The organism is Streptomyces sp. A0642 (genome assembly GCF_004795105.1).
Classification (GTDB): domain Bacteria; phylum Actinomycetota; class Actinomycetes; order Streptomycetales; family Streptomycetaceae; genus Streptomyces.
The window spans coordinates 1-206,937 of sequence record NZ_SSBL01000011.1; the positions used below are offsets into that span (position 1 = coordinate 1).

Sequence of the window (206,937 nt, forward strand, 5' to 3'; positions counted from 1 at the left end):
CGCACGGGGGGCGAGACGCCGCTCGTGCGTGCCTTCGCCCGGGCGGCGGCCGATGCGGACGGGCCGGCAGGGCAGTGACACCTGGCTTCCTCCTCCGCTGTTAGCGTGCCGCCGTGGATCTCTTCTCGCGCGCGTGGACAGCGCTCCGGACGGCGGTCGCCGAACTCCCGGACGAGGACTTCGCGCGTCCTTCCGGCTGCACCGGCTGGCTCGTACGGGACCTGGTGTGCCACCTGGTCATCGACGCCCAGGACGTCCTCATCACGCTGGCCACCCCCGCCGAATCCGCGCCGACGCGGGACGCGGTGACCTACTGGGAGGTCTCCGGTACGCCTCCGGGCGGGGACGACCCGCTCGACGCGCTGACCGTGCGCCTCGCGGCGGCGTACGGAGAACCGTGGCTGCTCAAGTTCCACCTCGACGACGTGGGTGCGGCCGCCGGCCGGGCCGCCGGTCTCGCGGACCCCGAAGCCCGGGTCGGGACCCGCGACGAGGTGCTCACGGTGGACGCGTACCTCACCGCGTACGTCCTGGAATGGACGCTGCACCACCTCGACCTGATCGCGCATCTCCCGGCCGCGTCCGGCCCGCCGCCCGAGGGCCTCGCCCGCTCGCGGCGGCTCCTGGAGTCCATCGCGGGCGCGGCGTTCCCCGCGTCGCTTTCGGACGAGGACGCGCTCCTCGTCGGCACCGGCCGCCGCACCCCGACCGCGGCGGAGACGGCCGAACTCGGTGGTCTCGCCGCCCGGCTTCCCCTGGTCCTAGGCTGAGCCGTCGGGGGCCGGACGACCGGGCGTCGGGAGGGGGCGGGCGATGCGAGGGCCGGGACATCGCCTGTGCGGCTGCCTGGAATGCCCCGCCCCTCCCGCATCCCTCGATTCCGCCGGTGCGTCAGGTCAGCCGTGCAGGAACTGGTATCCGATCCACACCTGGATCTGTGTCAGCCCGTCGAGGTCCAGCCCCGTGTCGAACTGCTTCTGGGGGACGGTCACCTGCCAGTTACCGCCCACGCCCCGGCCCCAGAAGGCCAGTGACTTGGGAGCGTCGAGGGGCGGGTCGTAGCCCAGCCCTTCATCGGCCAGCAGCGGCGTCGTCTTGGCGGTGCGCGTGCTGACCTTGGGCAGCAGCCACTGGGTGGTGACGCTCTGGTCGGGCCGGCGCTGCTGGTACCTCCCGTCGTGGCGCACCTCGCACGAGATCTCGCCTTCGGGGTGAGAGGCACCGATGAGTGCCAGGCGGATGCTCTTGATCTTCGCGTCGAAATGGTCGGCCGGTACGCCGGCGACCGGATCGACGGTGAACGCGAACCGGTGCAGGGACTTCAGGTCGGCCACCTGCGGATCGGAGGGCTTGAACGATTGCCTGATCCAGTCCTGATCGAGCGGTCCGTCGAAGTACTCGGTGTAGTCGGTCTGCATGTGCACCAGGGTGAGGATCCTTCCCCACGACGAGGTGAGCTCACTCGCGAGCCTGACTTCGTCGATCTCCTTCTCGTAGTAGTCGGTCGAGAGGTCGGGGCTGATCCGGCCGGCGTCGAGGGGGAAGTGAGGGTTTTCGTCCTTCAACGTGTAGATCTCGACCGACCGCTTCGCCCGGAACGCGAGGCCCAGCAAGGCGTCGGCCTTCGACTGAGCGGTGGAGACGGCCAGCATCCCCGCCTGCTTGACCGCCTCCGCGTCCAGAACCTGCTTGTGCTGCAGGGCATCCGCCTGTGCGGCCACGTATTGCGCGCCGGTCAGCCGGGCGGTGCCCGCGTCGACGCGCTGGCGGGCGAGCACGGCGCGGTTGCGGGCGAGCAGCAGGTCGTGGGTGAGCTCGGTGCCACGCCTGATCAGGGCCACATGCGGCGCGTTCTGGGCCGTCGTGACCTGGGCGAGCCTCTGCGCGACGGTGACGAAGTTGACGACCGTGCGGGCACTTCCGATGACGGTGGAGGCATCCTGGTCGACCGCGGCGTACGCGGCGTTGATCTCCGTCAGATCGGCGTCGTCGCCGCGCAGCAGTGCCTGGGCGATCGGCGCCGCGCTGTCGAACACGGTGTCCGCGAGCAGCATGAGGTTCGGCGCCAGGGCGACCAGGCTTGCGCCGGCGGTCGGGACCGCGGCCACCACGCTCAACACCGCGCCACCGACCTCGGCGATCGTCGCGACGACGTCGCCGAAGGAGATGCCGGGCGGGTCCGGTTGGTGCTGGGCCTCGACGATGGCCGCGCCGATGGCCGCGGTCGCCTGGTCCACCTGCGTCTGGGCGTAGGCGAGGTCGCTGTCGGCCTGGGCCTGTTCCGTCCTGGCGATGCCGAGGGTGCGGTCGGCGTCGTCGCGCGCTGCGGTCGCCTGCAGCGACAGCTGACCGGCGATCTCGGCCAGATCGCCGATCGTCTTGTGCGCGATGATCTCGTTGACGCCGATACCGAGAAACTGCAGAACCGGGCCCAGGAAGCGGGTGAACGCCTCGATGTACGCGTCGAAATTGGGCACCACGTCCAGGTCGGGTGGCAGCCCCAGGGCGTTGGCGCCTCCACCGACCCACGCCGCTCCGGGTGCCGGAGGGAAGCCGGCGAGCTGGCGTTGCAGGCGGATCGCGTCGGCGTTGTCGGGTTGCAGTTCCAGCGCCCGCTTGAACTCGGTCGCCGCGAGGGCTCCGTACGCGGCCCGCTCCGGCACACCCGGGTTGTACAGGTGATAGAAGTAGTCGCCGACGGCGATGCGGTAGGGGGCCCAGTAGTTCGCGAAGACCGGTCCAGCGCTGTCGAGCAGTGGCCGGAGGCCGGCGACGTAGTCGGCTTCGCCGAGGGTGGTGACGTCGACCCGGCCGTCGGGCCCCCCGGGGCCGTCCGCTCCGGGCTCCCCCTCCACCGACCCTGAGCTGAAGGGGCCCTGCGCGGCCGCCCCGCCGGGGCCGCCCGGACCGCCCGCACCGCCGGCGGCCGACAGATCCGGCGGCGTCTCGTCCTCGATGCTGGTGAACGTGATCGACCCGCCGCTGCCGCCCGGACCACCGGGCCCGCCCATGCCCCCGTTGGTGGGATCGGCGCCCGGGATGTCCACGCTCTCGTGCCATACGTCGCGGGTGGTTCCGTAGACGTCGTCGGTGACGGTCTCCCAGTAGCCGTCGCTGTGATAGCTGGCCGTCCCCGGAGAGCCGTCCGCCCCGGCCGCCCCGGCGGTCCCGTATCCGCCGGGGGCGTACACCCGCGCGTTGACGGACCGGCGGCACATCACCGTGACCGCGCCGCCGGGCCCGCCCCTGCTCGTGGCGCCGGCATCGATCACTCCGTTGCTGCCGTCGTAGACATCCGCGACGATGATCACTCGGTTCGCGGTGACCCGCAGATTGCACCCGGGCTCGTGCTGCACGACGCGCCCGATGAGGAATACCGGCCCGCTGGTGGGCCGCGCGCAGAATGCGTTCAGCTTCTCGGTGATCGTCACCGTGTCGCGAATGTAGGGATAGTAGTGGGGAAGCATGTTCTACGCTCCTCACGGATACGCGGTGTGGGGCGAGCGGGGGCCGGGTCGTGCCCTGCGGGGGCGGAAGCGCCCTGCGAAGGGGTGACGGGATGCCCTGTTCCGGTGTCCGCACGTGATGCGACGGAACAGGGGCGCTCCGGGCCTGCCGGCGCGAGTGGTGCGCCCTTCCAGTGTGTGCCCCCGTGTTCGAGCCTTCCAGTTGAGCTCCCGCCGGCGGACGGGCCGAGGCGGCGGCGCACGAGTGACGCGCCCCGCCCCGGCCGTCAGGGCTCAGCTCCGTTACGGCAGCGGGCCGTCCAGGATGCGGCCCACCAGGTCGGCCACCGCCCCCTCGGAGCAGGGCGCGACCACGATGTCCGCGGCTTTCAGGACTTCGGGGTGGCCGTCGCCGACCGCGGCGCCGAGGCCCGCGAGGGTGACCATGCCCGTGTCGTTGGGGTTGTCCCCGATGGCCGCGATCCGGTGCGTGTCCATGCCGTACCGCGCGGCCAGCTCCCTCAGCGCGGCCTCCTTGCCGGCGCCGGGGGGCAGGATCTCCAGGTACGTGTCCTCCGACTGGACGAGCAGGGCGTCCGGGCAGTGGCGCGTCACCAAGCCGGCCAGGGGTGAGGGGTTCCGGCCGTCGGAGATCAGCATGACCTTGGTGGGCGGGCCGTCCGGCGGGTCGGGCAGCAGCACGATGCGGTCGCGGCGGGCGTAGTCCGTCAGCGCGGGGGCGTCGCGCAGGACATGGGCGTCGCCCCCGCTGAAGGCGACCGCGCCCACGCCGTCGGGGAGGGCGGGGACGACCTGGTCCCGCAGCGGCGGCCAGACGGCGCCCAGGTCCAGGTCCAGGAGGTGGGCTCCGGTGGCGGGGTCGGTGATGCGGGCCCCGTTGTACAGGATCATCGGGGTGTCCAGGCCGAGTTCCCGGTGGTACGGGGTGGCGGATTCCTCGTTGCGGCCCGTGGCGATGAACACCGTGCCGCCGCTGTCCCGGTAGCGGCGCAGCGCCTCCACGCTGCGGGGTACCAGGCCGAGGTTCCGGTCGACCAGGGTGCCGTCGAGGTCGGTGACGATCCAGGCGTGGCTCAGCCCGGCCCCGGGGTCCGCGGTCATCGGCTCGTCCCCGCGGCCCGGGCGGTGTACCAGCGCGTGAAGTCCCTCAGCGCCGTCGGCTCCAGGTCCCGGGTGTACGCCATGTAGCACGGCTGGTCCCAGCCGGGTTCCCCGCCGAACGGTACGTACGTGCCGCCCGCCCGGTCGACGAGCATGTGGGCGGCGCAGATGTCCCACGCGTTGACGGTCGTGCCCAGCGCCGCGTCGCACCAGCCCGCCGCCACATGGGCGAGGGTGAGCGCGGCGCTGCCCGTGCGGCGGACGGTGCCGTAGCGGGAGACGAGTCCGGCGAACCGCGCCGGGGACTCCGGGTCGCCGGACGCGAGTTCCCTGCTGTTGGGAAAGCCGGTGATGAGGAGGGCGCGGGATTCGTCGGCGGTCCCGGCGGACACCAGCGGGCGGTCGCCCAGGTAGGCGCCCCGGAGGTCGGCGGAGAAGACGTGGCCGGCTATCGGGTCGACCACGGCGGCGGCCACCGGGCGGCCGTCGACGACGGCCCCGATCGCGGTGCAGAAGAACGCCAGACCGTGGGCGAAGTTGGCGGTGCCGTCGATCGGGTCCACGTACCAGGAGACCGTGCCGCTGCCGTCCCGGCGGCCGCCCTCCTCGCCGATGACCGTGCTGTCGGGGACCTTGCCGAGCAGGGCGTGCCGGATGCGCTCCTCGGCCCGCCGGTCGTGCTCGGTCACGGGGTCGTGCTCGTCGCGCTTGAACTCCACGTCCATCCGGCCGCGGAACGCGTCCCGCAGGTCGGGCGCCACCGCGAGCGCGGCCTCCACGGCCACCGTGCGCAGGTGTGCGGAGAGTTCGTCGATGTCGTCCGTCGCGGTCATGCGTGATCCCCTCGGTCGGCCGTGTCGGGCCGGGTCAGTGCGGAGCGCAGCAGCTCCAGGAGTCCTTCGCCGTCGTGGACGACCGTGTCGGGCTGCGGGCGGGCGGCCGGGTCGAGGCGGGCCTCGGGGCGCATCAGCACCGTGCGGCCGACCCCCGCCCGGATCCCGCACACCACGTCGCGGTCGTAGTTGTCGCCCACGTACCAGCAGTCCGCCGGGTCCGTGCCCAGCGCCCGGGCGGCCAGCAGGAGCAGGTGCGGGCCCGGTTTGCGGTGGCCGGTCTCGTCCGAGTAGACCTGCACGCCGAGGTACGGCGCGATGCCGCCGGCCGCCGCCATCTCGCGGTTGAGCGCACCGACCAGGGTGTTGCTGACGATGCCGGTGCGGATGCCGTGCTCCCGGCACAGCCGGAGCACCTGGATCACCGCGGGGTCGTGGGCCTTGTCGCCCTCGGCCAGGACCAGCCCGCGGCACAGCGCCGTCGCCTCGGCGGTCACCGCCGCCCGCGCCGCTTCGGGCCAGTCCGCCGCGATGAACTCCGCCCACAGCTCGCGGTGGGTGACCTCGCGCGGCGCGGCTCTGCGGGCGTTGCCGTTCTTCCAGTCGCCGTACGCGGCCCGGCCGGCGCGGATGTCGTGCAGGACCCGTTCCCGGTCGAGGCCGGTCAGCCCGCCGGCGAGGGCGAGCACCCGGTCGGCGAACGCGGGCATCCGCTCGGGGCGTTTCACCGACCGGATCAGGACGCCGCCGTGGTCCAGGAGCAGGGCGCGGGGCGGGCCGCTCCGCGCCCCCGGGCTACGCGGCATCGTCCGTACCCGCACCGGGCCGCGCGCACGCGGCGATCAGCAGGTCGCGGAGCCCGTACGGGTCGGCGACCACCGCGTCCGGCTGCACCCGGACCACGTACGGGCGCTCGTACGTCCCCCGGGCCTCCATCAGCACGCTCGCGCCGACCCCCGCCCGCCGGCCGCACAGCACGTCACGGTCGAAGTTGTCGCCGACGTACCAGGTGCGGGAGGCCGGGACGCCGAGGGCCCGTGCCGCGAGGTGGATCATCTCGGGGTTGGGCTTACGGACGCCCGCCTCGTCGCTGTAGACCTGGAGGGCCAGCCGCTTGTCCAGGCCGGTGTCCCGCAGGTAGTCGCGGTGCACGGAGCCGCTCAGCGCGTTGGAGACGATGGCGACGGGCAGCCCGAAACCGTCGGCGGCGTCCAGGAGTTCGTCCATGCCCGGACGGGTCTCGCGGTCCTGGCGCAGCTGGCCCTGCCGGTGGCACAGGACCAGGGCGTGCGCGGTGACGAAGGCGAGGGCGGCCGGGGGCCAGTCGGCGGCGACGAACTCCGTCCAGTAGCGGTGGGCCGTCATCTCGGCGGGCGCGGCCGGCCGGGACATGGCGTTCTTCCAGTGCGAGTCGGCGGCGGCCGCCGCCTCGAGGTCGCTGACGATGTCTTCGCGGCTGAGCTCGTGGCAGCCCGCGGCCGTGAGGTCGCGGTGCAGTTCGGCAGCCAGCTCCTGCGGCCAGGAGGGGCGGTTGGTGGTGGCGACGACGACTCCACCGAAGTCGAGCAGCAGGGCTGCGGGGCGGATCAGCTGGTCCACGGTGCGGTGTTCTCCTTGCTGGGCCGGGTGGCAGAAGGTGCGGCGGCGGGAAGATCCGAGGCGGCGGAGGTCGCGGACGCGGCGGCCGACGGCTCCGGGAGCCTCGCCTGCGCCGCGTCGAACAGGTGCAGGTCGGTCAGGTCGACCGAGCAGCGGACGGTTTCTCCCGGCACCGCGGTCACCGCCTGGAAGGACATCACGTACAGCTCGGTGTCCGCCGCGTCCAGCGACACCGTGGTGCTGGATCCCGTGGGCAGCACGGTGGTGACGGTGGCGTCGAACTCCAGGACGCCGTCCGGCGCCGGGACGGTGGCCGCGGGTCCGCGGGAGAGCCGGATCGACTCCGGGCGGACGCCCACCGTGCGCAACTGTCCGTTCAGCTCCCGGCGTTCGCTCACGACGCGGTCGTGGACGGCGCCGCGGAACGGGCCGTCGTCGTCGGTCCCGACGTCGAAGAGGTTCATCGGGGGGCTGCCGACGAACTGGGCCACGAAGGTGTTGGCCGGGCGGTGGTAGACCTCCAGCGGAGGCGCGAGCTGCTGCACCTCGCCCTTGTTCATCACGACGACGTGGGTGGCCATCGTCATGGCCTCCAGCTGGTCGTGGGTGACGAACACGATGGTGTGGCCCGTCTCGTCGTGGAGCCGCTTCAGCTCGGCGCGCATCTCCAGGCGGAGCTGTGCGTCCAGGTTCGACAACGGCTCGTCCAGGAGCAGCACCTCCGGGTTGATGACGAGCATGCGGGCCAGGGAGACGCGCTGCTGCTGGCCGCCGGAGAGCTGGGCGGGGTAGCGGTCGGCGGCCCAGTCGATCTGCATCATCTTCAGGGCCTTCATGGTGCGTTCGGCCCGTTCGGCCGCGCGGACCTTCCGTACCCGCAGCCCGAACTCGACGTTCCTGGCGACCGTCAGGTGCGGCCACAGGGCGTAGTTCTGGAAGACCAGCCCCATCTCCCGCTCCTCGGGCGGCACGAACACGCCCTGCTCCACGCTGTCGCGGACCCGTCCGCCGACCGAGATGGAGCCCGAGTCGAGGTGCTCCAGGCCGGCGATCATGCGGAGCGTGGTGGTCTTGCCGCAGCCGGAGGGGCCGAGCAGGCAGGTGAAGGAGCCGTCGGGTATTTCCAGGTCGAGATTGTCGATGGCGGGAGGGTTGGAGCCGTAGCTCTTCCGCACCGCGGTGAGCGCAATGGTGGGCATGGCGTCAGCCTCCGAGTCCCGAGGACAGGTTGGTCCTGGTCAGGCGTTGGGTGAGGTACGTGGCGAGGAAGGAGATCAGCGAGATGACGAGCACCACCGCGTTCGCCATCTGGTCGTAGGCGTAGTCGACGAGGTTGATGGAGAGCGTGGTGAGCAGCTGGGTGCCGGTGGTGGTCAGCATGATCACGATGCTGAGTTCCTTGAGCCCGGAGATGAAGGGCAGCACCACTCCGGTCACCAGGGCTCCCCGCTGGATGGGGATGACCACCTTGCGCATCCGGGTGAACCAGCCCGCCCCCGTCACCTGGGCGGCCTCCTCCGGCTCCGGGCCGAGCTGCATCATGGCGCTGATGCCCGAGCGTGAGGAGTACGGCAGGTGGGTCACCGCGAGCACGATGACGAGCAGGGTGATCGAGCCGTACAGGGCCGGAACGGGCCCCCGCTGCACCGCGAAGAGCGTCAGGAACGCGGCGGCGAAGGCGATGCCCGGCACCATGTACGGGAGGAAGCTGATCTGGCGCAGGGCGACGCCCAGCCGGCTGCCGTTCGACCGGACGACGACGTAGCCGATCAGCAGCCCGACGGCCCCGCAGATCAGTGAGGCCAGACCGACGATGCGCAGGCTGTTCCACGCGGCGTCCCACAACTCGGTTCCGCGCAGCACGCCGTGCGGGAAGCCGGGGGCGCCGGCGATGTGCTCGCCGATCCAGAACTTGAGCGTGAAGTTGTCGAGGCTGAACACGCCGGGGGTCTTGCTGACCGTGGACAGCGCCAGGGTGGCGACGGGGACGATCACGCCGATGGCGAAGATGCCGAGGGCGACGCCCAGCGCGGCAGGGCGCCAGCGGCCGAGCGGGCTGACGCGGTCCATGGCGCCCTTGCCGCCGACGGTGACGAACTTGCGCTGCTCGCGCACCAGCCGGGTGTCGATGATGATCACGACGATGCCGATCGCCACGATGACGCCGGCGAGCACCGCGGTGACGCCCTGCTGGTGGTCGTGGACCGCGCGGAACAGCGAGGTCGACAGCAGCTCGTAGTTGACCGGCAGCCCGAGGATGTACGGCGTACCGAACGTGCCGAGGATGCGGCCGAAGACCAGCAGCACCGACGAGGACATGGCGGGCAGCATCAGCGGCAGGGTGATCCGCCCCACCACGGTGCGGCGCCTGGCCCCCAGGATGCGGGCGGAGTCCTCCAACTGGCTGTCGATGCGGCGCAGCGCGTTGCCCAGCAGCAGGAGGACGAAGGGGTAGTAGTGCAGGCCGAGGCAGATGATGATCGGTACGGCGCCGTAGGCGAGCCAGTCGGGGGTGTGGACGCCCCAGGCCTCCAGCAGGCCGATCTGTCCCCCCGAGCTGTCGTTCTTGAACAGCGCGAGCCAGGCCAGTGCGAACGTCCAGGACGGCAGCATGTAGGGGACGACCAGCGCGGTCGACAGCCACTTGCGGCCGGGTATGTCGGTACGGGTGAGCAGCCAGGCGGCGGTGCCGCCGAGGATGACGGCGAGCAGCGTGACGCCGAGGGCGACGACCACGGTGTGCCGCAACGGCTCCCAGAAGAGGAAGTCGGAGACCGGCGAGCGGAAGACGCGCCACAGGTAGTAGCCGGTGAGCGCGCCGACGGACTGCCCGGATTTGCCGTCGTCGCCGACCTGGACGCGTGCGGCGTCGGAGAGCACCGCGACGAGCGGGGCCACGACGAGGTAGGCGAGCAGGAGGACGAGTACGCCCCCGACCACGTAGGTCGGTTCGTGGCGCAGCACGTTCAGGCGGTAGCGGAGTCGGTTGAGTCGTCCGGATCCGCGCTTCCCGGTGGGGCCGCCTCCCCCGGCGGGGGCAGGTTCGGAGCGGGGCGGGTCGGGTGCGGGGGCGGTGTCGGGGTCGGCCACGGCCATGGGCGTTCTCCAGGAGAGGGATGCGTGGTCCGGCCGGCCCGTCGGGGGAGGCCGGGCCGGCCGGAAGAGGGTGACGGGACAGGGGCCTGGGAGGTCAGCTGTGGCTGATGCGCCACAGGTCCTGCATGGCCTCGGTGTCCGCGAAGTCCTTCGCCAGGTACTTGGGGTCGAAGGCGAACAGTTCCTTGTTCCAGTCCTTCAGCCCGTCCGGGGTGAAGGAGCCCTGCTTGACCGCCGTGCTGCCGGGGATGCCGCCGGCGCCCATCTCGTGGGTGATGCCTTCCTCGGTGAGGATGAAGTGGGTGAAGAGCTTCGCGGCGTTGGGGTGCTTGGTCTTCGTGGCGATCGCCGAGTACTTCGGGTAGAGGTATCCGCTCCACGGCTTGAGCGTGTCGCAGACCCGCATCGAGTAGTTCTTCTCCTCGACGTCGCGGAACTTGGCGTTGGAGACGAGCCCGATGCGCGGCTGCGTCTGCTTGGGGGAGGCCACCGCGGCGGCCACGTCGTCGTCGGCGGAGGTGAGCACGGGGTGGTTCTTCGCCAGCCCCACGACCCACTCCTCGGCCGCCGACTTCTGCGAAGTCTTGAGTTCCTCGCCGGAGTTGGCCTTGTAGGCATCTCGCAGGGCCTGGTCGGCGCCGTTGGACATCTGGTTGAACCACTCGACGATGTTCGGCTTGCCCAGCGGGTCCTGGAGGGAGACCTTGCCCTTCCACTCCGGCCCTACCAGGTCCCAGATGTTGTCGACCGGGCAGCCCTTGGGGAAGAGCTTCGGGTTGTACACCCAGACGTTGGCCTTGGACAGGACGAGCAGCGGGCTGCGGTTCGCCGCCGCCACTCCGTCCGCCAGGTCGGCGGGTATCCAGGTGTGGACGACCTTCTGCGGCAGCAGCTCGCCGACGAGGCTGGGGCCGTCCTCGTACAGGGTCATGTCGATGGTGACGTTGTCGGCCTGGTTCTCCCTGGTCATCTTCTCCAGGGTGTCGCCGACCTTGTTCTTCACGCCGGTCGTCTTGATCCCGTACTTCGCGCTGAACGCCTTGGCGACCTTGGTGATGTCGCCCGAGCTGTCGTACACGGTGAGCGAGCCCTCCTTCTTCGCGGCCGCCACCAGGGCGTCCAGGTCGAAGGAGGCGGCATCGTCGATGACGGCGGACGGGGTGGCGCTGCCCGGGGCGGCGCCGCCGCCCTGCTGGCTCGACGGCGCGCATGCCGCGGCGCCGGCGAGCACGGCGACCAGGGCGGCGAGGGCGATTCTTGGGACCGGTCGCTGCGTGCCACCGATATCGCGAGTGCTGCTGGACAACCTGACCTCCTGCGTGGGCCCGGCGGAGCCGGACTGCTCCTGAGTGGGTCGGCCTCGGACCGCCCGTCACAGCGACGGCGGCCCTCTCCGCGGCGCGGCCGGGGCGACTTGGGGAGCAGCTTCCGCCCGCTTTCTTCACTATGTCAAGACATGCTGATGTAACTCTGTGGAAATCGACGGAGGTTGGCGCTTCCGCGAACCGCTCATGTCCGCAGTCTTTTATGTCAGCACATACTTATGTACTGTCCTGGCCAACCCGCACCGCCCAACCCAATCCGGGAGGCACGATGCACCTGTCCAGACGATTGACGACGGTCTGTCTGGCGGCCGCGACCGCCGCACTGATGGCGACACCGGCCAACCCCGCGGCAGCCTCGGACACCCCGTCCGTGTACGCCGTCAGCGAGACCCCCGCCCTGTACGACGACGCGGCCGGCGGCGACGCCAACGCGGACGACCCGGCGATCTGGTACAACGCCGCTGACCCCGACGCCAGCCTCGTCATCGCCACGGCCAAGCAGGGCGGCCTGCGCGTCCACGACCTCGGCGGCCACCAGATCCAGTCGATCCAGGCGCCCGCCGCACCCGGGCCGGACAACGAACCCGGCCGGTACAACAACGTCGATCTGCTCTCGGGTCTGAAGATCAACGGCAACCGCACCGACATCGCCGTCGTCTCCGACCGGGGACGCGACCGGCTGCGGATCTACGGCATCGACCGCCACCACCCCGGCGCGCCGCTCACCGACCTCACCGACCCCGCGGCACCCCGGGTCTTCAGCGCCACCGAGGCCGCGGTGGACGACCAGCAGACCGCGTACGGGCTCGCCACCTGGCGCAACGCCTCCAACGGCCGGTACTACGCGCTCGCCAGCCAGCGCCACACCACCAGCCTGGCGCTGATGGAGCTGACCGCCACCGCCACCGGAACGGTCACCTACCACCGCATCCGGACGCTGGCCCTGCCCTCCTCGTTCGACATCGGCAACGGCACCCGCTGGACCCCCTGTGACGAGCCCGGCCGCACCCCCCAGGTCGAGGGCATGGTCGTGGACCCCGAGCGGGGCGTGCTCTACGCGGCCCAGGAGGACGTCGGCATCTGGCGGATGCGCGCCGACCTCACCGGATCGCCCCAGATGGTCGACAAGGTCCGCGAGTTCGGCATCCCCGGAACGTACGACCCGGTCGCCGACGAGTGCACTCCCGGCGCGGACCCGGGAGTCGGCGGCGAGCGCATCACCGCCGACGTCGAAGGACTGACGATCTACCGCGAGGACGACGGCGAGGGCTACCTGCTCGCCTCCAGCCAGGGCGACAACACCTTCGTGGCCTACGAGCGCGACGGCGACAACGACTACATCGGCAACTTCCGGGTCGCCCCGTCGGCCTCCGGGGGCGCCGGCGCGATCGACGGCTCCGAGGAGTGCGACGGCGCGGCCGTGCTCAACGCCCCCCTGGGCGACGAGTACCCCCACGGTCTGCTCGTGGTCCACGACGGCTTCAACGCCCCCGACGTGACCGGGGAGGACGGAGAGATCCGCACCAACACGAACTTCAAGTTCGTCGACTGGGACGACGTGGCCGACGAGCTGGACGACTGACGGCCCGCGGGGCGGCGCGCACACCGGGACACCGGGTGCGCGCCGCCCCCTCCACGTGAGGTAGCACCTTCCTTGACCACCACCATCGCGCTCATCATCACCGCCCTGGCCTTCGTCCTCGTCTGCGGCGCCAACGACGGCGCCTCGCTGCTCGCCATGGCCGTACGCCACAGCAGCGGTTCGGCCGTTCCCGTCCTGCTGACGCTGACCGCCGCGGTGGCGCTCGGGCCCGCCCTGTTCGGGGTGCGGGTGGCCCGCACCTTCACCGAAGGGCTGATCCCCGGCGACGCGGGGCACCCCGCGCTCATCTTCCTGTGCGGAGCGGCCGCCGCCCTCGTGCTCGTCCTGCTCCTCACCTGGCGGGGCATCCCCACCTCGATCACGCTGGCCGTCCTCGGCGGGCTGGCCGGCGCCGGCTCCGGACTGGGGGAACGGCCGCAATGGGCCCGGCTCGGCCTGGTGCTGGGGATCGCCGCGGCGGCCCCGCTGATCGGCGCGGCCGCCGGGTTCGCCCTGGGCCGCGGCGCCCGCCGGATGCCGACGACGACCGGGATGCCGCGCCTGGTGCACGGGGTGCATCTGGCCGCCTTCGGCTGCCAGTGCCTGGCCTACGCCGCCAACGACGGCCAGAAGATGTTCGCCGTCGCGGCCGTCGCGTCGGCCGGCCACGTCGGCGGCAGCCTGGACACGCCGCCCGGCCCGGCGCCGGTGCTGACCGTGGCGCTCGTCTTCGCGGTGGGGACCGTCCTCAGTCTGCGCAGGGTGTCCGGCGGGGCGTCCGTCCGGCTGCTGGCCGCCCGCCCCTGGCAGGTCGCCTCCGCCGAGATGGCCTCCTCCGCCACGGTGCTCTCCAGCGCCGCCCTGGGCGCGCCCGTGAGCATGACGCAGACGGTGATCGGCGGACTGGTGGGTGCGGGGGCCAGCGAGGGGGGCCGCCGGGTGCGCTGGCAGTTCGCCGTCCCCCTGGTCACCGCCTGGGGAGTGACCCTGCCCGCCGCCTACGCGGCCGGCCTGCTGGCCGGCCTACTCGCCCGAGGAGTGACCGCATGACCTTCCGCAGAATCGTCGACGACCTCACCGGCCGCTCGCACCACCAGCTGACCGACCTGCTGGCCGCCCAGCTCGACGCCGCGATCGAGGGGGTGGGGCTGGCGTCCGCGATGTCCGAGGGCACGCTCACGCCCGCCGAGGCCCGCGAGGCCATGGTCGACGTGGAGCACCGGGGCGACACCGGCCGGGCCGGACTGGTCGCCGAACTCGCCGTCGCCCTGACCACGCCGATAGACCGGGAGGACCTCTACCGCTTCTCCCGCAGCGTCGACGACGTCCTGGACAACCTCCGCGACCTGGTGCGCGAGACCGATCTGTACGGCGCCGAGGGCGAGCCCGCTGACCTGCCGGCGCTGGCCGGAGTGGCCGAGGGCCTGGCGATGCTGCGTGGTGCCGTCCAGGGGCTTTCCGACCGGCCCGGGGAGGTCGACGCTGCCACGGAGGCGGCCCGCAAGGCCGCCGGACAGGTGCGCCGGCACTACCAGCTGGCGATGGCGGAGCTGCTCCGCCGGGAGGTCGGTGCCGACACGCTCACCCGGCGGGAACTGCTGCGCCGGCTCGACGTCGTGGGGCTGCGGCTGGGGGAGTCCGTCGCCGCCCTGTCGGACGCCATGCTGAAGCGCAGTCACTGAGGCCCTGAGGGGGAGCGGACGGTTCCGGGCGCGCGGCAACCGAGCGGGCGGCCCGGAGCGTGCCCGCCCGCTGCTGCCCGCCGGCCGTTCAGTGCGCGGTCAGCGTCATCTCGAAGGAGTACCGGGACGCCCGGTAGAGGTGGGACCCGAACTCCACCGGACGCCCCGAATCGCCGTGGACCGTGCGCTCCATGGTCAGCAGGGTGCCGCTGCGGCCCTCGTCCAGCAGGCGGGCCTCCGACGCCGTGGCCCTGCGCGCCCCGATGTTCTGGCGGGCGGTGCGCAGGGAGATGCCGGCCCGCTTGAGCAGTTCGTAGAGCCCGTACTCGGCGAGCTCGTCCTCGGTCAGGGGCAGCAGATCGGCCGGAAGGTGGTTCTGCATGACGGCGATGGGCTCGTCGTTGGCGTACCGCAGCCTGCGCAACGCCACGGTGGGAGCGCCGGGTTCGAGTTCGAGTGCGGCCGCGACGGTTGCCACGGCGGGCACGGTCTCCATGGACAGCACCTCGGTGCGCGGCCTTCGGCCGTCCCGCTTCAGGTCCTCGAAGAGGCTGGTGAGCTCGACCTGCCGGCGCACCCGGTTGTTGACCACCTGGGTGCCCACGCCGCGCTTGCGCGCGAGGAGCCCCTTGTCGACGAGATGCTGCATGGCCTGACGCATCGTCGGGCGCGAGAGACCGAACTTGTCCGCCAGGGCGATCTCGTTCTCCAGCCGGGTGCCGGGCGCCAACGTGCCCGCCTCGATGAGCTGTTGGAGCTGCTGCGCGACCTGGAAGTACAGCGGCACGGGACTGCTGCGGTCGATGCTTATGAGCCTGGTGATCGATTCCATCGGGACTCCTCGATGCGTAGAACCAGGCGTTCAGTATGCCGCACAGTTCGACTCAAGCTCTGTACGTATATATGTCAGAACAAATGCTTGACGCGCTGTGAGTGCCGAGGATACAAATCAGGGACAGGCATCCACTCCTCCTCGAACCGGAGGCATTCGCGCATGCGCATCGGACTCATCGGTACCGGCCGGATCGGCACGTTCCACGCCGAGACCCTGATCGGACTGCCCGCCGTCACGCGGGTCGTCCTCCACGACGCTCTCGAACGCCAGGCGCACGAACTGGCCGTCAAACTCGGTGCCGAGCACGCCCCCGACCTCGACGGACTGCTGGGCTCCGGCCTGGACGGGGTCGTGATCGCCGCTCCCACCGCCTTCCACGCGGACCTCGTCCGGGCCGCCGCCCGCGCCGGAGTGCCCGTCTTCTGCGAGAAGCCGATCGCCGGTTCCCTCGACGGGACCCGCGCCCTGCTGGCCGAGCTCGACGGCACCGGGGTCCCGCTCCAGGTCGGCTTCCAGCGCCGCTTCGACGCCGGCTACGCGGAGCTGCGCGACGCGGTCGCCGCCGGTGAACTGGGCTGGCTCCACACCATCCGGGCCTGCACCGCCGACCCGGCGCCGCCCCCGGCCGGATACCTGCCCGCGTCGGGCGGCATCTTCCGCGACTGCGCCGTGCACGACTTCGACATCGTGCGCTGGGTCACCGGCCGCGAGGTCGTCGAGGTCAGCGCCACCGGCGCCAACCGCGGCGACCCCTGCTTCACCGCCGCCGGGGACGTCGACACCGCCGTCACCGTCCTCACCCTCGACGACGGCACCCTCGTGACGTGCACCGCCACCCGCTACAACGGCGCCGGCTACGACGTACGGATGGAGGTGGCCGGCTCCACGGGCACGCTGGCCACCGGCCTCGACCCGCACACCCCCCTGGGCTTCACCACCGGCGGACCGCAGCCCGGCGCCGTCTCCCACGACGGTTTCCTGAGCCGCTTCCGGGAGGCGTACGTCGCCGAGCTGACCGCCTTCACCGAGGTGGCCGCCGGCCTCCGGCCGAGCCCCTGCACCGGGGACGACGCGCTGGCCGCCCTGCTGGTCGCCGAGGCCGCCGACCTTTCGTGCCGTACCGGCCGACCCGCACGAGTAGAGGAGGCGGGCCGATGATCCGCGTCGCCGGAGCGCCCATTTCCTGGGGCGTGTGCGAAGTCCCCGGCTGGGGACACCAGATGGACCCCGAGCGGGTGCTGGACGAGATGGCCGCCGCCGGTCTCGCCGCCACCGAGTTCGGCCCCGACGGCTTCCTGCCCGAGGACCCGGACGCCCGCGCGGAACTGCTCGCGGGACACGGGCTCACCGCCGTCGGCGGATTCGTCCCCGTCGTCCTGCACGACCCGGACCGCGACCCGCTGCCCGAGGTCCGCCGCGCGCTGGCCGGGTTCGGGTCCGCCCGGACCCTGGTCCTGGCCGCCGCGACCGGATCCGACGGCTACGACGCCCGCCCCGAACTCTCCGCACGGGAATGGGGCGCGCTCCTGACCAACCTCGACCGGATCGCCGCCCACGCGGCGGCGGAAGGCATCACCGCCACCCTCCACCCGCACATCGGCACGATGGTCGAGGGCCCGGACGAGGTCGAGCGCGTCCTCACCGGCAGTACCGTCCCCCTCTGCCTCGACACCGGCCACCTCCTGGCCGGCGGCAGCGACCCCGTGGACCTGGCCCGCCGGGCCGCCGACCGCATCGCCCACGTCCACCTCAAGGACGTCGACGCGGCGCTCGCCGCCCGCGTCCGGGCCGGGGAGCGCACCTACACGGAAGCCGTCCGCACCGGCCTCTACCAGCCGCTCGGCCAGGGCGACGTGGACATCTCCGCGATCACCGCCGCCCTGGACGCGGCCGGCTACACCGGGTGGTACGTCCTCGAACAGGACACCGTGCTCGATGCCGAACCCGCTGCCGGAGAAGGCCCGTTGGCCGACGTCGTCGCGTCGCTGGCCCATCTGCGCAAGGTGACGTCGTGACCGCCGCACCCCCCGCGCCCGAAGTGCTCGTCATGGGGCGGCTCGGCGTGGACCTGTACCCGCTCCAGCAGGGGGTGGGCCTCGCCGACGTCGAGACCTTCGGCAAGCACCTGGGCGGCAGCGCCGCCAACGTCGCGGTCGCGGCCGCCCGGCACGGCCGCCGCACCGCCCTGATCAGCCGCACCGGACAGGACCCCTTCGGCGACTACCTCCGCGCCGAGCTGGGCCGTTACGGAGTCGACGCCGCCCGGGTCCGCCCCGTCGCCGGACCCCCGACCCCCGTCACCTTCTGCGAGGTCTTCCCGCCCGACGACTTCCCCATCTGGTTCTACCGCCCGCCCGGCACCCCGGACCTGCGGATCCACCCCGAGGAAGTCGACCCGGACGAGGTGCGCGCGGCCGGACTGCTCTGGATCACCGGCACCGGGCTCTCCGCCGAACCCAGCGCGGCCGCCCACCTCGCCGCCCTCACCGCCCGCGACCGCTCGGGGATCACCGTCCTCGACCTCGACTACCGGCCGGGGCTCTGGCCCTCCCCGCAGGCCGCGGGACCCGCGCTGCGGGCCGCCCTCGCCGGGGCCACCGTGGCCGTCGGCAATCTCGACGAGTGCGAGGCGGCCGTCGGCGAACGCGACCCGGACGCCGCGGCCGACGCCCTGCTGGCCACCGGCATCGAGCTCGCCGTGGTCAAGCAAGGACCCGCCGGAGTGCTGGCACGCACCGCCCGGGAACGGGTCGTGGTCGCCCCCCACCCCGTCCGGGTCGTCAACGGACTCGGAGCGGGCGACGCCTTCGGCGGCGCCCTGTGCCACGGCCTGCTCGCGGGCTGGCCCCTCGAGCGGACCCTCCGCTTCGCCAACGCCGCAGGCGCCTACGTCGCGGGGCGGCTCTTCTGCGCCCCCGACATGCCGACTACCCCCCAGGTGGAGGACATGATGGAACACGCCCACTCCCAGGAAGCGGCACCGCATGCGTGACGGAGTGCTGCAGACCCTGCTGGAGACGCGGGCCCGGCGGCCCGAGGCGATCGCGGAGGCGGCGCAGCGGCGCCGCAGGCGCCCGATGGTGAAGCCGTCCGGCCGGCTGATGCTGGTCGCCGCCGACCATCCGGCCCGCGGCGCCCTCGCCGTGCGCGGCCGGGCCGACGCCATGGCGAACCGCGTCGGACTGCTGGACCGCCTGCTCACCGCCCTGGCCCGCCCGGGGGTGGACGGCGTGCTCGGCACCCCCGACGTGCTGGAGGACCTGCTGCTGCTCGGCGCCCTGGACGACAAGGTCGTCATCGGTTCCATGAACCGCGGCGGCGTGCCCGGGACCGCGTTCGAGATCGACGACCGCTTCACCGCCTACGACGCCGCCTCGATCGAGGAGATGGGCTTCAACGCCGGGAAGATGCTGCTGCGCATCGACCCGACCGACCCCGCCAGCGCGTCCACCCTGGCGGGCTGCGCGGGCGCCGTCTCCGATCTCGCCGACCGCAGGCTTCCGGCCCTGGTCGAACCCTTCTGGGTCGAGCGCCTGGCGGACGGGCGAGCGGTCAACGACCTGCGGCCCGCGTCCATGGTCCGGGCGCTGGCCATCGCCCAGGGGCTGGGCCGCACCTCGGCCTACACCTGGCTGAAGGTGCCGGTGGTCGACAACATGGAGATGGTGATGGAGGCGTCGACGCTTCCCGCGCTGCTGCTCGGCGGAGACCCTCCGGGCAGCCCCGACGACACGTACGCCTCCTGGGAGAAGGCGCTCCGGCTCCCCACCGTGCGCGGCCTGGTCGCCGGCCGCTCACTGCTCTACCCGCCCGACGACGACGTGGCCGCCGCGGTGGACACCGCCGTCGGCCTGCTGTGAGAGGAGACGCCATGGACGGCCACCAGCCCGCGGGCAGCACCGCACACGGCCCCTGGTCCGTGGACACCGGCATGCGGCACACGGGACTCAGAGTCCTGGAACTCGGACCGGGCGGCTCGCAGTCCTTCGGAACGCGGGAACGCGAGGTGATCGTGGTCCCCCTGTCCGGCTCCTGCTCCGTGCGCTGCGGCGGCGAGGAGTTCACCCTGGCCGGCCGCACCGGCGTCTTCGAGGGCGTGAGCGACTTCGCCTACGTCCCCCGGCGCAGCGACGCCGTCCTCAGCAGCCCCGGCGGCGGCCGTTTCGCGCTGGCGAGCGGCACCGCCCGGCGGGACCTGCCGTTCCGCCGGGGCCCGGCCGAGGAGGTGCCGGTCGAGACGCGCGGTGCGGGTTCCTGCCGGCGGCAGGTCAACAACCTGGCCAGCGCCGACGGCTTCACCTGCGACCGGCTGATCGTCGTCGAGGTGATCACCCCGGACGGCAACTGGTCCAGCTATCCGCCGCACAAGCACGACGAGCACACCGCGACCGAGTCGGAGCTGGAGGAGATCTACTACTTCGAGATCGGCCGCGACGGCTTCGGCCAGCACCGACTGGGCGGCAGCCCGCCCGGCCCCGCCGGCGAGACCGCCGAGGTCCGCACCGGCGACGTCGTGCTGGTGCCGGACGGCTGGCACGGCCCCTCGGCCGCGCTGCCCGGCTACCCGATGTACTACCTCAACGTGATGGCCGGCCCGCACGACGAGCGCGCCTGGCGGATCACCGACGACCCGGCACACGCCTGGATCCGCGAAACATGGGGCGACGCGCCCGCCGCCCCCGGAGCACCGTCCACGGAAGGAGCAGCATGATCCGGCTCACCGTCGCCCAGGCACTGGTGCGTTTCCTGACCGCCCAGCACACCGAACGGGACGGGGTCGGCCGGCGCCTGTTCGCCGGCTGCTTCGGGATCTTCGGGCACGGCAATGTGGCGGGCCTGGGGCAGGCGCTCTGGGAGAACCGCGACCTGACGTACTACCAGGCCCGCAACGAGCAGGCGATGGTGCACACCGCCGCCGCCTACGCCCGGATGACCGACCGCCTCTCGACCTTCGCCTGCACCGCGTCCGTCGGGCCCGGGGCCACCAACATGATCACCGCCGCCGCCGGGGCCACCATCAACCGGCTCCCGGTGCTCCTCCTCCCCGGGGACACCTTCGCCACCCGCGTCGCCGAACCGGTGCTCCAGCAGCTGGAGATGCCGTGGGCGGGCGACGTGACCGTCAACGACGCCTTCCGGCCCGTCTCCCGCTACTTCGACCGGATCGGCCGCCCCGAGCAGCTGATCGGCGCCGCCCTCGCGGCCGTACGCACGCTCACCGATCCGGTGGACACCGGTGCGGTGACGCTCGCGCTCCCCCAGGACGTGCAGGCCGAGGCCTACGACTGGCCGGAGGAGTTCCTGGCCCACCGGGTGTGGCGCATCGACCGGCCGGCCCCGCAGCCCGAGGTGCTGGCCGACGCCGTCCGGATGATCCGGGACGCCCGCCGCCCCCTCGTCGTGGCCGGTGGCGGAGTCGTGTACGCGGGCGCCACCGAGGCGCTGGACGCGTTCGCCCGGGCGACCGGCATTCCGGTCGCGGAGACTCAGGCGGGCAAGGGGTCGCTCCGGCACGGCCACCCGTCGTCGGTCGGCGCGATCGGGCACACCGGCACGACGGCGGCCGACGCGCTGGCCCGGGAAGCCGACCTGGTGATCGGCATCGGCACCCGCTACAGCGACTTCACCACCGCCTCGCACACCCAGTTCGCCGACCCGGGCGTCCGGTTCCTCAACATCAACGTGGCCCGGCTGGACGCCGTGAAGCACGCCGGGCTGGCGATGGTCGCGGACGCCCGCACCGCCCTGGAAGCCCTGACGGCCGGGCTGTCGGACTGGCAGGTCCCCCCGGAGCACCGCACGCGGGCCACCGCACTGGCCCGCGAGTGGGACGCGGTGGTGGACGTCGCCCACCACGTGGGCCGCACCCCGAAGCCCGCGCAGTCCGAGGTCGTCGGAGCGGTCAACGAGGCTGCCGGTGAGGACGGCGTCGTGGTCTGCGCGGCCGGCTCGCTCCCCGGTGACCTGCACAGACTGTGGCGGCCCGCGGACCCGAAGCAGTACCACGTCGAATACGGGTACTCCTGCATGGGTTACGAGATCGCCGGCGGGCTCGGCGTGAAACTCGCCGCCCCCGAGCGCGAGGTCTTCGTCATGGTGGGGGACGGCTCCTACCTGATGATGGCCCAGGAACTGCTGACGGCGGTCTCCGAAGGAATCAAGCTCATCGTGGTCCTGGTCCAGAACCACGGCTTCGCCTCGATCGGCGCGCTCTCCGAAACGGTGGGCGCGCCCCGCTTCGGCACCTGGTACCGCTACCGCGACGCGGAGAGCGGAGCGCTGGAGGGGGAGCGGCTGCCCGTCGACCTGGCGGCCAACGCGGCGAGTCTGGGGGCGGACGTCCTGCGCGTCGCCGGCATCGCCGAACTCCGCAAGGCCCTCGCCGAGGCCAGGGCCTCCGACCGCTGCACGGTGATCCACATCGAAACGGATCCGCTGGCCCCCGCCCCGTCCTCCGGAGCCTGGTGGGACGTCCCGGTCGCGGAGGTCTCCGAGGCCCCGGAGACGAAGGCCGCCCGCGCGTCGTACACGAAGGCCAAGACCGCCCAGCGCCCGTACCTCTGAGGGGCCCGCGCGTGAGGGCCGGTCCCCCCGGGGGACCGGCCCGTCGGCGTCCCCGAGCGCCCCCAGCCGAGGGCCCCGCAGGTAAAGCGCCCCGCAGTCAAAGCACCCGCAGTCAAAGCACCCGCAGTGCCGTCCCCCGTGGCTAGAGCGCCCGCAGCGCTCTCACCCGCGGCGGGTCGGGGGTCTTGTTCAGGAGGGCCGGGAGGTCCGTCAGCGCGTTGATGCGGAAGTCCGCCGTCTCCACCACATCCGGGTGATCCGCCCACCAGTAGCCGCACGCGCCCCGCCGGATGTGCGCCGCCCTCAGGCCCGAGGACTTGGCCGGGAACAGGTCGCCCGCCGGGTGGTCGCCCACGTACAGCGTCGCCTGGGGATGCGCGCCGGACGCCTCCAGGACCCGGGCGAAGAACTCCGGGTCCGGCTTGGCGACGCCCCACTCGTCCGAGGTGACGACCAGATCCGCCGGCAGGTCCAGCGCCCGCAGCAGCTCCCCGGCCCGCACCGTCCCGTTGCCCGCGACCACCACCCGTACGCCCAGCGCCCGCAGTTCCGCGAGGGCCGGCCGCACGTCCGGATAGAGGTCCGACTCGTCCAGGTGCTCGCCGCGCCCGGCGGCGGCGCGGGCGAGGGAGGCCTCGGTGACGTCCATGTCGGGGCGCAGCATGGTCAGCGCGTCGGCGCTGTCCCGGCCCTGGACGACCGCGGCCCCGACCAGCGCGCTCAGCGTGTGCGGCGGGACGCCGAGCCAGTTGGCCCAGGACGCCCAGTAGCGGTCGTCGCGGATGAGTGTCTCGCCGGTGTCGAAGACGATCGTTTCCATCACCGGACCGAGCCTACGGGTCCCGGAGTCCCGCACGTCCGAGGCGCAAGGGGCGCGAGGGCGCTGCCGGAGATCCGGCCCGTCACCGGCCCGGCTCTCGCTCGTATGCTCGGTTCATGACCGATCCTCAGCGCGGACGTCCCACCACCAACTCCATGCGACGTGCCCTCAAGCGCGCCAGAGACGGTGTCGCCCTCGACGTGGCCGAGGCCGCCGTCCTGCTCCAGGCGCGCGGCGACGATCTGACGGATCTCGCCGCATCCGCCGCCCGGGTACGGGACGCGGGTCTCGATGCGGCGGGACGGCCCGGAGTCATCACGTACTCCCGCAAGGTCTTCATCCCGCTGACCCGGCTCTGCCGCGACAAGTGCCACTACTGCACCTTCGTCACCGTCCCCGGCAAGCTCCGGCGCGACGGGCACGGCATGTTCCTGTCCCCGGACGAGGTGCTCGCCATCGCCCGCGACGGCGCGGCGATGGGGTGCAAGGAAGCGCTGTTCACGCTGGGCGACCGCCCGGAGGACCGCTGGCCCGAGGCCCGGGAGTGGCTGGAGGCCGAGGGGTACGACGACACCCTCGCGTACGTACGCGCCATGGCGATCCGCGTCCTCGAGGAGACCGGTCTCCTCCCGCACCTCAACCCGGGCGTGCTGACCTGGACCGACCTCCAGCGCCTCAAGCCCGTCGCCCCGTCCATGGGCATGATGCTGGAGACGACCGCGACGCGGCTGTGGTCCGAGCCCGGCGGCCCCCACCACGGCTCCCCGGACAAGGAACCGGCCGTGCGGCTGCGGGTCCTGGAGGACGCGGGCCGGTCCAACGTCCCGTTCACCACCGGCATCCTCATCGGCATCGGCGAGTCGTACGAGGAGCGCGCCGACTCCCTCTTCGAGCTGCGCAGGACCGCCCGCGCCTACCACGGCATCCAGGAAGTCATCATCCAGAACTTCCGGGCCAAGCCCGGCACGGTGATGCGCGCGATGCCGGACGCGGAGCTGGAGGAGCTCGCCGCCGCCATCGCCGTCGCCCGCCACATCCTCGGCCCGTCCGCCCGTATCCAGGCCCCGCCGAACCTCGTCGACGCGGAGTACGCGCTGATGGTCGGCGCCGGAATCGACGACTGGGGCGGCGTCTCCCCGCTGACCCCGGACCATGTGAACCCCGAGCGCCCCTGGCCGCACATCGACGAGCTGGCCGCGCGGACCGCCGACGCGGGCTTCGAGCTGCGCGAACGGCTCACCATCTACCCCGAGTTCATCCAGCGCGGCGAGCCCTGGCTCGACCCCCGCCTCCTCCCGCACGTGCGCGCCCTCGCCGACCCGGAGACCGGGCTCGCGAAGGAGGGGGTGCTCCCCGCCGGCCTGCCCTGGCAGGAGCCCGACGAGGGCTTCCACGCCTCCGGCCGCACCGATCTGCACCGCACCATCGACACCGAGGGCCGCACCGCCGACCGCCGTGACGACTTCGACGAGGTGTACGGGGACTGGGAGGCGCTCCGCGAGGCCGCGGCGCCCGGCATGGTCCCCTCCCGCGTCGGCACCGACGTGAAGGGCGCCCTCAGCCAGGCCGCCGCCGACCCGACGAAGCTCACCGACGCCCAGGCGCTCACCCTGCTGCACGCGGACGGGCCGGCGCTCGACGAGCTCTGCCGGATCGCGGACGCCCTGCGCCGTGACGTCGTCGGCGACGACGTCACCTACGTCGTCACGCGCAACATCAACTTCACCAACGTCTGCTACACCGGCTGCCGCTTCTGCGCCTTCGCCCAGCGGCGCACCGACGCCGACGCGTACACCCTCTCCCTCGACCAGGTCGCCGACCGGGCCGCTCAGGCGTGGGACGTCGGCGCGGTCGAGGTCTGCATGCAGGGCGGCATCCACCCGGACCTGCCCGGCACCGCGTACTTCGACATCGCGCGGGCGGTGAAGGAACGCGTGCCCGGCATGCACGTCCACGCGTTCTCACCGATGGAGGTCGTCAACGGGGCCACCCGCACCGGCCTGTCGATCCGCGACTGGCTGACCGCCGCGAAGGAGGCCGGGCTGGACTCGATCCCCGGCACGGCGGCGGAGATCCTGGACGACGAGGTCCGCTGGATCCTCACCAAGGGCAAGCTGCCGACGGCGGAGTGGCTGGAGGTCATCAGGACGGCCCACGAGGTCGGCCTGCGCTCCTCCTCCACGATGATGTACGGCCACGTCGACCAGCCCCGCCACTGGCTGGGCCACCTGCGCACGCTCGCCCGCCTCCAGCAGGAGACCGGCGGCTTCACGGAGTTCGTCACCCTCCCCTTCATCCACACCAACGCACCCGTCTACCTCGCGGGCATCGCCCGCCCCGGCCCCACCGACCGCGACAACCGGGCCGTCACGGCGATGGCCCGCCTCCTGCTCCACCCGCACATCACCAACATCCAGACCAGCTGGGTGAAGCTGGGCACGGAGGGTGCGGCGGAGATGCTGCGCTCAGGAGCGAACGACCTGGGCGGCACGCTGATGGAGGAGACCATCTCCCGCATGGCCGGGTCGGGTTACGGCTCCTACAAGTCGGTGCAGGACCTGGTCGCGGTGGCCGCGGCGGCCGGCCGGCCGGCGAAGCCGCGTACGACGCTGTACGGAGAGGTGCCGGCCGAGCGCGTCACGGCCGCGGCGGCCTCGGACGGGCACCTGCCGGAACTGCTGCCGGTGCTGGAGGGCTGAGCCCCGCCCGCCGAGGCCGCGCCGCCCCCGGGTTCCCCGCCCTGAGCGGGGAACCCGGGGGCGCTGTCGTGCGGCGGGATCAGCCGGCCGGTTCGCCGAACCAGCGGGAGAGGTGCTCGTCCAGTTCCTTCTGGGCGTCGCCGGCCCAGGCGACGTGGCCGTCGGGCCGCAGCAGGACGCAGGGGGCGTCCAGTACCGCGCCGGGGTCCGCGAGGTGATCGACCCGGTCCGCCCAGCCGCCGACGCTCAGGCGCCGGGTGCGGTCCAGCAGCAGTCCGCGGCCCCGGTGCAGCAGGTCGTAGAGGCGGCCCTGCCCCACGTCGAGGTCGGGCAGGCGGCGGCCGAGCAGGTCGGGGCCTCCGCCGAGGTCGTAGCGGATGTCGATCGCGGCGATTTTCCCGGTGAGGCGGCGGTTCACCTCGTCGATGTCCATGAGCTCGGTGAGCAGCCTGCGCAGGGCCTGCGGGCCCGGTTCGGGGGAGTGCAGTTCCATCTGGGCGCGCGTGTTGTCCAGCACGTCCGCGGCGACCGGATGACGTTCGGCCTGGTAGGTGTCCAGCAGCGTCTCCGGGGCCCATCCGCGGACCTGTGCGGCCAGTTTCCAGCCGAGGTTGAACGCGTCCTGCACGCCCAGGTTGAGGCCCTGCCCGCCCGTGGGCGGATGGATGTGGGCCGCGTCGCCGGCCAGCAGCACCCGCCCGCTCCGGTACCGCTCGGCCTGCCGGGTGGCGTCCCCGAAGCGGGACAGCCAGCGCGGGGAATGCACGCCGAAATCGGTGCCTGCGACGGCGCGCAGCCGTACCTTGAAGTCCTCCAGACTCGGCGGCACCGCACGGTCGACGACTCCCTCGGCGGGAACGACGACGCTGTACGCTCCCTCGCCGAAGGGCCTCAGCCAGAACCGCTTGTCCGTCCCGCCGATCTCGCGCACCTTCGCGGCGACCTCCTCCGGCGGCACGCCCACCTTCATCTCGCCCATCAGCGTCTCGGTGCGCGAGGGCTCCCCGGGGAAGCCAACGCCGAGCAGCTTGCGTACGGTGCTGCGCCCGCCGTCACAGCCGACGAGATAGCGCGCCCGCACCCGTTCGACGCCCTCACCGGCTGCGCCCTCACCGGCCAGCTCGACGGTCACGCCGTCGTCGTCCTGCTCGAAGCCGGCCACGGCACGACCGTGCCGGACCTCGGCACCCAGCCGGACCGCGTGCTCCTCCAGCAGACCGACGAGGACCGGTTGCGGGATGCCCAGCAGATAGGCGTGGGCGGAATCCAGGCCCTGGGGGGCGGGCGTGGGGATACCGGCGAAGAATCCTCCGGCCGGACGCTTCCTTCCGTGCGCGAGGAGTCGCTCCAGGATTCCGCGCATGGCCATCAGCTCGATACTGCGGATGTGCAGCCCGACGATGCGGACGAACGACGCGGGTTCGGTGTCCTTCTCCAGGACGAGGACCCGCACGTCGTGCAGCCGCAGCTCGGCGGCCAGCACGGCGCCGGTCGGCCCGCAACCGGCGATGATCACGTCGTACGAGGCGCTGGAATGCGATGAGTTCACAGGTGGTGCCTTTCGGGAGTGCCTGGTGGGCGTGGCGCTCCCGGCGACACCTACGTCAATCGCGCGGCCATGACGGAAAGGGGGAGCACCCACATCGATACTGCGTTCATGGGTCTCACCTCCTCGGGCGCTGTCACGGTCGACGGCCAACTATAGGCCCGGGCATTCGGCCGTCCAGTTCTTTTCCGGGAGCCCCTGTGACGCGCCTTTGCCGTAACGGCAAAGGGACTCGCCCCCCTGCGGGCGCCGTGCGCATGATCGGTTCGGAGGCGACGGGGCGGCGACGGCCGCCGGAGCCGGCCCTGACGCACAGCAGCCGCACCCCCGCGCGGAGACCGCACCTGGAGGAGACGCATGGCACCGCACAGCTCGGAGATCACGCACCGGTCGGTCGCATCGCCGGGCGGCCGGATCCACCTCGTCGAGCAGGGAACCGGGCCGCTCGTCCTGCTGGTCCACGGCTTCCCGGAGTCCTGGTACTCCTGGCGTCACCAGCTGCCGGTCCTGGCGGCGGCGGGGTACCGGGCGGTCGCCCTCGACGTGCGCGGCTACGGCCGCTCCTCCAAGCCGGCCGCGACGGACGCGTACCGGATGACCGAACTCGTGGAGGACAACGCCGCGGTGGTGCGCGCCCTGGGCGAGGAGTCGGCCGTGGTCGTCGGCCACGACTGGGGCGCCACCATCGCCGCGCATTCCGCCCTCCTCAGGCCGGAGGTCTTCCGCGCGGTGGGCTTGCTGAGCGTTCCCTACACCCCGCCCGGCGGCCCCCGGCCCACCAGTGTCTTCGCCCGGATGGGCGGGGGCGAGGAGTTCTACGTCTCCTACTTCCAGGAGCCCGGCCGTGCCGAGGCCGAGATCGAACCCGATGTACGCGGCTGGCTCGCAGGCTTCTACGCGGCGCTGTCCGCCGGCACCATGCCCGCGGCCGGCGCTCCGGACCCGCACTTCGTCAGCGAGGGCGGGACACTGCGCGACCGGTTCCCCGGCGGCCGGCTGCCCGGCTGGCTCGGTGAGCGGGATCTCGACGTGTACGCCGCCGAGTTCGAACGCACCGGCCTGACCGGCGCACTGAACCGGTACCGGAACATGGACCGCGACTGGGAGGATCTCACCCCTCACGCCGGCGCCCCCCTCACCCAGCCCTCGGTGTTCATCGGCGGCGGTCTGGACGCCTCCACCACCTGGCTGGCCGACGCGATCGACGCCTACCCGGTCACGCTGCCGGGCCTGGTCTCCTCCCACATCCTCGACGGCTGCGGCCACTGGATCCAGCAGGAGCGCCCCGCCGAGGTCAACCGCATCCTCACCGACTGGCTGGGGGAGCTGCCCGGTTGAGACGTGCCGCCCTGGGGCGGGGAGCGGTCCTGCCGCCCTGGGGCGGGGAGACGCATCGGCTCGGCAGCCACCGTGAAGGGCCCCGACGGGGGGTCACCCCCGTGGCGTCGGCCGGCCGGCGGATCCCGCTCCGGGGCGCGGCCGTCCCGGGTGTTCAGGCCGGGCAGGAGTCCCGGTCAGCCGGCCCGGTCGTGGTCGGCCAGGACCGCCTCGATCACGCGCAGTTCGGCCGCCGCCCGCTCCCCGTCCGCGCCGGGGAGCCCGGTCAGGTTCAGCAGCGCCTTCCACAGCGCCCAGCCCCGGGCACGCGCCCAGGCGGCGACGGCACAACGAGATGTCGCCCGGCCGCTCGGCCCGCCTGCCCGGGGGCCGGTCTCAGCGGCGACCGGCCGCGTACGTCACGAACGCGGACCAGGCCGCCGTGCTGAAGACGAGCGCGGGGCCGGTGGGGGTCTTGCTGTCGCGGACCGGGACCAGGGCGGGGAAGGTGTCCGACACCTCGACGCAGTTGGTGCCACCGCCGTCGCTGTAGCTGGACTTGCGCCAGTTTGCGGTGGAGAGGTCGAGCGTACGGTTCATGGTCTGTGCTCCTCCAAGACGCCCCGGATAAACGCCATTGAGTCCGACGGGGACAGCGCCCGGTCTCGGACCCGATCGTAGGACAGCCGATAGTCGGCGACCTTGTCGGCCTCGTCGATCAACTCGCCGAATCCGTTGCCCTCCACGTAGGCAACCGAGCTGCCGTCCCGCTCCCACAACAGCCACAGGTGGCTGCCCATCAATCCGTGGATTCCTGCGGTGAAAGGCAGGACTTGCAGTACGACGGACGGGAGTCGTGTGACGTCGACAAGGTGTGCCAGTTGGTCCACCCAGACCTGCGGATCGGCGGTCGGGCGACGGAGAGCGACTTCATCCAGAATCACACGGACCTGGGGTGCCGGGCTGCGATGTAACAGGTCTTGGCGACTCATGCGCGCCGCGACCTGCTCCTCGATCAACTCCGCCTTGTCGTCGGATGTCTGTGACGCCGACAGGACCTCCCGCGCGTACTCCTCCGTCTGGAGCAGGCCCGGAACGGCCAGCTGGTACATCCACATGATGCGTGCCACGTTCTCCAGCCGCATGAACTCCTTGTACCGGTCCTTGAAGACCTCCTTGCGCGCCACCTTCCAGAGCTGCACCAGCAGCCCCCCGGAGTCGTAGAACCGGTCCAGGTCCTCCATCACCGCGAGCTTCGAGAGCCGTTGGCTCACCTCCAGGCGGTAGAGGTAGCTCTTGTCGTAGCGGGTCTTCTCGGCGAGCTGGCCCAGCGACAGGCCGGCCTTCTCGCGCAGGTAGCGCAGGGCCCGGCCGAGAGCGGCGCGCCCCGACTCCTCGTCCGTGGGCGTGAGTTCGGTCATCGGCGGCCCTCCGTTGTCCTGCGCGCGGGCAATCGTGTCCACCTGCCCGAGCGTACGGCGGGAGCGTCATCATCGGAGCACGATCCGTCACCGTCACCCGCCGGTGGGACCCACCGCCCGCCGGCCGTCAGGAGCAGTCATGGCCGACCTTCCTCCCCGTCTCCTTCCCTGGACCTCCCCGGAGGGCAAGCCGTGCTGGCTCAGCACCGACGACCCCGACAGCCGGATGTCGCGGCTGGCCGACGACATGGAGGCCGAGCAGATCGAGTGCGGCGAGGAGGTGTGGGCCGGGTCGCGCGCCGTCCTGGCGGACCGGGCGGCGGGGGAGCGGGCGGTGCGGTTCGCGCTCACCCGGGCCACCGAGTCGCTGGGGGACGTCCTGCGGATCGCACGCAGCAGGGGGCACCGGATGCACGGGGAATCCCCGGAGATTGCCGCGCAAAACTGAACCGAACCAGCCACTTCGTACATACCGTTCCGCCCCCGTCGGCCCCGTCCGCGTTCGATTACAGTGCTCCGCAGTTACCGCGCAGTCGCACACGGGAACGGACCGACCGGGAGACGGGGAGGGGCACGGTGGGCTCAGGGACCACGGTTGTCTGGGGCCGTGCCGAACAGCAGGACTTCCGCAGCCGGGTGCGCGGCGCACTGCTCGGCGGCGCCATCGGCGACGCGCTCGGGGCCGGCGTCAGCGGGCTCACGCTGGAGGAGATCCGCGAGGCCCACGGGGCCGACGCCGTCACCGACTTCGTCCCCGCACACGGCGGGCGCGGCTGTGTCACCGCCGTCACCCAGCTCACCCTGTTCACCGTCGACGGGCTGATCCGCGCCCAGGTCCGCCGCGACACCGGCGCCTGGCACCCGCCCACCGACGTGCACCAGGCCCATCTGCGCTGGGCCGCCACCCAGCACGACTGGGGCCCCGACGAGCGGCGCAAGGACAACGGCTGGCTCGCCGGGCAGGAGTGGCTCTACACCCGCCGAGCGCCCACCCGGGAATGCCTGGGGGGCTTCGGGGACACGGTCATGGGCACCCTCGACCGGCCCAAGAACCCCGCCGCGCACGACTCGGCCGCGCTCACCCGCTCCGCCCCGTTCGGGCTGCTCGTCGGGTGGGAGCCGCAGCTCGTGCTCCAGCTGGCCGTCGAGTGCGCCGCCCAGACCCACGGCCACCCCACCGCCCTGCTCTCCGCCGGCGCCCTCGCCGTGATGGTGCACGGTCTGGCGCGGGGCGAGACCCTGGACGGCTCCGTGCAGCACGCGCTGGCGCTCCTCGCCGAGCGGCCCGGCCACGAACCCGTCACCGAGGCGCTCCAGCAGGCCCTCGGCACCGTGCGCCAGGGCATCCCCGGGCCCGCCCTCATCGAGGCGCTGGGCGCGACGGACTCCGCCGAGGAGGTCCTCGGCGTGGCCCTGTACTGCGCCCTGGTCGGCGAGGACATCCGGCACGGCCTGCGGCTGGCCGTGAACCATGGCGGCCCGTCCGCGGCCACCGGGGCGGTGTGCGGGGCGCTGCTCGGCGCGCTGCACGGCGAGACCGCGCTGCCCCCGGCCTGGCTCGCCGAGCTGGAGGGGCGCGCCACGCTCCTGGAGCTGGCCGACGACTTCGCCATGGAGATGACGCAGGGACCCGCCCTGCACAGCCCGGCCGCGGCCGCCCCGGGCTGGCTGGCCCGCTACCCGCGCGGCTGAACCCCCGGAACAGGGAGGAGGGGCGGGCCGTCCGCACGGAAGCCGCCGCATCCGTCCGTACCACCCGCCCCTCACCCCCGTACGGCCGCAGGCGTCAGTCCTTCACGCCCTTCGCGACCGCCACGTCCTGCGGACCCCCCTGCGCCGGAACGCCCGCACCGGCCGCCGGGCCGTCGCCGTCCGAGTTGATCCGCTCGATGATCGCGTCGCGCTCCGGGGTGTCCTCCGGCTTGATGAAGCCGATGACGACGTAGAGCACCAGCGAGATCGCCAGCGGCAGGGCCACCTGGTACTGCAGGGCGACGTCCGTCTTCACCGAGCCGTCGAAGTTGTAGTTGGTGAAGTAGAAGGCCAGCAGCCCCGCCGCCCAGCTGGTGAGCGCCGCCGTCGGTCCCGACTTACGGAACCTGCGCAGCAGGCCGAGCATGAACGGGATCGCGATCGGGCCCATCAGACCGGCGACCCACTTGATGACGACCGAGATGATGTCCTTGAACGTCGGCGAGTTGATCTGCGTCGCCAGCGCCATGGACAGGCCGAGGAAGCCGAGCGTGGAGAGCCGCGCGGCCATCAGGCCGGCCCGCTCGCTCCAGTTGCGGGCGGCCTTGGAGAAGACCGGCGCGATGTCGCGGGTGAAGACCGCCGCGATGGCGTTGGCGTCCGAGGAGCACATGGCCATCGTGTGCGAGAAGAAGCCGACGACGACCAGGCCCAGCAGCCCGTGCGGCAGCAGCTGCTCGGTCATCAGCGCGTAGCTGTCCGAGGCGTCCGGCTTCTGCGCGTGGACGAGCAGCGGGGCGCACCACATCGGGAAGAACAGGACCGTGGGCCAGACCAGCCACAGAAGGGCGGAGAGCCGCGCCGAGCGGGTCGCGGAGGCGGCGGAGTCCGTGGCCATGTAGCGCTGGGCCTGGTTCCACATGCCGCCGTTGTACTCGAACGTCTTGATGAACAGGTACGCCAGCAGGAAGGTCACGGTGTACGGACCGGCCGTCGGGTCCGTGTGGCCCTCGGGCAGCTTGTCCCAGACCGTCCACAGGGTGCTGAAGCCGTCCAGCTTGCTCATCGCGGTGACGAGCATCGCGATGCCGGCGAACAGCTGGATGACGAACTGCCCCAGCTCGGTGAGCGCGTCGGCCCACAGACCGCCGACCGTGCAGTAGACGGCCGTGATGAGACCGGTGATGAAGATGCCCTGGGTCAGGGTGATGCCCGTGAAGACGGAGAGCAGGGTGGCGATGGCCGCCCACTTGGCGCCGACGTCCACGATCTTCAGCAGCAGACCGGACCAGGCGAGCGCCTGCTGGGTCTGGATGTTGTAGCGGTTCTTCAGGTATTCGAGCGGCGAGGCGACGTGCAGCCGCGAGCGCAGCCGGTTGAGCCGGGGAGCGAAGAGCTTGGAGCCGATCCCGATGCCGATGGCGATGGGGAGGGACCACGTCACGAAGGAGGTGACGCCGTACTGGTAGGCGATGCCGGCGTATCCGGTGAACATGACGGCGCTGTAGCCGGACATGTGGTGCGAGATGCCGGAGAGCCACCACGGCATCTTCCCGCCGGCCGTGAAGAAGTCGCTGACGTTGTCGACGCGCTTGTGGGACCAGAGCCCGATCGCGATCATCACGCCGAAGTAGCCGATGAGCACGACCCAGTCGAGACTGTTCATATCCCCCTCCTGGGGTCCGCCTTGTGAACGGGTACGCACTTCGTCAGTACGGCCGGTCAGCGGGGCCCCCGTGCGGGAAGCGGGGACTTCGGGGATTGAACCGCCTGTTCGGTCCCTCGGTCAAGGTCTTCAGCGGTCAGGGATGTGAACGCAGATCAGCAAGACGAACGATTTTACGTGTTCTTGACCAACGAAGCCGTTGTCGTGAACGTGACGGCGGCCACACGATGATCGGGCACTTCGTCAGGCTGTGCAGAAGAACAGAGAACGTCCAGGAGCGCCGAAGAGCACAGAAAGACCGCACGGGATGCGGGTCCCGTGCGGCCGAGAAGGAGGAGAGCCGACACTGCCGAACTCCCCGCGCGGCGCGTCCCCGCGCCCGCGCCTCAGCGCATCAGCTCGCCTGCGTTGACCAGCAGGGACTGCCCGGTGATCGCCCGTGCCCGGTCGGAGGCCAGGAAGACGGCCGCATCCGCCACATCGCCGTCCGTCGCCAGCTCGGGAAGCGCCATGCGCCCCGAGAGCCTCCCCAGCACCTCGGCCTCGGGCACCTGCTCGGTGTGGGCGGTGAACTGCACGTAGGCCCGCACCGGCGGCCCCCACATCCAGCCCGGCAGCACGGTGTTCACCCGGATCCGGTGGGGCCCGAACTCCCACGCCATGGAGTACATCGCCGAGGTGAGCGCGCCCTTGGAGGCCGCGTACGCCGCCTGCCGCACCTGGGACGGCGCGGCCACCGCGGACTGCGTCCCGATGACGACGACCGAGCCGCCCCGCTCCTTGAGGGCGGGCAGACAGGCGCGCGTCATCCGCAGGGTGCCGAGCAGATTGACGTCGACGACCGCCTTCCAGGTGTCCAGATCGGCGTCCTCGACGCCGCCGAAGTAGCTGTCCCAGGCGGCGACATGGACCACCGCGTCGATCCGCCCGAACCGCTCCACGGCCAGCGCCGCGAGCGCCCCGCACTGCCCCTCGTCGGTGATGTCGGTCGCGCGGTGCGCGGTGTGCAGCCCCTCGGGGTCGATCTCACCGGCCGACTTGGCGAGGTTGGCGGCGGTACGCGCCCCGAGGACCGCGTTGCCCCCGTCGCGCACGACCGCGGCCGCTATCCGATGCCCGAGCCCGGCTCCGACCCCGGACACCACGACGGTCTTCCCCGCGAGCAACATCGGCGCCTCCCGGCTCTGGAACTTTTTCTGACGGGGCGTCAGAGTAGGTCCCTCCGGCGGAGTACGGAAGGGGAACGGCATGAGCGAGGGAGCGAAGGGTGAGGGGGCGCGGGACGGCGGGACGCGGAGTGACGCGTACGCCGAGCTGGCGGCACGGGGGCCCTACGGAGTCCGTCCCGGCCACGCGCTGATCACCATGGTGGAGCCACACCCCGGCCATGAGTTCGCGTACAACCGCTGGTACGAGGACGATCACTACTACGCAGGCGCGATGGCGATGCCCTGGATGTTCGCCGGCCGGCGCTGGGTGGCCACGCGGGAGCTCCAGGAACTGCGCTACCCGGAGACCTCCGCCGTCGCGCAGCCCGTGGGAGCAGGGTGCTACCTGTCCACGTACTGGGTGACGGACGGGCGCTATGACGACCACATGAGGTGGACCGTCGGCATCAACAAGCGGCTGAACCGCGACGGCCGGGTCTACCAGGATCGGACCCACGTCTTCACGGCGTTCCAGGACCACGAGGCCACGGTCTACCGGGACGGGGCCGCGGGGCCGCGGGACTTCCACGCGCTCGACCATCCGTACCGCGGACTGGTCCTTCAGGTGATCGACGCGGAGGGGCCGGGGCAGCGGGCCGAACTGCTGGAGTGGCTGCGCACCCGGCATCTGCCGAAGCGGCTCAGCGGGTCGCCCGCGGCGATGGTGACGGTGTTCCGTCCCACGCCGCTGCCGGGCGACCGGATGACCTATGTGAAGCAGGTCGAGGGCGTCGACACCCGGCTGACCCTGCTCTGGTTCCTCCAGGAGGATCCGCGAGCGTGCTGGGCGGAGCACTTCGCCGGGCTCGACGCGACGGTGGCGGACTCGGGTCTGGGGCGGGTGGAGCTGGTGGCGCCGTTCGTCCCGACCGTGCCGGGAACGGACCGGTACGTCGATCAGCTGCGCTGAAGCGAGCGGCGGACGGTGCCGCCGTGCGGCGGTCCCGCTCCCCGGCCTCGCGCGGGGAGCCCTCTCGGCCAGGACGGCGAACCGGGCGAGAGGGCCACCGGCAGCACCTGGATCGGCGCGGCGATACGGCGTAAGGAAAACATCGGTCAGATGTCGGCGGAGCCCTTGGCGACATCGCGGACGAAGGCGGTCCAGGCACCGGGGACGAAGGTGAGCGAAGGGCCCTCGGGGGCCTTCGAGTCACGTACGGCAATCGCTTGCACGAGAGGGGACTTGACTTCGACGCAGGCGCCGTTGCCCCCGGAATACGACGACTTCGTCCAGTTTTCCGTAGCACCCTGACGAATGGCCATGTTCACTCCGGTTCAAAGAGTTGTGCGAGCGCCACGGGTTTTCCCGTTGGCGTGATCGACGCTACTCGCCAAGCTCGCCGCGTGGAGGGGCCGTTCACTCGACCGGATGGCTTCTACCCTGCAGGTCTTCCGTTACGAGGTGGCGACGGTGTACCGTGCCGTCGCCCCACCCGTAACATCGCTTCATTATTCCCATACCGGACTTTGTGGGCTGGCTGGTTTACACGCCCGTCCAGGGGGAGCAGGGCCCCTGTGCCGGGGAGTTCACTCCGTGTTCAGGCGGGTGTACTCCTTCGCGATCCCCTCGATGAAATGCCGGGTCTGCTCCACATTCAGCGCCTGCGCCCTCAGGTGCTCGTACATGACGCTGTACCGCTGGACGTCATGCGCCTTCTCCAGATAGAGGTCGCTGGTGACGCCCTCGATATAGACCACGCTGGAATCCGCGGCGTCCGGGAATTCCAGAATGGCGTACTGCCCGTTGATGCCCGGGTGGGCGCCCATGTCGAACGGCAGCACCTGGACGGTCACGTGCGGCAGGTGCGACAGCTCCACCAGGCGCTCCAGCTGCTCGATCATCACCTGCTTGCCGCCGACCAGCCGGCGCAGCGCGGACTCGTCGATGACGGCCCACAGGCGCAGGGGGTGCTCCGGATCGGTGATCCGGTCCTGCCGGCGGGAACGGACGCTGACGCGCTTGTCGATGTCCGACGGCGGGGCCTCCGGCAACGCGCCGTTGATCAGCGCCTCGGCGTACTGCCGGGTCTGCAGCAGGCCGGGGATCACCTGGGGTTCGTACACCCGCAGCGATTCGGCGTCGGTCTCCAGGCCGATGTAGACGCTGTACGGGATGTCGCCGAAGGCGTGCCACCAGCCCTGCTGGCGGGAGTCCTTGGCCATCTGCATGAGCGAGTCGACGATGCGCACGTCCTCGACCTCGTACACCCCGCAGAGATCGCGCACGTCGCGCTGGCTGATGGAACGGCGGCCGTTCTCCAGGCGGCTGATCTTGGACTGCGAGACCAGCAGCCGCTCCGCGACCTCCTCGGCCGTCATGCCCTTGACCTCGCGCAGTCGGCGCAATTCCTGACCCAACCGGCGTCGCCTGACGGTGGGATTGACGTTGGACGGCACGGAAACGGCACCTCCGGCTATGTAGCTGTGCGTATCTACTGCTCAGCAGATTGCCACCCGCCGCCCCGGCCGCGCTGGAAAACGCCCACACGCAGCGGCGCGGGGCAGCCGGTGGTAACGGCTGCCCCGCGCTTGGTGCGGCTCCCGAACCGGGTCTGTGGGGACGACGGCGCGGCGGTATGCGGTTGTCGCTGTGGTGCGGTGTGGTGCTGGGTGAAGCGGGTGGTGCGGGTGCTGCGTCGACGCCCGTGCGGCCCTCCTAGTGGACCGCGGTGTGCGCCATGCTGTCGCGGCGTGACTGCGACTGCACTTGCTGTTGCAACGGAACGCCGGCCGCCTGGTTGCGGCGCGGTTGTACGACCGCCCCGTTCTGGACGTCCATCACGGCATGCGCCACGAGACCGCCCATCGGGTCGTGCCTGATCAGGTCCCGGAGCCGGGAGCGCGAGGAGCGCCCCTCGTTCCCGGGGTACAGGTGCTTGCCGAGTCCGACCGCGTGGGCCAGTGCGGCGAGCGCCGCGGTCCGCGGGTCCGGCGGTACGCCGGTGCGGATCGCACTGTCCAGCCTGGCTCTGATGTCCCGGCTGATTGCCGTGTCCGTCGCCTGGTAGCGAGTCGTCGGCAGCACTCCGCACATCTGGCCCGCCACGGCATGCACCATGCCGCACCGCTCCAGATGAGCGAGGTAAATCTGGCGGAGCCCCAGCCGGGGTCCGCCGATCCAGTGGACGGCCCGGACCGGGCTGCCGCGTCTGCGCAGCAGTTCCAGTGCGGAGTCCAGGGTCGGATCTCCTGTCGGCCGTGGCATCACCACGGCGATACGATCCCCATCAGGGGCTATCCGTCCTGCCAGAGCCAGCTCTACTAGCTGTGCTCCGGCGAGGCCGAGGTCGAGCGACTGCGGCTGCGCTGTGGTACCCGTGGTCGGGTCCAGAGCGAGCAGCAGAAGCTCCTCCGGAATTGTTCTGCGGCTCCTGCCCATCCATGCCTCCCCGCGTGGATGAGTGACAGGGTGACCCCTCTCACATCTGTCTGTCGAGAGCGCCTGGGTGCTTTGTGAGGGAACCAGTAGGTATGTCGTTCTCGTCTAGCAGCCCGGCCAAGGGTTCACACGGGACACTGGTAGATGGTTCGGACAGCGCGGGGATGTCCCCGCGCCGCATGGAGGAGGCATCGGTGGCGGGCGAGTCCCCCGACAAGTCGGAGCAGCAGAAGTCGTCGGGAACGACTCGGAGCGACGCCGATCCGCGTCTTGCCGTGTTCCGTGAACCGGCCTCTCCGGCGGAGCCCGGAGACGGCGCGGACACGGCGACGGCCGTTTTCCGCACCCCGCGGCCCGAGGCGGCGGCGGAGGGCGCGGCGGACGCCGAGGGCACGGCTGCGGAAGCGGCGGGTGCCGAGGCCGGTGCCTCCGCTTCGGGCGAGGCCGGTGTCTCCGCTTCGGACGAGGCCCGGGAACCGGAGGGGGAACCGGAGGCGGTGACTTCTCCGGAGCCGCAGCCGACCTTGGCCGCCGAAGGGGCCGCAGAGGCCTCAGAAGGCCCTGAGAGCCCTGCGGGGCCCTCGGAGGCCGCGCAGGACGCCGCGGAGGCGCCTGAGGAGCCTGTGGAGCCCGTGGGGGCCGACGTGGAGCCGGCGGAGGAGCCCGCCGCGTCTGTCGGCGAGCACGCGGAGTCCGCGGAGCCTGCCGTGGAGCCCGCCGCGCCTGCCGCGGAGCCCGCCGAGCCTGCGGGTGAGCGCGCGGAGTCCGTCGAGCCGGACGGCGAGCCGGCCGAGTCCGTCGCGGAACCTTCCGCCGAGCCCGAGCCCGAGCCCGAGCCCGAGCCCGAGCAGGGCGATGCGCGGCTGCGTGCCGCCGTCGCCGCGTGGGTGTCCAAGGACGGGGACGCGAGTGACGCGCCGGCCCCTGGTGCGGAACCCGCCCCGGAAGCCGGTGCGGGTGCCGCTGCCGATGCCGTGCCCGATGCCGACGCCGGTGCCGCAGGCGATCCTGCGCCCGAGTCCCACGACGACGACGCGGCTGGGGCGGAGGCTGACGACGCGGCTGCTTCGGAGCCTGAGCCGGAGGAGGCCGACGAGACGCCCGGGGCCGACGAGGCAACGGCCGCGTCCGCCGGGTTGGACGACGCCGGGTCCGACGATGCCGGGTCCGACGATGCCGGGTCCGACGACGAGGCCGATGACCGCGAGGCCGACAACCGCGACACCGCTTCCGGCACCGCTTCCGAGGCGCGCGTTCCGCGCAGCCGCGAGGAATCCGGCGACGAGGCACAGCCCGCCGGGGACACGCGAGGAATCGATCAGGCGACGGCCGTCTTCAAGGCGCCGAAGCTGCCCCGCGTCGACCAGCCGACGACCGCGCTCAAGATCACGCGGCCGCCGGCGAAACCGGAGACGGGGTCCCGGCCGGAGGCCCCTGCCGAGCGGACCAGCAAGTTCGTACCGCTGCGTGCGGACGACGTGCGCCCGGCCCCCGCTCCCCGTGCGCCGGAGAGGCCCGCCGCCGGTTCCGCCGGTCAGCAGCCGCCGGCCGTGTCGCTCGGCGAGGCCGAGCGGACCCGGCAGCAGCCGATGCCGCCCCGGCCGCCGCTCGACCTGCTCGCGGAGCTGACGAACACCCCGCCGCCGCCGGAGACCCCGGTCCGCACGGCCGTGCGGCGGGTCAAGATCTGGACCCCGCTGGTCCTCCTGCTGCTGATCGTCTTTGCGATCGTGCAGATGGTGCGCCCGCTGCCGACGCCCGCGCTCACGATGACGGCGGAGCCGGCGTACACCTTCAAGGGCGGCGACCTGAACCTCAGCTGGCCGGAACAGGGCCAGTCGGCGGTCACCGTGGACGGGGTCGGCTCGCTCGGTTCGGCCGGGGCGCAGAAGCCGGCGCCCATCGCCAGCGTCGCCAAGATCATGACGGCGTACGTGGTCCTCAAGGAGCACCCGCTCAGCGGCAAGGAGACGGGCGAGAAGATCACCGTCGACCAGCAGGCGGAGGACGAGTCCAAGCTGGGCGACGAGTCCACCGCCCCGATCAGCAAGGGACAGCAGTTCACCGAGAAGCAGCTGCTCCAGCTCCTGATGATCCCCTCGGGGAACAACGCCGCGCGCCTCTTCGCCCGCTGGGACTCCTCCGAGTCCGAGTTCATCGCGAAGATGAACGCCGCGGCCAAGGACCTCGGGATGAACGACACCACGTACACGGACCCCAGCGGTCTGAAGAAGACGACGGTCTCCACCGCCACCGACCAGCTGAAACTGGCCAAGGCCGTGATGCAGAACGAGATCCTGCGCGAGATCGTCGACACGCCGGAGATCAAGATCGACGGCATCGACGGGACGATCTACAACAACAACACGATCCTGCTGAAGCCGGGTGTGAGCGGCATCAAGACCGGCTCCTCCACGCCGGCCGGCGGCAACCTGGTCTGGTCCGCCAACACGGTCGTGGACGGCAAGAAGCTCTGGATCTACGGAGCCGTGATGGGTCAGCAGGCGGGCACGGGCCAGCCGTACGACAGCCTGCTGATGTCGCTGAACAACAGCCTCAAGCTGATCCAGGACGCGCAGAAGGCCGTGACGTCCGCCACCGTCGTCAAGAAGGGTGATGTCGTCGGGTACGTCGACGACGGGTTCGGGGGCCGTACGCCTCTGGTCGCCACCGGTGACCTCAAGGCGAAGGGCTGGGCGGGTCTCAAGGTGCGGCTGTCCGTGCAGGGCAACGGCAAGGAGATCACCCGCAGCATGACGGCGGGCACGAAGGTCGGCGTCGTGACCGTGGGGACGGGCCCCGGCAAGGTCAGCGCCCCGGTCGCTCTCCAGCAGGACCTCAAGGATCCGGACTTCGGCCAGAAGCTGACCCGGATCAACTGACGCTCCCTGCGGCCGGGGACCGGTGGCGCCCTGCGAGGCACCACCGTCCCCGGCTCCGTCGCACGCCCCCCGTCCCCGCTCCCTCGTGCGGCACCGGCTCCCCGCTCCGTCGTGCGAGGCACCTCACGGGCCTTCGAGGGCTCTTTCCGGGCGCCGACGAGAACGTGCGTGTTAGCGTCCCGGGGGCAACGCGTGGACCCTGGAACGCGTCTTTCCGCCCATGAGACCCGAGCAGGCAAGCCGGCGGTTCCAACGCGTCCGGGGAGGGACGGGGAGAGTCGCAGTGAGCACGGCCGAGCCGACACGGGCGAGCAGCACGTCTTCCGCGCCCTCCACGAGGAGCGCCGGCGGACCGGACGGACCGGACGGACCGGACGGACCGGACGGACCCTCTGGGATCACCGGCTGGTTCGTCGGTTTCAAGGAGCGCTGCCTGAGGCACCCGGTCCTGCTGACGACCGCGGTCGCGGCGGCCGTCCACATGCTCTGGTTCCTCTTCTTCGCCAACAGCGGCGGCGACATCGCCGCCCAGGACGCCTGGGCCGAGTTCGTCGGCCGGCACCCGGGGACGGCGTACAACCTGGCCTGGTACGGGGGCATGCACCCCGTCTCCTACAGCGTCGTCTCGCCGTATCTGATGTCCCTGCTCGGCGTCCGCACGACGATGATGATCGCCGGGACGGTCTCGGCGGGGCTGACCTCGCTGATCCTGTACCGGGTGAAGGCGGTGCGCAATCCGCTGGCCTGCTCGATGGCCGGTGTCTTCGCGTATCTGTGCAACGCGCTGTCGGGCCGGGTGACCTTCGGACTCGGCATGATGTTCGCGGTCGGCGCGACGGCCGCGGTGTTCTGCTGGCCCCACCGCTGGCGCTACAAGCGCTGGGCGAAGGCCGCGGTCGCCGCCCCGCTGGCCGCGCTCGCGACGGCGGGCAGTCCCGTGGCCGGGCTCTTCCTCGGTGTGATCGCGGCCGCGCTGTTCCTGAACAAGCGGCGCCCCGGTGCGTACGCCCTGGGGCTGGCGCCGGTCGTGGTGGTGGCGCTGTCGGCGTGGCTGTTCCCGTTCTCCGGCACGCAGCCGATGTCGGTCGCGACGTTGTCGGGGCCGTTCATCTTCGCCTGCCTCATCTTCTTCCTGGTGCCGGGCGACTGGAAGACGGTGCGCACCGCGGCCGCCGTGTACGGCATCGGGACGCTGCTGACGTACGTGATCGACTCGCAGATCGGCTCGAACGTCTCGCGGATGGTGATGCTGTTCGCCGGGGTGGTGCTGCTGGCCGCGCTGCCGTACACCGTGCCCCGCTCCCGTAAGTGGTACGCGGTCCTCCTCGCGTTCGCCGGGCTGAACATCTGGATCGGGTTCAAGGGCGTCGACGACATCGTCCGGACCGCGCCCACCGCGTCCTGGACGCGTGAGATGGCCCCGCTGGTCGACCAGCTCCAGAAGGTGGGTGCGGACAAGGGGCGGGTCGAGGTGGTGCCCCCGAGCAGCCACCGGGAGGCGGCCGCGATGCTGCCTTACGTCAATCTGGCCCGCGGCTGGAACCGGCAGGCCGACATGGAGCGCAACCCTCTCTTCTACGACGACACCCTCAACACCGTGAACTACCGCGAGTGGCTCGACCGCTGGGCCGTGCACTACGTGGTGCTGCCGACGGGCGACCCGGACTCCAGCGGCGCCGCCCAGGAGGCGGCGCTGGTCGACAAGGGGCTGCCGTACCTCAAGGCGATCTGGTCCGACGAGAACTGGCGGCTCTTCGCGGTCGACAGCCCCGTGCCGATGGCCGACCCGCCGGCGACGGTCGACGAGGCCGGCGCCGGCGAGCTGACCATCCACGTGAGGAAGGCGGGCCGGGTCCTGATCCGCATCCCGTACTCGCCCTGGCTCGCCGTCGTCGACGAAGAGGGCAGGAGCCTGGAGCGGCCGCAGGAGACCGAGGCGTCCAAGAAGCGTGCGGACAAGGACACCCCGAAGTCCTTCGCCAACACGAACGGCTGCCTGATCAAGGTCGAGGAGGACGAGCACGGCGACGAGTGGACGGAACTGCTCGCCCCACGCCCCGGTGTCTACCGGCTCGGAGCCCCGTACCAGCTGCAGCCCGGGACGCCGTGCCCGGACGAACTGCGCTGACGGCCGCGCGGCGGTCGGCGGGACCGGCCGGACCAATTCCGTACGAGCCCTCCCTGAGGGGACGCGGCACTGGCAGGGTGTGCTGCCATGAGGTGCCAACTGTGCGGCGGCGAGCGACGTGGTGCGCTGCCCGGTATGACCTGCCCCGACTGCGACTCCGTGACGCGTGCGGGCGGCGGGGACGGTGCGTGGATCGCCCGGGAGACGCTCGCGGGCCGGATATCCACGCTGCCGACGAGCCGTAAGGCCTGGCTGGCGGCGGGGGTGGTGGTGCTGACCGGCTCCCTGGTGACGGCGGTGTCGTTCTTCGCGTCGGCGGGCGGCGAGACCCGGACCGGGGCGGTCGGCCGGGCGGGTACCGGGGCCGGCGACCGGGCGGGCGGCGCTCCCGTCCGGATCAGCCCCTCGGCGGCGGGCCCGGCAGCCGACGCCTCTCCTTCCGCCTCGTCCTCGCCCCCGGGCCGGCCCGGATACCGCTACACGGCGTGGGCGGGCCCCGGCTGCTCGACGGGGGAGTACCGCGAGTACGGGCGCTTCGAGAACGGTGACGCGGGCTGGTACACGGTCGCCTCGGGGGGCTTCCACGGCAGCTCGTGCGACGGCCGGTTCAGCGCCGTCCCGATGTCCGGCAGCCCGGACGCGGACGGGGGGAACTCCGCCACCTGGTCCTGGCACCTGGGGTCCGGTTTCCGGGAGTGTGCGCTGACCGTCTTCGTCCCGCGCTCGGACCGGGACCGGGACGTCGCCGGGGACCCCACCGTCTACCGGGTGCTCTCCGACCCGGCGAACGCGGACTCGGCGTACACGGGCTTCGCCGTACGCCAGACCTTGCACCGGGGCAGCGCGGTCGAGGTGAACAGCTACCCGGTCAAGGGCGACACCTTCGCGGTCCGGCTGATCGACCGGGGCCGGGACTGGGGCAGCACACAGCTGGTGGGCGCGCACCACGCGGCGGCACAGCTGAAGGTGTCCTGCCGCTGAGGAGGCGGGTGCCGCCTGGCTGACCAGGGGTGGATGATGCCCGGATGAACCGTACGCGGACCACCTGGCGCAACACGACGCACGACTGGGCGGCCACCGTCGACCTCCGACACCTGGAGGGCATCCGGCGCGGCCCCGCCGCGTTCGCCCCCGGCGGCACGGGGCACCTGATCCTCGAAGTCCTCGCGTACGCCGCCGACGAGGCGGAGTGCAACGGCGGGGGCCGCGCCCTCGTCACGCTGCACGCCGACGGTTCGGTGTCCGTGGCGGACGACGGGCGGGGCACGGACACGCGCCGCGACGAGCGGGGTGAGACCGTGAAGAAGCCCGTGATGGCGACGGAGGACCTGCGGTTCTTCGCTCACCCCGAGGTGCAGACCCTTCCCGACGGACACCCGCGGCGGGGCATGTCCGTCGTCGCGGCGCTCAGCGAGCACCTCGTCCACACCAACCGCCGCCGCAACGGGTCCTGGTCCCAGCGCTACGCGCACGGGGTCCCCGTATCGGGTCTGGACCCGGTCGACGACGACGGCACGACGGGCACGCTGGTCCACTTCCACCCTGCTGGACGCCTGGGGGCAGGGACAGGGACAGGGCCAGGGGACCGTGCGGGTGTGGCGGTGGACGAGCTGATGCGGTGGGCGACGGCGTGGCCGGATCTGACCGTCGAGGTCGCTGACCGGCGTGCGGGCTGAGGGGGATGGTCCCGGGGCCAACGAGCGGCGTGCGGGCTGAGGGGGACGGTCCCGGGGGCCACGAGCGGCGTGAGGGTGACGCCGGAAGGCCCCTTCCGGACCGGGGAGACGAACTGCCTTCGGAGCGCGCTCTCCCCCGGGTCTGCCGCACACTGCTTGCATGACGACGCGCCTGGTTCAGATCGCGATGGATGCGGGGGACGACTCCGCGCTCGGCCGGTTCTGGGCGGAGGCGCTCGACTGGAACAGCTCCGTCGAGGAACCCGGCGTCGTGACCAACCTCCAGCCCAGGGACTTCACCTATCCCGACCCGGTCGCCGTCTGCATCGACGTCATCACCGTCCCGGAACCCAAGACGGTGAAGAACCGCGTGCACATCGACCTCGCCACCGCCTCCGCGGCCCATCAGGCGGCCCTGGTGGCGCGCCTGGAGGACCTGGGGGCGACGCCCGTCGACGTGGGCCAGGGCGACGTCCCGTGGACGGTCCTGGCCGACCCGGAAGGCAACGAGTTCTGTGTCGCGGAGCCGCGGGAGATCTACCGCGACACCGGGCCGATCGCCGCGATCGTGGCCGACTGCACCGATCCGCGGGCCATGGCCCGGTTCTGGGGCCGGGCCATGGACTGGACCCTGCACGAGGTCACCGACGCTCACGCCCTGCTGCGCTCCGCCGAGGGGGTCGGCCCCTATCTCAGACTCGTCCGCACCCCCGACGCCAAGACCGTGAAGAACCGGGTCCACCTCGACCTCCGCCCCTGTCCCGGCGACGATCCAGCGGCGGAGGCGGCCCGGCTGCGGGCCCTCGGCGCCGCCGATATCGACCTCGGCCAGGGCGACGCGCCGTGGACGTGCCTCGTCGACCCGGAGGGCAACGAGTTCGACATCCTCACTCCCCGTTGACGCGGGGCCCCGACGTCACCCCCGCGCGAGCGGACGGGGCACCCCGGGACACCCCCGGTCGGATGCGCAGCCCGCCGTCTGAACGCCCGCCCCCAGGGCGCGCCCTGCTCCCGGCAGCGACGCCTCGGTGCCCTGCTCCCCGCAACGTCGCGCGGCGCCGCTCCCCGTGGCCTCGCGCGCCTCACTCCACGTCTATGCCGTACTCCTGGATCAGTTCCTCCAAGCCGCCGCGATAGCCCTTGCCCCCGGTGACGAACTCCCAGTCACCGTTCGCGCGGCGGCGGAACGACCCCAGCACGAGGGCGGTTTCACCGGCGCGCCCGTCGGAGACGTCCAACCGGTCAAGCGGAGCCCACTCGGAGTCCAGCAGCCGGATGCCTGCGTCGACGAAACCGGCCAGGTCGGCCGTGGGATTGACGACGGGATCGACGGCGGCGACGACGACGAGACGGTCGGCGCGCGCCGGCAGGGCGTCGAAGGAGACCTGGATGGCGGCCCGGTCCGGTGCGACGGGCGGCAGCGCACGGACGGAACCGTCGGGTGTGCGGGGGTTGTTGAAGAAGACGAAGTGGTCGTCGTCCAGCACCCGGTTGCCGTGGCAGACGAGCGCGCACACGTCCAGGGCCGCGCTTCCCGACCAGTACATGCCCAGCACGTTGTGGTCGTCGGCCCGGGCCTCGCTGTCCGGCGCCGTCCGCTGGGCGGGCACCGGACGCTGCTCCCCGGTGCCCAGCCGTCCGCGCAGCCCGTGGCGGTGCAGCAGATCGACGAGTTCCGATCCCGCGACCAGTTCCAGGGGCTTGCCGTTGGCGAAGGTGTGCGAGCCGGGGCCGAACCCGGAAGTCGTGACCAGGACACCCTTGTTGGCGCCGGCGTCCTGCACGGTGCCGTACAGATCGCGGACAGCGGTAGGAGGGACGGTGTTGCGGTAGCGCTTGACCTGTACGACGATCTTGCCGCCGCGAATCGGGGCCGGGTCCAGCGCGTCGACGTCCACGCCGCCGTCGTTCGAACGCTGCGTGGTCACCGCCTGCATGCCCATGGCCCGGAACAGATCGGAGACCAGCGCTTCGAAGGCCAGGGGATCCATCGCGTACAGATCGGGCTCCTCGACGCCCCCATGGGTGACGACACCGTTGCCGACCTCGTCCGGCACCCGGCCGGGCCGCACGGCCGCGTACTGGTCGGGACGCGCCGAGAGCTGCCCGCGGAGCCCGTCGACCAGGCAGTTGACGGCGTTCACCTGTTCCAGACGCAGTGCGTCGAACGTCGTACGCGACGCCATGACCGTACCGAGGAACATCGGGGCCCGCCGGCCGGTCGCCGGATCGTGGTCGTCCACGAACCCGTTCAACGCGACCGACTCCAGCGCGCCGAACTCGTCCGCCGCGAACAGATCCCGCAGGACCAGCAGAAGGCACTGGGCGAGCACGTCCCGGTACAGGGCGCGGCGCTGCGTGACCGGCCGGGGCGACTCCTTCTCCTGATCGGCGTTGACCAGGTAGCGCACCGACTTCGCCTCCGGGACGACGTCGTACGTGGGCAGCTCCCAGTTCAACACCAGCTGGCGGGCGTCGGAGTCGTACGCCGCCGACACCTGGCGGGGCAGGTCCTCCGGCCAACTGGTGGAGGCGTAGAGGGCGGCGGAGAAGTACTCCACCGCGGCCTCGGCATCTCCGTTCCGCAGCCCCGCCGTCATCTCGGCCACCCCGGCGTTGTGCCGCCGTATCTCGTCCAACTGGCCGGATGCCCACTGCTCGTACTGCCTCCGGTACGTGTCCAGCTGCTGCCGGCGCTGCGCTTCCGCGGCCTGCGCGGCGTGCCAGTCCCGCTCGAAACCGGCCCGCGCCTCCGCCTGCGCCTGAGCCCGCCGCGCGGCGGTCCAGCCACCCGCCTGCGGCTGGTAGCGGGGCTCGTTCGGGTCCGGCATGCGGACGGGTTGCGCGAGCTGTCCGGGGGCGAAGGCCTCGACCCGCTCCACCCGGGTCAGCGCCGAGGCCCTGAACACCGGAGCACGGCACCCCGCCGCCAACAGCCCCTGCAACGCCTCGACCCGCGCGTCGAGCTCCGCCGTACGCCTCCGGGCCTCCGCCTCACGCTGCTCCCGGTAGGCCGCCTTCTGCTCACGATGACTACGGGCGAGCTCCCGCTGATTGGTGCGTTGTTGCCTCTCCTGATCCCGTTGGTACCGGGCTTGTGCCTCGTGCTGACGTTGCTGCTGGCGCTGCGCCTCGGCCCAGACACCGACCAACCCATTGGAGCGACGGCTCATGCTCTACAGGCCCTCCCCACCAGCCACCCGGCGTGCGAACACCGGGAACTGACCCCATGACCATCAGTGATGGAGCGACTCTACGGGGCGACCGGGCGCCCGCCCATGCCCTTGCCGCAGATGACTTGCCTCGCGGTCCGGGACCTCTCATGAGGGGCTCTGCGGCGCCCTCGTCGGCTGCGGGGCCGTCCAGCTGGTGAGGAGCCGCAGCGCCTCCGTGGTGGCGGAGTCGGGTTCGACGTTGTAGACGCACAGCGTCTGTTCCGTGTCCCCGGGCACTTGGAACGACTCGTAGGAGAAGTGCAGGTCGCCGACGAGAGGATGGTGGTAGTGCTTGGCGCCGTGCGTCCGGCGCATCATGCCCACCGGCCAGGCGAGTTGAGCCCGCTCCCGTTCTCCCTCTCGCTCTCGGGTGAGCCGGAACGAACGAAGCTCCTGGGCCGGGGCCGGGACGCGGATGGGGACGCGGATCGCGGGGCGGATCGGGACGCGGATCGGGACGCACGCTCTCGCCCTTTCGCCCCGGGCACGGGCCGAACCGGACCGGGCGCATAGGCTGTCGGCATGCCGCTGACCCGCATCACCCTCTCGACCGGTCGTTCGATCGAGCTCACCGAGCTGCGTATGTCCTCGACGTACGGCGGGCTGCTGGAGGGCTACCCGTGCAAGCCCATCAACGACATGAAGGTCAGCGGTGTCCGGGGCCAGGCGGAGCAGGCGTTCCCCTCCTCGCCGGTCCACCTCGTTCCGCCGCGCCGCGAGTATCCGGACCAGCCGGACTCGCCGGCTCGCGCTTTCGGCCCTGTAGAGGTGCTCCCTCCCGTGGCCTGCACAGGTCTCTTCCGCTCGGCGGCGATCGGTCCCGAACGCAACCCGGTGCTGCACCGCTCCACCCTCACGGTGGTGTGGTTCCAGGACACCCCGGACGTCCCGTCGGGCGAGGAAGCCGATCTCGCGCTCCGCAGCATCGACTGGGACGAACTGGCCCAGGACTACGAGCTCTAGCCGGGTGCGAGCGCTGGTTGCGGGTGCGGGAGCTGTGATGCGGGGGAGGAGGCGGAGGAGGGGACCGCTGGGGCCCACGGACGGCCGCCGCCGCTGAGGTCAGGCGGGCCGGGGCACGATACTCACGGCGCGGTAGTCGTACCCATCCTGCTTGAAGCCCGGGGCTTCCCACGTGAGGTCCACCCGCTGTCCGGGCGACAGCGTGCGGAAGCCGGTCAGCTGAATGTCGGCGTAGTGGCCGAAGCAACCGCCGGGAGTCTCGGGGGAGTCGAGTACCCCCCACCCTTCCTCATCGTTCCACTCGCGGACCGTCGCAATCACCATGGGCGGCACTCTACGGGCTTCCCTGCGTCGGCCCGCTCGGTGCGTTCCGGGGTGAAATTCTTCCCCGGTCGGCCCACATCCCAGGGCCGGGCATCTCCCTGGGCGAGGGCGTCTTGCCTCGGCGAGGGCCGCCCGCCGTGCCGGCTCCTCCGCTGCTGAGGGATCGCCGTGCCCTCAAGTGAGGTCAGGGTGCGTGCGTCTCGGCAACGCTGCGCAGGCCGCTTCGAGGCAAGCCCTCGTGGTGACCGGCACAGACCACCGGTCACCGGTCGATCTGGCACGCGGGTACGGCACGGCCACTCCTCGTTCCGGAGGCATGGAAGGCAGGCTCGGCCGACCGGATTCGAACCGGCGTCCTCGCGGTTTTGGAGACCGCGCGCGACCACCTCTGCGCTACGGCTTCGCCCGTCGCGATCCTAGTCCCGTCACGCCACAGGGCGCCGGGGGTGCGCCGAGCTTCTTCTCCCCAGCTCTGTGCGGGGCGGCCATGGATGGCCTCAAGGGCTCTGACGCTGCTTTGCGAGGGGCCGTTGGTGCTGCTGGTTCGCGTGCGGTTGCTGGGCTTGTCGTACTGCGCTGCCGTACTCGCTACAGGTTGATCAGTTGCGGCCGGGCACGTGGACGCCCGTACGCCAGGACGCGCGGCAACACCTCACGCATACGTGCCACGTCGGCCGCCGGTGCCCGCAACAAGGCCTCGACGACGGGGTCGGTCAAGCCGAGCGCGTCCAGCGACGAAGGGTCCAACGTCACCCGAAGCACCTCGCCGTCCAGTTCCACCTCACGCACACAGCCATATGCGGTGCACTGATCCGGCGTGACAAGACAGTGGGTGTCCATCTCCAAGGACACTTCCTGCGCGTCGGGCTCCTCGAAGTCGCACATGAACAACAGCGAGAACCCGCCCTCGTCGTCCGACTCGGCCACACCCGCCATCATGCAGTCGTCTTGATCCGGATCATCGAATCCGCAAGCGATCCGCGCTGTGAATATGTACGCCATGCGCTGTTTCTAGCACTCGGGGCTGACAGCCCCGGTCACTCGGGGGACCCCGCACAAGACAACGGGAACGGCGCACCCTTTGCCCGGTGTCCGCCCCCGGTGTGTGGCGCTATGGCCTCACCCTCATCAGGCCGGTCGTTGGACACGCACCGCGAAGCCATCCACCACCTGGACCCGGCTCTCCAAGAGCGACCGGTCCGTGAGTGACCGCCGCCGTTGATGTCAGCTGTAGATGTGAAAAGGCCCCGGACCGATCATGGTCCGGGGCCTTTTGCCTTGCTTGTGCCCCCGGCAGGATTCGAACCTGCGACACCCGCTTTAGGAGAGCGGTGCTCTATCCCCTGAGCTACGAAGGCGGGGGTTTGCAGACGGTCCTGCTGAAGACCCCGGAAGGGGATCCTCGGCTGGTACCGCAAACCTCCTGGTCAACGGCTCTACCGGGAGCCCCGGGAGGAATCCTCGCGGACACTTCCCGAGCGTGCGACCTGGTAGCGGGCTGACCGCTGACAGCCTAGCGGATCGTGCTCTGCGGGCGCGCCCCTGTAAGGGGTCGGGCGTCGGTGCCGGAACGAATAGCCGGATGACCTGCGGAAACGAGCGCCACGTCCGTGGCCCGAGCGCGCTCCGGCGTCATGGGGCGCGAGAGGGGCCGTCGCCCGAGGCCGTGTGCCCTTGAACGGGCGGATCAAGGGGCGGGCGTCAGTGAGGCGGCCTCCCAGGCGAACCCGTCCGGATCGGTGAAGGCGGCGGTCCCGCCCACGAGCGCGATCCGGTGCGAGCCGGTGCCCTCGATGGGGACGCCGACGTCCTTGGCGAGGGCACGGCGTCCGTACAGGGCCAGCTTGACGGGGCTGCCCTGGGCGTCGAACTCGACGTACTTGCTGCCGAAGCTCTTGGCCACGGTGAGGCCGTGCTCGACGTAGAACCGCTTGCTCGCGGTCACGCTCGCGGTGCCCAGGAGGAGCACCAACTGGTCGATCTGCCCGGTAGGCGGGGCGGTGTCCTTCTTCGCGGACGTGGCGATCTTCCAGATCGTTCCGTCCGGGGCCTGGACGACACCGCCGTAGCCCCAGAAGGACTTCGAGGCGGGCTTCAGCGCGGTCGCGCCGGCGGCGAGGGCGGCGTCGACGAAGCCGCGCACGTCGGCCGGCTGCGAGACCGTGAGCGAGAGGGAGAATCCACGGAACCCGGTGGTGGGCGCGTCCGAGGCCCGGAGGCGTACCCGGTCGTCCAGGCCGAAGGCGGTGTAGAAGCGGTGAGCGGCGGTGGTGTCGGCCACTTCGAGGGTGAGGGCTTCGATGGAGGTCATGTGTTTCACGCTAATTGCGGGCCGGCCGCGGGTGCTTCTCGATTCCTGACCGGTTCGGCTGGCGGGAGCGGGGCGCCGTCGCCGCTCGCCGCCCGGGTGTCGGCTGGGGCTGAGAAGGCGTACCCGAAGTGTGACGCGGGTCACTGGAACTTGCGTGGCTGTGCGGACAAGACAGGACGTGAACTACTCGATGCATGCGCGCATTCGCGCGGGCGATCCGGAAGCCTTCAGGGAGCTCTTCCGGGACTACGCGCAGCTGGTCTACCGGCATGCCGTGCGCAGTACGGGCGACTGGGCCGCGGCGGAGGACGTCGTGTCGCTGACCTTCCTGGAGGCGTGGCGACTGCGGGAGAAGCTGCGGGACGAGGGGGACACCCCGCGGCCGTGGCTGATGGGCATTGCGGTCAATGTGCTGCGCAATACGGGGCGTGCCGCCCGGCGCCATGACCGGGCGCTGGCGAGGTTGCCCCTGCGCGACGTGTTGCCGGACTTCGCGGACGAGCTGGTCGGGCGGATAGCGGATTCCGAGGAGCTGGCCGCCGCCAAGGTGGCGCTGGGAAAGCTGCGCAGGTCCGAGCGGGAGGTGTTCGCGCTGTGCGTCTGGTCGGGGCTCGGCTACGCGGAGGCGGCAGAGGCACTGGGGGTGCCTGTCGGCACGGTGAGGTCGCGGCTGTCGCGTGCCCGGGTCCGGCTGCGCAAGCTGACCGACGGGGAGTTGCGGAGTTCGCGGGAAAGGGTGGAACCGGTCGTGGTGCCCGGACAAGTACAGGGTGACCGCATCGGTGCGGTCCGGTCTAACGAGGAGAGTGGCCGATGATGCGCACCCCCTGGCGACGGCGAGAGCCGCTCGACCGTGTGGAGCTGGCCGGCCTCCTGCCGGGCCCGGGCGATCCCGGGCTGCCTCGAGACCGCCTGACAGCCCTCGAGGAGCATTTGATGAACGAGATCCAGCAGCATCAAGCCCGACAGCAGTCGGAGTGGGAGCAGACAGCGGGTCCCTTCCCTCCGCCGCCTCCGGCGGGTGAGCGCCGGTCCCCTCGCAGGCTTGTGCTGGTCGGCGCAGCCGTGGCGGTGGCCGTGCTCGCCGGCGCGGTGGGCGTGGGGCGGTTGGGGCTGGGAGAGGGGCAGGGGCAGGAGGCCCGAGGGGGAGGGCAGACGATGGTGCCCGCTCCTGTCGTACGAGTGGTGCCCGGGACGACACAGGGGCTGGGCCGCACAGTCGACCGGATCTCGGTGGCGGCCGGCAAGGAGCGGCAAGCCGAGCCGGGCCCGGGGCAGTTCATCTACATCCAGAGCCAGGTGTCCTGGCTCTCCACCGAAAGCAACCTCGACTCCGGCAAGACGCGGACCTGGGTGCAGAAGCTGCATCCGCGAGAGGTGTGGATGTCGCCGGACGGTCACAGAGGCTGGTTGATCGAGACGGGCAACGGCAACACCTCTAAGGAGGGCATGACCCTGGACAGTGATCAGGACTCGTATCTCTCCGCGCCCAGTTACGACTACCTCAAGACTCTGCCCACCGATCCGGACGCGCTGCTGAAGAAGATCTACGAAGAGTCCGCCGGGCAGGGCAACGGTAAGGACCAGGAGGCCTTCACTGTCATCGGTGACCTGGTCAGGGAGCAGTTGATGACACCTGAACTGACCGCGGCGCTGTACCGGGCCGCAGCGAAGATCCCCGGCGTCGTGCTGGTGGACGAGGCCAAGGACGCGGTGGGGCGCAGCGGCGTCGCGATCGCTCGGGTCGACGAGCACAGCGGGGAGCGCACGGAGTGGATCTTTGACGGGAAGTCGTTCTCGTATCTCGGTGAACGCACCGTGCAGATCCGGGAGGCGGAGGGGATAGAGGCGGGCACCGTGACCGCGCGGACCGCGATCACCGAGCGAGCGGTGGTCGACGAGATGAAGGCGGTCCCCGGTACGGACAAGGCGTAGCGGGAGCGAGGGGCGTCGGCTGCACGACCAGGCGGCGGGGGCAGGACTGTCGGGGCTCGTGGAGCGCCGGGCTACGCGGACCAGTGGCAGGCGGCACGCGGGCTGCCCGCGCTTGTGGAGGGGGCGCCGGCCCGCGCGGACCGGCGGGGTCAGCGCGCGGGCGGCGCCCGGAGGCGCGCGGACGCCGGTATGCGTGACGAGGGGGGCAGGGGGCAGGGGGCGGCGTCAGAGGCGCGTGATGCGTACGCGGTAGTTCCCCTCGGAGTCCTTGTCGATGACCGAGATGCGGACTCCGTTGGCCCGGTCGGTGAAGGACTGGCCGGGCTGGAACGGGGCGTCGGAGAGTTCGGCGTGCACATTGGGCAGCCGGGTGCAGCCGCTGCTGTCCTTCGTGCTGTCCGTGACGGACACGGGCCCCTGGCCGGTGTCGACGTCCGAGCTCACCTCGTAGATCAGCACGCCCGGCCGGCACACCTCCTGGTCGTTGCCGGACTGGGTCCGCACCTCTACCGCGTAGCCGGATTCCGCGCTCAGCGGTACGAACGCCAGCTTGGTCCCGCCGTGGGTGGCCAGCGGTTCCAGGACGTGGTCGCTGGTGCCGGGCTGGGAGGCGCAGCTGATCTGGTCGTTGTCCAGCCAGCCGAGCTTCCACTTGTGCCAGCCCAGCAGGTCGTTGTTGGCGCCCCAGTCCTCCGACATGATGTCCCAGTGCCCGACCGCGCCCCCGCCCTCCATCGTGTAGAGGTCGGGCAGGCCGAAGACATGGCCGTTCTCGTGCGGGAGGACGCGGTAGCCGGTCTGGGGGTACGAGCCCGAGCCGTCGTCCTGGCGGCTGTAGACGAAGGACGTGTTCGAAAGCGGGACGCCATCCGCGTAGGGGGCGTCGTCGTTGCCCGAGAACGTCACGGACAGCACGGTGTCCAGGGCAGAGGGCCCGGCGTTCGGGGTGACGAGGATGTTCACCAGGTCGTACGCGGCGAAGTCCACCTTCGGGTCGGCGGCGGCGGCGATGTCCTGGACGAGGTGGCGGTAGCCGGGTTCGTACGGTGATCCGCGCTCGATCCCGTACTCCGAGAACGGCAGCGGCATCCGCAGCCAGGTCTTCACGGGGGCTTCGGGCACATAGGTGAGCCGTCCGTAGGAGCTGGTGCGGAACCAGTCCGTGGTCTGCGGGAAGAACTCCGCGAGCCGGTCCATGGCCGGTTCCTTCCCCGGCGCGTCCGGGAAGTCGATCATCAGGTTCAACGCGTGGATCTGACCGGTGGAGCGCGCGTAGCCGGGCTGGGTGGGCAGGCCTTCCGACATCTGCACGCCCATGCTCGTCGATATCCGGCACGGGGCGACGCCGACCGACCGGGTGGCGGTCATCGGTCCGGCGGAGGCCCGGCTGGGTACGGGGAGGGTGCTGCTGGCCGAGGCCAGGGCCGCGATGACCAGGGCCGTTGCCGCGCCGAGTGCGACCGGGTGGCGGTGCTTGCGTATCCGGTGGCGGGGCTGCTGCATAGAGGCGCCTTCGGGTCCGCGGCAGTCGGCCGACCCTGACTGCGCTCTGTCGATCAGCCTTAGCCGGGCCGTCCTGAGCCGCGCGTTGGGTGCGCCGATCGGTGGGTTTTTTCCCTGTTCACATGCTGTGACTCAGGTCACAGGAGGGTGGGAAATAACCGGGGATCATTTCCCCGTTTGCACCGGTGTCCCCGCTGAAACGGGGAGGCGGTCCCCGGTTAGCCGGAGGGCTCGCCGGAGTGGACAACCCGCAGCACCGGAAGACCAGGAAGAGAAGGAGCGCCGCCGTGGACACCGTCACCCGCACCGCAGCCGGAACCGCGCAGCCGCGTACGCCCCGCCCGAGGGCCGACGCACTGCGCAACCGGGAGCGGATCGTGGCGGCCGCGCGCGAGATGTTCGTCGAGTTCGGCCCCGAGGTGCCGCTCGACGAGGTCGCCCGCCGCGCAGGCGTCGGCAACGCCACCCTCTACCGGAACTTCCCGGACCGGGCCGCACTGACCCATGAGGTCGTCCTCGCGGTGACCTCCCGCACGACCGGCCGCGCCGAAGAGGCCGCGAACGAGGAGCAGGACCCCTTCCTCGCGCTCAGCCGCTTCGTGCACGCGGCGGCCGACGAACGGATCGGGGCCCTGTGCCCCATGCTGTCCGGCGGCTTCGACAAGGACCATCCCGAACTGCTCGCCGAGCTCCAGCGCCTTGAAGAGGCCGTCGAAGGGCTCGTGGAGCGCGCCATGTCCGCGGGGCGCCTGCGTACCGACATCGCCGTCGGCGACGTGCTGGTCGCCCTCTCCCAGCTCACCCGGCCACTGCCAGGCATCGCCTGTCCGAACATCGACCGGTTCACCCATCGCCACATCCAGCTGTTCCTGGACGGGCTGGAGGCCCCGGCCCGGTCCCGGCTGCCTGGAACGCCGGCGACCTTGGAGGACCTGCGGCGCCGCACCTGACCACGGCGCCGGGTTCCTGAACCGGACGCCCGGCCGCGTGTCCGCCACGCCTCGACCACCCCTTTCTTCCTGATCAGAACCGACCCACCGCCCGACCCTCGCTTCCGTACCGACCGGCCTTCACCGGGTTCACCGCCCCTCACCGAACGCACGGTTCACGACCCCACGCGCCCTCGCGCGTCCTTAGGTGGCTACTCCCATGTCAAAAACAGCTGATATCCGACTCCCGGACCCCAGCCGCTGGAAAGCGCTGGCGTTCATCGCCCTCGCGCAGTTGATGGTCGTACTCGACGCCACCATCGTGAACATCGCGCTTCCGCACGCCCAGACGGACCTCGGCATCACCGACGCCAACAAGCAGTGGGTCATCACGGCGTACGCCCTCGCCTTCGGCGGACTGCTGCTCTTCGGAGGCCGGATCGCCGACCTCTGGGGACGTAAGCGCACCTTCGTCGTCGGCCTGATCGGCTTCGCTCTGGCCTCCGCCCTCGGCGGCGCTGCGCAGAACCAGGGGATGCTGTTCGGTTCCCGCGCCCTGCAGGGCGTGTTCGGCGCGCTGCTCGCACCGGCGGCCCTCTCGCTGCTCGCGGTGATGTTCACCGATGCCAAGGAGCGCGCCAAGGCGTTCGGCATCTACGGTGCGATCGCCGGTGGCGGTGGCGCCGTGGGTCTGATCCTCGGCGGCCTCCTCACCCAGACGCTGAACTGGCGCTGGACGTTCTTCGTCAACATCCCGTTCGCGATCGTCGCCGCGGCCGGTGCCTACTTCGTGATTCGCGAGCCGGCCGGCAGCCGTAACCGCTCGTCGCTCGACATCCCCGGCGTCGTCCTCTCCGCTCTGGGCCTCGTCGCGCTGGTGTACGGCTTCACCCGCGCCGAGTCCAGCGGCTGGTCGGACACGCTCACCATCGGCACGTTCGTCGCCTCCGCCGTGCTGCTGCTGGCCTTCGTCCTGACCGAGGCCAAGGTCAAGTCGCCGTTGCTTCCCCTGCGGGTCGTGATGGACCGCAATCGCGGGGGCGTCTACCTCTCGCTGGGTCTGGCCATCATCGCGATGTTCGGCCTGTTCCTGTTCCTCACGTACTACCTGCAGGTCGTCAAGGGCTACTCGCCGATCAAGACGGGCTTCGCCTTCCTGCCGATGATCGCCGGCATGATCACCGGGTCGACGCAGATAGGCGCCCGGCTGATGACGCGGGTTCCGGCCCGCATGCTGATGGCCCCGGGCTTCCTGACCGCCGGCATCGGCATGCTGCTGCTCACGCAGCTGGAGATCGACTCGTCCTACGCGGCGGTCATCCTGCCGGGCCAGCTCCTGCTGGGCCTGGGCATGGGCACGGCGTTCATGCCCGCCATGTCGCTCGCCACGCACGGCATCGAGCCGCGTGACGCGGGTGTCGCCTCGGCGATGGTCAACACCTCGCAGCAGGTCGGCGGTGCGATCGGCACGGCGCTGCTCAACACCATCGCCGCCTCGGCCGCCACGGCGTACGCCACCTCGCACGCCGCGCTCGGCGCCACCGACCCGGAACTGCTCAAGCTCCAGTCGATGGTGCACGGCTTCACCGGCGCCATCTGGTGGGCCGTCGGCATCCTGGTGGTGGCCGCCGCGATCGCGGGGACCTTCATCAACGCCGGCCGTCCCTCGGCCACCACGACGTCCGGAGGCGCCGGTTCCGGTGACGCCGAGGGCGTCGAGGAGGAGTTCAGGGTGCCCGTCGTCGCCCACTGAGCCCCGTGGGGGAGCCCCGTGGCTCCTGTGACGGGTGAGGAGTGAGCTCTGCCCCGGTTCCGTTGGTACGGAGCCGGGGCAGAGGTGTACGCGGGTGCGTGCGAGGTGGGGTCAGCGGAGCCAGGGGAGGTCCGCGTCCGTGCCCTCCGGCTGGAGTCCGGCTGCCATGACCTGCATGATCTCGCCGAGCGCGCGCACCTGCTCAGGGGTGAGCCGGTCGAACATCGCCTGGCGTACGGCGCTGACATGGCCGGGGGCCGAGCGGCGGAGCATCTCGTGGCCCTCCTCGGTGAGGACGGCGTTCTGGCCGCGTTTGTCGGACGGGCAGTCCTCGCGGCGCACCCAGCCGCTCTTCTCCAGCCGGGCGACGGCGTGCGAGAGGCGGGAGCGGGTGATCTTGGCGTTCTTGGCCAGTTCCGTCATCCGCAGCTGGTGGCGGGGTGCCTGGGAGAGCTGGACGAGCAGACCGTAGTACATGTGCGGCATGCCGGCATCGCGCTGCAACTGGCGGTCGAGGTGATCCTCCAGCAACGTCGTGGCGTGCAGATACGCACGCCACACGCTCTGTTCTTCGTCGGTGAGCCAGCGCGGCCCATGGGTGGATGCCGTGGTCATGTACTCCACTGTACGACCTTTTCTTGAAAGTTGAACTAGATAGGGCTAAGGTCTCCGAAGGTGGGAACTTGAACTTTAAAGAACTGTTCCCGCGGAAGACCAAGGCCCGGTAAAGACTTACCTTGAGCAGCAGTGGATGGGGAGTGTCATGACAGTCACCGCGGAGCGCATGCCCGCCCTCTATCTCTCCCACGGCGCACCGCCGCTGGCCGACGACCCCGTCTGGCCCGGCGAACTGGCCGCCTGGTCCGCCGGGCTGCCGCGCCCCACCGCGATCCTCATGGTCTCCGCCCACTGGGAAGAGGCCCCCCTCGCGCTCGGCGCCACCGAGACGATCCCGCTGGTCTACGACTTCTGGGGCTTCCCCGAGCACTACTACCAGGTCCAGTACGCCGCGCCCGGGGCCCCCGCGCTGGCCGAGAGCGTCCGCAAGCTGCTGCGGGGCGCCGGTACGCCGGTCCAGGACATCCCGGACCGGGGCCTCGACCACGGGGCGTACGTACCGCTGGTGGAGATGTTCCCGCAGGCCGACATCCCGGTGCTGCAGATATCCATGCCGACGCTGGACCCGCGGAAGCTGATGGACATCGGGCGCAAGCTCGCGCCGCTGCGCGACGAAGGCGTCCTGATCGTCGGCAGTGGCTTCTTCACGCACAACCTGGCCGCGCTGCGGCATCAGGGCGGCGGCACTCCCGCCTGGTCGGCGGAGTTCGACGACTGGGGCAACCGCGCGCTCCAGGCCCGGGACATCGACGCCCTGCTGGACTTCGAGCACAAGTCCCCGGCCGGACGGCTGGCGCACCCGCGCACCGAGCACTTCGCTCCCCTCTTCGTCACGCTCGGGGCCGCGGAGCAGGAGCTCGACCAGGGACGCAGCGTGATCGAAGGCTTCTGGCTGGGGCTGGCCAAGCGCTCGGTGCAGTTCGGCTGAGGCGCGGGGCGACAACGGGCCCAGCCGCCCGGGGGCGCCGGAGGGTGACCGGTCAGAGTGCCGGAGGGTTCAGCTCGACCGACCGGAGTGCGGCCGCCAAGGCCGTCGCGTCACCGACGTCCAGGGCCGTGTCGGTGAACTTGATGGTGTGGTCGTCGCCGTGGGCGGCGGCCCGAGCGAAGACCTCCTCGGCGGACAGTCCGCCGGGCCCCGCGGCCGGCTCGGCGGGCCGCGCCGGGGAGTACGCGGCGGTGACCGCCGCGCTCGCCGCCCAAGCGGCCCCCAGACTCGGCGCCCACAGCTCGCGGGGGAGCGCGGGCAGGGCCCGCAGCACGGCATTGGGGGCGGTGGCCGCGTGCACCAGCATGATCGGCTCGCCGTAGCCATAGGCCTCATAGCGATGGGTGGCGGCCCTCACCAGTTCTTCCAGCCGGGCGCGGGCGTCATCGGGTCCGTTCACGGGCCGGTCCGGCCACTGGGGGAACGCGGTCAGCTGTCCCAGCCGGTCCCGGATACCGCCGCTCTGGCGACGTACGGGCACCACGGCGTTCAGTGCCGTCGCGGCGTCGGCTGCCGGGCCGAGCGAGGACAGCGGGGGCAGCGGCTGGTGGCGGGCCGCCCAGTAGCCGAGCGCGTGGGCCAGCTCGGTCACCCGGGGCTCGGTCTCCGGTCCGTCCAGCAGTGTGCGGACACTGTGCCCGACCCTGATCACCGGGTGAGTGGCCCCGGCCGCGATGCCGGGCAGCAGACGCGGCCACCACTCGGCCAGGACCACGCGCCACGGGCGGGCGGCCGTCTCGCGCGCGAAGTAGCCGGTCCAGTCGGCGATGCGGCGGGGGTCGCCGAGCGCTTCCGGCCAGTTGTCCGGGGTGACCTCGGCGGCCGGGTCCGGCATGTCCTCCAGCTTCTCCCGGTAGTGGTCCAGCCACCGGTGCACCCCCGGCGCCTGGCCGTGGCGTACCAGGGCTTCGACGGCCATCGGGGCGTGATTGCTCAGCCAGCCGCCGCGCTCGGGGCCGAAGGTGTGGAGCCGTTCCAGTGCTTCGTCGAGCGTGCCGGAGGTGTCGGACGGGGTGCGCGTCGTCAGGTCCATGCGCCCTCACGGTAGGCGCGGCGCCGGGGCGCGGTAACGGACCGTGGTCCCGGTTGACGCGGGGCCGGGGCCTAGGTCTGCGGTCCCAGGTGTTTCTCGTACCAGGCCACGTCCCAGTACCGGTCGAACTTCCGGCCGACGTCCGTGTACGTGCCGATGTGGCCGAAGCCGAAGCGCTCGTGCAGCCGGACCGACGACTCGTTGGGCTGGGCGATGCCCGCGTAGGCGCGACGCAGGTCCTCATCGGCGAGGGCCTCGAAGAGCGCCGAGTAGAGGAGGGTGCCCACGCCCCGGCCCGTGGCGTCCGGAGCGCAGTAGACGCTCACCTCGACGGAAGTGGAGTACGCGGCCTTGGGGCGGAACGCGCTGCTGGTCGCATAACCCAGGATGCGGGGGCCGGCCCCGTCCGTGTCATCGACATTACGGACATCCTGAGCAACCAGAAGCCGGTGCGGGCCGTCTTCGGGGTGGGAGCGCAACCAGGGGAGGCGCTGGTCGGGGGTGAAGGGCACTACGTCAAATGTGAGGGCGGTCTCACGTACGTAATGGTTGTAGATGTCCGTGAGGGCCGCCAGATCGCTTTCGACGCCCGTCCTGACCTGCACTTCTGTGTTCGGCTGTGTCATGTGCCCTCCCTGGTGGCGCGACAGGGTACTGCATGATCGCGAAAATGAATGCCAGGCATGGGAATTCTGTCCACATTCCAGTCGTTGTTTCCATCGGATGCAGGGCACCCGAGAGGGTGTCGCGACCTACTCAGCAAGGGAGCACGCATGGCAACCCGTGCCGTCGCCCGTCGTTCGTCCGCCACCGGCGGGACCAACCGGGCAAGCAGTGTTCGCGCCGTGGGCGGGGAGATCGCCGATCGCGACCTGGTCGGCATGTACCTGGACGAGATCGCGCGCACGCCGCTGCTCGACGCCGCCAAGGAGGTCGAGCTGTCGCAGACCCTGGAAGCAGGTGTCTTCGCCCGGCAGGTCCTCGACGGTGCGGTGGAGAGCGAAGCCGCCGGGGCATCGCGCGAGGAGCTGGAGGCGCTGGTCGCCGAGGGCGAGCGCGCCAAGGACATATTCATCCGTTCCAACCTCCGGCTCGTCGTTGCCGTCGCCCGCCGTTATCCGCGGGCCGGGCTTCCCCTGCTCGACCTGATCCAGGAGGGCAACGCAGGCCTGGTGCGCGCGGTCGAGAAGTTCGACTACGCCAAGGGCTTCAAGTTCTCCACGTATGCGACGTGGTGGATCCGCCAGGCCATCACCCGTTCCATAGCCGACCAGTCGCGCACGATCCGGCTCCCCGTCCACCTGGTGGAGGAGCTCGGCCGGATCCGCCGTGTGCAGCGCGAGTTCAACCGTGAGCACGGGCGCGACCCGGAGCACGCGGAGATCGCCGCCGAGCTCGACTCGACCACGTCGAGGGTCAGCGACGTCCTGGACTGGGCCCGCGACCCGGTCAGTCTGAACATGTCGGTGGACGACGCAGGCGACACCCAGTTCGGTGACCTCCTGGAGGACACCTCCGCGGTGTCACCCGAGCAGTCCGTCATGACGCTGCTGCGCAGCGAGGAACTGGAGGAGCTGATCGGCAAGCTCGACAACCGCACCGCATCGATCATCCGTATGCGGTACGGCATCGAGGACGGCCGTGAGCGGACCCTGACCGAGGTGGGCAAGCAGCACGGGCTCACCCGCGAGCGGATCCGCCAGATCGAGAAGCACGCACTGCTCGAACTGAAGCGAATGGCTCACGACACGGGCTTTGACGCTGCGGCATGAGCCCGCGTCCAGTAACCTCCGAATTGGGCCGCTTCACTTCGGCGGCCTCCTAGAGCTGAGTCCCGGCGCCCACCCCCCCTGGCGCCGGGGCTCATCCTTTTGTCCGGCGAGGTCCTTGCGCCCGAGCTCACGGGCTCCCCGGCCGGGGTCCCGGCCCCCGGGGGCTACGAGCCCGGGACCCTTTGGGCCCGGGGCCTACGAGGCCGGCGCTTCCGCCGACGCCGCGGCACGGGTGAGCCTGCCGCCCAGGTCCTGCAGATACGTCACCAGCTGCGGCGGCTGGTGCGCGGTGAACTCGCAGTCCACCAGTGCGAGGCGCAGCGCCACCCATTCCAGCGAGTCCTTCAGTACCGTCCGCAGCCGGCAGCTGTGCTCCCCGGTCTCCTCCAGCGGTCCCATCGAGGCGGGCAGCCGCGAGGCCACGAACTCGGAGGGGGCCGCGAAGCTCACATCGACCGCCAGTTCCGGCTGCCTGCGCGCCATGGAGCTCCACAGGAACTCCGCCGCGTCCCCGGTCGGCAACTCGCGGGGCGTGAAACGGGCGCCCGTCGCGAACGGGTCACTCACCCGGTCGACCCGGAAGGTGCGCCAGTCCTCCCGCTCCAGGTCGTAGGCGACGAGGTACCAGCGCCAGCCGGTACTCACCAGCCGGTACGGTTCCACCTGCCGCCTCGTCTCGGCGCCGTCCCCCGCGCGGTACGCGAACCGCAGCCGCTCCCGCCCGGTGACCGCGGACGCCATCACGGTCAGCGTCTGCGGGTCGATCGTCGAGCCGTCGCCCCGGGTCAGCGGCATCGTGGCGTTCTGGAGGGTGGAGACCCGGTGGCGCAGCCGCGAGGGCAGCACCTGTTCCAGCTTGGCCAGCGCCCTCACGGAGGCCTCGTCCACGCCCTCGATGGCGTGCCCGGCCCCCGCCCGCAGGCCCACCGCGATGGCCACCGCCTCCTCGTCGTCCAGCAGCAGTGGCGGCATCGCCGTACCGGCCACGAGACGGTAGCCGCCGACCGAGCCGCGTGACGCCTCGACCGGGTAGCCGAGGTCACGGAGGCGGTCGATGTCGCGGCGGATGGTGCGCGGGCTGACGTCGAGCCGGTCGGCGAGTTCACTGCCCGGCCACTCGCGCGGCGTCTGGAGCAGTGACAGCAGATTGAGCAGTCGTGCCGGGGTGTCGGTCATGCCACTCAGGATGCCCGCCCATTGGGTCACGACCTGACCTATTCGGCGTTTAACTTACTCGTATGACTTCTTCCGCACCCCTGCCGACACCGGTGGACGCCCCCGCGGCCCCGGACCCGTCGGACCGCCGCCGGTGGTTCGCCCTGGCCATCGTGATGACCGCGGCCTTCATGGACCTGGTCGACGTCACGATCGTCAACATCGCCATTCCGAGCATCAAGGCCGACACGGGCGCCTCGTTCAGCTCGATCCAGTGGATCACCGCCGGATACGCCCTGGCCTTCGCCGCCGGTCTGATCACCGGTGGCCGGCTCGGTGACATCTACGGCCGCAAGCGGCTCTTCCTCATCGGGATCGGCGGCTTCACCCTCGCCTCCGCCCTCTGCGGATTCGCCGCCTCCCCGGAGATGCTCGTCGCCTCGCGCATCCTTCAGGGCGGCACCGCCGCGCTGATGGTGCCGCAGGTGCTGTCGATCGTGCACGCCACCTTCCCCGCGCACGAGCGCGGCAGGGTCTTCGGTCTCTTCGGCGCGATCGTCGGCCTCGGGGCCGTGTCCGGCCCGCTGCTGGGCGCGCTCCTCACCGAGTGGAACATCGCCGGTCTGGAGTGGCGTCCGATCTTCCTGATCAACCTGCCGGTCGGCATCGCGGGTCTGCTCCTGGGGCGGAAGTTCATCACCGAGTCCAAGGCGCCGAAGGCGCTCCGCCTCGACCTGGTCGGCGTGGTGCTGGTGACGCTGGGCATGCTCATGCTCATCTACCCGCTGACCCGCGGCGAGGAGTTGGGCTGGCCGCTCTGGGGCTACCTGTCGATGGCCGGCAGCATCGTCGTCTTCGCCGCCCTCGTGCTGTTCGAGCGGGTGAAGGCGCGCCGGGACGGTTCGCCGCTGGTCGAGCTGTCGCTGTTCCGGGTCAAGAGCTTCGCCGCGGGCATCGCCGTCCAGCTGACCTTCGGAGTCGGCCTCGGCATCTTCTTCCTCGTCTGGACGCTGTACATGCAGGAGGGGCTCGGCTGGAGCGCGCTGCGGGCCGGTACGACCGGCATCCCGTTCTCGGTCGCCGTCTCGTTCGCCGCCGGCATCTCCGTGCAGAAACTGGTGCCCCGCTTCGGGCGCAAGGTGCTCCAGGCGGGGGCGCTGCTCATGATCGCCGGTCTGCTGCTCTACATCTGGGAGTCTGGCCGCTACGGCATGGGGATCACGTCCTGGCAGATGGCGCTGCCCCTGGTGGTCATGGGGGTGGGCATGGGCCTGATCGTGGCGCCGCTGGCCGACGCGGTGCTGTCCGAGGTGCCCAAGGAGCACGCGGGATCGGCCTCCGGGCTGTTCAACACCGTGCAGCAGATGGGTAACGCGCTGGGGCTCGCGCTCGTCTCGGTCGTCTTCTTCGGGGCGATGGGGGACCGGCTGACGCCGCCGCAGATCGGCCCGGCGTTCGCCGACGCCTTCGAGCAGTCGCTGTGGTGGGTGGCCGGTGTCCTCGCGGTGATCTTCCTGGTGATGTTCGCCCTCCCGGCCCGGCCGAAGCAGCACGTGGAGGGCGGCGACGCAAGCGCCGACTCCTTCGAGGAGCCTGTCAAGGATCCGGTGCTGACGCACTGACCGGGCGTCACGCGGAAGCGGAAGAGGCAGGAACCGACAGTGCCCGCACCCCCGCCGGGGGTGCGGGCACTGCCATGTCCGGGACCGGGCGTCGTCCTGTCCCGGACCGGGTACGGCGTCGTCCTGCCGGGACCCGGGTGCGTCAGCAGATGCGGGTGCGGCTCTCCATCGCGCCGCGTGCGGCGTCCTCGTCGCCGTACACCTCGCACATGTGGCGGCCGTCCGGCGTCGCCGTGTGCTCGACCTCCCAGAGGCTCGTCTCGCTGCCGTCGAGAAGCAGGAAGGCGTGCTCGTAGAGCGTGAAACGCGCGTCCCGCCCGTCCACCTGGCGCTGCCGGCCGAAGACCTGGGTGATGTGGTGAGCGAAGGCGGCCCGCAGGCGCAGAGCCGTGCCCTCGCCCGGCGCGTCCCGGTTCTCCGCCCGGCGCAGCACCCGGCGGGCGTGGTCCGCGGAATTGTCGGGGGCGTACGTCCGGGGCATCGGGGCCGGTGGCGCCGCCATCAGGGCGTCGAGGATCTCCAGGCCGGCCGACGGGCCGTCGTACCCGAAGACCCCGTCGTCCCCCCAGACCTGGCCGTCGTACCCGAAGACGCCGTCCTGCCCGAGAACTGGCCCGTCGTGCCCGAAGGTCCGGCCGTCACCGGAGCCGCCGGTCAGCCGGGCCGCCGCGATTGCGGCATCTGCCTCGTCGTCGTACAGCTCGTGCTGCTGGAAGCCCGGCCGCGCGGCGCGCGGGCCGGAGTGCACCAGTTCCCACAGGGTGAGCGGCATGCCGTCGGCCAGCAGGTAGGTGTGCCGGTAGGTCTCGCGGTGCAGGGCGGAACTGTGGTGCGAGGAGTGCAGGGAGCTGCTGTGGGTGAGCGCGGTTTCCAGCCGCTCGACCGTGCTGTCGGGGAGGTCGAACGAGTTGAGAGCCCGTCGCAGGATTCGCTCGAGGTGCTGTTCTGTCGTCTCGTACGGATCGCTCAAGGTGCTGTCTCCAGGCCGTCGCCGCGTGTGACTTGATGCGTGCTCAACGTAGTCCCTGGGTCTGACATCGTGACCGGGGTTGAGAAAAACGTACGGTGCACGCAGAAGGTTCCCGTCGATGGCCCGAACTTCCCTACGCCGAGGGAGAGTCGGAGCCGTCACCCGGAGGGGCCGGAGGCTGCTGCGGGCCGTAGAGGTCGCCGTACGCGAGGTAGGAGCCGCCTCCGGCGCGGCCGCTGACGCTCGTGGCCGCCCGCGCCGCCTTCACGACGGCCCGGGTCACCGCCTCCGCCCCCGCCGCCAGCAGGTCGTTGAGCGCGAGCGGGTTCGCGGGATCGAGGGCGTGCGCACCGGTGGCCAGGGCGAAAATGGTGTCCCCGTCGCTCAGCAGATGTACGGGCCGGATGGCGCGCGCCAGTCCGTCGTGCGCCGTACCCGCGAGCTTCTGCGCCTGGGCGCGGCTGAGCCCGGCGTCCGTGGCGACGACGGCGAGTGTGGTGTTGAGCGGGGGGCGCGTGTTCGCGTCGTGCGCCTGCGCCAGGCGCTGTCGCGCCGCCCGGTGGACCTCCGGCGCGGGCGCGACGGCGGGCTCGGCACCGCCGTACTCCCCGTACAGCACACCGGTACGGGGATCGAGCACCGATCCGGCGGCGTTCACGACCACCAGCGCCGCCACGGTGATCCCGGACGGCAGCAGGATGCTCGCCGTCCCCACCCCGCCCTTCAGCTGACCGGCCACCGCACCCGTGCCCGCGCCGACGCAGCCCTCGGCGACCGCGGCACCCGGCTGCGACGCGGCCGCGTCCTCCACGGCCGCCCGGCCGGTCGAGGCGTCCGGCCGGGCCCGCCAGTCGCCGCCCCGCCCCAGATCGAAGACGCAGGCCGCGGGAACGACCGGGACCACCTGGGACGGATCGGGGCCGACTCGCACCCCGCGGCCCTGCTCCTCCAGCCAGCCCATCACCCCGGACGCCGCGTCGAGCCCGTACGCGCTGCCGCCGGTGAGGACCACGGCGTCGATGCGCTGCACCAGATTGCGCGGATCCAGCGCGTCCGTCTCGCGGGTGCCCGGGCCGCCGCCGCGTACGTCGACGGCCGCGACCGCACCGCCCTCGGGTGCGAGGACCACGGTGGTGCCGCTGAGCGCGCCTTCGCCCGCCACCCGCGCATGTCCGACGCGCACCCCGGCGACGTCGGTCAGCGCATCCCTCCGGTGCGCCGACGAGGCGGTGGGGGCTGCGCTCTCCTGGCCGGTCATCCGGTGCTCCTCGTGGTGCGGGTGGCGGACTGTGCGGGTGGGGGACTGTGCTGGTGGCCGTGCACCGCGAACGTACCCGGAGGACAGCGGGCGCCGACATCCCGCGAGGTCCCGCCCGCCCCTCCCCGAGGTGCTCAGCCGCACCTCCCGCGACGCGCTCACCCATAGCGGAATAAAACAGGACCGACGTGACTATTCGCCCCTACGCTGACGGGGTGACCGAGCCACCAGAAGCCTCCGCCGCAGACGCGCGACCCGCCCCCGGGGCCCCTGCCGGTACCACCGCTGTGACCGCCGCGCCGCCGTCCGCCGGCGGGCGCGGGCGCTCCGGCGCCGCCGCCCCCCGGTCCGTCACCGCCCGCGCGACGGCGGCGGGTGTGATCGTCTCCCTCCTGCTGGTCGTCGCCATCGTGCTCGGCAGCAGGCTCCTGGAGAACTTCGACTCCGCGCTCCTCCCGTACGCCGTGGCCTCCGTCTTCCTCGCCTTCGGCGTCGCCTACCGCTACACGGTCTGGGTCTCCGCACCGGGCGCCCGGCGACTCTTCAAGAAGGGCTGGGGGAGCCTCTTCTCGGCCGCCAACTTCCGCAGGGCGCCCACCGCCCTGCCGAAGATGATCGCCACCTACCTCGGCTTCCAGAAGTTCCTCGGTGCCCGCTCCCATGCCCGCTGGGCCGCCCACCAGCTCATCTTCTGGGGCTGCGTGCTCGCCGCGCTGATCACCTTCCCGCTGACCTGGGGCTGGTTCACCTTCACCTCGCACACCGGATCCGGGCCCGGTTACGAGATGCGCATCTGGGGCTTCAAGATCATCGGTTTCGACTCCATGGACTTCCTCGGCTGGCTGATGTTCCACGGTCTCGACATCGCCGCGGTCCTCGTCATCCCCGGTGCCTCCTACTTCCTGTGGCGACGGATGAAGGACCGCGGCGCCATCACCGGCCAGCGCTTCGGCTACGACCTGGTCCCGCTCATCGCGCTGGTCGTCATCTCCGTGACGGGCCTGCTCCTCACCTTCTCGTCGATCTTCCTGCACGGCGGCGGATACGAGTTCCTGGCGATCCTGCACATGGTGTCGGTGGTCTTCACCCTGATCTACATCCCGTTCGGCAAGTTCTTCCACATCGTCCAGCGCCCCGCCGCCGTAGGCATGCAGCTGTTCAAGTACACCGGCCGGCAGGACCAGGAGGTCCTCGGCTGCCGCCGCTGCGGGGAACCCATCGACACCGCCCCGTACGTCGAGAACCTCCGCGGCACCATGCGCGACCTCGGCCTCGGCTTCGACGAGTGGGCCGAATACTGCCCGCGCTGCAAGCGGGTGCTGCGCGGCAGCGCCTATCTCTCCCAGGTGAAGAAGGGCTTCAAGTGACCGCGGACCCGCGAGCAGCCGACACCCGTGCGGTCGTCCCCCTCGACCCCTCCCTCGCCCCGCCCGGCACCCGCGCCTTCCGGGACGCCGGCGGCATTCCCGCCGACCAGTGGCACGCCGACCAGAACGGCGAGAAGCTCGTCCCCACCCACTGCTGCTTCTGCGGCATCCAGTGCGGGATGTATCTGCGCGTCGACCGGGGCGGCAAGGTCTTCGGCGTCGAACCCCGCAACCACGACATCAACCGGATGCGGCTGTGCCCCAAGGGCATCAACGCCTACCAGCAGGTCAACCACCCCGACCGGCTGACCGCCCCGCTCATGCGCCGCTCCCGCGACGAACCCTTCCGCGAGACCTCGTGGGACGAGGCGCTCGACTTCACGGTCTCCGAGATCCAGCGCATCCAGGCCCAGTACGGGAAGGACGCCTTCGGGCTCTTCGGCGGCGCCAGCCTCTTCTCCGAGAAGACCTACCTGGTCGGAAAGTTCGCCCGGGTCGCCCTGCGGACCCGGCACGTCGACTACAACGGCCGCCTCTGCATGGTCAGCGCCGCCGCCGCCAACAAGCTCGCCTTCAACATCGACCGGGCCGGCAACCCCTTCGCCGACATGCTGCTCACCGACTGCCTGCTGATCGCGGGCTCCAACGTCGGCGAATGCTTCCCCGTGCTCTCCCAGTACGTGTGGGGGGCGCGGGACCGCGGCGCGAGCCTCATCGTCATCGACCCCCGCGAGACGGCCATCGCGCGCACCGCCGACATCCACGTCGCGCTGAAGCCCGGCACCGACTCGGCGTTCTTCAACTCCCTGCTCTGCGTCGTCATCGAGGAGGGCCTGACCGACGAGAACTACCTCGCCGCCCACGCCACCGGCTGGGAGGAGGTACGGGCCAAGGCACTCGAGTACCCCCCGTCCCGCGCCGCGGACATCTGCGGAGTCCCGGCCGAGCAGATCGTCCAGGTCGCCCGCACCTTCGCCCGCGCCCCCAAGGCCATGGCCTGGCACGCCAGGGGGATCGAGCACCAGTCCCAGGGCGTCGAGAACTGCCTCTCCGTCATCAACCTCTGCACGGCCACCGGGCACATCGGCAAGCCCGGAGCGGGCTACGGCACGCTCACCGGCCAGGGCAACGGGCAGGGCGGCCGCGAACACGGCCAGAAGTCCGACCTCCTGCCGGGCGGGCGCTCCATCAACAACGAGGAACACCGCCGGCAGATCTGCGAGATCTGGGGCATCGACGAATCGGAACTCCCGCTCGCGGGGACCTCGATGATGGAAATGATCTGGCAGATGCAACGCGGTGAGATCCGCGGGCTGATGGGGATCTGCAACAACCCCATCATCTCCCTGCCGAACTACCCGGTGGTCAAGGAGGGGTACGACGCGACCGAATTCCACGTCCAGTTCGACTTCTTCCTCTCCGAGTCCGCCGCCAACGCGCATGTCGTCCTGCCCGTCACCACCTGGGCGGAGGACGAGGGGGTGATGGCCAACGCGGAAGCCAGGGTGGTCAAGCACAACAAGGCCCAGGACCCGCCGCCCGGTGTGCGCACCGACACCTGGGTGATGTGCGAGCTCGCCCGCCGTCTGGGTGCGGGCGACAAGTTCCGTTTCAGCGGCTCCCGCGAGGTCTTCGACGAACTCCGCGCCGCGTCCGCCGGCACCGTCATCGACTACTCGGGCATCACCTACGAACGGCTCGAAGAGACCGGCGGGATCTCCTGGCCGTGCCCGTCCACGGACCACCCGGGCACCCCGAGGCTCTTCGAGGACGGCAGGACCTACCACCCCGACGGCAAGATCCATATGCAGGTCGTCGAATGGCACCCGCCCATGGACCCGTACAGCGACGAATTCCCCATGTCCCTCACCACCGGACGCACCGTCGCCCACTTCCTCTCCGGCAACCAGACGCGCCGCCTGGGCGCCCTCGTCGAACAGACCCCGCGCCCCTGGGCCGAGATCCACCCGTCCCACGGCTTCCGCAACGGCGAACCGGTCCGCGTCACCACCCGGCGCGGCAGCGCCTCCTACCCGGCGCTGGTCACCGAGGCGATCCGCCCCGACACCGTCTTCATCCCGTACCACTGGCCGGTCCCCACCTCGGCCAACGTGCTCACCATCGACGCCCTCGATCCCCGGTCGAAGATCCCGGAGTACAAGGTGTGCGCCTGCCGCATCGAACACGCCGACTCCGTCGACGACGTGCCCGCACCTCCCGTGGCACCCGGCCGCGTCGCCTACCCGGAGACCCAGGTCTCCCGCACCGACCCGCTGCCGCCCACCTCCCCGCAGGGCCGCGGCACCTCGGAAAGGAGCTGATGCCCGCATGATGGGCCGAACGATCTTCATCGACCCGGGGCGCTGCATCGGCTGCCAGGCCTGTGTCTCCGCCTGCCGGGAATGCGACTCGCACCGCGGCAAGTCGATGATCCACCTCGACTACACCGACGAGGGCCAGTCCGTCGCCTCCCTCCCCACGGTCTGCATGCACTGCGAGGACCCCGTCGCCCCCTGCGCCGAGGTCTGTCCCGCCGACGCCATCCTGGTGACCGCGGACGGGGTGGTGCAGCAGGCCGACACCACCCGCTGCATCGGCTGCGCCAACTGCGTCAACGCCTGCCCCTTCGGCGTACCGAAGATCGACCTCCAGGCGAAGCTGCAGATGAAGTGCAACCTCTGCTACGACCGCACCGCCTACGGGCTCGCCCCGATGTGCGCCACGGTCTGCCCGACCGGAGCGCTCTTCTACGGAACCGTCGAGGAGCTCCAGGCCGAACGCCCCGGCGTCCAGGTCGCCGACACCTTCGTCTTCGGCGAGACCGAGGTCCGCACGGGCGTCGCCATGGTCGTCCCCGCGGACCGGGTCCAGTGGCCGGTGCCGGGCGGTCTGCCCGTCGTGGAGATCAACGGGAAGGACGTCCGCCGATGAGCGTCACGGAACAGCCGCAGCCCTCAGGCGAACCGCCCGCCGGCGAACCGCCCGCCGGTGAACCGCGCGCCGGGGGCCCGCCCTCGGGGGACGCGCGCGACGCCCTGCACGACCGGATCGCCGCGGATTCCCTCACCACCCGCCGCGACTACCTCCGCATCGTCGCCACCGTCTCCGGCGGCCTCGCGATCGGGGGACTCGGCGTCGCCGGCGGCATGCTCCCGCGCCACGGGGACCCCGAGGACGACAAGGCCCCCGCGCCGAAGAGGGTCAGCTCCCAGCTGCTGCCCGGGGAGTCCCTCGCCTTCAGCTACCCGGAGGAGGAGGACAAGGCGGTCGCCGTCCGGCTCGACGACGGCACACTCGTCGGCTATTCGGCGATCTGCACCCACCTCGCCTGCGCCGTGCTCTGGCGGAAGGACCGGGGCTCCGAGGGCGAGCTGTACTGCCCCTGTCACGAGGGCGTCTTCGACGCCCGCACCGGCGAGGTCACCGCCGGCCCGCCGCCGCGCGGGCTGCCCAAGGTGATCCTGACCGAGCAGCCGGACGGCAGTATCTGGGCCGTCGGCACCACCCGCTCCGGCGAGAGCATCGAGAAGGGGCTGTGCCGCCAGCTCGGCGACGACCGCCCGGACCTCGCCTCCCGGATCGGCTGCCCGGGAGTCCGCGGGGGCGCCGAAGCACCCCAGACCGCCGCCAGGCCCGGTACGGAGGCCACGTCCGCGACCGCCGCCACCTCCCGCGGCGCCGCCACCTCCCTTACGGGGACCACCGCGCCCGACACCACCGGCAGGTCGTCATGAGCGACGCACAGGAGCCCGCCGGCCCCCGCTACCCGGAGTACCACCCGGGCAGCGCACGGCCCGAACTCAACCGGCCCCTCCACGAGCGCTACCCGCAGATCCGGCCTACCAGCGGCTACGGCGACCCCAGAATCAACCGCACGGGACCAGGACCGGGAGCGGGTACCGACCAGGAACCGGAACGGTCCTCGAAGCTCACGGCCCGGCTGACCCTGGCCATGACCGTCGTCATCGGGCAGCTCTGGGGCCTCACCGTCGTCGTCGACGAGTACATGGAGGGCCATACCGGTACCGCCTGGTGGGGGGCCGGTTTCCTCTGCCTCTCGTTCCTCGTCGTACTCGGGCTCTGGTGGCTCGACCCCAAGGACCGCTGACCGGCGCCCGCCCGCTGACCGGCGCCCGCCCGGCGGCCGGGGCGCTCCCGCGCGCCGCGGAGCGGCCGTACCCTGGATGTATGAGTACCGCCCCCGCCCCCGGACCGCGCGATGCGAAGCCGAGCTCGCCGGACCGGCCGAAGACCGAACCGGCGCTGATCTTCGATGATCCGCTGGACCAGCAGTCCGCGGACGACACGGACCGGGGATGGGGTGAGCGGGCCCCCTCGGGTGGCGGTGCCACCGACCTGGCCCGTTTCCTCGACGAGAAGCCGCCCCACCACATCTGAGCCAGCCACCGTCTGAGTCCGCCACCGTCTGAGCTCGCCACGCCCCGCCACCGTCTGAGTCCGACGCCACCGTCCGGGTCCTATGCCGACTGACCCCACCACCTTCTGGGTCCTGCGCTGTCTGACTCCACCACCGTCCGGGTCCTACGCCACGGCGGACGGCCGCGACCCGGCGCTCGGCGTGGCACTACTCCTGTGACTGCGGCCCGGGTCCTCTCCGCGGTTCCCGTCCACCGGGTTCCCGCCGCTGCCGCTGCCGCTGCGCGGGGAGACCAGCGCGTCGCGGATCTCCTTCAGGACCTCCAGCTCGCTGACCTCCAACGTCTCCTGCACGCCTTCCGCCGCCGCCTGCATGGCGGCCCGCTTGGCGAGGTACTTCGCCATCGGGAGCACCATCAGGAAGTAGACGACGGCGGCGGTGATCAGGAAGCTGAGGGTGGCGCTGAGGACCGAGCCCCACAGGATCCGGATGCCCTCCGTCGCCTCGCCCGTCTTCGGGTCCGTCACGCAGGGGCCCTTGAGGCAGGAGCTGTAGTTCTCCATATCCTGGGTGCCGAAAGCACCGACGAGCGGGTTGATGACGCCCTTGACGACAGCGTTCACGATGTTCGTGAACGCGGCGCCGATGACGACGGCCACCGCCAGGTCGATCACGTTGCCGCGTGTCAAGAAGGCCTTGAAGCCCGCCAGCAGACTGTCGTTCTTCTTCTCGCTCACGCCTGAGCCGTCGTTTGTATGCGCCGTAAGGGGAACCAACTGATCCGCAACACACGGCAGTACGGGGTGGGACCACCTCATCCATGGCTGTTGTCAGGTGACGTGATAGTGCGTCAGTACGAATCAGCACAGGATCACCGCAAACCCGCCCGAGATTCCCGCACCGGCCAGCGTCGCGGCCGTCGCCCGCGGTACGGAGAGCACGATCAGCGCCCCGTACTCCGTGGAGCCCTCCGCCGCAGCGGGAGGCACCTGGGCCACCCGTGCCCCCTTCGCCAGCACCCGGGAGCCACCTCCGGACCCCCCGGACGCGATCACGTCGACCCGGTCGCCGGGGCGCAGCAGCCGGACAGTCGCCGCGTCGGCGATCCGGACGGGCGCGGACACCAGGCGGACCGGCGGTGACGCCCGGTGCGGGGACGCGCCGGCGGCGTCGGACGCACCAGCTGGCCCGGCTGCCGCATGCCCGGCCCGGTCGCCGCCCTCGGCCCCACTCCCGCCGAGCCCCGAAACGGCCAGCGCGGCAGCCGTCAGCGCCAGCCCCGCGGCCGTCGCCCGCCGCTGCCGCCAGACCGCCCGCCGCAGCCGGTGCGCACTGCCCCCGCGCACCCGCAGAGGCGGAAACGGCGGTACCCCGCCCGGAGGTGGCACGGGGGCGGGCAGAGGCGGGGAAGCGGAGGGGGAGGGGGACGAGGGCTGCGGGGGCCGGGAAGGAGGACCGTACGGAGGCATGCCAAACACCGCCTGCGATGAGGGAGTTCAGAGAACAGGGGAGTGAGAATCGGACCGGTCGATCGGGCCGGAGGTCACCGGCCGGACAGCCCTCACGATGCCCCACCCGCGAGATTCCCGCTGAGCCCTGTGGGCGGTCCACACGATGTGGAAAACTCCCTCACCCGCCTGAGGGCGGAGGCGAGAACCGGACCCCGCTCACGGCAGGCAGTGCTGACTCCGCCCACCGGCAGGCCGCACCGAACGCGCCTACCTGCGGGCAGCAGCGACCCCGCCTGCCGGCGGACAGCACCGCCCCCCCCGCGTACCGGCAGACAGCGCCGCCTCGCCCCTACGGCAGCACGATCCCCGTGTCGATCCCGTCCAGCGCGTGTGGGCACAGGCAGTCCCGGTCCGCCTCCGCGGGCAGCGCGGCCACCGCCTCGAAGAGCACCGAACGCAGCCGGTCGACATTGGCCGCGAAGACCCTGAGCACCTCGTCGTGGGAGACCGCCTCGCCGGCTTCCGCGCCCGCGTCCAGGTCCGTCACCAGCGTCAACGTCGTGTAGCAGAGGCCCAGCTCGCGGGCGAGCACCGCCTCCGGGTGCCCGGTCATGCCGACCACCGACCAGCCCATCGCGGCGTGCCAGCGCGACTCCGCCCGGGTCGAGAAGCGCGGCCCCTCGACCACCACCAGCGTGCCGCCGTCCACCGCTTCCCAGTCCCCTGCGCGGGCCGCCGCGAGGGCGACCTTGCGACCCGTGGGGCAGTACGGGTCGGCGAAGCCCAGGTGCACCACCTTCGGCGCCACCCCGTCCGCCCGGGTCTCCCCGTCGTAGAACGTCTGGACCCGGGTCTTCGTGCGGTCGACCAACTGGTCCGGCACGAGCAGCGTCCCCGGCCCGTACTCCGGCCGCAGGCCGCCCACCGCGCACGGGCCGAGCACCTGCCGCACGCCGACCGAGCGCAGAGCCCACAGGTTGGCGCGGTAGTTGATGCGGTGCGGCGGCACATGGTGGCCGCGGCCGTGGCGGGGGAGGAAGGCGACGCGGCGGCCGCCGACCTCGCCGAGGAAGAGGGAGTCGCTCGGCGCTCCGTAAGGGGTCTCCACCCGCACCTCGGTGACGTCCTCCAGGAAGGAGTACAGCCCCGAACCACCGATCACACCGATCTCTGCGTTCACCATGCGGTCACAGTAGGCGGTCACTCAGCAGCTGACGCAGCCGGGCGAGCAAGATGCCGAGAAGCCGAGGCCGCCGGGCGGAAGGCCGCAAGCGGCCGAGGCCGGGCGGCCAACGCGGAGAACCGGCGCGGGGCGGACGACGCCGAGGACCGAGAAGCCGACGCCGGGCGGACGGCCCCAAGCAGCCGAGGTCGGGCGGAGAGCGCCGAGAACCGAGGCGGGGCGGCCAACGCCGAGAACCGGTACGTACGGCCGGGCGCAAGGCCCCGAAAAACCAACGTCCGGCGGACAACGCCGAGGACCCCGCCGAACGGATCGGCGGGGTCCCGGTGAAGCGGAAGCCAGGTGGGACGGTCGGGCGGCGCCTCAGGCGGCCGACGAACCGCTCGACGCGGACGACGAAGAAGAAGAGGACGCCGAAGAAGACGCCGTGGACGAGCTGGAGGAACCGGAGGAGGACGTCGACGAAGAGGTCGACGACTTCGCGTCCGATCCCGACGACGAGGATCCGGAACCGGATGCCTTCGCAGCGGCCGGGGCCGGCGTGCTGCTCGACGACGATCCACGGCTGTCGTTCCGGTAGAAACCGGAACCCTTGAAGACGATGCCGACCGCCGAGAACACCTTCTTCAGGCGTCCATCGCAGCTCGGGCACACCGTAAGGGCGTCATCGGTGAACTTCTGCACCGCTTCGAGGCCCTCGCCACACTCGGTGCACTGGTACTGATAGGTCGGCACTTTGTTCCTCCTGGCACTCTGACTCAATGAGTGCTAACGACGCTCCATACTGACGTATTCCGCGGCATCAGTCCACCGTGACCGGTCCGCGGTGACCGATCCCACGTGCCACGGTCCGTCCCGAGGCCCTCGGGAGGAGCCGGGAACGCAGCGCCACCAGCGTCACCAGCGCCAGCACCGTGCCCACGAGCGGCACCAGGAATCCGGTGCTGGCGCCGTGGGCGTCCGCGAGCCGTCCGGCCACCGTCACCGCGGCCGCCTGGCCGAGTGCGACGGCACCCGTCAGCCAGGTGAACGCCTCGGTCCGGGCGGAGCCCGGGACGAGCGCCTCGACCAGCGTGTAGCCGCTGATCAGCGCGGGGGCGATGGAGAGGCCGACCAGCAGGCCGAGCCCGGCCAGCAGCGGCACGGAGTGCACCGCCCACAGGCCCGACGCGGTGAGCGTCAGGGCGGCGTATCCGGCGATCAGCCGACGCCGCGGGCCGGTCTTCCAGGCGATGGCGCCGCAGGCGATGCCGGCCAGCATGTTGCCGGCCGCGAAGATCCCGTACAGCAGACCGTTCGCACCGGGGCTGCCGATCTCCTCGGCGAAGGCGGTCAGCGAGACCTGCATGCCGCCGAAGACCGCGCCGATCCCGAGGAAGGCCACCGCGAGGACGCGTACGCCGGGGACGGCCAGCGCGGAGGCGTGCCGCTGCGCTCCGGCGGAACCGGTGGCGCGTACGCCGGGCTCGGTGGCGCGCTGCGCGGCGAAGAACAGGCCGCCGCACAGGGTCAGGACGGCTTCGGCGAGCAGCCCCGCCGCCGGGTGCACCCCGGTGCAGAGCGCGGTGGCGAGGACCGGGCCGATGACGAAGGTGAACTCGTCCGTCACCGATTCGAAGGCCGCCGCCGTCGACATGAGCGGGGAGGCCTCACGCCCCGGCGCCGCTCCGAGCATGGCCGCCCAGCGGGCCCGCACCATCGGGCCGACCTGGGGGACCGAGGCGCCTGCCGGGACCGCGGCGGCGAACAGGGCCCACATCGGGGCGTCCGCCAGCGCGAGTGCGGTCAGGCCCGAGACGGACGCCGTGTGCACGAGGACGCCCGGCAGCAGCACGGCGCGCTGGCCGAAGCGGTCGGCGAGCTTGCCGGTCTGCGGGGCGAACAGGGCCATGGAGACCCCGGTGACGGCGGCGACGGCTCCCGCGCTGCCGTACGAACCGGTGGTGTGCTGGACGAGCAGGACGATGCCGATGGTCAGCATCGCGAAGGGCTGCCGTGCGGCGAAGCCCGGCAGGAGGAAGGTCCACGCACCCGGGGTGCGCAGCAACTGCCCGTATCCGGGGCGGTCGGAGACCGTGGACGCCACGGTCCATGCCTTTCTGCCGCCTGGTGGCCGTGCCCCTGCGAGGCGGGCCGGCACAGGGGTGCGGGCCCGGTCAGGAGCTGCCGAGAGCTGTCCTCTTCGCGCGGAACTGCGGTAGATGCCGGGCGCTCGCTCAGAGGCGGAGGACGCCACGACCGCCATACGGTCGCGCCAGCTCTGCGTCAGGCAGAGTTGGTGGATCAGATAGGTCGATCTGGGTTTCCTTGATGCTACAGGCAAAAGCCGTGGGGCACCTGGGATTGTGTCCAACGCAATCCCTGTCACCTGTGAACGCGTGTGCGTCCTCAGTGATGTGCCTTGGTGTCCCGGGTGCCGGTCCCGCCCTCGTGCTTCCTGAGGTCGTCCGTCCTGCCCAGCTTCTTCACGGCCTTGAGCGCGTTGGCCATATGCGGCCCGGTGAGGCTCTCGGCGGCGTTGCCGCCGGTCCCCAGCCAGCCGGCCAGCTTGCCGCCCTCGCCGATCGCGCGCAGCCGGGCCTCGGTCGCGTCGCGCACGGGGTCGGTCGTCACGACCAGCAGTTCGTCGCCGCGGCGCAGCACGGTCGAGGGCGCGGGCACGAAGCTCTTGTCGTCCCGGACGACGAGCGTCACGCCGGCCCCTGCGGGCAGGCGCAGTTCGCCTACCTCGACGCCGTGCATTTTCGACTTCGCGGGGATGGCCACCGAGAGCAGATGCCCGCGCAGCCGCTCCAGGGGCGCCGACTCGATGCCCAGGTCGGCCGCCTCGGACGGGTCGTCGGCGATCTTGAGGGCTTTGGCGAGCCAGGGCAGGGTCGGTCCCTGGATGAGGGTGTAGACGACGACGAGCACGAAGACGATGTTGAAGACCCGGGTGGAGCCCTCGATCCCGGACACCATGGGGATGGTCGCCAGGATGATGGGCACCGCGCCGCGCAGGCCGGCCCAGGACATGAGGGCCTTCTCCTGCCAGGGCAGCCGGAAGGGCGCCAGCGAGATGAAGACCTCCAGCGGCCGCGCCACCACGGTCAGCACCAGCCCGACGACGACGGCGGGCCAGAAGTCGTCGACCAGGTCGTGCGGGGTGACGAGCAGTCCGAGCAGGACGAACATGCCGATCTGGGCCAGCCAGCCGAGTCCGTCGGCGAAGCCGCGGGTGGCGGGCCAGTGCGGCAGCTTGGCGTTGCCGAGGATCATCGCGGCGAGGTAGACGGCGAGGAATCCGCTTCCGTGGAGCATCGCGCCCGCCGCGTACGCGGACACCGCGATGGCCATCACGGCGATCGGGTAGAGGCCCGAGGCGGGCAGCGCCACATGCCTCAGTCCGTAGGAGCCGAGCCAGCCGACGGCGATGCCGAGCGCGGCGCCGATCGCCAGCTCCAGGGCTATCTCGCCGACCAGCACGTACCAGCTGTCGACGGGCCCCACGGTCGAGAACGCGACGACCAGGATCACCACAGGGGCGTCGTTGAAGCCGGATTCGGCCTCCAGGACGCCGGTGATCCGGGCGGGCAGGGGCACCTTGCGCAGCACGGAGAAGACCGCGGCGGCGTCCGTGGAGGAGACCACCGCGCCGATGATCAGCGCCTGCCGCCATTCCAGACCGACCAGGTAGTGCGCTCCGGCGGCGGTCACGCCCACGCTCACGCCGACGCCGACGAGGGAGAGGACGACGGCCGCGGGCAGCGCCGGCCTGATCTCTTTCCACTTCGTCCCGAGGCCACCCTCGGCGAGGATCACCACCAGGGCCGCGTAGCCGATGACCTGCGTCAACTCCGCGTTGTCGAACTTGACGTCGAAGAACCCGTCCTGCCCCAGGGCGATCCCGATGCCGAGATACAGGAGCAGACTGGGGAGCCCGCTGCGTGACGAGATGCGTACGGCCGCCACCGCGACGAGCAGGACGAGCGAGCAGACGAGCAGAAGTTCGTTGAGCGCGTGGACAGTCAGTGGCCGGTCCTTCCCTGCGTACGCCTGCCGGATCGGCTTCCGGTGGCCGGTACTTCATTACCTTACCTAATCTTTAACGTTTTCTTGATGCGTTCGAGTATTCGTACGATCGCTACGCAATTCGAGCCATCCCGATACCGCGTCCGACCGGCATCGGCGCTGCGCCTATGGTTGCTCCTGCACTCCCAGGACCACCCTGCCCCTCGAAGGACAGCGATGCCCGCCACAACAACCGCCTCTGCCGCCTCCACGGCCACCGTCGGCGGTGGGCCGCGCAAGAAGAAGGGGCGACGTGCCCGCCTGCTCGTGATCGTCCTGGTGCTGGCGCTCGTCGCAGGCGTCGGTTACGGAACGTACTGGTCCGTATCCACCGTGCGCGCCTCGTACCCCCAGACCAACGGGACGATCCACCTCACCGGGCTCGGCAGCAACGTCGACGTCAAGCGCGACAGTTACGGAATCCCGCAGATCTACGCGGACTCCGACGCCGACCTCTTCCGCGCCCAGGGCTTCGTCCAGGCGCAGGACCGCTTCTGGGAGATGGACGTCCGCCGTCACATGACGGCCGGCCGGCTCTCCGAGATGTTCGGTTCCGGCCAGGTCGAGACGGACTCCTTCCTGCGCACGCTGGGCTGGCGCAAGGTGGCCCAGGAGGAGTACGACACCGTTCTGTCGGACGAGACGAAGAAGAACCTCCAGGCGTACGCGGACGGGGTGAACGCCTACCTCAAGGGCCGCGACGGCGCGGACATCTCCGTCGAGTACGCGGCCCTCGGCTTCACCAACGACTACAAGCCGGCCGAGTGGACCCCGGTCGACTCGGTGGCCTGGCTGAAGGCCATGGCCTGGGACCTGCGCGGCAACATGCAGGACGAGATCGACCGTTCGCTGATGACCAGCCGGCTCGACGCGGATCAGATCGAGGACCTGTACCCGCCCTACCCGTACGAGAAGCACAAGCCGATCGTCGGTGAGGGTGCGATCTCCCCGGTCACCGGGAAGTTCGACGCGGACGCGAAGCCGTCCGACGGCACCGGCTCCGGGACCGCCGAGGGCGCCACCCAGGGCCTCACCTCCCAGCTCGGCGCGCTCTCCGACACCCTCGACGAGATCCCCGCACTGCTGGGTCCGAACGGCAACGGCATCGGGTCGAACTCCTGGGTCGTCGCGGCCAAGTACACGACCACCGGCAAGCCGCTGCTCGCCAACGACCCGCACCTGGCGCCGCAGCTGCCCTCGCTCTGGTACCAGATGGGGCTGCACTGCCGCGCCGTCTCGGCGACCTGCAAGTACGACACGGCCGGCTACACCTTCTCGGGCATGCCCGGTGTGATCATCGGCCACAACCAGGACGTCGCCTGGGGCTTCACCAACCTCGGCGCGGACGTCACCGACCTCTTCCTGGAGAAGGTCTCGGGCGAGGGCTACCTGTACGACGGCAAGATGAAGCCCTTCACCGTCCGCGAGGAGACCATCAAGGTCGCGGGCGGCAGGAGCCGGCACATCACCGTCCGCGAGACCAACAACGGTCCGCTGGTCTCCGACCGCAGCAGCGAGCTGGAGAAGGTCGGCCAGAAGGCCCCCGTCAGCAACTCCGCCCCCGACCGGGCGGACGGCTACGGGGTGGCGCTGAAGTGGACCGCGCTGGAACCGGGTCACTCGATGGACGCCGTCTTCGAGCTCAACCGGGCCAAGGACTTCACCACCTTCCGCAAGGCGGCCGAGCACTTCGAGGTTCCCTCGCAGAACCTCATCTACGCCGACACCAAGGGCCACATCGGCTACCAGGCGCCGGGGAAGATCCCGGTCCGCAAGTCCGGTGACGGCACGCTGCCCAGCCCCGGCTGGTCCTCGTCGTACGGCTGGAAGAAGGACCCGATCCCGTTCGACGAGCTGCCCTACGAGTACGACCCGGAGCGCGGCTACATCGTCACCGCCAACCAGGCCGTGATCGACGAGGACACGTACCCGTACATGCTCACCAAGGACTGGGGCTACGGCAGCCGCAGCCAGCGGATCAACGACCTCATCGAGTCGAAGATCAAGGGCGGCGGGAAGATCTCGACCGAAGACATGCAGAAGATGCAGATGGACAACACCAGCGAGATCGCCGCGCTGCTGGTGCCCGAGCTGATGAAGATCAACATCTCGGACAAGGACGTCCGTCAGGCGCAGAAGCTGCTGGAGGGCTGGGACTACACCCAGGAGGCCGACTCGGCGGCCGCCGCGTACTTCAACGCGGTCTGGCGCAACATCCTCAAGCTGGCCTTCGGCGACAAGCTGCCCAAGGAGATGCGCGTCGAGGGCGAATGCCTGAACGTGCCCCCGGCCAAGAGCTCGGGCCCGCTCGACGAGCAGGACAAGCTGGTACGCGAATGCGGTCAGCGCGACCCGGACTCGGCGCAGCCGGACGGCGGCGACCGCTGGTACCAGGTCGTCGCGAACCTCATGGACAAGCCGGACAGCAAGTGGTGGAAGGCTCCGAAGTCCCGCAAGGACAAGGCCACCGAGAACCGTGAGGAGCTCTTCGCCCGCGCCATGGAGGACGCCCGCTGGGAGCTGACGGCCAAGCTCGGCAAGGACATCACCACGTGGAGCTGGGGCCGGCTGCACCAGCTGACCCTGAAGAACCAGACCCTCGGAACGGAAGGGCCCGGACTGCTCCAGCGGGCGCTCAACCGGGGCCCCTGGAACCTCGGCGGCGGCGAGGCCGCGGTGAACGCCACCGGCTGGAACGCGGCCGGCGGCTACGAGGTGGTCTGGGTCCCGTCGATGCGGATGGTCGTCAACGTGGGGGACTGGGACAAGTCCCGCTGGATCAACCTCACCGGGGCCTCCGGGCACGCCTTCGCCGCGCACTACACCGACCAGACCGACAAGTGGGTCAACGGTGAACTGCTCGACTGGTCCTACGGGACGAACGCGGTGGCCGGGGCGACGAAGGACACGCTGACGCTGAAGCCGTAGGGGGCCGGCGGGGGGCCCGGGCCCTCGGGCGCCGCCGCCCGCCCGCGGGCCCGCAGCGGAACCTCAGCCGCCGAGGCCGGCCTGTGTGTCGTCGGGCGCGGGCCCGCGGGCCCGCGGCGCCCCCCCCGGCCGCCTTCAGCCGTCGCTGAAGCGCCGCGGCCCCGCCGGTGTCACCACGGCGTCCACGGGGTGGTCGTGCGGTTCCTCCGGGACCCGCGCGGCCACCTCGTCGTCGTACAGCAGGACGATCAGCGCGGGGTGCGCCCCGGCCGCCGCGAGGCGCGCCAGCACCCGGTCGTAGCTGCCGCCGCCGCGGCCGAGCCGCATCCCGCGGGTGTCCACGGCGAGGCCCGGCAGGAGCACCGCCTCCGCCGCCAGGACGGCATCGGGGCCGAGCCGCTTTCCCGCCGGCTCCAGAAGCCCGCGGCCGGCCTTCCTGAGGCTCTCCGCTCCCTCGTACGGCGCCCAGTCCAGGTCGTTGTCCGCGAGGAGTACCGGCAGCAGGACGCGTACGCCCCGCGAGCGCAGCGCGTCGAGCAGCGCGCGGGTCCCCGGTTCGCGCCCCACCGAGACGTACGCGGCGACCGTGGCGGCCTCGGCGATCTCGGGCAGTTCGAGTGCGCGGCGCGCCAGGGCGGTGGCGGCCAGCTCGACGTCCTCCGCCGTCAGAAGACGCCGGGCGGCGAGCAGTTCACGCCGCAACAGCGCCTTTGCGGACATCTCGGTGTTCAACGGGGCACCTGCAGTTCTCCTGTATCGACGCATTCAAGGGCAAACTTAACCGGAGGATCATCTTCCGCCCATGTGCGCCGGTTAGGGTTCTGCGCATGACTCAGTCGAACCTCAGGATCAGCAAGGCCGTCATCCCGGCGGCGGGCCTCGGCACCCGCTTCCTGCCGGCTACCAAAGCCACTCCCAAGGAGATGCTTCCTGTCGTCGACAAGCCTGCCATCCAGTACGTCGTGGAGGAGGCGGTCGCCGCCGGGCTCTCGGACATCCTGATGGTCACCGGCCGGAACAAGCGTCCCCTGGAGGACCACTTCGACCGCAATTACGAGCTGGAGTCGGCGCTGACCCGCAAGGGCGACGGCGAACGGCTGCGCAAGGTCCAGGAGTCGAGCGATCTCGCCTCCCTGCACTACGTCCGCCAGGGCGATCCGAGGGGCCTCGGCCACGCGGTGCTGTGCGCGGCACCCCACGTGGGCGATCAGCCGTTCGCCGTCCTCCTCGGTGACGACCTGATCGACCCGCGCGACCCGCTCCTCGCGCGCATGGTGGAGGTCCAGGAGCGCGAGGGCGGCAGCGTCATCGCGCTCATGGAGGTCCCGCCGGAACTGATCCACCAGTACGGCTGCGCGGCCGTCGAGCCGACCGCCGAAAGCGACGTCGTGCGGGTCACCGGCCTGGTCGAGAAGCCCGAGCCGGCCGACGCGCCCAGCAATCTCGCCATCATCGGCCGCTACGTGCTGGACCCCGAGGTCTTCGCCATACTGCGCAGGACCGAGCCGGGCCGCGGCGACGAGATCCAGCTGACGGACGCCCTTCAGCTACTGGCCGAGGACGAGAAGGCCGGCGGCCCGGTGCACGGTGTGGTCTTCAAGGGCCGCCGCTATGACACCGGGGACCGGAGCGACTATCTGCGTGCCATTGTCAGACTCGCGTGCGAACGTGAAGATCTGGGCCCGGAGTTCCGGGCCTGGCTGCGAAGTTTTGTCACCGAGGAGATGTAGGACCTTGAGCAGCACGATCTGGTCGGTGGACGAGCACCTGGAAGACATCCTCGCCGCGGTGAGGCCGCTCGAACCCATCGAGCTGCAACTGCCCGAAGCCCAGGGCTGCGTCCTGGTCGAGGACGTCATGGTGGAGATCGCCCTGCCACCCTTCGACAACAGCTCGATGGACGGCTACGCGGTCCGCGTCGCCGATGTGGAGGGCGCCACGGAGGAGTTTCCCGCCGTCCTCACCGTCATCGGGGACGTCGCGGCGGGCGACGCCGGCCTGCTCGGCGACCAGCGCGTGGGTCCGGGCGAGGCCGCCCGCATCATGACGGGGGCCCCGCTTCCGGCGGGCGCCGAGGCCGTGATCCCCGTCGAGTGGACCGACGGCGGTACGGGCGGCGGGCCCGCCGTCACGATGCGTGCCCACAGCGACGCCCCCGAGGGTGCGCGCGGCGAGGTGCGCGTCCACCGGCCGGTCGAGGCCCGCGCCCACGTGCGCGCCCGCGGCAGTGACGTGCGGCCGGGCGATCTGGCGCTGCGCGCCGGTTCGGTGGTGGGGCCGCCCCAGATCGGCCTGCTCGCCGCGATCGGCCGTTCGACGGTGAAGGTGCGGCCCCGTCCGCGCGTCGTCGTCATCTCCACCGGCAGCGAACTGGTCCAGCCGGGCGAGGAGCTGACCGGCGGCCAGATCTACGACTCCAACAGCTTCGCGCTGACCGCCGCGGCGCGTGACGCCGGAGCGATCGCCTACCGGGTCGGCGCCGTCACCGACGACGCCGAGACGCTGCGGGCCACGATCGAGGACCAGCTGATCCGGGCCGACATCGTCGTCACGACCGGCGGCGTCAGCGTGGGCGCGTACGACGTCGTCAAGGAGGCCCTGTCGCCGGTCGGCGACGAGGACGAGCCGGGCGGCGGCGTCGACTTCCGCAAGCTCGCCATGCAGCCCGGCAAGCCGCAGGGCTTCGGCTCCATCGGGCCGGACCACACGCCGCTGCTGGCCCTGCCGGGCAACCCGGTCTCCAGTTACGTCTCCTTCGAACTGTTCGTACGGCCCGCGATCCGCACCCTGATGGGCCTGCCCGAGGTGAACCGCCCGACGGCCAGGGCGTCGCTCGTCACCGACAAGGCCCTGTCCTCCCCGGCCGGAAAACGGCAGTTCCTGCGCGGGACGTACGACGCGCAGGCGGGCACCGTGACGCCGGTCGGCGGTTCCGGATCGCATCTGATCGCCGCCCTCGCGCAGGCGGACGCGCTCATCGTGCTGCCCGAGGACGTCACCTCGGCCGAGCCAGGCGCGGACACCGAGGTGATCCTGCTCCGCTGACCGCCGCCCGGTGGCGGTACGGTATCTGCCGCTGTGCCTTCCGGGGGACACCCCCCGGACCCCGGACCTGCACCCCGGTGCAGCACCGGGGCAACCGGCGCCCTACCGCTAGGCGGAGTTAGTTGAGTACGCAGAACAGGCTGACGCACATCGACGAAGCGGGGGCCGCCCGCATGGTCGACGTCTCCGCGAAGGACGTCACCGCGCGTGTCGCCCGCGCCAGCGGCCGGGTCCTCGTCTCGCCGCGTGTCATCGAGCTGCTCCGGGGCGAGGGGGTTCCCAAGGGCGACGCCCTCGCCACCGCGCGCATCGCCGGGATCATGGGCGCCAAGCGCACCCCGGACCTGATCCCCCTGTGCCACCCCCTCGCCGTCTCCGGCGTCACGGTGGACCTGGGGGTGGCCGACGACGCGGTGGAGATCACGGCCACCGTGAAGACGACGGACCGCACCGGCGTGGAGATGGAGGCCCTGACCGCGGTCTCGGTCGCCGCGCTGACCGTCATCGACATGGTCAAGGCCGTCGACAAGTCCGCGGTCATCACGGACGTCCGGGTCGAGGCCAAGTCGGGCGGCAAGTCCGGCGACTACCGGCGCACCACGCCCGGCGGGGCGGACGCGTGAGCGCCCAGGAGACAGCTGCCGCTGCCGCCGGTTACCGCGCCCTCGTGGTGACGGCCTCGAACCGCGCCGCCGCGGGCGTCTACGCCGACAAGGGCGGGCCGCTGATCGCCGAGGCGCTGTCCGGGCTCGGCTTCACGGTCGACGGGCCGCTGGTCGTCCCCGACGGCGATCCGGTCGGGCAGGCGCTGCGGGACGGAGTGGCAGCCGCGTACGACGTCATCGTGACCACCGGCGGTACGGGCATCTCGCCCACCGACCGCACCCCCGATGTCACCCGCAACGTCCTGGACCACGAGATCCCCGGCATCCCCGAGGCGATCCGCGCCGAGGGGCGTGACAAGGTCCCCACGGCCGCGCTCTCGCGTGGTGTGGCGGGCGTGGCCGGCCGTACGCTCGTCGTCAATCTGCCCGGGTCCACCGGCGGGGTGCGTGACGGGCTCGCGGTCCTGACCCGCCTCCTGGTGCACGCCGTCGACCAGCTCCGCGGCGGCGATCACCCCCGACCGGGGAGCCCGAGCTGAACGTCCCCACGTGGCCGGTGATCCTGGTGGACGGCGACGTCGCCCTCCGGCCGATAAAGCTGCGCGACCAGGGCGTGTGGCGTGAGGTCAACCGGCGCAACCGGGACTGGCTGCGCCCCTGGGAGGCGACCGTGCCGCCGCCCGCCCCCGGCGGACCGGTGGCCCAGCGCCCCACCTACCGCCAGATGGTCCGCCATCTGCGCGGCGAGGCCAACGCGGGCCGGATGCTGCCGTTCGCGATCGAGTACGAGGGCCGGCTGGTCGGCCAGCTGACGGTGGCCGGGATCACCTGGGGCTCGATGTGCTCGGGCCACGTCGGTTACTGGGTGGACCAGGACGTGGCGGGCCGCGGGGTGATGCCGACCGCGGTCGCCCTCGCGGTCGACCACTGTTTCCGCGTGGTGGGGCTCCACCGCATCGAGGTGTGCATTCGCCCCGAGAACGGGCCCAGCCGTCGGGTCGTGGAGAAACTCGGATTCCGCGAGGAAGGGCTGCGCCCCCGCTATCTGCACATCGACGGCGCGTGGCGCGACCACCTGATCTACGCGCTGACCGCGGAGGAGGTGCCCGACGGGCTGCTCCGGAGATGGCACCGGACACGTCCGCGGCGTCCTGAGGGCCCTGGGCGCCCCGACCGTCCGGAGCGCCCCTCGAAATGAAATGTATGTTCGAAATTGATCGGGCGATGAACGCTAACGAACACGCAAACACCGACTGTTGATCCGAACAATCACAAAAAAAGTCCGTGATATCAGCCGGATCGTGCGACACACCGCGCCAATTGGCGGATGCCTCCATGCAAACCCCTCTACGGTGTGAGATGTGAGCAGCAGCGGCCTCATCTACGCAGTCATCGTCGGGGCCTGGGCCGCCTACTTGGTGCCGATGTGGCTCCGCAGGCAGGACGAGCTCAACGAAGCCCGTCCGACGGAACGCTTCAGCACCGCCATCCGGCTGCTGTCCGGACGGGCGGCGATGGAGCGCCGGTACGCCAAGGAGCTGCGGGAGCGCACCGACGAGGAGGCGGCGCCCGACGCCGACCCGGACGCGGTCACGGACCGAATGGATTCCGTGGACGTCCGGGCCTTTTCCGCGCCTCCGGCGCACACCGAGGCCCGGGTCCACGACCCGGCCCGTGCGCCGGAACATCCCGCCCGGGAGCGCCGGGCGCGAGAGCGCCCCGACTCCCCCTCCGCCGACTCCGAGTCCTCCGTCTCCCTCCCCGCACGGCGCCCGCGCCCCGGCGGAATCGACGCGGAACGCGCCCGGCGTGCGCAGCGCCTCCAGGTGCTCGCGCGCCGTCGGCGCACCACCGTCGTCCTCTTCCTCGGGTTCACGCTCGGCGCGGTCGTCGCGGCGGTCGGCGGCCTCCGCTTCCTCTGGGCCCCGGCGGTTCCCGCCGTGCTGCTGAGCACGTACATCGTGCATCTGCGCGCCCAGGAGCGCCGCAGGTTCGCCTTCACCATGGACCGTCGCCGGGCGGAGGTCGCGGCGCAGCGCCTGCGCGAGAACCGCCCCCGCCGCCACCAGGCGGCCGCGCCGGCCCCCGCCGACTCCGACGAGGACCCGGAAGCCCGCCACCCCGCCCCGGAGCCCACCCCCACGGTCTCCCCGCAGGAGGCGGGCCGCCGCGCCCTGGTCGAGCAGACGGACCACGCGGAGTGGGTCGACCAGCAGCGCGAGCGCGGCCGGGTCCAGGGCGACAGCTGGGAGCCCGTCCCGGTCCCGTTGCCGACGTACGTCACCGCCCCGGTCGCCCCGCGCGCCACGGGCGGCGTCGAGGTCGGCAACCCGGAGACCTGGAGCGCGGCCCGTTCCTCCGCCGCCGAACCCGCCCACCCGGCGACGCCGCGGACCGCGACACCGCCGGTGGACCCGGCCCCGCGTCAGCGCTCCGCCCAGTCCCGCCGCGCCCGCGAGCGGGGGCGCACCCCGCTGTTCGACCAGTACGACGAGGACGACCGCCCCCGCGCGGCCAACGAGTGAGACACCCGCTCCGCCCGCTGTGACGCCGACTCGGCTGACCAGCGCGGAACGGATTACCGAGCACCCCGGTCGGGGTGCTAAAGTTTCACTCGTTGCAAGGGCCTGTGGCGCAGTCTGGTAGCGCACCTCGTTCGCATCGAGGGGGTCTGGGGTTCAAATCCCCACAGGTCCACCGCGCAACTGTTCTTGAGTCAGCTCAGGAACGGTGAAGATCCCGTCCGATCGGAAGATCGGGCGGGATCTTCGCGTTGCGCCGACGAGGAGCGACGGTCAGCCGATGCCGGCTTCCTCCCTCCGCCGGCGCCGATGAGCAGCAAGGGCGTAACGCCGTGCCGTCGGCAGCCCGCGGACTCGGGGCCGTTCAGTCCAGCAGTCGCTTCCTCACCGCGCCGAGGACTTCCGCACGGCTGCGGGGGCCGTTGTCGGCGGCGATGAGGTGGTCGCCGATGCGCAGCGAGAAGGTGATCAGGCAGCGCGCCTCGACATCGCCCTCGTCGGGGCAGAAGGCTCCGTAGAGCTCGCGCAGGTAGTCCATGCGCCGGTTGTCGGCGCGGCGGAGGCAGAGTGCGACCCCTTCGTCGCGCCGGGCCCAGTCGCGGATCGCGAGCTCGACCCCGGCGTTGGTCACGGGATTGTCGCCCGCCCCCACGAAGTCGAAGAGACGGCCGAGCCGCTCACGGGCGTCACCCCCGCCGCGTTCGATGCGCTCGATGACGCCCTCGGTGACCCCCTGCTCCCAGGTGGCGAGCATCTCGTCCAACAGGGCGGCGCGGTTGCGGAAGTAGCCGTAGAAACCGCCCTTGCTGACGCCGAGCGCCTGGGCGAGGACCTCGACCCGGACGGCTTCGGGGCCACCGGCGGCGAGCGCCCGCAGCCCTTCCTCGATCCACTTGTCCCGCGGAGTGCGGATCGCGCCCATGCCGTGTCTCCCTCACTTGTCGCTGCGAGTATACGCAGCCGTATAGATGGGTCTATGCTCGATCTATACGGCACCGTATAGACAGGGGTCCGACATGAGCCGTCTGCGCCTTCACCCGACCGATCACACCTCCCGGCCCTGGCGAATCCATGAGATCGCCGGCGACTTCCGGGTCGAGGACGTGTGGGAGCTGCCGACGCCCGGCGGCCCAGACGATCTGCACCACCTGGCCCAGCAGATGGCGGACGGCAAGGACAGCAAGGCCGGCCCGGACGGCGGAAACCCCGTGGGCCGCTTCCTCTTCGCGGTGCGCTGGAAGCTCGGTGCGCTCCTGGGCTGGGACAAGCCGGATTCGGGCGTCGGCGGGCGGGTGGAGACTCTGCGGGACCGGCTGCCGGACGACCTGCGCGACGGGCCGCGCGGGCCCGACTTCCCCGCGGCGCGCTTCACATCGGTCTTTCAGACACACGACGAATGGGCCGCCGAGTACGCCAACCAGACGATGCACGGAGTGCTGCACGTCGGCTGGGTCCCGGACGGGAGCGGAGGCTACCGCGGCCAGATGGCCGTCCTCGTGAAGCCCAACGGCCGCCTCGGCTCCTTGTACATGCTGGGCATCAGACCCTTCCGGTACCTGGGTGTGTATCCGGCGCTGCTTCGATCGATCGGCCGGGAGTGGCGAGAGGGTGCGGCGCGCCGGTCGGCCGGCTGACGCCCCACGGGCCGACGGGCGGACGCCGTCGGCGGCAGAGGCCGAGAGCTGCCGTGGAAGGGGGTCGCCGCATCCGGGTGGAACACCGCATCCCGTCCAGGGGCGGCCCGGCTCTCGGGTCCCGGACTTCGAGCCCCGAGCCCCGAGTCCCGGACTTCGAGTTCCGAGGTCCGGGACTGCGGCCTTCGAACGTCAGTAGCCCAGTTCACTCTTCCGAGGGTGCGTGCGAGGGGTCCCGCCCGAGTCTCGGGCCTCGGGGTCCGGGTGCCGGGCTCCGAGCTCCGAGATTCGAGCGATGTTTTCCATCCGGTAGGTAGAAGAAGGGGGTTGGGGAACCTCCCCCACCCTCCCTGCCCCGTCACGGCGAGCAAGTATGACTGTTTGTGACCGACTTGCGGCTCAGCGTCGCGACTGCTTACGGTGCCGCCAGACGAAGTGACCCCGACGCGGTGTTGAACGCACCGGCCGGGGTCTCACCCCAAGATCGCAAAACCAAGAAAGACGATCTCGTGGCTACCCAAAACCTTAGCGCCGCCCCGCCCGCACCCGCCCTGTCGGCCCCGAATCCGAAGGCCCGGCCCGGCTACGGGAAGCGCTCCGTCCCCGACCAGCTCCCCTCCCGCGCCGATGACTTCGCGTTTCTGCCGGTACGTGAGCGGTACATCGCCGGGTACGTCGACGCGCTGCCCGAGGGTGCGGCGATGAGCATCAAGGCGCTCGCCAAGTGTCAGCCGCTGTACGGACAGATGGCCGTCGGCAGCGCGCTGCGGGCCCTGGGTGTGGCCGGTCATCTGCGCCACGCACGGTGTGCGGTCGGTGAGGGAGACCAGGTCCGCTGGGTCACCCTCACCTTCTGGTCGCGCACGGCCCGCGACAACGAGTGGTGGAACACCTTCCTCGCCGCCGAGGCGGGCCACCGCGTGCCGCAGCCCGTGGTCGCGTCCGTCGCGTCCCCTGCGCCCCCGCCGCCGTGGGCCCCGGCCGAGCCCGCCGTTCCGGCCGCTCCCGAAGCGCCCGTCGCACCCGTCGCGCCGGTGACGGTGTCGATCTTGCCGCAGCAGCGCGTCACCCCGGCGGACTGCTCCTCCGCCTACCTCGCCCTGTCCCGACTGGGCCCGGCCGACAAGCGGCTTGCGCTCTCCGACGACGACTGCCGTGAGCTGGAGGAACTGGCCGCCGAATGGTTCGCACGCGGTGCGGACGCCGACTACTTCATCCACGCCCTCACCGCAGGGCTCCCCGAGACGGTCGAGTCGCCCCGTGGTTTCGTCAGGAAGCGCCTCCTCACCAAGCTCCCGCCCCACCGGCCGGCCACCCCGGTCCCGGCCGCGCCGGGTGCCTCCGCGCCCCGCCTGATGATCGAGTGCACCGACTGCGGTGCACCCGGCAAGGCCGAAGCCTTCCGCGACGGCCTGTGCGGTCCCTGCCGCCGCCCCGCCGAGGCCCCGGCCGCCGTTGAGGTGCGCGCAGACGGGCCCGGCATCGAGCGCGACATCCAGGTGCACGTGGCGCGGCTTCGGGAGCGGCTCGCGATGCGTTGACCGACCAGCGGGTGGGTGGTCCCGGGGCCGGTCCCCCCGCGTGTGCCACTTTGGGACTCGGCCTGGAGCCGGTGGCTCTCGGCGTTCTCGGCAGGGACCGGCCCAGGCTGGCGGAAGTCGCGGTGGTGCGCCGCGCTTCACCCGTGCCCCGGGGTGACGGGAGGGACATCGGCAGCGAACCACGGTGGAGACGCCGGGTGATTCGGTTCCTGGCAAACAACCCGAACCCACATCAACCGCTGTGTCCAGGTGCTAGCTTTCAGCAGCACCACAGACGGTATGAGACATCGAACTCCTTTCTGAAACAACGCTGTTGACGGCCGTGACGCGCAGTTCGTGTATTTCGTCCGATGACTCAGACATGGGGGTCCCACATGCCCAGAACATGGCTGGCTGCCGGAGCTCTGTTCACCTCCCTGCTGCCCCTCGCGGCCTGCGGTTCGGCGCAGGAGACGGGCGACAGCGCAAGCAGCACGCAGGAGTCCTCGCCCACGGAGGCCGAGGCCACGCCTGTCGTTCCACCGGTGTCACCCTCGCCCTCGACGTCGGCCGCTTCGCCGGCCCCGGTAGCAGGGCGAGAGTTGACGTTGAACATCACGGACCACGACGGTTACCAGGCGACGCTCAAGGTGACCATCGCGCCGCACGTCATCTACGAGGCCGGCGTCACGCCTCCCGGCATGGAGGAGGAGTGCGCCGCTTTCATGCCGGGCGACAGCGTTCAACGTGCTGTGGTGTCGATCACCACCGAGCTGATCCCCAGAACGGTCAAGGGGCTCACCTGGCCGGAGACCGCACAACAGGCGGTCTCCGTAGGTGCGGACGACATGAGCCTTTGCAACGGAGACCAGGAGACTGTTACTACGCGCGTGTACGGCGATGCGAAGGAGCCGATCACCACGCAGGCCCTGTTCGAAACAGAGATCACCCCGAACAGCCCCGACGGATTCGGAGGCTCCGGGCCGTGGAAGTCCATCAGCGTGACGGTGGACAACGTTGCGTGCGATGTCGTCAGCAAGGACTCCGCCTTCAAGCCGGCCTCGACTCTGTACGACAAAGCCTGCGCCTATACCGCCGAAGCGGAGTAGCAGTCGGGTTCCGGCGTGTCACCGGTGTCATCTCGCTCACTGACAGAAGGACAACGCATGGGCATGGAAGTCGTGGTCGGAATGCTGATCGCGTGGGCAGCGGGAAAGGCGCGAAGAGCGGGGAGAGGGCTCAACGGGCTCACCGACCACGCGCTGGAGCTGACCACACAGCGGCTGTGGGAGGTGGTGGACGCCAAGTTGGGCCGGGACCCGGCAATCCAGCGGCTGGTGACCGAGTCGCAGCAGCACGGCGATGCCACCCCTTCGGCGCGTACACGTGCCGAGACGGCTCTTCAGGAAGCGGCGGACCGTGACCCCCGGTTCGCGGCGGCCCTGGAGGCCATTGTCGCGTCGCAGGCGAGCGACGGTGTGTCCACTGCGGCAACCGAACCGCCCTCGACCAGCATCCACGCTGGTGGAGCCGTCATCACGGGGCCCAACTTCGGCGAGATCAACGCCACGACGAAGATCATCAACAAGGTCGTGCAGAACCCGCTGATTTCCGTCATCGTGATCGTCTTGGTGCTTGTCGCAGCCTTCTTCGGTATCCGGGCGCTCACCGCTTCGTCAGGGGGCGGCGAAAAGGGCGGCTCGGCGGCGATGGTCGGCAGCTGGAAGACGTCCGGCTCCTCCAGCACCAAGGTCTTCGGCGAAGACGGCAGATGCTCGGGCTTCTACTACAACAACGGCGCGCCGCTGGACATCGGGGGTCCGATGACCTGCACCATCTCCAGCACCCCGGACGCCGATGACCGCTATACGCTCGTCGTGACCCAGAGTCCGAATGAAGCCACCTACAAGGTCGCCTTCGATACTGCCGACCATGCACAGGTCTACTCGTCCACGGGTCAGAAGATCTACGAGATCGACCGTTCCTGAACGGCGCGGACGTGCTTCTTCGCAGGTCCACCAGGAGGGCCCGCGAGACGGTAGGGAGCCTCGCGGACCGGCCGAACCCGGCTGCCCGGTGAGTACGAGAGCCAGCGTGCTGCGCATGGGCGACTCCCTGGTACGGGTGCCACCGGAGCACGGAGGTGCGGTGCCGCGCTCATCCCCACCGCGCATCTCCACGCGGCGACTGTTTCCGCGCGCGGTTGCCGAGGCCACACCCTGGCCGGCTCAGGGGTGGGCGGAAGCGGCATGACGCCGCGCCCCTCCCCCCGCGGCGCGCCCGGTGCCCCGGGGTCAGTGCGCGCCGTCCAGCCGCGCCCGCTGGTCGTCCGTCAGTTCCAGGTCCACCGCCGCCAGGTTCTCCTTCAGCTGGGCCACCGACGACGCCCCGGCCAGCGGGATCACCGGGAGGCGGCCGCCGATCTGCCAGGCCAGGACGACCTGGTTGATGCTCGCCCCCGTCTCGGCGGCGACCTCGCGCAGGACCGCGAGCCGGGCGGGGGTGCCGGGGTGGTCGTAGTCCCGGGGGAGGGGCTTGTCCGGGCGGCTGTACGCGCCGGCGAGCAGCGGTGAGTAGGCGACCAGGGTCAGGTCCGGCTCGGCGCGTAGATAGCTGAGCAGCTCGGGCCCCGCGTGGCCGAGGCTGCCGTCCTCGAACAGCGGGCTGGGCACGTCGAACCGGGGGCGCAGATGGCTGTGCTGGTACTGGAGCACCTCGTAGCCGGGAAGTCCGGCCGAGGCGGCGAGTGCCCGTGCGCGCTCCACCCGCCAGACGGCGTGGTTGCTGGCGCCCAGGAGGCCGACCGTGCCGGCCGCGCTCAGCTCCCCGAAGGCCTCGACCGTCTCGGCGAGCGGAACGGTCCGGTCCTCGATGTGGGCGTAGAGCAGGTCGAGCCGTTCCACACCGAGGCGGTCGCGGCTGCGCTCCACCGCCTCGCGGACCGCCTTCGCCGACAGGCCCTCCGGGTTGTCGACGAAACCGGTGCCGGGGGCGAGGGGTTCGGCGCCCAGTTTGGTGGCGATGACGATCTCGTCGCCGACCCCCCGGCTGCGCCGCCACTTGCCGAGCAGCCGTTCGCTCTGGCCGCCGAGACCGCCCTCGACCCAGTAGGCGTAGTTGTCGGAGGTGTCGATGAAGGTGCCGCCGGCCTCGACGAAGTGGTCCAGGATCGCGAACGAGGTCTTCTCGTCGGTGACCGACCCGAAGAGCATGGCGCCGAGCGCGAGCGCGCTCACCTCTCGGCGGGTGGCTGGATGTGTGCCGATGCTGCGGTACTTCATGACGTTCCCCTCCGGTTCCGGTCACCGTCCTCCGGTGGCCGCGGAAGTGAGTGTGCGTGCTGAAGTGCACTTCAACGCAAGGGCGTCGGAGGGGCCCGCGAGCAGGGGGGCGATCCGTTTGGATCAACCTCGCCTAGGCTGAAAGCGCGTACCCGCTCGTGAAGTTCTCCGCACCGAGGAGCGTCCTGTGACGGCAGGCATACCCGAGTCCCGGCCCCAGCCCCAGTCCCAGCCCCTGATCGACACCAGCAAGCCGCACCCCGCCCGCGTCTACGACTGGCTGCTGGGCGGCAAGGACAACTACCCGGTGGATCAGCAGGTCGCGGAGACGCTGCCGGAGGAGGCGCGCGGAAACGCGGCGCGCAACCGGGCATTCATGCACCGGGCCTCCGCCTGGCTGGCCCGGGGCGGGATCGACCAGTTCCTGGACATCGGCACCGGGATCCCCACGGAGCCCAACCTGCACCAGATCGTCCAGGCGATCACGCCGACCGCCCGGATCGTCTACGCCGACAACGACCCGATCGTCCTGCGGCATGCGGAAGCGCTCCTCGTCAGTGCGCCGGAGGGGGCCACCGACTACCTCCACGCCGATGTGCGGGAGCCGGAGGCGATCCTCGAACGGGCGAGGAGGCTGCTGGACTTCGAGCGGCCCATCGCCCTGTCCCTGATCGCGCTGATGCACTTCCTGCCGGACGACCAGGACCCGTACGGAATCACGCGCACCCTGGTCGACGCGCTGGCGCCCGGCAGTTACCTGGTCCTCTCGCACGGCACAGCCGATCAGCACCCGGAGCTGAAGCAGGAGACCGAGAAGGCCTACAAGAAGGGCGCCATCGCGCTCAGGATGCGTACGCGCGCGGAGGTCGAGCCGTTCTTCGAGGGCCTGGAGCTCGTCGGGCCGGGGCTCGTCCCCGCGACCGAGTGGTACCAGGAGGAGCCCGCGCCGGTCGTCGAGCGCAGTGGCTTCTACGTGGGTGTGGGGCGGGTGGTCCGGTGACCAGCCGGTTCACGGCGCAGGACGGGAGCGTGCTCGCGTACGACGACCTGGGGGAGGCGGCCGCTGACCGGCCGCCCGTCGTCCTCGTCCACGGGCATCCGTTCGACCGGACCATGTGGCAGCCGCAGGCGACCGCGCTGGTCGCGGCCGGGTACCGGGTGATCCTGCCCGATCTGCGGGGATACGGGGAGAGCGGCGTCGTCCCGGGACGGACCCTGTTCGCGGAGTTCGCCGGTGACCTCGCCGCGTTGCTGGACCGTCTGGGCGTCGCACGGGCCGTCGTCGGCGGGGTGTCGATGGGCGGGCAGATCGCCATGGAGTTCCACCGTGCGTACCCGGACCGGGTGGCGGCGCTGGTCCTCGCCGACACCTCCCCGGTCGCCGAGACGGAGGACGGCAAAACGTTCCGCAACCGCCTCGCCGACCGGCTGCTCGCCGAGGGGATGGACGGGTACGCGAACGAGGTCATCGACAAGATGCTGGCCCCGTACAACGTCACCGGGCTGCCGGACGTGGCCGCGCGGGTGCTCCGGATGATGCGTACCACCGCTCCCGAAGGGGCGGCCGCCGCCTTGCGGGGACGGGCGGAGCGGCCCGACTACCGTGACTCGCTCGCCGGGGCCCGGGTGCCGGTCCTCGTCCTCGTCGGTGCGGACGACGTGTACACGCCCGTCGCGGAGGCCCGGGTGCTGCACGGGCTGATCCCGCAGGCGGAGCTGGTGGTGGTCGAGGGGGCGGGGCATCTGCCGGGTCTGGAGCGGCCCGAGCCGTTCAACGACGCGGTGCTGGGGTTCCTGGACCGGGAGAGCGGCGGGGTCTAAGGCTGGAGCGGCTTCGCGAAGCAGCGGCTGCTGTCGTACGTCCGGTAGTGGCCGAACTTCTCGCAGGGCGTGTAGCCGCTGGAGAGGTACAGCGCGATCGCCTCGGGCTGCTGGTCGCCGGTCTCCAGCACCATGCGGGTGCGGCCCGCCGCGCGGGCGTCGGCCTCCAGGGCGGCCAGGATGCGGCGGGCGAGACCCTGGCCCCGCCCCTCGGCTATCACGAACATCCGCTTGAGCTCGGCGTCCCCGTCCGAGTAACCCTCCTCGTTGCGCTCCTGCGAGCGCCAGCCCCCGGTGGCGACGGGGCGGCCCGACGCGTCGTAGGCGAGCAGGTAGAGGCCGCGGGGCGGGTCGAACATCGTGGCGTCGAGCGGTGTGATGTCGCCCTCGTCCCCGTAACGCTCGGCGTACTCGAGCTGCACGAGATCGTTGAGTTTGACGGCGTCGGGGTGATCGTAAGGGCGCTGCTGGATAATCATGCGAATGATGGTACATGTATGCGAGCGGCTGGGTCGGTATCGTGCCGGGATGCTCACTGTGACCTCTGACAACGTGCTGAGCAGTCCCCGCACGCCTGCGAATCCGAGGAGCATGTTTTGCTCACTGTGACCTCCGTCAACGTTAACGGTCTCCGCGCCGCCGCGAAGAAGGGCTTCGTCGAGTGGCTGGCGCGGACCGACGCCGACGTGATCTGCCTCCAGGAGGTGCGCGCCGAGCCGCAGCAGCTGCCCGCCGAGGTGCGTGAGCCCGAGGGCTGGCACACCGTCCACGCGCCGGCCGCCGCGAAGGGCCGCGCCGGGGTCTCGGTCTACTCCCGGCGGGCGCCGGAGCGCGTCCAGATCGGCTTCGGCGGCTTCGGGGGCGCGGAGGGCGAGGAGTTCGACGCGAGCGGCCGGTACGTCGAGATCGACCTGCCGGGTGTCACGGTCGCGAGCCTGTACCTGCCCTCCGGCGAGGTCGGCACGGAGAGGCAGGACGAGAAGGAGCGCTTCATGGCGGCCTTCCTCCCCTACCTCATCGGCCTCAAGGCGCGTGCCGCCGCCGAGGGCCGGGAGGTCGTGGTGTGCGGTGACTGGAACATCGCCCACCAGGAGGCCGACCTCAAGAACTGGAAGGCCAACAGGAAGAGCTCCGGCTTCCTCCCCGAGGAGCGGGAGTGGCTGACGCGGGTCTTCGCCGAGGCCGCGTACGTCGATGTCGTACGCGCCCTGCACCCGGACGTGGAGGGGCCGTACTCGTGGTGGTCCTACCGCGGGCGCGCCTTCGACAACGACACGGGATGGCGCATCGACTACCAGGTGGCGACGCCCGGCCTCGCCGCACGCGCGGTGAAGGCCCTGGTGGAGCGGGCCGCCACGCACGGGGAGCGGTGGAGCGACCACGCGCCGGTGACGGTGGTGTACGAGCGGTAGGCCCCGGCGCGCGGAGGGGTATGGCGCCTCCTGGCAGAGGCGCGGGTTACGCCGGCGGCCGCGGCGCCTCCGCCTCGCGGCGCAGGCGCCGGTCCAGGGCCATGGAGAGTTCCGCGTCCACCACCGCCCGGGCCAGGGGGCGCAGTTGGGGCGGTTCCGGTTCGGCGCTGTGGGCGCGCAGGGTGGCGACGAAGAGGTCGGCCAGGGCGTCCGCGTGCTCGCGGACGCGGCGGCCGGAGGCGAGCACCTCGGCGAGCGGGACGCCTTCGCGTACGAGCTCGGCCGAGACCTCCAGGAGGCGGCGGCTGATGTGCACGATCTCGTCGCCGTCCGTGCCGAGGTAGCCCAGCTCCATGGCCGTCGCCAGGTTCTCGGGCGTGGACTCGTCCTGGAAGTAGTCCGCCAGCTGCTCGGGGGTGAGCCGGACCGGGGTCTCCTCGGTCGGTTCGCCCAGGCCCAGCACCTCGGCGACATCGCGGCCGCTCTCGAAGGTCCGGGCCAGGTCGGCGATGCCGGTGAGGGTGTGGCCGCGCTCCAGCAGGCCGGTGATGGTGCGCAGGCGGGCCAGGTGGTGGTCGTCGTACCAGGCGATGCGGCCCTCGCGCCTGGGTGGCGAGATCAGGCCGCGTTCCCGGTAGAAGCGCACGGTCCGGACGGGGATGCCGGCTTCCTTCGCCAGCTCCTCCATGCGGTATTCGCGGTGTTCGCGTCCTTCTGCCACCCCCGCACCCTACCGGCCTCCCCGTGACGGACGCCGCTTGTTGTACCGCCGGTAACTTTCCCTCGCCGCACCCCTACCCATCGGTACGAAGCTGCTCTAGTCTCCCAACAATGCCAGTGATTGCTGGCAGAGTCGTGGGACGTACGCGGGAGGCGGCAGCATGGCCCAGCACGAGCATGTACGCGTGGCGGTGATCGGATCCGGATTCGGGGGTCTGGGGGCCGCCGTCCGGCTGCGCCGCGAAGGCGTCACCGATTTCGTGATCCTGGAGCGGGCCGGATCGGTCGGCGGCACCTGGCGCGACAACGAATACCCCGGCTGCGCCTGCGACGTGCCGTCCCACCTCTACTCGTTCTCCTTCGCGCCCAACCCCGAGTGGCCGCGCACCTTCTCCGGGCAGAAGCACATCCGCGCCTACCTGGAGCACGTCGCGGACACCTTCGGCCTCCGGCCGCACCTCAGGCTGAACCACGAGGTGAGCGTGATGCGCTGGGACAACGACGAGCTGCACTGGGTCATCGAGTGCGCGAACGGCACGACGGTCGTCGCCGACGTCGTCGTCTCCGCGACCGGCCCGCTCTCCGACCCGAAGATGCCCGACATACCGGGGCTCGCCGACTTCCCCGGCAAGGTCTTCCACTCCGCCCGCTGGGACCACGACGCCGATCTGGCCGGCAAGCGCGTCGCGATGATCGGCACCGGCGCCTCCGCGATCCAGATCGTGCCGTCGATCCAGCGAGAGGTGGGCAGGCTGACCCTCTTCCAGCGCACCCCGCCGTGGGTCATGCCCCGCATGGACCGCGCCATCAGCGGCGCAGAGCGCTGGCTGCACCGCACGCTCCCCTTCACCGGCACCGCCCGCCGCGGACTGCTCTGGGGCATACGGGAGTTGCAGGTCGGCGCCTTCACCAAGCACCCGGACCAGCTGGGCCTGGTCGAGCGCATAGCCAAGGCCAACATGGCCCGGGCGATCAAGGACCCGGCGCTGCGGGCCAAGCTGACCCCCTCGTACCGCATCGGCTGCAAGCGCATCCTGCTCTCCAGCGCCTACTACCCGGCGCTCGCGCAGCCCAACGTGGACGTGGTCGCCTCCGGCCTCGCCGAGGTGCGCGGCTCCACGGTCGTCGCCTCGGACGGTACGGAGACCGAGGTCGACGCGATCATCTTCGGCACCGGCTTCCACGTCACCGACATGCCGATCGCCGAGCGGGTGGTGGGTGCGGACGGCATCACGCTCACCGAGTCCTGGAAGGACGGCATGCAGGCGCTGCGCGGCGCGAGCGCGGCCGGCTTCCCCAACTGGATGACGATCATCGGTCCCAACACCGGGCTCGGCAACTCGTCCATGATCCTGATGATCGAGTCCCAGCTGAACTACATGGCCGACTACCTGCGCCAGTTGAACGTGCTGGGCGGCCGCGTCGCGCTCGACGCGCGCCCCTCGGCCGTCGGCGCCTGGAACCGCCGCGTCCAGGAGCGCATGAAGCGCACGGTCTGGAACACCGGCGGCTGCACCAGCTGGTACCTGGACGCCAGTGGCCGCAACACCACGGTCTGGCCGGGCACCACCGCCGAATTCCGCACGGCCACGCGGGAGGTCGACCTCTCGGAGTACGAGGTCGTACGGGTCACCGCGCAGCGGGACGCGAAGAAGGCCGTCGCCGAGGAGGTGGCGGGATGAGCCGGCTCCTTCCCGTGCGGGAACTGATGGCCGTCTCCGCCGACGGCTCGCGCATCCACGTCGAGGTGCACGGACAGGACGGCGCCCCCGCCGTGGTCCTGGCCCACGGCTGGACCTGCAACACCCGCTTCTGGGACGCGCAGATACGGGACCTCGCCGTGGACCACCGCGTCATCGCCTACGACCAGCGCGGCCACGGAACCTCTCCCGAGGCGGGGCGCGGGGGCTACACCACCGACGCGCTGGCCGACGACCTCGAAGCGGTCCTCGCCGCCACGCTCGCCCCGGGCGAGAAGGCCGTGCTGGCCGGGCACTCCATGGGCGGGATGACGATCATGTCCGCCTCGCGGCGCGCGGGGCTGCGCGAGCACGCGGCCGCCGTCCTGCTGTGCAGCACGGGGAGTTCCCGGCTGCTCGCGGAATCGCTCGTCCTGCCGATGCGGCCCGGCGCCGTGCGGACCAGGATGACGCGTGCGATCCTCGGGGCGCGGGCACCGCTCGGACCGGTCACACCGGTCTCCCGGCGCATCCTCAAGTACGCGACGATGGGCGCCGGTTCGGCCCCGGACCGGGTCGACGCCTGCGCACGGATCGTGCACGCCTGCCCGCGGGCGGCCCGCGTCGCCTGGGGGCACGTGCTCGCGGACCTCGATCTCGAGGAAGGGGTACGGGAATTGAGGGTGCCCACTGCGGTGATCGCGGGCACGGACGACCGGTTGACCCCGCCCGTCCTCGCCCGGGCGCTCGCGGCCGCGCTGCCCGACTGTCTCGGCCTCACCGAGCTGACGGGCATGGGCCACATGACACCGGTCGAGGCGCCGGAGATCGTCACGGCGAAGATCCGGGAACTGGTGACCACGTACCTCCCGGTGCGGGGCACGACCGACGCCGAGGGCGTCTCGGGCAAGGAGGAGGTCGTATGAGCGGCAGTCGGAGTCTTGAGGGACAGGTCGTCGTCGTCACGGGCGCGGCGCGCGGGGTGGGTGAGCTGCTGGCGCGCAAGCTGTCGGCGCGCGGGGCGAAGCTGGCGCTGGTCGGCCTGGAGCCGGACGAGCTGAAGAAGGTCTCCGAGCGGCTGCACGGGGACAGCGACCACTGGCACGCGGACGTCACCGACCACGAGGCGATGGAGCGGGTCGCGCAGGAGGTCAAGGAGCGCTTCGGGAAGGTGGACATCGTCGTCGCCAACGCGGGCGTGGCCACCGGCGGACCGTTCGTCGACTCCGATCCGGTGGCCTGGCGGCGGGTCATCGAGGTCAACCTGATCGGCGGCGCGGTCACCGGCCGGGCGTTCCTGCCGGTCCTGATGGAGAGCCGCGGCTACTTCCTCCAGATAGCCTCGCTCGCCGCGATCACACCCGCGCCGATGATGACCGCGTACTGCGCCTCCAAGTCGGGCGTCGAGGCGTTCGCGCACAGCCTGCGGGCGGAGGTCGGCTACCGGGGCGTGAAGGTCGGCGTCGGCTACCTCTCCTGGACCGACACGGACATGGTGCGCGGCGCGGACGAGGACGACGTGATGCGGGAGCTGCGCCAGCGGCTGCCGTGGCCGTCCAACCGCACCTACCCGCTGGGCCCGGCCGTCGACCGGATCGTTGCCGGCATCGAGCGGCGCTCGGCGCATGTCTACGCCCAGTGGTGGCTGCGCGGGATGCAGTCCGTGCGCGGCTACCTGCCGAGCCTGATCGGCGCGGTCGGCCAGCGGGAGATGAAGCGTTTCGGCCCCCGTCTGGAGGGCGTCGGCAAGGGACTCGTGGGGGCCGGAGGTGCGGCTGACCAGGAGGAACGGGCGGCGCGCCGGGTGTCGGACACGCAGCGTAAGTGATCGAAATGCGCTGAATGTCCGGTCGTGTCAGTCTGGTCGAGGCCCCGACGGGGCCATCCCCACGCACCCCCACATAGGAGTGAACAGCATGGGCATCGCCGACCAGTTCAAGGACAAGGCGCAGGAGCTTGCCGACCAGGGCCAGAAGAAGATGAAGGGCGGCAAGGGCGACAACCAGCGCCAGGGCCAGGGCCAGGGCCAGGACCGTCGTCAGGACGCGTCCGACCGGGCTCGCCAGGCGTCCGAGCAGGGTCGCGACCGCGTCCAGGGTGCGGCGGACGACGTGCAGGAGCGCTTCGACCGCTGACGTCGCGCCTCTGAGCGTTGCGTACTGAGGGGCGTGCCCGGGTCATTCCGGGTGCGCCCCTTCCGCGTCCTGCCGCGCGGTGAGATCCGCCCTCGGCGCGCGCGGGCCGCGGTACGGCATGGTGCGGCTGAAGACGAGGTTGGTGGTGGTGCTCCCGAACTCGGCCAGCACGTCGACGATTTCCTCCAGGTGGGTCATCGACGTGGCCGCCACCTTGAGGACGTAGCAGTCGTCCCCGGTGGTGCGCAGGCACTCCAGGACCTCCGGGCGCTCGTCGAGCAGCCGGCGCAACGGCTCGTGCCGGCTCCCCGGGTACTTCAGCCGTACGACGGCCAGGGCCACATATCCGGCCCGCTCCAGATCCACCTCGGCCCGGTACCCCGTGACGACCCCGGTCGCCTCCAGCCGCCGCACCCGTTCCGTGGTCGCCGACGCGCTCAGGTTCACCCGCCGGGCCAGCTCCGTGAAGGCGATCCTGCCGTCCCGCTGGAGCTCGTCGAGGATCGCCCAGTCGGTCGCGTCGAGATTCTCGGCCATCTGCCCAGATTACCGGGGATTCCACGGGCGAACTCCCCCTGGACCGGCAGGAATCTCTTCTGCTGGGGTGTGCCGCCTGGCTAGGCTCGACCGGGTGAAGATCGGCGTGAACGTCCCCAATTTCGGACCCGGCACCGACCCCGGAGTCCTGCGCGACTGGGCCCTCACCGTGGAGGGCCTGGGCTTCGACCTGCTGATGCTCTCCGACCACGTGGCCATCACGCCCGACGTCGCCGAGCGGTATCCGGCCCCCTTCTACGAGCCTTTCACCACCCTGTCCTGGCTCGCCGGCCTCACCACCCGGGTGGGGCTCGGTACGACGGTGCTCATCGCCCCGTACCGGCACGCGCTGCTGACCGCCCGGATGGCGGCCAATCTGGATGCGCTCAGCGGCGGTCGTCTGGTCCTTGGTGTGGGGGTGGGCTGGGCACGGCAGGAATTCGCCGCCCTCGGCGTCCCCTTCGAGCAGCGGGGACGGCTGACCGACGGCGTTCTGGGCGACCTGCGGGAAGCCTGGGCCGACACGGCCGCGTACGGGAACGGGCGGATCCCGGTGTGGGTCGGCGGCAACAGCGACGCGGGCATACGCCGGGCCGTACGGTTCGGGGACGCCTGGCATCCCCTGCGCGGCACGATGCCCTGGCTGCGGGAGGCGGCGGACCGGCTGAAGTCGGCCGCGTACGAAGAGAACCTCCCCGTCCCCGCGTTGGCGCCCCGGATCGCGCTCCGGCCCACCGCGTCACCGGTCTCCGGCCCGCAACGCCTCGCCGGTGAGGGCACGATCGACCAGATCATGGACGACCTCGGCCAACTGCGGCTGCTGGGCGCCGAGACGGTCGTCCTCGACCCCTACGACGGCGACCCCCGCGAGACCAGTCATCCACAGCCGACCCGGCAGGCACTCGCCACGGTGGCCGCGCACTTCTACGCACCGGAGCAGCCATGACCCCGTCCGACGACGACCACACCCTCCTCAGGCGTGCCATCGCCCTCGCGGCCGAGGCGCGGGACAGCGGGAACCCCCCGTACGGCTCGCTGCTGGCGGCCCCGGACGGGACGGTCCTGGCGGAGGACCGCAACACGACACTCACCGACCGGGACATCACCGCACACCCCGAGCTGAAGCTCGCGCGGTGGGCCGCCAGGGAGCTGGACGCGGCCACGGCGGCGGAGACCACGATGTACACCAGCTGCCAGCCGTGCACGATGTGCGAGGCGGTCATCCAGCAGGCGGGGTTGCGCCGGGTGGTCTTCGCGCTCTCCGGCGAACAGCTCCTGGCCATCAGGCCGGGCAGCGGCCGGCCGCCCGTGCCGCAGGACGGCCCTGCACTGCTGGAGGAGGTGCTGGCGGTGGTCGAGGGCTACTACCTCTGACCACCGAGCGTCCGGCTGGGCAGGACGCCTCTCCCGGGCCGGGATGCCCGCGTCGGGGCGGTGAGCTCAGTGGGCGATGCCGTCGATCAGCTCGCGCGCGCCCTGGCGCAGCAGCGCGACGGCGACCGAGGTGCCGAGGGTGGCGGGGTCGAGGCGGCCGGCCCACTCGTGCGCGTTGAGGACCGTCTTGCCGTCGGGCGTGAACACCTTTGCGCGCAAGGAGAGTTCACCGCTTCCCTCGGCCTGGGCGTACCCGGCGATGGGGCTGTTGCAGTGGCCCTGGAGGACGTGCAGGAACATGCGCTCGGCCGTCGTCTCGCGGTGGGTCGCGGGGTCGCCGAGTCCGCTCACGAGGTCGATGAGGCCGGTGTCGCCCTCGCGGCACTGGAGGGCGAGGACTCCGGCGCCGATCGGCGGGCACATCACCTCGGTCGACAGCACCTCGGTGATCACGTCGGTGCGGCCGATGCGTTCCAGGCCGGAGGCGGCCAGGAGCAGTGCGTCGGCCTCGCCCGCCGCGAGCTTCTCCAGGCGCCGGTTCGCGTTGCCCCGCATGGGGACGCAGACCAGGTGGGGGTGGGAGGCGGCGAGCTGGGCGCTGCGCCGCACGGACGACGTGCCGACCCGGGTGCCGGGCGGGAGCTCGCCGAGGCGGAGTCCGGCCGGGTGGATGAGCGCGTCGCGGATGTCGTCGCGCCTGAGGAACGCGGCGAACGTCGTGCCCGCGGGCAGCGGTCGGTCGGCCGGGATGTCCTTGACGCAGTGGACGGCGAGGTCGGCCTCGCCCGCGAGGAGCGCTTGGTCGACTTCCTTGGTGAACGCGCCCTTGCCCTCCACGGCACTGAGGTCGCCCATCCACGTGTCGCCGGTCGTCTTGACCGGGACGACCTCGGTGCGGATGCCGGGGTGCAGCGCGCCCAGCTCGGCTCGTACGCGCTCCACCTGGGCGAGGGCCATGGGCGAGTCACGGGACACGATGCGGATCAGGGCAGTGGCCATGCCGCCCACGATAGCCCGTCGGATGCGGGCCCCGGCGAAGTGTCCCGATGCCCACGACGCCGCCGTGCCAACCGAGTTGGCGCGGGAGGGCAGTTGTGCGAGGAGGCCGGTGACGCGTGGCTGACGGTCGCTGGGCCATGTGGGTTGCGGCAGCGAGTCCTCGACGACGTACGGTCCGCCCCGGCTCCAGCGGGTCGGCGGAGTCGTCGAGGCGGTGGGACTCTGCGGGGCGGCAGTCGACGTACGCGGCTCGGCGAGGCGCGGTGAGGGCTCGACCTCAGCCGCGGTCCCACCGGGTGAGTGATTCGTATTCCCCGAACTCGGGAAAGGGCTCCCAGTTGCAGGCGACATCGACTCCCTGACGGCCCTCCCGGGTGGCTTCGGCGCCGGATTCCACGGTGCGCCAGACGACGCCGTCGGGCGCGAAGGTGAATGACTCCACGGATTCGGCGTCCGCGTAACCTCCCCGCTCTTCCGAGCCCCCGTAGTCGTAGGAAAACATCTGTTCGAGAAACAGTGAGTCATCAATGACTGAGAAGGTGTAGTCCAACTCGTTTCGGCCGTATGCATCCATGAAGATCACGGCGGCGTATCCGGTCTCCCGTCGGATTTCGACACGCAAGGCCGGAGAGGGCTTTCCGTGAAAGGGCGGAAGGGCGGTGTACAGCTCCCCAGCGGCGTGCCGGGACCGGGCTTCATCGATTGACAGAGGGTTCATGGGTTGTTCGGAGAGTTCATTCCACTGCTCGCAGTAGGTCCAGGTCATGGTTGCTCATCCTAGCCTTTCGGTATTCGGTAGACATGGCCGGTGACGTCTCGGATGATCACTCGTCTCTTCATTGCCTCTTCAAGTGCCCAGGTGGGTATGCGCTCGGCCTGGACGGGAACTTCGAGATAGTACTTTCCCTTCAACGTCTTCCCGATGAGGTGCGGGTACTCTCTGCGCGCCTTCGCGGTGTCCGGGATCCTGGTTCCGATCCTGTACTTTGCGCCGAGCTCGCCCAGGGATTTCATGAACGTGCTCCGCTTGATCCTGGATATCTGTGTGTACTTACGGGAGACGATCTCCTTTCCAGGTCTGTATGAATCCAGGTATTTACCGTTCTCCAGGTAGATCTCATTAGCGGGATAGCGGTGCCAATTGTCCTTGTTGAACCGGCTTCCCTTGTTCCACTTATCGCGCAACGACTGCGGAACGCTCCTCCGTTTCCCGCCGCTCGACCTGGCGGCGCCGCTACTGCTCGCTCCCTGGGCCCCAGCCGCCATGAGGACAACGCCGGCGGTACCGAGGAGAGCGGCGTCGACGGCTGCTGAGGCGGTGGCGCCGCCGACTGCCCCGATGCCGGCGAAGGCGAGTCCGCCGGGCGGGAACAGGGCGAGGAGGGAGATCAGGAGGAGGGCGAAGCCGAGGTAGACCAGGAAGTCGTCGAGGGCTTCGAGCAGGTGGAGCGCGGGGATGGCCTTGCCGTCGGGGCCTGCCTCGCCGAGCCCTCGGCAGAGGAGCAGGAGTCCGGTGGTGGCTCCTCCCAGTGCGGTGGCGATGCGGAAGCGGTGGGCGGCCAGCGGTTCGCCGTGGGGCTGGACGGACGTGGGCCGCCAGGTGCGGAGCAGGGTGATCAGTTGCCAGGCGATCCAGGCCAGGGCCGCGACTCCGAAGCCCATGAGCACCGTCGGGCCGCTGCCGGTGGTGAAGTACTCCTGGAGTCCGGCGGTGGCCTTGAACGAGCCGACGCCCAGGAAGAGGAGTCCTGGGAGCGCGAGCACGCATGGCACGAGGAGCAGCCACCTCCGGCCAGCAGAGCCGGGCCGGGCAGCTTTGAGGTGGGCCCGTATCTCTTCGGGGTGCCAGGCATTCCGGCGGTCCGTGGCGTCCATCTGTTCGGTGATCCGGGCGACCGCCCGGCGCAGCGGCTCGGTCTCGCCCGGAGGTGACAGGGCGGTGGCGTACAGCAGGGAGCGGCGCAGCCGGATGTAGCGCAGGGCTATGAGCAAGGTCCAGCGTGGGCGCCAGGCCGCGTAGCGCAGTAGCGCGGCCGTGGTGTCGCCATCGGTGCGCTCGGTGGCCAGCAGTACACCCGGCACCGTGCGTTTGGCACGGTGCAGCCGGTGCAGATCGATGGCCATGGCGATGGCCAGGCAGACCAGGGGAACGGCCCAGGCCTTTTCGTTGAGAGTCGCGAGCCACTGCTCACCCTGCACGGTGGGCTTCGCGGCCACGTAGTTGTTCACCGCGTGGTGAGCGGACGCCGCTGCCGGCGGCACCACTGCCAGCACGCGCACCCAGCCCCGGGTGCGCCACAGCAGACCGACTCCCAGCCCTGCCGAGGCCGTCCACACCAGGTGGGAGAAGGTCTCGGCGGCAAGCGGCCCGATCATGTGGGACTGGGCGGTGGGGCCGGGCAGCCAGGTGGTGAACACCTGCCCCAGGCCCGGGATGTACGGCGGGAAGAGGCTGTCCGGGATGACCCACCCCCCGCCTTCGCGCGGGATCGCCCGGTCCGTGTCCAGGCCGTACCGGAGCACTGCCTCCAGCAGCCCGAACCCCGCGCCCAGCCCGGCCCCGAGCACGAGGAAGTCGGTGAGTCCCCACTGCCGGCGGACCTTGGCGTACAGGCCGGCCAGCAACAGCGGGGCGACCTTGAGCAGTTCCTCCACCCACGGGGCGACCGTGTAACCGGAGGTGCTCACCACCTCGGCCAGCGGCTGACCGGACCAGTCAGCGTAGAGGCGGGTGTAGGTGAGTTGCAGCAGTGCCGTTGCCACGCCGCACCCGTACACCCCCACCGCGACCGCGAGCAGCACCGTCGGGAGCCGTACCGAACGGGCGGGCCACGACAGGGCGAACAGTTGCAGCACACCCCAGACGGCAGCAACCGCCATCACCAGCGTCATGCCCACCCCGGTGCCTCGAAGCCCCTGCGTAGTTCGCAAAAGCGAACGTCAGGTTAGAGGTAAGTGCCTGCAGTGGGCAAGAGGGTTCGGGTGCAACCTATGTGCACATGGGGGCAGATGGCGTGTCCGCTCGCTTCCCGCCCGCTGCGGACGCCGACGTCGTGTTGCTGCACGGGAACGCCCCGCCTACCGCGGCGGCAGCGGCGGCCGCCTCTTGTCCGGGGCCGTGTCGTACGACGGCGGGGTCGCCGGGGGGTGGGCGGCCAGGAGGTCCAGGGCGACGCGGACCGCGTCGTCGAGGACCGCGTGGCGGCCTTCCGCCCAGTCGAGGGGGGTGCGCAGGGCCTCCAGATCCGGTTCCACGCCGTGGTTCTCCACCGACCAGCCGTACGTGTCGAACCAGGCCGCGTTCATCGGGACCGTGATCACCGTGCCGTCTCCCAGGCGGTGGCGGCCGGTCATGCCGACGACGCCGCCCCAGGTGCGCTGGCCGACCACCGGGCCGAGCTTGAGGAGCCGGAACGCGGCGGTGATCATGTCGCCGTCGGAGGACGTCGCCTCGTCGGCCAGGGCGACGACCGGGCCGCGGGGGGCGTTGGAGGCGTAACTGACGGGCTGGGCGTCCCGGGTGAGGTCCCAGCCGAGGATCGTGCGGGTGAGTTTCTCGACGACCAGTTCGCTGATGTGACCGCCCGCGTTGCCGCGTACGTCGACGATGAGGGCCGGGCGGGAGACCTCCAGGCGCAGGTCCCGGTTGAACTGGGCCCAGCCGGAGCCGCCCATGTCGGGGATGTGGAGGTAGCCGCAGCGGCCGCCGCTCAGTTCGCGGACGACCTCGCGGCGTTTGGCGACCCAGTCCTGGTAGCGCAGCGGACGTTCGTCCACCAGGGGCATGATCGCGACGCGGCGGGAGCGGCCCTCGCCCTCGGCGGGCCTGAAGGTCAGCTCGACCGTGGTGCCGCCCGCCGCGGACAGGAGGGGGTAGGGGCCGGCGACCGGGTCCACCGGGCGGCCGTCGACGTGGGTGAGGACCGCGCCCTCGCGGATGCCCGTACCGGACAGCGGGGAGCGGGCCTTGGAGTCCGACGAGTCGCCGGGCAGGATGCGCCGGATGACCCATGCGCCGTCGCGGCACAGGAAGTTGACGCCGAGCAGGCCGATCGCCCGCTGGTAGTGCGGCGGGCCCTCGTTGCGGCGGGCGGGGGAGACGTACGCGTGCGAGGTGCCCAGTTCGCCGAGGACTTCGCGCAGGAGGTCGGCGAACTCGTCCGGGGTGGCGACCCGTTCGACCAGGGGGCGGTACTGGTCGAGGACGGCGGGCCAGTCGATGCCGCACATGTCCGGCTCCCAGAAGTAGGAGCGGATGATGCGGCCCGCCTCGCCGTACGCCTGCCGCCACTCCGCCGCCGGGTCGACCTCGTGCAGGATGCGGCGCAGGTCGAGGTAGACAGTGGAGTCGTTGTCGCCGGGCTCGGTGGCGGGGACGGCGCGCAGTTCGCCGTCGTCCATGACGACGAGGCGCGAGGCGTCGCCGCTGACGGCGAACCAGTCCAGGTGGTCGACGAGTTCGGTCTTCTTCGCCTTGGCGATGTTGAAGTGCTCCAGCGTGGGCCGGCCCGACATGTCCGCCGGGTTGGCGAACGTCTCGCCGAGGGCGCCGGAGATCGGCCAGCGCAGCCACACCAGCCCGCCGCCGCTGACCGGGTGCAGGGCCGAGTACTTGGACGCGGAGACAGGGAACGGGGTGACCCGGTTCTCCAGGCCCTCGAACTCGACGGTGACCGTGGAGCCCTCCACCGCGCCGGTTTCGGCCGAGTCGACCGGGTCGAGGCCGCCCGCCGCAGGCCGGCCGTCGGGCAGGAGGGCGAAGGGGGAGGGGGTCGCCGAGGAGAGCGGGACGAGGTACGGGCGGCAGCCGAGCGGGAAGGACAGGTCGCCGGTGTGGACGTCGTAGACCGGGTCGAAGCCGCGCCACGAGAGGAAGGCGAGATAGCGTCCGTCGCCCGTGAAGACGGGGTTCTCGTCCTCGAAGCGGCCGTTGGTGACGTCGACGATCACGGGGGAGCCGGGGCCCAGGATGCGGGCGAGCTTGATCTGGCGCAGCGAGCGGCCGATGCCGGGGTGCGACCAGGTCAGCCAGGCGCCGTCGGGGGAGAACGCCAGGTCGCGGACCGGCCCGTTGATGGAGCGGATCAGTTCGGTGGGCTCGCCGGTGGACGTCTCCTCGTCGGTTTCCAGCAGGAGCAGCCGGCCGTCGTGCGAGGCGATGGCGAGCCGTTCGCCGTCCGGGTCGGCGATGAGTTCCTGGACCCGGCCGAGCAGGCCGGAGGCGAGCCGGAGCGGCGGGCGGTCGCCGCTGGCGCGCGGCAGGTAGGAGATCTCGATCGCGTCCTCGCCGTCCGCGTCGGTGACGTACGCGACCTTGCCGCCGCTGCCGAGCATCTCCGGCAGCCGGACCCGGACGCCGGGGGTGTCCGCGATGGTGCGGGCGGGCCCGTCGCGGTGGGTGAGCCAGTAGAGGCTGCCGCGCACCGAGACGGCGCTGGCCCGGCCGGTCTCGTCCACGGAGAGCGAGTCGACGTTGCTGGCGGCCGGTACCTGGTACGAGCGCCGGCCGGCCCGCGGCCCGCCGAGCCGGACCTCCAGTTTCCGCGGGGCCGCGTGGGGCGACAGGAGGTCGTCGACCAGCCACAGCTCACCCGCGCACTGGTAGACGACGCGGTGGCCGTCGCTGGAGGCGTGCCGCGCGTAGAACGCGTCGTGGTCCGTGTGCCGGCGCAGATCGCCGCCGTCGGGATGGCATGAATAGAGGTTGCCGATGCCCTCGTGGTCGGAGAGGAACGCGATGCGGCCCCCGACGAACATCGGCGATTCGAGGTGGCCGCCGATGTCCGGGAGCAGCCGCTTGCCGTGCAGCCACAGGCGTCCCATCGCGCCGCCCCGGTACCGCTTCCAGGCCGCCGGCTCGTGCGGCGGCTTTCCGGTGAGCAGCAGCGTGCGGCGCTCGCCGTCGATCTCGCCGACCGCGATGTCGGAGACCGGCCCCCACGGGAGCCGGCCGCCGGGGCTGCCGTCCGTGGCCACGCTGTAGGCCCAGGAGAAGTACGAGAACGGCTGCCGGTGCGAGGACACGGCGAGGATCTGCGCCGCGGTGTCCCCGCACGGCGGGGTCCAGCCGCAGACGCGGGCGTCGGTCGAACCCCAGTAGGTGAGCCGGCGGGCCGGGCCTCCGTCGACCGGGGCCAGATGGATCTCCGGGTCCAGGGTCCGCCAGGTCGTGTAGGCGATCCGGGTGCCGTCGGGTGAGAAACGCGGATGGCTCACGCGGGTGCGGTCGACGGTCACGCGCCAGGCGCGCCGTGGCGTCTCACCCTCCTGGGCGAGGGGAGCCACCCAGAGATCGTCCTCCGCCGCGAAGCAGAGGAGGTCTTCGTGGAGGTGCGGGAACCGGAGATACGAGAGGTCGTCACTCACGTTCCCATGCTTTCCGGGCCGGGAGACCGCGGCAACTTGTGGTGCGGAACACAAGCGAAACGATTTCGTTTCGCTCGACGGGAGGGGTACCGTCGATGTGTACGAAACAGTTTCGTTCGATTGACTGACGTACGAACGACCCACGAGCTCAGGAACAGGAGGTCGGCCCATGGCACGCACACGGCTCACGCCCGAGCGTGAGAGCGAGCTGTACGCCGCCGTGCTCGACCTGCTCCGCGAGGTCGGTTACGACGCCCTGACGATGGACGCCGTCGCCGCCCGCACCCGTTCCAGCAAGGCCACCCTCTACCGCCAGTGGGGGAGCAAGCCCGAGCTCGTCGTCACGGCCATGCGGCACAACAAGCCCGTTTCCCTCAGCGACGTCGACACCGGCTCGCTGCGCGGTGACTTCCATGCCGTCCTGGGCCGCAGTGACGACTGCCAGATGGAGAAGGACGCCGCGCTGATGCGGGGTCTGAGCCATGCCGTCCACGAGAACCCCGATCTCCTCCAGGCCCTGCGGGAGCTGCTGATCGAACCGGAGATGACCGGTCTCGACATGCTGCTGCGCCGAGCCGTGGACCGGGGTGAGCTGCGTCCGGACAATCCGGCGCTGAAGTACGTACCGCACATGCTGATCGGTGCCGTCGCCGCTCGGCAACTGGTCGAGGACCGCCCCGTCGACCAGGCATTCCTCCGCGATTACGTCGACTCCGTGATGCTCCCCGCTCTCGGACTCTGACCGCCGTCCCCACGGCACCCCGCACGGCCCTCTCCCCAAAGCCCCACCTGACACGCCGCTCTCGTCGTCGGGCTGGTTCCTCACGCCCAATTCCACTCAACGACCTGACCGGGAGTACACCTCCGTGGCCACATTCCTCTACAAGCTCGGACGGCTCGCCTTCCGGCGCCGCCGCTATGTCGCCCTGATCTGGGTGGCCCTGCTGGCGCTCGCCGGATTCGGCGCGGCCTCCGCGTCCACCGCCACCTCCAGCTCCTTCTCGATTCCGGGTACGGAGGCCCAGAAGGCCTTCGACCTGCTGGAACAGCGATTCCCCGCGGCCAGCGCCGACGGCGCGACCGCGCGCATCGTCTTCAAGGCCCCCGAGGGCGAGAAGATGACGGACCCGGCCAACAAGGCGGACGTCAAGAAGATCACCGGTGAGCTGAAGTCCGGCTCGGACCAGATCGCCTCGGTCGTCGACCCGTACACCGGCAACGCCGTCTCCAAGAACGGCACGACCGCGTACGTCTCGGTGACCTACAAGGTCAACTCCATGGAGCTGACCGACGCCACCCGGGAGGCCCTGGAGGACGCGGGCGAGTCCGCGCAGAAGACCGGGATGACCGTGGAGATCGGCGGTGACGCGCTCCAGGTGATGCCGGAGACGGGCGCCACCGAGATCGTCGGCATCGCCCTGGCCGCGGTGGTGCTCGTCATCACCTTCGGCTCGCTCATCGCGGCGGGGCTGCCGCTGCTCACCGCACTGATCGGTGTCGGCATCGGCGTCTCGTCGATCACCGCGCTGGCCAACGTGCTGGACCTGGGCTCGACCACCTCCACCCTCGCGATGATGATCGGCCTCGCGGTCGGCATCGACTACGCGCTCTTCATCGTCTCCCGCTACCGCGCCGAACTGGCCGAGGGCCGTGAGCGCGAGGAAGCGGCCGGACGCGCCGTCGGCACCGCGGGCTCCGCGGTCGTCTTCGCCGGGCTCACCGTGGTCATCGCCCTGGTCGGCCTGGCCGTCGTGAACATCCCGATGCTGTCGAAGATGGGCTTCGCCGCGGCCGGCACGGTCGCGATCGCCGTCCTCATCGCCCTCACCCTCGTCCCGGCGATGCTGGGCTTCGTGGGCAAGCGGATCGTGGGCCGCAAGGCGCGCAAGGCCGCCGAGGCGGAGGACAGGCCCGAGGCCAAGCCGAACATGGGCACCCGCTGGGCGCGGTTCGTGCTGCGCAAGCCGGTGTGGGTGCTGCTGGTCGGCGTCATCGGCCTGGGCACCATCGCCGTACCGGCCGCGTCGCTGGAGATGGGTCTGCCGGACGACGGCTCCCAGCCCACCAGCACCACTCAGCGCCGCGCCTACGACCTGCTCTCGGAGGGCTTCGGCCCCGGCTTCAACGGGCCGCTGATGGTCGTCGTCGACACGGCGAACAGCTCCGACGGCAAGGCCGCCGCCAAGCAGGTCACCGACGAGATCTCCGGCCTGAAGGGGGTCGTCGCCGTCAGCCCGGCCACCTTCAACAAGGCCGGCGACGCGGCGATGATCACGGTCGTCCCGAAGGACCGGCCGAGCTCCGTCGAGACGGAGAACGTGGTCCACGCGATCCGCGACGCGGGCACGGACATCAAGTCCGACACCGGCGCCGAGGTCCTGGTCACCGGTGCCACCGCCATGAACATCGACTTCTCGCAGAAGATGAACGACGCGCTGCTGCCGTACCTGGCGCTCGTCGTGGGCCTCGCGTTCCTGCTGCTGATGGTGGTCTTCCGGTCGGTGCTGGTGCCGCTGAAGGCGGCGCTCGGCTTCCTGCTCTCGGTCGTCGCGGCCCTGGGCGCGGTCGTCGCGGTCTTCCAGTGGGGCTGGCTCGGCTCGCTCTTCGGGGTCGAGCAGACCGGTCCGATCATGTCGATGATGCCGATCTTCATGGTGGGCGTCGTCTTCGGTCTCGCGATGGACTACGAGGTCTTCCTCGTCACCCGGATGCGTGAGGCGTACGTCCACGGCGAGAAGCCCGGCCAGGCCGTCGTCACCGGCTTCAAGCACGGGGCCCGGGTCGTCACGGCCGCGGCCGTGATCATGATCGCGGTCTTCTCCGGATTCATCGGCTCCAGCGAGTCGATGATCAAGATGATCGGCTTCTCGCTCGCCATCGCCGTCTTCTTCGACGCGTTCGTGGTCCGTATGGCCATCGTGCCCGCGGTCCTCGCGCTGCTCGGGAAGCGTGCCTGGTGGCTGCCGCGCTGGCTGGACCGGGTGTTGCCCAACGTGGACGTCGAGGGGGAGGGTCTGCGCAAGGAACTGGCCGGTACGTCCGCCGGTGACGCCGGTCCGGACGCCGGCGGCGAGCGCGAGCTGACCCGCGTCTGACGCGGGGCGTGAGCCGGCCGATGAGCCGCTGACCCCCGGGGCCGCGCCTGAGCGGAGCGCGGCCCCGGAAGCGCCGGTTACCTGTGGGGACGGGGGGCCGGGGCAGGGCGAGAGCCCCCGTGCACATGCGCACGGGGGCTCTCGCCATGTCCTCGTGTCCCCCGTCCTCGCGGGTCAGGCGGACGCGGTCTCCGTCCTGGCCCGGCGGTGCGTGCGGCGCAGGAAGCGGATCAGCGGCGCGCAGTCGAACTGCACCACCTCCAGGCCGTCCGCCGTGTGGCGTTCGAGGACCAGCTGCGCCCGGCCGCACGGCCAGATCCGCAGGCTGTCGTGCTCGACGGGGGCGCGCAGCCCGCGCTCCAGCAGATCGCGCGCGACAGCCCAGTCCGGGCCGCCGGGGAAGGCGATACGCACCGTGCGGGAGTCATCGGCGGGGTCGTAGCGCAGTTCGACGGGCACGACGGGCAGATCGCGGGCGTCGATGACGAGCCGGGCTCGGGCGTGTTCTTTGATCACGGGGGACATGGGCCTCGGCTCCTCCTGGTGATATGTCGCCTTCGTCATCTAATGTCCCATATTTTCGCAAAAGAGCACTGTGAGGGCTCTGGGCAGTTGTGAGGCACCCGCTCTTGCGAATGGTTCGCAACAAGGCCCTATCATGAGCAGGTTCACGACCCCGCGCAGCAATGCAGGAACGCAGGAAGCGGAGCCCTCCCCCATGCATGTACCCGACGGATTCATCAACGCCCCCGTGTCCGCCGTCGCCGGAGTCGTGGCCGCCGGTGCGGTGGCCGTCAGCCTGAAGGGCGCGCGGCGTGAGCTCGATGAACGCACCGCGCCGCTGGCCGGGCTGGTCGCCGCCTTCATCTTCGCCGTGCAGATGCTGAACTTCCCCGTCGCGGCCGGCACCAGCGGCCATCTGCTCGGCGGGGCGCTGGCCGCGATCCTGGTCGGGCCGTACACCGGGGTCCTGTGCATATCCGTGGTCCTGCTGATGCAGGGCATCCTGTTCGCCGACGGCGGGCTGACCGCGCTCGGCGTGAACGTCCTCGACATGGGCGTCGTGACCACAGTCGTCGCGTACGCCCTCTTCCGCGGCCTGGCCGGCGTGCTGCCGCGCACCCGCCGCTCGACGACCGCCGCGTCCTTCGTCGCCGCGCTCGTCTCCGTACCGGCCGCGGCCGCCGCCTTCACGCTGATGTACTGGATCGGCGGGACCACCGACATCCCGATCGGCAAGGTCTTCACCGCGATGGTGGGGGTCCACGTCCTGATCGGCCTCGGTGAGGCCGCGATCACCGCGCTGACCGTCGGCGCGGTCATCGCCGTCCGCCCCGACCTGGTCCACGGCGCCCGCGGGCTCACCGCCCCGCTCAAGCTCCGCATCGGCGGAGAACTCGTCGACGCCCCCGCGCCGGCCCGCGAGCCCGTCGCCGCCGCAGCCCCCCGCTCCAACCGGGGCCTGTGGGCGACGGGTCTGGTCACCGCCCTCGTCCTGGCCGGCTTCGTCTCCTTCTACGCCTCCGCGAACCCGGACGGCCTGGAGAAGGTCGCCACCGACCAGGGCATCGACAAGGAGGCCAAGGACCACGCGGCCAAGGACTCACCGCTCGCCGACTACGGCGTCAAGGACGTCTCCGACGCCCGGCTCTCCGGCGGACTGGCGGGAGCGATCGGAGTGGGCGCCACCCTCGTCGTCGGCAGCAGCGCGTTCTACGTGGTCAGCCGCCGCCGTACGAAGGACGCGGCCGCCGCCGCCTCCCGCACCGGCGAGAAGGTCTGATGGGCGCCAGCGCGCGGTGGAAGCCCACCACGGACGGCGGCTCCGCACGCCCCCGGCCCCGGCCCGCCCCGGGCCAGGGTGCGGCGGGGCACGCCCACAAGCTCTACCGGCACGGGCACTCGCCCGTCCACGACCTGCCGCCGCACTGCAAGCTCGCCGCGGTCTTCAGCTTCGTCCTGGCCGTCGTCACCACCCCGCGCGAGGCGGTGTGGGCCTTCGGGCTGTACGCCCTGCTGATCGCGGGCGCCACCGCCGTGGCCCGCGTCCCGGCCGGCTTCCTGCTCAAGCGGCTGCTGATCGAGGTGCCGTTCGTCGCGTTCGCGCTGCTCATGCCGTTCGTCGTGCCCGGCGAGCAGACGCACGTCCTCGGGCTCTCCGTCAGCGTCCCCGGGCTCTGGGGCGCCTGGAACGTTCTCGCCAAGGGCACCCTGGGCGTCGCCGCCTCCGTGCTCCTCGCGTCCACCACCGAGCTGCGCTCCCTGCTGCTCGGCCTCCAGCGCCTGCGGCTGCCGCCCCTGCTCGTCCAGATCGCCTCCTTCATGATCCGGTACGGCGATGTGATCACCGACGAGATGCGCCGGATGTCCATCGCCCGCCGCTCGCGCGGATTCGAGGCGCGCGGGATCCGGCAGTGGGGCGTCCTCGCCAAGTCGGCGGGCGCGCTCTTCATCCGGTCCTACGAGCGGGGCGAGCGCGTCCACCTGGCGATGGTCAGCCGCGGCTACACCGGCTCCATGCCCGTCATCGACGAGGTGACGGCCTCGCGCGCCCAGTGGGCGTACGCCGCGGCACTCCCCGTGCTCGCCCTCGCCGTGTGTCTGCTGGGATGGACCCTATGAGCCAGCCCCACGCCCCTTCCGTACCGCCGTCCCTGGAGGTCAGCGGCCTCGCCTACGCCTACCCCGACGGCCACCAGGCGCTCTTCGGCGTCGACCTGACCGTCGCGCGCGGCGAGCGCGTCGCCCTGCTCGGGCCGAACGGCGCCGGCAAGACCACCCTCGTCCTCCACCTCAACGGCATTCTCGACGCGGGCGCCGGCACCGTCCGCGTCGCCGGGCTCCCCGTCGAGAAGCGCAACCTCGCCGAGATCCGCCGCCGCGTGGGCATCGTCTTCCAGGACCCCGACGACCAGCTGTTCATGCCGACCGTCCGCGAGGACGTCGCCTTCGGACCCGCGTCCGGCGGACTGCGCGGCGCCGAACTGGAGGAGCGCGTCACCGAGGCGCTCAAGCTGGTCGGCATGGAGGAGTACGCGAGCCGGCCGCCGCACCACCTCTCCTTCGGCCAGCGCCGCCGTGTCGCCGTCGCCACGGTCCTCGCCATGCGGCCGGAGATCCTCGTCCTGGACGAGCCGTCCTCCAACCTGGACCCGGCCTCCCGCCGCGAACTCGCCGACATCCTGCGGTCCTTGGACGTCACCGTGCTCATGGTGACGCACGACCTGCCGTACGCCCTGGAACTGTGCGGCCGCGCCGTCATCCTCAGCGACGGGGTCATCGCCGCCGACGACCGCACCCAGGACCTCCTGTGCGACGAGGCTTTGATGCGGGCCCACCGTCTGGAGCTGCCCTTCGGCTTCGATCCGCGTTCCGTGACGGTTCGTCTTCCGTGACGGGCCGCGTTCCATGACGGTGAACATCGGGTGACCCGCCCCTCGTCCGACCTGCGGCGCCATGCACCATGGGGGGATGAGCGGGAGCGCAGGAGCAGGCGTGGACGTACGGGGCACGGCGGCGCCCGGATTCGAACCGGTCCGGGATGCTTTCATCCGTAACTTCGAGCAGCGGGGCGACCGAGGGGCGGCGGTCACCGTCTACCGGCACGGGCAGAAGGTCGTCGACCTGTGGGCCGGCACGAGAGACGTCGACGGCGCGGAACCGTGGGCCGTCGACACCGTGCAGATCGTGCGCTCGGCCGGCAAGGGCATCGCCGCCGCCGTCCCGCTCCTCCTGCACCAGCGCGGCCAGATCGACCTGCACGCCCCGGTCGGCACGTACTGGCCGGAGTTCAAGGCGAACGGCAAGGAGCGCGTCCTCGTCCGCCACCTCCTGGCGCACCGGGCCGGCATCCCCGCCCTGGACCGGCCGCTCACGCCAGGCGAGGCGGCCGACGGAGTGAGCGGGCCGAAGGCGGTCGCCGCGCAGCGCCCCGAGTGGGAGCCCGGCACGGACCACGGCTACCACGCGCAGACCTACAGCTGGCTCGTCGGTGAACTGGTGCGGCGGGTCACGGGCCGGACCGTCGGCCGCTGGGTCGCCGAGGAGATCGCCCGCCCGCTCGGCCTGGACTTCTGGTTCGGGATCCCGGCGGACGAGGCGCACCGCGTGGGCCGGATCGGCCCCGTCGAGGCGCCCGCGGGCGACGGCGCCGGCGCCCTGCGCGTCCGCCCCAAGCGCTCGGTGGTCGACGCCTACCGCGACCCGGACTCGCTGACCCGCCGGGCGTTCGGCGCGATCGACCCGTTCCCGGACGAGAACGACCCCGGTTACCGGTCCGCCGAACTCCCCGCGTCCAACGGCATCGCGACCGCCCGCGGCCTGGCCCGCTGCTACGCCGCGATGATCGGCCCGGTCGACGGGCACCGGCTGTTCGCCCCCGCCACCCTCACCCTGGCCCGCACCGAGGAGTCGGCGGGCCCGGACCGGGTCCTGGTCGTGGGCACCCGCTTCGGCCTCGGCTACATGCTGCACGGCCCGGCGTCCCCGCTGCTCTCCCCGGGCTCCTTCGGCCACCCGGGCCGCGGCGGCTCGCTGGGCTTCGCCGACCCCGAATCGGGCATCGCCCTCGGCTATGTGACGAACGGTCTGCAGAAGGGAGTCACCGCCGATCCCCGCGCCCAGGCGCTGGTGCGCGCCGTACGGTCGGCACTGTGAGGGGGTCGGCGGCCCTCTTCCGTGCTTCCGCGGCGGCGGCCGGTCAGGGCGAGGTGAGGAGAACTTCGTCGCCCGCGGAGGTCGTGGCCAGCAGCACGAGACCGGCCTCCAGGGCGGCCAGGTAGCGGCGGAGCTGGCGCTGGCTGATCTCCTGGACCGGCAGGCGCTCCAGGCGGGAGACATTGGGCTGGGCCGTGCCCATCCGCACGGCCACCTCGGCCTGGGTCAGGCCGGCCTTCTCACGCAACTCCGCGAGCCTCATGCGTTGCCGATCTTCCCGTACCGGCGAAAAGCACTGGTATCGATGCTCCACGCCCCGAAGGGGACCGCGTCTCCGAAGATGTACGGCACGCTGTTCTGATACGTGCCTCGACAGGGGTCGTCGTGCACCGCGATGGTGCCGTTCCTCGGATCCACGATCAGGTACAGGCCAATTCCCATGGCCGGGTAGTCGGCCATCTTCTCGATGTAGTCGTTGCTCGGATTCGACCTCGAGACCACCTCGACGCACGCCAGCACCTCATCCGGGGCGAGTGCGTCCCGGTCGGAATCCAGCGCGCTCTCCTGGCAGACCAGTACATCTGGGCGGCGCATGCGGCCGACCCGCGGATCCTCGACCTCCGGCCCGGTCTCGGCGATCCAGCCGGGATGCGTCGAGACGATCTGCCGGTTGATCTGATCTCTGATCCGGCCCGCGATCCGCTCGTGCCGATTGACCGGGCTCATCATGGCCATGACTGGGCCGCCGGCGCCGATCTCGACGCTCCAGGAGCCCTCCAGGTGCTGGGCATACTCGGAAAGCTCGTCGGCGGCCTTCCGCATCCACGCATAGTCCGGACTCATACTCCGAGTATATCGAAAATCATATGCCGCCGTGGTGGGAACCTGGGAAGACCGGCCGCTCGCAACGACGTGCGGCCGCTCAACTCGTGTGCGGCGTCAGCCGGCGTGCGTGAAGGCGGCCGTCAGGACGGCCAGGGCGACGAGCGGCGTCACGCGGTCTTCTCCCGGACGTCCACCACCGTGCCGCCGGTCGAAGATCTCGCCGAGGCCGCAGCCGAGGGCGGCGGCGGCCTCGGCCGCGGTGCGGGTGGCCTCCGGGAAGCGGCGGATCTCGACGTCGAGACCGAGTGCGCGCGGGGCCTCGGCGAATCGGGGGTGGGCGGCGGAGGTGTCGTCGCCCGTCGGGGCGGGGGCGTCGGAAGTGCTCATGCCCCGCACGCTATGGGCCCTCGCCCGGGCCGTGCGATCGAGTTCCGGCGGTCACGGCCCCGCGAGCAGGACGTCCGCGACGACCGGACCGGCCGCGTCCCCGCCGTGGCCGCCGGACTGGACGAGGGCCGCCGCCGCGAGGTCGTTGCTGAATCCGGTGAACCAGCTGTCGGACGTGGCCTGGCCCCCGATCTCCGCCGAGCCCGTCTTCGCGCCCTTGTCACCGCCCACGCCGGCCATCGCGCGCGTGGCGGTGCCCTCCGCGTTCGTGGCGGTGTATCTCAGCATCTGCTTCAGCTGCGCCGACACATCGCCCGGCAGGGGGCTCGCGGTGGCGAACTTCCGGTTGTCCAGCTCCTTCGGGACGATGTAGGGCTGCAGGAACCGGCCGTTGACGGCGGTGGCGGTGATGGACGCCATGTTCAGCGGGTTCATCTGGATCTTGCCCTGGCCGATGTACGACGCGGCGGTCTCCGCCCCCTCGGAGGGCGGCACGGAGCCGTCGACCGTCTTGATGCCGGCCTGCCAGTTCCGGCCGATCCCGAAGTACTGCGAGGCCTCGTTGACGAGCGCCGTGTCGGCCTTGTCGCCCAGCGGCTTCACCGGCTTGATGAACGCGGTGTTGCAGGACCGGGCGAAGGCCGTCTTCAAGGTGGGGTGCGGCATCGAGAAGTTGTCCAGGTTGTGGAAGGGCACGCCCAGCCAGGTCACGTCGGACGGGCACTCGACCGGCCCGTTCGCGCTGCCCAGTCCGTTCTGGATGATCATCGCGGCCGTCACGATCTTCATCGTCGAGCCGGGGGCCACGGCGGCGAACCGGGCCGATTCGAAGCCGCTCGCCGGGTTGTTGGCGAGGGCGCGGATCGCACCCGTCGAGGGTTCGACGGCCGCCACGGACGACTTGTCGAACTTCTTCACGGCCTTCTCCGCCGCCGCCTGGATTCCCGCGTCCAGCGTGGTCGGGACCCGGCCCGGCTTCCCCTTGACCAGCGTGAGCAGCGTCTGGTCCGGGCCGTCGGCGCTCGCGCTGTTGATCCACGTCTCGATGCCCGTGGTGCCGCCGGCCTTCTCGCCGTACTTCTCGCGCAGCTCTTCCAGGATGCCGCCCAGCGACGGGTACTTCTCCTTGGTGAGGACGTTGCCCTTGCGGTCGACCGCCTCGATCGACGCGGTCTTCGACTCGCCGGTCTCGAGCGACTCGCCCTCGTCCAGCTCCGGGTGGATGACGGAGGGCGCCCAGTCGACGAGCGGGTTGCCCGTCGTCAGTCCGCGTACGACGGTGAGCTCGGAGGCGTACGACCAGGGCTTCGTCCTCCCCTCGTAGGAGACGGTCGCCTCGACCGTGTACGGAACCCTGGAGCCGGTCGCCGGGCCCGGGGTGATCACGGCCTTGGTGACGTGGGCGGATTCGCCGTACGCGGCCAGGGCCGGTTCGGCGTCGCCCTTGTTGTTCGTGAGTCCGGCCGCGTCGGCCGCGTCGCCCTTCGCCCACGCGGCGAGGAACTTCTTCGACGTCTCGGCTATCTCGTCCTCCGTGACCGGGCCCGTCTTCACCTCGGACGAGCTGGCCTTCGCGTCCGACCCGCCCCCGACACCGCTGTCGCCGAGCCCGTCCAGGACGTTGTACGCCCCGTACCCGACCCCGCCGGCCACGACCGCGAACACCCCGCTGACGACGGCTACCTTCACTCCGCTGCGCATCCCGCAGTCCCCCTCCCCAGGAGGCCCCCTTGAACATGTTCAAGGGGGCTTTTCCCGGCACTTTACGGGACCGCCGTGACGGAGGAGCCGGTTGTTATCGGAATGCGATCCGGCCCGGCGGGAACGGACCGCCGAACAGGCCGGTGAACAGAACGGTCAAATCCAGGTATCCAGCCACATCCGGTCCCGCCAGGAATCCTCCGGAATCGAAGTCCCGGTATAGAGCGGCCAGAAATAGATGAAATTCCAGATGATCAGAAGCACCAGCACACCGGCTGCGACGGCCCCCACGGTCCGGCGCCGTTCACCCGAAGGATCATCCTTCGCCAGGCCCAGTTCGTGTTTCGCTCCGGCACCCGCCGCCGGACCGAGCATCGCGCCGATCATCATCGCGACGGCGAGGCAGAGGAAGGGAACGAACACGACCGCGTAGAAAAGGAAAATGGTGCGCTCCTGGTACAGGAACCACGGCACCCATCCCGCCGCCACCCCGCACGCGATCGCGCCCGCGCGCCAGTCGCGGCGGAAGAGCCAGCGCCACAGCACGTACAGCAGGGCGAAGCACGCGGCCCACCACAGCAGGGGCGTGCCGATCGCCAGGACCTCGCGCGCGCACTTGCCCGTCGACGACTGGACGCAGCCGTTCTGCTCCTCGTAGAAGTAGGAGACGGGCCTGCCCAGCACGATCCAGCTCCAGGGATTGGACTGGTAGGTGTGCCCGGACGTCAGGTTCACATGGAACTCGTAGACCTGGTTCTCGTAGTGCCACAGGCTGCGCAGCCAGTCCGGCAGCCAGGTCCAGCTGCCGCCCTTCCCGTCGGTCGCCGCCCAGTCCCGGTAGTAGCCGTGGCGGGCGGGGTCGTCGTGGATGATCCAGCCGGTCCACGAGGCGAGGTACGTGAGGACCGCGACCGGCACCGTGGAGACGAACGCCGGCAGCAGATCCCGCTTCAGCACCGCCTTGTACGGCTGCACCGCCCCCGCCGTCCGCCGCGCGCCCACGTCCCACAGGACCGTCATCAGGCCGAAGGCGACCATGATGTACAGCCCGTTCCACTTCGTCGCGAAGGCCAGCCCCAGCGAGATCCCGGCCGCGATCCGCCACGGCCGCCAGCCGAGCCGCAGCCCCTCGGCGATATCGGCATCCGGCCGCAGCACGCCGTCCTCGTCGACCGGCAGCGCGGCGGCGAGCCTGCGCCTCGCCCAGTCCCGGTCGGTCAGCAGACAGCCGAACGCGACCAGCACGAAGAACATCAGCACCAGGTCGAGCAGCGCGGTGCGGCTCATCACGAAGTGCAGCCCGTCCACCGCGAGCAGCCCGCCCGCCAGACAGCCCAGGAACGTCGAGCGGAACAGCCTGCGCCCGATCCGGCACAGCATCAGCACCGACAGGGTGCCGAGCACGGCCACCATGAAACGCCAGCCGAACGGCGTGAAGCCGAAGAGCTGCTCACCGATGCCGATGATCCATTTGCCGACCGGCGGGTGCACCACATATCCCGGATCCGTCGGGACCGGCACCTGCGACGGATCGTTGAGGATCAGCTTGTCGACGTCCTTGGGCCACGAGCCCTCGTAGCCCTGCTTGATGAGCGCCCAGGAGTCCTTGGCGTAATACGTCTCATCGAATATCACCGCGTGCGGGCGGCCCAGCTTCCAGAACCGCAGCACCCCGGCGACGGCCGCCACCAGCAGCGGACCGCCCCACGCCGACCAGCGCACCAGGCGGTCGGCGAGCAGCGGGGGCACCCCGAGCACCGCCCACAACTGCCCCCCGGGGCGGGTGTACGGCGGAACCAGCCGCTCCCGCAACCCGATACCGGGGCGCGGGAAATGGCCGAAGCGGCGCAGCCGCTGCTGCCAGGAAGTCGGCTCCGGGCCGTGCTCTTCCCCGGCGTCTTGGCCCTGCCGGGCTTCGGGCGCAGTACTCGTCACCGCGCCATCGTAGGGAACGCGTCTGTGCGAGTGGTGTCGCCCGTGCTGGGAGGATGGACGTTGTGACTGGAACGACTGGAACGCTGGTACTCGCAGGGACCCCCATCGGCGACGTGGCGGACGCCCCGCCACGCCTCGCCGCCGAACTGGAGACGGCCGACGTCGTCGCCGCGGAGGACACCCGCCGGCTGCGCCGGCTGACCCAGGCGCTGGGCATCCACACGACGGGGCGTGTCGTCTCCTACTTCGAGGGCAACGAGTCCGCCCGCACGCCCGAACTCGTCGAGGCGCTCCTCGGCGGCGCCCGCGTGCTGCTGGTCACGGACGCCGGGATGCCGTCCGTGTCCGATCCCGGCTACCGGCTGGTCGCCGCGGCCGTGGAGAAGGACATCAAGGTCACCGCCGTGCCGGGCCCGTCGGCGGTGCTCACCGCGCTCGCCCTGTCCGCGCTGCCCGTGGACCGGTTCTGCTTCGAGGGTTTCCTGCCCCGCAAGGCCGGTGAGCGCCTCGGCAAGCTCCGGGAGGTCGCCGGTGAGCGCCGCACGATGGTCTTCTTCGAGGCCCCGCACCGGCTCGACGACACCCTCGCCGCGATGGCCGAGATCTTCGGCGCCGAGCGGCGCGCAGCGGTGTGCCGCGAGCTGACCAAGACGTACGAGGAAGTGAAGCGCGGTCCCCTGGGCGAGCTCGCCGTCTGGGCGGCCGAGGGCGTACGCGGCGAGATCACCGTCGTCGTCGAGGGCGCGCCCGACTCCGGGGCCGAGGAACTCGACGCCGGGGAACTGGTGCGCAGGGTGCAGGTGCGCGAGGAGGCGGGGGAGCGGCGCAAGGAGGCGATCGCCGCCGTCGCCGCGGCGGCGGGGCTGCCCAAACGCGAGGTGTTCGACGCGGTCGTCGCAGCAAAGAATGTGGCTCGGACCGGCCCGGGGGACGTCAAAGGACTACTCTGAAAGGCAAAGCGCGAGCCGCGTTCCGGGCCCTTTTGCCACGAGAAGGCCAAAACCGCTCCAACACTCGACAGGGGCCGGTGCGCTCCCGCCGGTAAAGGCGTCCACTGGATCCAGGACGCATTCTCCGGAGTGCTTGTCCGGCGGACAAGAGGAGCAGGCATGAGCGACATCGCAGCAACCACCGTGCACGAGGCGTATGCCTTCGCCTGCATGAGGTGCGGACACGGCTGGGAACAGGCCTATGAAATAGAGCACCACGTCGACGCCTCCCACCACGCATTCGTCGTCTACAAGGCCGACGGCGAACGCGTGCCGTCGCCGCTTTCCACCCCGACGTGCACGAACTGCGGCGGGCACGTCGTACGGATCATGCGGGCCGGCCGCGTCTCTACGGTCCAGCAGCTGCTCCGGAACCAGGGCCGGGGCTACGGGTCGGGAAGCCGGGACAAGGCCGGCGCGCAGGCGCCCGGCGGCCCGCCGCAGCCCGTCGAGCCGTCTAAGGACGATCGCGTGGCCGCCACGGCCGCGCCGACGAGCGGCCACCACTGGCACCTCTCCGACCTGCTCCACCCCTTCCATCGCCGGTGACGCCCGCACGGTGACCCCGCCGGCCGCGGTCCTCGTACGATCGTGGCCATGAGCCGTACCGAAGCCCCGCCGCTGCCCGAGCCCCTCCGGGTGCCGGTCGCCGATGCGCACACCCACCTGGACATGCAGGACGGCACCGTCGAGGAGGCCCTGGCCAGGGCCGCCGCGGTGAACGTGACGACCGTGATCCAGGTGGGCTGCGACGTGAAGGGCTCCCACTGGGCGGCCGAGACCGCCGCCGCGCACGCGAGCGTGTACGCGGCCGTGGCGCTGCACCCCAACGAGGCCCCGCGGATCGTGCACGGGGACCAGGGGGGCGCCTCCGGGGGAGACCGGTCGCGGCCGGGCGGGCGCGAGGGCGGCGGAGCCGCCGCACTCCATGAGGCGCTCGCCGAGATCGACGCGCTGGCCGCGCTGGACCACGTACGCGCCGTCGGCGAGACGGGACTCGACTACTTCCGCACGGGCCCCGAGGGCATGGCCGCCCAGGAGGAGTCCTTCCGGGCCCACATCGAGATCGCCAAACGGCACGGCAAAGCGCTCGTCATCCACGACCGGGAGGCGCACGCCGACGTGCTGCGCATCCTGGCCGACGCGGGCGCCCCCGAGCGGACCGTCTTCCACTGCTACTCCGGCGACGCCGACATGGCCCGCGTCTGCGCGGACGCCGGGTACTTCATGTCGTTCGCGGGCAACATGACGTTCAAGAACGCCCAGCCGCTGCGCGACGCGCTGGCCGTGGCGCCGAGGGAACTGGTCCTGGTCGAGACGGACGCGCCCTTCCTCACCCCCGCCCCGTACCGCGGACGGCCTAACGCGCCGTACCTGATTCCGGTCACGCTGCGCGCCATGGCGGCCGTCCAGGGCGTCGACGAGGACACCATGGCGTCCGCGATCGCGGACAACACGGCACGCGCGTTCGACTACTGACCCCTGGCGCACGACCGCCGAGCCGTCTCGTACGACCACCGCCCCCCTGTGTGCGACGCTCTGTAGTCGCGCCACTTTGGAGAGTGACGCCACCTCCGCTATCGTCCCGGGCGCCAAGGGCGAGCCGGCCGGTACGGATCTTCTGGAGCGAGCGTCGTGAGCAATTCGCAGGGCAGTCACCGTGCAGCACGCGGCAGGGGGCGCGCGGCCGCGGCCGGTCCGCGCGGGCCCGTCACCGCCGTCGTCCCCGGCCCGTCCCCCGTACCGCCGCACGAGGAGCTGACGCTCGCCGCCCGGCCCCGGCCCACGCCGACCCTCGTCGACGCGCCGGCGGGGCGGACCGGGGACGCGACCGGCGGCGCGGTCCGCCTCGCCCAGGCCCCGACCGTCACCGCCCTCACCGTGCCGGCCCCCGGCGGCAGGGCCGGAGCGCGGCGGGGCGGCAGGCGGCGGGCGTCCGCCGGTCCCGAGCAGCTGCGCCGCCTGGTGCCGCGGGCCCTCGTGGTCGCGGTCCTGGCGGGCGGGACGACCGCGTTCGTCGCCGAGGACAAGGCGGTGACGCTGGACGTCGACGGTGAGTCCCGCACCCTGCACACCTTCGCGGACGACGTGGGCGAACTCCTCGCCGAACAGGGCATCGACGCCGGCGCCGCGGCGGTCTCCCCGCCGCCCGGCACCCGGCTCGGCGACGGCGACGTGATCACCGTCGGCGGCCCGCGCCCGGTGACGCTCACCCTCGACGGGGTGCGGCGCCGGGTCTGGACCTCGGAGCCCACCGTCGGCGCGGCCCTGCGCCGGCTGGGCGTGCCGGCCGACGGCGCCTACGTCTCCGTCTCCCGTGCCGCGCCCATCGGCCGCACCGGAGTCACCCTGGACGTCCGCACCGAACGCACCGTCACCGTGATGGCCGACGGCCGTGAGCACACCGTCCGCACCAACGCCGCGACCGTCCGGGAGGCCGTCGCCCGGGCCGGCGTCGTCCTGCACGGCGAGGACACCACCTCCGTCGCCCCGGACAGCTTCCCGCGCGAGGGCCAGACCGTCTCCGTGCTCCGGATCGCGACCACCAGGGTGGTGCGCGAGGAACTGCTGCCGTACGCCGTCGAACGGACCGGGGACGGGGACCTGCCCGCCGGCACGGAGGTGGTCGAGCGCGAGGGGCGCGACGGTTCGCGCCGTGTGATGTACGCCGTGCGGACCGTCAACGGCGTCCGGCAGAAACCCCGGGTGCTGGCCACCGAGGTCGTACGGGAACCGGTCAGCCGGGTCGTGAAGGCCGGCACCGGGCCCCGGGGGGCGGGCCCCGCGCCCGCCCGGCGGCCGTAGGCTTAACGGGTGAGCACCACAGAGCCCGACGCCCTCCTGGGCCCCGCAGACATCCGCGAGCTGGCCGCGACGCTGGGCGTACGCCCCACGAAGCAGCGTGGCCAGAACTTCGTCATCGACGCCAACACGGTCCGCCGGATCGTGCGCACCGCGGAGGTCCGCCCGGACGACGTGGTGGTGGAGGTCGGCCCCGGCCTGGGCTCGCTGACCCTGGCGCTGCTGGAGGCGGCCGACCGCGTCGTCGCCGTCGAGATCGACGACGTGCTGGCGGGCGCCCTGCCGGCCACCGTCGCCGCCAGGATGCCCCGGCGCGCCGACCGGTTCGCCCTCGTCCACTCCGACGCCATGCTCGTGCGGGAACTGCCGGGGCCGCCGCCGACCGCCCTGGTCGCCAACCTCCCGTACAACGTCGCGGTGCCCGTGCTCCTCACCATGCTCGACCGCTTCCCCAGCATCGAGCGGACCCTGGTCATGGTGCAGGCCGAGGTAGCCGACCGGCTGGCCGCCAGGCCCGGCAACAAGGTCTACGGCGTGCCCTCGGTCAAGGCCAACTGGTACACCGACGTCAAGCGCGCCGGTTCCATCGGGCGCAAGGTGTTCTGGCCCGCGCCGAACGTCGACTCCGGGCTCGTGTCGCTGGTGCGCAGGACCGAGCCCGTCGCCACGACCGCGAGCAAGGCCGAGGTCTTCGCGGTCGTCGACGCCGCCTTCGCCCAGCGCCGCAAGACGCTGCGCGCGGCCCTCGCCGGCTGGGCGGGCTCCGCACCCGCCGCCGAAGCGGCCCTCGTCGCGGCCGGGATCTCGCCGCAGGCCCGCGGCGAGGCCCTCACGGTCGAGGAGTTCGCCGCCATCGCCGAGAACAAGCCGGAGCCCACCGCATGAGCCAGAGCGTCACCGTCCGGGTACCCGCCAAGGTCAACGTCCAGCTCGCGGTCGGCGCCGCGCGCCCCGACGGCTTCCACGACCTCGCCAACGTCTTCCTCGCCGTCGGCCTGTACGACGAGGTCACCGTCACCCCGGCCGACGCGCTGCGCGTCACCTGCTCGGGCCCTGACGCCTCCCAGGTGCCGCTGGACGCCTCCAACCTCGCCGCCCGCGCCGCGACCGCGCTGGGCGCACGGCACGGCATCGCCCCGGACGTCCACATCCACATCGCCAAGGACATCCCCGTCGCGGGCGGCATGGCGGGCGGCAGCGCGGACGCGGCCGGCGCGCTGCTGGCGTGCGACGCGCTCTGGAACACCGGCTCCACCCGCGACGAGCTCCTCGCCCTCTGCGCCGGGCTGGGCAGCGACGTGCCGTTCAGCCTGGTCGGCGGGGCGGCCCTCGGCGTCGGCCGCGGGGAGCAGCTCACCCCCGTCGAGGTGGGCGGCACCTTCCACTGGGTCTTCGCGGTCGCCGACGGCGGCCTCTCCACTCCCGCGGTCTACCGCGAGTTCGACCGCCTCACGGCAGGCACCCGCGTTCCCGCCCCCGTCGTGTCCCCCACGCTCCTGGACGCCCTGCGGTCCGGTGACACCGCCGCCCTCGCCGGAGCCCTCAGCAACGACCTGCAGGCCCCGGCGCTGTCGCTGCGCCCCTCGCTGGCCCGCACCCTCGCCGCGGGCACCGTCGCGGGCGCACGGGCCGCCCTGGTCTCGGGATCGGGGCCGACCACCGCCTTCCTCGCCGAGGACGAGGCAGCGGCCCGCGCCCTCGCCGACGCGCTCACCGCCTCGGGCACCTGCCGCACGGCCCGCACCGCGGTGTCGCCGGCGCCGGGGGCGACCCTGTGCTGAGCGCGGGGGCCGGGGCGCCGGGGGCAGTCCTGCGCTGAGCGCGAGGGCCGGGGGGACGGCCCCCGGGGCCCGGCTCAGCCGAGCCGCACGGTGCCCTTCGCCAGCTCGAACGCCGGCAGCATGCCCTCGTGCTCCGTCGCGTCCAGCCCGCCCAGGTGCACCACGACCGGCCCCTTCGGGGTGGCGACGGCGAAGGCGTGCACCGGGCGCGACTCGTCCATGAGCTTGCTGTGGACCGTGTAGGCGACCTCGGTCACGGCCAGCTTCCCGGCCGTCGTTTCCGCGTACGCGATCTCCGAGGCGTTCTCCTCGGCCTTCACGAAGCCCTCCAGCGCCCGGCGCGCCGTGCTCCCCTCGTCGTCGCCCTGCCACACCCGCAGGAATCCGATGTGCCCGGCCGGCTTCGCGTCGATCTCGCAGACCATGGCGACCGGCCCCTGCCTGCTGAGCGCGGCGAACTCCGAGCCCGCCTCGTCCGGGACCACGGCCTTGGCCTTCCAGTGCCGCGCCAGCTCGAAATCGACCGGCAGCTCGCACCCGGAACCGGAGCCGCCGACCGTGCCGCCCTTGACGGCGGTCCTGCCGGGCGCCTCGGCCGCGCCCGACGCGAGCGGCTTCGCGTCCGCCTTCGCCTTCCCCCCGTCGCCGGACCCGGACGAGCAGCCGGTCAGCGCCACGGCTGCCAGCAGGAGGACGGGCGCCAGCGCGCGGACCGTACGACGTTTCATGGAGTTCCCCACCCCGGTCGGACCCGGGTACCGGCCCCGGAGCTTGATCGATCCGCGCAAGGTACCGCACGGCGGTGGCCGCGCGAACGGCCGTGCCCGGCCCGTCCCGCACGGGTGAGCGGGCGCTCGTCAGGAGACCGGCGCCGCGGCGACTACGCTGAAGGTTCAGTGTTCTCCTTCGAGCTGGAGCGTTTGTGGCCGTCAACCTCGTCAATGTCGAGCAGGTCAGCAAGGTGTACGGCACCCGTGCACTGCTCGACGGTGTGTCCCTCGGTGTGTCCGAGGGGGACCGGATCGGTGTCGTCGGCCGTAACGGCGACGGCAAGACGACCCTCATCCGGATGCTCGCCAAGCTGGAGGAGGCGGACACCGGCCGGGTCACCCACAACGGCGGACTGCGCCTCGGGGTCCTGACCCAGCACGATTCGCTCGACCCGAAGGCCACCATCCGGCACGAGGTCATCGGCGATCTCGCCGACCACGAGTGGGCGGGCAGCGCCAAGATCCGTGACGTGCTCACCGGGCTCTTCGGCGGTCTCGGCCTGGCCGGCTTCGAGCACGGCCTGGACACCGTCATCGCCCCGCTCTCCGGTGGCGAGCGCCGCCGGATCGCGCTGGCCAAGCTCCTCATCGCCGAGCAGGACCTGATCGTCCTCGACGAGCCGACCAACCACCTGGACGTCGAGGGCATCGCCTGGCTGGCCGGGCATCTGCGCGCGCGCCGCTCCGCGCTGGTCTGCGTCACCCACGACCGGTGGTTCCTCGACCAGGTCTGCACCCGCATGTGGGACGTCCAGCGCGGCACGGTCCACGAGTACGAGGGCGGTTACAGCGACTACGTCTTCGCCCGGGCCGAACGCGAGCGGATCGCCGCCACCGAAGAGGGCAAGCGGCAGAACCTGATGCGCAAGGAGCTGGCCTGGCTGCGGCGCGGCGCCCCCGCCCGCACCTCCAAGCCGCGCTACCGCATCGAGGCGGCCAACGAGCTGATCGCCGACGTGCCGCCGCCGCGCGACACCAGCGCGCTGATGAAGTTCGCCAACGCCCGGCTCGGCAAGACCGTCTTCGAGCTGGAGGACGTGACCGTCCAGGCCGGCCCCAAGACGCTGCTCACCCACCTCACCTGGCAGCTCGGCCCCGGCGACCGGATCGGCCTGGTCGGGGTCAACGGCGCGGGCAAGACCTCGCTGCTGCGGGCGCTGGAACAGGCGGCCCGCACCCAGGGCGAGGCACAGCCCGCGGCCGGGAGGATCGTCGTCGGCAAGACCGTCAAGCTGGCCTACCTCTCCCAGGAGGTCGCGGAACTCAACCCGAACCTCCGGGTCCTGGAGGCCGTGCAGCAGGTGCGCGACCGCGTCGACCTCGGCAAGGGCCGGGAGATGACCGCGGGCCAGCTCTGCGAGCAGTTCGGATTCTCGAAGGAGAAGCAGTGGACCCCCGTCGGGGACCTGTCGGGCGGTGAGCGCCGCCGGCTCCAGATCCTGCGGCTGCTGATGGACGAGCCCAACGTCCTCTTCCTCGACGAGCCCACCAACGACCTCGACATCGAGACCCTGACCCAGCTGGAGGACCTCCTCGACGGCTGGCCCGGGTCGATGATCGTGATCTCCCACGACCGGTTCTTCATCGAGCGGACCACGGACCGGGTGCTGGCGCTCCTGGGCGACAAGTCGCTGCGGATGCTGCCGCGCGGCATCGACGAGTACCTGGAGCGACGGCTGCAGATGGCCGCCTCGGCCACGCCCGCCGCCGCCCCCGCCGCGGCCTCCCAGGCCGCCCAGGCACCGGCCGTCTCTCCGCAGGAGGCACGCGCGGCCAAGAAGGAACTCCAGAAGGTCGAGCGCCAGCTCGAGAAGATGTCGACCCGCGAGACGACGCTGCACGCCCAGATCGCCGACAACGCCACGGACTTCGAGAAGGTCGCGAAGCTCGACGCCGAACTGCGCGAACTGGTCGCGGAGCGCGATGTGCTGGAGATGCGCTGGCTCGAACTGGCCGAGGACGCCTGACCGGTAGCCGAGGTTCCGCTGCACGGCCGTACAACTGCTGTGACCGGTGTGGCCGGTGTGGTCTGTGGGACGGGTGGTAGAAAGAAAAAACCCCGTCCGGTGTGAGGACGGGACCGCGTCGCTCGCACCACAGGCACCGACGGAACGACAACGGAACAGGGGAACGGGCCGATGAGCCAGCCGCCCGGACAGCAGCAGCCGCCGCAGGGCGGGTTCGGAGCTCCTTACGACCCGCCGCCCGGCTCGTATCCGCCCCCGGCCGCCCCGCCGCAGCCGGCCGGTCCGTACGGACAGCAGCAGCCGGCCGGTCCGTACGGGCAGCAGCAGCCCGGCCCGTACGGCAACCAGCCCGGTCCGTACGGCAACCAGCCGCCGCAGGGCTTCGGTTACGGCTACCCGCCGCAGCAGCAACAGCCGCAGCCGGGTTACGGCGGTCCGACGCAGCCCCCGCTGCCCGGCGGTCCCTCCGGCGGCGGCCGGTTCCGCGGGCGGGCCGGGATACTCATTGGCGGGCTGCTCGCGGTGGTGCTCCTGGCGGGCGGCGGCATCTGGCTCGCCACGGGCGACGACGGGAAACCCGCCGCGAAGGGCGGCGGCCACAGCTCCGCGCCCCCGGCGCCCTCTCCCTCCCCGACCGGAGGGAACGGCAAGGGCAAGGAAACGATCAGTCCCGCGGCCGAGACCGCCGCAGTCAACGCCAAGCGCAAGCCGGGGGAGTCGAAGCTCCTCTGGCTCCAGAAGGCCGGCGTCGACCTCCCGGAGCTCGGCGAGGACGTGTACGGCCCGTGGTTCGCCGGCGACACCGTCGTGACGGCGATGTACCACACCGTCACGGGCTACTCGATAGCCGACGGCTCGCTCAAGTGGACCCTGCGGCTGCCCACCAACGCGTGCGCCGCGCCCACCCTGCCCACCGACGACGGCAAGCTCGTCCTGGGCATCGAGCACAGCACCGCGGCCGACGCGTTCTGCGACAACCTGCAGATGGTCGACCTCACCACGGGGAAGGCCGGCTGGCGCAAGGCGTACGTCCGTGACGGCGCCTGGGACGGGCTGTCCGACCTCGCGATGGCGATCAACGGCGACACCGTGACCGTCGGGCGCACCAGCAGGACCGACGCCTTCCGGGTCAGCGACGGCAAGGTCCTGTTCGGGAAGCTTCCCGGCAACTGCCAGCCGTTCGGCTTCGCCAGCGGCCCCGTGGCGATCGCCGCGGCGAGCTGCCAGACGGCGGCGGACGACCACAAGGAACACCTGGTGCAGCGGATCGACCCCGCCACCGGCAAGGTGCAGTGGACGTACAAGGTCAAGAAGGGCTGGCAGGTCGCGCAGATCTACTCCGCCGACCCCCTGGTGATCTCGCTCAAGGGGGAGAAGAAGTGGGGGATCCTGGTGCTCAACGCCGACGGCACCTACCGCTCCCAGCTCTCCGGCGGACCGGGCGACTACGCGCCGAAGTGCGACAAGGACCAGCGGACCCAGGGGTCCAACCTCGACAGCTGCGTCGGGGTGGCCGCCGGTGCGGACACCTTCTACATGGCGACCGGGGCCGTCGACATCAAGACCGGCACGGCGAACAAGGTCGCGGCTTTCGACCTGTCCACCGGTAAGTACGCGTGGTCGGTCACCTCTCCGGCCGACCAGCCCCTCACCCCGCTGCGGACGGAGGGCGGCAAGCTGCTGATGTATCTCGCGCCGGCCAGGAACAAGGGGGGCGGCATCGCCTCCGTGCCCTCCACCGGCGGTGAGGTGGACATGGTGCTGCGGCACCCGGCGGCGGCATCGGACATCGAGCGCGCCTTCTTCGGCCCGCACATCTTCTACGTCGACGGGCGCAGCTTCCTGACGCACTCGAGGATCAGCGGCACGGACGACGACGAGATAGAGCAGCGATCCATGGCGGTGTTCGGCGACTGACGCCCGATCAGGGCGCGCCCCGGCGTAACGAGGGCATCACGGGCCGGTTCTCCCTTGGGCACAGGGGTGGACCGAACCGGCTCCCGTGACGGGCCGGGTGGTACAAAGAAGCCCCGCTCGACTGACGTAACACTGCGGGATCCATGCCCGATTCGCTCCATTTCGCTGGCAATTCGGGGGTCTTCGCGGACCTCTCGGTTCCGGCGCGATCGCGGGGGAGTCCGGACCGGGCACCGGACCGCACGAAGGGGGACGTGCTGATGACCCAGCCGCCCAGCCAGCAACCGCCGCAGGGAGGCTTCGGCGCTCCGCAGGAGCCGCCGCACGGAGTTCCTCAGCCGCCCCAGGGCCCGCCGCAGACACCGCCGCCCGCGCAGCCGCCCCAGGCGCCTGCCGCTCAGCCGGGTTACGGCTACCCGCAGCAGCCGGGCCAGGCTCCGGGCCAGCCGCCGCAGGCCGGTTACGGCTACCCGCAGCAGCCCGGTCCGTACGCCCAGCAGCCCGGCCCCTACGGCCAGCCGCAGCCGGGTCCGTACGGCCAGCAGCCCGGGCCCTACGGCTCGCAGCCGGGCCCCTACGGCCAGCCGCAGCCGGGTCCCGGATATCCGCAGCAGCAGTACCCCGGCGCCCCGGTCCCGGGCGGCCCCGGCGGCAAGAACCCCTTCAAGGGCAAGCCCGCCATGATCATCGGCGCCGCGGTCGCCGCACTCCTGGTCGTCGGCGGCGGCGTCTTCCTGCTGTCGGGCGGGGACGACGACGGCAAGAAGCCCGTCGCGAAGAAGAGCGGCGAGGTCCAGAAGCCGTCCGCCTCGCCCAGCGTCGACGAGGGCGACGGCAACGGCACCGGCCGCGAGGGCGACGACGACCTGAACGGCGGGCGCAAGCCCGGCGAGGCGAAGGTCCTCTGGCTCCAGAAGAACGACGTGGACCTGCCGCGCAACGGTGCGGACGTGTACGGCCCGTGGATCGTGGGCGACACCGTCGTCAAGGGCATGTACCGCACGGTCTCCGGCTACTCGGTGGCCGACGGCAAGCAGAAGTGGACGCTCAAGCTGCCCGCGGACATCTGCTCCGCGCCGTCCCAGACCACCGAGGACGGCAAGATCGTCATCGCGGTGAAGAACGGCACGACCGACAAGGCCGACTGCTCCGCCCTCCAGCTGATCGACCTCACCACGGGGAAGGCGGGGTGGAAGAAGGAGGTCAAGAAGAGCGGACTCTTCGACCTGATGTCGGACCTCTCCCTCGCCATCAGCGGCGACACCGTGACGGTCGGCCGTACCGGCAGCTCCAACGCCTACCGGGTCAGCGACGGCAAGGAACTGTTCGGCAAGCGCGACGGCACCTGCCAGCCGTTCGCCTTCGCGGGCGGCGCCCGGCTGATCGCCGCCACCAACTGCCGGACCGACGACGCCTACAACCCGCAGCACGAGATCGAGGAGATCGATCCGACGACCGGCAAGCCGAAGTGGACCTACAAGCCGGCCCGCGGGTGGGAGGTCGACAACGTCTATTCGGTGAGCCCGGTCATCGTGTCGCTGAGCAAGGGCAGCAGCAGCAAGGACAAGAAGTGGAGCATCCTCGCCCTCCGGGACAACGGCACGCTCCGCTCCCAGATCATCAGCGACAAGGGTGACAAGTTCCCGATGTCCTGCGGCAACGCCTTCGCCATCTTCGGGAAGCCCGTCGACGGCTGTGACGGTGTCACCGCCGACGCCAACACGCTCTACATGCGGACGGACGACGACACCAGCGGATCCGGCCGCACCAACCAGGTCGTCGCCTTCGACCTGAACACCGGGAAGACGAAGTGGAAGGCGAAGGCCCCGGCCGAGCAGACCATGAAGCCGCTGCGGATGGAGGGCGGCAACGTGATCCTCTACGTGGACGCCGCCTACGGCAAGGGCGGCGGCATCGCCACCCTGGCACCCTCCGGCGGCACCCCGAAGATGCTGCTCCAGCACCCCGCCTCCACTGCGGAGATCGAGAGCTCGTTCTGGAGCGAGAGGGTCCGGTACGCGGAGGGCCGTTCGTTCATCGTGAGCGGGCGGGTCAGTGCGAGCAACGACGAAGAGGAACTGGAGACGAAGACCATGATGGCCTTCGGCAAGTAACCGCTCCCCACAGCGCCCGCAGGAACACCCCCGGGCGCGGAGGGCGGCAGACCCGTCCGCGCCCGGCTCCGGCCCACCGACCGACTCCCCTTCTCCAGAGGTACGCACGCCATGACGCAGCCGCCCCAGCCGCCCCCCAACGACCCGCCCCAGGGCGGGTTCGGCGCCCCGCAGGACCCGCCGCCCGGTGGTTTCGGCGCCCCGCAGGACCCGCCGCCCGGTGGTTTCGGCGCCCCGCAGGACCCGCCGCCCGGTGGTTTCGGCGCCCCGACGCCGCCGCCCGCCGACCCGTTCGGCAAGCAGCCCACCCCGCCGCCCCCGGCCCCCGGCGGCTACGGCACCCCGCCCCCGGCCGGCCCGCCCCCGCAGCAGCCCGGCTACGGCTACCCGCAGAACCCGCCGCAGCAGCCCGGTTACGGATTCCCGCAGGCACCGCACCAGGGCCAGCCGCAGCAGGGGTACGGATTCCCGCCCGGCCAGGCGCCGCAGCAGGGCTACGGCTACCCGACCGCCCCGATGCAGCAGCCGTACCAGCCCGGCGGCAAGGGGCCGAAGAAGTTCTCCACCCAGTCCCAGATCATCGTGGCCGCCGCGGTCGCCGTGGCCCTGATCATCGGCGGCGGTGTCTGGTTCGCGTCGAGCGGCGGTGACGACAAGAAGGACGAGGCGTCCACCTCCGCCGGCACCACCGGCGAGAACAAGGGCGGTTCGGACACCAGCAGCGGCGTAGGCGGCGGCGGCAAGGAGAAGGCGCCGGCCGACGTCAAGTCCCAGGTCGGCTTCCAGCTCCCGCAGCCCAAGGTCACCGACGTCACCACCGTCAGCGGCTCCTGGCTGACCGACAAGGCGTACGTGAAGACGGGCGTCGACGAGATCGTCGCCTACGACCCGGCCAAGGGCACCAAGCTCTGGTCGATCCCGCTGGAGGGCCAGCTCTGCGCCGCCTCCCGGCACATGACCAAGGACTTCAAGACGGCCATCGCCTTCGAGGAGGGCAAGCGGACCGCGGCCAACAAGTACCCCACCTGCAACCAGGTCGGCGCCCTCGACCTGAGCACCGGCAAGCTCCTGTGGAGCAAGTCGGTGACCGCCTCCACCGGCGGCGACCGCCCGGTCCGGTTCGAAGAGGTCACCCTCAGCGGCAGCACGGTCGCCGCCGGCGGCACCGAGGGCGGTGCGGCCTTCGACCTGAACACCGGCGCCGAGCGCTGGAAGCCGAAGGTCAGCACCGACGGCTGCTACGACAAGGGGTACGGCGGCGGCGAGGCGCTCGCGGTGGTCCGCAAGTGCGGGACGTACGACGACCCGCAGCTCACCATCCAGGCCCTGAACCCGACCACGGGCGCCCCGCTCTCCTCGTTCAAGATGCCGCCCGGCGTCGAGTACGCGAGCATCGTCTCCACCAAGCCCCTCGTCGTGGCCGCCGACGTCGGCGACACCGCGGGTGACGGCAGCGGCATCTCGGACCTCTTCTCGATCGACGCGGCCACGGGCAAGCTGCTCACCAAGATCGCGGCGGACGGCGACAAGTACGCGGCCAGCTGCCGTTCCACGAAGGTGGAGAGCTGCCAGCACCTCGCCGTGGGCAACAACCGCGTCTACCTGCCCACCGAGGAGCACGAGGGCACCGGCGAGTACGGCAACACCAACGAGATCGTCTCGTTCGACCTGACCACCGGCAAGCCGACCAGCGACCGGGCCGACGCGGGTGACCGCTACTCGATGTTCCCGGTCCGCATGGACGGCGGCAACCTCATCGCGTACAAGGAGCCCCCCTACGACAAGGGCGGCCAGATCGTCTCCATCGACGGCGCCACCTTCAAGCAGACCGTCCTGATGGACAACCCGGGCGACGAGTCCATCCGGGACGCGGAGACCAGCTTCTCCTCGGACTACGCCGAGTACATCTACGGCGGCGGCCGGCTGTTCATCTCGGAGACGATGATCAGCAAGCCGCGGGAGAGCTCGCTGGACGACAAGGAGTACCTCGTCGTCTCGTTCAGCACGAGCTGACCGCGGATCACGTGCGTGAGGGGGTGGAGCCGGCCGGCTCCACCCCCTCACGCACGCGGAAAGCGGTCGGGCGTGGTCAGCCCGGCCCTCAGGGCTGTCCACGATGTGCCGTCAACTCGCTCTCGAACCGGCGGAAAACACCGATCTCGGTCCTTCTCTCCGTTAAGACGCCCGCAGCCTCGAACAAGCGTGTAGCTTGCCGGGTCTGGAGGGCCGGGGGGCCTGCCGGTGCGAGGGGGGTGGCAATGGGCGTGCGGCTCATGGTGGTCGACGACCACCGACTGCTCGCCGAGGCGCTCGCCTCGGCACTGAAGCTGCGCGGGCACCGGGTGCTCGCCGCCGCCGCGCCCACCGCGGGGTCGGCGGAACTCGTCGTCAGCAGGGCTCCGGAGATCTGTCTGTTCGGCACGGCGGCGCCCGCCGAACCGGGCACCTTCGACCCGGTCCTCAGGATCAGGCGCGAGCGCCCGCAGACCGCCGTGCTGGTCCTCGGCCCGGTGCCCAGCCCGCGCGGCATCGCGGCCGCCTTCGCGGCCGGCGCGGCGGGATACGTCCGGCACGACGAACGCATCGAGGGCGTCGAGCGCGCGATGGTCAAGGCGCGCGCGGGTGAGGCGGCGATCGCGCCGCAGCTCCTCCAGGGGGCCTTCGCCGAACTGCTCAACCCGGCGGCGCAGCCGGACGACGAGGGCCGGCGGCTGCTGCTGATGCTCACGCCGCGCGAGGCCGAGGTCCTGGTCCGGGTCGCCGAGGGCGAGGACACCCGGGTGATCGCGGCCGGTATGCGGATCGCGCCGAGCACCGCCCGTACGCATGTGCAGCGCGTCCTGATGAAGCTGGGCGTCGGCTCCCGGCTGGAGGCGGCGGCGCTCGCCGCACGCACCGGCCTGCTGGACCGGGCAGCCCTGGGGACGCCGCAGGGGCCGGACGCCGTCGGCTGACGGCGTCCGGCCCCCGCGTGCGTCACTGACCGGGTGTCAGTCCCCGGGGGCGGCCGTGGTGTCCGGCGCGGCGGCGGGCGGCTGGACCGGGCGCAGCTTCAGCCACACCAGGAAGAAGAGCCCCAGGACCAGCATGGCTATGCCGGTCCACAGGTTGATGTGGACGCCCTCGGCCTTCTTGAGGTCGGCGTCGGACGGGTTGATCCCGGCGATGGTGACGATGACTCCGTAGACCACGAAGAGACCGCCGATGATCGTCCGGATGTCGAACAGCCGGGCCGCCGTGGCGGACTTCCGCTCCAGTTCGGAGACTTCCTTGTGCAGGTCGGACATGGGGGTGACTCCGATCAGAACGAGTACGGGACGTAGCACAGGGCGGCGAGCACGATCGCGCCCCAGCCCAGCAGCGCGGGCCTGCGGTACCAGGCGTCGTCGCCCTCCTCGGGCAGCTCGTCGGCGTCCGGGGACTCGGTTCCGTACACCAGACCGGCCAGTTCGGCCTCGGGCTTGGGAGCCGTGAACAGCGTGACGGCGACCATGACGACCGCACCGGCGACGAATCCGACGATCGCGGAGACGAAGTTGGCGCCCTGGTCGGTCGGGATGTCGATGACACCCTGCTTGTAGATGACGAAGTAGTTGACCATCGCGGCGGTGGTGCCCGCCAGCAGGCCCCAGACACCCGACTTCATGGACGCGCGCTTCCAGAACATGCCGATGATGAAGACCACGAACAGGGGGACGTTGAAGAAGGAGAACAGCGTCTGGAGGTAGCTCATGATGTTGGAGAAGCTGGAGGCGATGAACGCCGTGCCGATGGAGGCCAGCACCCCCAGTACCGTGATCTTGCGGCCGAAGCGCAGGTAGTACGCGTCCGGCTGGTCCTTCTTCACGTACCGCGCCCAGATGTCCGTGGTGAACACCGTGTTGAACGAGGAGACGTTGGCGGCCATGCCGGCCATGAAGGCGGCCAGCAGACCGGTCACCGCGATGCCGAGCACACCGTTGGGCAGCAGCTCCCGCATCAGGAGGGGGATCGCGTCGTTGTAGGTCGTGTCCGAGCCGGCGGTGCCGATGTTCGGCACCACCACGGCGGCGACCAGGCCGGGGATCATCACGAGGAAGACGATGAAGATCTTCGGGAACGCGGCGATCAGGGGGGTGCGCTGCGCGGCGGAGAGGTTCTTCGCGGAGAGGGCGCGCTGCACCTCGGCGAAGTTGGTCGTCCAGTATCCGAACGAGAGCACGAAGCCCAGGCCGAGGATGATCGTCAGCCAGTTGGCGCCGAGCGGGTTGGCGTCACCGATGCCGGTACCGCCCCAGGCCGTCATGAAGTTCGCGCCGTGACTCGATTCCAGCGAGTCGCTCAGCCCGTCCCAGCCGCCGACCCGCTTGAGACCGAGCACGGTCAGCGGGATCAGTGCGGCGAGGATGACGAAGAACTGCAGCACCTCGTTGTAGATCGCGGAGGAGAGCCCGCCGATGGTGATGTAGAGGAGGACGAAGAGTCCCGCGACCACGATCGCGACCCACTGCGGCCAGCCGAGGAGCGCCTCCACGACGATCGACAGGGCGTACAGGTTGACGCCCGCGATCAGCACCGCCGAGAAGGCGAAGAGTACGGAACTCAGCAGGTGGGCCGACTTGTCGAAGCGGTGCAGCAGGAACTCGGGGACGGAGCGCACCTTCGAGCGGTAGTAGAAGGGCATCATCACCAGGCCGAGGAAGACCATGGCCGGGATGGCGCCGATCCAGTACCAGTGGACGACCGCGACGCCGTACTGCGCGCCGGTCGCCGCCATGCCGAGGATCTCCGTGGCGCCGAGATTCGCCGCGACGAAGGCCAGGCCGGTCACCCATGCGGGCAGTGACCGGCCGGACAGGAAGAAGTCGAGGCTCGTCTTCACGCTCGCCCGGGCGGCGAAGCCGATGCCGAGGACGACAGCGAAGTAGATGGCCAGGATCGTGTAGTCGAGCCCGTTCGTGGGGAGCCGGAGCCCTGCAGCCAGATAGTGCATGTGGGGGTACTCGCTTCTTTGCGCGAACTGAACCCGAAGGAAACTACGCTCTTGTGTTCAAGAACTGAACAGTTTCCATGAGGATCTTTGTTGGATTGTGATCGTATGGCCAAAGAAACCGGCCCCAACCTCGCGAGATCCCCCTCCCGAACCCGTGCATGTGAACAGGTGTCGACTCATTGACGCGCCTGTTGATTCATGGTTCATTGTGTTCGGTTCTGTTTGGGAGGAGACTGGTGAAGAAGACGGTTACGACGCTCGCCGACGGCCGGGAGCTGATCTACTACGACAGCCGTGACGACGTCGTCCGTGACGCGGTCGACCCACGTCCGCTCGACCCCGTCTCGACCTCCTCCGAGGTCCGCCGCGACCCGCTCCTCGGTGACAGCGTCGCCATCGCCTCGCACCGCCAGGGCCGCATCTACCACCCGCCCGCCGACGAGTGCCCGCTCTGCCCCTCGCGGGAGGGCCGGCAGAGCGAGATCCCGGAGCCGGACTACGACGTCGCCGTCTTCGAGAACCGCTTCCCCTCCCTCGCCGGCGATTCCGGCCGCTGCGAGGTCGTCTGCTTCACCTCCGACCACGACGCGTCCTTCGCCGACCTCACCGAGGAGCAGGCCGCACTCGTCCTGGAGGCGTGGACCGACCGCACGGCCGAGTTCGCCGAGCTTCCGCAGGTCACTCAGGTGTTCTGCTTCGAGAACCGGGGCGCCGAGATCGGTGTCACGCTCGGCCACCCGCACGGCCAGATCTACGGCTACCCCTTCGTCACCCCCCGCACCGAGCTGATGCTCCGCTCCGCGGCGGCCCACCGCGCCGAGACCGGCGGCAACCTCTTCGACGACCTCGTCGCCCGGGAGGAGGCCGACGGCTCGCGGATCGTCCTCGCCACGGAGCACTGGGTCGCCTTCGCGCCGTACGCGGCCCACTGGCCGTACGAGGTCCACCTCCACCCGCGCCGCCGCGTCCCCGACCTGCGGGAACTCGACGAGGCCGCCCGCACGCAGTTCCCACAGGTCTATCTGGAACTCTTGAGGCGATTCGACCGGATCTTCGGCCCCGGCGAGCCGCCGACCCCGTACATCTCCGCCTGGCACCAGGCGCCGTTCAGGGTCGAGGGGCGGGAGGACTTCGGGCTCCATCTGGAGCTTTTCACCATCCGACGCACCTCCGGCAAGCTGAAGTTCCTCGCGGGTTCCGAATCCGGCATGAGCGTGTTCATCAACGACGTGCCGCCGGAGACCGCGGCCCAGCGACTGCGAGAGGTAGCGAGCGAGTGAGCAACTCCCCGAAGAAGTACCTGGTGACCGGTGGCGCGGGATACGTGGGCAGTGTGGTCGCCCAGCACCTGCTGGAGGCCGGGCACGGCGTCACCGTCCTCGACGACCTCTCCACCGGCTTCCGCGCGGGCGTCCCGGCCGGCGCGGAGTTCATCGAGGGCCGCATCCAGGACGCCGCCAAGTGGCTCGACGCCTCCTACGACGGGGTGCTGCACTTCGCCGCGTACTCCCAGGTCGGCGAGTCCGTCACCGACCCGGAGAAGTACTGGGTCAACAACGTCGGCGGGTCCACCGCCCTGCTCGCCGCGATGCGTGACGCCGGGGTGCGCACCCTGGTCTTCTCCTCCACCGCCGCCACCTACGGCGAACCGGTCTCCAGCCCCATCACGGAGACCGACCCCACCGCACCGACCAGCCCGTACGGCGCCACGAAGCTCGCCGTCGACCACATGATCACCGGAGAGGCGGCCGCCCACGGCCTGGCCGCGGTCTCGCTGCGCTACTTCAACGTGGCGGGGGCGTACGGCAGCTGCGGCGAGCGGCACAGCCCCGAGTCCCACCTCATCCCGCTGGTCCTGCAGGTCGCGCTCGGCCGGCGCGAGTCGATCTCCGTCTACGGCGACGACTACCCCACCCCCGACGGCACCTGCGTCCGCGACTACATCCACGTCGCCGACCTCGCCGAGGCCCACCTGCTGGCCCTCGAGGCCGCCACCCCGGGCGAACACCTGATCTGCAACCTCGGCAACGGCAACGGCTTCTCGGTCCGCGAGGTCATCGAGACGGTCCGCCGGGTCACCGGCCACCCGGTCCCCGAGACCGCCGCCCCCCGCCGCGGCGGCGACCCGGCCGTCCTCGTCGCCTCGGCCGCCACCGCCCGGGAGCGCCTCGGCTGGCAGCCGTCCCGCGCCGACCTGGCCGCCATCGTCTCCGACGCCTGGACCTTCGCCCGCCGAGAGGAGCCCACCGCACCATGACCCACGACGCTGAGCCGACCGAAGCCGTCACCGACCTGACCGCTTCCTTCACCGAGCTGTACGGGACCGCCCCCGAGGGGGTCTGGGCCGCGCCCGGCCGGGTCAACCTGATCGGCGAGTACACCGACTTCAACGACGGTTTCGTGATGCCGCTCGCGCTGCCGCACACCGTACGGGCCGCCGCCGCCCGCCGCACCGACGGCGTGCTGCGGCTCCATTCCACCGATGTCCCGGGCGGCGTCGTCCAGCTCCGCGTCGACGAGCTGGCCCCGCATTCCGGCCACGGCTGGGCCGCCTACCCGGCGGGGGTCGTCTGGGCGCTGCGCGAGGCCGGCCACGAGGTCACCGGCGCCGACATCCAGCTGTCCTCCACCGTCCCCACGGGCGCGGGGCTCTCCTCGTCCGCCGCCCTCGAAGTGGCGACCGGCCTGGCCCTGAACGACCTCTTCGGGCTCGGACTCGCCCCCGCCGAGCTCGCGGTCCTCGCCCAGCGCGCCGAGAACGCGTTCGTCGGCGTCCCCTGCGGCGTCATGGACCAGATGGCGTCGGCGTGCTGCACTGCCGGCCACGCCCTGCACCTGGACACCCGCGACCTCGCCCGGCGTCAGGTCCCCTTCGACCTGGCCGCGCACGGCCTTCAGCTCCTCGTCGTGGACACCCGCGTCAAGCACGAGCTCGGCGACGGCGCGTACGCGGAGCGGCGCGCCGGCTGCGAGGAGGGCGCCCGGCTCCTCGGCATCGGCACGCTGCGTGAGCTTCCGTACGAGGGACTGGGCGCCGCGCTCGACACGCTGGCCGCGGCCGGGGCGGACGAGTCCGTGGTGCGCTACGTACGCCATGTGGTCGGCGACAACCAGCGGGTCGAGCAGGTCATCGCGCTGCTCGACGCGGACGAGGTCCGTGCGGCCGGACCGGTCCTCACCGCCGGCCATGTCTCGCTCCGCGACGATCTGCGGGTCTCCTGCGCGGAGCTGGACCTCGTCGTCGAGACGGCGAACGCGGCCGGTGCGCTCGGCGCGCGGATGACCGGCGGCGGCTTCGGCGGCTCGGCGATCGTGCTCGTGGAGGAGTCGCAGGCGGACACGGTCACCAAGTCCGTGCGGGAGGCCTTCGCCGCTGCGGGCTACGCGGCCCCCGGCGTGTTCCCCGCGGTGCCGTCGGCGGGGGCCCGCCGACTGGCCTGAGTACCGGGTCGGACGCGGGTGCCGGCCGTACGACGACGGTGGTGCTCGGCGGCCGTCCGGCCGTACGACGACGGTGGTGCGCGGCGGTCGCCCGGCCGCGTGGCGACGGTGGTGCGGGGCCGTCGCCCGGGCGGCCGAGCACCGGCCCGAGCCGATGGCGAGCTGTTCAGGCGAGCTCCTTGGTCAGCGTGAACTCGGTGAGGCCGGGCGGGTAGTTCTCGATCCGCCCGCTCACCTCGTACCCCCGCTTCCGGTAGAAGTCCGGGGCCTGGAAGTCCCACGTCTCCACCCGGGAGCGGGCGCAGGCCCGGTCCGCGCGGGCCACCCGTTCCGCCTCGGCGAGCAGCCGCGAGCCGAGACCGGACCCGCGCAGTCGGGGGTCGACCCAGAGCAGGTCGACATGGAGCCAGTGCGCCCACGTCCGGCCGGTCAGCCCCGCGGCGAGCCGGTCGTCGGCGTCCAGCGCCCACACCTCCAGCGGGACTTCGAGCGCGGCGGGCGTATCGCGCAGGGCGCGCAGTCGCGGTGAGCGGGCGGTGTTGTCGTCACGCAGCCACTTGTTCAACAGCTGACGTCGTTCTTTGTCCACTTCTGTCTCAAGACGGAACATGGATCACACCCTAGGACCCGACTGCCCGTCAGTTCTGCGAATCCCCCTTCCCCCCGGAGCCGCCGCCCTTACCCTGATGCACAGCACCGGTGGGGGCCGGTGCTGTTTCAGGGGTACGAGACAGCCGGGTGCGACGCCCGGACGGGTGGCGGTCGAGGCACGGCGGCGGCCGTGGACTGCGGTTCAGCTCCCCGCCCGGGCGTCGCACCCGTGCCGGTCCGTCCCTGCCGGGGGCCGTGCGCCTGTCGCGCCCCCAGAGCACACAGCATGGGGGTGTCTGTGGTCCGTATCCGGGTTCTCGTCGTCGACGACCACCGCATTTTCGCCGAGTCGCTCGCCGCGGCCCTCGCCGCCGAGCCGGACGTCGACGTGGCCGCCGCGGGCAGCGGCCCGGCCGCGCTGCGCTGTCTGGAACGCGCGGCGTCCGAGAACCGCGCCTACGACGTGATACTCGTCGACGCCGAACTGGGCGCCCCGCGCCCGCCCTCCGGCCCGGTCCGGGTCCCCGCGCAGAACACCGGGGAGAACGGGCTGGTCGACGGCATCTCCCTGGTCGCCGGCATCCGCTCGCTGCGCACGCCCGTGCGTACGGTGGTGCTCGCCGAGAAGGACGATCCGCGCCGGGCCGCGCTCGCCCTCCAGGCCGGCGCCTGCGGCTGGGTCGCCAAGGACAGCTCCCTGCAACGGCTGCTCGCGGTGATCCGGGGGGTGCTGCGCGACGAGACGCATCTGCCGCCCGCGCTGCTCACGGGCGTCCTGCGGGAGCTGATGGCGGACCGCAAGCACCGCACCGAGAGCGAACGGCTGGTCGAGTCCCTGACCCCGCGCGAGCAGGAGGTGCTGCGCTGCATGGTGGCGGGTCTCGGCCGCAAGGCGGTGGCGGAGCGGCTCTACCTCTCCCCGCACACGGTCCGCACCCACATGCAGAACGTGCTCGGGAAGCTCGGCGTGCACTCGACGCTGGCGGCCGTGGCGCTGGCCCGCCGGGCGGGCGTCGGCCCCGTCGACCTGGCTGCGGAGGGCCCGGTCCTAACCGGGGATGTTGTCGAACGGGGCAGTCAACTGGCGTAGCAGCCCCGCCAGTTCGCCGCGCTGCTGGCGCGAGAGTTCGCCGAGGATGGCGCGCTCCTGGGCGAGCAGGCCGGCCAGTGACTGGTCCGCCTTGTCGCGGCCCTCGGCGGTGAGCCGGACCAGGACGCCGCGGCGGTCGTTGGGGTCGGGGAGCCGCTCGACGAGGTTCTTCTTGGTCAGCCGGTCGATGCGGTTGGTCATCGTGCCCGACGTGACCAGGGTCTGGGTGAGGAGCTGGCCGGGGGAGAGCTGGTACGGGGCGCCCGCGCGGCGCAGCGACGTGAGGACGTCGAATTCCCACGGCTCCAGCTGGTGCTCGGCGAAGGCGATTCTGCGGGCACGGTCGAGATGGCGGGCCAGGCGGGAGACGCGGCTGAGCACCTCGAGTGGTTCCACGTCGAGGTCGGGGCGCTCTCGGCGCCATGCAGCGACCAGTCGGTCGACCTCGTCCTCCATGTGGATCAGTGTAGATGGTCTGTCGACATGAAGTCTCTTGAATTCAAGTGTCTTGACATCAAGATAGTTTTCCTCCGATGCTGGACGTCATGACCGCACCCACCTGGGACCCCCAGCAGTACCTGCGCCACGCGGACCACCGCACCCGCCCCTTCCACGACCTCCTGGCCCGCGTCCCCGAGCTTCCGACCACACCTTCTCCCCGCGTCGCCGACCTCGGCTGCGGCGCGGGAAACGTCACCGCCCTGCTCGCCGAGCGCTGGCCCCGCGCCCGTATCACCGGCTACGACAACTCCCCGCAGATGCTGGAGCGGGCCCGCGCCCACGCCACCGCCCTGCTGGACTTCGCCGAAGCCGACGCCGCGACCTGGACCCCCGCTCAGCCCCACGACCTGATCATCTCCAACGCCCTGCTCCAGTGGGTCCCCGGCCACGCCGACCGTCTCCCCGACTGGCTGGACGCCCTCACCCCCGGCGGCACCCTCGCCCTCCAGGTCCCGGGCAACTTCGACCAGCCCTCCCACGTCCTGATGCGCCGGCTCGCCGAGTCCCCGCACTGGCGCACCCGCCTCGGCGGCCGCCTGCGCCACACCGACGCGGTCCTGAGCCCCGCCGGCTACCTGGACCGCCTCACCGGACCCGGCGTCACCGCCGACGTCTGGGAGACCACCTACCTCCACCTCCTGCCCGGCGAGGACCCCGTCCTCGACTGGGTGAAGGGCACCGGACTGCGCCCCGTCCTCACCGCCCTCGCCGACGACGAGGGGGCCCGGGACGCCTTCCTCGCCGAGTACCGCGACCTGCTGCGCGCCGCCTACCCCGCGGGCCCGCACGGCACCGTCTTCCCGTTCCGCCGCATCTTCGCCGTCGCCCGCCGGGAGAAGTGATGATCGCCGCCCTCGACCACGTCCAGCTCGCCGCCCCCGCGGGTTCGGAGGAGGCCCTGCGCGCGTACTACGTGCACGTCCTCGGCATGACGGAGATCCCCAAGCCCCCGGTCCTCGCCGCCCGCGGCGGCTGCTGGTTCCAGTGCGGCCCGGTCCAGCTCCACCTGGGCGTCGAGGCGGACTTCCGCCCGGCCCGCAAGGCGCACCCGGGCCTGCGGGTCCGGAACATCGAGGCGTACGCCGCCCGGCTGACGGAGCGCGGGGCCGAGGTCCGCTGGGACGACGACCTGCCGGGCCACCGCCGCTTCTTCAGCCACGACCCCGTGGGCAACCGGCTGGAGTTCCTGGAACCCGACGGGGCCCCGCCACCGGAAATCCGGTGACGGGGCCCCTCGGGACGCGATGGTGCGGTCGCGGCCGCACGTCGTGATCAGTTCAGGATGCCGTACGTGTTCCAGCCGCCGCCGAGCCTGACCGGGACGGCGAACTGGCCCGCGCCGTTCGAGGCGTACAGGTAGAGGCTGCCGTTGCGGTCGACCCCGACGAGGTCGGCCTTGCCGTCCCCGGTGAGGTCGCCGGGTGCGGCGAGCTTCGTGTACGTGTTCCATCCGCGGCCCACGGGGAACGGGGACAGGAACGGCTTGTACTTGTCACCGGTGCCCCGGTACATCTTGAGCACCCCGTCAAAGGTGCGGCCCAGCACGTCGGCGATGCCGTCACCGGTGAAGTCACCGGCGCCGATGATCACGCTGTACGCGTTCCACCCGCCACCGACCCTGACCCGCGCGGCGAGACCGCTGCCCGTGCCGTTGCCGGGGTGGAGATAGAGCGTGCCGCCGGTGTCCCGGGTCAGCAGGTCGCCCTTGCCGTCGCCGGTCAGGTCGCCGGGGCCGACGGTGAGGTTGTAGCTGCCCCAGCTGCCGCTGATCCGGGGCGGCTCGCCCGGCGCGTAGCTGTAGTTGTACACCCCGCTTTCGTGCGCCTCCATCAGGTCGACCAGTGCGTTCTCGTTCATCGAGGAGGCGTAGAAGGGCTTGGCGCCCTTCCACCCGCCGGGATCGCTCAGCTGGTCGCGCGCGCTCAGCTTGCCGTTGTTCAGCGACCAGTAGGCCCAGAGCGTGCCCTTGGTATCGAGCCCGAGAAGGTCGTTCTTGCCGAAGTCAGGGCTGCCGCCCGCGCCGGCGAGGAGAGAAGCCGTGTTGAGGCCGCTGCCGCCCGCCACGCGGGGCGCCAGCTCGCCACTGTCGCCGGTGGAGAGGTAGACGAAGACGTCACCGTTCAACGCCCGGGCGAGCAGGTCGCCGCGCCCGTCACCGTCCAGGTCGTCGGCGCCGATGACCTGGTTGTAGATCTTCCAGCCGTGACCGACCCGGGTGGCGGCCGTGAGCGGCGCCTTCGCGGAACCCGTGCCCGTGTAGAAGTACAGGTCGCCGGAGACGGTCCGCCCGTAGAGGTCGGCGATGCCGTCCCCGGTGACGTCGTTCGCCCCGATGAGCTGGTCGTACGTGCCCCAGCCCTTGCCGACCAGGACCCGTGCGGCGAACGGCGCGGTGCTCGTGTCGCCGGTCGCCGGGTACAGGTACAGCTCGCCCGCGGGCGTGCGGCCCAGCAGGTCGGCGCGCCCGTCGCCGGTGAGGTCACCGGGCGAGAGGACCTTGTTGTAGATCTGCCAGCCCTTGCCGGTCCAGCCGGCGTTGCCGGTGCCGGCGCCCGACATGCCGGCACGGAAGGTGAGCGAGCCGTACGGCGACAGGGTCAGGAGGTCGGCGACCCCGTCCCCCGTCTGGTCGCCGATGGGAATGAGGTCCTTGAACGCCGACGGAGCCTTGCCGGGAATTTCGAAGCCGTACTCCCCGTCAGCGCTGCTCGGCGTGGTGCGGAGGTCGGATTCGTAGTTCCGGTAGACCAGGTCGGAGTATCCGTCGTCGTCGAAGTCCGCACGCGGCTTGGCCGCCGAGGCCGCGGCCGCCTGGCGCTGGGCGGTGTGCTCAGGCAGGCTCAGAGCCGGCCGCAGGTCAGCCGAGGAGGCGGGCCGCTCGGTCAGCGTGCGCTGCTGCGGTGCGGTGTCATCGGCCGAGGCCGGGGCGGCGGCCAGCAGCATGCCGGCCGACAGTACGAGTGCGGTGCAGGCCGCGAGGCGGCGCGTTCGCGTGGAGCGTGTGGGCGTGGCGCGACGGCCGGATTCCACAGAAGACATGGCCCCCCCAGGGGTACGTGGTGAAGCGTTCCGGGGCCCCGCCACCGGAAATCCGGTGACGGGGCCCCTCGGGACGCGATGGTGCGGTCGTGCCGTGGATCAGTACAGGTTGTAGTACGTACCCCAGCCGCCGCCGACCCTGGCCCGGGCGCTGAACTTGCCGGTGCCGGTCGAGGTGTAGCGGTAGAGGTCGCCCTTGCCGTCCACGCCCACGAGGTCGGCCTTGCCGTCCCCGTTGATGTCGCCGGGCGCGGCCAGCTTCTTGTACGTGTTCCAGCCCCCGCCGATGGAGACGCGGGACTTGAACGGCTTCGACGCGACGCCCGTACCCGGGTACAGGTAGAGCGTGCCGCCCGTGGTGCGGGCGAGCAGGTCGGTGAGTCCGTCACCGTTGTAGTCACCGGCGCCGACCAGCTTGTTGTACGCGTTCCAGCCGCCGCCCACCGTGATCCGGGAGGCGAAACCGGTGCCCGTGCCGTTGCCGCGGTACAGGTAGAGCGTGCCGCCCGTGGTCCGGGCCAGCAGGTCGCCCTTGCCGTCGCCGCTGAGGTCACCGGGGCCGACGAGGCTGTTGTAGACGCCCCAGCCGTTGCCCACGGGGTAACCCTCGACGTACAGCGTGCCGGCGTACACCTCCATCAGCTCGCCCCGGCCGTCGGCGTTCAGGGACGACGCGAAGGTGATGTTGGCTTTGCCCCAGCCCCCGGTGTCGCTGACCTGCTGCCGTGCGGCGAACAGGCCGTTGTTCTTCGGGTAGTACCAGAACAGGGTGCCCTTGGTGTCGAGCCCGAACATCTCGTTCTTGCCGAAGTCCGGGCTGCCGCCCGCCCCGACGAACAGCGACGCCACGTTCCAGCCGGTGCCGCCGCCCGTACGGGAGAGGAAGCTGCCCGTTCCGGTCGACTCGTAGTAGTACATCGCGCCGGCCGTCGTCCGGGCGAGGAGGTCGCCGAAGCCGTCGTTGTTGGCGTCGTCGACGGCGATGATCTGGTTGTAGCCGTTCCAGCCGTTGCCGACCTTCACCCGTCCCGCGAACGGCTTGGCCGTGCTGCCGGTACCGGCGTAGAAGTACAGCTCGCCGGCGGGCGTGCGGGTGAAGAGGTCGCCGATGCCGTCGCCGGTCACGTCGTTCGCGCCGACCAGCTGGTCGTAGGCGCCCCAGCCGTTGCCGACCTTGACGCGTGACCTGAACGGGTTGCTGTCGACCGCGCCGTTGGCGGCGTACAGGTACAGCTCGCCCGACGGCGTGCGGGCCAGCATGTCGCCGCGGCCGTCACCGTTCAGATCGCCGGCGGCGACCAGCTTGTTGTACATCTGCCAGCCCTTGCCGGACCAGGTGGCGTACCCGCTGTCGGTGTCGCTCTGGCTCTGGAAGAGCGAGAGCGTGCCGGTGGCCGACAGCGTCAGGAACTCGGGGCGGCCGTTGCCGTCCAGGTCGCCGGGCGCGACGAAGTCCTTGTACTGCTCGTCGGAGCCGTAGATCGTGTACTCGTGCGAGTCGGCGCCGGTCGACGGCTCGATGTACACCTTGCCGTTGATCGCGCGGTACATCGTGTCGCTGTAACCGTCGCCGTCCATGTCCAGACGCGGCTTCGCGGGGACCACCGCGGCCGCCGCGCCCTCGACGCCCGCCGCACGCGACGTGCGCGCCGCGGGCTTCGGGAGCGTGAGGGACGGCAGCTGGCCGAGCGCCGGCACGGACTGCTCGACCGCGGTGCGGTGCGGTGCGGTGTCATCGGCCGAGGCCGGGGCGGCCAGCAGCATGCCGGCCGAGAGAACGAGTGCGGTGCAGGCCGCGATCCGGCCGACGCGCTTCGAGCGCGCGGGCAGGGTACGACGGCCGGGTTCCACAGAAGACAAAGCCCCCCCAGGGGTACGTGGTGGAACCGGGAGAAACGCCTTCACAGGTGCATTACGTGCACACTGAAGCATTCCCGGGATGCTCACAGACTCTACAACTGTGAACAGCGGGAATGAAGTGCTTTAACGGTGAACGGTGTCCGGGATCTGACGCACGACGGGGAGCAATTCGGGACAGCCCCGCTCAACTCTTCCGGTGCCCGATCAGCCGCGGCTTCGATTCCAGGTTCTCCAGACCGTGCCACGCCAGATTCACCAGGTGGGCCGCTACCTCGGCCTTCTTCGGCTTGCGTGCGTTCACCCACCACTGACCCGTCAGCGCCACCATCCCGACCAGCGCCTGGGCATACAGCGGCGCCAGCTTCGGATCGAATCCCCGGGCCTTGAACTCCAGCCCCAGAATGTCCTCCACCTGCGTGGCGATATCGCTGATGAGAGAAGCGAACGTGCCCGTCGACTGGGCCACCGGAGAATCACGGACAAGAATGCGGAAACCGTCCGTAGAGGTCTCGATGTAGTCCAGCAGCGCGAACGCCGCCTGCTCCAGCAGCTCCCGCGGATGACCGGCGGTCAGCGCACTGGTCACCATGTCCAGGAGCTGACGCATCTCCCGGTCCACCACCACCGCGTACAACCCCTCCTTGCCGCCGAAGTGCTCGTACACCACCGGCTTGGAAACCCCGGCGCGCGCCGCGATCTCCTCCACCGACGTGCCTTCGAACCCCTTGTCGGCGAAGAGGGTGCGACCGATGTCCAGCAACTGCTCGCGGCGTTCCTTCCCCGTCATCCGCACCCGGCGGACCCGCCCGGGCGAAGGTGCACGGGTGTTCTCACTGCTTGCGCTGCCATCGGTCGCCACGTCGTCAATCATGCCGCGTCGGCCCGCGCGGGACTCCGCCGGGACTCGATACGCGCGGCGTCGGGCCAGCGCACATCGGACGCCCAGCCCAGCAGCTCGAACCAGCGGATCAGCCGGGCACTCGAGTCGATCTGACCCCGCATCACGCCGTGCCGGGCACTCGTCGGGTCGGCATGGTGCAGGTTGTGCCACGACTCACCGCACGACAGGACCGCCAGCCACCACACATTGCCGGACTTGTCGCGGGACTTGAACGGGCGCTTGCCGACCGCGTGACAGATCGAGTTGATCGACCAGGTCACGTGGTGCAACAGCGCCACCCGGACCAGCGAACCCCAGAAGAAGGCCGTCGCCGCGCCCCACCACGACATCGTCACCAGTCCGCCCACGAGCGGGGGAATGGCCAGCGAGAGGATCGTGAACGACAGGAAGTGGCGGGAGATCCCGCGGATCGCCGGGTCCCTGATCAGGTCGGGGGCGTACTTCTGCTGGGGCGTCCGCTCCTCGTCGAACATCCACGCGATGTGCGCCCACCACAGGCCCTTGAGCAGGGCCGGCAGCGTCTCGCCGAAACGCCACGGCGAGTGGGGGTCGCCCTCCGCGTCCGAGAAGCGGTGGTGCTTGCGGTGATCGGCCACCCAGCGGACCACCGGGCCCTCCACCGCCAGGGAACCGGCCACGGCCAGGGCGATACGGAGCGGACGCTTCGCCTTGAACGAGCCGTGCGTGAAGTACCGGTGGAAACCGATCGTGATGCCGTGGCAGCCGATGAAGTACATCGCGACCAGCAGGCCGAGGTCGAGCCAGCTCGCACCGCGGCCCCAGGCCAGCGGCACCGCCGCGACCAGGGCCACGAACGGCACGACGATGAAGAGCAGCAGGGCGATCTGCTCGACGGACCGCTTGCTGTCGCCGCCGAGCGTGGCGGGGGGAAGAACCTGACCGTCAGCCGCTTCGGCGGCCTCGATCACTTCGGGGCTGGACTTCATGGGGAGTCCCCTGTGGGTAGGAAACGCGAGGAAGACGACCGAGGCTACGCACCCGTAACCTACGGCGTCGTAAGTATGGCAGCGGTAAGGCCCGCCAGACGGGAGGACGACGCGGCCGGAACCCGCCGGTCCCCCGCAAGGCGGCGCACCCCACGTGTACCCGCCAGGAAGACCCGCACCCCTCGGGGCGCGAACAGCGCCGACAGCACGGACACCTATCCTGGAGACGTCGGACAGCGCGGTCCGCACCCTGCCACCCGGGGGGTCGCGTCGGCACCGCAGCCGGCCGCGGGTCCCGGATCCCGTGCTCAACCACTGCAAGGAGCCGCACACTGTGAGCAGTGCCGACCAGACCCCCGCCGCCAGCCCCGAGCTGCGCGCCGACATCCGCCGCCTCGGCGACCTCCTGGGCGAGACCCTCGTACGCCAGGAGGGCCAGGAACTCCTCGACCTCGTCGAGCGCGTCCGCGCCCTCACCCGGACCGACGGCGAAGCCGCCGCCCAGCTCCTCGGCGACACGGACCTGGAGACCGCCGCACGGCTCGTGCGCGCCTTCTCCACCTACTTCCACCTCGCCAACGTCACCGAGCAGGTCCACCGCGCCCACGAGATGCGCGACCGGCGCGCCGCCGAGGGCGGACTCCTCGCCCGGACGGCCGACCGGCTCAAGGACGCGGACCCCGAGCACCTGCGCGAGACCGTCAAGAACCTCAACGTGCGGCCCGTCTTCACCGCGCACCCCACCGAGGCGGCCCGGCGCTCCGTACTGAACAAGCTCCGTCGCATCGCCGCGCTCCTGGAGACCCCGGTCATCGACGCCGACCGGCGCCGCCAGGACATCCGGCTCGCCGAGAACATCGACCTCATCTGGCAGACCGACGAGCTGCGCGTCGTCCGCCCGGAGCCCGCCGACGAGGCCCGCAACGCCATCTACTACCTGGACGAACTCCACGCCAACGCCGTGGGCGACGTCCTGGAGGACCTGGCCGCCGAACTGGAGCGCGTCGGCGTCGAACTGCCCGCCGGCACCCGCCCCCTCACCTTCGGCACCTGGATCGGCGGCGACCGCGACGGCAACCCCAACGTGACGCCCGCCGTCACCTGGGAGGTGCTGATCCTCCAGCACGAGCACGGCATCACCGACGCCCTCGAACTCGTCGACCAGCTGCGCGGACTGCTCTCCAACTCCATCCGCTACACCGGGGCCACGGACGAGCTCCTCGCCTCCCTCCAGGCCGACCTCGAGGCGCTCCCCGAGATCAGCCCCCGCTACAAGCGCCTCAACGCCGAGGAGCCCTACCGCCTCAAGGCCACCTGCATCCGGCAGAAGCTCGTCAACACCCGCGAGCGCCTCGCCTCCGGCACCCCGCACCGCCCCGGCTGCGACTACCTCGGCACCGCCGAGCTCCTCGCCGACCTGACCCTCGTGCAGACCTCGCTGCGTGAGCACAAGGGCGGCATCGTCGCCGACGGCCGGATGGACCGCACCATCCGCACCCTCGCCGCGTTCGGCCTCCAGCTCGCCACGATGGACGTACGCGAACACGCCGACGCCCACCACCACGCGCTCGGCCAGCTCTTCGACCGCCTCGGCGAGGAGTCCTGGCGCTACGCCGACATGCCGCGCGACTACCGGCAGAAGCTCCTCGCCAAGGAGCTCCGCTCCCGTCGCCCGCTCGCCCCGACCCCGGCCCCGCTGGACGCCGCGGGCGAGAAGACCCTCGGCGTCTTCCACACCATCAGCCAGGCCTTCGAGCGCTTCGGCCCCGAAGTCATCGAGTCCTACATCATCTCGATGTGCCAGGGCGCCGACGACGTCTTCGCCGCCGCCGTCCTCGCCCGCGAGGCCGGACTCCTCGACCTGCACGGCGGCTGGGCCAAGATCGGCATCGTGCCGCTGCTGGAGACCACGGACGAGCTCAAGGCCGCCGACGTCATCCTCGACGAAATGCTCGCCGACCCGTCCTACCGCCGCCTGGTCTCACTCCGCGGCGACGTGCAGGAGGTCATGCTCGGCTACTCCGACTCCTCCAAGTTCGGCGGCATCACCACCTCGCAGTGGGAGATCCACCGCGCCCAGCGCCGGCTCCGCGACGTCGCCCACCGCTACGGCGTACGCCTGCGCCTCTTCCACGGCCGGGGCGGCACCGTCGGCCGCGGCGGCGGCCCCTCGCACGACGCGATCCTCGCGCAGCCGTGGGGCACCCTGGAGGGCGAGATCAAGGTGACCGAGCAGGGCGAGGTCATCTCCGACAAGTACCTCATCCCGGCCCTCGCCCGCGAGAACCTGGAACTGACCGTCGCGGCCACCCTCCAGGCCTCCGCGCTGCACACCGCCCCCCGCCAGTCCGACGAGGCGCTGGCCCGCTGGGACGCGGCCATGGACACCGTCTCGGACGCCGCCCACGCCGCGTACCGCAAGCTGGTCGAGGACCCCGACCTGCCCACCTACTTCCTCGCCTCCACCCCGGTGGACCAGCTCGCCGACCTGCACCTGGGCTCGCGGCCCGCCCGCCGCCCCGGCTCGGGCGTCTCGCTCGACGGACTCCGCGCCATCCCGTGGGTCTTCGGCTGGACCCAGTCACGGCAGATCGTGCCCGGCTGGTACGGCGTCGGATCCGGCCTCAAGGCGCTGCGCGAGGCCGGCCTGGACACCGTCCTGGAAGAGATGCACGAGCAGTGGCACTTCTTCCAGAACTTCATCTCGAACGTCGAGATGACCCTGGCCAAGACGGACCTGCGCATCGCCCGGCACTACGTCGACACCCTCGTCCCCGACGAGCTCAAGCACGTCTTCGACGCCATCGAGGCCGAGCACGCGCTGACCGTGCAGGAAGTCCTCAAGGTCACCGGCAACACCGAACTGCTCGGCACCAGCCCGGTGCTCCAGCAGACCTTCGCCATTCGCGACGCCTACCTGGACCCGATCTCCTACCTCCAGGTGTCGCTGCTGGCCCGCCAGCGTGAAGCCGCAGCACGCGGCGAGGAAGCCGACCCGCTGCTCGCCCGCGCCCTGCTGCTCACCGTCAACGGCGTCGCCGCCGGACTGCGCAACACCGGCTGATCCACGCGGACGCGGGCGGGACCCGTCACCGAGCGAGGAACGTCGCCGCCTTCACAGGGCGAAGAACGTCGCCACGAGCAGGACCCCGCCCGCGATCCCCGCACCCCAGCCCACCCGGGGCAGCCGCAGACCGCCGCCGATCAGCAGACCGGCCAGGATCAGCGCCCCGCCCAGCGGCATCCACGCATGCAGAAAACCCGGCGTCCCGGTGCGTACGACCTCGGAGGTGCCGGGCTTCACGACGACGGGGAAACGGTCACCCTTCCGCGCCGCCACGGACTTCTCGACCGAGACCCGGGAGCGGGCCGCCCCGCCGTCCGCCGGCGTGTAGGGGCCCGTGCACACGTCACTGCCGCAGCCGGTGACCGTCATCGTCCCGTGCTCACGGCCCTTCGCCAGCACGATGTGGTGCGCCGAGTCCCACGAGGACCACACACCCGCGACGAGCAACACCAGGACGACACAGCCGAGCGCCGCGCTGCGGCCGTACTGCACGGCACGGTGGGAGGAGGTCCGCTTCATGGGGGCAGATCCTTGGCCAGAGCCCTGCGATGGGTCAAGCCGTGGCTGCAATCAGCAGGGTTACCGGCCGGTATGTCGGGATTCGCACCCGCCCGCGCGGCTCAGGAGTTGTACGCGCCCTGGGCGCGCTCCAGCCCCTCCGCCAGCAGACACTCCACCGAGTCCGCCGCCCGGTCCACCAGGAAGGCCAGCTCCTTGCGCTCCGTGGAGGAGAAGTCCTTCAACACGAAATCCGCCACCTGCATCCGGCCCGGCGGGCGCCCGATCCCGAACCGGATCCGGTGGTAACCCGGGCCCATCGACTTCGTCATCGACTTCAGCCCGTTGTGGCCGTTGTCCCCGCCGCCCAGCTTCAGCCGCAGCGTCCCGTAGTCGATGTCCAGCTCGTCATGCACCGCCACCACGTGGTCCAGCGGCACCTTGTAGAAGTCACGCAGCGCCGCGACGGGACCGCCGGACAGATTCATGTACGACAACGGCTTGGCCAGCACCACCCGGCGGCTCAACGGCCCCGGAGGACCGATCCGCCCCTCCAGCACCTGCGCCTGAGCCTTCGGAGCCCGCTTGAACTTCCCGCCGATCCGCTCGGCGAGCAGGTCGGCGACCATGAAACCGACGTTGTGCCGGTTCGCCGCGTACTCGGGACCGGGATTGCCCAGGCCCACGATCAGCCAGGGGTCAGTGGCGTCGGACATCGCGCTCGGTCTCCTCGCGTACAGGCGGGTGGCAGGGGGCGGACAGGGAAAAACGGGGCAGCGGTCCCCTTCCGGAGAACCGCCACCCCGTCAGTCAAGCAGGTGAGGATCAGGCCTCGGTGGTCGCGGCCTCGGCGCCCTCGGCGGCCGGCTCCTCGGCCTGCGCGGAGACGACCTGCAGCACGACGGCGTCCTCGTCGCCGGCCAGCACCGAACCCTTGGGCAGCGGGACGTCCTTGGCGAGGATCGAGTCGCCGGCGTCCAGGCCCGCGATCGAGACCGTGACGGACTCGGGGATGTGGGTGGCCTCGGCCTCGACGAGGAGCGTGTTCTGCACGTACTCGAGCAGGTTGGAGCCCGGGGCCAGTTCGCCCTCGACGTGCACCGCGATCTCGACCTCGACCTTTTCGCCGCGCTTCACGGTCAGCAGGTCGACGTGCTCGATGTTGCCCTTGAGGGCGTTGCGCTGCACGGCCTTCGGGATGACCAGGGCGTTCTTGCCGTCGATCTCCAGACCGATCAGAACGTTGGCGGTACGCAGCGCCAGGCTGAGCTCGTGGGCCGGGAGCGTGATGTGGACGGCCTCGGCGCCGTGGCCGTAGACGACCGCGGGAACCAGGTTGGCGCGACGGGTACGGCGGGCAGCGCCCTTGCCGAACTCCGAACGGACCGCGGCGTTGAGCTTGATCTCGGCCATGACTGCACTCCTCGTAAGGTGACAAAGCTACGGATGGTCACCCGGCCCACGACAGGCCTGCTACGAAGAGCGCGTCGATAACGGACCGCCGTACCTATGAGTACGGCCTCCCTCGCCGAGCAACTCGCTGAGTCTACCCGGCGGGGAGGCCGCGCCCAAAGTGGATCTTCTACGGCGGAGGTGCGCCTACTGCTCCTCGAACAGGCTCGTGACCGAACCGTCCTCGAAGACCTCACGCACCGCGCGCGCGATCGTCGGCGCGATCGACAGCACCGTGATCTTGTCCAGCTCCAGCTCACCCGGCGTCGGCAGCGTGTCCGTGAACACGAACTCGCTCACCTTCGAGTTCTTCAGCCGGTCCGCGGCCGGACCCGACAGCACCCCGTGCGTCGCCGTCACTATGACGTCCTCGGCACCGTGCGCGAACAGGGCGTCGGCGGCGGCGCAGATCGTGCCACCGGTGTCGATCATGTCGTCGACCAGGACGCAGACCCGGCCCTCGACGTTGCCCACGACCTCGTGGACGCTGACCTGGTTCGGCACGTCCTTGTCGCGGCGCTTGTGCACGATCGCCAGAGGAGCGTCCAGACGGTCGCACCAGCGGTCGGCGACCCGGACACGGCCGGCGTCCGGCGACACGATCGTCAGCTTCGAACGGTCGACCTTGGCGCCGACGTAGTCGGCGAGGATCGGCAGCGCGAAGAGGTGGTCGACCGGGCCGTCGAAGAAGCCCTGGATCTGGTCCGTGTGCAGATCGACGGTGAGGATGCGGTCCGCACCCGCCGTCTTCATCAGGTCCGCGATCAGACGGGCCGAGATCGGCTCGCGGCCACGGTGCTTCTTGTCCTGACGGGCGTAACCGTAGAACGGCACGATCACCGTGATCGAACGGGCCGACGCGCGCTTCAGCGCGTCCAGCATGATCAGCTGCTCCATGATCCACTTGTTGATCGGAGCCGTGTGGCTCTGGATCAGGAAGCAGTCGGCGCCGCGGGCGGACTCCTGGAAGCGGACGTAGATCTCGCCGTTGGCGAAATCGAAGGCCTTCGTCGGCACGAGGCCCACACCCAGTTGGTGCGCAACCTCCTCGGCCAGCTCGGGGTGGGCGCGGCCGGAGAAGAACATCAGTTTCTTCTCGCCGGTCGTCTTGATCCCGGTCACAGCACAGTCTCCTCAGACGTGTATCTGGCGCTGCACGCAGATGTCCCGATGTGCAACGAGCCAGCCGAAATGGGGTGAGCATCTATCACGGTACGCCGTACGTGACGCACCTGTTTCCGGTCAGCTTTCGCTGCCGGTGTCCTCCGCCGCGGCCTGTGCGGCCTGCGCGGCCGCACTCCCCGGACGCTTACGGGCCACCCAACCCTCGATATTCCTTTGCTGGCCCCGGGCCACGGCCAGCGAGCCGGCCGGCACATCCTTCGTGATCACCGAGCCCGCCGCGGTGTACACCCCGTCCCCGACCGTGACAGGAGCCACAAACATATTGTCCGAACCGGTACGGCAGTGCGAGCCGATCGTCGTGTGGTGCTTGTTCACGCCGTCGTAGTTCACGAAGACGCTCGCCGCACCGATGTTCGTGTGATCACCGATGGTCGCGTCACCCACGTACGACAGGTGGGGAACCTTCGTGCCCTCGCCGAGCGAGGCGTTCTTCAGCTCCACGTACGTCCCGGCCTTGGACTTCGCGCCCATCCGCGTGCCCGGCCGCAGGTACGCGTACGGACCGACCGTCGCACCGGCGCCGACCTCGGCCCCGTCCGCGACCGTGTTGTCCACCCGCGCGCCCGCTCCGACCACGGTGTCCTTCAGCCGCGAATTGGGGCCGACCTCGGCGTCCTCCGCCAGGTGCGTCGTCCCCAGCAGCTGCGTGCCCGGGTGCACGATCGCGTCCCGCTCGAACGTCACCGTCACGTCGATCAGCGTCGACGCCGGATCCACCACCGTCACGCCCGCCGTCATCGCCCGCTCCAGCAGCCGCAGATTCAGCAGCCGGCGGGCCTCGGCGAGCTGCACCCGGTTGTTGATCCCCAGGATCTCCCGGTGGTCGCCGGCCACGGAAGCACCGACCCGGTGGCCTGCCTCGCGCAGGATTGACAGCACGTCGGTGAGGTACTCCTCGCCCTGGCTGTTGTCCGTGCGCACCTTGCCGAGCGCGTCCGTCAGCAGCTGCCCGTCGAACGCGAACACCCCGGAGTTGATCTCCCGGATCGCGCGCTGCGCGTCGGTGGCGTCCTTGTGCTCGACGATCTCGGTGACCGCACCCGTCGCCGCGTCGCGGACGATCCGGCCGTAGCCGGTCGCGTCGGGGACCTCCGCGCTGAGCACGGTGACGGCGTTGCCGTCGGCGGTGTGGGTGGCGGCGAGCGCGGCGAGCGTTCCGCCGGACAGCAGCGGGGTGTCGCCGCAGACGACGATCACGGTGCCGTCGACGGTCCCGCCCAGCTCGTCGAGCCCGACGCGCACCGCGTTCCCGGTGCCCTTCTGCTCGGCCTGGTAGGCGGTGCGCACCTGGGCGTCCGCGGCGGTGAGGTGGGCGGTGACCTGCTCGCTCGCGTGGCCGACGACCACGACGAGGTGCTGCGGGTCGAGTTCGCGGGAGGCGGCGACGACATGACCGACGAGCGAGCGCCCGGAAATCTCGTGCAGGACCTTGGGGGTCTTCGACTTCATGCGGGTGCCCTCACCCGCTGCGAGGACGACGACGGCTGCCGGGCGTACGGAGCTCACGGATAGGCCCTTCGGCTTCGGGTGATGGACATCCGCAGGATACCGGGGGGCGATGAGACGGACATGAGTGCGGGCCCCGACCGGCTGGGTCGGGGCCCGTGTGACGTGCTCCCCCATCAGGATTCGAACCTGAACATACGGTACCAAAAACCGCAGTGCTGCCTGATTACACCATGGGGGAGTAAATCCGGCCTAACCGGACATTGCGTCAGGTCGCCGGATCGGCACCCAATACTATGCCGTACCAAGCGCCTTCGACGCGACGATAGAGTTCGGCGCTCTTCGTCACGTAGATGACGAGGCAGCCGTGATAGGCGGCCCCGGTGTTCTTGCGGTTGGTCTTCGGGCTGTGCTTCTTGAGGGTGGCCCTCTTGAATTCGGCGCGAGGCACCCCGGTGAGGTCCGCCCAGAACTCCTCGGCAGCTGCCGCGTCCGCGGTCTCGTGAATGCTGACGCGGACGTGCAGGCGTTCAGGTGTGACACCGAGCAGGCCGAGCCACTTCAGGTACACCTTGATCACGTTGGGATCGCTGTTGATGAAGAGCAGGTTCTCTCGGCGGCTGTACGGCTTGTCCTTAGCGCCCTCGGCCCAGTAGAGCGTCACCCCCGCCAGGAAGAGTTCCCGGTCGGAGAGTTGGCCCACTGACTCGCGTGCGATTCGCTTGGTCGCCTGCCGCGCCTGGTCCTGGGTAGCGCGCAGATCGGCCAGACCTGCGCGCATGAGGGCGAGACGCTCTTCGTCCGTGTAGCGGGGTTCCGGCTTCGGCAGGTCCCGGACCCACAACGAGATCGAGCTCTTCGAGCACCCCAGCTCCACCTGGATCTGGTCGTACGTCCTGCCCTCCAGCCGCAGCTCCCGAGCCCTCGCCCGCAAGTCGTCCTTGGCGTTGGGGCGCTTCGTCCACTCCGGCGGGGGTTCACCCTCCAGCAGGCAGTTGAGGAGGACGTTGTTGTGGAGCTGCAGCCGGTCGCGGATCTGTCGGCGGCTGAGCCCCTCCCGGCGCAGGGCGACGGCCTGTTCGCGCAGGCCCTCGAAGTCGGCGTATTTCCTGAGTTCTTCCGTCATGCGGTGATCGTCGTCCGGAATGCGGACGTCCGGTGGGCATGCGTGGGGTGTTCGCCGGATCGAGTGATGAGCACACGATTCGAATCCGTTCGACGCCGCGACGTGCTGTGCAGGTCACCCGAAAATGAGGTGCGGCCGCCCGTACGCTGGATGCCATGACCGCAACGGGGGCAGACCGGGAGGCGGCGGGATCGACCACCCGCTCCTACTGGTGGTGGGAACGGCGACGGAGTGTCGCACTGGACGGGGGACTGGCGCTGGCTTCGGCGCTGGAGTGCGCGTTGGAAGGGGTGGTGTTTGCCGGGGATGCCGGACTGCCGGTGCCTCTGGGGGTGGTGTTCGGCCTGTCCGCCGGGGCCGTGCTGCTGGTACGGCGCAAGTGGCCGATCGCGGTGGTGCTGGTGTCGATCGCGACCACGCCGGCCGAGATGGGTTTCCTGATGGGCCTGGTCGGTCTGTACACGCTGGCCGCGTCCGACGTGCCGCGGCGGATCACCGCGGTGCTGATGAGCATGTCGCTGGTGGGGACGTTCATCGTCACGTACGTACGGCTGCGGCAGGGCGTCGACGCCGACGCGGACTTCGGGCCCGGCGACTGGTACGTCCCCATGCTGTCCCTCTTCATGGCGCTCGGCCTGACCGCGCCGCCCGTGCTGTTCGGCCTCTACATAGGGGCGCGGCGACGGCTGATGGAGAGCTTGCGGGAGCGGGCGGATTCGCTGGAGCGGGAGCTGTCGCTGCTCGCGGACCGGGCGGAGGAGCGGGCGGAATGGGCGCGCACGGAGGAGCGGAACCGGATCGCCCGCGAGATGCACGACGTGGTGGCGCATCGGGTGAGCCTGATGGTGGTGCACGCCGCGGCTCTGCAGGCGGTGGCGCCGAAGGACCCGGCGAAGGCGGTGCGGAACGCGGCGCTGGTGGGGGACATGGGACGGCAGGCGCTGACGGAGCTGCGCCAGATGCTCGGCGTGCTGCGCACGGGTGATCCGGTGGCGGCGCGGGTGGCGAAGGTGCCGCTGGCGTCGGTGGGCCGGTCGGTTCCTCCGGTGCCGGAGGAGGGGCCGCGGCTGGACGAGGTGGAGACGCTGGTGGGGGAGTCGCGGGCGGCGGGGATGACCGTGGAGCTCTCCGTGGAGGGCGAGGTGCGTCCGTATGCGGCCGAGGTCGAGCAGACGGCGTACCGGGTGGTGCAGGAGGCCCTGACGAACGTGCACAAGCACGCGGCGGGCGCGAGGACGTGGGTGCGGCTGGCGCACCGGGATTCCGAGGTGGCCATGCAGGTGGAGAACGGCCCGTCGGACGCGGCCACGGCGGACGCGGGGCTGCCGAGCGGGGGCAACGGCCTGGTGGGGATGCGGGAGCGGGTGCTGGGACTGGGCGGCGTCTTCGTGTCCGGCCCGACGGACGCGGGGGGTTTCCGGGTGTCGGCGGTGCTGCCGGACGGCGGCGGGGCGTAGGGCCTCTCGCTTCGATCGGGCGGGGCTCGCGGGATCCGGTCCCTGGCGCGGGGGTGCGGCGCCCTTGGCGGTGGCGGTCGTGGGATGCCGGCCCGCCCCGCCCGGCCGGCCCGGCCTCAGGCGGAGGTCAGGCGGTCGGGCAGGGTGCCGGTGACGAGGGTGGCGAGGGCGCTGTCGATGTCGGCCCCGAGGTACCAGTCGCCGGTGTGGTCGATGCTGTAGACCCGCCCCTGCGCGTCGATGGCGAGGACGGCCTGGCCGTCTCCTTCCTCGCCGAGGGGTGCGACCTCGGTTTCGAGGGCGCGTCCGAGGTCTCCCAAGGTGCGGGCGAGGTGGAGTCCGCTCAGAGGGTCGATGCGTACGGCCGCGGGCGCGATCTGGCGTCCGGGTGCGGTGGCGGCGATGCGCAGCCCGCCGAATTCGGCCCATGCCTCGACGGCCGCCGGGAAGACGGCGTGCTGGTGTCCGGCGGGTGAGGCGTGCGAGCGCAGGGCGTCGGCCCATTCCTCGGCCTGGCGGATGTCCCAGCGGCCGGGCTGCCAGCCGGCGGCGCGGAGCGCGGCGTCGACGGCGACGGGGAAGCGGGTGGTGCTGTGGCGGTCGTGGTGGGCCGGTCCGGCTTGTGCGGGGAGGTCGGTTCGGTCCTGCATGGGGGCGCGGTCAGCCCTTCTCGGCGGTGGTCGCCGTTCCGGTCGTGGTGAGGTCGACGGGACGGACGCCGAAGTGGGCGAGCATGACGGTGCAGGAGCGGCAGGGCGCCGCGTAGCTGCCGTGGAGGGGGTCGCCGTCCTCGCGGATGCGGCGTGCGGTGAGGCGGGCGTGCTTGAGGGAACGCCGGGCCTCGCCGTTGGTGAGGGGCTTGCGCTGGGCTCTCTTGGAGCGGCCGGTCTCGGCGGCGGTGAGGTGCCGGGACAGCAGTATGGCTTCGGGGCAGCGGCCGGTGAAGCGTTCGCGTTGTCCGGTGGGGAGGGTGTCGAGGAAGTCCTGGACGAGGTGGTGGAGTACGGGTGGCTGGTCGCCCTTGCCCGCGGTGCAGGTGAGGGTTTCGCCGCGTACGGACAGTGCTGCGGCGACCGCGGGCAGGATGCCGTCGCGGCGGTGGGTCAGCCGGGGGGTGTGGCCGGCCTCGTTGCTGCTCCAGGTGAGTCGGGGGTCCCCGGTCGTGACGGTGTGTGCCGAGTGTGCGGTGTGCATGGTGCTGTGTCCCTCCCGTGCCCGCAGCGGCTGCTGCCGAATGTGCACGCCCCCGTGTATGCGGGTGACAGCCTGCCAAATGTGTCGGGTCCTGTGAAAGCGGGGTCGCTGAAACGTGTCTGCGTGTCGCGATTCAGTGGCCCGTTTGTCGCTTGTCCGTCACGCTGTTGTGACCGTTGGTGACGGAAGTGGCCGGGGGGCACAGGGGCGGGGTCGGCGGCGGGCGCACCGCATAGGCTGTGTCCGGACCGCCCCCGTGGGCAGGTCGGTCCTCATCAGCCAGACGCAGCAGGGGGCAACCGCCATGACGACAGGTCGGCTCGGGCAGCAAGCCGCGCCACCGAATGCGGCCTACGCCGGGCAGCTCGTCCACTTCCCGGATCCGGTCCGGGCGTCCCGCCACCCCAGGGGTGTGCGCATGGACGGGAACGGCTGTCCGGACTTCGCGCCGTACGCGCGTGCCGCCGCTGAGATCGCCGAGCCTCCGCAGGGGTTCGGTGTCGACGAACTCCGGCTCACGGACTACGTGTCGGCGAACGCGGCCCTGGCGGCCAGCGGGCACGAGCTGTGGGGGACGATTCCCGCGGTGGCCACTCCGCACGGCTGGACGTGGCACCACGTGCCCGGGGGGCGGCGGATGGAGCTCGTCCCGGTCGAGGTGAAGGCGCTGCTCCGGCACCACGGCGGACTGGCGACGACCGCGGTGGACCAGAACAAGCGGGGCACGCGTCCGCTGCAGGAGACCCGGCCCGCGCACTTCCGGCTGCCGAAGGGCGCCGTGGCGGTGAGCGAGCAGCAGATCCAGGGCGTCGAGGAGGACCTCGGCTACCGGCTGCCCGGTGCCTATCGCTCGTTCCTGAAGGCGGCGGGCGGTTCGGCTCCGGTCGGGGCCGCGCTCGACGCCGAGCTCGGCCTGCTGGTCGATCAGCCCTTCTTCACGGTGCGTGAGGAAGCTGGCGTGAACGACCTGGTGTACGTGAACAAGTGTTTGCGGGATCACCTGACGAAGGACTATCTGGGGGTCGCCTTCGTCCAGGGCGGCATCCTCGCGGTGAAGGTCCGGGGCGAGGGCGTGGGTTCGGTCTGGTTCTGCGCCTACGACGACGCGCGTGACCGGGACGGCTGGAGCGTGCAGGAACGGGTGGAGCGGCTGCTGCTGCCGTGCGGCGCCGACTTCGACGCGTTCCTCGAGCGGCTCGCCGGGAATCCGCCGGAGTTGGAGACGGTGGCGAACCTGATGGTGGACGGCGGCTTCGCGCACGCCGTCCCGGTGGAGGGGTGAGCGCGATGGTGACCTTTGCGCAGGCGCAGGAGCGTGCGGACGAGTGGGTCAACGGTGACGTTCCCGCGTATCAGCACCGGGAGGTGCGGGTGCGCGAGTTCGAGCTGGGCTTCGTGGTCTGGGCCGAGGACCGTGCCGAGGGCCCGGTGTCGGACGGTGGCCGCCAGCGGCTGGTGATCGCCCGGGACAGTGGCGAGGCGACGCTGTGGCCGGGGTTGCCGGTGGGTGAGGTGATCCGGCGGTACGAGGAGGAGTACGGGTCCTTGGACGCCGCGCCGTCGGCCCCCGAGCCGCCGCAGCGCATCGATCTGAATCAGACGTCGTTTTTGTTGAGCCCGCCGGAGTGGCTCCAGGAGGCGGCGGACAAGCTGGGCATCCCCGACCGGCGTGCGGAGGCGGAACCGGCCGCGCAGGCGGCGCCGCCCGCGCAGGGCGGGCCGGTTCCGTACGAGCCGACGGCTTCCCCGGGCGTCCGGGCGTCCGTGCCGCAGCCGCCTGCCGGGGCCACTCCGTGGGCGGGGACCGATACCAACGCGGGGTCCGACGAGGGTGAAGTGGCGCTGCCGGCCACGGTGTTCGCGCCGCCGCTGTCGGGCGCCGACGACGAGGAGGCGCCGCCGCGCGTGGTGTCCGCCGATGCCCCGACGGCGCTGATGTCGGGCGGCAGCCAGTTGCCGGCGACGGCGATCGTCCCGGGCCTGAGCCCGCAGGGCCCCGCCGCCCCGGCCGGGCCCGTGCCCGGCGGTCCCGTGCCTGGGGCTCCGGCGCCGGGCCGCCCGGCGGGTCCGGGGCCCGGTTCGCGTTCCGGCCCCGGTGACATCTCGGACGAGGCGACGAGCAAGGCGGTCGTTCCGCCGCGCGGTGCGCGGGGCGCAGGCGCGACGCCTCCCCCGCCGCCGGGTGCGCCCGGTACGCCGGGCGCCCGGCCGGGTGCGCCCCTGCCGCCGCCCTCGGGGCCGGGGACGCCGGGTGCTCCGGCAGGCGGGTACGTGCCGACGCAGCTCGTGTCGCAGCTGGGTCCGCCCGGCGCGCCGCAGCCCCCCGGTCCGCCGGCGCCGCCCGCGCCGCCCGGTTCCACGCCGCCGCCCGGTGGTGGTGATGTGCACCATGCGGCGACGATGTTCGCCGATCCGGGCCCGGCCGGGCCGTCGGCTCCGAGGCCGCCGGGCCCGCCCGGTGCGCCGCAGCCTCCGGGTCCGCCCGGGGCCCCTGGCATGCCGCAGCCGCCGCCGGGTTCCACGCCGCCGCCCGCCGGTGGCGGTGTCCACCATGCGGCGACGATGCTCGCCGGTCCGGGGCCGGTCGGGCCGTCGGCTCCGCAGCCGCCCGGTCCGCCTGGTCCTCCCGGTGCGCCGATGGGCCCGGGCGGTTCGCTCGGCGGGGCCCCCGGTCCCGTACCGCCGCTGGGGCACACGCCGCCGCCCGCGTACGGGTATCCGCAGGCTCCGGCGGGTCAGCCGACCGTCGGCCCGGGCTACCAGGCCGTGCTGCGGTATCGCGGGCCGGACGGCAGCGAACAGCAGCTGATCCGTCGTTCGGCGCCGGGCACTCCGCACCCCGAGTGGCAGATGCTGCACGAGTTGCGGGCGATGAACGTGCCGCCGCAGCAGGTCATCGAGCTGCACACGGAACTGGAGTCGTGTGAGCTGCCGGGTGGTTACTGCGCCCGGATGATCCGTGAGACGTGGCCGCAGGTGCGGATCACGAGTGTCGCGCCGTACGGGACGGACCACGCGAGCCGCCAGCAGGGCATGCGGCATCTGCTGACGCATCAGGGCGAGCTGCATCAGGTCGCGGACGGCCCTGCGCGGCCGGCGCCGGTGCGGGCTCCGTTGCCGCAGGTGCCGCCGGCGATGCCGGTGCCGCCGGAGGCGATCGCCGAGGAGATGCTCCAGACCTTCGGCCCGCAGGGGGTGCTGCGCTTCGATCAGCGTGCGGTGTCCCGGCAGGGCGTACCGGAGATCGTGGCGAGGACGCTGGTGTGGGCGGGTCTGCCCGCCGACTTCGGGCCGTTCTTCTGGGCGCAGCCCGGTCAGCCGGTGATCCCCACGCTGGCGGAGCTGGCGGCGCAGCGGCAGGTGCAGGCGGCTCCTGACGCGGGGTCGTATCTGGTGATGGGTTCGGACTTCGGCCGTGCCGTCTGTGTCCAGTACGGGACGGCGAACATCGTGGCCGTGCCGGTGGAGGCGGGGCCGGGCGGGCAGTCGGTGCCGCCGCAGTTCGTCAACACGGGGCTGCCGGAGTTCGCGCGCTCGATGGCGTTGCTGGGCCGGATGTGGCGGCTGCGGTTCGGGTTGAATCCCGAGCAGGCGGGTCGTTGGACGGTCGATTTCCAGGCGCAGTTGGTGGCGATCGATCCGGCGGCGCTGGCGTCGCCGGAGAGCTGGTGGTCGGTGCTGCTGGAGCAGATGTGGGACGGCCTGATCTGACGCTCGCGTCTGCGCGTGGGTCCTGAGGTGTGGCGCCTCTCCTCTTCGGGGGAGGGGCGCCACACCTTTTCTGCGGCCTGTGATGCCTGTCGCTTCCGTCCGGAAAGCAGCGAAGCGATTCGGACTTCTTGGCCAATTGCCGCATCCTTGGCGTATTGATCGGTGGTCGGAGAGTCGGAAAGAGGCGTCAAGGATGAGTGCTGCACCGGTGTCCGGACACGGCTTCGCAGGCGTCCGCGGGCGTGGGTACCGTCCGGAGCAGGTGGACCGGGTGGTGGCCGCGCTGTCGGCGGAGCTGGACGGGGCGCGGGAGCAGGAGACGCGGCTGACGGCGCTGGCGGAGCGGTTGGCGGCCGAGTCGGCCCGGCTGGACGAGGTGGTCGCCGGGCTGGCCCCGCAGGACTACGCCTCGTTGGGGGAGCGGGCGCAGCGGATCCTGGCGTTGGCCGAGGGCGAGGCGGAGGCCCTCCGGGCGGCCGCCGCGGAGGAGGCGCAGGCGCTGGCGGACGAGGCGGACGCGGCGGCGCGGGCCTTGCGCGAGTCCGCGCGGGCCGATGCCGAGGCGATGCGCGCGGCGGCGACGAGCCACGCCGAGCAGGTGCTGGCCGCCGCCGGGGGCACGGCAGCCGAGGTGCTGGCCGCGGCCCGGCTGGAGGCCGCGGGGCTGCGCGAGGAGGCGGAGGCCGCGATGGCGGCGACCGTGAGCCGTACGGCGAGTGTGCTGGCGCATCAGGAGCAGGAGCACGGTGAGCGCTGGAAGGCGGCCGAGCAGGAGCTGGCGGACGCGGAGGCGGCGCAGGCGGCCGAGCATGCCGAGCTGATGGAGCGGGCGGAGGCCGGTCTTGCCGCAGCGCGGCGCGCGCTGGCCGAGGCCGAGGAGGCCGCGCGTCACGGTCAGGAGGACGCGGAGGCGCGGGGTGCCGAGCTGGTGGCGGAGGCCCGCGTGCGCGAGGAGCGGGTGGTGCGGGAGACGGAGCGCATTCTGCGGGAGCACGAGGAGGGGCGCGAGGAGGTGCAGGCGCATATGGCGCATGTGCGGAACTCGCTGGCGGCGCTGACCGGGCGGGTGGCTCCGGCGGAGGACTGAGGGCCCGCTCGCACCGGCCCGGAGGTTCGCGTACGCACGGTCCTCGGACTCCCGCGATCTGCGGGAGTCCGAGGACCGCGGGCGTTGAACGGGCCGTTCCCGTGCCCGGCGCCGGCAGCGCGGCGACCCCCCACGACGCCACCGCCCTCGGGCAGGACGCGGGCGCCGCAGCCGCAGCGCGCTGCCGCTGACCGCCGCTCCGGCCGGCAGCCACTGTGCCGGCGTCGGAGCGGCGGTGCGAGGCATCGTCCGCCGTCCCGACGGGCTGGTCCGATGCGCTCCCGGCCTCGGCTGGTCGGGCAGCGCGTAGGCGTGCGCGAGACGTGCGGCGCGGAGACGTGCGGCGCGGAGACGTGCAGCTCGGAGACGTAGGGCGCGACGCGTGCAGCCCGGCGCCGCCTGGGGCCTGGTGGGCGGTGACTCGATTCCCCCTCCGATGTGCACGGGACACATGATGTGTATGACACATTAGGCATGTACGATGCACGTCGCTGTCCCGGTAGCCGGGACCACGACCCCAAGGAGCCCCTCCTCATGGATGCCCCCCAGCCGACAGCCAGATCCGGCGGCGTGGTCGCCACGCTGGCCTTCGCCGGCACCGTGGCGGCGGTCATGCAGACCCTGGTCACCCCGCTCATCGCCGAGCTCCCCCAGCTCCTGAACACGTCGTCCTCCAACGCCGCCTGGGTCATCACCGTCACTCTTCTGGTCTCGGCGGTCTGTGTGCCGGTCTCCGGCCGGCTGGGCGACCTGCTGGGCAAGCGCCGGATGCTGCTCGTGTGCTCGGTGCCGCTGGTCCTCGGCTCGGTGGTGTGCGCGCTCTCGTCCACCGTCGTCCCCATGATCGTCGGCCGCGGTCTCCAGGGCATGGGCATGGGGATGGTGCCGCTCGGCATCGCCCTGCTGCGCGACGTGGTGCCGAAGGAGAAGCTGAGCTCCTCCATCGCGCTCGTCAGCGCCTCCCTCGGCATCGGTGGCGCCCTCGGCCTCCCGATCGCGTCCGCGGTCGCCCAGTACGCGAACTGGCGGGTGCTGTTCTGGGGCTCCGCGGCGCTGGCCCTCACCATCTCCGCACTGATCTGGTTCCTCATCCCGGACGTGCCGGCCGCCGCCAAAGGGCAGCGTTTCGACGTGCCCGGCGCCCTGGGTCTCGCCGTCGGCCTGGTCTGTCTGCTGCTCGCCGTCTCCAAGGGCGCCGAGTGGGGCTGGGCCTCCGCGACCACGACCGGCCTGTTCGCCGCCTCCGTCGTGGTCCTCCTCGCGTGGGGCTTCTGGGAGCTGCGCACCGAGGACCCGCTGGTCGACCTGCGGACCACGGCCCGCCCCCGCGTGCTCATCACCAACCTGGCGTCGCTCTTCGTCGGCTTCGGCATGTACGCCGGCATGCTGATCGCGCCGCAGCTGCTGCAGTTCCCCGAGGCCACCGGCTACGGCCTGGGCCAGTCGATGCTCCAGGCGGGCCTGTGGATGGCTCCGGGCGGCATCATGATGATGATCGTGTCCCCGTTCGGCGGAAAGCTCACCGACGCCCGCGGTCCGAAGTTCACGCTGATCTCCGGTGTGCTGGTCATCGCCGCCGCCTACGGCCTGGGGGTCGTCCTGATGGGCTCCGCGTGGGGCCTGATGCTGTTCCTCATGGTCAGCAGCAGTGGTGTCGGCCTCGCGTACGGGGCGATGCCCGCCCTCATCATGAGTGCGGTCCCCGCCTCCGAGACGGCCGCCGCCAACGGGTTCAACACCCTCATGCGCGCCCTGGGCACGTCGATCGGCGCCGCCGTCATCGGCGCGGTCCTCGCCCAGATGACCACGGAGACGGCCGGCTTCACCTTCACCTCCGAGGCCGGGTTCCGTACCGGCCTGATGGTCGGCTGCGGTGTGGCCCTCGTCGCCGTGCTGATCTCGGCGTTCATCCCGGCCGTGCGCGGTTCCTCCACCGCCGGCGAGAAGGCCGAGGCGACCGCCGCCCCGGAGGCGGCCACGGCCCGGAGCTGATCCTCCCCCGCCCGACCGCCCGGTGCAGGCCCCGGCGAGGGCAGGCGCCGGGCGTCAGGGCGCGTACGGGCGCAGTGCCGCGGACGCGTGTTCCAGAGCCCGCACCAGGGCGGTGATCTCCGTGCGGGCGCGGCGGTGGCCGAGCGTGGCCACGCCGATGTGCCGGGCCGGAGCCGGCGGCCTGACCGGGACGGTGCACAGGCCGGGTACCTCCGGGGCCAGCGCGATGGACGGGATCAGGGAGACGCCCATGTGCGCGGCGACGAGTGAGCGGGCGAAGAAGTAGTCGGTCGTCGTGCCGCGCACCTCGGGGTCGAAGCCCGCCTGCCCGGCGTAACGGCGCAGATACGCCTCGGTCCTGAGGCATCCGAGCACCCACGGTTCGCCCGCCAGCTCGGCCAGGTCGAGCGTCTCGCGGCCGGCCAGGCGATGCCCCTGCGGCAGGACGACGTGCAGCGGGTCGTCCAGGAGCGGGGTCCACTCCAGGGCGGGGCCGCCGCCCCGCTGTCCGGGCAGGGGGCCGTCGAAGTGGTAGGCGAGCGCCAGGTCCACCGCCCCCTGGCGGAGCAGGGGGAGGCTGTCCTCGGGCTCGTACTCCCTGACGTGCAGGACGGTGCCGGGGTGGGCCGCCGTGAGTGCGGTGAGGGCGCCGGGCAGCAGCAGTCTGCCTCCGCTGGTGAACGTGGCGACGGTGAGCTGGACGCGGCCCGTGCCGAGCTCGGAGACCTGCCGCCTCGCGTGCTCGATCTCGGCGGCGACCGACTCGGCCGCACCGACCATGATCCGGCCCGCCGGAGTCAGGGTGACTCCGCGGGTGCTGCGGGTGACGACCTGGGAGCCGAGGCCGCGCTCCAGGGCGGCCACGTGCTGCGAGACGGCCGAGGGGGTGAGGCGCAGGACGGCCGCCGCCCGGTTGAAACTGCCGTGCTCCGCCACCGCCCGCAGCACCCTGAGCCGCTGCACATCGATCAACAGTTTTCCTTACGACGCAACCAGTAAGCGGGCAGTTCTGCTGGCGACGGTACGACTCCACGATGGGGACATGCAACGGATCTGCGTCATCGGCGGTAGCCGGTACTTCGGAAAGCTCCTGGTGCAGCGGCTTCACGCCGCCGGGCACCGGGTCACGGTCGTCAACCGCGGCTCCGCCCCGCCCCCGCCGGGCGTCGAGCACCTCGTCGCCGACCGGGACGACGAGGCCGCCCTCGCCGCCGCGCTCGGCACGCGTACGTTCGACGTGGTCATCGACCAGGTCTGCTACACGCCGGTGCAGGCCGGGATCGCGGTCCGCGTCTTCTCCGGGCGCACCCGGCGGTACGTCATGACCTCGACCATCGAGGTCTACGATCCGGCGACCGCCGTACTGCCGGCCGCCGCGCGGAACACCCCGGTGCCGGAGGAGCGCGTCGACCCGGCCGCCTGGCGGGTGCGGACGGACCTGCCCTGGCACGACGAGGCGTACCTGGAGGCCCACTACGCCGAGGGGAAGCGACAGGCCGAGGCCGTCTTCACCCGGGACGGCCGGTTCGGCTTCGCCTCCGTGCGCAGCGCCCACGTACTCGGAGGCGGAGCCCGGGAGTTCACCGGCCGGCTGGCGCACTACGCCGACCGCCTCGCCCGGGGCGCGGAGATCGTCGTGCACGCGCGGGAGCTGCCCACGGTGTTCATCCACTACGAGGAGCTGGCGGACCTGCTGCTGTGGGCGGCGACGGCCACCGGCTTCACCGGCCCGTTGAACGCCTGCTCCGACGGTCTGCTCGACGTGCGGGACATCGCCGCCGCCGTCGCCGCGGAAGCCGGGCGCCGGCCCGTGTACCGGACGGCGTCCGCGGGCGAGCGGGCCGGGCCGTTCTCCTTCGACCGGTACTACGCCATGAGCAACTCCCGTGCGAAGGAGCTGGGTTTCGTCTTCTCCCGCACCGCCGAGTGGCTGCCGCGCGCCGCCGCCGAAGCCGTCTCCGCCACCGCCCCGGCCCGAGGAGCGCACCGGGCATGAGGCAGCGCACCCTCGGGACCATCACGGTCGGCGCCGTCGGCCTGGGCGCCATGCCGCTCTCCATCGAAGGACGCCCGGACGAGCAGCGGGCCGTCGCCACCGTCCACGCCGCCCTCGACGCGTGCGTCACCCTCATCGACACGGCCGACAGCTACCACTGGCACGCCGGCGAGAGCGGCCACAACGAACGCCTCATAGCCCGCGCGCTGCGTCTCTACGGCGGAGACACCTCGGACGTCCTCGTCGCCACGAAGGGCGGCCGCGGGCGGCCGGGCGACGGAAGCTGGACGGTCACCGGCACCCCCGGACACCTCAAGCGCGCCGCCGAGGCCTCGGCGGGGCGGCTGGGCGTCGAGGCGATCGGCCTCTACCAGCTGCACAAGCCGGACCCGGCCGTCCCCTGGGCCGAATCCGTCGGGGCGTTGCGCGATCTGCTCGACGCCGGCACGATCCGGTCCGCCGGAATCTCCAACGTGACCACCGATCAGATCCGCGAGGCGCACGCGATCCTCGGTGACGGCCTGGTCTCCGTACAGAACCAGTACTCGCCCGCCGTCCGCGACAGCGAACCCGCGCTCCGGCTGAGTACGCGACTGGGCCTGGCGTTCCTGCCGTGGAGCCCGCTGGGCGGCATCTCCCGCAGCTCACTCGACGGACCCGCGGGGCCGCCCTCCGCGGGAACCGCCTTCCACGCCATCGCGGCCGAGCGCGGGATCAGCCCGCAACGGGTCGCCCTCGCCTGGCTTTTGGCCTGCTCTCCGGCGGTCATCCCGGTGCCGGGGGCCAGCCGCCCGGCATCGGTCCAGGACTCGGCCGGGGCGGCGGAGATCCTGCTGAGCGAGGCGGAGAGGGCGCGCCTCGGTGCCGTACTCGCCTAGCGCGGCGCCTCATCCGGACACCGGCGGCCGCACCAGTGCGTGGCGCCGGGCCCAGGCGTCGATCGCCGCGGCCAGTTCCTCGGGGCGGTCCTCCGGGGAGTGGTGGCCGGCCGGACCGTGGCGGGAGACCTCCAGGCCGGCGATGTTCTCCTCGCACCAGGCCACCGCTCCGGGGCCGGTCATCGCGCCCGGCCCCGGGTCGAACGCGGCGAGCAGCTTGGGGACTTCGGGGCTGGCGGCCAGCCAGGCGCCGTACCGTTCGACGCGCGCCACGACGTCCGCCGGCTCGCCGTCCAGCGGCATCATGCGCGTCCACGCCAGGATCGGGCGACGGCTGTCCGGGGTCGGGCACGGGCGCCGGTAGACGTCCAGGTCGGCGGGGTCGAGCGGGGTGGCGAGCGTGTCCGGGAGCCCTTCGACGAACAGTGACTGTTCCAGGATCATCGACTCACCCACCCCGGGAGTCCGGAGCAGGGTGAACAACTCCCGTCCGGCCGACGGGAACTCGTCGCCGGCCAGCGGCTTGAGGATCGTCTCGGTGAAGGCGAGCCCGCGGGCGGTGCCCGGGAGGCGGGCCGCGCGGTCGAAGGCGAGCGCACCGCCCCAGTCGTGGCCGACCAGGACGGCCTCGGCCAGGCCCAGCGCGTCGAACCAGGCGTCGAGGTGGCGGGCGTGGTCGTCGAAGGAGTAGGAGAGGCCGGGCTTCCCGGACTCGCCCATGCCGATCAGGTCGGGGGCCAGCAGCCGGCGCCCGGGCGCGACCACACCCGGCAGGACGTTGCGCCACAGGTGGGAGGAGGTGGGGTTGCCGTGCAGGAAGACGAACGGCAGCCCGTCGGGGTCGCCGGACTCGCGGTAGTGGATCGTGGTGCCGAGGACGGGAACGGTGGGCATCGGGGTGTCACATCGCTTTCGGGCCGGGGTGGTTCTGGTACGGGTCGGAGGCCGAGGCTCAGGACGCGGTCGACGGTGATCTCGACGACGACCAGGTCCGGCGGGGCGGGCGGGGCCGCGCGGTAGCGGGCGGTGTAACGGGCGACCGCCTCCGCCAGGCGCACGGGGTCGTCGCTGACCTCGGCCCGGCCTTCGAGGGTGATCCAGCGGAAGCCGTCCGCCTGGCAGAGCGCGACACGGGCCGCCGGGCCGCCCGCCGACACGTTGCGGGCCTTGCGGGCCCCCGCCCTCGTCGTCACCCGGGCCAGTCCGGTGGACGGGTCGAAGGTGAAGCGGACCGGTGCGACGTGCGGGGTCCGGTCCGGGCGCAGCGTGGTCAGGGTGGCGGTGCGGGGGAGGGCGAGGAATTCCAGGGCGGCGAAGCCCGGTCGGACGGCCGCCGGGCTCACTTCTTTCTCACGCCCTCGTTCCAGATGAGCTTGGCGATGTTCGGCTTCACGGCGGTGGTGATCACGCCCATGGCCGTACGGACGTAACGCCGCTCCTCCAGCTCGCGCAGCATGCTCGCGGCCAGGTCGGTGCGGGCGGTGAAGACGCCGTCGGCACTGACCGGCGCGGTGAGGTAGTCCGTGACGACGGGGTGCTCGAAGAGGCCCGAGGGGCGGCCGAGGGTCCAGTCGAGGCCGGTCGCGCGGATCACGTCCTCCATGCGGCGCATGTCCTCGTGGAGGGTGCGGCCCAGGCGCCGGTTCACCAGCGGGTCGAGCACATGGTTGAAGAAGTGCGCGCCGGTGGGGCGCCAGCCGGGGTCGGCGATGCTCGAACTGATGGCGAGCAGCCGCTTGACGCCGTGGCGGCCCATCGCGTCGGTGATGGCGGCGGCGCTCGCCGAGTACAGGGAGACGGCGTCCTTGCTGAAGCGGGCGCCCAGCGCGGACAGGACGGCGTCCGTGCCCTCGACCGCGGAGTCGACGGCCGTCGGGTCGGTGGCGTCGGCGACGGCCACGGTGAGGCCGGGGCGGGCCGGCAGGGAGCCGGGGCTCCGGGTCACGGCGACGACCTCGTGCCCGGCGGCGAGGGCCTGTGCGGTGAGGTGGCGGCCGGTCGGTCCGTTGGCGCCGAAGACTGCGATGCGCATGGTGGCTGGTCCTTCGTGGGGCGGCGGTGGGAACGCCCTTGACTGTGCCGATCGCGAAACGCAGGCTCAACGCTGATGAATAACGCCCTCCCCGCCCCCACCCGCCCCCGAGGCCGCCCTCCCGGCAATCCGCCGACCAGGGAGTCGATCGTCCCGGTGGCCCGTGCGCTGTTCCTGGAACGCGGCTACCGGGCCACGACGTTGCGTGCGGTGGCCGGGGCCGCCGGGGTCGACCCGGCGCTGATCGCCTACCACTTCGGCTCGAAGAAGGGCCTGTTCGCCGACGTGATGCAGTTCCAGTGCGCCGACGCGCTGGCGGTGGACGAGGTTCTGGGCGGTGACCCGGCCACGCTGCCGGGGCGGCTGGTCGACGCGGTGACGGACCTGTGGGAGGACGCCGACTTCCGCCGGCTCAGCACCCAGGGCGACGAGGCGACCGACGTGATCCGCGAATACCTGGAACGCGAGCTGCTGGCCCGGCTTGTTGAATTCCTGGGCGGCCGGGACGCGACCGCCCGCGCGACCGCCGTGGTGACGATCCTCGGCGGGCTCATCTACACCCGCTACCTCAACCCGCTCGCCACCCCCGCGGCCCTCACCCCGGCCGAGATGCGCACGGTCCTCACCCCGGCGCTGCGCGCGGCGCTGGCCCCGAGGCCGCGCACCGCGCGGTAGCGCCCCTGCGCTCCACCCCGGGGTGTGCACCCGAGGGGGCAGTCCCTGAGACGGGTGTGCACCCCCGGGTCCAGACCCCTAGGGGTGGCTCCCTACATCTGCCGAGGGGTCGTTCCTCCCGGCGGAGGACGCGTCCCGCCCCGCCTGCTCCGTAGCGTGGTCACGTACCGAGATTGCGGCAGACCGCAGGGGGCGGGGTGGGGAAAACCCCACCAGAAGACTGCGCTGGGCACCAGCGCGCCGGACCCCCTCCGGCAACCAGACTTCACATCAGAACGGCGACGACCCGTCGCCGCCCGACATAGGAGAAAAACCGTGACAACGGCTGTAACCATTCCCAGGCACGGGGGCACTGGAGGGCGTACGGCCGTCGCTGCGCGGGCGCGGCAGGTCGTCAAGGCGTACGGGGCCGGGGAGACCCGGGTCGTCGCGCTCGACCACGTCGACGTCGACATCGCCCGCGGGCAGTTCACGGCCATCATGGGCCCGTCCGGCTCCGGCAAGTCGACGCTGATGCACTGCCTCGCCGGTCTGGACACCGTGACCTCCGGGCAGATCCACCTCGCGGAGACCGAGATCACCGGGCTCAAGGACAAGAAGCTCACGCAGCTGCGCCGCGACCGCATCGGCTTCATCTTCCAGGCGTTCAACCTCCTGCCGACGCTGAACGCGCTGGAGAACATCACGCTGCCGATGGACATCGCGGGCCGCAAGCCGGACGCCGCCTGGCTGCGGCAGGTCGTGGAGACCGTCGGCCTCGCCGAGCGGCTCAAGCACCGGCCGACCGAGCTCTCCGGCGGCCAGCAGCAGCGCGTCGCCGTGGCGCGGGCGCTCGCCGCCCAGCCGGAGATCATCTTCGGTGACGAGCCGACGGGGAACCTGGACTCGCGGGCCGGCGCGGAGGTGCTGAGCTTCCTGCGCAAGTCCGTCGACGAGCTCGGCCAGACGATCGTCATGGTCACCCATGACCCCGTCGCCGCCTCCTACGCCGACCGGGTGCTGTACCTCGCGGACGGGCGCATCGTCGACGAGATGCTCAACCCGACCGCCGACCAGGTGCTGGACCGCATGAAGGACTTCGACGCGCGCGGGCGGACGTCATGACCGTCTGGAAGACCTCGATGCGCAACTTCTTCGCGCACAAGGGACGCATGGCGCTGTCCGCCGTCGCCGTCCTGCTGTCGGTGGCGTTCGTGTGCGGCACGCTCGTCTTCACCGACACGATGAACACCACGTTCGACAAGCTGTTCGCGGCGACGGCGGCCGATGTCACCGTCAGCCCGAAGACCGCGAAGGTCGACGACATCCCCGAGAACGGCAAGCCGCAGTCGCTGCCCGCCTCCCTGATCGCCCAGGTCGAGAAGGCCGACGGGGTGAAGAAGGCCGAGGGCGCCATCTCCAGCTCGGCGGTCACAGTCGTCAACAGCGACAACGAGAACATGGGCTCCGACACGGGCGCCCCGACGCTCGCCGGCAACTGGACGCAGAACGAACTGCGATCGATGGAGATCACCTCCGGTCACGCCCCGCGCGGCCCGACCGAGGTCATGGTCGACGCCGACACCGCGGACAAGCACCACCTGAAGATCGGTGACGAACTGCGCACCATCGCGGTCACCGGAGACATCAGGGCCCGCATCAGCGGCATCGCCACCTTCAAGGTCACCAACCCGGGCGCGGCCATCGTCTACCTCGACACGGCCACCGCCCAGCGCAAGCTCCTCGGCAGCCCCGGCGTCTTCACCCAGATCTCCGTCACCGCCGAACAGGGCTTCAGCGACGCCCGGCTGAAGCAGAACGTCGCCGCCGCACTGGACGGCTCGGCCGCGTACAAGGTGCAGACCCAGAAGGAAGCCGCGGAGGCCAACAAGGACTCGATGGGCTCCTTCCTCGACGTGATGAAGTACGCGATGCTCGGCTTCGCCGGGATCGCCTTCCTCGTCGGCATCTTCCTCATCGTCAACACGTTCTCGATGCTGGTCGCCCAGCGGACCCGTGAGATCGGACTGATGCGGGCCATCGGCTCCAGCCGCAAGCAGGTCAACCGGTCCGTGCTCCTGGAAGCGGTGCTGCTGGGCATCGTCGGATCGATCCTGGGCGTCGCCGCCGGCGTCGGACTCGCCGTCGGGCTCATGAAGCTCATGGGCGCCCTGGGGATGGAGCTCTCCACGGAGGACCTCACCGTCGCCTGGACGACCCCCGCGATCGGTCTCGCGCTCGGCGTCATCGTCACCGTCCTCGCCGCCTACGTCCCGGCCCGCCGGGCCGGCAAGGTCTCCCCGATGGCCGCCCTGCGCGACGCCGGATCGCCGGCGGACGCCAAGTCGGGCTGGGTCCGCGCCGGACTCGGCCTGGTCCTCACCGGAGCGGGCGCCGCCGCCCTGTGGTCGACGACGCAGGCGGACAAGGCGAGCGACGGCTCGCTCTTCCTGGGCCTGGGCGTCGTCCTCACCCTCATCGGCTTCATCGTCATCGGACCGCTGCTCGCCGGGATCGTCGTACGGGCACTCAGCGTCGTCGTCCTGCGGCTGTTCGGCCCGGTCGGCCGGCTGGCCGAGCGCAACGCGCTGCGCAACCCGCGCCGGACCGGTGCGACCGGTGCGGCCCTGATGATCGGCCTGGCCCTGGTGGCGTGCCTGTCGGTGGTGGGCTCCTCCATGGTCGCCTCGGCCACGGAGGAGCTGGACAAGTCGGTGGGCGCGGACTTCATCGTGCAGTCGGGCACCCCCGGTCAGCTGATCGTGCCCCAGGCGGCGAAGGCCCTGGAGACCGCTCCCGGCATCGAGCACTTCACGCACTACAAGGTGCTCGGCGTCAAGCTCACCAACCCCGACGGCTCGACGACGGACGAGGACGTCACCGCCGCCGACCCGACCTACCAGCAGGACCTGCGGCGCGAGACCGTCGCCGGTGAGCTGAGCGCGGCGTACGGCGACAACGCCATGTCGGTCGGCGACGCATACGCCACCGCGCACGGCATCAAGGTCGGCGACACGATCACCGTCGCGTTCAAGGCGGGCGAGACGGCGAAGCTGAAGGTCGCCGCGATCACCTCGGACGAGACGAACGTGGACAAGGGTGCGATGTACCTGAACACCACGACCGCCGCCACGTACGTCCCCGCCGACAAGATGCCCCAGAACATGATCATGTTCGCCAAGGCGCAGGACGGCAAGGAGAAGGAGGCCTACGCCGCCCTGAAGGACTCGCTCCACGCGTACCCGACGTACAAGGTGCAGAATCAGGCCGACTTCAAGGAGGACCTGAAGGACCAGATCGGCCAGCTGCTGAACATCGTCTACGGCCTGCTCGCCCTGGCGATCATCGTCGCGGTGCTCGGGGTCGTGAACACCCTGGCCCTGTCGGTCGTCGAGCGGACCCGCGAGATCGGCCTGATGCGCGCCATCGGCCTCTCCCGCCGCCAGCTGCGCCGGATGATCCGGCTGGAGTCCGTCGTCATCGCCCTGTTCGGCGCCCTGCTCGGCCTCGGCCTGGGCATGGGCTGGGGCACCTCGGCCCAGAAGCTGCTGGCCCTGGAAGGGCTCGGCGTCCTGGAGATCCCGTGGCCGACCATCATCACGGTGTTCGTCGCCTCGGCCTTCGTCGGACTGTTCGCGGCGCTGGTCCCGGCCTTCCGGGCCGGTCGGATGAACGTGCTGAAGGCCATCGCCACCGACGGGTGAGCGGGCGGCCCGCATAGACTGACGGTTCCCGCCCCGGGGCGTTCCTCCAAACGCCCCGGGGCGGGATTCGTCGCGTACAGGCCATGTGCGGCCCGCGCACGGCCCGGTTGCGGGAGCGGCTGTCACCCCGTGGTCGTACGCTGGAACCCCGGCCCGTGGCACGTGTCGGGCCCTTCGTGTTGCCCCTGGCAGCAGCCGGCTGTCAGACCTCCCCCTCGTTACCCGGACGGAAGCCCTTCTATGAGCCTGCACGGTCTGCTGGATGTCGTCGTACGTGATCCGGCGCTCGACGAAGCGGTGAAGGCCGCCGGAGACGGCCACCGGATGCACATCGACCTGGTCGGCCCGCCCGCCGCGCGCCCCTTCGCCGTGGCGGCGCTCGCCCGGGACGCCGAGCGGACCGTGCTGGCCGTCACCGCGACCGGGCGCGAGGCCGAGGAGCTGGCGGCCGCGCTGCGCACCCTGCTGCCGCCGGACACGATCGCGGAGTACCCGTCGTGGGAGACCCTGCCGCACGAACGCCTCTCCCCGCGCTCCGACACCGTGGGCCGCCGGCTCGCCGTGCTGCGGCGCCTCGCGCATCCGAGGCAGGACGACCCCGAGACCGGGCCGGTCTCCGTCGTGGTCGCACCGATCCGCTCCGTGCTCCAGCCGCAGGTCAAGGGGCTCGGCGACCTGGAGCCCGTGGCGCTGCGGATCGGGCAGAGCGCGGATCTCGGCAAGACCGTGGAGGCGCTCGCCGCAGCCGCGTACGCCCGGGTCGAACTGGTCGAGAAGCGTGGCGAGTTCGCTGTGCGCGGCGGCATCCTGGATGTCTTCCCGCCGACCGAGGAACACCCCCTTCGGGTGGAGTTCTGGGGCGACGACGTCGAGGAGATCCGCTACTTCAAGATCGCCGACCAGCGGTCGCTGGAGATCGCCGAGCACGGTCTGTGGGCGCCGCCCTGCCGCGAGCTGCTGCTCACCGACGAGGTCCGCGAGCGGGCCGCCGCGCTCGCCGAGGCCCACCCCGAGCTGGGCGAACTCCTCGACAAGATCGCCGAGGGCATCGCGGTCGAGGGCATGGAGTCCCTCGCCCCCGTCCTCGTCGACGACATGGAACTCCTGATCGACGTGCTGCCCCCGGGCTCCATGGCCGTCGTGTGCGACCCCGAGCGGGTCCGTACGCGGGCCGCGGACCTGGTCGCCACCAGCCAGGAGTTCCTGGAGGCGTCCTGGGCGGCCACCGCGGGCGGCGGCGAGGCCCCCATCGACGTCGGCGCGGCCTCGCTGCGCGGCATCGCGGACGTCCGCGACCGCGCCCGCGAACTGAACATGATGTGGTGGTCCGTCTCTCCGTTCGCCGCGGACGACGAGCTGGACGTGGACACCCTCAAGCTCCGGATGCACGCCCCGGAGGCGTACCGCGGCGACACCGCGCGGGCGCTCGCCGACACCAAGGGCTGGCTGGCCGACGGCTGGCGCACGGTGTACGTCACGGAGGGCCAGGGGCTCGCCTCCCGTACCGTCGAGGTGCTCGGCGGCGAGGGCATCGCGGCCCGCCTGGACGCGGACCTCGCCGAGATCAGCCCGTCCCTCGTCCACGTCTCCTGCGGCGCCATCGAACACGGCTTCGTCGACCCCGAGCTCAAGATCGCCGTGCTCACCGAGACGGACCTCACCGGGCAGCGCACCGCCACCAAGGACCTCGGCCGGATGCCGGCCCGCCGCAGGAAGACCATCGACCCGCTGACGCTGGAGACGGGCGACTACATCGTCCACGAGCAGCACGGCGTGGGCCGCTACATCGAGATGGTGCAGCGCACGGTGCAGGGCGCCACCCGCGAGTACCTCCTCGTCGAGTACGCCCCCGCCAAGCGCGGCCAGCCCGGCGACCGGCTCTACATCCCGACCGACCAGCTGGAGCAGGTCACGAAGTACGTCGGCGGCGAGGCCCCGACCCTGCACCGGCTCGGCGGCGCCGACTGGACGAAGACGAAGGCGCGCGCCAAGAAGGCCGTCAAGGAGATCGCCGCCGACCTGATCAAGCTCTACTCGGCCCGCATGGCGGCCCCCGGCCACGTCTTCGGCCCGGACACCCCCTGGCAGCGCGAGCTGGAGGACGCCTTCCCGTACGCGGAGACGCCCGACCAGCTGACCACCATCGCCGAGGTCAAGGAGGACATGGAGAAGTCCGTCCCCATGGACCGGCTGATCTGCGGCGACGTCGGCTACGGCAAGACGGAGATCGCGGTACGGGCGGCCTTCAAGGCGGTCCAGGACGGCAAGCAGGTCGCCGTCCTCGTCCCCACGACCCTCCTGGTCCAGCAGCACTTCGGTACGTTCACCGAGCGGTACGCCCAGTTCCCCGTCACCGTAAGGGCGCTGAGCCGCTTCCAGTCGGAGTCCGAGTCGAAGGCGACCCTCGAAGGGCTCCGTGAGGGCTCCGTCGACCTGGTCATCGGCACCCACCGCCTCTTCTCCTCCGAGACGAAGTTCAAGGACCTGGGCCTGGTCATCGTCGACGAGGAGCAGCGCTTCGGCGTCGAGCACAAGGAGCAGCTGAAGAAGCTCCGCGCCAACGTGGACGTCCTCACCATGTCCGCGACGCCCATTCCCCGTACGCTCGAAATGGCGGTCACCGGCATCCGCGAGATGTCGACGATCACCACCCCGCCCGAGGAGCGCCACCCGGTCCTCACGTTCGTCGGCCCGTACGAGGAGAAGCAGATCGGCGCGGCCATCCGCCGCGAACTGCTCCGCGAGGGCCAGGCGTTCTACATCCACAACCGTGTGGAGTCGATCGACCGCGCCGCCGCCCGCCTGCGCGAGATCGTGCCCGAGGCGCGGATCGCCACGGCCCACGGCCAGATGTCCGAACAGGCCCTGGAACAGGTGGTGGTGGACTTCTGGGAGAAGAAGTTCGACGTGCTGGTCTCCACGACGATCGTCGAGTCCGGCATCGACATCTCCAACGCCAACACCCTGATCGTGGAGCGCGGCGACAACTTCGGCCTCTCCCAGCTCCACCAGCTCCGCGGCCGCGTCGGCCGCGGACGCGACCGCGGCTACGCCTACTTCCTGTACCCGCCGGAGAAGCCGCTGACCGAGACGGCCCACGAACGCCTCGCCACGATCGCCCAGCACACGGAGATGGGCGCGGGCATGTACGTGGCGTTGAAGGACCTCGAGATCCGCGGCGCGGGCAACCTCCTGGGCGGCGAACAGTCCGGCCACATCGCGGGCGTCGGCTTCGACCTGTACGTCCGCATGGTCGGCGAGGCCGTCGCGGACTACCGGGCCTCCCTCGAAGGCGGCGTGGAGGAGGAGCCGCCGCTGGAGGTCAAGATCGAGCTCCCGGTCGACGCGCACGTCCCGCACGACTACGCCCCCGGCGAGCGCCTGCGCCTCCAGGCGTACCGCTCGATCGCCTCGGCCTCCTCGGAGGACGACATCAGGGCGGTGCGCGAGGAACTCACCGACCGCTACGGCAAGCTCCCGGAACCGGTCGAGAACCTCCTCCTGGTCGCGGGTCTGCGCATGCTGGCCCGCGCCTGCGGGGTCGGCGACATCGTGCTCCAGGGCCCGAACATCCGCTTCGCGCCGGTGGACCTGCGCGAGTCGCAGGAACTGCGCCTGAAGCGCCTGCACCCGAAGACGATCATCAAGCCGGCCCTGCACCAGATCCTGGTCCCGCGCCCCACCGCGGGCAGGATCGGCGGCAAGCCGGTCGTGGGCCGCGAACTGCTGGCGTGGACCGGGGAGTTCCTCACGACGATCCTGGGGTCGTAGCAAGCGGTGCGCGTTCCGGCCCCGCCCGGCATCGGGCGGGGCCGGTGCCGTTCGCGGGACGTGCGGGGCAGCCGTCAGCCTCCGGAGGGCCTCTTGAAGGCCAGCCACACCGTCTTTCCGACGACGTGGTGGTCGATGCCGAACTCTGCCGCCAGCTCACCGACGAGGAACAACCCGCGGCCGGAGCAACTGTCTTCGTGCGGATGCTGAACGACCGGCCGGCCGCCGCCGCTGTCCCGCACTTCCAGGCGTACGACGTCGTCATCGCCGCCGGTGTGCAGTAGGACGGCGAATTCTCTCCCCGGCGGGACACCGTGAAGCAGGGCATTGGTCGCCAGCTCCGAGACGCAGAGCTTTATGTCTTCGATGAGTGGCGTGAGCTGCCACTCCGTGAGGACGCTGCCGACGAAATCGCGTGAGGCGCCGACGGAACTGCGCCGTCGGGGGAAACGCCGTTGCTGCGACTGGGGCACGGTGGTACACCGCCTTGCTCGTGGGCCGTAACGCGCTCACCGTACTGCTATTCGCGAATAGCGGCGAGGTAGTCTTTGGGGAGTCGAATGGGTTCGCCTACCGTGTTCAGCGGTAGGACCTCTCGATGTCGGTGGTGAAGGAGCAGGCATGGGTGAAGGTGAGCGGGCCGGAATGTCCGCCCGGTACCTGACGCCGCCCGTCCCGGGTGCGGGCGATGCCTGGGGGGCCGAGGCGGCGGCCGAGGGACGGCGCGGCACGCAGCTGATCGTGTGCGCAGGAGAGGTGGCGGCCCCGGACCGGGTGGCCGACCTGCTGGGCATGGAGCGCGGCGGCCGCGTCGTCGAGCGGCGCAGGATCATGTATCTCGACGACATTCCGTGCGAACTGACCGACACCTACTACCCCTTGGCGATCGCCGCAGGTACGGAACTGAGCGGGACGGCCAAGATTCGTGGCGGAGCCGTCCGGCTGCTCGCCGATCTCGGGCATGTGGGTGTCCGTGCCGAGGAGCAGGTCGTGGCCCGTATGCCGTCCGGGACCGAACAGGCGGCCTTGGCCCTGGATGCCTGTGTGCCGGTCCTGGAGTTGACGCGTCGCACACTGAACGCGGACGATCGGCCGATTCAGGCCGACGTCATGGTGATGTCACCGCGTGGGCAGAAGCTGCGGTACGAGATCGGGATCGGATGACCTTGCTCGGGGCGGAGGACGAAGGCGAGGACCGGCGCTCGCTTCATGAGCGGATCGCGGCCGATCTGCGGGACGAGATCATGTCCGGCGATCTGGGTCCAGGGGCCAGTCTCCCGTCCACGGCCCAGCTCAAGGACCGGTTCGCAGCCTCGAACGCAACCGTTCAGAAGGCCCTGCACCTGCTCAAGGACGAACGGTTGGTGATCGGCCGGCCCGGCGCGTCGGTGACTGTACGGGAGCACCGGCAGCGCACCATGCGCCCTGCTGCGTACATGGCGCCGGCAGCTTCCGGGGAGCCCTATCGCTGGCTGTCCGAGGTCTCCGGCTCCGGTGCCCGCGCCCGGAGCGCCCTGCTGGATGTGGCGGAGGAGGTACCGCCGGCGGACGTGGCTGCCGCCCTGAGACTTCAGCCGGGCGGTCTCGCACTGCTCCGGCGCCAACTCCTGTCCATCGATGACGAGCCCGCGGAACTCGTGGCCTCGTACTACCCGCTGGAGATCGCCCGCGGAACCGCTCTGGCCGGGCGTCGCAGGATCCCCGGTGGCACGCCCACTCTGCTCGCTGAGCTGGGGTATCCGCCGGGGCGCAGCGTGGACAGGGTGTCGGCGCGCGTGGCCACCCAGGAGCAGTACCGATCGCTGCGACTCCCCGGTGACCTCCCCGTGCTGCGCACCCTGCGTCTCGTCCTCAGTGATCGTGACCTGCCCATCGAGGCGACGGTGATGGTCAAGGCGGGGCATCTGTACGAGCTGGAGTACACGTTCGTTCCCGGCTGACCGGGGTTGGCGGATCCGGCCTTCCGGAGGTCGAGCGGGGCCCGCCGGGGGCCCGAATGCGCCCGCTTCCTGGATGCGACCCGTCTGAGGGGCTGGGTCTCGGGCACGGGCGGGCGGATGCCGGGCTGCGATGTCGTGAGAGTTGACTCTCACAATGTATGAGAGGACTCTCTCATGTCATGAGCTCCAGCAATCGCATGGGCGACATCGAGATCACGGACCCGCAGGCGATGCGCGCCTTGGCGCATCCGGTGCGACTGGCGATCCTCGACCGCCTGAACAGGAACGGCCCGGCGACCGCGACCGAACTCGCACCGGAGGTGGGAGCCACCCCCTCGGTGACCAGCTGGCACCTGCGCCATCTGGCGACCTTCGGGCTGGTCCGCGACAGCGAGCCCGGCCCGGACCGCCGGCAGCGGCGGTGGGAGGCGGTGGCGCGCGGCTTCCGGTTCGCGGCGTCGCAGGACCCGGCGGACGAGGAGGGCCGGTCGGCGGCGCGTGAGCTCTCCCGCCAGATGTTCCTGCGCTATGCGGACGTCCCGGCCCGCTGGGCCGCCGAGGTGGAGCCCGGACTTGATCCGGAATGGAGCGCTCCGGCCGGGCTCGCGTACACCCGTGTCACCGTCTCCGCCGACGAACTCGCTTCCATCCAGGACGAGATGGAACGCGTGCTCGCCCCCTACGCCAACCGGGACGCGGCCGACCGGCCCGAGGGCAGCCGGGGAGTCCGTCTGATGCGGTACGTCCTGCCGGAGGGTGCCGGCGAACAGGATGCGGGCCGGACGGGGCAGCCGTCGTGAACGGTGTCCCGGACGGGCCGCCCGCGATATCGCTGTGGCGGGACCGGCGGTTCGCCCGGTTCTGGGCCGGTCAATCGGTCTCGCAGGTCGGCGACCGCATCACCGAACTGGCCCTGCCCCTGATGGCCGTCGGCGCGCTGAACGCCTCGGCCAACCAGGTGGCATGGCTGACCGCACTCGTCTGGACCCCCAACCTGCTCGCGATTTTCCTGGGGGCCTGGGTCGATCAACAGACCCGCAAACGCCGTCTCATGATCCTCGCCGACCTCGTGCGCGCGGCGGCCCTGCTGAGCCTTCCGGCGGCCTGCGTTCTCGGGGCGGTGACGCTGACGCAGCTGTACGCCACGGCGATCCTGACAGGTGCGGCCGGGGTGCTGTTCAACACCGCCTACCCGCCGTTCTTCGTACGCCTCGTTCCGCGCGCTTCTTACGTCGACGCGAACAGCAAGCTCAGCGCGAGCCGTTCGGTCTCCCAGGTGGCGGGCCCCGCGATCGGGGGAGCGTTGGTCCAGGCGCTCACCGCGCCCGTGGCGATCGTGGTGGACGCCGTGACATTCCTGGTCTCGGCGGTCCTGATCGGCCGGATCGCGGTGGACGAACCGCCGGCGGCCGGTACGGCCGACGGGCCCTCGCTGTTGCGGCGCGCCAGGGAGGGCCTTGCGTTCGTCGTGCGGAACCCGGTGCTGCGGGCCACGCTCGGCTGTGCGGCCACCGTCAACTTCTTCACCTTCGTGGGGGGCGGCGGACTCCTCGTGCTCTTCGCCAGCCGGAGCCTGGGGCTGTCCGCCGGAATGATCGGCGCCGCGCTGGGCGTCGGCGCGACCGGCGCCCTGCTCGGTGCGGTGTTCGCACCGGTGATCTCGCGGCGGCTGGGTGTGGGGCGCAGCATCGTCGTGGGCGCCGTGCTCTTCCCCGCGCCGATCGCCATCGCCGCCGCGGCGGACGGCCCGCCCTGGCTCGGCGCCGGGGCGCTGGCGGCGTCCGAGTTCCTCTCCGGCTTCGGGGTCATGCTGTTCGACGTCAACCTCAACTCACTCCAGGTCTCCGTGATCCCGGACCGGCTGCGCAGCCGGGTCGCCGGCGCGTACGGGACGATCAACTACGGCGTCCGGCCCGTCGGCGCCGTGGTCGGCGGCGCACTCGCCACGCTCGTCGGGCTGAGGCCGACGCTCCTCGTGGCCGCAGTCGGAGGAGCTCTTTCGGTGGTGTGGCTCCTGTCCTCCCCGGTGCCCCGCATGCGCTCCCTGGGTCCGGCCCCGGCCGGGGACGCGGACGAGGGCATCCGGCCCGTTCGCGGCTGACCGGCCGGTGGCCCGGGCCGGCGGCCATGAGGCGGCGGCCCACCGGCGTCGCCCGGGTCCGTACGGTCCGCCCGGGCGACGGGATCAGAACCGCCCTTCAGCTGGACCCGTCCGGTGCGAAGACCGGTGTGGCGAGTGCCCGGAACACCTCCTCCGGGTCCCGGTCGCCGACCGGTCCGGCCAGGTTTCCGGTGAGCAGCAGCGTGGCGAAGCCGTGGGCCAGGGACCAGGCGGCCACGCCGGTGAGGCGGGCGTCGTCCCCGCCGCCGGAGGGGAGGCCGTCGACGCCCGCCCGCAGTTCCACCGACGCCCGCTCCTTCGCCGCGAGCAGGTCCGCGTCGTCCGTGCGGTAGAGGGCCGGCTGGAACATCACCTGGAAGTGCGCCGGGTGTTCGGCCGCGAAGCGTACGTACCGCACGCCGCGTTCCCTCAGGTCGGGCGCGCCGGCCAGGGCGTCGGCGAAGAGGGCGTAGCCCTCGGTGGCGATGGCGGTGAGCAGGCCGGTGCGGTCCTTGAAGTGGTGGGCGGGTGCGGCGTGGGAGACGCCGGCCCGGCGGGCCAGGTCGCGCAGGCTCAGCGCGGCGGGACCCTCGGTGCGGATGACGTCCAGGGCGGCGGTGAGGACGGCCCGCCGCAGGTCGCCGTGGTGGTAGGTGCGGTCGCTGCTCATGGACAGCAGCGTACGCAGAATCTAGTCATTGACAAGTTCGCGTGGTCGGGTGCAGTCTGGCTGTCACACGGATCTAGTCGCTGACTAGATAGAAGCGGTGACGGAAGGCGGAGACATGTCCGACGAGTTGGGCCGCGTACGGCAGATGTGGCACCTGCTGGAGCCCCTGCACGCTGTTCTCTATTACGCGCCGGAGGCCTTCGAGGAGGCGGCGGCGCTCGGGTACGCCGTCGACGAGCGCTGGCCGAGCTACTTCGCCTGGCGGGCGGCGCCGCTCGGGGAGGCGGGGGCCGGTCAGGTGGGGGAGACCTTCTACAGCTTCAGCCCGCGCATGGTGGACGCGTACGTCCCCGCCGTCTGGTCCACCGCCTCGCCGGAGGCCGTGCTCGCCGCCCGGGGCCGGGCCGTCGACCGCACGTACCGGACGCTGCTGGGGGAGGCGGTCACCGCTCCGGACACGGCCGAGGCCGCCGCGCTCCTGCGCCGCGTCGCGGAGGCCGCCGACACGACGGGCCGCCCGCTCGCCGCCGCCAACGCCGCGCTGCCCCGGCCCGAGGCGTCGCACCTCGCGCTCTGGCACGCGGCCACCGTCCTGCGCGAGCACCGCGGCGACGGCCACCTCGCGGCACTCGCCGACGCGGAGCTCGACCCGGTCGAGGCGCTGGTCTCGTTCGCCGGCATCGGCGCGGCGCGGCCGGAGGTCTTCGCGAGCCGGGGGTGGAGCGACGAGGAGTGGGCTCAGGCGCGCGAACGCCTGGCCAAGCGGGGCCTGTTGGCGGACGACGGCACGGCGACCGAGGCGGGCCGGGTGCTGCGCGCCGAGGTCGAGCGGCGCACGGACGAGGAGGCGGCCGCCCCGTGGCGGGTGCTCACCGATGAGGAACGGGAGCGGCTCGTCGAGCTCCTGGGCCCCCTGTGGGTGGCGGCGATCGGCTCCGGGCTGCTGCCGTCGGAGACGACGCTGGGCATCGGCAAGGTGTGATTCGGACCGCATCCGAAGGGGAGGAGTGCCATGAACGCGTCCACGCGGGGAAGACGTCCGTAGGATTCCCGGGTTGGTTCGGCTTTCTCCCCGTCAGGACGGCTTCGAGTGATATCTCCCCGCGATTGTCGAGTGGTCGTGCCCGCCCTGGGTGTGGCGGTGGTCCTGGCCCTGACCGGTTGCGACCCCGAACAGGTGGCCTCCGGTGACGGCGGGCCGAGCGGCAGCCCCAACGGCGGCCAGTCCGCCACCGGCTTCGGCGCCAGCCCCCTGGACAACCCGGACGGTACGAAGCCGGGCCTCGCCCCTCTCACCTCCGACGCGGACCGCGCGGCGGCCCGGAAGGTCATCGAGAAGGTGGCGACCAAGGGACGCGGCCCCAAGACCGGCTACGACCGGGACGAGTTCGGGTCCGCCTGGAAGGACTCGGTCAACGGCGTCCCGCTCGCGCGGAACGGCTGCGACACGCGGAACGACCTCCTGCACCGCGATGGCCGCAAGGTCAGGTTCCGGGACGGTTCGGACTGCGTGGTCGTCGCCATGACGCTCATGGACCCGTACACCGGCTCGGCCATCGAGTGGCGCAAACGGCAGGCAGCCAAGGTCCAGATCGACCACGTCATGCCGTTGTCGTACGACTGGCAGATGGGCGCCGCCCGCTGGAGCGACGCCAAGAGGCAGCAGATCGCGAACGACCCGCTGAACCTCCTCCCGGTCGACGGCCCGGCCAACAACGCCAAGCGCGACTCGGGCCCCGCGTCGTGGCTGCCGCCGTACAAGCCCGTGCGCTGCTCGTACGCGCTGCGGTTCGCCCAGGTGTCGCTGAAGTACCGACTGCCCGTGACCACCGCGGACAAGAAGGTCATGCTGGGGCTGTGCGGCGGGTGAGGTGGTGCGCCGGGCGTTCCGGGTAGGTTCGGGTCATGGCCGACGACTGGCGGACGGACCGGATCGGAAGCGCTCTGCGGGGTGAGAACCCCGCTGTGCTCCGGCGCTTGGACGCGGGATTCGCCGTGATCGGTGATGTCCAGTTCCTGCCGGGCTACTCGGTGCTCCTGACGGACGATCCGTCGGCGGAGAGGCTGTCGGACCTTTCCAGGGCACGCCGGCTGTCCTTCCTGTCGGACATGGACCGGCTCGGAGAAGCGGTCGAGCGTGCGTGCCGACGTCTGGGCCCCGGCTTTCGCCGGGTCAACCTGGAGATTCTCGGCAACACCGACGCGTTCCTGCACGCGCACGTATGGCCGCGCTTCGACTGGGAGCCGCCGGGCCTGGCGGGCGGGCCGGTCTGGCTCTACAGCCGCGACCGATGGGCGGATCAGCGGTACGCCCTCGGCCCCCGGCACGACGTGCTGCGCGAGGCGATCGGGGACGAGTTGGACCGCCTGCGTTCGGCGGGCTGACGGCAGGGCATCGCCGCCCCCGCCTCCGGCCCGCGCGCCATGCCGGCCCGGCGCGGGGGAGTCACGCCTGCCCAGCGCGCGGCGTCAGCCGGCTCGTCCCGCCTGACCGGGGCGCGGCCGCCCCCGGGCCGGATGCCCGCTGTGCCGGACCCTCCAAGGAGCGGTGTACTCTACGGCGTCCGAATTCATCGGGCGTCTGTGCGAACGGTCCGAGCCGCTCCATGCCGGGCCGCCCGCGTCGCTCCCCCTAAGGAACAAAGCGTGAAGCCTGCTGTGCCCCACGCCGTCGAGGCAGGCCTGCGTTCGCCGCTCGCGGCGGTGATGACCGTGACGCCCCGCGTCCTGCTGGCCGCGGTGCCGCTGGTCACGCTGGGCATGCTGTCCTTCGTCCCCTCTCTCGCCATCGCCGCGCGGCGGCGGCGGGCCGTCGACTGGGCGGCGTTCGCCGGCTTCGCGGCCGCCAACGCCGCCTGGGTGATCTGGGCGGCACTGACCCCGGAGGAGACGCGGGGGGCGGAGTTCGCGGCCGATCTGCTGCTGGTCCTGGTCACCACCCTGGGGGCCGCGGCGCACGCCCTGTTCGCCTGGGCTCCCCGGCGGACGCGCCGTGCCGACGCGGACGGAACGGCATGAGGACCCGGCGGACCTGGCGGGGCAGGACACCCGCCCCGCGACGCCGAGTTCCTCGTGTCCGACTGCTCCTCGAGCGCACGGCGGCGCTGTTGCGCGGGCGCCGTGGAGCGTGGGCGGGCGGCGGAGCGCTGCTGGTCGTCTGTGCCCTCGTCGCCGTGTGGGTGTTCGGCGGCGACGATGAAGCGGCGGGCCCACCCGATGCCAGGGCGCGCCAGTACCAGGACGTCGACGCATGCCTGCTCACCGGCGAGGACGGCATCAAGACGGGCACCCCGGCTGCTGCTGTCTGGGAGGGGATGGAGGCGGCCTCCGGCGACACGCGGGCGCGGGTCACTCATGTACCGGTCATGGGTGAGCAGACGGCGGCGAACGCGCTGCCGCACCTGAACGGGCTGATCCAGCGGGGCTGCGAGGTCGTGCTGGCCGCCGGTGAGGCCCAGACGGAGACGGTGCGCAAGGCGGCGGCCGGCCATCCTCGCGTGCGGTTCGTGGTGGTCGGATCCGGGCGGGGCCGGGGCGGCGCGGAAGCCGGCAACCTCACGGTGGCCGCACCCGGGGACGGGGTGCCCGGCGAGGTCGCGAACGCCGTCCGACGAGCAGTCAAGGCCGCTCAGTAGCAGGCGAAGTGGGCGTCCGGACGCGATGAGATAAACATCGCATAAGATCAGCCGGGAATGAGTAGAACTCGTGTCGGTGTATAGGGCAATCTCGCGAGGCCATATGTAGGCCTTGTGAAGAGAAAGCAGCCCCGATGCGTGCTCGATGGCGAAGTCCATCATCGTTGTTCCCCCCAGGCGCCGTCGGGCGACGCAGGGCCAGAGGCACGGCAGTCGCCGTACTCGTCTCGCTCTCGTGCATGCTCACCACCGAGACGGCCTCCGCCACGGGGGAGACCCTTCCGGCGCTCTCGATGCCGGAGATGTCCTTCTCGGGGCTGTGGAAGTGGCTGGATGAGTCGCCTCTGCACACCCCCGACCAGGAGAGCGGCACCGCGCGCGGCAAGAGCCACACCGCCACCGCGGACCAGACCAGCAGCAAAGTCGCGGTCGGCCACAAGGCGGGCAAGGGCAAGGGCGAACTCGACGCCTACACCCGGGCCGACGACCGCCCCGGCAAGGCGGTCACCGACCCCGCCGCCGGCAACGCCAAGAGCTTCGACGCGAAGACCAGCAAGCGCAACGCGAAGAAGTCGACGGCGACCTCCGACTACTTCGTCAACGCCGACGGATCGACCACCGTCCGGCACTACGCCGGCCGGTCCAACTTCAAGGGCGCCGACGGCACCTGGAAGCCGATCGACACCGACCTGACCGAGGACAAGGACGGCCGGCTCCAGCAGGCCGCCAACTCCCTCGACGTCGAATTCGCTCCGGACGCGGGCGACCAGCAGCTCGCCTCCGTCGACTTCGGCGCGGGCCGCAGCCTCGCCTACTCGCTCCGCGGGGCGAAGAAGGCCGTCGTCACCGTCGACGCCGAGAACACGGCGACGTACGCCGATGTCCTGCCGGAGACCGATCTGCTGCTCTCGCCGCTCGCCGAGGGCTTCAAGGAGCGGCTGGTCCTGCGCTCGAAGGAGGCCCCCGCCTCCTGGCTGTTCCCCCTCGATGTCCGGGGTCTCACCCCGCGCATCGCGGACAACGGCGACGTGGAGTTCACCGACGGGGACGGGGAGGTGACCGCCACCATTCCCCACGCCTTCATGGAGGACTCCAGGATCGACCCCCGCTCCGGCGACGCCTCGATGTCCCGGGCCGTGACCTACGCGCTGACCACCACCGCCGACGGCAAGCCCGCCCTGCGGCTGACCGCCGACCGCGACTGGCTGGACGACCCCGCCCGGGTCTATCCCGTCACCGTGGACCCGACGGTCACCGCCGGCAATTCGACGTACGCGCAGAACACCATCGGCGGCGACCACTCCACCGAGAACCAGATCAAGGTCGGCAGCTACGACTCCGGCACCAACAAGGCGAACTCCTTCCTCCAGTTCTCCTCGCTGGGCACCACGCTCAAGGGCCAACGGGTCACCGCCGCCACCCTGAACGTGTACGCGATCTGGTCCGCGACCTGCACCGCCGAACCGTTCTCCGTGAACCCCGTGACCCAGTCCTGGACCCCGGCCGGCGTCACGTCGTATCCCGGCCCGGCCTACGGCACCGCGATCGGCAGCGCCACCGTGGCCCCCGGCGCCTCCTGCACCAACAACGCGGGCGGCACCAACAGCCTGAGCGTCGGCACGAAGATGCCGGTCCCGCTCTCCACCGGCTGGTTCGACGGCGTCGCCACCGGCAGCGCCAACTACGGCCTGGCCCTGACCGCGCCGACGAACGACGGGCTGCACTGGAAGAAGTTCCACTCCGACAACAGCACCACGGCGGCCTTCCGGCCCGCGCTGGACCTGACCTACACGCCCAACAAGGCGCCGCAGATCAACGCCCAGTACCCGCCGGAGAACCACCAGTCGAACACCCTCCAGCCGGAACTGCTGGTCTACGCGAGCGACGCCGACAAGTGGCCGATGACCGCGCTGACCTACGCCTTCGAGGTGTACGACGCGGACAGCGACAGCACCACGCCCGTCGCCACCTCCGGGGTCATCACCAAGAGCAGCTGGAAGATACCCGCCGGCAAGCTCAAGTGGAGCAAGAACTACGCCTGGTACGTCAGCGTCACCGACGGATACGACTCGGTGATGTACTCGGCGAGCCGGTTCGCCACGGCGGTGCCGCAGCCGCCGGTCACCTCGGGCCTCTCCCAGAACACCGACGGCCACGAGTTCGACCCGAGCGACGCGAACTACACCACCGAGGACACCGACGCCGAGGTCGAGGTCGTCGGCCCGTCCCTGTCCGTGGAGCGCTCCTACAACAGCCGTGACCCGCGCACCGACGGCGCCTTCGGCGCCGGCTGGGCGACGGTCACCGACATGACGGCCGTGGAGGTGAAGGACGGCGCCGGTGCCCTCACCAGCGTCGTGATCACCTACCCCGGCGGTGAGCAGGTCGCGTTCGGCCGCAACGCCGACGGCTCGTTCGTGCCGCCGATGGGACGGTACGCACGGCTGGCGGCGGCCGCGTCGGGCGGCGGATACACGTTGACCGACAAGGACTTCACCGCCTACGGCTTCCAGCAGGCGGTGACCGGCCGGACCGGCGCGTTCGCGATCTCGTCCATCAAGGACTACGCGAACCGGGCCGAGACCTTCACCTACACGAGCGGCAAGCTCAGCAAGGTCACCAACACCACGTCCAACCGGTCCCTGTCCTTCACCTGGCAGACGCCCACCGGGGCCACCGCCCCCCACGTGTCGACCGTGACCACGGACCCGGCCAAGGCAGGGGACGCGAGCACCGCCCAGGTCTGGAACTACGGCTACACCGGTGACCAGCTCACCAAGGTCTGCCCGCCCGCCGACCCCGCCAAGTGCACGGTCTACGGCTACGCCACGGGCAACCACTACCGCACCACCGTCCTGGACGCGGACCCGTTCGCGTACTGGAGGCTGGGGGAGACGAGCGGTACGGTCGCGAGCGACACGGTCGACCTGAACCAGGGCAGGTTCAACGGGCTCTACCGCAACGTGACCCTCGGCGGGGCCGGTCCGCTGACCGGGTCCACGCAGAAGGCCGCCACGTTCAACGGCACCACGTCGTACGTCGAGATCCCGAGCGCCCCGGGCGCCACGCCCTCGTACACGACGGTGTCGCTGTGGTTCAAGACCACGCAGGCGGGCGGTGTCCTCTTCTACTACGGGGACAAGCCGCTCAGTGACGCCGACCCGGTCGCGAACACGCAGAAGAACACCCCGGCGGTGTACGTCGGCACGGACGGCAAGCTCCGCGGCTGCCTCGCCATGTCCCCGGGGTGCATGACCACGATCGCGTCCACGGCCACCGTCACGGACGGCAAGTGGCACAACGTGGCCCTCACCGGAGCGGCGACCACCCAGACGCTCTACCTCGACGGCGCCAAGCAGGGCACCCTCGCCGGCACCATCAACGACTGGGAGCAGCCCTACATCTCCTTCGGCGCCGGGGTGAACACCGACGGCTGGCCGGCCATGAACGCCTCCGACAAGCTGGGGCACTACTCCGGACAGCTCGCCGAGGTCGCCGTCTACACCGAGGCGCTCGACCCGTCGGTCATCACCGCGCAGTACCTCGCGGCCACCCGGTCCGCAGGACTGCTCAACAAGATCACCACGCCCAACGGCAAGACCCAGGCGGCCGTCACCTACGGCACCACGGACGACCTCGTCGTCCAGGCCACCGACGGCGACGGCGGCACGTGGAAGCTCAACCCCGCCACCGTCACCGGCTCGTCCCAGGTCTACCGCTCCGCGGTGATGGGCACGGCGCCGGCCGGCTACTGGCGCCTGGACGACACCCAGGGCGCGGCCCAGGCCGCCAACGAGCTGCACACCGGCTTCGGCACGTACAACAGCGTCACCCAGGGCGTGGCCGGGCCGTTCGGCACCGGTGACGTCACGGCGGCGCAGTTCAACGGCACCAGCTCGTACGCGGAGATCCCGTACGCGTCCTGGCACGGCAAGGGCGACCGCTCCGTCGAGCTGTGGTTCAAGACCGCGAAGCCGGGTGTGCTGGTCGCCGACCAGACCAAGGCCCCCAACGACGCGGCCGGGGCGAGCGGCCCCATCGACCCCGTCCTCTACGTCGGTGCCGACGGCAAGCTCCGCGGCCACTGGTACAGCGCCGCCGGTTCGGCCGCCACGGACTTCGGGTCCAAGGCGGCGGTCAACGACAACGTCTGGCACCACGCGGTCCTCTCCGCGACCGGTGCCGCGCAGACCCTGTACGTCGACGGCGTCAAGCAGGCCGACTTCGCCGGGGCGCCCAACGACCAGACGAACACCCGGACGTTCATCGGCGCGGGCTTCGCCAAGGGCTGGATCAGCGCTCCCGCCGACGTCAGCTACTTCACCGGCTCCATCGCCGAGGTCGCCGTGCACGCGGCCGGGCTCACCGAGGAGCAGGTCGAGCAGCACTGGTCGGCGTACAAGGCCTCCGCGGGCGTCGCCCCGGTGCGGACGGTGAAGCTCACCGACCCCACCGACAAGACGCTGACCTACGTGTACGACGCGGAGATGGGCAACCGTCTGCTGACCGCGATCGACACCAACGGCAAGCGGACCACCTACGGCTACGACACGGCGGGCTTCCTGCGCACCGTGACCGACGCCAACGGCAACCGGTCGATCACCGGCCACGACATCCGCGGCAACACGGTCTCCCAGACCATGTGCCAGGACACGGCCGCGGGCAAGTGCGCCACCGACTACTACACGTACTACCCGGACTCGACCACGGCGTTCCCGCCGATGGACCCGCGCAACGATCTGGTGCTCACCGAGCGCGACGGCCGTTCCTCGGGCCCGACGGACGACACCTACCTCACCAGCTACGCGTACGACACGGCGGGCAACCTCACCTCGGTGACGACGCCCCCGGTGCCGGGCCACCCCGACGGGCGGACCGCCACCACGACGTACACGACCGCCGCCACCGCGGCGGCGGAGGGCGGCACCGCGAAGGCGCCGGCCGGGCTGGTCGCCGAGGTGGTCACACCGGGCGGCCGGAAGACGGCGTACTCCTACTTCGCCAACGGTGACGTCGCCGAGACCACCGACGCCAACGGGGCGAAGGAACGGAGCACGTACGACAACCTCGGACGCCAGGTCACCAGGACCGAGGTGACCGACGCCCAGCCGGACGGCCTCACCACGACCCTGACGTACGACAAGGACGACCAGGTCCTCACCGAGACCGACCCGCCGGTCACCAACCGGGTCACCGGCGCCGTCCACACCGGGCGGACCAGCACCGTCTACGACGCCGATGGCAACGTCTCCTCGCAGACGATCACCGACCTGACCGGGGGTGACGCCCCCCGCGCCACCTCGATCACGTACGACGCCTACAACCGCATGGCGTCGAGGACCGACCCGGGCGGCGACACCACGTCGTTCGAGTACGACGTGTACGGCAACAAGGTCAAGGAGACGGACCCGGCCGGGAACGTCAACACCTACACCTTCGACGGCGAGGGCAGGCCCCTCACCACCAACCTGCTGAACTACACGGGCGACCCGGCGAACCCGTCGCCGGCCACCACCCTCGTGCAGGAGTCCCGGGCTTACGACCCGGCGGGCCGCCTCGCGTCGATCACCGACGCGATGGGCCATGTCACGGCGTACACGTACACCGACGACGGCCTCGCCGCCTCGGTGGTGCGCAAGGACCCGGCCAACGGCCTCTCCTTCACCGAGGAGGCCAACACCTACGACGCGGCCGGCAACCTGATCAAGCAGGTCACCAACGACGGCCAGACCGTCTCCTCGTTCACGGTGGACGCCTCCGACCGCACCACCTCCACGGTGCTGGACCCGGGCGGCCTCGCCCGGACCACGAAGGTGAGCTACGACCCGGACGACAACGTCGTCTCGGAGACCGACCTGGACCCGGCCAACGGCCGGACCAGCACCGAGGACACGCTCTACGACAACCTCGGCAACGTCACCGGATCCACCCTCCACGACGGCACCACCGCCCCGGTGGGCCGCTGGAAGCTGGCCGAGACCAGCGGCACCTCGGCCGCGGACTCGTCGGGCGGGAACAGCACCGCCACCTTCGGCAGCGCGGTCACCCGCTCCACCGAGCGCGGCGGCTCGGCCGTCTTCAACGGCACCGCGAACGCCTACGGCGAGACGAAGGGCGCGGTGGTCAACACCGGCGGCTCCTTCACCGTCTCGACGTGGGTCAAGCTGAACTCCACCGCGGCCAACAGCACCTTCCTCGCGCAGGACGGTGAGACCGCGAGCGGTTTCCAGCTGTACTACTCCACGGCGTACGGCTGGACGTTCAACCGGCACGGTTCGGATATATCGGGCCCCACCATCGCGCGGGCCAGTTCCGGCACCGCAGCGGTGACCACCGGCACGTGGACACACCTGACGGGTGTGTACGACCGGGACGCCGCCCAGATCAGGCTGTACGTCAACGGCGTCCAGTCCGGCACCTCGGCGGCGTTCACCACGCCCTGGGACGCCACCGGCCCGCTGCAGATCGGTCGCAGGCTCGCCAGCGGCACGTACGCGGAGAACGCCAACGGCTCGCTCAACGACATCCAGGTCTACGGCGAGGCGCTGACCGCGTCCCAGGTGGCCGCGGTCAAGGGCGGCACGCTGCCGGCGGCGGGCAGCTCCGTCCGCACCAACCGGTGGAAGCTGGACCAGCGCGGTCTGCCGCTCTCCATGACCGACGAGAACGGAATCACCACCGACTACGGATACGACGAGGCCGGTCAGCAGACCAGCGTCACCGAGCCGGCGGTCAACAGCGAGACCGGCGGTGGCACCCCGGTGTCCGTCCGTCCGGTGTCGATGACCGGCTACAACACGTTCGGCGAGGACACCGAGTCCTCCGACCCGCTCGGCAACGTGGTGACGACGGCGTACGACGCCGAGGGCCAGGAGTCCTCGACGACGATGCCGAACTACACCCCGCCGGGGGCCTCGGCCCCGATCACGGCCGCGACCTGGAACGAGTACAACAAGCTCGGCCAGGTCACCGCCGAGGTCGACCCGCTGGGCAAGCGCACCGAGTACACCTACACCCAGCTCGGCGACCTGGCCTCGGTCAAGGAGCCCGGCGGCGCCACGACGCGGTACACGTACACCGCCAACGGCGACCAGCTGTCGGCCGTACGGCCCGGCGGCGCCCGCCAGGAGACGACCTGGGACTACCTCGGCCGCCCGGTCACGGACACGGACATCGTGCGCCAGCCGACCCAGCGGGCGTACACCTCCATCAACGAGTACAACGCCCCGGGAGGTGAACTCTCCCGGACGGTCAGCCCGACCGGGGTGAGCGAGTCCTACAAGTACAACGTCCTCGGCGAGACGACGGAGGTGACCGACGCCGCGGGCGCCACCAGCCGCTTCACGTACGACATGGACGGCCGGCCGCTCACGTCGGTCGACGCCGACGGCACCAGCACCGCCAACACCTACGACGGCTACGGCCAGCTGACCGCCACGAAGGACCTGGACGCGACGGGCAAGGTGCTGCGCACCAGCAGCTCCACCTACGACCGTGCGGGCAACCCGACGTCGGTGACCGACTACCGGGGCCACACCGTCACGCTCACCAGTGACGCGACGGGCCTGATCACCAAGGCGGTCCAGCCGGTCTCGGAGACCGAGTCGATCACCACCACCTTCGGCTACGACGCGGCGGGCAACCGCACGCGCTTCACCGACGGCCGCGGCAACGCCTTCCTCACCACGTACAACGCGTGGGGCATGGCGGAGAAGGAGATCGAACCGTCCACTCCGGCGCATCCGGACCTCGCGGACCGCACGTTCACGATGATCTACGACGCGGCGGGCCGGCCCCAGGAGCAGCGCTCCCCGGGCGGAGTCGTCGTCGCCAACGAGTACGACGACCGGAGCCGCCTGGTACGCCAGCACGGCACGGGGGCGGAGGCGGAGACCACCGACCACACCTACACCTATGACGACGACGACCAGGTCACCTCGGTGGCGGGCGCGGACGAGGAGAAGAACACCTTCTCCTACGACGACCGCGGCCTGCTCCTGAGCGCCAACGGCCCCTCCGGCAGCTCCTCCTTCGCCTACGACGGCAACGGGGCGATGACCTCGCGCAAGGACGCGTCGGGCACGTCGACCTTCGGGTACGACACGGCGGGCCGGCTGAAGACGGCGGTGGACGGTGCGAGCGGTACGTCGATGACGTACGGCTACGACACCGAGTCCAACGTGACGTCGATCGAGTACGGGCAGGGCAAGGGGCGGCGTGACTTCTCGTACGACTCCCTGGGCCAGCTGACCACGGACAAGCTGACGTCACCGACCGGCAAGTCACTGGCGTCGTTCACGTACGGCTACGACCTCAACGGCAACGAGACGTCGAAGACGACGACGGGTGTCGCCGGGGCGAGCACGAACACGTACACGTACGACTGGGCGAACCGCCTGTCGTCCTGGAACAACGGGAGTACGACCGAGCAGTACGGCTACGACGCGTCCGGCAACCGGACCCGCGTGGGCGGTGACACCTACACGTACGACGCCCGCAACCGCCTCACCTCGGACGGGCAGAGCACGTACACGTACACCGCGCGCGGCACGATGAGCTCGGTCACCGACGAGGGCGGTGTGCAGACCGCGGTGAAGGCCGACGCCTTCAACCGCGTCATCAGCGAGGGCGAGCGCACCTACACGTACGACGGTCTGGACCGGACGCTGAAGGCGAGCGACGGCCAGGGCGGCACGATGTACGACTTCGCCTACAGCGGGGCCGGCAACGACGTGGCGTCCGACGGCGGCACGTCCTACAGCCGCAACGCCGACGGTTCGCTGATGGGCATCAAGTCGGCGATGGGCTCCGTGCTCGCGCTGACGGACATCCACGACGACGTGGTGGGCCAGTTCACCGCGGACGGCGAAGCGCTGACGGGCTCGACCACGTACTCCCCGTTCGGGAAGGTCGAGCAGTCCACGGGCATGGTCGGACACCTCGGCTACCAGTCGGGGTGGACGGACCCGGAGACCGCCAAGGTCAACATGGCGGCGCGCTGGTACTCACCGGAGACCGGCCAGTTCAACAGCCGCGACACGGTGGGCATGAACCCGCTGCCGACGTCGGTGTCCGCGAACCGCTACGCGTACGCGGACCAGAACCCGATGACGGCGACGGACCCGACGGGTCACTGGCCGAGCTTCGTCGACAAGGCCATCAAGAAGGTCAAGAAGAAGGTCAAGAAGGTCGCGAAGTCGGCCTGGAAGAAGACCAAGTCGGCCGTCAAGAAGGTCGCGAAGAAGGTCAAGGCCGCGGCCAAGAAGGTCAAGAAGGCGGTCAAGAAAGCCGTCAAGAGGGCCAAGCGCGTGGTGCGGAAGGCCGTGCACTACGTGGCCGACAGCGTCAAAAAGGTCAAGAGATACGTCAAACGCACCTACAAGCGCGTCAAGAAATACGTCCACAAGGTCGTCAAACACGTCAAAAAAGCGGTCCGCAAGGTCGCCAAGGCCGTCAAGAGCGTGGCGCACAAGGTGGTGAAGGCCGCCAAGAAGGTCGGCAAGGCCGTCAAGAAGGCGGCGAAGGCCACAGCCAACTTCGTGAAGCAGCACGCATCGACCATCGCCTCGGTGGCGACCGGCGTCGTGGTCTTCGCGGGCTGCACGGCGGCGACCGGTGGCGTGGGTGTCATCGGCTGCGGCGCCCTGGCCGGTGCCGCGGCCAACGCGGTCGGCTACGCCATGAGCGACGGGCCCAAGTCCCTGGCGGGCTTCGCGACCGCTGTCGGCGTGGGAGCCCTCACCGGCGCCCTCGGCGGCGCGGCGGGCGGCGCGGCCTCCGGAGCGGTGGGCCGTCTGCTCGCCGGTGTCGGCGGCAAGGCGCTGAACGGCGCGGCGATGGGCGCCGCGGGCGGCGCCGCGGAAGGCGCGGTCGGCTACGGCATCTCCTGCGCGGCCAGCGAGGAAGGATGCAGCGTCTCCGGCGCGGCGAAGGCCTCGGCGGTCGGCGCGGTGACCGGTGGTGTATTCGGTGCGGCGGCAGGCAGATACGGCCGCAAGTCGACGGCGAAGCAGGAGCCGGACGGCCAGCCGTCCTCTCCGGGCTGCCGGACCGGCGTTCCTCACAGCTTCACCGGTCTGACCGGCGTGCTGATGGCGAACGGCACGACCAAGCCGATCTCCGAAGTGAAGGTCGGGGACTACGTCCTGACGGCCGAACCGGGCAAGAAGAAGAAGGAGAAGCACAAGGTCAAGGCGGTCATCGTCACCAAGACGGACCGTGACTACGTCGATGTCGTCGTGGACACGAAGTCCGGCCCGAAGACGATCCAGACCACCAAGCACCACCAGTTCTACGAAGCCACCAAGGACGCCTGGACCCAGGCCGCCGACCTCAAGGCCGGCCAGAAACTCCAGAACGACACCGGTGGGCCCACGGTGGTGATCGACACCACGGCGTACACCGCAAGCCGCACGACGTACGACCTCAGCATTGACGGTCTGCACACGTACTATGCGCTGGCCGGGTCCACGCCGGTCCTCGTGCACAATTGCGCCGAGAAGACCGCAGACGCCGCACCTGCGAAGCGTTCGCGTGGCCAGGACCTGCCGAGGGATGAGAGTGCGACAGGAGATCACACGGTGTTCGAGCGTGACGCCAGTGGAAAGGTGACGCGCTACCAGACGTACAAAGTGAACGAACGGGCCCCGGGTGGTTGGGTGCAAGGTCCCCGCTTCAGGGGAACCGGAGGAATGCACTCCAACATGAGCCCTCCGCTCTGGTACCCCAAGGGCAAGGGCAAGGCGTTCGAGGGATTCGAGGTCCCGGGGGAGATTCCGCCCGGTTACGATCTCGAAATGGCCAAGCAGGCAGGACAGTAGACATGCTGATCAATTACCTTCGTCGGTTCTTTCCGGATGTCGAGACAGATGACCCCGTCTCGTATCTGAGTGAGGCGGGCGACACGGTCAACGCACTCATGTACTCATTCCTGTACTGGCCTCGCCTCGTCGAACTTCATGGCGCGGTTTTCCTCGGCCTGAGCGGGAATGACGAGGAGGAGATCCGGGAGAGGCTGTCCGCCACCACCGGCCGTGCGATCCCTGACAGGGAGGAGCTCTCCTGGGCGGAGGTGGTCGACAGTTTCAACGTGTTCGAGCTGGGCCACCTGTTCAGCGCGGTGCCCGTGCACAGTGAAGATTTCGACTCACTGCACCGCGAACTCGGGTCGGTTCTCGTCAATTCCTGGCACGCGCGACTCGTCTACACATTCCCGGACCGGGAATTCTCTGTCCGGCTCATGGAAGCCGACGAGTCGATGATGGAGATGAGGATCGAGGTGAAGCAAGTGTCACCGGCCCTTGCGACTCCGAGTGGCTGGGACGGTCGTCTCCGCAGGGTTGTGACCGACTGAGGGCAGTCCCGAAGCTCTGAGTAGAAAAGCAGTCCAGAAAGCCCGTCGGCATCAATGCCGACGGGCTTTCTCCGGTTTCAGGCGGGTGCTGGCGAAGCAGGGCAGCATGACATGTCCCCCTTGGTGAGGGTCAGGTCGCCGCGCCGATTGCGGTCGGCACCGCTCACCGCAGCGGACTCACCGGAGATTTTCAGGCCGCCCTGCGAGCAGGGAGCGGCGGCGGGGGTGAATGAGCCTGTCGCGGGTCTTGGTGTGCATCCAAGCCGGGGGCCCGAACGCGCTCAACCCGGGCCTCCGCCAGCTCAATTTACCCAGCCGTCGCCCTCACGCCACACACACCATCCGCCCTCGACACGTTGACCGGCTGATGTACTTTCGTGCTGATCTCGCTGGTGGTGCCCTGCTTCAACGAGGAAGACATCCTCGAACGCTTCCATGAACGCGTGACGGATGAGATGACCCGCCTGGGCCATGCCTTCCAGCTCGTGTACGTGGACGACGGGAGCGCCGACCGTACGCTGCCGATCCTCCAGGAGCTGGCCGCCGCCGACCCCCGGGCCCGCTACGTCTCCTTCAGCCGCAACTTCGGCAAGGAGGCCGCCATGCTGGCCGGCCTCCAGCACGCCGAGGGCGACGCCGTCGTCCTCATGGACGCCGACCTGCAGCACCCGCCGGAGCTCGTCGGCCGCATGCTCCAGGAGCACGCCGAGGGCTACGACCAGGTGATCGCCCGCCGCACCCGCAAGGGCGACCGCGTCACCCGCACCCTCACGGCCCGCGCCTACTACTGGCTGATCAACCGCCTCGTGGACGTGGAGCTGGTCGACGGGGTGGGGGACTTCCGGCTGCTGTCCCGGCGGGCCGCCGACGCCGTACTCGAGCTCACCGAGTACAACCGCTTCTCCAAGGGCCTCTTCGCCTGGGTCGGCTTCCCCACCACCACGTTCAGCTACGAGAACGCCGTCCGCGAGCAGGGCCGCTCCGCCTGGACCTTCGGCAAGCTCCTGAACTACGGCCTCGACGGACTCCTCTCCTTCAACAACAAGCCGCTGCGCGCCGCCCTCTACCTCGGCATGCTCCTGATGTCCCTGGCCTTCGCCTACGCCGCCTGGATCGTCGGCGTCGCCCTGGTCAGGGGCGTCGACACCCCCGGATACGTCACCCTCCTCGTCGTCCTCACCGCCCTCGCCGGCGTCCAGATGGTGATGGTCGGAGTGGTCGGGGAGTACGTCGGCCGGATCTACTACGAGGTGAAACGCCGCCCGCACTTCCTGGTGAAGGCCACCAACACCCAGGCCCGCAGAGCGGCCCCGGAGCCGGAACCCAGGGAATTCGTACGCCGATGACGGTCAAGGCACAGATGGCCCGCTTCGCCCTCGTGGGCGCGGTCAACACCGGCACGTACTACGGCTGCTACCTCGCCCTGCTGCACTGGCTGCCGTACATAGCCGCGCACGTGACGGCCTTCGCCCTCAGCATGACCGGCTCGTTCTTCCTCAACTCGTACTTCACCTACCGCACCCGGCCCACCTGGCGGAAGTTCCTGCTCTTCCCGCTCACGAACGCGGCCAACTTCGTCATCACCACCGGCGGTGTCTACCTGCTGGTCGACCTGGCCGGATTCAGCGACCGCTATGCCCCGCTGGTGGCCGCCGCGGCCGCGATCCCCCTCACCTTCGTCGTCTCACGCACGATCATGCTGCGGCCGGACACCCCACCGAAAGCGGTCGAACGGGTCGGCTGAGCGGCACCACCCGCACCCCACATCCCCAACTCCTCCCGAATCGTTGGTCGAATCAGTGGCCCGGACCAGTTCCACTGCCCGAGAGCATC

General features: G+C 71.3%; 175 protein-coding genes, 4 tRNA genes and 2 pseudogenes. 103 read left to right on the forward strand and 78 right to left on the reverse strand.

Features of this window, described 5'->3' with window-relative positions; all coding sequences use genetic code 11:
* Positions 1 to 113: 113 nt before the first annotated feature.
* On the forward strand, positions 114 to 770 hold the full coding sequence (locus E6R60_RS19840) for a maleylpyruvate isomerase N-terminal domain-containing protein (protein WP_136327940.1): 657 nt from the start codon (positions 114 to 116) through the stop codon (positions 768 to 770).
* A 126-nt stretch (positions 771 to 896) separates the two neighbouring features.
* Here E6R60_RS19840 and E6R60_RS19845 read toward each other — a convergent pair whose 3' ends face one another.
* The 8 genes from E6R60_RS19845 to E6R60_RS19880 form a co-directional block, all read right to left on the reverse strand.
* A complete protein-coding gene (locus E6R60_RS19845) occupies positions 897 to 3,467 on the reverse strand; it encodes a hypothetical protein (RefSeq protein WP_136327941.1) in 2,571 nt (856 codons plus the stop codon).
* 282 nt (positions 3,468 to 3,749) lie between these two features.
* The gene (locus tag E6R60_RS19850; protein ID WP_136327942.1) at positions 3,750 to 4,568 is read right to left on the reverse strand and encodes an HAD hydrolase family protein; all 819 of its coding nucleotides are present in this window, start codon (positions 4,566 to 4,568) and stop codon (positions 3,750 to 3,752) included.
* Entirely contained in the window at positions 4,565 to 5,401 is an 837-nt protein-coding gene (locus E6R60_RS19855) for an inositol monophosphatase family protein (RefSeq protein WP_136327943.1), read from the reverse strand. Before E6R60_RS19855 ends, E6R60_RS19850 begins: the two co-directional genes overlap by 4 nt.
* Entirely contained in the window at positions 5,398 to 6,207 is an 810-nt protein-coding gene (locus tag E6R60_RS19860) for an HAD family hydrolase (RefSeq protein WP_136327944.1), read from the reverse strand. The genes E6R60_RS19855 and E6R60_RS19860 overlap by 4 nt, the downstream gene beginning before the upstream one ends.
* Entirely contained in the window at positions 6,197 to 7,000 is an 804-nt protein-coding gene (locus tag E6R60_RS19865; RefSeq protein ID WP_136327945.1) for an HAD family hydrolase, read from the reverse strand. The genes E6R60_RS19860 and E6R60_RS19865 overlap by 11 nt, the downstream gene beginning before the upstream one ends.
* Positions 6,988 to 8,199 carry an ABC transporter ATP-binding protein gene (locus E6R60_RS19870; protein WP_136327946.1) on the reverse strand — a complete coding sequence of 404 codons (1,212 nt, stop codon included), beginning with the start codon at positions 8,197 to 8,199 and terminating at the stop codon, positions 6,988 to 6,990. The genes E6R60_RS19865 and E6R60_RS19870 overlap by 13 nt, the downstream gene beginning before the upstream one ends.
* Before the next feature lie 4 nt (positions 8,200 to 8,203).
* Positions 8,204 to 10,096: an iron ABC transporter permease gene (locus tag E6R60_RS19875; RefSeq protein WP_136327947.1), complete on the reverse strand. Its 1,893-nt coding sequence runs from the start codon at positions 10,094 to 10,096 to the stop codon at positions 8,204 to 8,206.
* Positions 10,097 to 10,190: 94 nt separating this feature from the next.
* On the reverse strand, positions 10,191 to 11,402 hold the full coding sequence (locus E6R60_RS19880) for an ABC transporter substrate-binding protein (protein WP_206309464.1): 1,212 nt from the start codon (positions 11,400 to 11,402) through the stop codon (positions 10,191 to 10,193).
* Positions 11,403 to 11,689: 287 nt separating this feature from the next.
* On the opposite strand from E6R60_RS19880, the gene E6R60_RS19885 reads away from it, so the two are divergent.
* From E6R60_RS19885 to E6R60_RS19895, 3 genes are all read left to right on the forward strand, one after another.
* Positions 11,690 to 13,003 carry a phytase gene (locus E6R60_RS19885; RefSeq protein WP_136327948.1) on the forward strand — a complete coding sequence of 438 codons (1,314 nt, stop codon included), beginning with the start codon at positions 11,690 to 11,692 and terminating at the stop codon, positions 13,001 to 13,003.
* 72 nt (positions 13,004 to 13,075) lie between these two features.
* Positions 13,076 to 14,053, forward strand: a complete 978-nt coding sequence (locus E6R60_RS19890; RefSeq protein WP_136327949.1) for an inorganic phosphate transporter — start codon at positions 13,076 to 13,078, stop codon at positions 14,051 to 14,053.
* Positions 14,050 to 14,685, forward strand: a complete 636-nt coding sequence (locus E6R60_RS19895) for a DUF47 family protein (RefSeq protein WP_136327950.1) — start codon at positions 14,050 to 14,052, stop codon at positions 14,683 to 14,685. Before E6R60_RS19890 ends, E6R60_RS19895 begins: the two co-directional genes overlap by 4 nt.
* A gap of 88 nt (positions 14,686 to 14,773) precedes the next feature.
* On the opposite strand, the gene E6R60_RS19900 is transcribed toward E6R60_RS19895, so the two are convergent.
* Positions 14,774 to 15,517: a GntR family transcriptional regulator gene (locus tag E6R60_RS19900; protein ID WP_136327951.1), complete on the reverse strand. Its 744-nt coding sequence runs from the start codon at positions 15,515 to 15,517 to the stop codon at positions 14,774 to 14,776.
* 162 nt (positions 15,518 to 15,679) lie between these two features.
* Here E6R60_RS19900 and E6R60_RS19905 point away from each other — a divergent pair, with 162 nt between their 5' ends.
* The 6 genes from E6R60_RS19905 to iolD are packed head-to-tail and all read left to right on the forward strand — an operon-like array spanning position 15,680 to position 22,084.
* Complete coding sequence (locus tag E6R60_RS19905; RefSeq protein ID WP_136327952.1) at positions 15,680 to 16,678, forward strand: Gfo/Idh/MocA family oxidoreductase; 999 nt, start codon at positions 15,680 to 15,682, stop codon at positions 16,676 to 16,678.
* Positions 16,678 to 17,535: a TIM barrel protein gene (locus E6R60_RS19910; protein ID WP_346766080.1), complete on the forward strand. Its 858-nt coding sequence runs from the start codon at positions 16,678 to 16,680 to the stop codon at positions 17,533 to 17,535. Before E6R60_RS19905 ends, E6R60_RS19910 begins: the two co-directional genes overlap by 1 nt.
* 32 nt (positions 17,536 to 17,567) lie before the next feature.
* Complete coding sequence (gene iolC / locus E6R60_RS19915; RefSeq protein WP_136328097.1) at positions 17,568 to 18,512, forward strand: 5-dehydro-2-deoxygluconokinase; 945 nt, start codon at positions 17,568 to 17,570, stop codon at positions 18,510 to 18,512.
* A complete protein-coding gene (locus E6R60_RS19920; RefSeq protein ID WP_206309465.1) occupies positions 18,505 to 19,380 on the forward strand; it encodes a deoxyribose-phosphate aldolase in 876 nt (291 codons plus the stop codon). Before iolC ends, E6R60_RS19920 begins: the two co-directional genes overlap by 8 nt.
* Before the next feature lie 11 nt (positions 19,381 to 19,391).
* A complete protein-coding gene (iolB, locus tag E6R60_RS19925) occupies positions 19,392 to 20,231 on the forward strand; it encodes a 5-deoxy-glucuronate isomerase (RefSeq protein WP_136327954.1) in 840 nt (279 codons plus the stop codon).
* Positions 20,228 to 22,084: a 3D-(3,5/4)-trihydroxycyclohexane-1,2-dione acylhydrolase (decyclizing) gene (iolD, locus tag E6R60_RS19930; RefSeq protein WP_240802629.1), complete on the forward strand. Its 1,857-nt coding sequence runs from the start codon at positions 20,228 to 20,230 to the stop codon at positions 22,082 to 22,084. The genes iolB and iolD overlap by 4 nt, the downstream gene beginning before the upstream one ends.
* A gap of 142 nt (positions 22,085 to 22,226) precedes the next feature.
* Here iolD and E6R60_RS19935 read toward each other — a convergent pair whose 3' ends face one another.
* Entirely contained in the window at positions 22,227 to 22,904 is a 678-nt protein-coding gene (locus E6R60_RS19935; RefSeq protein WP_136328099.1) for an HAD-IA family hydrolase, read from the reverse strand.
* Positions 22,905 to 23,020: 116 nt separating this feature from the next.
* On the opposite strand from E6R60_RS19935, the gene E6R60_RS19940 reads away from it, so the two are divergent.
* Positions 23,021 to 25,603, forward strand: a complete 2,583-nt coding sequence (locus tag E6R60_RS19940; RefSeq protein ID WP_136327956.1) for a bifunctional FO biosynthesis protein CofGH — start codon at positions 23,021 to 23,023, stop codon at positions 25,601 to 25,603.
* A 79-nt stretch (positions 25,604 to 25,682) separates the two neighbouring features.
* On the opposite strand, the gene E6R60_RS19945 is transcribed toward E6R60_RS19940, so the two are convergent.
* Positions 25,683 to 27,152 (reverse strand): FAD-dependent monooxygenase, encoded by a 1,470-nt coding sequence (locus E6R60_RS19945; RefSeq protein ID WP_240802630.1) that lies wholly within the window; start codon positions 27,150 to 27,152, stop codon positions 25,683 to 25,685.
* 354 nt (positions 27,153 to 27,506) lie between these two features.
* On the opposite strand from E6R60_RS19945, the gene E6R60_RS19950 reads away from it, so the two are divergent.
* Complete coding sequence (locus E6R60_RS19950) at positions 27,507 to 28,487, forward strand: alpha/beta hydrolase (RefSeq protein WP_136327958.1); 981 nt, start codon at positions 27,507 to 27,509, stop codon at positions 28,485 to 28,487.
* A 375-nt stretch (positions 28,488 to 28,862) separates the two neighbouring features.
* Here E6R60_RS19950 and E6R60_RS19960 read toward each other — a convergent pair whose 3' ends face one another.
* Both E6R60_RS19960 and E6R60_RS19965 read right to left on the reverse strand, forming a co-directional pair.
* Positions 28,863 to 29,066 (reverse strand): DUF397 domain-containing protein, encoded by a 204-nt coding sequence (locus tag E6R60_RS19960; protein ID WP_136327959.1) that lies wholly within the window; start codon positions 29,064 to 29,066, stop codon positions 28,863 to 28,865.
* Positions 29,063 to 29,887: a helix-turn-helix transcriptional regulator gene (locus E6R60_RS19965; RefSeq protein ID WP_136328100.1), complete on the reverse strand. Its 825-nt coding sequence runs from the start codon at positions 29,885 to 29,887 to the stop codon at positions 29,063 to 29,065. The genes E6R60_RS19960 and E6R60_RS19965 overlap by 4 nt, the downstream gene beginning before the upstream one ends.
* 139 nt (positions 29,888 to 30,026) lie before the next feature.
* Here E6R60_RS19965 and E6R60_RS19970 point away from each other — a divergent pair, with 139 nt between their 5' ends.
* On the forward strand, positions 30,027 to 30,335 hold the full coding sequence (locus E6R60_RS19970) for a hypothetical protein (RefSeq protein ID WP_136327960.1): 309 nt from the start codon (positions 30,027 to 30,029) through the stop codon (positions 30,333 to 30,335).
* A 128-nt stretch (positions 30,336 to 30,463) separates the two neighbouring features.
* Positions 30,464 to 31,579, forward strand: a complete 1,116-nt coding sequence (locus E6R60_RS19975) for an ADP-ribosylglycohydrolase family protein (protein WP_136327961.1) — start codon at positions 30,464 to 30,466, stop codon at positions 31,577 to 31,579.
* Positions 31,580 to 31,673: 94 nt separating this feature from the next.
* On the opposite strand, the gene E6R60_RS19980 is transcribed toward E6R60_RS19975, so the two are convergent.
* Together E6R60_RS19980 and E6R60_RS19985 are read right to left on the reverse strand one after the other, a co-directional pair.
* Positions 31,674 to 33,245, reverse strand: coding sequence for a sodium:solute symporter family protein (locus tag E6R60_RS19980; RefSeq protein ID WP_136327962.1), 1,572 nt, complete (start codon positions 33,243 to 33,245; stop codon positions 31,674 to 31,676).
* A gap of 386 nt (positions 33,246 to 33,631) precedes the next feature.
* Positions 33,632 to 34,414 (reverse strand): SDR family oxidoreductase, encoded by a 783-nt coding sequence (locus E6R60_RS19985; RefSeq protein WP_136327963.1) that lies wholly within the window; start codon positions 34,412 to 34,414, stop codon positions 33,632 to 33,634.
* A 79-nt stretch (positions 34,415 to 34,493) separates the two neighbouring features.
* Between E6R60_RS19985 and E6R60_RS19990 the strand changes: the two genes are divergently transcribed.
* Positions 34,494 to 35,363: a hypothetical protein gene (locus E6R60_RS19990; RefSeq protein ID WP_136327964.1), complete on the forward strand. Its 870-nt coding sequence runs from the start codon at positions 34,494 to 34,496 to the stop codon at positions 35,361 to 35,363.
* Between the two features lie 146 nt (positions 35,364 to 35,509).
* Here E6R60_RS19990 and E6R60_RS19995 read toward each other — a convergent pair whose 3' ends face one another.
* The 3 genes from E6R60_RS19995 to E6R60_RS20005 all read right to left on the reverse strand — a co-directional run bounded on the left by E6R60_RS19995 (position 35,510) and on the right by E6R60_RS20005 (position 37,832).
* Positions 35,510 to 35,716, reverse strand: a complete 207-nt coding sequence (locus E6R60_RS19995; RefSeq protein WP_136327965.1) for a DUF397 domain-containing protein — start codon at positions 35,714 to 35,716, stop codon at positions 35,510 to 35,512.
* Positions 35,717 to 35,980: 264 nt separating this feature from the next.
* On the reverse strand, positions 35,981 to 36,850 hold the full coding sequence (locus E6R60_RS20000) for a helix-turn-helix transcriptional regulator (RefSeq protein WP_136327966.1): 870 nt from the start codon (positions 36,848 to 36,850) through the stop codon (positions 35,981 to 35,983).
* A 259-nt stretch (positions 36,851 to 37,109) separates the two neighbouring features.
* Positions 37,110 to 37,832, reverse strand: a complete 723-nt coding sequence (locus tag E6R60_RS20005) for a GPP34 family phosphoprotein (protein WP_136327967.1) — start codon at positions 37,830 to 37,832, stop codon at positions 37,110 to 37,112.
* 194 nt (positions 37,833 to 38,026) lie between these two features.
* Between E6R60_RS20005 and E6R60_RS20010 the strand changes: the two genes are divergently transcribed.
* The 5 genes from E6R60_RS20010 (at position 38,027) to E6R60_RS20030 (ending at position 45,419) form a co-directional block, all read left to right on the forward strand.
* Positions 38,027 to 40,714 (forward strand): serine hydrolase, encoded by a 2,688-nt coding sequence (locus tag E6R60_RS20010; RefSeq protein ID WP_206309471.1) that lies wholly within the window; start codon positions 38,027 to 38,029, stop codon positions 40,712 to 40,714.
* Between the two features lie 283 nt (positions 40,715 to 40,997).
* Positions 40,998 to 42,842, forward strand: a complete 1,845-nt coding sequence (locus tag E6R60_RS20015; RefSeq protein ID WP_136327968.1) for an MFS transporter — start codon at positions 40,998 to 41,000, stop codon at positions 42,840 to 42,842.
* A 135-nt stretch (positions 42,843 to 42,977) separates the two neighbouring features.
* A complete protein-coding gene (locus E6R60_RS20020) occupies positions 42,978 to 43,823 on the forward strand; it encodes an adhesin (protein ID WP_136327969.1) in 846 nt (281 codons plus the stop codon).
* A 44-nt stretch (positions 43,824 to 43,867) separates the two neighbouring features.
* Positions 43,868 to 44,518 carry an ATP-binding protein gene (locus E6R60_RS20025; RefSeq protein ID WP_136327970.1) on the forward strand — a complete coding sequence of 217 codons (651 nt, stop codon included), beginning with the start codon at positions 43,868 to 43,870 and terminating at the stop codon, positions 44,516 to 44,518.
* Between the two features lie 160 nt (positions 44,519 to 44,678).
* A complete protein-coding gene (locus E6R60_RS20030) occupies positions 44,679 to 45,419 on the forward strand; it encodes a VOC family protein (protein ID WP_136327971.1) in 741 nt (246 codons plus the stop codon).
* Between the two features lie 181 nt (positions 45,420 to 45,600).
* Here E6R60_RS20030 and E6R60_RS20035 read toward each other — a convergent pair whose 3' ends face one another.
* Positions 45,601 to 47,691, reverse strand: coding sequence for a restriction endonuclease (locus E6R60_RS20035; RefSeq protein ID WP_206309466.1), 2,091 nt, complete (start codon positions 47,689 to 47,691; stop codon positions 45,601 to 45,603).
* A 147-nt stretch (positions 47,692 to 47,838) separates the two neighbouring features.
* On the reverse strand, positions 47,839 to 48,051 hold the full coding sequence (locus E6R60_RS20040) for a hypothetical protein (RefSeq protein WP_240802631.1): 213 nt from the start codon (positions 48,049 to 48,051) through the stop codon (positions 47,839 to 47,841).
* 204 nt (positions 48,052 to 48,255) lie between these two features.
* Between E6R60_RS20040 and E6R60_RS20045 the strand changes: the two genes are divergently transcribed.
* Positions 48,256 to 48,696 carry a hypothetical protein gene (locus tag E6R60_RS20045; RefSeq protein ID WP_136327972.1) on the forward strand — a complete coding sequence of 147 codons (441 nt, stop codon included), beginning with the start codon at positions 48,256 to 48,258 and terminating at the stop codon, positions 48,694 to 48,696.
* Positions 48,697 to 48,795: 99 nt separating this feature from the next.
* Here E6R60_RS20045 and E6R60_RS20050 read toward each other — a convergent pair whose 3' ends face one another.
* The 5 genes from E6R60_RS20050 to E6R60_RS20070 form a co-directional block, all read right to left on the reverse strand.
* Positions 48,796 to 49,020: a cold shock domain-containing protein gene (locus tag E6R60_RS20050; protein ID WP_136327973.1), complete on the reverse strand. Its 225-nt coding sequence runs from the start codon at positions 49,018 to 49,020 to the stop codon at positions 48,796 to 48,798.
* A 330-nt stretch (positions 49,021 to 49,350) separates the two neighbouring features.
* Positions 49,351 to 49,423 (reverse strand) — tRNA-Trp (locus E6R60_RS20055).
* 185 nt (positions 49,424 to 49,608) lie between these two features.
* Entirely contained in the window at positions 49,609 to 50,022 is a 414-nt protein-coding gene (locus E6R60_RS20060; RefSeq protein WP_136327974.1) for an Imm10 family immunity protein, read from the reverse strand.
* Positions 50,023 to 50,305: 283 nt separating this feature from the next.
* Positions 50,306 to 50,378 (reverse strand) — tRNA-Arg (locus tag E6R60_RS20065).
* Positions 50,379 to 50,707: 329 nt separating this feature from the next.
* Positions 50,708 to 51,331, reverse strand: coding sequence for a glyoxalase (locus tag E6R60_RS20070; RefSeq protein ID WP_136327975.1), 624 nt, complete (start codon positions 51,329 to 51,331; stop codon positions 50,708 to 50,710).
* Positions 51,332 to 51,521: 190 nt separating this feature from the next.
* On the opposite strand from E6R60_RS20070, the gene E6R60_RS20075 reads away from it, so the two are divergent.
* Both E6R60_RS20075 and E6R60_RS20080 read left to right on the forward strand, forming a co-directional pair.
* The gene (locus E6R60_RS20075) at positions 51,522 to 52,148 is read left to right on the forward strand and encodes an RNA polymerase sigma factor (RefSeq protein WP_136328103.1); all 627 of its coding nucleotides are present in this window, start codon (positions 51,522 to 51,524) and stop codon (positions 52,146 to 52,148) included.
* A complete protein-coding gene (locus E6R60_RS20080) occupies positions 52,148 to 53,266 on the forward strand; it encodes a CU044_5270 family protein (RefSeq protein ID WP_276613997.1) in 1,119 nt (372 codons plus the stop codon). Before E6R60_RS20075 ends, E6R60_RS20080 begins: the two co-directional genes overlap by 1 nt.
* 225 nt (positions 53,267 to 53,491) lie before the next feature.
* Here the strand turns inward: E6R60_RS20080 and E6R60_RS20085 are convergent, their stop codons facing one another.
* Positions 53,492 to 54,769: a M6 family metalloprotease domain-containing protein gene (locus E6R60_RS20085; protein WP_136327977.1), complete on the reverse strand. Its 1,278-nt coding sequence runs from the start codon at positions 54,767 to 54,769 to the stop codon at positions 53,492 to 53,494.
* A gap of 287 nt (positions 54,770 to 55,056) precedes the next feature.
* On the opposite strand from E6R60_RS20085, the gene E6R60_RS20090 reads away from it, so the two are divergent.
* Together E6R60_RS20090 and E6R60_RS20095 are read left to right on the forward strand one after the other, a co-directional pair.
* Positions 55,057 to 55,719, forward strand: coding sequence for a TetR/AcrR family transcriptional regulator (locus E6R60_RS20090; protein ID WP_136327978.1), 663 nt, complete (start codon positions 55,057 to 55,059; stop codon positions 55,717 to 55,719).
* Positions 55,720 to 55,918: 199 nt separating this feature from the next.
* A complete protein-coding gene (locus tag E6R60_RS20095) occupies positions 55,919 to 57,451 on the forward strand; it encodes an MFS transporter (protein ID WP_136327979.1) in 1,533 nt (510 codons plus the stop codon).
* 111 nt (positions 57,452 to 57,562) lie between these two features.
* On the opposite strand, the gene E6R60_RS20100 is transcribed toward E6R60_RS20095, so the two are convergent.
* A complete protein-coding gene (locus E6R60_RS20100) occupies positions 57,563 to 58,075 on the reverse strand; it encodes a MarR family transcriptional regulator (protein WP_136327980.1) in 513 nt (170 codons plus the stop codon).
* A 139-nt stretch (positions 58,076 to 58,214) separates the two neighbouring features.
* Here E6R60_RS20100 and E6R60_RS20105 point away from each other — a divergent pair, with 139 nt between their 5' ends.
* Entirely contained in the window at positions 58,215 to 58,997 is a 783-nt protein-coding gene (locus E6R60_RS20105; protein WP_136327981.1) for a class III extradiol ring-cleavage dioxygenase, read from the forward strand.
* A 52-nt stretch (positions 58,998 to 59,049) separates the two neighbouring features.
* Here E6R60_RS20105 and E6R60_RS20110 read toward each other — a convergent pair whose 3' ends face one another.
* Together E6R60_RS20110 and E6R60_RS20115 are read right to left on the reverse strand one after the other, a co-directional pair.
* The gene (locus tag E6R60_RS20110; protein ID WP_136327982.1) at positions 59,050 to 60,090 is read right to left on the reverse strand and encodes a questin oxidase family protein; all 1,041 of its coding nucleotides are present in this window, start codon (positions 60,088 to 60,090) and stop codon (positions 59,050 to 59,052) included.
* 71 nt (positions 60,091 to 60,161) lie between these two features.
* Entirely contained in the window at positions 60,162 to 60,716 is a 555-nt protein-coding gene (locus E6R60_RS20115; protein ID WP_136327983.1) for a GNAT family N-acetyltransferase, read from the reverse strand.
* A gap of 147 nt (positions 60,717 to 60,863) precedes the next feature.
* On the opposite strand from E6R60_RS20115, the gene E6R60_RS20120 reads away from it, so the two are divergent.
* Positions 60,864 to 61,862 (forward strand): sigma-70 family RNA polymerase sigma factor, encoded by a 999-nt coding sequence (locus E6R60_RS20120; RefSeq protein ID WP_136327984.1) that lies wholly within the window; start codon positions 60,864 to 60,866, stop codon positions 61,860 to 61,862.
* A gap of 195 nt (positions 61,863 to 62,057) precedes the next feature.
* Here E6R60_RS20120 and E6R60_RS20125 read toward each other — a convergent pair whose 3' ends face one another.
* Positions 62,058 to 63,038, reverse strand: coding sequence for a transcriptional regulator (locus tag E6R60_RS20125; RefSeq protein WP_136327985.1), 981 nt, complete (start codon positions 63,036 to 63,038; stop codon positions 62,058 to 62,060).
* 62 nt (positions 63,039 to 63,100) lie between these two features.
* Here E6R60_RS20125 and E6R60_RS20130 point away from each other — a divergent pair, with 62 nt between their 5' ends.
* Complete coding sequence (locus E6R60_RS20130) at positions 63,101 to 64,639, forward strand: MFS transporter (RefSeq protein WP_136327986.1); 1,539 nt, start codon at positions 63,101 to 63,103, stop codon at positions 64,637 to 64,639.
* Between the two features lie 142 nt (positions 64,640 to 64,781).
* Here E6R60_RS20130 and E6R60_RS20135 read toward each other — a convergent pair whose 3' ends face one another.
* Together E6R60_RS20135 and E6R60_RS20140 are read right to left on the reverse strand one after the other, a co-directional pair.
* A complete protein-coding gene (locus E6R60_RS20135) occupies positions 64,782 to 65,609 on the reverse strand; it encodes a DUF6227 family protein (RefSeq protein WP_136327987.1) in 828 nt (275 codons plus the stop codon).
* A gap of 133 nt (positions 65,610 to 65,742) precedes the next feature.
* Positions 65,743 to 66,867 carry a P1 family peptidase gene (locus tag E6R60_RS20140; RefSeq protein WP_136327988.1) on the reverse strand — a complete coding sequence of 375 codons (1,125 nt, stop codon included), beginning with the start codon at positions 66,865 to 66,867 and terminating at the stop codon, positions 65,743 to 65,745.
* A gap of 215 nt (positions 66,868 to 67,082) precedes the next feature.
* Here E6R60_RS20140 and E6R60_RS20145 point away from each other — a divergent pair, with 215 nt between their 5' ends.
* From E6R60_RS20145 to E6R60_RS20170, 6 genes are all read left to right on the forward strand, one after another.
* Entirely contained in the window at positions 67,083 to 68,234 is a 1,152-nt protein-coding gene (locus E6R60_RS20145; protein ID WP_136327989.1) for an MFS transporter, read from the forward strand.
* The gene (locus E6R60_RS20150; RefSeq protein WP_136327990.1) at positions 68,231 to 70,555 is read left to right on the forward strand and encodes a molybdopterin oxidoreductase family protein; all 2,325 of its coding nucleotides are present in this window, start codon (positions 68,231 to 68,233) and stop codon (positions 70,553 to 70,555) included. Before E6R60_RS20145 ends, E6R60_RS20150 begins: the two co-directional genes overlap by 4 nt.
* A 7-nt stretch (positions 70,556 to 70,562) precedes the next feature.
* Positions 70,563 to 71,165 (forward strand): 4Fe-4S dicluster domain-containing protein, encoded by a 603-nt coding sequence (locus E6R60_RS20155; protein ID WP_136327991.1) that lies wholly within the window; start codon positions 70,563 to 70,565, stop codon positions 71,163 to 71,165.
* Positions 71,162 to 71,968 (forward strand): Rieske (2Fe-2S) protein, encoded by an 807-nt coding sequence (locus E6R60_RS20160; RefSeq protein ID WP_136327992.1) that lies wholly within the window; start codon positions 71,162 to 71,164, stop codon positions 71,966 to 71,968. Before E6R60_RS20155 ends, E6R60_RS20160 begins: the two co-directional genes overlap by 4 nt.
* A complete protein-coding gene (locus E6R60_RS20165; protein WP_136327993.1) occupies positions 71,965 to 72,342 on the forward strand; it encodes a hypothetical protein in 378 nt (125 codons plus the stop codon). The genes E6R60_RS20160 and E6R60_RS20165 overlap by 4 nt, the downstream gene beginning before the upstream one ends.
* Before the next feature lie 80 nt (positions 72,343 to 72,422).
* Positions 72,423 to 72,632, forward strand: coding sequence for a hypothetical protein (locus E6R60_RS20170; RefSeq protein WP_136327994.1), 210 nt, complete (start codon positions 72,423 to 72,425; stop codon positions 72,630 to 72,632).
* Positions 72,633 to 72,776: 144 nt separating this feature from the next.
* On the opposite strand, the gene E6R60_RS20175 is transcribed toward E6R60_RS20170, so the two are convergent.
* The 6 genes from E6R60_RS20175 to E6R60_RS20200 form a co-directional block, all read right to left on the reverse strand.
* A complete protein-coding gene (locus E6R60_RS20175; RefSeq protein ID WP_136327995.1) occupies positions 72,777 to 73,349 on the reverse strand; it encodes an MscL family protein in 573 nt (190 codons plus the stop codon).
* 123 nt (positions 73,350 to 73,472) lie between these two features.
* Complete coding sequence (locus E6R60_RS20180; RefSeq protein WP_136327996.1) at positions 73,473 to 73,958, reverse strand: hypothetical protein; 486 nt, start codon at positions 73,956 to 73,958, stop codon at positions 73,473 to 73,475.
* Positions 73,959 to 74,412: 454 nt separating this feature from the next.
* Positions 74,413 to 75,246 (reverse strand): S-methyl-5'-thioadenosine phosphorylase, encoded by an 834-nt coding sequence (locus E6R60_RS20185; protein WP_136327997.1) that lies wholly within the window; start codon positions 75,244 to 75,246, stop codon positions 74,413 to 74,415.
* A gap of 363 nt (positions 75,247 to 75,609) precedes the next feature.
* Positions 75,610 to 75,981, reverse strand: coding sequence for an FmdB family zinc ribbon protein (locus E6R60_RS20190; protein WP_136327998.1), 372 nt, complete (start codon positions 75,979 to 75,981; stop codon positions 75,610 to 75,612).
* A 67-nt stretch (positions 75,982 to 76,048) separates the two neighbouring features.
* Positions 76,049 to 77,332 (reverse strand): MFS transporter, encoded by a 1,284-nt coding sequence (locus tag E6R60_RS20195; protein ID WP_136327999.1) that lies wholly within the window; start codon positions 77,330 to 77,332, stop codon positions 76,049 to 76,051.
* 302 nt (positions 77,333 to 77,634) lie between these two features.
* A complete protein-coding gene (locus E6R60_RS20200) occupies positions 77,635 to 79,197 on the reverse strand; it encodes a potassium/proton antiporter (RefSeq protein WP_240802633.1) in 1,563 nt (520 codons plus the stop codon).
* Positions 79,198 to 79,473: 276 nt separating this feature from the next.
* On the opposite strand from E6R60_RS20200, the gene E6R60_RS20205 reads away from it, so the two are divergent.
* Entirely contained in the window at positions 79,474 to 82,224 is a 2,751-nt protein-coding gene (locus E6R60_RS20205; protein WP_136328001.1) for a penicillin acylase family protein, read from the forward strand.
* Between the two features lie 135 nt (positions 82,225 to 82,359).
* Here E6R60_RS20205 and E6R60_RS20210 read toward each other — a convergent pair whose 3' ends face one another.
* Positions 82,360 to 82,944 carry a 5-formyltetrahydrofolate cyclo-ligase gene (locus E6R60_RS20210; RefSeq protein ID WP_136328104.1) on the reverse strand — a complete coding sequence of 195 codons (585 nt, stop codon included), beginning with the start codon at positions 82,942 to 82,944 and terminating at the stop codon, positions 82,360 to 82,362.
* A gap of 107 nt (positions 82,945 to 83,051) precedes the next feature.
* On the opposite strand from E6R60_RS20210, the gene galU reads away from it, so the two are divergent.
* From galU to E6R60_RS20245, 7 genes are all read left to right on the forward strand, one after another.
* Entirely contained in the window at positions 83,052 to 83,954 is a 903-nt protein-coding gene (gene galU / locus E6R60_RS20215) for a UTP--glucose-1-phosphate uridylyltransferase GalU (protein ID WP_136328002.1), read from the forward strand.
* 4 nt (positions 83,955 to 83,958) lie between these two features.
* On the forward strand, positions 83,959 to 85,269 hold the full coding sequence (glp, locus tag E6R60_RS20220; RefSeq protein ID WP_136328003.1) for a gephyrin-like molybdotransferase Glp: 1,311 nt from the start codon (positions 83,959 to 83,961) through the stop codon (positions 85,267 to 85,269).
* A gap of 122 nt (positions 85,270 to 85,391) precedes the next feature.
* The gene (gene moaC, locus E6R60_RS20225; RefSeq protein ID WP_136328004.1) at positions 85,392 to 85,892 is read left to right on the forward strand and encodes a cyclic pyranopterin monophosphate synthase MoaC; all 501 of its coding nucleotides are present in this window, start codon (positions 85,392 to 85,394) and stop codon (positions 85,890 to 85,892) included.
* Positions 85,889 to 86,413, forward strand: coding sequence for a MogA/MoaB family molybdenum cofactor biosynthesis protein (locus tag E6R60_RS20230; RefSeq protein ID WP_136328005.1), 525 nt, complete (start codon positions 85,889 to 85,891; stop codon positions 86,411 to 86,413). The genes moaC and E6R60_RS20230 overlap by 4 nt, the downstream gene beginning before the upstream one ends.
* A gap of 17 nt (positions 86,414 to 86,430) precedes the next feature.
* Positions 86,431 to 87,072, forward strand: coding sequence for a GNAT family protein (locus E6R60_RS20235; protein WP_136328006.1), 642 nt, complete (start codon positions 86,431 to 86,433; stop codon positions 87,070 to 87,072).
* Between the two features lie 163 nt (positions 87,073 to 87,235).
* Positions 87,236 to 88,399: a gephyrin-like molybdotransferase receptor GlpR gene (gene glpR / locus E6R60_RS20240; RefSeq protein WP_136328007.1), complete on the forward strand. Its 1,164-nt coding sequence runs from the start codon at positions 87,236 to 87,238 to the stop codon at positions 88,397 to 88,399.
* A gap of 98 nt (positions 88,400 to 88,497) precedes the next feature.
* Positions 88,498 to 88,571, forward strand: a tRNA-Ala gene (locus E6R60_RS20245).
* A 189-nt stretch (positions 88,572 to 88,760) separates the two neighbouring features.
* Here the strand turns inward: E6R60_RS20245 and E6R60_RS20250 are convergent.
* On the reverse strand, positions 88,761 to 89,318 hold the full coding sequence (locus E6R60_RS20250; protein ID WP_136328008.1) for a TetR/AcrR family transcriptional regulator: 558 nt from the start codon (positions 89,316 to 89,318) through the stop codon (positions 88,761 to 88,763).
* 94 nt (positions 89,319 to 89,412) lie between these two features.
* Here E6R60_RS20250 and E6R60_RS20255 point away from each other — a divergent pair, with 94 nt between their 5' ends.
* The 4 genes from E6R60_RS20255 (at position 89,413) to E6R60_RS20270 (ending at position 93,538) form a co-directional block, all read left to right on the forward strand.
* Positions 89,413 to 90,030, forward strand: a complete 618-nt coding sequence (locus E6R60_RS20255) for a DUF2867 domain-containing protein (RefSeq protein WP_136328009.1) — start codon at positions 89,413 to 89,415, stop codon at positions 90,028 to 90,030.
* A 509-nt stretch (positions 90,031 to 90,539) separates the two neighbouring features.
* Entirely contained in the window at positions 90,540 to 91,571 is a 1,032-nt protein-coding gene (locus E6R60_RS20260; RefSeq protein ID WP_136328010.1) for a MarR family transcriptional regulator, read from the forward strand.
* Positions 91,572 to 92,158: 587 nt separating this feature from the next.
* Positions 92,159 to 92,659 carry a hypothetical protein gene (locus E6R60_RS20265; RefSeq protein ID WP_136328011.1) on the forward strand — a complete coding sequence of 167 codons (501 nt, stop codon included), beginning with the start codon at positions 92,159 to 92,161 and terminating at the stop codon, positions 92,657 to 92,659.
* Between the two features lie 57 nt (positions 92,660 to 92,716).
* Entirely contained in the window at positions 92,717 to 93,538 is an 822-nt protein-coding gene (locus tag E6R60_RS20270; RefSeq protein ID WP_136328012.1) for a hypothetical protein, read from the forward strand.
* A 306-nt stretch (positions 93,539 to 93,844) separates the two neighbouring features.
* Here E6R60_RS20270 and E6R60_RS20275 read toward each other — a convergent pair whose 3' ends face one another.
* A complete protein-coding gene (locus E6R60_RS20275) occupies positions 93,845 to 94,831 on the reverse strand; it encodes an aldo/keto reductase (RefSeq protein WP_136328013.1) in 987 nt (328 codons plus the stop codon).
* 187 nt (positions 94,832 to 95,018) lie between these two features.
* On the opposite strand from E6R60_RS20275, the gene E6R60_RS20280 reads away from it, so the two are divergent.
* Positions 95,019 to 95,831 carry an SAM-dependent methyltransferase gene (locus E6R60_RS20280; protein WP_240802634.1) on the forward strand — a complete coding sequence of 271 codons (813 nt, stop codon included), beginning with the start codon at positions 95,019 to 95,021 and terminating at the stop codon, positions 95,829 to 95,831.
* Between the two features lie 29 nt (positions 95,832 to 95,860).
* Positions 95,861 to 96,652, forward strand: a complete 792-nt coding sequence (locus E6R60_RS20285) for an alpha/beta hydrolase (RefSeq protein ID WP_276613999.1) — start codon at positions 95,861 to 95,863, stop codon at positions 96,650 to 96,652.
* Here E6R60_RS20285 and E6R60_RS20290 read toward each other — a convergent pair.
* Positions 96,649 to 97,131, reverse strand: a complete 483-nt coding sequence (locus E6R60_RS20290) for a GNAT family N-acetyltransferase (protein WP_136328015.1) — start codon at positions 97,129 to 97,131, stop codon at positions 96,649 to 96,651. The two genes, E6R60_RS20285 and E6R60_RS20290, sit on opposite strands and share 4 nt — an antisense overlap.
* Before the next feature lie 117 nt (positions 97,132 to 97,248).
* Here E6R60_RS20290 and E6R60_RS20295 point away from each other — a divergent pair, with 117 nt between their 5' ends.
* Complete coding sequence (locus E6R60_RS20295; protein WP_136328016.1) at positions 97,249 to 98,064, forward strand: exodeoxyribonuclease III; 816 nt, start codon at positions 97,249 to 97,251, stop codon at positions 98,062 to 98,064.
* Positions 98,065 to 98,110: 46 nt separating this feature from the next.
* Here the strand turns inward: E6R60_RS20295 and E6R60_RS20300 are convergent, their stop codons facing one another.
* A complete protein-coding gene (locus tag E6R60_RS20300) occupies positions 98,111 to 98,752 on the reverse strand; it encodes a MerR family transcriptional regulator (protein WP_136328106.1) in 642 nt (213 codons plus the stop codon).
* Between the two features lie 193 nt (positions 98,753 to 98,945).
* On the opposite strand from E6R60_RS20300, the gene E6R60_RS20305 reads away from it, so the two are divergent.
* The 4 genes from E6R60_RS20305 (at position 98,946) to E6R60_RS20320 (ending at position 102,598) form a co-directional block, all read left to right on the forward strand.
* Positions 98,946 to 100,466, forward strand: a complete 1,521-nt coding sequence (locus E6R60_RS20305; protein WP_136328017.1) for an NAD(P)/FAD-dependent oxidoreductase — start codon at positions 98,946 to 98,948, stop codon at positions 100,464 to 100,466.
* Entirely contained in the window at positions 100,463 to 101,389 is a 927-nt protein-coding gene (locus E6R60_RS20310; RefSeq protein WP_136328018.1) for an alpha/beta hydrolase, read from the forward strand. The genes E6R60_RS20305 and E6R60_RS20310 overlap by 4 nt, the downstream gene beginning before the upstream one ends.
* The gene (locus E6R60_RS20315) at positions 101,386 to 102,291 is read left to right on the forward strand and encodes an SDR family oxidoreductase (protein WP_136328019.1); all 906 of its coding nucleotides are present in this window, start codon (positions 101,386 to 101,388) and stop codon (positions 102,289 to 102,291) included. Before E6R60_RS20310 ends, E6R60_RS20315 begins: the two co-directional genes overlap by 4 nt.
* An 88-nt stretch (positions 102,292 to 102,379) precedes the next feature.
* Positions 102,380 to 102,598 (forward strand): hypothetical protein, encoded by a 219-nt coding sequence (locus tag E6R60_RS20320; RefSeq protein ID WP_136328020.1) that lies wholly within the window; start codon positions 102,380 to 102,382, stop codon positions 102,596 to 102,598.
* A 42-nt stretch (positions 102,599 to 102,640) separates the two neighbouring features.
* Here E6R60_RS20320 and E6R60_RS20325 read toward each other — a convergent pair whose 3' ends face one another.
* Positions 102,641 to 103,135, reverse strand: coding sequence for an Lrp/AsnC family transcriptional regulator (locus E6R60_RS20325; RefSeq protein ID WP_136328021.1), 495 nt, complete (start codon positions 103,133 to 103,135; stop codon positions 102,641 to 102,643).
* Positions 103,136 to 103,229: 94 nt separating this feature from the next.
* On the opposite strand from E6R60_RS20325, the gene E6R60_RS20330 reads away from it, so the two are divergent.
* Together E6R60_RS20330 and E6R60_RS20335 are read left to right on the forward strand one after the other, a co-directional pair.
* Positions 103,230 to 104,081: an LLM class flavin-dependent oxidoreductase gene (locus E6R60_RS20330; protein WP_136328022.1), complete on the forward strand. Its 852-nt coding sequence runs from the start codon at positions 103,230 to 103,232 to the stop codon at positions 104,079 to 104,081.
* Positions 104,078 to 104,509, forward strand: coding sequence for a nucleoside deaminase (locus E6R60_RS20335; protein ID WP_136328023.1), 432 nt, complete (start codon positions 104,078 to 104,080; stop codon positions 104,507 to 104,509). Before E6R60_RS20330 ends, E6R60_RS20335 begins: the two co-directional genes overlap by 4 nt.
* 66 nt (positions 104,510 to 104,575) lie before the next feature.
* Here the strand turns inward: E6R60_RS20335 and hemC are convergent, their stop codons facing one another.
* The 4 genes from hemC to E6R60_RS20355 form a co-directional block, all read right to left on the reverse strand.
* Positions 104,576 to 105,508, reverse strand: coding sequence for a hydroxymethylbilane synthase (gene hemC, locus E6R60_RS20340; protein ID WP_136328024.1), 933 nt, complete (start codon positions 105,506 to 105,508; stop codon positions 104,576 to 104,578).
* A 277-nt stretch (positions 105,509 to 105,785) separates the two neighbouring features.
* Positions 105,786 to 106,274, reverse strand: coding sequence for a hypothetical protein (locus E6R60_RS20345; RefSeq protein WP_136328025.1), 489 nt, complete (start codon positions 106,272 to 106,274; stop codon positions 105,786 to 105,788).
* An 11-nt stretch (positions 106,275 to 106,285) separates the two neighbouring features.
* Entirely contained in the window at positions 106,286 to 108,400 is a 2,115-nt protein-coding gene (locus E6R60_RS20350; protein WP_136328026.1) for a PrsW family glutamic-type intramembrane protease, read from the reverse strand.
* Positions 108,401 to 108,586: 186 nt separating this feature from the next.
* Complete coding sequence (locus tag E6R60_RS20355; RefSeq protein WP_136328027.1) at positions 108,587 to 111,874, reverse strand: S41 family peptidase; 3,288 nt, start codon at positions 111,872 to 111,874, stop codon at positions 108,587 to 108,589.
* 169 nt (positions 111,875 to 112,043) lie between these two features.
* On the opposite strand from E6R60_RS20355, the gene E6R60_RS20360 reads away from it, so the two are divergent.
* Together E6R60_RS20360 and E6R60_RS20365 are read left to right on the forward strand one after the other, a co-directional pair.
* On the forward strand, positions 112,044 to 112,616 hold the full coding sequence (locus E6R60_RS20360) for a TetR/AcrR family transcriptional regulator (RefSeq protein ID WP_136328028.1): 573 nt from the start codon (positions 112,044 to 112,046) through the stop codon (positions 112,614 to 112,616).
* Between the two features lie 124 nt (positions 112,617 to 112,740).
* Positions 112,741 to 114,969 (forward strand): MMPL family transporter, encoded by a 2,229-nt coding sequence (locus E6R60_RS20365; protein ID WP_136328029.1) that lies wholly within the window; start codon positions 112,741 to 112,743, stop codon positions 114,967 to 114,969.
* 174 nt (positions 114,970 to 115,143) lie between these two features.
* Here E6R60_RS20365 and E6R60_RS20370 read toward each other — a convergent pair whose 3' ends face one another.
* Positions 115,144 to 115,494, reverse strand: a complete 351-nt coding sequence (locus E6R60_RS20370; protein ID WP_136328030.1) for an SsgA family sporulation/cell division regulator — start codon at positions 115,492 to 115,494, stop codon at positions 115,144 to 115,146.
* A gap of 193 nt (positions 115,495 to 115,687) precedes the next feature.
* Between E6R60_RS20370 and E6R60_RS20375 the strand changes: the two genes are divergently transcribed.
* From E6R60_RS20375 to E6R60_RS20390, 4 genes are all read left to right on the forward strand, one after another.
* Complete coding sequence (locus E6R60_RS20375) at positions 115,688 to 116,752, forward strand: energy-coupling factor ABC transporter permease (RefSeq protein ID WP_136328031.1); 1,065 nt, start codon at positions 115,688 to 115,690, stop codon at positions 116,750 to 116,752.
* Positions 116,752 to 117,591, forward strand: a complete 840-nt coding sequence (cbiQ, locus tag E6R60_RS20380) for a cobalt ECF transporter T component CbiQ (RefSeq protein WP_136328032.1) — start codon at positions 116,752 to 116,754, stop codon at positions 117,589 to 117,591. The genes E6R60_RS20375 and cbiQ overlap by 1 nt, the downstream gene beginning before the upstream one ends.
* Complete coding sequence (locus E6R60_RS20385) at positions 117,588 to 118,364, forward strand: ABC transporter ATP-binding protein (RefSeq protein WP_136328033.1); 777 nt, start codon at positions 117,588 to 117,590, stop codon at positions 118,362 to 118,364. The genes cbiQ and E6R60_RS20385 overlap by 4 nt, the downstream gene beginning before the upstream one ends.
* A 100-nt stretch (positions 118,365 to 118,464) precedes the next feature.
* On the forward strand, positions 118,465 to 119,625 hold the full coding sequence (locus E6R60_RS20390; RefSeq protein ID WP_136328107.1) for a serine hydrolase domain-containing protein: 1,161 nt from the start codon (positions 118,465 to 118,467) through the stop codon (positions 119,623 to 119,625).
* A 43-nt stretch (positions 119,626 to 119,668) separates the two neighbouring features.
* Here E6R60_RS20390 and E6R60_RS20395 read toward each other — a convergent pair whose 3' ends face one another.
* The 5 genes and pseudogenes from E6R60_RS20395 to E6R60_RS20415 form a co-directional block, all read right to left on the reverse strand.
* Entirely contained in the window at positions 119,669 to 119,887 is a 219-nt protein-coding gene (locus E6R60_RS20395; protein WP_136328034.1) for an XRE family transcriptional regulator, read from the reverse strand.
* Positions 119,884 to 120,468 (reverse strand): Uma2 family endonuclease, encoded by a 585-nt coding sequence (locus E6R60_RS20400; protein WP_136328035.1) that lies wholly within the window; start codon positions 120,466 to 120,468, stop codon positions 119,884 to 119,886. The genes E6R60_RS20395 and E6R60_RS20400 overlap by 4 nt, the downstream gene beginning before the upstream one ends.
* A gap of 195 nt (positions 120,469 to 120,663) precedes the next feature.
* Positions 120,664 to 120,837, reverse strand: a pseudogene (locus E6R60_RS20405) (YbaK/EbsC family protein); the annotation flags it as partial.
* Between the two features lie 51 nt (positions 120,838 to 120,888).
* The gene (locus E6R60_RS20410; protein WP_206309467.1) at positions 120,889 to 122,538 is read right to left on the reverse strand and encodes a penicillin-binding transpeptidase domain-containing protein; all 1,650 of its coding nucleotides are present in this window, start codon (positions 122,536 to 122,538) and stop codon (positions 120,889 to 120,891) included.
* 156 nt (positions 122,539 to 122,694) lie between these two features.
* On the reverse strand, positions 122,695 to 124,473 hold the full coding sequence (locus E6R60_RS20415; protein WP_136328036.1) for a phospholipid carrier-dependent glycosyltransferase: 1,779 nt from the start codon (positions 124,471 to 124,473) through the stop codon (positions 122,695 to 122,697).
* A 53-nt stretch (positions 124,474 to 124,526) separates the two neighbouring features.
* Here E6R60_RS20415 and rsmI point away from each other — a divergent pair, with 53 nt between their 5' ends.
* The 6 genes from rsmI to E6R60_RS20445 all read left to right on the forward strand — a co-directional run bounded on the left by rsmI (position 124,527) and on the right by E6R60_RS20445 (position 130,045).
* Positions 124,527 to 125,423, forward strand: coding sequence for a 16S rRNA (cytidine(1402)-2'-O)-methyltransferase (gene rsmI / locus E6R60_RS20420; protein ID WP_136328037.1), 897 nt, complete (start codon positions 124,527 to 124,529; stop codon positions 125,421 to 125,423).
* A gap of 159 nt (positions 125,424 to 125,582) precedes the next feature.
* Positions 125,583 to 126,011 (forward strand): hypothetical protein, encoded by a 429-nt coding sequence (locus tag E6R60_RS20425; RefSeq protein ID WP_136328038.1) that lies wholly within the window; start codon positions 125,583 to 125,585, stop codon positions 126,009 to 126,011.
* A 48-nt stretch (positions 126,012 to 126,059) separates the two neighbouring features.
* Positions 126,060 to 126,941, forward strand: a complete 882-nt coding sequence (locus E6R60_RS20430; protein ID WP_136328039.1) for a TatD family hydrolase — start codon at positions 126,060 to 126,062, stop codon at positions 126,939 to 126,941.
* 156 nt (positions 126,942 to 127,097) lie between these two features.
* Complete coding sequence (locus E6R60_RS20435; protein WP_276613993.1) at positions 127,098 to 128,267, forward strand: ubiquitin-like domain-containing protein; 1,170 nt, start codon at positions 127,098 to 127,100, stop codon at positions 128,265 to 128,267.
* A gap of 9 nt (positions 128,268 to 128,276) precedes the next feature.
* Positions 128,277 to 129,149, forward strand: a complete 873-nt coding sequence (rsmA, locus tag E6R60_RS20440) for a 16S rRNA (adenine(1518)-N(6)/adenine(1519)-N(6))-dimethyltransferase RsmA (protein ID WP_136328040.1) — start codon at positions 128,277 to 128,279, stop codon at positions 129,147 to 129,149.
* Positions 129,146 to 130,045: a 4-(cytidine 5'-diphospho)-2-C-methyl-D-erythritol kinase gene (locus E6R60_RS20445; protein WP_136328041.1), complete on the forward strand. Its 900-nt coding sequence runs from the start codon at positions 129,146 to 129,148 to the stop codon at positions 130,043 to 130,045. Before rsmA ends, E6R60_RS20445 begins: the two co-directional genes overlap by 4 nt.
* Positions 130,046 to 130,119: 74 nt before the next feature.
* Here E6R60_RS20445 and E6R60_RS20450 read toward each other — a convergent pair whose 3' ends face one another.
* Entirely contained in the window at positions 130,120 to 130,773 is a 654-nt protein-coding gene (locus E6R60_RS20450) for a lipoprotein (protein ID WP_136328042.1), read from the reverse strand.
* Positions 130,774 to 130,967: 194 nt separating this feature from the next.
* Between E6R60_RS20450 and E6R60_RS20455 the strand changes: the two genes are divergently transcribed.
* The 5 genes from E6R60_RS20455 to E6R60_RS20475 all read left to right on the forward strand — a co-directional run bounded on the left by E6R60_RS20455 (position 130,968) and on the right by E6R60_RS20475 (position 139,767).
* A complete protein-coding gene (locus E6R60_RS20455; protein ID WP_136328043.1) occupies positions 130,968 to 132,782 on the forward strand; it encodes an ABC-F family ATP-binding cassette domain-containing protein in 1,815 nt (604 codons plus the stop codon).
* 171 nt (positions 132,783 to 132,953) lie between these two features.
* Positions 132,954 to 134,699 (forward strand): PQQ-binding-like beta-propeller repeat protein, encoded by a 1,746-nt coding sequence (locus tag E6R60_RS20460; RefSeq protein WP_136328044.1) that lies wholly within the window; start codon positions 132,954 to 132,956, stop codon positions 134,697 to 134,699.
* A gap of 260 nt (positions 134,700 to 134,959) precedes the next feature.
* Entirely contained in the window at positions 134,960 to 136,813 is a 1,854-nt protein-coding gene (locus tag E6R60_RS20465) for a PQQ-binding-like beta-propeller repeat protein (protein ID WP_136328045.1), read from the forward strand.
* Positions 136,814 to 136,924: 111 nt separating this feature from the next.
* The gene (locus E6R60_RS20470; protein WP_136328046.1) at positions 136,925 to 138,826 is read left to right on the forward strand and encodes a PQQ-binding-like beta-propeller repeat protein; all 1,902 of its coding nucleotides are present in this window, start codon (positions 136,925 to 136,927) and stop codon (positions 138,824 to 138,826) included.
* Between the two features lie 245 nt (positions 138,827 to 139,071).
* Positions 139,072 to 139,767, forward strand: coding sequence for a LuxR C-terminal-related transcriptional regulator (locus E6R60_RS20475; RefSeq protein WP_136328047.1), 696 nt, complete (start codon positions 139,072 to 139,074; stop codon positions 139,765 to 139,767).
* A gap of 36 nt (positions 139,768 to 139,803) precedes the next feature.
* Here E6R60_RS20475 and E6R60_RS20480 read toward each other — a convergent pair whose 3' ends face one another.
* Together E6R60_RS20480 and E6R60_RS20485 are read right to left on the reverse strand one after the other, a co-directional pair.
* Positions 139,804 to 140,100, reverse strand: coding sequence for a hypothetical protein (locus tag E6R60_RS20480; protein WP_136328048.1), 297 nt, complete (start codon positions 140,098 to 140,100; stop codon positions 139,804 to 139,806).
* Between the two features lie 14 nt (positions 140,101 to 140,114).
* Complete coding sequence (locus E6R60_RS20485) at positions 140,115 to 141,785, reverse strand: sodium:solute symporter family protein (RefSeq protein WP_136328049.1); 1,671 nt, start codon at positions 141,783 to 141,785, stop codon at positions 140,115 to 140,117.
* 236 nt (positions 141,786 to 142,021) lie between these two features.
* Here E6R60_RS20485 and galT point away from each other — a divergent pair, with 236 nt between their 5' ends.
* The 3 genes from galT to galK are packed head-to-tail and all read left to right on the forward strand — an operon-like array spanning position 142,022 to position 145,226.
* Entirely contained in the window at positions 142,022 to 143,065 is a 1,044-nt protein-coding gene (gene galT, locus E6R60_RS20490; protein WP_136328050.1) for a galactose-1-phosphate uridylyltransferase, read from the forward strand.
* Positions 143,062 to 144,042, forward strand: a complete 981-nt coding sequence (galE, locus tag E6R60_RS20495) for a UDP-glucose 4-epimerase GalE (protein WP_136328051.1) — start codon at positions 143,062 to 143,064, stop codon at positions 144,040 to 144,042. Before galT ends, galE begins: the two co-directional genes overlap by 4 nt.
* Positions 144,039 to 145,226: a galactokinase gene (gene galK, locus E6R60_RS20500; protein ID WP_136328052.1), complete on the forward strand. Its 1,188-nt coding sequence runs from the start codon at positions 144,039 to 144,041 to the stop codon at positions 145,224 to 145,226. The genes galE and galK overlap by 4 nt, the downstream gene beginning before the upstream one ends.
* 166 nt (positions 145,227 to 145,392) lie before the next feature.
* Here galK and E6R60_RS20505 read toward each other — a convergent pair whose 3' ends face one another.
* Positions 145,393 to 145,836, reverse strand: coding sequence for a GNAT family N-acetyltransferase (locus E6R60_RS20505; RefSeq protein WP_136328053.1), 444 nt, complete (start codon positions 145,834 to 145,836; stop codon positions 145,393 to 145,395).
* 279 nt (positions 145,837 to 146,115) lie between these two features.
* Between E6R60_RS20505 and E6R60_RS20510 the strand changes: the two genes are divergently transcribed.
* Positions 146,116 to 146,907 (forward strand): response regulator transcription factor, encoded by a 792-nt coding sequence (locus tag E6R60_RS20510; RefSeq protein WP_136328110.1) that lies wholly within the window; start codon positions 146,116 to 146,118, stop codon positions 146,905 to 146,907.
* Here the strand turns inward: E6R60_RS20510 and E6R60_RS20515 are convergent.
* Positions 146,866 to 147,363: a MarR family transcriptional regulator gene (locus E6R60_RS20515; RefSeq protein WP_136328054.1), complete on the reverse strand. Its 498-nt coding sequence runs from the start codon at positions 147,361 to 147,363 to the stop codon at positions 146,866 to 146,868. The two genes, E6R60_RS20510 and E6R60_RS20515, sit on opposite strands and share 42 nt — an antisense overlap.
* Positions 147,364 to 147,452: 89 nt before the next feature.
* On the opposite strand from E6R60_RS20515, the gene E6R60_RS20520 reads away from it, so the two are divergent.
* The gene (locus E6R60_RS20520; protein ID WP_136328055.1) at positions 147,453 to 148,250 is read left to right on the forward strand and encodes a trans-aconitate 2-methyltransferase; all 798 of its coding nucleotides are present in this window, start codon (positions 147,453 to 147,455) and stop codon (positions 148,248 to 148,250) included.
* Positions 148,250 to 148,633, forward strand: a complete 384-nt coding sequence (locus E6R60_RS20525) for a VOC family protein (protein WP_136328056.1) — start codon at positions 148,250 to 148,252, stop codon at positions 148,631 to 148,633. The genes E6R60_RS20520 and E6R60_RS20525 overlap by 1 nt, the downstream gene beginning before the upstream one ends.
* A gap of 47 nt (positions 148,634 to 148,680) precedes the next feature.
* Here E6R60_RS20525 and E6R60_RS20530 read toward each other — a convergent pair whose 3' ends face one another.
* The 4 genes from E6R60_RS20530 to E6R60_RS20545 all read right to left on the reverse strand — a co-directional run bounded on the left by E6R60_RS20530 (position 148,681) and on the right by E6R60_RS20545 (position 154,155).
* The gene (locus E6R60_RS20530) at positions 148,681 to 150,447 is read right to left on the reverse strand and encodes a VCBS repeat-containing protein (RefSeq protein ID WP_136328057.1); all 1,767 of its coding nucleotides are present in this window, start codon (positions 150,445 to 150,447) and stop codon (positions 148,681 to 148,683) included.
* A gap of 99 nt (positions 150,448 to 150,546) precedes the next feature.
* Positions 150,547 to 152,211: an FG-GAP-like repeat-containing protein gene (locus E6R60_RS20535; RefSeq protein ID WP_136328111.1), complete on the reverse strand. Its 1,665-nt coding sequence runs from the start codon at positions 152,209 to 152,211 to the stop codon at positions 150,547 to 150,549.
* 280 nt (positions 152,212 to 152,491) lie between these two features.
* Complete coding sequence (locus E6R60_RS20540; protein WP_136328058.1) at positions 152,492 to 153,178, reverse strand: TetR/AcrR family transcriptional regulator; 687 nt, start codon at positions 153,176 to 153,178, stop codon at positions 152,492 to 152,494.
* Positions 153,175 to 154,155 (reverse strand): fatty acid desaturase, encoded by a 981-nt coding sequence (locus tag E6R60_RS20545; RefSeq protein WP_136328059.1) that lies wholly within the window; start codon positions 154,153 to 154,155, stop codon positions 153,175 to 153,177. Before E6R60_RS20545 ends, E6R60_RS20540 begins: the two co-directional genes overlap by 4 nt.
* Before the next feature lie 334 nt (positions 154,156 to 154,489).
* Between E6R60_RS20545 and ppc the strand changes: the two genes are divergently transcribed.
* Complete coding sequence (gene ppc / locus E6R60_RS20550; protein ID WP_136328060.1) at positions 154,490 to 157,219, forward strand: phosphoenolpyruvate carboxylase; 2,730 nt, start codon at positions 154,490 to 154,492, stop codon at positions 157,217 to 157,219.
* 51 nt (positions 157,220 to 157,270) lie between these two features.
* Here ppc and E6R60_RS20555 read toward each other — a convergent pair whose 3' ends face one another.
* From E6R60_RS20555 to E6R60_RS20585, 7 genes are all read right to left on the reverse strand, one after another.
* Positions 157,271 to 157,741, reverse strand: a complete 471-nt coding sequence (locus E6R60_RS20555; RefSeq protein ID WP_136328061.1) for a hypothetical protein — start codon at positions 157,739 to 157,741, stop codon at positions 157,271 to 157,273.
* 101 nt (positions 157,742 to 157,842) lie between these two features.
* Positions 157,843 to 158,436: an aminoacyl-tRNA hydrolase gene (gene pth, locus E6R60_RS20560; RefSeq protein WP_136328062.1), complete on the reverse strand. Its 594-nt coding sequence runs from the start codon at positions 158,434 to 158,436 to the stop codon at positions 157,843 to 157,845.
* A 109-nt stretch (positions 158,437 to 158,545) separates the two neighbouring features.
* On the reverse strand, positions 158,546 to 159,133 hold the full coding sequence (locus tag E6R60_RS20565; RefSeq protein WP_136328063.1) for a 50S ribosomal protein L25/general stress protein Ctc: 588 nt from the start codon (positions 159,131 to 159,133) through the stop codon (positions 158,546 to 158,548).
* 186 nt (positions 159,134 to 159,319) lie between these two features.
* Positions 159,320 to 160,294 (reverse strand): ribose-phosphate diphosphokinase, encoded by a 975-nt coding sequence (locus E6R60_RS20570; protein ID WP_024490433.1) that lies wholly within the window; start codon positions 160,292 to 160,294, stop codon positions 159,320 to 159,322.
* A 120-nt stretch (positions 160,295 to 160,414) separates the two neighbouring features.
* The gene (gene glmU, locus E6R60_RS20575; protein ID WP_136328064.1) at positions 160,415 to 161,863 is read right to left on the reverse strand and encodes a bifunctional UDP-N-acetylglucosamine diphosphorylase/glucosamine-1-phosphate N-acetyltransferase GlmU; all 1,449 of its coding nucleotides are present in this window, start codon (positions 161,861 to 161,863) and stop codon (positions 160,415 to 160,417) included.
* Between the two features lie 108 nt (positions 161,864 to 161,971).
* Positions 161,972 to 162,044, reverse strand: a tRNA-Gln gene (locus E6R60_RS20580).
* 27 nt (positions 162,045 to 162,071) lie between these two features.
* On the reverse strand, positions 162,072 to 162,929 hold the full coding sequence (locus E6R60_RS20585) for a hypothetical protein (RefSeq protein ID WP_136328065.1): 858 nt from the start codon (positions 162,927 to 162,929) through the stop codon (positions 162,072 to 162,074).
* A gap of 155 nt (positions 162,930 to 163,084) precedes the next feature.
* Here E6R60_RS20585 and E6R60_RS20590 point away from each other — a divergent pair, with 155 nt between their 5' ends.
* On the forward strand, positions 163,085 to 164,386 hold the full coding sequence (locus E6R60_RS20590) for a histidine kinase (RefSeq protein WP_136328066.1): 1,302 nt from the start codon (positions 163,085 to 163,087) through the stop codon (positions 164,384 to 164,386).
* A gap of 116 nt (positions 164,387 to 164,502) precedes the next feature.
* Here the strand turns inward: E6R60_RS20590 and E6R60_RS20595 are convergent, their stop codons facing one another.
* Both E6R60_RS20595 and E6R60_RS20600 read right to left on the reverse strand, forming a co-directional pair.
* Positions 164,503 to 165,036, reverse strand: coding sequence for an SUKH-3 domain-containing protein (locus E6R60_RS20595; protein WP_136328067.1), 534 nt, complete (start codon positions 165,034 to 165,036; stop codon positions 164,503 to 164,505).
* Between the two features lie 10 nt (positions 165,037 to 165,046).
* The gene (locus E6R60_RS20600) at positions 165,047 to 165,580 is read right to left on the reverse strand and encodes a YwqJ-related putative deaminase (protein WP_136328068.1); all 534 of its coding nucleotides are present in this window, start codon (positions 165,578 to 165,580) and stop codon (positions 165,047 to 165,049) included.
* A 304-nt stretch (positions 165,581 to 165,884) separates the two neighbouring features.
* On the opposite strand from E6R60_RS20600, the gene E6R60_RS20605 reads away from it, so the two are divergent.
* From E6R60_RS20605 to E6R60_RS20620, 4 genes are all read left to right on the forward strand, one after another.
* Positions 165,885 to 166,862: an SMI1/KNR4 family protein gene (locus E6R60_RS20605; protein ID WP_136328069.1), complete on the forward strand. Its 978-nt coding sequence runs from the start codon at positions 165,885 to 165,887 to the stop codon at positions 166,860 to 166,862.
* Between the two features lie 5 nt (positions 166,863 to 166,867).
* Positions 166,868 to 169,291 carry an SUKH-4 family immunity protein gene (locus E6R60_RS20610; RefSeq protein ID WP_136328070.1) on the forward strand — a complete coding sequence of 808 codons (2,424 nt, stop codon included), beginning with the start codon at positions 166,868 to 166,870 and terminating at the stop codon, positions 169,289 to 169,291.
* 193 nt (positions 169,292 to 169,484) lie between these two features.
* Positions 169,485 to 170,378, forward strand: coding sequence for a cellulose-binding protein (locus E6R60_RS20615; protein WP_206309468.1), 894 nt, complete (start codon positions 169,485 to 169,487; stop codon positions 170,376 to 170,378).
* 534 nt (positions 170,379 to 170,912) lie between these two features.
* Positions 170,913 to 172,370, forward strand: coding sequence for an MFS transporter (locus tag E6R60_RS20620; RefSeq protein ID WP_136328071.1), 1,458 nt, complete (start codon positions 170,913 to 170,915; stop codon positions 172,368 to 172,370).
* A 54-nt stretch (positions 172,371 to 172,424) separates the two neighbouring features.
* Here the strand turns inward: E6R60_RS20620 and E6R60_RS20625 are convergent, their stop codons facing one another.
* A complete protein-coding gene (locus tag E6R60_RS20625) occupies positions 172,425 to 173,342 on the reverse strand; it encodes a LysR family transcriptional regulator (RefSeq protein ID WP_136328072.1) in 918 nt (305 codons plus the stop codon).
* 70 nt (positions 173,343 to 173,412) lie between these two features.
* Here E6R60_RS20625 and E6R60_RS20630 point away from each other — a divergent pair, with 70 nt between their 5' ends.
* Together E6R60_RS20630 and E6R60_RS20635 are read left to right on the forward strand one after the other, a co-directional pair.
* Entirely contained in the window at positions 173,413 to 174,366 is a 954-nt protein-coding gene (locus E6R60_RS20630) for an NAD-dependent epimerase/dehydratase family protein (protein ID WP_136328073.1), read from the forward strand.
* A complete protein-coding gene (locus E6R60_RS20635) occupies positions 174,363 to 175,244 on the forward strand; it encodes an aldo/keto reductase (protein WP_136328074.1) in 882 nt (293 codons plus the stop codon). The genes E6R60_RS20630 and E6R60_RS20635 overlap by 4 nt, the downstream gene beginning before the upstream one ends.
* A 9-nt stretch (positions 175,245 to 175,253) precedes the next feature.
* On the opposite strand, the gene E6R60_RS20640 is transcribed toward E6R60_RS20635, so the two are convergent.
* The 3 genes and pseudogenes from E6R60_RS20640 to E6R60_RS20650 form a co-directional block, all read right to left on the reverse strand.
* On the reverse strand, positions 175,254 to 176,366 hold the full coding sequence (locus tag E6R60_RS20640; protein WP_346766081.1) for a haloalkane dehalogenase: 1,113 nt from the start codon (positions 176,364 to 176,366) through the stop codon (positions 175,254 to 175,256).
* Positions 176,315 to 176,587: pseudogene (locus tag E6R60_RS20645) on the reverse strand (pyridoxamine 5'-phosphate oxidase family protein); the annotation flags it as partial. The gene E6R60_RS20640 and the pseudogene E6R60_RS20645, both read right to left, overlap by 52 nt.
* Positions 176,584 to 177,276, reverse strand: coding sequence for an NAD(P)H-binding protein (locus tag E6R60_RS20650; RefSeq protein WP_136328076.1), 693 nt, complete (start codon positions 177,274 to 177,276; stop codon positions 176,584 to 176,586). The gene E6R60_RS20650 and the pseudogene E6R60_RS20645, both read right to left, overlap by 4 nt.
* Positions 177,277 to 177,351: 75 nt before the next feature.
* Between E6R60_RS20650 and E6R60_RS20655 the strand changes: the two genes are divergently transcribed.
* From E6R60_RS20655 to mfd, 4 genes are all read left to right on the forward strand, one after another.
* The gene (locus E6R60_RS20655; RefSeq protein ID WP_136328077.1) at positions 177,352 to 177,951 is read left to right on the forward strand and encodes a TetR/AcrR family transcriptional regulator; all 600 of its coding nucleotides are present in this window, start codon (positions 177,352 to 177,354) and stop codon (positions 177,949 to 177,951) included.
* A gap of 315 nt (positions 177,952 to 178,266) precedes the next feature.
* Positions 178,267 to 179,055, forward strand: coding sequence for an ABC transporter ATP-binding protein (locus E6R60_RS20660; protein ID WP_136328078.1), 789 nt, complete (start codon positions 178,267 to 178,269; stop codon positions 179,053 to 179,055).
* On the forward strand, positions 179,052 to 181,634 hold the full coding sequence (locus E6R60_RS20665) for an FtsX-like permease family protein (protein ID WP_136328079.1): 2,583 nt from the start codon (positions 179,052 to 179,054) through the stop codon (positions 181,632 to 181,634). The genes E6R60_RS20660 and E6R60_RS20665 overlap by 4 nt, the downstream gene beginning before the upstream one ends.
* 240 nt (positions 181,635 to 181,874) lie before the next feature.
* Positions 181,875 to 185,405, forward strand: coding sequence for a transcription-repair coupling factor (gene mfd, locus E6R60_RS20670; protein ID WP_136328080.1), 3,531 nt, complete (start codon positions 181,875 to 181,877; stop codon positions 185,403 to 185,405).
* Positions 185,406 to 185,479: 74 nt separating this feature from the next.
* Here mfd and E6R60_RS20675 read toward each other — a convergent pair whose 3' ends face one another.
* Entirely contained in the window at positions 185,480 to 185,878 is a 399-nt protein-coding gene (locus E6R60_RS20675) for an ATP-binding protein (protein WP_136328081.1), read from the reverse strand.
* A 148-nt stretch (positions 185,879 to 186,026) separates the two neighbouring features.
* Between E6R60_RS20675 and E6R60_RS20680 the strand changes: the two genes are divergently transcribed.
* The 4 genes from E6R60_RS20680 to E6R60_RS20695 all read left to right on the forward strand — a co-directional run bounded on the left by E6R60_RS20680 (position 186,027) and on the right by E6R60_RS20695 (position 189,446).
* Entirely contained in the window at positions 186,027 to 186,569 is a 543-nt protein-coding gene (locus E6R60_RS20680; RefSeq protein ID WP_136328082.1) for a UTRA domain-containing protein, read from the forward strand.
* A complete protein-coding gene (locus tag E6R60_RS20685) occupies positions 186,566 to 187,345 on the forward strand; it encodes a GntR family transcriptional regulator (protein WP_136328083.1) in 780 nt (259 codons plus the stop codon). Before E6R60_RS20680 ends, E6R60_RS20685 begins: the two co-directional genes overlap by 4 nt.
* Before the next feature lie 179 nt (positions 187,346 to 187,524).
* A complete protein-coding gene (locus E6R60_RS20690) occupies positions 187,525 to 188,145 on the forward strand; it encodes a helix-turn-helix domain-containing protein (protein WP_136328084.1) in 621 nt (206 codons plus the stop codon).
* Positions 188,142 to 189,446 carry an MFS transporter gene (locus E6R60_RS20695; protein WP_136328085.1) on the forward strand — a complete coding sequence of 435 codons (1,305 nt, stop codon included), beginning with the start codon at positions 188,142 to 188,144 and terminating at the stop codon, positions 189,444 to 189,446. The genes E6R60_RS20690 and E6R60_RS20695 overlap by 4 nt, the downstream gene beginning before the upstream one ends.
* A 97-nt stretch (positions 189,447 to 189,543) precedes the next feature.
* Here E6R60_RS20695 and E6R60_RS20700 read toward each other — a convergent pair whose 3' ends face one another.
* The gene (locus tag E6R60_RS20700) at positions 189,544 to 190,116 is read right to left on the reverse strand and encodes a TetR/AcrR family transcriptional regulator (protein WP_136328086.1); all 573 of its coding nucleotides are present in this window, start codon (positions 190,114 to 190,116) and stop codon (positions 189,544 to 189,546) included.
* Positions 190,117 to 190,231: 115 nt separating this feature from the next.
* On the opposite strand from E6R60_RS20700, the gene E6R60_RS20705 reads away from it, so the two are divergent.
* The 9 genes from E6R60_RS20705 to E6R60_RS20745 all read left to right on the forward strand — a co-directional run bounded on the left by E6R60_RS20705 (position 190,232) and on the right by E6R60_RS20745 (position 206,848).
* The gene (locus E6R60_RS20705) at positions 190,232 to 191,098 is read left to right on the forward strand and encodes a hypothetical protein (RefSeq protein WP_136328087.1); all 867 of its coding nucleotides are present in this window, start codon (positions 190,232 to 190,234) and stop codon (positions 191,096 to 191,098) included.
* 132 nt (positions 191,099 to 191,230) lie between these two features.
* Complete coding sequence (locus tag E6R60_RS20710) at positions 191,231 to 191,986, forward strand: HNH endonuclease family protein (protein WP_136328088.1); 756 nt, start codon at positions 191,231 to 191,233, stop codon at positions 191,984 to 191,986.
* 35 nt (positions 191,987 to 192,021) lie between these two features.
* Positions 192,022 to 192,501, forward strand: a complete 480-nt coding sequence (locus E6R60_RS20715; protein WP_136328089.1) for a diadenosine tetraphosphate hydrolase — start codon at positions 192,022 to 192,024, stop codon at positions 192,499 to 192,501.
* Positions 192,502 to 192,762: 261 nt separating this feature from the next.
* Positions 192,763 to 193,134, forward strand: a complete 372-nt coding sequence (locus E6R60_RS20720) for a hypothetical protein (protein WP_136328090.1) — start codon at positions 192,763 to 192,765, stop codon at positions 193,132 to 193,134.
* Between the two features lie 89 nt (positions 193,135 to 193,223).
* Entirely contained in the window at positions 193,224 to 193,751 is a 528-nt protein-coding gene (locus tag E6R60_RS20725) for a BMP family ABC transporter substrate-binding protein (protein WP_240802635.1), read from the forward strand.
* 239 nt (positions 193,752 to 193,990) lie between these two features.
* Positions 193,991 to 204,571 (forward strand): LamG-like jellyroll fold domain-containing protein, encoded by a 10,581-nt coding sequence (locus tag E6R60_RS20730; protein WP_136328092.1) that lies wholly within the window; start codon positions 193,991 to 193,993, stop codon positions 204,569 to 204,571.
* Between the two features lie 2 nt (positions 204,572 to 204,573).
* Positions 204,574 to 205,104, forward strand: coding sequence for a hypothetical protein (locus E6R60_RS20735; protein ID WP_136328093.1), 531 nt, complete (start codon positions 204,574 to 204,576; stop codon positions 205,102 to 205,104).
* A 377-nt stretch (positions 205,105 to 205,481) separates the two neighbouring features.
* A complete protein-coding gene (locus tag E6R60_RS20740) occupies positions 205,482 to 206,450 on the forward strand; it encodes a glycosyltransferase family 2 protein (RefSeq protein WP_136328094.1) in 969 nt (322 codons plus the stop codon).
* Positions 206,447 to 206,848: a GtrA family protein gene (locus E6R60_RS20745; RefSeq protein ID WP_136328095.1), complete on the forward strand. Its 402-nt coding sequence runs from the start codon at positions 206,447 to 206,449 to the stop codon at positions 206,846 to 206,848. Before E6R60_RS20740 ends, E6R60_RS20745 begins: the two co-directional genes overlap by 4 nt.
* Positions 206,849 to 206,937: the final 89 nt, after the last annotated feature.

Bases quoted from the DNA above. Each gene is read 5' to 3' on its own strand.
- mfd (WP_136328080.1), top strand. From the start codon at position 181,875: ATGAGCCTGCACGGTCTGCTGGATGTCGTCGTACGTGATCCGGCGCTC.
- E6R60_RS19900 (WP_136327951.1), bottom strand. From the start codon at position 15,517: ATGGAATCGATCACCAGGCTCATAAGCATCGACCGCAGCAGTCCCGTG.
- E6R60_RS20545 (WP_136328059.1), bottom strand. From the start codon at position 154,155: ATGAAGTCCAGCCCCGAAGTGATCGAGGCCGCCGAAGCGGCTGACGGT.
- iolC (WP_136328097.1), top strand. From the start codon at position 17,568: ATGGGGCGGCTCGGCGTGGACCTGTACCCGCTCCAGCAGGGGGTGGGC.
- E6R60_RS20480 (WP_136328048.1), bottom strand. From the start codon at position 140,100: ATGTCCGACCTGCACAAGGAAGTCTCCGAACTGGAGCGGAAGTCCGCC.
- E6R60_RS20320 (WP_136328020.1), top strand. From the start codon at position 102,380: ATGGGCATCGCCGACCAGTTCAAGGACAAGGCGCAGGAGCTTGCCGAC.
- E6R60_RS20590 (WP_136328066.1), top strand. From the start codon at position 163,085: ATGACCGCAACGGGGGCAGACCGGGAGGCGGCGGGATCGACCACCCGC.
- E6R60_RS20690 (WP_136328084.1), top strand. From the start codon at position 187,525: ATGAGCTCCAGCAATCGCATGGGCGACATCGAGATCACGGACCCGCAG.
- E6R60_RS19870 (WP_136327946.1), bottom strand. From the start codon at position 8,199: ATGCCCACCATTGCGCTCACCGCGGTGCGGAAGAGCTACGGCTCCAAC.
- E6R60_RS19985 (WP_136327963.1), bottom strand. From the start codon at position 34,414: ATGTTGCTCGCGGGGAAGACCGTCGTGGTGTCCGGGGTCGGAGCCGGG.
- E6R60_RS20515 (WP_136328054.1), bottom strand. From the start codon at position 147,363: ATGGAGGACGAGGTCGACCGACTGGTCGCTGCATGGCGCCGAGAGCGC.
- E6R60_RS20345 (WP_136328025.1), bottom strand. From the start codon at position 106,274: ATGACCTGGACCTACTGCGAGCAGTGGAATGAACTCTCCGAACAACCC.
- E6R60_RS20080 (WP_276613997.1), top strand. From the start codon at position 52,148: ATGCGCACCCCCTGGCGACGGCGAGAGCCGCTCGACCGTGTGGAGCTG.
- E6R60_RS20170 (WP_136327994.1), top strand. From the start codon at position 72,423: ATGAGTACCGCCCCCGCCCCCGGACCGCGCGATGCGAAGCCGAGCTCG.
- E6R60_RS20595 (WP_136328067.1), bottom strand. From the start codon at position 165,036: ATGCAGGACCGAACCGACCTCCCCGCACAAGCCGGACCGGCCCACCAC.
- E6R60_RS20705 (WP_136328087.1), top strand. From the start codon at position 190,232: ATGTCCGACGAGTTGGGCCGCGTACGGCAGATGTGGCACCTGCTGGAG.
- E6R60_RS20255 (WP_136328009.1), top strand. From the start codon at position 89,413: ATGAGCCGTCTGCGCCTTCACCCGACCGATCACACCTCCCGGCCCTGG.
- E6R60_RS19855 (WP_136327943.1), bottom strand. From the start codon at position 5,401: ATGACCGCGACGGACGACATCGACGAACTCTCCGCACACCTGCGCACG.
- E6R60_RS20685 (WP_136328083.1), top strand. From the start codon at position 186,566: ATGACCTTGCTCGGGGCGGAGGACGAAGGCGAGGACCGGCGCTCGCTT.
- E6R60_RS20085 (WP_136327977.1), bottom strand. From the start codon at position 54,769: ATGCAGCAGCCCCGCCACCGGATACGCAAGCACCGCCACCCGGTCGCA.
- E6R60_RS20045 (WP_136327972.1), top strand. From the start codon at position 48,256: ATGCCGCTGACCCGCATCACCCTCTCGACCGGTCGTTCGATCGAGCTC.
- E6R60_RS19885 (WP_136327948.1), top strand. From the start codon at position 11,690: ATGCACCTGTCCAGACGATTGACGACGGTCTGTCTGGCGGCCGCGACC.
- E6R60_RS20655 (WP_136328077.1), top strand. From the start codon at position 177,352: ATGAATAACGCCCTCCCCGCCCCCACCCGCCCCCGAGGCCGCCCTCCC.
- E6R60_RS19965 (WP_136328100.1), bottom strand. From the start codon at position 29,887: ATGACCGAACTCACGCCCACGGACGAGGAGTCGGGGCGCGCCGCTCTC.
- E6R60_RS20370 (WP_136328030.1), bottom strand. From the start codon at position 115,494: ATGTCCCCCGTGATCAAAGAACACGCCCGAGCCCGGCTCGTCATCGAC.
- E6R60_RS20155 (WP_136327991.1), top strand. From the start codon at position 70,563: ATGATGGGCCGAACGATCTTCATCGACCCGGGGCGCTGCATCGGCTGC.
- galK (WP_136328052.1), top strand. From the start codon at position 144,039: ATGACCCACGACGCTGAGCCGACCGAAGCCGTCACCGACCTGACCGCT.
- E6R60_RS20605 (WP_136328069.1), top strand. From the start codon at position 165,885: ATGACGACAGGTCGGCTCGGGCAGCAAGCCGCGCCACCGAATGCGGCC.
- E6R60_RS20540 (WP_136328058.1), bottom strand. From the start codon at position 153,178: ATGATTGACGACGTGGCGACCGATGGCAGCGCAAGCAGTGAGAACACC.
- E6R60_RS20525 (WP_136328056.1), top strand. From the start codon at position 148,250: ATGATCGCCGCCCTCGACCACGTCCAGCTCGCCGCCCCCGCGGGTTCG.
- E6R60_RS20615 (WP_206309468.1), top strand. From the start codon at position 169,485: ATGAGTGCTGCACCGGTGTCCGGACACGGCTTCGCAGGCGTCCGCGGG.
- E6R60_RS20075 (WP_136328103.1), top strand. From the start codon at position 51,522: ATGCATGCGCGCATTCGCGCGGGCGATCCGGAAGCCTTCAGGGAGCTC.
- E6R60_RS19940 (WP_136327956.1), top strand. From the start codon at position 23,021: ATGACCGATCCTCAGCGCGGACGTCCCACCACCAACTCCATGCGACGT.
- E6R60_RS20385 (WP_136328033.1), top strand. From the start codon at position 117,588: ATGAGCCAGCCCCACGCCCCTTCCGTACCGCCGTCCCTGGAGGTCAGC.
- E6R60_RS20210 (WP_136328104.1), bottom strand. From the start codon at position 82,944: ATGTCCGCAAAGGCGCTGTTGCGGCGTGAACTGCTCGCCGCCCGGCGT.
- E6R60_RS20445 (WP_136328041.1), top strand. From the start codon at position 129,146: ATGAGCCAGAGCGTCACCGTCCGGGTACCCGCCAAGGTCAACGTCCAG.
- E6R60_RS20465 (WP_136328045.1), top strand. From the start codon at position 134,960: ATGACCCAGCCGCCCAGCCAGCAACCGCCGCAGGGAGGCTTCGGCGCT.
- E6R60_RS20350 (WP_136328026.1), bottom strand. From the start codon at position 108,400: ATGACGCTGGTGATGGCGGTTGCTGCCGTCTGGGGTGTGCTGCAACTG.
- E6R60_RS19960 (WP_136327959.1), bottom strand. From the start codon at position 29,066: ATGAACCGTACGCTCGACCTCTCCACCGCAAACTGGCGCAAGTCCAGC.
- E6R60_RS19850 (WP_136327942.1), bottom strand. From the start codon at position 4,568: ATGACCGCGGACCCCGGGGCCGGGCTGAGCCACGCCTGGATCGTCACC.
- E6R60_RS20020 (WP_136327969.1), top strand. From the start codon at position 42,978: ATGACCTGCCCCGACTGCGACTCCGTGACGCGTGCGGGCGGCGGGGAC.
- E6R60_RS20505 (WP_136328053.1), bottom strand. From the start codon at position 145,836: ATGTTCCGTCTTGAGACAGAAGTGGACAAAGAACGACGTCAGCTGTTG.
- E6R60_RS20005 (WP_136327967.1), bottom strand. From the start codon at position 37,832: ATGGGCAGGAGCCGCAGAACAATTCCGGAGGAGCTTCTGCTGCTCGCT.
- E6R60_RS19860 (WP_136327944.1), bottom strand. From the start codon at position 6,207: ATGCCGCGTAGCCCGGGGGCGCGGAGCGGCCCGCCCCGCGCCCTGCTC.
- E6R60_RS20475 (WP_136328047.1), top strand. From the start codon at position 139,072: ATGGGCGTGCGGCTCATGGTGGTCGACGACCACCGACTGCTCGCCGAG.
- E6R60_RS19905 (WP_136327952.1), top strand. From the start codon at position 15,680: ATGCGCATCGGACTCATCGGTACCGGCCGGATCGGCACGTTCCACGCC.
- E6R60_RS20270 (WP_136328012.1), top strand. From the start codon at position 92,717: ATGGGCATGGAAGTCGTGGTCGGAATGCTGATCGCGTGGGCAGCGGGA.
- E6R60_RS20060 (WP_136327974.1), bottom strand. From the start codon at position 50,022: ATGGCGTACATATTCACAGCGCGGATCGCTTGCGGATTCGATGATCCG.
- E6R60_RS20395 (WP_136328034.1), bottom strand. From the start codon at position 119,887: ATGAGGCTCGCGGAGTTGCGTGAGAAGGCCGGCCTGACCCAGGCCGAG.
- E6R60_RS20600 (WP_136328068.1), bottom strand. From the start codon at position 165,580: ATGCACACCGCACACTCGGCACACACCGTCACGACCGGGGACCCCCGA.
- cbiQ (WP_136328032.1), top strand. From the start codon at position 116,752: ATGGGCGCCAGCGCGCGGTGGAAGCCCACCACGGACGGCGGCTCCGCA.
- E6R60_RS20300 (WP_136328106.1), bottom strand. From the start codon at position 98,752: ATGGAGGAGCTGGCGAAGGAAGCCGGCATCCCCGTCCGGACCGTGCGC.
- E6R60_RS19935 (WP_136328099.1), bottom strand. From the start codon at position 22,904: ATGGAAACGATCGTCTTCGACACCGGCGAGACACTCATCCGCGACGAC.
- E6R60_RS20535 (WP_136328111.1), bottom strand. From the start codon at position 152,211: ATGCTGCTGGCCGCCCCGGCCTCGGCCGATGACACCGCACCGCACCGC.
- E6R60_RS19895 (WP_136327950.1), top strand. From the start codon at position 14,050: ATGACCTTCCGCAGAATCGTCGACGACCTCACCGGCCGCTCGCACCAC.
- pth (WP_136328062.1), bottom strand. From the start codon at position 158,436: ATGTCCGACGCCACTGACCCCTGGCTGATCGTGGGCCTGGGCAATCCC.
- E6R60_RS20430 (WP_136328039.1), top strand. From the start codon at position 126,060: ATGAGCCGTACCGAAGCCCCGCCGCTGCCCGAGCCCCTCCGGGTGCCG.
- E6R60_RS19970 (WP_136327960.1), top strand. From the start codon at position 30,027: ATGGCCGACCTTCCTCCCCGTCTCCTTCCCTGGACCTCCCCGGAGGGC.
- E6R60_RS20530 (WP_136328057.1), bottom strand. From the start codon at position 150,447: ATGTCTTCTGTGGAATCCGGCCGTCGCGCCACGCCCACACGCTCCACG.
- E6R60_RS20630 (WP_136328073.1), top strand. From the start codon at position 173,413: ATGCAACGGATCTGCGTCATCGGCGGTAGCCGGTACTTCGGAAAGCTC.
- E6R60_RS20620 (WP_136328071.1), top strand. From the start codon at position 170,913: ATGGATGCCCCCCAGCCGACAGCCAGATCCGGCGGCGTGGTCGCCACG.
- E6R60_RS20470 (WP_136328046.1), top strand. From the start codon at position 136,925: ATGACGCAGCCGCCCCAGCCGCCCCCCAACGACCCGCCCCAGGGCGGG.
- E6R60_RS20485 (WP_136328049.1), bottom strand. From the start codon at position 141,785: ATGCACTATCTGGCTGCAGGGCTCCGGCTCCCCACGAACGGGCTCGAC.
- E6R60_RS20735 (WP_136328093.1), top strand. From the start codon at position 204,574: ATGCTGATCAATTACCTTCGTCGGTTCTTTCCGGATGTCGAGACAGAT.
- E6R60_RS20585 (WP_136328065.1), bottom strand. From the start codon at position 162,929: ATGACGGAAGAACTCAGGAAATACGCCGACTTCGAGGGCCTGCGCGAA.
- E6R60_RS20035 (WP_206309466.1), bottom strand. From the start codon at position 47,691: ATGAGCCGTCGCTCCAATGGGTTGGTCGGTGTCTGGGCCGAGGCGCAG.
- E6R60_RS20335 (WP_136328023.1), top strand. From the start codon at position 104,078: ATGACCCCGTCCGACGACGACCACACCCTCCTCAGGCGTGCCATCGCC.
- E6R60_RS20450 (WP_136328042.1), bottom strand. From the start codon at position 130,773: ATGAAACGTCGTACGGTCCGCGCGCTGGCGCCCGTCCTCCTGCTGGCA.
- E6R60_RS19950 (WP_136327958.1), top strand. From the start codon at position 27,507: ATGGCACCGCACAGCTCGGAGATCACGCACCGGTCGGTCGCATCGCCG.
- iolB (WP_136327954.1), top strand. From the start codon at position 19,392: ATGGACGGCCACCAGCCCGCGGGCAGCACCGCACACGGCCCCTGGTCC.
- E6R60_RS20565 (WP_136328063.1), bottom strand. From the start codon at position 159,133: ATGGCCGAGATCAAGCTCAACGCCGCGGTCCGTTCGGAGTTCGGCAAG.
- hemC (WP_136328024.1), bottom strand. From the start codon at position 105,508: ATGGCCACTGCCCTGATCCGCATCGTGTCCCGTGACTCGCCCATGGCC.
- E6R60_RS20360 (WP_136328028.1), top strand. From the start codon at position 112,044: ATGGCACGCACACGGCTCACGCCCGAGCGTGAGAGCGAGCTGTACGCC.
- E6R60_RS20125 (WP_136327985.1), bottom strand. From the start codon at position 63,038: ATGACCGACACCCCGGCACGACTGCTCAATCTGCTGTCACTGCTCCAG.
- E6R60_RS20425 (WP_136328038.1), top strand. From the start codon at position 125,583: ATGAGCGACATCGCAGCAACCACCGTGCACGAGGCGTATGCCTTCGCC.
- E6R60_RS20610 (WP_136328070.1), top strand. From the start codon at position 166,868: ATGGTGACCTTTGCGCAGGCGCAGGAGCGTGCGGACGAGTGGGTCAAC.
- iolD (WP_240802629.1), top strand. From the start codon at position 20,228: ATGATCCGGCTCACCGTCGCCCAGGCACTGGTGCGTTTCCTGACCGCC.
- E6R60_RS20410 (WP_206309467.1), bottom strand. From the start codon at position 122,538: ATGCGCAGCGGAGTGAAGGTAGCCGTCGTCAGCGGGGTGTTCGCGGTC.
- E6R60_RS19990 (WP_136327964.1), top strand. From the start codon at position 34,494: ATGAGCGAGGGAGCGAAGGGTGAGGGGGCGCGGGACGGCGGGACGCGG.
- E6R60_RS20460 (WP_136328044.1), top strand. From the start codon at position 132,954: ATGAGCCAGCCGCCCGGACAGCAGCAGCCGCCGCAGGGCGGGTTCGGA.
- E6R60_RS20635 (WP_136328074.1), top strand. From the start codon at position 174,363: ATGAGGCAGCGCACCCTCGGGACCATCACGGTCGGCGCCGTCGGCCTG.
- E6R60_RS20555 (WP_136328061.1), bottom strand. From the start codon at position 157,741: ATGAAGCGGACCTCCTCCCACCGTGCCGTGCAGTACGGCCGCAGCGCG.
- E6R60_RS20375 (WP_136328031.1), top strand. From the start codon at position 115,688: ATGCATGTACCCGACGGATTCATCAACGCCCCCGTGTCCGCCGTCGCC.
- E6R60_RS20400 (WP_136328035.1), bottom strand. From the start codon at position 120,468: ATGAGTCCGGACTATGCGTGGATGCGGAAGGCCGCCGACGAGCTTTCC.
- E6R60_RS20205 (WP_136328001.1), top strand. From the start codon at position 79,474: ATGCCCGCCACAACAACCGCCTCTGCCGCCTCCACGGCCACCGTCGGC.
- E6R60_RS20250 (WP_136328008.1), bottom strand. From the start codon at position 89,318: ATGGGCGCGATCCGCACTCCGCGGGACAAGTGGATCGAGGAAGGGCTG.
- E6R60_RS20715 (WP_136328089.1), top strand. From the start codon at position 192,022: ATGGCCGACGACTGGCGGACGGACCGGATCGGAAGCGCTCTGCGGGGT.
- E6R60_RS20140 (WP_136327988.1), bottom strand. From the start codon at position 66,867: ATGACCGGCCAGGAGAGCGCAGCCCCCACCGCCTCGTCGGCGCACCGG.
- E6R60_RS20520 (WP_136328055.1), top strand. From the start codon at position 147,453: ATGACCGCACCCACCTGGGACCCCCAGCAGTACCTGCGCCACGCGGAC.
- E6R60_RS20315 (WP_136328019.1), top strand. From the start codon at position 101,386: ATGAGCGGCAGTCGGAGTCTTGAGGGACAGGTCGTCGTCGTCACGGGC.
- E6R60_RS20040 (WP_240802631.1), bottom strand. From the start codon at position 48,051: ATGATGCGCCGGACGCACGGCGCCAAGCACTACCACCATCCTCTCGTC.
- galU (WP_136328002.1), top strand. From the start codon at position 83,052: ATGACTCAGTCGAACCTCAGGATCAGCAAGGCCGTCATCCCGGCGGCG.
- E6R60_RS20160 (WP_136327992.1), top strand. From the start codon at position 71,162: ATGAGCGTCACGGAACAGCCGCAGCCCTCAGGCGAACCGCCCGCCGGC.
- E6R60_RS20730 (WP_136328092.1), top strand. From the start codon at position 193,991: ATGCTCACCACCGAGACGGCCTCCGCCACGGGGGAGACCCTTCCGGCG.
- E6R60_RS20310 (WP_136328018.1), top strand. From the start codon at position 100,463: ATGAGCCGGCTCCTTCCCGTGCGGGAACTGATGGCCGTCTCCGCCGAC.
- E6R60_RS20110 (WP_136327982.1), bottom strand. From the start codon at position 60,090: ATGGACCTGACGACGCGCACCCCGTCCGACACCTCCGGCACGCTCGAC.
- E6R60_RS20115 (WP_136327983.1), bottom strand. From the start codon at position 60,716: ATGACACAGCCGAACACAGAAGTGCAGGTCAGGACGGGCGTCGAAAGC.
- E6R60_RS20680 (WP_136328082.1), top strand. From the start codon at position 186,027: ATGGGTGAAGGTGAGCGGGCCGGAATGTCCGCCCGGTACCTGACGCCG.
- E6R60_RS19845 (WP_136327941.1), bottom strand. From the start codon at position 3,467: ATGCTTCCCCACTACTATCCCTACATTCGCGACACGGTGACGATCACC.
- E6R60_RS20275 (WP_136328013.1), bottom strand. From the start codon at position 94,831: ATGAAGTACCGCAGCATCGGCACACATCCAGCCACCCGCCGAGAGGTG.
- E6R60_RS20665 (WP_136328079.1), top strand. From the start codon at position 179,052: ATGACCGTCTGGAAGACCTCGATGCGCAACTTCTTCGCGCACAAGGGA.
- E6R60_RS19875 (WP_136327947.1), bottom strand. From the start codon at position 10,096: ATGGCCGTGGCCGACCCCGACACCGCCCCCGCACCCGACCCGCCCCGC.
- E6R60_RS20745 (WP_136328095.1), top strand. From the start codon at position 206,447: ATGACGGTCAAGGCACAGATGGCCCGCTTCGCCCTCGTGGGCGCGGTC.
- E6R60_RS20290 (WP_136328015.1), bottom strand. From the start codon at position 97,131: ATGATTATCCAGCAGCGCCCTTACGATCACCCCGACGCCGTCAAACTC.
- E6R60_RS20030 (WP_136327971.1), top strand. From the start codon at position 44,679: ATGACGACGCGCCTGGTTCAGATCGCGATGGATGCGGGGGACGACTCC.
- E6R60_RS20130 (WP_136327986.1), top strand. From the start codon at position 63,101: ATGACTTCTTCCGCACCCCTGCCGACACCGGTGGACGCCCCCGCGGCC.
- E6R60_RS20650 (WP_136328076.1), bottom strand. From the start codon at position 177,276: ATGCGCATCGCAGTCTTCGGCGCCAACGGACCGACCGGCCGCCACCTC.
- E6R60_RS19980 (WP_136327962.1), bottom strand. From the start codon at position 33,245: ATGAACAGTCTCGACTGGGTCGTGCTCATCGGCTACTTCGGCGTGATG.
- E6R60_RS20165 (WP_136327993.1), top strand. From the start codon at position 71,965: ATGAGCGACGCACAGGAGCCCGCCGGCCCCCGCTACCCGGAGTACCAC.
- E6R60_RS20700 (WP_136328086.1), bottom strand. From the start codon at position 190,116: ATGAGCAGCGACCGCACCTACCACCACGGCGACCTGCGGCGGGCCGTC.
- E6R60_RS20185 (WP_136327997.1), bottom strand. From the start codon at position 75,246: ATGGTGAACGCAGAGATCGGTGTGATCGGTGGTTCGGGGCTGTACTCC.
- E6R60_RS20120 (WP_136327984.1), top strand. From the start codon at position 60,864: ATGGCAACCCGTGCCGTCGCCCGTCGTTCGTCCGCCACCGGCGGGACC.
- E6R60_RS20305 (WP_136328017.1), top strand. From the start codon at position 98,946: ATGGCCCAGCACGAGCATGTACGCGTGGCGGTGATCGGATCCGGATTC.
- rsmI (WP_136328037.1), top strand. From the start codon at position 124,527: ATGGACGTTGTGACTGGAACGACTGGAACGCTGGTACTCGCAGGGACC.
- E6R60_RS19995 (WP_136327965.1), bottom strand. From the start codon at position 35,716: ATGGCCATTCGTCAGGGTGCTACGGAAAACTGGACGAAGTCGTCGTAT.
- E6R60_RS20095 (WP_136327979.1), top strand. From the start codon at position 55,919: ATGTCAAAAACAGCTGATATCCGACTCCCGGACCCCAGCCGCTGGAAA.
- E6R60_RS19920 (WP_206309465.1), top strand. From the start codon at position 18,505: ATGCGTGACGGAGTGCTGCAGACCCTGCTGGAGACGCGGGCCCGGCGG.
- E6R60_RS20325 (WP_136328021.1), bottom strand. From the start codon at position 103,135: ATGGCCGAGAATCTCGACGCGACCGACTGGGCGATCCTCGACGAGCTC.
- E6R60_RS20105 (WP_136327981.1), top strand. From the start codon at position 58,215: ATGACAGTCACCGCGGAGCGCATGCCCGCCCTCTATCTCTCCCACGGC.
- E6R60_RS20050 (WP_136327973.1), bottom strand. From the start codon at position 49,020: ATGGTGATTGCGACGGTCCGCGAGTGGAACGATGAGGAAGGGTGGGGG.
- E6R60_RS20070 (WP_136327975.1), bottom strand. From the start codon at position 51,331: ATGACCTCCATCGAAGCCCTCACCCTCGAAGTGGCCGACACCACCGCC.
- E6R60_RS20025 (WP_136327970.1), top strand. From the start codon at position 43,868: ATGAACCGTACGCGGACCACCTGGCGCAACACGACGCACGACTGGGCG.